We start from the raw sequence: 211472 nt of genomic DNA, 5'->3' as shown, positions 1-211472 counted from the left end.
TCCGCGGAGAGCCTGACGACGGCGTGCACGGTGCGGTAGCCCTCGGGACGATCGAGCTCGAGCCAGTGGCGCTCGGTGGCGATGCGCAGCTCATCGTCGGTCACCGGGCCGGCGCTCTCGGCCTCCTCCTTCAGCCGATGGAGCAGGCGACGGGCCAGGACCGCGCGGATCTCGCGCTGCACCTCGGGATCCTGCTCCAGGCCGCGGCCTCGTGCCTCCGCGGCGAAGAGCGCGTCGCGGATCGCTGCATCCGCGGCCTGTGCGGGCGAGACGCGCTGCGCTGCCGCGATGCGAGCCACGGCGTCGACAGGGATGTCGGTCGCGCCCACGCGGGCCGCCAGGTCGGGCGGCAGCGGCAGCGCCCCCCTCGCGGCCGTCGAGAGGGCAGCCCACGCGGCGCACGCGCACAGGCACGCAGCAGCCGCGATCGCTCGGCGCCTAGGGCTCACGCGCTCCCCCCGCGGGGGCGAAGGATCTCCGTGGAGGCCCTCAGCGAGAGGCCGCCGATCACCAGCAGATAGATCGCCTTGAAGTCCTGGCGATCGCCGAGCGCGTGGACCCCGAAGGCGAACGAGAACGCGGCGGCGGCGAGGAGCAGAATCGCGAATGCATCGACGGCGCGGGACACGCGCGTGAGTGTAACGCGATTTGACGTGGAACCGGCGGGGATGCGGGGATGGTGAGGAACGAGCAGCGGCCCGAGGGTCATGGCCGAGCCGCCGCTCAGCGCAGCATCATCACGACCGCCCCGAGGACGGCGAAGACGATCAAGACCAGCAGATGCCGGACGGCGCGGTGGGTGAGCCGCCGTGCGCCAGCTGTGTGCCGGCGGCCACGGGCGACCGCGACGCCAGACGCCCCGGTGATCAGCGCGACGGCGCAGGCCACGGCGACGGCCTGCGCCAGGAGGGCCCGATCCAGGTCCCGGACCCGCCACGCGAGCACCAGGATCGCGAGGCTCACGAGCGCGCCAAACGCGACGACCGCCGTCGCGAGCGGAGGCAGGTGGCCTCGGGCCTGAAGGAGGGGGGCGTCCGGGTCCGGCTCTGGCTGGCGCCGCGCCTCCCACCGGTCGCGCCAGGAGAGCGCGAAGATTCCCCAGGCGATCGCCCCGATCGCGGCGCGGACGGGGTCGAGGCGGGACGGCTGGAGCGAAGGAGAAGCGAGCAGCCAGGTCAGCGTGACGAGCGCCAGGAAGACCGAGATGCCGAGGTGCCGCGCGAGCCGGCGGTGGGTGGCCGAGAGCAGCGGCGCGGCGATGCCGCACAGGAAGGCGAGCGTGGCGGCGACGCTGGCAAATACCGGCGCGCCGCGGCCGAAGGCGGCCGGCGCGACCGTGATCATCCAGGCCACGATCGCAGCGAGCAGCGCCTGAGGGGCGCGCCCGTCGCCGAGGCCGAGGTCGAAGCGCGCTGCCCCGGGCTGCGCGGCGTCGGGGCCCTCGGCGTCGGACGGCCCGTCGGCCTCGCGCGCAGGCGCCCCGCCGCGACCGCCAGCGCTGGCCGCAGCCGACTCCGCGTCACGCGGGTCGCCGATCGAGATCGCGCCGGGCGCATCCGTGCTCATGGGCGGGCCGCTAGGCCAGGTTCCGCAGCAGGTTGCCCACGGGCAGGACGTCCGGCGCTGGCGCGTCCGCCCCCCCGGCGCCGCTCGCGCTGCCCTCTTCCCGGGCGACCTCGAGCCCGAGCCGCTTCCATAGACCCGTGTCCAGGAGGTGGCTCGGACGCACGTTGCCGAGGGCGGCGAGCATGTTCTGCCTCGCGCCGGGGTGGCGCGCGTCGAGCTCCGCCAGCAGCCGGCTCACCGCCTTGCGCTGGAGGTTGTCCTGAGACCCGCACAGATCGCAGGGGATGAGGGGGAAGCGCTCCTCCGCCGCGAACGCCGCGAGCTCGTCCTCGGCGCAGTAGATGAGCGGGCGGATCACGACGTTATCGCCATCGTCGGAGATGAGCTTCGGAGGCATCGACTTCAGCTGGCCGGCGAAGATCAGGTTCAAGAGCAGCGTCGTCACGGCGTCGTCGCGGTGGTGGCCGAGGGCAATCTTCGAGCAGCCGAGCTCGCGCGCGACGCGGTAGAGGATGCCCCGTCGCAGGCGGGAGCAGAGCGAGCAGTACGTCTTGTTCTCGGGAATCTTCTCGGTGACGATCGAGTACGTGTCCTCGGAGATCATCCGGAACTCGTGGCCGCCCGCAGCCATGTAGTCGGCCAGGAGGTGTCCGGGATAGCCAGGGTGTCCCTGGTCGATGTTGACCGCGATCACGCTGAACCGGACCGGCGCGCGCCGCGCGAGGTCGACGAGGAGCGCGTGCATCGCGTAGCTGTCCTTGCCCCCCGAGACGGCGCAGAGGATCCGATCGCCGTCGGCGATCATGTCGAAGTCGGTGACGGCGCGGCCCATGGCGCGCGCGAGCTTGCGGCGGAGTTGCACGGTTTAGCCGGTGAAGCCTTCGATGAGGCGGAGGAAGGTAAGCACGCCGTGGCCCGTCCCGCCCTTGGAGACGATGCCGTAGGGCTTGCTCGCCATGGACGGGCCGGCGATGTCCACGTGGACCCACGGGACATCGCCCACGAACTCGCGCAGGAACAGGGCGGCGGTGATGGCCCCTCCCCAGCGGTCGGCCGTGTGCTTGATGTCGGCCCAGTCGCTCTTCAGGCCCTCGCGGAGCTCCTCGGCCAGCGGCAGCTGCCACATCGACTCGCCCGCGGCCTTCGCGGCGCTCCGCACGCGATCCGCGAGCTCCTCCCGGTTCGAGAAGAAGCCGGACACCGTCGGCCCGAGGGCGACGACGCAGGCGCCGGTGAGGGTCGCGTTGTCGACGATGAAGTCCGGCTTCAGCGCGCGCGCGTAGGCGAGGCAGTCGGCGAGGACGAGGCGCCCCTCCGCGTCGGTGTTGATGATCTCCACCGTCCTGCCGTCCAGAGAGCCGAAGATGTCTCCGGGGCGGTACGCCGCGCCGTCGGGCATGTTCTCCGCGGAGCCGATGATGCCGTGCACCTCGACGTTCGGCTTGGCGGCCGCGACGGCGGCCATCAGCGCGACCACGTTCGCGGCCCCGCCCATGTCGCCCTTCATCTCCTCCATGCCCGGAGCCGGCTTGATGCAGAGACCGCCGCTGTCGAAGGTGAGCCCCTTGCCCACGAAGGCGAGCTTCCCCTTCGGCTTCCCGGCGGGGGCGTAGACCATGTGGATCAGCCGGGGTTCACGCGCGCTCCCCTGCCCCACCGCCATGATGAGCTTCATGCCCCGCTTGATCAGCGCGGCCTTGTCGAACACGGTCACCTTGAGCCCGTGCTGCTTGCCCACGTCCGCCGCGACGCGCGCGAGGGCCTCGGGGTAGAGCTCGTTCGGCGGCTCGTTGACGAGATCGCGCGCGACGCAGATGGCGTCGCCGACCTGCTGGCCAAGGGCGACCGCGTCGCGCGCCGCCTTGCCCGCCTTGCCCTCGACGACAACCGTGCCGCGCGAGAGCCCGAACTTGGGCACGCGATCGCCCGTGAAGTAGCGGGTGAACCGGTAGGCCCCGAGCACGAGCCCCTCCGCGGCGGCGCGCTCGCCGCGCTCGACCCCGGGCGGCACCACGACCGCGACGCTCTCGGCGCGCACGCCGTTCGCGAAGCGCGCGCCCTTCGCGGCGAGCACCCGGCACTCGACGTCGGCGACCTTGCCCGACCCGAGGCCGAGGAGCAGCACGCGGCCGGGCTTCAGCGCGCCGTTCGTCACGAAATCGATGCTCTGATCCTTCTTCCCCGTGAAGTCGTCGCGCTTGACCTGGTGGACCACGGACTCGCCCAGCGCCTCCGCGAGCCTCGCGAGCACGCCCTCACCCGTCGAGGCGCCTTCGGGCACGCCGATGACGACGACGTCGACGGCGATGCTCAGCGGGTCTGACGAGGCGAGGTTCACTTTGATCGGCATGCGGTCTCCTGAGCGCGGACGTGGAGGGTTTCCAGCGCGGCATCTAATCACGAAGGGCTAATCCCGTCGATGTGGACGATGCCCGCGGGCGGTCGGCCCGAGGGGCGGGCGGGAGCGCGCTCCCGGAGGGCGGACGGCCGGCGCGCTCGCCAGCGCGGCGCGCGCCCGGTGCCCGGTGTTCGGCAGACGCTGCGATGGGCTGCGCCGTGGCGCCAGCCGGCGGTGCGCCTGGCCGGACCGCGGCCGAGCGCCCCCGCCCCGAGCGCCGGATCGAGGGGCGTCAGCGCGCCGACTTGTAGATCTGGATCACGTCGGAGAGGAGCCTCAGCGCCTCGGCGCGGGGCCGCTGGAACGCGTTGCGCCCCATGATCGAGCCGAAGGAGCCGCCCGCGGCCATCTCGCGCACGTCGGCGAGGACGGCGTCGGTCGACCTGGACTCGCCGCCGGAGAAGATCACGACGCGCTTTCCGTTGAAGGTCGCCTGCACGACGTGACGGGTCCGGTCGGCGAGCGTCTGGAGGGGGATACTGTACTTCTCGTACATCTTCTTCGCCTCTTCTTGCTCGATATGGGCCGTCGGCGGCTTGACCTTGATGATGTGCGCGCCGAGCTGCGCCGCGATCGTCGCGGCGTAGGCGCAGACGTCGATGGCCGTCTCGCCCTGCCTGGACAGCCCGGCGCCGCGCGGGTAGCTCCAGACGATGACGACCAGGCCCTTGCGCCTGGCCTCGAGGGTGATCTCACGAAGGTCCTCGTACATCCGGTTTCGCGCGCCGGACCCGGGGTAGATCGTGTAACCGACCCCGACGCAGCCGAGGCGGAGCGCGTCCTCGACCGAGCCGGTCACCGCCGAGATGGGCTGCTCCACGCGGGCCAGCGTGTCGCTGTTGTTCAGCTTCAGGATCACCGGCACCTGCCCCGCAAACCTGGCCGCGCCCGCCTGCAGCGACCCGAGCGGCGCCGCATACGCGCTGCACCCGGAGTCGATGGCGAGCTGAAAGTGGTAGTCGGGGTCGTAAGCCTCCGGGTTGGGAGCGAACGATCGCGCCGGACCGTGCTCGAAGCCCTGGTCCACCGGCAGGATCACCAGCTTGCCGGTGCCCGCGAGCGCGCCGTGGTTGAACAGCCGGACGAGGTTCGTCAGCGTGCCGGGGTTCTCGGCGGCGTACCAAGAGAGGATCCGCTCTACACGGGTAGTCAGCGCCATGAATCACTCCGTCAATGGTGTTGCGGTGCGGGGAACGCGTGGCCTACCCGGGCGTGAACCCGAACCTCGATGCCGACGCCCGCGCGGGCGGGCGAGCTCGCGGGAAGTCGTCAGGAGGAGCACGGATGCAGCCGGCCGAACTCCCCAGGAGGCCCGGCGATGGAGCATGTTGTGCGCAGGCATGGGATACGCAATTCTCGACGCTGCGCCGGTCGGCTCTCGAGGGAGCGACGGCCAGCGCAGGCGCGAGCGGAGGGCGGGGCGGCGACGTCCCTGGCCAAGAACGCGGAGGGATCATGTCGCTCTCATCGGACCAACGGAACCTGAGCTGGAATCCGCCGGAGGCGCAGTCGCGCGTCGGGATCACGCTGGAGACGTACATCCTCGAGGGAATGCTCGGGTTTCCCGCGGCGACGGGGGCGTTCACCTCCCTGCTGAATCAGCTGAGCCTGGCGGCGAAGCTCGTGACGTCCAAGGTCCGGCGGGCCGGCCTCGCCAATGTCCTCGGGTACACGGGGCAGACCAACGTGCAAGGGGAGGTCGTGCAGAAGCTCGACGAGGTCGCCAACGAGACGCTGCTCAGCGTGCTCGGGAGGCGCGGGCACTGCGCGGCCGTCGTGAGCGAGGAGCTCGGCGAGCTGAGGCTCCTCTCCACGGACCCGCGAGCCAAGTACCTCGTCGTCATGGACCCGCTCGACGGCTCGTCCAACATCGACGTGAACATCTCGATCGGCACGATCTTCGGCGTGCTCCGCAAGAGCGACGCCAAGATGGGCGCCGACCCCTCGGATTTCCTGCGCCCCGGCCGCGATCTGCTCGCGGCGGGTTACGTGCTCTACGGGTCGTCGACGCTGCTCGTCCTCACGACCGGCCTCGGCGGCGTGCACGGGTTCACCTACGACCCGACCGTGGGCGAGTTCTTTCTCTCCCACGAGAACATCCGCATCCCGGAGCGCGGCGCGACGTACTCGATCAACGAGGGCCACAGCGCGCGCTGGCCCGAGGCGGTGCGCCGCTGGAACGCCTGGATCAAGGAAGAAAACAAGCAGGAGGGGCGGCCCTACGGCGCGAGGTACGTGGGGTCGCTGGTCGCGGACGCGCACCGGACGCTGCTGAAGGGGGGCGTCTTCGCCTACCCCGCCGACCGGAGCGGCCAGGGCAAGCTGCGGCTGCTCTACGAGGCGAACCCGTTCGCGTTCATCTTCGAGGCGGCCGGCGGCAAGGCGAGCACGGGGACCGATCGCATCCTCGATCTCGTCCCGAGGTCGCTCCACGAGCGCGTGCCCCTCGTCATCGGCTCGCCGTGCGACGTCGACGACTACGAGCAGTTCCTGCGCGGGGAGCGCTGAGACTGCGAGGAGCCGGCGCCGCCGCTCTCCATCGCTCCGCCGAGGCGCGCCGCGGAGAGGGCGGCCCGCAGGTCAGACCCCCTGCGCGTCCGCGCCCCAGATGACCTTGTGGAGCTGGACCTGCACCCGGACGCGGAGGCCGTCGTCGAGCACCCACTGGACGAGGTTCCGCGACGCCAGCTTGCCCCAGACGCACGAGGCGAGCAGCGTCAGGCCGCGCGCGTCGAGGCGCCGCTCGCGGATGGTGCCGCGCATCCACTCGTAGTCCGCGCGGTCGGCGAGCACGAACTTGATCTCGTCGCGCGGCGTGAGGTGCTCCAGGTTCGACCAGCGGTTCCGGTGGGACTCCCCCGAGCCGGGCGCCTTGAGGTCCATGATCTTGTGCACGCGCGGGTCGACGCGCGACACGTCGGCCTCGCCGCTGGTCTCGACGAGGACCGTGCGGCCCGCGTCGCAGAGCTCCGCCATGAGCGGGAACGACCCGGGCTGGAGGAGGGGCTCCCCTCCCGTGAGCTCGACGAGCGGCGTGCCGCAGGCCAGCGCGCGCTCGAGGACATCGCCGCGGCGGAGGCGCTTGCCGCCGTAGAAAGCCTGCGTCGTGTCGCACCAGGCGCAGCGCAGGTTGCACCCGGTGAGCCGGACAAACGTGCACGGCAGCCCCGCAAACGTCGATTCGCCCTGCACGCTGGCGTAGATTTCGTGGACGACGAGGGTGTCTTCTTTCAAGGAAGCGGCGCCTCCTGAGGAGCCTGGTCGGCCCGGGCGGCTCCGCGCCGCCGGTGACCCGCGGTGGGGCGCAAGCTTTGGCCGCGCGGCGAGCGCAACGCAAGCGGCGCGAGGCGCTCAGCCGGCGATCACGCTGACCTCGCCCGCCGCGACCGCCCGGAGGACGCCGTCCGCGCCGTGGATGAGGAGGTGGCCCTCCGGATCGATCCCCGCCGCGACGCCGGTCACGCCGGCCACGTCGACGCGGCGGCCGCGCAGCCAGTCCAGCCGGGCGAGATCCTCCGCGAAGGGGGCGAGCCTCCCCGCCTCGAACCGCGCCGCCGCGTCGCCGAGCGCCTGGAGCAGCTCCGCGGCGAGGAGCTCGCGCGGGACGTCGTCGATCCCGAGCATCGCGAGCGACGTGGCCCGCGCCGAGAGCTCCGGCGGGAAGCTCGACGCGTGGACGTTGAGCCCGACGCCGACGATCACGCTGCTCACGGCGTCGCCGCGCAGCTGGGCCTCGACGAGGATCCCCGCCAGCTTGCGGCCCCCGACCAGCACGTCGTTCGGCCACTTGAGCCGCACCTCGGCAGCGGGGCCGTCGTCGAGCGACGGCTCGCGTCGGCGGCGCGCCGCGGACGCGAGCCGTCGCTCGACGACGGACGCGACGGCCAGGCCCATGACGAGGGCGATGGGGGCAACGCTGCTCGCCGGCAGGCCGGGGCGCAGCACCACCGACAGGTACAGGTTCTCCCCGGGCGGGGAGTGCCAGGAGCGGCCGCCGCGCCCTCGCCCCTGCGTCTGCGCGTCGGCGAGGAACGCAGCCCCGTGCGGCGCGCCGGCGGCGGCCGCGCTCCGCGCGTCGTCGTTCGTCGACGCCGTCTCCGCCGCGACCGCGAGCGGCGTGCCGAGCGACGCGCCGAGGCGCGAGAGCTCGCGCTCGACGGCGGCCGCGTCGAGCCGCCTCACAGCGCGAGATCCAGCGCGATGTCGGCCGCGCGCGCCGAGTGCGTCAGCGCCCCGACGCTGATGACGTCGATGCCCGCCGCCGCGAGCTCGGGGATGCGCTCCAGCGTGATGCCACCGGAGACCTCCAGGAGGGGCCGACCGTGCTGCGCCGACCGCGCGCGCGCGGACGCGGTCTTGACGTCGGACAGCGTGAAGTTGTCGAGCATGATGATGTCCGCGCCCGCGGCCAGCGCCTCGTCGAGCTCCTGGAGCGAGGCGACCTCGACCTCGATCTTCGTCGTGTGCGGGGCGCGCGCCCGCGCGCGGGCGACGGCGGTCGTGATGCCGCCCGCCGCGATGATGTGGTTGTCCTTGATCATGACGGCGCTCCCCAGGTTGTCGCGGTGGTTGTGCGCGCCGCCGACCCGCACCGCGTAGCGCTCCAGGGCGCGGAGGCCGGGCGTCGTCTTGCGGGTGTCGGTGATGCGCACGCCGGACCCGGCCGGGATCGCCGCGGCGTAGCGGCGCGCCTCCGAGGCCACGCCGCTCATCCGCTGCGCCAAGTTGAGCGCGGTGCGCTCCGCGCTGAGGAGCGTGCGCGCGGACCCGCGCACCGTCCAGAGCGCCGCGCCGGTGTCGACGGCGGTGCCGTCCGGGACCAGCACCTCCCCCTCCACCTGCGGATCCAGGCGCTGAAAGACGCGAAGGAACACCGCCCCCCCGCACGCGACGAGCGGCTTGCGGGCGACCGCCTTCGCGGTCGCGCGCGCGGAGGCCTCGACACAGGCTTCGGTGGTGAGATCGCCTCCAGCGAGGTCTTCTTCCAGAGCACGATCGATCAAGGCATCGAGCAACGGCGCAGCCAGCACAGGCATCTCCTCGAGCGCCGCACCCCGGCGGCGCCCCAGGTATACTCGCTCCCCGCGCGCGCATCAGCGCCGTCGCCCCCTCTCGCCCATCACGACGCAATGCGTCATCAGACCCTGAGGCTGGAGCTCGCGAGCTCGGCGGCGCGGCTGCCCGGGACGGGACCCGGACGGAACAGTAAGGCGCGCGGCGCCGAAAAAACGGTGCGGATCGCGACCATCGCGACGCTGTGTCGCACAAATGGGGCTGACGTTCGTCTACCAGCCTGTGAGACTCTCCGAGCAACTCCAGCGCCCTCAACGGAGATCGATGCGTCCGCAGGCAGGCCAGGTCATCAATAACAAGTACCGACTCGTGCGCGTCATCGGGGACGGCGGCATGGGGAGCGTCTACGAAGCCCGCCACGAGGTGCTGGGGACGACGGTCGCCCTCAAGTTTCTCCACCCCGAGCTGTCCCGACGCTCCGGCCTGGTGCAGCGCTTCCTGCAGGAGGCGCGCGTCTCCGCGCAGATCCAGAGCGCGCACGTGGTGCGCGTCGTCGACGTGGACCAGACGGCCTCCGGCCTCGCGTTCATCGTGATGGAGTACCTGGAGGGGAAGACGCTCCAGGGTCTCTACGAAGAGCTTTACCGGGCAGGCGTCCGGCTCGCGTACGCCGACGCGCTCGAGTACGCGATGCAGATCCTCGAGGGCGTCGAGGCCGCCCATCGCGCGGGCGTCGTCCACCGGGACCTCAAGCCGGACAACGTCATCATCACGAAGACGTCGAAGGGTGACCCGCTCATCAAGCTGCTCGACTTCGGCATCGCCAAGCTGAAGGTCACGGGAGAGCTCGATCGCGGGCTCACGCGCCCGGGCGTGATCATGGGCACGCCCGAGTACATGGCCCCCGAGCAGGCGTACTCGGCGGACTCCGTGGACGCGCGCGCCGACATCTTCTCGCTGGGCGTCATCATCTTCGAGATGCTGGCCGGCCGGCGGCCGGTGGGCGGCGACGAGCCTCAGCAGATCGCGGGCGCCTACCTGTCGGGCCAGATCTCGCGGCTCTCGGACCTCGCGCCGGAGCTCGCGCCCGCCCTCTGCGCCGCCGTCCACCGCGCGATGGCGGCCTCGCCGCCCGATCGGTTCGCGACCACCGCGGAGTTCCGCAGCGCCCTCGAGCCGTTCGCCCGCGCCGCCCGCGCGCCCTCGGCGCTCACCCCCTCGCCTTCCGAGGTCAGCCTGGCGCGGTCGTCCGCGGCCGCCCTGCCGGCAGCCTTCGCGGCGCCCGCGATGTCCCCCGCCGCCAGCGCGATGGGCGACGGTCGCATCAGCTCCGTCCCCAAGACGATACCGCCGGAGGACAACGGCGCGCAGCACGCCTCGAGCGGGCCGCCGGGAGTGCCCTCGACGCCCATGGGAGGCTTCTCCTCGGATGCCCGAGCCCCCTCCCCGTCGGCTTCAGGGTTCACGCCCAGGCCAGAGCCCTCCTCGGGTCCGTACTTCGCCCCCGGGGGCTATCCTCCGGTCGGGCAGCCGGCGACCGTGAGCGCCGCGCCCTACATGCCACCGCACGGGATGCCTGGCGTGCCGGCGACGAGCCACGAGCCGGGGCCGTTCGATGTGTCGCCGCGCCCGGGCGGGACGGCGGTCGGCAACGCGCCGCCCTTCATGGGCCGGAGCTCGGGTCCTCCCGGCGCGTTCAACGGCGGTCCGGCGCCCGGATACGGCGGGCCTTACGGTGGCGGTGCGCAGGGATATATCCCGGGGACGGCGCCGATGGAGCCGCTGCCGAGGATCTCGCACGGCAGCTCCGGAGCACAGCCGCCTGCTCGACGCGGGACGTCGCTGTTCACGATCCTGCTGCTCGCCACGGGGATCACGGGCGCGGTCGTGGGCGGCATCTACGTCGCCAGCGAGCTTGGCCACAGAGATCAAGCAGAGCTGGCGCCGGCGATGCCGACGCTCCAGCCGGCCACCTCGGTGCCTGCGGATACCAGCCCTCCGGCCACGACGCCCCCCGCGGTGACGCCGCCCCCGGCCGATCCGCCGGTCGTCGCCAAGCCTCAGCCCCAGCCCCAACCCCGGCCGACCACGACCTCGAAGCCGCCGGCGACCACGCCGAGCGCGACGGGGACGACGCCGACCACGCCGACGCCGTCGACGCGCCCCAGCGGGACGACGATCATCCCTCAGCTGCCGCCCCTGGTCATCCCCTCGACGTTCCCGTTCCCGTTCCCGGCGCCGACCAGCGCGCAGCCTCCGGCCGGCCCCCAGCCCAGCACCACGACGACCCCACCCACGACGACCCCGACCACGACGACCCCGACCACCACGCCGTCGGGCAGGCCGCGACGCGTGATCATCGTACCCAACAACTGACTCGCCCGGCGCTCACGGTAGGATGCGATCTCGATGAGCAACCAGAATAGCGGTCCCCCGCCCGGATGGCCTGCGAACCCGAGCGGCATGTACGGCCCTGGCAAGACCGTGCCCGGCGAGCCTCCGCTCGCAGGGCTCAACTCGCCACAGGGCGCCTTCCCCGTGCCTCCGGGCGCCGCGCCGCAGGACGCCGGTGGCGCCAGCGTCCCGCGGACCATCGTCGAGGACGCGAGCAACACCGCGCCCCCGCCCGGAGCGCCCGGGCTCTACGGCCCTCCCGGGGGCGCCTACGGTGCGCCGCCGGCGGGCGCCTATGGCGCGCCTCCGGCAGGCGGGCCTGGCCCCTATGGCCCTGGCGCGACAGCGACATACGGCGGTCCCCCGGGACCCGGGGGCGCCTACGGGCAACCGGCGCAGCCTCCCGCCAGCCCGTACGGCGGCTCGCCGTTCGGCGCCCCAGGCGGGCCCGGGGCGGCCGGCGCGCCGGGGTACGGCGCTCCCCAGGCGCCGGGCAGCGCGCCGATGTACGCGGCGCCGATGGCCGCGCGGCCTCGCCCGAAGAGCTCCGGCCCGACGCTCGCGCTGATCGGGGTCGGCGCTTTCGTGGTCATCGGGGGCATCACGACCGCCTTCTTCGTGATGCGCAGCGGAGGCTCGTCCGACGACGCCGCGACGCTGCCGGCGGTCGATACGCCCCCGGCGCCCGCGTCCGTCGCCGGCGACCCGCCGCCGCCCCCGCCCGCGGCCACCACGCCCGAGCCGCCCCCGCCGGACCCGGCGCCCGTGGCGGCCCCGAAGCCGCCGCCGCGGACACAACCCAAGCCGGCATCGACGCCGAGCGCCGGCGCGACTGGCACTCAGACGTCGCCGACCACCACGCCTCCGGCGACCACGCCTTCGACGCCCGCCGCGACGAGCTCCACGCCCACCCCCGCCACGTCTTCGACGGGACGCAAGAGGATCGTCCTGCCGGGCAGGAACTGAGCTGATCTGCGCTGCCCGCGTCGCCACGACGGCGGCGCGGTGGGCGCGCCCCGAGGGCTCTTCCTGAGCCCGCTTGCCCGAGACCTCCTCCTGAGCCCGCTTGACATGGCGGTCGGGGTGATCACGTTCCGACCTCATGAGCAAATCCGGGATCGCCGCAGTCCTCTCGTTCCTTGTTCCGGGCGTTGGGCAGCTCTATAACGGCGCGTTTCTGCGCTGCATCTTCTGGCTGATCGTCACGCCCGGCCTGTGGATCGGCTCGGGCGGCTGGCTCGGCTGGATCTGCCACCTGATCTCCGCGTACACCGCGTACCAGTACGCGAAGCGCTCCGGCGACTGAGCCGCGCTCCCCGAGGGGCGCGCCGCCTCCCGGTGGCGCGCCCCTCGCGCGACGGCGCGCAACTCGCGCGACGGCGCGCAACTCGCGCGACGGCGCGCAACTCGCGCGACGGCGCCCCCTGACGACGGCGCGCCCGCTCAGGTGGCCTTCGCGAAGATCCTCTTCAGCACCTCGCCCGTCGCCGTCGGCTGACGCGCCACCTCGCGCGGGGTGCCCTCCGCCACGATGCGCCCGCCGCCCGCGCCGCCCTCCGGTCCCAGCTCGACCACGTGATCCGCGCACGCGATGACCGCCGGGTGGTGCTCGATGATCACCAGCGTGTCGCCGCGCTCGACCAGGCGATCGAGCACGCGAACCAGGCGGGTCACGTCCGCCAGGTGCAAGCCGGTCGTGGGCTCGTCGAGCACGTAAAGCGTCGGCTTGGGCCGCGCGCCGGCGGTCAGCTCCGCGGCGAGCTTGAGCCGCTGGGCCTCGCCGCCCGAGAGCGTGTGCGAACCCTGGCCGATGTGGAGGTAGCCCACGCCGAGGTCACACATGGTCGCGAGCGGCGCGCGGATCCGGGGGTGAGCCGCGAAGACCTCGACCGCCTCCTCGGCCGTGAGGTCGAGGATCTCGCCGACGGACAGGCCGAGGTAACGCACGTCGAGCGTCGCCGGCTCGAAGCGCGCACCGCCGCACGCCTCGCAGGGCGTGGTCACGTCGGGCAAGAACGACATCTCGTGCGCGATGACGCCCTGACCCTCGCACGCGGGGCACCGCCCGCCGGACGCCGTGTTGAAGGAGAACCGCGCCGGGCCGTAGCCGCGCACCTGCGCGTCGGGGCAGGCGGCGTAGAGCTTGCGGACCTCGTCCCAGACGCCGAGGAACGTCGCCGGGACCGAGCGCGGCGTCCGCCCGATGGGCGACTGGTCGACGGCCACCGCCCGCAGGATGCTCTTCGGCAGCTTCAGCGCCTTGTGCGGGCCCGGCTCGGGCGCCTCCAGCTTCAGCGCACGGCGGGCGGCGGGGTAGAGCACCTTCTGGATGAGCGTGCTCTTCCCCGAGCCGGACACCCCGGCGACGACCGTCATCCGGCCGGCAGGGATCCGGAGCGCGTCCCCCTGGAGGTTGTGCGCGCGGGCGCCGAGCAGCTCGATGTGCTCGCGCGCGGGCGGGCGCGCCGGGCGCGCGCTGAGCAGGGCGTCCTCGCCGGCGAGCGCGCGGGCGGTCGGCGAGTCGGGGTTCGCGAGCACCTCGCGCGACGCGCCAGCCGCGACGATCCTGCCGCCCTTGCGTCCGCCCGACGGGCCGAGGTCGATCAGGTGATCCGCGGCGCGGATCGTGTCGGCGTCGTGCTCCACCATGAGCACGGTGCTCCCCATGCCGGCGAGCCTCCGCAGGTTGTCGAGCAGCCGATCCGTGTCGCGCGGGTGCAGGCCGATGGTCGGCTCGTCGAGCACGTACAGCGCGCCGGTGAGGCCGCTGCCGAGCTGCGCCGCGAGCCGCAGGCGCTGCATCTCGCCGCCCGAGAGGGTGGACGCGCGCCGGTCGAGCGTGAGGTAGCCGAGGCCGACCTCGCAGACGAAGTCGAGCCGGCGGCAGAGCTCCTTGTGCGGCGCCTCGGCGATCAGCGCGCGATCGCCGGTGAAGCGCAGCCCCCTCGCCCACGCGGCGGCCGCCGCGACCGACCGGCCGGACGCCTGGTGGTAGCGCTCGCCGGCGAGCCGGACAGCCCGGGGGATCGGCGCGAGGCGCGAGCCCCCGCAGGCCTCGCACGGGTCGGGCGTCGCGAGCGCGTCGTCGTCGAAGTCCGAGGCCCCGGTCCCCTCGCACGACTCGCATCGGCCCTGCTTCGTGTTGAACGAGAACCAGCGGGGATCGAGCTCCGGGACGCCGACGCCGCAGCGCGGGCAGGTGCGCGTCGTGGAGAGCAGCTGCTCGCCGCCGCGGCCGCCGGCGAGCTTCACCGCCCCCCGACCGAACGAGAGGGCGCGATCGAAGAGCGCGCGATCGAGGCCGTCCATGCGGCCCTCGTACATCACGAGGTCGATCGAGTGCTCGCGGCGCTTGTCGAGGCGAGGAGGGCTGTCGGTCGCGCACGGCTCGCCGTCGGCGAACGCGCGGGTGACGCCGGCGCGGGCGGCGGCGGTGAAGACGTCGAGGTACGTGCCCTTGCGCGCCACGACGGCGGGGGCGAGGAGCGTCCGCGCGCCGCGCGTCGCGAGCAGGGAACGGTAGACCTCGTCCGGCGAGCGCGCCTCGATGGGGACGTCGCAGTCCGGGCAGCGCGCCTCGCCGACCTTCGCGTAGAGCAGCCGCAGGTAGTGCGCGATCTCGGTCACGGTCGCGACGGTCGAGTTCGCGCCCGAGCGCGTGGTGCGCTGCTCGAGCGCGATCGACGGGGGGACGCCGGTGACGCGGTCGACGTCCGGCCGCGGCAGCGTGGGGAGGAACTGGCGCGCGTAGGGGGTCAGCGTCTCGAGGAACCGCCGCTGGCCCTCGGCGAAGACGACGTCGAAGGCAAGCGTGCTCTTGCCAGAGCCGCTCGGGCCGGTGACGACGACGATCTGACCATGGGGGATCACGGTCGAGACCTCGGCGAGGTTGTGCTCGCGGGCGCCCTCCACCTCGATCCGCCCCCGGTCGAGCGAGGCGCGCGCGGCGCCGTTGCCGCCGCGCTTGCCGGATCTCGGGGCGGCGGGCGCGGCAGCCGCAGCGCCGCGCCGGGGCCGCCGCGACGAGCCGCCGCCTCGCGCCGCGAACCACTCGGCCAGCGAGCTGCCGGTCCGCGACGTCGTCACGGCGACCTGCTCGGGCGTGCCTTCCGCGACGACGCGCCCGCCCTCGCTGCCCGCGCCCGGCCCGAGGTCGATGACCCAGTCGGCCGCCGCGATGACGTCGAGGTCGTGGTCGACGACGAGCACGGAGGCACCCTCGGTCACGAGCACGGAGAGCGCGGCGTTGAGGTGCTTCACCTCCTCCGGGTGCAGGCCGGCGCTCGGCTCGTCCAGGAGGAAGAGCGCGCCCGCGCACGGCTCGCCGAGCGCGCGCGCGATCTTGAGCCGCTGCGCCTCGCCGCCGGAGAGCGTCGAGAGCGGCTGGCCGAGCGTCAGGTAGCCGAGGCCGAGCTGCTTGAGCGGCGCGAGCGCCCGCCGGACCGCGGGCTCCCGCTCGAACGCCTCGAACGCCTCGTCGATCGAGAGGTCGAGCACGTCGGCGACAGACCGGCCGTCGAGCTTCACCTCGAGCACCTCGTCGCGGAACCGCTTGCCCTTGCAGGTCGGGCAGGTCAGCGACACGTCCGCCAGGAACTGCATCTCGATGGTCTCGCTCCCCTCGCCCGAGCACGCCTCGCAGCGCCCGAGCGCGACGTTGAACGAGAAGTGGCCTGGCCCGAGGTCCCGGGCCGCCGCCTCCGGCCGCTCCGCGAAGAGCGCGCGGATGCGGTTCCACGCGCCGGTGTACGTCGCGGGGTTGCCCCGCGACGTGCGCCCGAGCGGCGCCTGGTCGACGAGCGTGACGGTGCGGATGTCCGCCGTGCCCTCGATGCGCCGGTACAGGCCCGGCGCCTCGATGTCCTTGTAGCCGCGCGCCCGCGCGACGTGCCGGTAGAGCACGTCGTTCACCAGCGTGCTCTTGCCCGAGCCGCTCGGCCCCGTGATCGCCACGACGACGCCGAGCGGGACGTCGACCGTGACGTCGCGGAGGTTGTTCTCGCGGGCGCCGTGGATGGTGAGCTTTCCGCTCGGCGTCCGGCGCTCCGCGCGCGCCGGGGGCAACGGCGCGCGCGCGGCGAGCCCCTCGGGAGGGCCGTCGAAGGTGACGCGCCCGCCCTGCTTGCCCGCGCCGGGGCCCAGCTCGACGACGCGGTCGCTCGCGCCGATGACGAGCGGCTCGTGCTCGATCACGAGCACGGCGTTGCCGCGATCGGCGAGCTCGCGCATGGCTGCGATGAGCGGCGGGATGTCCGTCGGGTGCAGGCCGACGGTCGGCTCGTCGAGCACGAAGAGCGCGCCGGTCAGCGAGGTGCCGAGCGCCGCCGTGAGCGCGACGCGCTGCGCTTCGCCCCCCGAGAGCGTGCGCGCCTGGCGCGCGAGCGAGAGGTAGCCGAGCCCGACCCGCTCGAGGTAGCCGAGGCGCGCGATGAGCTCACGGCGCGCCATCTCCCCCTGGCCTGTCTGGGGGCGCTCGGCCTCGAGCCGCGCGCGGGCGTCGCGGAGCTCGAGCTCGTGCCACGCGGCGAGATCGAGGCCGCCGACGCGGTAGAGGAGCGACTCGGGGGAGAGTCGCTTGCCCTCGCACGCGCCGCACACGTCGTAGGTGCGGTAGCGCGCGAGCAGCACGCGGACGTGCATCTTGTAGGTGCGCGTCTCGAGCCAGCGGAACCAGGCCTTCACGCCGGGGTACTTCCCCTGGTTCCACGTGCCCTCGCCCTCGAGCACGAGCGCGCGCTGCGCCTCGGAGAGGTCGCGCCACGGCCGATCGGTGCGGATCCCGTTCCGCTCGCAGTACGCGCGGAGCACCTTCCGTTCCCACGTGGTCGACTTGCCGTTCCAGGGGCGGATCGCGCCGCCCGCGATCGACTTCGCCGGGTCCGGGATCACCTTGTCGTAGTCGATCCCGAGGGTGCGGCCGAAGCCGCGGCACGAGGTGCACGCGCCGGTCGGGGACTGGTACGAGAACAGCCCCGGGCGGGGCGGATCGAAGGCGCGCGCGCACGAGGGGCACGCGAGCCCGCGCACGAGCCGGAGCCGCGTCGCCCCGGTCCCGTTGCCGCCCGGCTCCTCGGCCTTGCGGTGCAGGTGGAGCGACGCGTCGCCCCCGCCGCCCTTCCATGCCTCCTCGATGGCGGCGCCGAGGCGCCGGCGCTCGCGGGGAGCGACCCTGACGCGATCGACGATGACCTCGACCTTGTCCGTGCCGCTCAGCGCCTCGGAGGGCGCCACGCTGTCGAGGTCGCGCGCCTCCCCGCGGACGAGCAGGCGCCGGTAGCCGGCGGCCAGCAGCGACTCGCGCACATCCAGGAAGCGCTCGGTGCCCGCGACCGGGATCGGGTACGTGACGAGCGCGGTCGCCCCCTCGTGCGCGCTCGCGGCGAGATCGGCGGCGCGCGCGGGATCGGTCCGCGCGGCCGGCACCCCGCAGGACGGGCAGACGGGCACCGCCTCGCGCGCGAAGAGCGCGCAGAAGTACGGCTCGAGATCGGCCATCGTGGCGACCGTCGACCGCGAGCTCTTGACCGGCGCACGGCGGTCGACGGCGACGCCGGCGGCCACGGGCTCGAGCGCGTCGATCGGCGGCCGCTCGAGCCGCTCGAGGAACTGGCGAGCGTAGGGGCTGAAGCTCTCGACGAACCGCCGCTGCCCTTCGGAGTAGAGCGTGTCGAGCGCGAGCGATGATTTGCCGGCGCCGGACACGCCGGCGATGGCCACGAGCTCGCCGGGCCGGAAATCGAGGTCAATGCCCTGAAGGTTGTGCGTGCGGGCGCCGCGGAGACAGATCGATTGCATAGGAGGCGCGAAGGGTGTGCCCCGCGGGGATGGCGTCCGGAGCGGACAGGCCCGCGTGAAACCGCGAGTGTTTAGCCCCCTTTCCGCCAAGCGTCCAAGCGTCGCGGACGATCATGCGTGAGCGCGCATGCTGACTCATGCGCACCGCGGCTTTGCGTTTTTCCGCGCAAAATTATCGTGTGTCATCGAGGACAGGCGCGCTCTGGCGGCGCACGGCGAGGCGCGCACAGGCAAACTGCCGTGTCTGCCCGGCATGGCCAGCGCGCCTGTGCGACGCGGGCGGCTAGCCGTTGACGAGGAGCAGCGAGAGGTAGCCGTAGTCGTTGCTGGTCCAGCGCTCGCTGAAGGTCTGGCCGCACATCCCGATGTTGTAGGTGCCCGCGGGGAGGCCCGTGATCACGGCGCTGAGCCCGAAGGACACGCGCGTGCGTGCGGGGACCCGACCTCCTGTCATGCCGAGGCCGACCACCCGCACGTCCTCGAGCACGGGTCCGGTCGGTCCGGAGCGAGACCGCTGGTAGCACATGTAAAGGTTGAGGCTGTCTGCCGGGAATGCATCCGCCCCCAGGTACCGGTGCGCTGTCGCGTAGATCGACTGGCTCGCCGACGAGACCTCGACCGAGGCCGTGGGCCCGAAGAAGTCGACGGGCATCCCGGCCGGCAGGGTGTCGTGCGGGCCGACGCCGTGGACCATCAGCGACAGCACGACCCCCTGTGGCCCCGTCGGGCCAGCAGGGCCCGTCAAGCCGCGCGGCCCCTGAGGCCCGGTGGGACCCGCGGGACCGACCGGACCGTCGAGCCCCCGAGGTCCGGCAGGCCCCGTCGGGCCTTCTGGCCCTATGGGGCCGATGGGGCCCTCGGGTCCCATGAGGCCGATCGGCCCCTCCGGCCCCACCGGGCCCATCGGGCCTTCCGGTCCCATCGGCCCCTCCGGCCCCACCGCGCCCTCCGGGCCCCTGGGACCCATCGCGCCCTCCGGCCCCGTGGGCCCAGCTGGACCGACAGCACCCGTGGGCCCTGCGGGACCCATTGCACCTTGTGGCCCCTCAGGACCTGCCGGGCCCGCTGGACCGGTCGGCCCAGCAGCGCCCGCAGGCCCGGTAGGCCCAGCAGCGCCCGCTGGCCCCGCAGGCCCGGTCGCTCCAGCAGCACCCGCAGGACCGGTGGCGCCGGCCGGGCCTGTCGCGCCAGCCGGGCCCGCTGGACCGGCGGGCCCGGCCGGACCAGCCGGCCCCTGAAGACCCGCCGGCGAGCCGACCCAGTTCCCGTTCTCGTCGATGACCTGGGTGTCGTTCACCGTGATCCCGCGCGCGTCGATCAGCACCGTGCTGCCGTTCGTGGTGTTCACCGTGACCGAGCTCGGCGTGATGTCGCCGCTCACGTTGCCGGCGAGGAGCGCGTACGGCACGCTCGCGACGGCCGCGCGCGGTTTCAGCTCGTCGTCGTCGCCGACCGTGATGCCGAGGTACCGCTCGGCGCCGTCGAAGACCTCGCCCTGGAACGGGACGATCGAGCCGAGGCGCACCGAGAAGAAGCCGTCCTCGAACGTGATCGTGTGGACCTCGCTCCAGAGCGGCGTCGACGCGTCGCGATCGTCGTAGAGGGCGAAGGTGACCTCGAGGGTCTCGCTGATGGGCGCCTCGTTCGCGCCATAGAGCCGGCCTTGATGGGTGATCGTCGCCGGCACCGCCGCTTCCGCGGCCCCGGCGCCCGCGATCGCCGCCAGGATGGAAGCCGTCACGCACCGCGCGATCATCGATGTCCTCATCGGCACGTCCTGTTCATGGCGAGCTCGCGTTGGCTCCGACGAGCCCGCCCTGCATCCGATACCCCGGGGAGGTCGTCTTCTCCTGGTTCTGCGTCGGCTGGCCGAGCGTGAACACCATCCGGTAGCGCGAGCTCTTCGCGACCTCGCCGGCGCTCACCGTCTCGCTCGCCCCGGCGCGCGCGCCAGCCTGCGCGCCCCCGCCGCCACCATCCCCGCCGCCGCCCGAGCTCACGGCCGCGCCGTGGCCCCCAGCGCCCCAGACGCCGCTCGCCGTCGGGGGCTCGTCGACCATCGAGTCGGCGGCGCAGCTGCACGCAGGGGTCAGCGCAGCGATCACCATCACCGCTCCGAGCCAGGCGGGAAAGCGCAGTCCGCGATTCACTGAGTCCTCCGGCCCGACGGTTGGTCGTGCTCAAGGTGCATTGGACGAGCGGCGGCGATCGGCGTCAAGCGACGACCCCGCCGCCGCGCCGCCGCCCTGCGGGAGCCGCGCGCTCCGCCGGCCCCGCGCCGGTCGCGCGGCGATCGATACGGCGACGCGGTGGACAGGCGGCGGCGCGCGCGCTATGCGGCCGCGTGAGCCGCGCTGACAAAGAGAAGGAACGAGAGGGAGAGAAGCTCATCGTGCGCAACAAGCGCGCGACCTTCGACTACACCCTGGAAGATCGGTTCGAGGCGGGGCTGGTGCTGCTCGGCAGCGAGGTGAAGATGCTCCGCGACGGCGCGGCCGAGCTGACGGACAGCTGGTGCGCCATCGAGAACGGCGAGGTGTTCCTGAAGGGCGTCAACATCCCCGTGATGCCCCAGGCGGCCTTCGGGCACGAGCCGAAGCGCTCGCGCAAGCTGCTGCTCCACGAGAGCGAGATCGAGGCGATCCGCAAGGGCGTGGAGCGGGAGGGCATGACCGTGATCGCGACCCGCCTCTACTTCAAGAACGGCCGCGTGAAGGTGGAGATCGCCCTCGCCAAGGGGAAGAAGACCGTCGACAAGCGCGAGAGCCTGAAGGAGAAGGACGCCGCCAGGGAAGCGCGCGCCGCGATCGAGCGGGCCCGCGGCGGAGGCGACCGCGGGCGCGGCGCCCCGCCGCGCGCGGAGCGCGCCCGGCCGCGGAGGCCGGAATGACCGCACATCTCACCTGGTCCAAGGGCGGCGAGGCCGAGCTCGTCGAGATCGACGGCGACCGCGTGCGGCTCCGTTCGACCGCTTCGTCCGCACCGGGAGCGCGCGTGGAGGGCTCGCTCCTGTCGACCGGGACGGCCATCCGGCTGAAGGTCGCCCGCTGTCGCCTGCGCGGCCCGCAGGGGCCAGACGACCCGACACCGGCCGAGCGCATCTACGAGCTCGAAGGCCGGCTCATCGACGCGACGCGTGAGGTCCGCGCCGAGCTCGCGCGCCTCATCGACGTGGAGCGTCCGAGCTGATCGGCGGGCAGAGCGGCTGCGGAGCGGCTGACAGCCAGCCGATGTTGCGGTGATCCACGGCGACATCTACGCTGGTTTTCATGAAAATTACGTCGCGCCCTCGTGTAATTCTGCGGCGCTGCTCGACGTATGATGTGGCGAAGATCCGCGACATCGTGCGCAGCGGTCTCGAGGAGCTCTCGCTCCGCCCGCACGGCCGGACGCTCATCAAGCCGAACGTCGTCGCCTCCGGCGCGCACTTCCCTCACGCCTATACGCGGCCCGAGTTCATCGAGGGGGTGATCGGCGCGCTCAAGGATCGCGACGACGGGCGCGTGACCGAGCTCGCCGTCGGCGAGCGGTGCGGCATCACGCTGCCGACCCGGATGACGTACGAGGGCGCCGGCTACTACCCCATGTTCCGGCGGACGGGGGTCAAGCACTACCACTTCGAGGAAGAGCAGCAGGTCGAGATCCCGCTCACGCACGAGGGCCGGCTGCGCGACTACGTGTTCACGCCGGAGCCGGTCGCCAAGGCCGACTTCTTCGTGAACTGCCCCAAGTTCAAGTCGCACCCCTGGACCACCGTGACCTTCTCGATGAAGAACTACATCGGGATCCAGGACGACCGTCATCGCCTCATCGATCACGATCACCGGCTGAACGAGAAGGTCGCCGACCTCCAGTACATCGTGCAGCCGCAGTTCATCGCGATCGACGCGATCACCGCCGGCGAGGGCCGGATGCTGACGCCGTCGCCGTTCGACCTGGGCCTCATCATCATGGGGAACAACCAGGTCGCCTTCGACGCGGTCTGCTGTCAGATCATCGGCGTCGATCCGCGGAGCGTCGAGCACATCCGCCTGGCCGCGGAGCGCGGGTTCGGCCCGATGGACCTCGGCGACATCGAGATCACGGGGGACGTGACGCTCGAGGAGGCGCAGCAGAAGGCCAGGGGGTTCAAGGTGGGCCTCGTCCGCGTCGAGAAGTACTTCGAGGGCACGAACATCACCGCCTACGCCGGCTCGCCGCCCGAGCCCGAGCACACCGACTACTGCTGGGGCGGCTGTCCGGGGGCGATCGAGGAGGCGATCGAGATCCTGCGCGAGTACGACAAGGAGTGCGACGCGAAGATGCCGCGGATGCACGTGGTGTTCGGCGCCTACGAGGGCCCGATCGACGCGAAGCCGGGCGAGAAGGTCGTCTTCATCGGCGACTGCGCGACGTACAAGGGCAAGATCGGCGATCAGCTGATCAGCATCGACAGCCTGTACCGCGAGCGGAGCGCGCGGGACCCGTACACCGCGAAGCACGACGACGTCATCGCGAAGATGGTGAAGGTGACGACCAAGCTCGCGATGGCCAGGAACGAGAGCGTCATCCGGCTCGAGGGCTGCCCCGTGAGCGTGGCAGAGCAGGTGCTCACGCTGGTCACGCTGGGCAAGACGAAGAACCCCTACTTCGCCGCCGACCAGGTGCTCGAGTTCAACAAGGCGTACGTCGCGTGGCGCGGGGCCTCGCTCGCGAAGCGCCTCTCCGGCAAGCCCTACCAGGTCCACGGGGCGTGCTCGCGCGGCGCGGCGGCCCCCGAGCTCCCGTCGGAGCCGCCTAGCCCGCCGGCCGCAGAGTGAGATCGAAGAGGACCTCGATCTCGTCCCGCACCTTGAACGCCCCGAGCGGCCCCTTGACCTCGCGCACGCCGAGCGCAGCCAGCGAGAGCTGACAGCTCCCCGTCACCCCGATGGCCCCCTCGCCGCGATCGCGCGAGGACAGGCGCGCCGCGAGCGCGGCGCTGCCCGAGGCGATCTTGACGCGCACGTCGGCGCGATCCCGCGCGGTCCCCGAGGCGCGGACGTCCACGAGCTCGGTGCCCCCGAGCACCTCGTCCCGGAGGCGCCGCTCGATGTCGCGGCGATCCCCGGCCGAGAGCGCCTCCGGGTCGAGGCGGTCGCCGCGCAGCACCCCCGCGACGCGGAGCGCGGCCGCGCGAACCGCGAGCTCGGCTGTCCACGCGTCGCCGTCGAGCCGCGCTCGACCGCTCAGGTCGGACGCGGTGATCTCCAGGTCGTGCGCCAGGCGCGCGAGCATCCCGACGGCGCGGGTGCGGATCGTCAGGCGGGACGCAGAAGGGTCGAGGTTCAGCTCGTTCAATGGATGACGCTCCTTGCCGGCATCATGCCGAAAAACAGGGACGGAGCGCGCTCCCTCAGCGGCGCTTCGAGCGTCGCGGTCCGTCAGGGACGAGCACGTACCGGCTCGACGCGGGCTCGGGCTGCCGGAGGAGCTCGGCGCGGAGCAGCGCTTCCGCGAGCCGCGCCTCGATGATCTCGTCCGTGACGCCCGGCTCGAGGGTCACCACCGCGGCCTGGATGTCGCGCGCCAGGGCGTCGAACTCCGCGCTGTCGAAGGCATAGATGTCGTCGGGGAACAGGAGCGCGAGCGGCTTGCGCTCCACCGCCGTGTTCGTCAGCGCCGCGAGGTCGCTCTCGACGATGAGCATGACGCGGGCCCGCAGGCACATCCCCCTGCACCGCGCCGCCAGTTCCTCCGCCGAGCCGACGAGCAGGACCGAACGAGGCGTGTTGACCGCCTTGGTGGCCTCGTCGTCGTTGTCAGTCATTCCTCGAAGAGTACGTGAACGAGCGAATGAAGCCATCCCCCTTGCGCTGGCGACGGCATCGACAAGGACGCGAAGCGGCCGGTCGGGACAGACCAGGACCGAGCACCCCCGCCGACCTGATCCGCAGCGCTACTCCTTGCACCGAGCCGCCGCGGCGAGCGTGAGGAGGAGGGCGCCGAGCGCGAGCAGGCCGGCGCTCGCCGGCTGCCCGAGGCCGAGCGGCGGAGGCCCGCCGAGGAGGTTGACGGCGTTGCCCCGCGGCATGAGCGCGCCGACGACCCCGGCCGAGCCCCCGAGCAGGAAGTCGGCGGCGAGCGGCACGAAGCGACCGTGGCCGCGCCGGAGGAACGTCGCGCCGAGCGAGAACCAGCCAGCGTAGGCCGCTCCGGTGAGCGCGCCGATCCACCCACTGATGAACACGTCTCGGACGAACGGCGCAGCGCCGGGGCTGTGGGCGATCACCACGACGACGACGGCGAGCAACGCGCCGACGAGGGCGGCCGAAAGGGCTGCGGCGAGGGCGATGCCCAGCGCGACATGATGGGACGAGGCGCCGAAGCGAGCCGCCGGCCAGGCCGCTTCGCGCAGCGCGGTCCGGTCGGCTGCGTCGGCGGCGAGGGCGAAGACCGTGAGCGGCGTGACGAGGCGGAACGTGGCGAGCAACGCCCGGTCCACGGCCCCGGAGGAGCCAAACGCTACCTCGATGACCGCGGCCGCGACCGCGAGCGCGACGCCGAGGCCGAGCGCCAGCAGCGGGCGTCGCGCCCGGAGGCGGCCGAGGGCCATCTCCACCCCGAGCCGGACGGCGATCAGCGCGGGCGTCTTCCGCTCGAAGGCCGCCTCCGGGGGCGGCCGCGGCGGCACGGCGGCGATCGGAGCGCGTTCACCGAGCATCGTGGCGTCCTGTCTCCGGGGGGCGCGGCGCGCCGTCGGCCAGCGGCGGATCCGCCCCCGTCTGTCCGCCGGCAGCGGCGTCGCCGGGAGCCACCGGCAGCATGCCGGCGGGCGCCGGGCCAGGCGGCGGATCGGACGGCGCCGGGCCAGGCGGCGGATCGGACGGCGCCGGGCCGGGCGGCGCCGGGGCGCCGAACGCCGCCACGGCGACCGGCCCATGGGGCGGCGCGGCGGGCAGCGGCGCGGCGCCGGCCCCGGGGGCGCCAAACGGGCGGCGCGGGCGAACGGCCGCCAGGTGCAGCGCGGTCGCCGCCCTCACGTCGTGCATCGACGGCGCGGGAGAAGCGATCGCGGCGAGCGTGACGTCCTCCCGGGCGGCCGCATCCAGGATCGCGAGCGCCGCCGCCTCCCGGTCCGCAGCCCGGATCCGCAGCGTCGAGGAGGCGTCCGGCGGCCCCTGCTCCCACGCGCACGCGCACACGGCGGGAGCGCTCGCGAGCGCCGCGGCGAGCGCGCGGGCCCCGGGAGCGTCGGGCCCCCGCTCGTGGAGGAGCACGTGGAGCTCGACCTCGGTCCTGGCCGCCCCGGGCGCGGCCACGCTCGGGGCGCCAGCGAGGCGGTCGCCGTCACCGGGCTCGGTCCGGGCGATGACGCCGCGGTCGAGCACGTGGATGCGATCGGCGAGGGCCCTCGCGTCGGCGGTCGAGGACGTGATCAGCACGACACAGGCGCCGCCGGCCGCGAGCGCGCGGAGGCGCTCCCGGACCGGCTCCGGCGACGGCACGGCCACGTCGGCGAACGGCTCGACGAGGCAGATCAGGAGCGGCTGCGGCACGCCAAGGGCGAGCGATAGCTCGACGGCCCGGGCCTCCGCGAAGCTCAGCGACGCCTTGCGACGGCCCAGGAGCGGCGCGACGCCGAGCGGCTCGAGCAGCGCCGCCGCGCCGCTCGAGGGCGCGCCGCGGGCCCGGAGCGCCACGGACATCGAGGACGCCACCGACGCGCCGTCGGGCAGCTCCGGGGCGGCGGCGAGCACGCCGATCCGCGCCCGCGCCGCGGCGCTCCGGAACGGCTCGCGCCCGGCCACGAGGACGCGGCCGGCGAGCGGCGCGGCACGCCCCGCGAGCAGCTCGGCGAGGGCCAGCGTCCCGTCCTCCGGCGCGCCGAGGACAGCGTGCACGCCAGCGCCGAGCGCCGCCGTCGCGCCGACGAGGCTGCCGCGGGGGCGCCCCGCCTCGCCGGCGCCGTCGCGCGCGCGCACCCCCTCGAGCACCACGATGGGCGCGCCCGGGATCATCCGGCCGGGCCCCCCGCCGCGCGGGCCGCGAAGGAGAGGAACGCGCCGAGCGCGCCCGGGATCGACCACCTCGCGTCGCCGGCCAGGTCGGCGAGGGCCCAGGGGATGAAGGTCAGCGCCAGGAACAGGGCGCGCCCTCGCGCGCCGGCGACGCGGCCGCTCGCCGCGGCGAGACCGCCGAGCGTCACGCCGGAGACGGCGCCGAAGAGGGCGAGCGCGGCGCCGAAGGCGAGGTGCTGCAGCGCCAGGAGCGCCGAGCCGGAGAGGAGCGCCGCGAGCACGGAGAGCGCGGCCAGCGGGAGCGCGATGACCCGCGCGATCTCGAGCATCGCGGCGAGGCTGCGCGCGCCGTGGAGCGACGCCCGCGAGATCCCCCGCGCCGCGGCGAGCGCCTCGATGCCGTCGCGGCGGTCGGCCGCGGGCCGATCGTGCGCCGCGGCGAGGGCGATGGGGCCAGCCGCCGCCCACGCGAGCCCGCGCGCCGCGGACCCGAGCAGCCCCTCCAGCGAGGTCGTCCCGTCGTCCAGCCGGAGCACGAGCGCCATGGCGCCGTATCCGAGCGAGATCAGCGCGGCCACGGCGAGCCCGAGCCGCCCGCCGCCCGCGCCGCGGAGCCGCGCGCAGGCCAGCGCGACGGCGCCGCGCAGCGCCCTCCGGACCACCGCGCGCCGCCGCGCAAGGTCGTCCGGACGCTTGCTCGGCGCGTCGCGCGGTTCGGGGTCGTGCGGGCTGATCATCGGGGAGCGTGCGGGCAGAGCGGTGGCGACGCGCGCTGCTAGCGCTGCCCTTCCAGGCGCGCGGGCGCAAGGCCAATGTGCCATGGCCCGAGCGCGCCGCTGGAATGTGGTCGCCGCCGCGCGACGGCGCCACCCCCTCCGCGACCGTGGCACCTCGGCAGCGCTCGCCGGAGAGCGGGGTGCGCGCGCTCCTCGCGACGCGCCGCCGCACGCCCGCGCCCGCGCCCGCGGCTAGTCGTACGAGAGCCCGCGGCGGCCCTTGTGCTTGCGCTTGCGCTCCTTGTCGGCGACGCCGATCTTCCCCCACTCGTACGTGACGCGGCGACGGAAGGCGCCGAGCGCATCGCCGCCGTAGAGAAAGAGCTCGCGCGGGGAGTCCGTCTCCCCGAGCGTCGGCTCCCAGAGGTCCGACGGGACGAACGCGAGCAGCACGGGCGCGCTGAAGCGCATCCGGGCGACGAGGAGCCCGCACATCGACTTGTCGCCGGGGCGCGCGCGCTTCGCGCGCTTGCCGCGCCCGCGCGGGTCCGCCTTCGCGCCGCCCGGACGCGCGCAGCCGCCGCCGAGCACGAGCTCCTCGTTGCCGCGGGGGTGCCAGGTCCAGGTGCGCTCCACCTTGAACGCGTCCTCGGCCGCCCCGGGACCGGCCGCGGCGCGCACCTCCTCCGGCGCGAGCAGCGAGAGCTGCGCCGCCGCGCGCGCGTCGAAGAGCGGCTCCAGCCGGAGCGGACGATCGCGCGTCACCTCGAGCACCACCTCGAAGCTATTCACCTCCCCGGCGCAGCAGCGCACGCCGACCTCGGGGCGGCGCGTGTCGGGCTTGACGCCGCGCCCGTGGGCGCAGCGCCCCACGAGATCGCCCGTCGGCCCGTTGCCCCCGCGCAGCGTGACGAGCCCCGGCTTGCTGCTGTCCCGCAGCCACTGGCTCGAGGTCCAGGTCCACACGCCGCCGTGCAGATCGTGCACCCCGAACCCGCTCACGCACCCGGCGTTCACCCCGTTGGGCGTCAGCACCCGGCTCTGCCCGGTCGCGCACGCCGAGGCCTTGTACGCGTCGCCGTACTCGTAGGTGGTGTTCGCCGGCCCCTTGCAGGCCCGCTCGATCTCGAGCTCCGTGCAGAGGCGCTTGCCCTGCGCCTCGCAGAGCGCGCGCGCCTCGTCCTGCGTGACGTTCGTGGTCGGGATGGCGCCGACCTCGTTGGGGTACGAGAAGACGTCGATGTAGAAGCCGTGCATCACGACCTGCGCGCCCTCCATCTCCTCGTCGGCGATGCGCGGCAGGCGGTCCGGCGGCGTGCCCGCGATGAGCACGCCCTTCGGGACCCACGCCATGCCGGGGCGCGGCTCCGGCTCGGTGTGGTCCACGTCCCAGGGCGGCGCGGCGTCGAGATCGGCGTCCGTGCCCGGCGAGCCGCCGCCGCGATCGCAGCCGAGGGAGGCCGCGATCAGCCCGGCGAGCGACACGGCGGCCGCGAGGGCCTTCCCCCTCGGCGTGCGGACGGAGCGCGGCTCGCCAGGGACCACGGGCTCACTCGGGGTCGCGCTCGCGGAGGTTCAGCTCCTTCATCTTGAGCTGGAGCCCCTTGCGCGAGATCTTGAGCAGCCGCGCCGCGTGCGTGACGTTGCCGTGCGTCTGCTTGAGGGCGCGCTCGATGAGGTCGCGCTCGAGCTTGCTCATGGCCGCCTTGACCTGCTCCTTGAGGCCGTCGAGGGTCGACGGGGCGAGGGAGGTGTCCGCGGCCGTCGCCGCGAGCGGCAGCGACGCGCCGGGCGTCGACGGGGCGCCGCTGCGGATCTCCTCCGGCAGGTCGTCGAGGCGGATGCGCGAGCCGTCGGCGAAGAGCAGCGCGCGCTCGACGACGTTCTCGAGCTCGCGGATGTTCCCCGGCCAGGCGTGCGACGACAGGCGCTCGAGCGCCTCGGGCTCGATGCCCTCGATGCTCTTCTTGAGGCGCGCGTTGAACTTGGCGACGAAGTGCGCGCAGAGGTGGGGGATGTCGCTCCGCCGGTCGCGCAGCGCCGGGAGCGCGATCGGGACGACGTTGAGCCGGTAGAAGAGGTCTTCGCGGAACGTGCCCGCCGCGATCTCGCGCTTGAGGTCGCGGTTCGTGGCGGCGACGAGGCGGACGTCGACGTGGATGGTCTTGATGCCCCCGACCCGCTCGAACTCGCTCTCCTGGAGCACGCGCAGGAGCTTCACCTGCATCTCGTTCGGGATCTCGCCGATCTCGTCGAGGAAGAGCGTGCCGCCCGAGGCGAGCTCGAAGCGCCCCGGCTTGGAGGCGACCGCGCCGGTGAAGGCCCCGCGCTCGTAGCCGAAGAGCTCGGACTCCATGAGATCCTTCGGGATCGCCGCGCAGTTGACCTTGATGAACGGCCGGTCGCGCCGGCTGGAGTTCTCGTGAAGCGCGCGCGCGACGAGCTCCTTCCCGGTGCCGCTCTCGCCGCTGATGAGCACCGTCGTCGGCGTGTCGGCGACCCGCTCCAGGATCGCGTAGAGCTCCTGGATGGGCGGGCTCTCGCCGATGATGCCGAACCGGTCGGAGCCCCCCCGGGGCAGCGCGGCGGAGACGTCCCGCGTCGCGTCCGCGCTCGCGAGGTCCCGGGTGCGGAGCGCCTTCTTCACGACGACGCGCACCTCGTTCTGATCGAACGGCTTCGTGATGTAGTCGAACGCGCCCGTCTTCAGCGCCTCGACGGCGTTGTCGACGGTCCCGTGCGCCGTGAGGAGCACGACAGGCCGCGAGGGGTCGTCGCGGAGCGCCGCCCGGAGCAGGTCCATGCCGTCGACCTTGGGCATCCGGAGATCGGTGATGACCAGATCGATGTGGTGCTCCTTCAGGAAGGCGAGACCTTCCTCGCCGTCTTCCGCGGTGTGGACCTCGTAGCCATCCCGGCCGAGCTGGGCGCTGAGGACGCGCCGGAGGTTCGCCTCGTCATCCACGACGAGGATCTGCTTCTTTTCGGGGAGCATCACCGGGCGAGACTAGCAGAACCGGCAACCGGGCAAGCGTCGGGACCGCCCCCCGGCGGCTCCATGCGCCCGCGCCGCCCGCCCGGGGCCCGCGGCGCGCGTCAGGGCGCGGGGCGAGCGCCGTCCGCCGGCGCGCGGACGGGCTGCCCCTTGGCGGCTCGCCTGGCCCGGCGGCTCGGCTTGCCGGTCCGGCAGGCCGAACGCATTGCCTCGGCGTCCGCCGTGATGCCTTTTTCTCGCTGCCGGCGAAACGGATCAGTATGCTGCGCCCACTTCTCGTGGAGGGCGGCTCGGATGCGTGTGCTTCGGACTTGGCTGGTCGGTCTCGGCGCGGGGATGTTCCTCGCCGCGGGGTTGGCCGTAGCAGGAGATCCGGCCATCGAGTACCCCGAGTGCAACCGCACGCCGACGGCGGCTGACCTGGAAGGCGCCAAGGGCGCGCACAAGGCCGCCACCCAGTTCTACGAGCGGGCTGACTACGACCGCGCCATCCAGTACTGGAAGGACGTCTACAAGCTCGACTGCACGGCGCACGGCGCGCTCATCAACATCGCCAACGCGTACGAGAAGAAGGGCGACCGCGCCGAGGCGGTGGTCGCGCTGGAGACGTACCTGGCCCGCACGCCGGACGCGAGCGACGCGCAGACGATCCAGGACAAGATCCAGAACCTCAAGAACTCCATCCGGCCGGCGCCGACGCCGACCGCGAGCGAGTCCGCGTCGGCGCCGGTGCCGCCTCCGCCCCTCCCCACCGCCTCGGCGGCCCCGAGCCACACCGTGGAGGTGCCTCCGCCGCAGCCTCCTCACGGCTACACGCCGTGGATCGTCACGGGCGCCGGCGTCGTCACCCTGCTGGTCGGCGGGATCCTGACCTCGAGCGGCTTCGCCGACATCAGCGCCGCCGAGGAGAGCTGTCCGTTCCGCGTCAACTGCGAGCCGGACGTCGCCGACCAGGGCAACCAGGGCCGCACGTACGTGACGGTCGGCGGGGTGCTCCTCGGGCTGGGCGCCGCCGGGGTCGCGGGTGGTCTGATCTGGGAGCTCGGGTTCAACCAGCCCCGGACCCCCTCCGGCCTGCTCGCGCCCGCCGCCAAGCTGCGGCTGACCCCGGTCGCCGGCCCGGGCGCGGCCGGGCTCGGCGTGTCCGGCCGCTTCTGAGCGCCGACACCCCGGCGAAACGCTGATCCTGGCGGGCGCCGGGGCTCTGTGAGCTGGCGTCCTGGCCGGCCGAGGCGCGCCGTTGCGAGCACGCTGGCGAGCGGGCGAGCGCCCGCCACCGCATCGTTTACTCTACTTCCGTGCGTCTCAGCTCCTCCGCCCGCTCCCTCCTGACACGGCGTTGTCTGAACGTCATTGCGCTTCCCGGCGCCCTCGCGATCGCCGCAGCGGCGGTGCTCGTCAGCGCCGGCGAGAGCCCTGCGCCCGCGCTCTCGCGGGTCGGCCGCCTGCTCGTGCCGGCGGCCCTCGCGGCTCCGGGTGCGCGCTCCTCCCCGGCCAAGGTGGCGATCCTCGCTTCCACGCCGGGGGCAGCCAGGAGCACGCTCCACATCGCCGCTGTGGGCGGCAAAAAGGCTGGCCCCGCGCTCGCCACGCTCCAGCACCTGAGCGATGCGGTCGTCCGCGCCCGCGTCGTGCCGCGGACGTCGATCGTCGTCGCGACCGCCGACACGAGCCCGTCCCGCGATCGCTCGTTCAACGCGAGCCTCTTCCGGATCGAGCCGCACGCGGAGCCGGTCGCGCTCTGCGACGGCGTGGTGCACGCGAGCCGACCGCTGGTCACCGCCGCGGGGCGCGTCTTCGTCTCGCGCGGCGTCGCCGGTCCGGAGCCGCCGCTCGACGGCGACCTCGCGCGGCTCCGGGTCGACACGCTGACCATCGACGAGATCGACCTCGCCAACGGCGCGAGCCGCACCGTGCACAGCGTCGCGGGCCACCTCGCCTTCCTCGCCGGCGAGTGGAGAGGCGACCTCGTGATCTACCGCGTGGCGCCGGGGTCCGCTGACATCGTCCTCGTGAACCCCGACACCGGCGCGACGCGCGTGGTTGTCCCGTCGCTCCCGCCGTTCGCGCGCGATTTCTCGATCGACGCGGCGACGGCCGCGCTCGTGTTCCAGAACCGGCACGAGGTCGACCCCGGCACGTGGGTGATCGACCAGCTCGACCTCAGGAGCGGCAAGCGCGCCCGGCTCGAGACGAGCGCGAGCAACGGCCTCGCCCCGCACGCCTGGCCGGGCGGCGGGCTCGCGTACACGCCGGATCGCGCCGCCGGGCTCCTCGTGGTCGGCGCCCGCGCCGCGATCCGCGGCCCGCTCGGCGCCGGCGTCGACGCCATCCAGGCGGTCTCGCCGGACGCGTCGTGGGTGGCCGCGCTGCACACGAACCCGTCCGCGTTCGCGGTGCCCTTCGCGATCCACGCGGCGAGCGGCGAGGTCGCCGCGATCCCCGCGCCGCCCGGAGCGCGCATCGCCGTCGCCGGCTTCACGACGGCGAAGGAGGAGCAGCGATGAGCCGCCGCCTCGTCATCCCGGCCGCGCTCGCCGCGGCCGCGCTGGTCGCGCCCGCCGCCCGCGCCGCGTACTGCCCCTGCTTCACCGCGTCGAGCGCCTACAACGAGCGCGGCTGCGCCGTCGACGCCGTGCCCGGGACCAACCCCTCCGTCGCGGAGTGGAACGCCATCTTCGATCGCGTCTCGCGGGGTCCCGAGGCCTGGGGAGACGACGGCCCCGCCGCGTTCGTCTTCGGCCAGGGCTGCGGCCTGCCCGAGGCGCGGCGCGACGTCCTCGCCACCTTCCCCTGCGAGCTGCTGAAGGCGATCGCCATGCAGGAGTCGGGCTGGCAGCAGTTCTGCGCGCCGGACCGGCCCATGGACCAGGCAGGGGGGAGCTCGCGGACGATCATCTCGTTCGACTGCGGCTACGGCGCCGCCCAGGTCACGAGCGGCATGCGGAGCGGCGACAGCCCGGATTTCGATGCGCGCCGCGTGGCCGCCGACCCGACCTACAACGCGGCGACCGGCGCGCGCATCCTGGCCATGAAGTGGAGGGCCACGCGCTGCGTCGGCGACCAGCAGCCGGCGATCATCGAGCACTGGTACAGCGCCCTGTGGGCCTACAACGGCCTCTCGTACGTCAACAACCCGAACAACCCCAACTACGACGCGGGCCGCGGCGTCTACGATCCGGCGATCGGCGGCGCCGCGCCGTACCAGGAGCGGGTGCTTGGCCGGGTGGAGCACACCGGGGGGCGCTGGGAGGGGACCGAGGTCGCGTACCCGGACCCGGGCGAGATCGGCGGCAACAGCGCGCCGGCCGCGCTCTCCGATCCGCGCTGCGCGTCGCCGACGGACTGCACGCGAACGCGCCCTCTCCACGTCACCCGCTGCGTGGACAGCGGCGGCGAGACGGGCGGCGGAGGCGACGGCGCGGGCGGCGATGGCGGCGTGGCCAGCAGCGGCGGCGCGGGCGGCGTGGCCGGCAGCGGCGGCGCGGGCGGCGGTGGCGCCGGGGGAACGGACGGGAGCGCGGGCGGCGCGCCCGTCACGGCGGGCCAGGGGGGCGCGGGCGCCTCGCCGAACGACGAGGGGAACGGCGAGGAGGACGAGACCACCTCGACGGTTGGCATCTACGGCCGGTGCGCCTGCGACGTCCCCGGGAGCGGCGCCGCCGCCGGCGCGGCGTCCTGGCTGGCGCTCGCAGCCGGAGCGCTCGCCGCGGCGTGGCGGCGGAGGCTTCCTGGGCGCCGCCGCGCGGACTAACCTCGACGATCATGCCGCCTTCGCTCGGCTCCGAGCTCATCGCCGCGTGGGCTGCCCGGCGAGGCCTCGCCTTCACCCCGCGCCCCGACGAGGCCTGGTTCCGCCGCTGGGAGCCGTACGACACGATCGCGCCCCCCTCCGCTTACCTCGCCGCGTGCACGTGGACGGCGAACCCCGGGCACGCGGTGATCGCCGAGCCCTGGTACGCGGACGGCGACGCCGAGCCGATCGAGCGATCGCTGCTCGGCTTCGCGACGCACCCGGGGCTCCGGCGCCGCGCCGCGATGCGCGTCGGCGAGCACTTCCTGACGCGCGTCGCCTTCATCGAGAGCCCTCCCCCGCCCCGGGTCGTCCTCGGCGACGCGGTCTGGGACGCCCACGTGACGACCTTCGCCGCCTCCGAGCGCGACGCCGCCGCCGCGTTCCACCCGCGCCTGCGCAAGCTCCTCGCCCGCCGCGGCTTCCAGGGGCACCTCGAGCTGCGCTCCGGCGGGCTCGTGGTTCACTGCGCCGGCCTGCGCCCCGTCCCGGAGCACTACGATCGGCTGCTCGGGGTGGTGCGCGAGATCGTCAACGCGGCGGTCAACGCGGCGCCGACGTAGCTGCTGGCGGCGCCGGCCGCCCCCCCGGCGGCCTGCCCTGTCGACGCGTCCGCCGCGCCGTTCTAAGCTCCCTGATCATGGCCAAGGTCCTGGTCGTCGAGGATGAGCCGGCGATCGCCGAATCCATCGCTTACTTCCTGCGGCGCGACGGGTTCGCGGCCACCGTCGCCACCACGCTCGCGACCGCGGAGCGGGAGTTCGACAAGGCGGACCTCATCATCCTCGACCTGATGCTCCCCGACGGCAGCGGCTTCGACCTCATCGGCCAGGTGCGGCGGAGCGAGGCGCACGCCGCGATCATCGTCCTGTCGAGCCGCGACAGCGAGGCCGACCGCGTCGCCGCGCTCGAGACAGGCGCCGACGACTACGTGACCAAGCCGTTCTCGCCCCGGGAGATCGTGGCGCGGGTGCGCGCCGTCCTGCGCCGCGCCGCGCGGCCCTCGCTGCCCAGCGCCGCCCCCGCGCCGCTGCCGCTCATGGTCGACGAGGCCACGCGGCGGGCGCACGTCAACGGCCAGAAGGTCGACCTCACCCGCGTCGAGTTCGATCTGCTCGCCTGCATGCTCGCCGCGCCGGGCAGGGTCTTCACGCGCGCGCAGCTCATCGACCGCGTCTGGGGCGACGGGTTCGCGATCACCGACCGGACCATCGACTCGCACGTGAAGGGGCTCCGGAAGAAGGTCGTCGAGGCCGGGGGCGACGCGGACCTCATCGAGACGGTGCGCGGCGTGGGCTACCGCGTCACGGACAAGCCGAGCCCCACGGAAGGCGGCGACTGAAGCATGCTGCGCCTCGTCGTCACCGCGGCGGCGGCGGTCTCGATCATCCTGCTCGTCGCGCTGTTCGCCTCGCGCCTCGTCCGCGCCCGGACGGCCGGGATGAGCATCCGGATGCAGATCTTCATCGCGCTCGGCGGCATCGTCGGCGCGTTCGCGTTCGGGCTCGGGCTGCTCGTCATCGATCGCATCGAGGCGCGCGCGACGCTGCTCGCGGAGGGCAGCGCGCGCGACGAGGCGGCCGCGTTCGCCGCCGTCGCAGCGATGGAGATGGAGGTCCGCGGCGTCGAGCTGGCGGCGGTGCGCGCGCTCGACGGCGAGGCCAACGGACCCGCCGCCCAGAACATCGCGCTGCTCGACCCGGAGGGCCGCGTGCTCCGGGCGCGCGGCGCCTCGCCGGGCGAGCCCGGGACCGTCTTCGTGACCGCGCCCATCGAGGTCCGCGGCCGGCGCGTCGGGAGCGTGCAGGTCGTCAAGCCGACCATCGTGGTGCAGCGCATGGTCGCCGACTTCGCCCCGCCGATCCTCGTGCTCAGCACGGTGCTCGGCGCCGCGGCGGCGCTCTCGTCGTTCCTGATCGGCCGCACCATCGCGACGCCGATCGAGGCGCTCACCGAGTTCGCGGTGCGCGTGAGCGAGGGGGAGGTGCGCGCCGCGCCGCCGCCTGCGCAGGGCCGCGAGGTGCAGCGGCTCACGCGCGCCATCGACTCGATGCGGCGCCAGCTCGAGGGCCGCCCGTTCGTCGAGACCTTCGCCGCGGATCTCTCGCATGAGCTGAAGAACCCGGTCGCGGCGATCCGCGCGAGCGCGGAGGTGCTCTCCGAGGGGGCGCTCGACGATCCCGAGGAGGCGGCCCGCTTCGTCGCCCGCATCCGCGAGGCGATCACGCGCATCGAGGCGCTCCTCGGGGAGCTCCTGTCGCTCGCGCGCCTCGAGGCGCGCGGCGTGGAGCAGGCCGCGGTCGTCGACCTCGTCGCGATCGCGCAGAGCGCCGCGGCGCGGGCGCGAGAGCGCGGCTCCCGCGTCGAGCTCGACGCGCCGAGCTCGGCGGCCGTGCGCGGCGACGAGCAGTGGCTGTCGCGCGCGCTCGACAACCTGCTCGACAACGCGCGCACGCACGGCGACGCCGCGGCCCCCGTGCGGATCGCGCTTTCCCGCCTGGGTGGACAGGTCACGATCTCGATCCGCAACCGCGGCGAGATCGGGCGGCACGTCGCTGGCCGGCTGTTCCGCAGGTTCGTGACGACCCGCGCCGACCGGGGCGGCACCGGGCTCGGCCTCGCGATCGTCAAGGCGATCGCCGAGGCCCACAGCGGCTCGGCCGAGTGCACCCACCGCGGGCCGCCCGAGGTCGAGTTCAGGCTCTCGCTGCCGGGCGCCTGATCCCGCGCCGCCGTGAGCTCCCCCGCCCCTCCCCGGCCCCGGCGCTCATCCTGGTTTCCGGAAGGTTTCCTCGACTTGACGGCGCGCAAGATCGGTGGTCCGCAGGCGCCGGCGACGGTCGGGCGAGGCGGTCCGAGGCGCTCGCGCCGACCTCTCGAGCCGAGCCCCTTGAGCTCTCCGGCGTCATCCTCCACAGAACCTCCACAATCGCATCACCGTCGTCCCCCCTACCGCGCCCATGCTCGTCGCAAAGTGCGTCGTCCCCACCCAGGAAACCCCATGACGTCCAGCAATCTCCCCAAGCACGTCGCGATCATCCTCGATGGCAATGGCCGCTGGGCAGCGGCGCGGGGCCTCGCCCGCATGCAGGGGCACCAGCACGGCGCGCAGGCCGTGCGGCTCTCGGTGCGCGCGTGCCGCGATCGCGGCATCCCGTACCTCACGCTCTACGCCTTCAGCGTGGCGAACTGGTCGCGGCCCAAGGACGAGATCGACGCCCTCATGCGCATCTGCCAGGAGTTCGCCGAGGGGGAGCACGACGAGCTGATCCGGCGCGGCATCGCGGTGCAGGTGGTCGGCGACCTCGAGGAGATCCCGACCCCGACGCGGCGCGCGATGGAGAAGCTCGTGGAGGACACCGCGGGCGGCACCGAGATGACCCTGGCCCTCGCGCTGAGCTACGGCGGCCGCCGCGACATGGCGAACGCGATGCGCGCGCTCGCGGTCCGCGCGCGGGCCGGCCTGGTCATCCCGGAGGAGATCAACGAGCACTCGCTCCGGAATTTCCTGACGACCAGCTCGATGCCGGATCCGGACCTCATCATCCGCACCGGCGGCGAGAAGCGCCTCAGCGACTTCCTGCTCTTCGAGGCCGCCTACGCCGAGCTGTTCTTCACGGACACGCTCTGGCCCGATTTCACCGAGGCCACCTTCGACGAGGCGGTCGCGACGTACAGCCGGCGACAGCGGCGTTACGGCCGGACCGGCGAGCAGGTCCGGCGGCTGGCGGCGTCGACCTGAACGGCCCTCGCGGCCGTGGCGCCCGCGTCGCGGCGCTCGTGGGGCGCAATCGAGCGCCGGCGAGCGCCGGAACCCGGATCGAGCAGCGCTCTCAGCACTCGATTCCGGGGCCGCGATGCAGTACGAGAGATGCGCTTGTCGTGTGAGCGCCCGTAGCTCAGCTGGATAGAGCAGCGGCCTTCTAAGCCGCGGGTCGCAGGTTCGAATCCTGCCGGGCGTGCCGAACGTGCTCGGTGCGTCGCTTGACGGTCCGGCCTGCCGCGGCCCACGATGTCGCTGACGCATGGACAGGAAGGTCGCGCTCGTGCTGGGCGGTCTGGTGCTGGGCGCGGCCTTCGCGCTCGCGACGGGACGGGTGCGCGCCCAGGGGACCGCCCAGAGCGCCCCGACGCCGCGGTGGGAGCAGGACTGCGAACAGACGCACGGCGTGGACGAAGCGCGCGCCGTCGCGAAGGCGCGCGGCGAGAGCGGCTGGGAGCTCGTGGCGCTCGACGCCGGCGTGATGTGCTTCAAGCGGCTGGTCCCGGCGCCGCCGAAGCCTGCCGAGCCCTGGCCGGGCTACTGACGGATTGACTGACCCATACCGCCTGGGCGCGCGCGGGTGTAAGCGGATGGTCATGAGCGGAGAGCCCCTGTCGGAGCGAGAGTTCGACGCCGTGGCCGATCGGTCGCTGCGCGCCCTGGATCGAGGGATCAACGAGATCCCCGACGGCGTGGAGGCCGATCTACAGAGCGGCATTCTCACCCTGGAGTTCGAGGACGGCGTCAAGTACGTCGTCAACAGCCACCGCGCGGCGCGGCAGATCTGGATGGCCGCCGAGCGGGCCGCGTGGCACTTCGACTACCAGCCTTCCGAGGGCCGCTGGGTGGCGCAGCGGACCGGCGAGGAGCTCTGGAGCACGGTCGAGGCGGTGCTGTCCCGGAAGCTCGGCCGCGCGGTGAAGCTCGAGCGCTGAGCCCCCGGGTCACAGGGCGATGCGCATGCCGAACCCCCCGAGCACGCCGGTGGCCGAGGCGCCGGCCCTGAGATCCACGGCGAAGCGATCCCACGGGCGGAACGAGAGGCCGATCTCGGGCAGGACGAGCCACGGGTAAACGAGCGGCCGCAGGCCCTGGGGCCTGCCCTTGGGGCGGGTGAACCAGCTCGGCTCGACGTAACCGGGGTAGTGATCCGCGTCGTAGTCGAGCTGGTTACAGTACCGGAAGCTCCCTGCCGGGTTGTTCGGGCCGCGGCATTTCACGTAGCGGTACGGGTCCCCCGGCACGAAGGTGCTCTGGTCGCCGGGGACGGCGTCCGCCGGGTACGCCTGGGTCCGGTAGAGATCCCCCATGAACGTCCAGCCCACGCCGAGGCCCGCCCCGATGCGGAACGCGAACAGCTCGTTCCGATCGAGCGGGATGTTCCAGACCAGGCGGGCGTCCGCCTGGAGCGCCTGGAGATCGCTCGCGACGATCTCGTAGTCGGTGTCGGGGTGCCCGTTCGGCTTGAAGGGCGTGTCTTGCATCCAGAAGCGCGCGTAGGCGACCGAGAACACGAGGTCGAACGTCCCGAGCCTCGTGGAGAGCGCGAGCTCTCCGCCGGGAACGAGGACATCCCGCCCCCCTTCCCCGAGGAGCTGGAACATGAACTGCGGGACGAAGAAGCCCCGGAAGCCGGCGCCGAGCCACACCTTGCGCTGCTTGCGCGGGCCGGGGGGCGCGGGCTCGGGCATCTCCACCGGAGGCTTCGCCGTCTGGCCAGGGCCCGGCGTGGTCTCGGCGCGGCGCGGCGGCTCGGCCGGCGGCTTGGTCGCCACCGGCTTCTCCGGCGGCTTCTTCACCGGCGGCTTGGTCGCCACCGGCTTCTCCGGCGGCTTCTTCACCGGCGGCTTGGTCGCCACCGGCTTCTCCGGCGGCTTCTTCACCGGTGGCTTCTTCACCGGCGGCTTGGTCGCCACCGGCTTCTCCGGCGGCTTCTTCACCGGCGGCTTGGTCGCCACCGGCTTCTCCGGCGGCTTCTTCACCGGCGGCTTCTTCGCGCCGGGCTTCGGCTTCAGGCGCAGCTTGATCTCGCGCCGTTGCTTCTCCTTCAGCGCGATCTTCTGCGAGCTCTGCTCGTACCCGTCAGCCCTGGCGACGACGACCAGCTGCACGCCCGGGTCGAACGGGTGCGGCGACGACGGGTCGCTGATCTCCTCCCCGTTGACCTCGACCACGAGCCCCTCGTACGGCTCCACCGGCGTGACGACGAGGGTCGGGATGCGCGCCTCGATCTGCGCCGCCTTCTTCTTCGCAGATGTGATCGCCGCGACATCTCGCGCGTTGTAACCGGGCTCCTTCTTCTCGCTGGCGACCGTGTGATAGATCTCACTGGCCTTCAGCAGGTCGCCACCCTTGGCGTAGCAGTCGGCGAGCGGGACCGCTGAGCTCGGGCGATGGCGCTGGCTCTCGGCGGATTCGAGGAGCGGGATCGCCCGCTTGCAGAACCCGCCTTTGGCCGCGTTGATGCCCTGGTTCGCTTCCTTGTCGCCCGGCGCGGCGAGCGCCGGATGGACGAGCAGCACGGCCAGGACGCCGACGAGAGAAGCGATCGGAAGACGCAAGAGGCGGTCAGTTTACCACCTCGTCCGCTGAGCGGGCGCGCGCGCCGTCGCGGCCGGATGTCGCGAACGGCACCGCTCGAGGAGCGACGCGGGGCGCTGCCCACATTGGCTCCTGGTTTCGCCCGATGGCCGGCTCGACGGAGCGTCGGGTCCTGGACGGCCACCCGCCCGGGCCGTTCGCGAACGGCCGCCTCGGAAACGCGGGAATTGCCAGGGCCGCCCGCGCCTCCGCCGCAACGCGCCCGGAACGCAGAAGCACGGCAGACGAAAAGCTCGACACGCTCCGCTTTACACCTTCGACGCTGGACGAGAGCCCCTGTAAGCTCCCCCGGAATGGCTTCCGGCGCAGGTATCGAAGAACCGCACGGGCTGGGCGAGAGCACCAGCGCAGAGGGATCGGGCGGCGGCGTTTTGTCCGGGCCCGTGCGGCGCACATTGAAGGCAGGCGAGATCCCGAACACGCTGATCGAGTGCACGCACTCGGTCGAGTGCGCGGGCTGTCCGCTCATCGCGGGCGATTACGCTGAGCAGCTCGGCACGAAACGCGCGCGGGTCGTCTCCGCGGCCGCGCACTACCCGTCGCTCGAGCTGCTCCAGACGAGCCCGGTCATCCCGGCCGATCCGATCACCGGCTACCGCGGGCGAGCGAAGCTCATCGTCGCTGCCTCCGGCGCGATCGGGCTGTACGGCCGCACAGGGCACCACGAGGTCGTCGACATCCCGGGCTGCCGGGTCCTCGCCCCGGCGCTCGCCGCGGTGACCTCGCGGCTCCGCGAGCTGATCGCGTCGCCGCCCCCCGAGGTCCGGCCGCTGCTGCTGCCGTACGATCCGGCGAGGGGCGGCGTGCTCCGCGCCCTCGATCTGCGCGAGGTCCACCTCGCGCCCGGCACCCAGCTCTTCGCGGAGATGGGCGCGACCGAGGACAACCCGGCGTTCGTGCTGATCACGTTCGTCCTCCAGCGCGAGCGCGCGTGCACGCGCGACGAGCTGCGGGAGGCCGGCCGCGCCATCCGCCCGATGCTCCCGCGCGTCATCGGCATCGCCGCGAACTTCCACGACGCGGAGGCGCCGCAGATCCTCGGCCCCGAGACGATCGTGCTCGACGGCGTCTCGCACGCGGAGGACCGGATCGGGCAGACCTACCACATCGCCGCGTTCGGCTCGTTCGTGCAGGCGCACAGGTCGCAGGCCGCGCGCGTGCACGCCCTCCTGCTGCGCGAGATCGCCTCGCTCGAGAACGACGGGCCCGTGATCGAGGGCGAGGCCGCGATGGGCCCCGCCTCCCGCCGCAAGGAGCCGCCGCGCATCCTCGACCTGTACGGCGGCTCGGGCGCGATCTCGCTCGCGCTGGCGCAGGGAGGCAACCGCGTCCTGATGGTCGAGTCCTTCGCGCCCGCGGCGGTGAACGCGCGCGGGGCGGCGGAGGCCCAGGGGCTGAGCCAGCGCGTGGAGGTGCGCACCGGCGACGTCTCGGAGATCGTCGGCTCGCTGGTCAACAGCTCGGAGAAGTTCGACGGCATCGTGGTGAACCCGCCGCGGCGCGGCGTCTCCCCGACGGCGCGCGAGGCGATCGCGCGCCTCGGCGCGCCGCTGCTCGTCTACGTCTCGTGCGATCCCGACACGCTCGCGCGCGACCTCGATCACTTCTGCCGGCTCGGGTACTCGTCGACGGAGCTCACGCCGCTCGACATGATCCCGCTGACCGAGGAGATCGAGACGATCGCCGCCCTGCGCCGCACGCCTCCCCCGGCGCCGAAGGTCATCTACGACGACGACGGCGTGCTGGTCGTCGAGAAGGGCCCGCACGAGCCGGTCGCCACGCAGGCGGAGTACCTCGGCTCGCTGCTCGCCCGCTGCGCGCGCATCCCTGGCGTCACCTCGACGCCGGTCATCGTGCACGCGCTCGATCCGGGCACGAGCGGCCTGGTCATGCTCGCGCGCAACGAGGAGGCTGCCGCGCGCTGGAGCGAGGCGCTCACGAAGACCGGTCGCCTCATCTACCTGGCGGCGGCCAAGGGCGTCACCCCGGGCAAGGGCGCCATCACCCGCGACCTCCGCGAAGGCACGCGCACGTACACCGCGCGCACGCGGTACCGCCGCCTCGCGGTCGCCTCGGGTCACTCGATCCTCCGGGTCATCCCGGACGGCGGGCGCACGCACCAGATCCGGCGGCACCTCGCCGCGATCGGGCACCCGATCCTCGGCGACGAGCGCTACGGCCACGTGCCCACGAACCGGTACTTCGAGGAGAAGCACGGGCTCGACCGCTCGTTCGTGCACCTCGTCCGCATCGAGATCGAGCACCCCCGCACCGGGGTGAAGATGATCATCGAGTCGACGCTGCCCGGCGACCTGCGATCCGCGCTCGAGCGCTCGACCGGCCCCTCGGTCCTCCGCTTCCTCGAGCAGAAGCACGCGCTCGGCGAGCAGCGGGCGGTGGCCGTGCTGAGCACCGCCTCGGACGAGCCCGCGCCGAGCAGCAGGATGATCCCGCTGCGCACGGACGACTCCGAGTCCGCGCCGCCGCCCTCCATCCGCAGCCCCGGGCCGATCTCGATCCGCGTCCCGGACCTCGACGAGTCCCCCCGGACCATCCGGCACCCCATCATCTCGACAGGCGACGAGGACTGACCGCCCGCGCCGCCGCAGCGCGCGGCGGCGGGCTGGCCGCGGGCGGCGCTCGTGTCGGCGCCACGGCCGCGTCCGCTTCACCTGGCCCGCACCGCCGCCTTGCCACGGGGGTGTGGGCGCCTCGCGGCGCGGCGCAAACGGGCGCGGGTCCGCTCGCATGCCCGACCTGACCCCACCTTGAACCGATGGGCCGCGAGCGGATCTGGTAGGCTTGCCGGCGGCATGTCCACGTTTTCAGAAGACCGCCCTCGCATCCTCGTCGTGGACGACGAGAAGGTGATCCGCGACATGCTGGCCGACTTCCTCGGCATGGAGGGCTACTACGTCCGCACTGCCGAGGACGGCACCAGCGCGCTGAACGAGCTCACGAAGGGCCATTACGACCTCGTGATCAGCGACCTCAAGATGCCGCGCATGGGCGGCATCGCGCTGCTGGACGAGATCGGCAAGACGGCGCCGAACGCGCTCACGGTCATCATGACGGGCTTCGGCACCGTGGAGACCGCGATCGACGCGATGAAGCGCGGCGCCTACGACTACGTGCTCAAGCCGTTCAAGCTGGACGAGGTCGTGCACGTGGTCCAGCGCGGCATCGAGAAGCAGCGGATGGCGGCGGAGAACATCCGGCTGCGCGAGGCCGTGTCGCTCTACAAGGTGAGCGAGGCCATCGCGGCGAGCCTCTCGCTCGACCAGGTGCTCGAGACCGTCGCGGACAGCTGCCTGCACGAGGTCCGCGGCGACCTCATCTCCACGTGGCTCGACGACGGCGAGGGGAGCTTCTTCGAGCGGCAACACCTCCGCGGCGCGTCGGTCCCCGCGGACGCCGACCTCGGCCGGCTCGATCCGACGGTCGTCCTCGAGCACTTCCGCCCCGAGGCGCTGCTCCTCGAGCAGGGCTTGAAGGGGCTCAGGTTCTTCGCGCAGGAGCCGGGGCTGCCGCTCCAGTCGCTCGTCGCCGTGCCGCTCCGCATCCAGAAGCGGCTCATGGGCTTCATCGCCGTCGCGTCGTTCACGCGGACGAAGCGCTTCGACGAGGGGCAGCGCAAGCTGCTCAGCATCATCGGGTCGCGCGCGGCGGCGGCGATCGAGAACGCGCGGCTGTACCAGGACCTCCAGGCGACGTTCCAGCAGACGATCGAGGGGCTCGCCAAGGCGATCGACAAGATGGATCGCTACACCGCGGGCCACTCGGATCGGGTCGCCGTGTACGCGGTCATGCTCGCCGAGCGGCTCGGCCTCGGCCCGCACGAGATCGAGATCGTGCGGCAGAGCGCGCTCATGCACGACATCGGCAAGATCGGGTGCGTGCTGAACCTGAACAAGCCGGGCAAGCTCACGAGCGACGAGTACGAGGTGTTCAAGCGGCACCCCGTCTACGGGCGTGACATCCTCGATCCGATCAAGTTCCTGCACCCGCTCATCCCCGGCGTGCACCTGCACCACGAGCGCTGGGACGGGCGCGGCTACCCGCTCCGGATGCGGGGCAACGAGATCCCGATCATCGCGCGCATCATCTCGGTCGCCGACACCTACGACGCGATGACGAGCGACCGCTCGTACCGCAGGGCGCTCCCCCACGAGGTCGCCGTCGCCGAGATCGAGCGGTGCTCGGGCTCGCAGTTCGACCCCGAGGTCGCGGCGAGCTTCACGACGCACATCGAGGCCTACCGCGACGAGCGGCGGGCGCAGGGCGAGAAGATCCCCGAGTAGCCATGCCGACCACCTCGCTCCGCGATCTCCTCCAGCCCGCGAAGGACCCGGCCGTCACGCTCGGCGTGCCCCAGCCGCGGCGGGCGCGCGCCGTGTGGATCGGCCGCCGCCGCTACGCCCCGATCCACGATCTGCAGAAGCAGCTCATCGAGGCGCGCGCCCAGGGCCGGATCGGCGACACCATCCTGCTCCTGGAGCACGATCCCGTCATCACGCTCGGCCCGCGCGCGAACCCGGAGCACGTGCTGCTCGACTCGCGCACGCTGAACGAGCGCGACATCGATCTGGTCGCGACCGGCCGCGGCGGCGACGTCACCTACCACGGCCCCGGCCAGCTCGTGTGTTACCCGCTGCTCGATCTCCGGCCCGACCGGTGCGACGTGCGCAGGTACGTGCGATCGCTCGCGGAGGTGATGATCCTGCTCGCGCGCGAGCACCACGTCGAGGGCGGCGTGGTGGACGGGATGATCGGCGTCTGGGTCGACCGCGCGGCCCCGGCGGAGTGGGGCGGCCCGGAGTGGGCGCGCGAGATCGCGAAGCTCGGCGCGATCGGCGTGCGCCTGTCGCGCTGGCTCACGATGCACGGCTTCGCCTTCAACATCGCGGTCGACCTCAAGGCGTTCGAGCTGATCGTGCCCTGCGGCATCCGCGAGCACGGGGTCACGTCGCTCCACGAGCTGACCGGACGCAGTCTCACCGTCGCCGAGGTCGCCCTCGCCAGCGCCCCGCAGCTCGCCCGCGGGCTCGACCTCGAGGTGCCCCGCGTCGAGGACCTGTCGGGGGTCGACGATCTCGCGAGCGCGCTGCTCGCCCCGGAGGCCAGCGCCGGCGAGGGCCGGAGCGCGCCCTAGCTGCGCGGCGCGGCGCTCCACGGCGGGCGCGCGGGCGCTCGGGCGCTCGGCGCGCGGCGCCGCTCGGCAAACGGTGTCGCTCCGCCGTGCCGTGGGCTAAAAGCCGTCGCGTGCGCGCGCAGCCCACGTCTCGTGAAAGCGACGGGAGCTCCCCTCGCCCCGGCGGCGCCCCGGCGGCGCGGCCGCCGTGGCTGCGGCCCCTCGTCGCCTCGCTCGCCGTGGCGGCCGCGGCGCTGCTCGCCGTCGCGCTCCTCGGCCCCGTCGCGGTGGTCCGCGCCGGCGGGCGCCGCGCCGCCGCGTGCCTCGCGTCGGTCGAGGCGCCGCGCGGCCCCGCGCTGCCCGACTGCCGGTCCGAGGTCCGCTGGTTCGCGATGCCGTCCCGGCTGCCGTGGACCTACCGGGCGGCGAGCGCGCTCGCCGAGGAGCTCGGCGTGCGCGCAGCCATCGCCGAGTACGTCGACGCCGCCGTCGGCAGGCCGGATCGCGCGGCGCTCGCCGGCGCGACCGAGGCGATAGAGACAGCCCAGGCCACGGTCGCCGCCGGCTCCGGGCGCATCACGTTCGATGATCTGGGGCCCGCCCGCGGCGCGCCGAGCCTCGCACGCGAAGCGGCGAGGCTCGGCGATCGCCGCACGCTCCTGGAGCGGCCGGATCGCTGGCCCGACTGGCACGTGCGCGTGCAGACCCTGCGCGCGGCGCTCGCCGAGGGCGACCTGCCGCGCGCGCTCGCGATCGCGAGCAGCTACGCGGGGATGGACCCGCGCGACGAGGACCTGCGCACGACGGTCGGCGCGATCCTCTGCCTGGGCACCGGCGCCGAGGCGAAGCGCGGCGTCGAGCTCCTGACCTTGAACCAGAACGACCGGGCGTCGAAGCGCCACGCGGGCATGTCGCGCAACTGGGGCGAGCTCCGCGCCGTCCTCGTCGCGTGCGCTGCCAGGGCCGGCGTGGAGCCCCCGGCGATGCCCGAGGCCCCCGAGGCCGGCGTGGCCGACGCCGTCGAGGCGCGGCTCGCGCAGCGCGTCCGCCTCGCTGCCGCCGCCGGACAGGGCGCCGCCGAGGCGAAGCAGCGCGCGCTGCGGGCGATCCGCGACCTGCTCGGCTCCGCCGCCGCGCTCGATCCGCAGGCCCGCGGGGATCTGCTCGCCGTCGTGCTGGCGGAGGACGAAGCGATCGACGCGGCCGGGGCCGCCGCGCTCGCGCGGCCGGACGACGCGCTGGACGGGGAGGACGAGCCTGCGACCGGAGCGGAGGGCGCCCACGCGCGCGGCGCGCCCGGCGCCGCGCCGGCGCTGCGGGCGGGCTCGCCGCTCGCGATCGACTGGCTCCCGGAGCGCGGGCTCGCGCGGCCGGTGCTCTCCGGGTCGCTCCGCGCGCGCGCCGCCGAGCGCGCCGCCGAGCTGGCCGCCGCCCCTCAGCTCTCGCCGCCCGAGCGCGACACCCTGCGCGAGGTCGCCTGGGCCCTCGCGCTGCACGCCGCCCGCGAGCTCGCCCTGGAGGGCGACGCGACCCGGGCGATCGACGCGCTGGATCGCTCCGCGGCGCTCACCCCGGGGCCCGCGCCGGAGGCGGCCCGCGCGCTCGCGCGATCGAGCGCGTGGCTCCTCGCAGGCGACCGCGATCGCGCGCTCGATCTCCTCGAGCGCGTCGACGTCGCCGCAGCGCCGCCGGCCCTCCGCGCGGCCGTGCTCCTGCAGCGCGCCGAGCTCCTCGCCGCGCGCGGGCGCCAGCTCGACGCCGCGCGCGCGGCCGTCCTCGCCGACGAGGAGGCCGCCGCGCGCGCGGCGCGCCCCGGCGGCGGCGCCGACACGCGCGCGGGCCTCGACCTGCTCGACGTCCGGACGCGATGGACGCGGCTCGCCCTCGCCCGACCTCCGGGCGCCTCGCCGCTCCGGCAGGGCGGCCCGCCCGCGCTGCTGCCGGCGGACCTCTCCGCCGCCTGGCCGTGGGTCGGCTTCGCGAGCCTCGACGCGCCCTGGGCGCGCGAAGGCCAGCCGGCGTTCTCGCGCGCGCTCGCCACATGGAGCGCCGCGCGCGACGCCCCGCCGTCCACGCGCCGCGCGCTCCGCTACGCCGCCCTCCGCCGGCGCGGCGACGCGCCGCCCGCGCTCGTCCCGTACGCCGCGCTCGCGGCCCAGCTGCTCGGTGACGGTGAGGGCGACCCCGAGGTGTGGCTCGACGCCTTCCTCGCCCTCGACGCGGCGCGCTTCTCGCTCCGCCACACCACCTTCGCCAGGGCCGAGGCGGCGCGGTGGCGCGGCGATCACGGCAACGCGGCCGCATGGCAACGCCGTCACGAGGCCCTGCGCGCGGTGGCCTCCGACCCGAGTCGCGCCGAGATCGCGCGCTACCTCGGCCTCTGAGCCGCGCGATGGGCGGCGCACCCCGGACGGACCCCACGGCGTGGCGTTTCGTCCCGCGCCCCCGAAAACCTGGAAATTGGCCCCTCGTACGGCTGGCGGTGGAGGTGCTCGGTTCCTACGCTACAGCCTGGCTCGCGAGGGATCGCTCGCGGGGAGAGTCCTCATGTGTCCTCATTGCGGAAAGAACGCGCCCGTCATTCACCGCGGGCTCGCGGCGTATTGCACCGCTTGCGGTCGGGAGCGCCTGCCCTTCGCGGGCAAGTCGGTCAGCCTGGCGGGGAAGCCGTCCCGGTTCGGCGGGGCTGTCGCCGGCGCGCTCGGCTGGCTGATCCTCATCGGCGGCACCGCGCTGGCGCTGCTCCTCGGGCTGGGCGCGGCCGCGCTGTTCCCTGGCTCGATCGCCGGCCTCGCGATCGGCCTGCCGATCGGGTTCGTCGCCCTCACGCTCGGCGTGCTCCTGCTCGTCAGCGGGCGGAAGCTCTCCCGCTCCGGGGTGAAGGCGTCGCGCGACGCGCAGATCCAGGCGATCTTCTCGCTCGCGTCGCACCGTCGCCGCCCGCTCACGGCGCAGGAGGTCGGCGTCGTGCTCGACCTGCCGGCCTCGGAGGCGGACGCGCTGCTCACCGAGCTCGCCAAGGAGCGCCCCGACGAGGTGGGCGTCGAGATCGGCGAGCGCGGCGACATCCTCTACACCTTCCCCGGGATCTCGGGGCAGGCCGGCGTCCGCTTCCCCCAGCCCTCGCTGCGCATCGACCCGAGCGACGGCGCGGCCGACCCTGCGGCGCGGATCTTCTCGGAGGAGTTCGAGGAAGAGGACGCCGGCGCATCCCGCGCCGCCCGGCGCCGCGAGCAGCTCCGCTGAGGATTCCCGCGGCGCGCATGCTAGCCTCGCGCCGCGCGCGCACATCGAGAGCCCGGCGCGCGCTGTCGTCGCCCTCGAGCCGTGGTTCGGCGCGAGGGCGCCCCGGGCTGCTCGCCGCCACCCGACCCATGAGATGCTCCCCCGCCGCCCCGCTGACCGCCGCCGCGCTCGCGCTCGCCGCCCTCCTCGCCCCCTCGCAGGCAGACGCCTTTGAACGGCAATGGCACGCCGGCGCCAGCGTCGGGTACGCGCTCCTCGCGGACGGCGGGACGTACCCGGGGATCGGCGGCAGCCTGCACGCCTCCTACGGGCTCACCGACACCTTCAACGCGCTCGTCGAGCTCAACACCGCGTCGCACCCGGGCGGGGATCTCATGTTCCTCGGCGCGTCGGCCGGCGCCGCGTACGTCATCGACATCCTGCAGTGGGTCCCTTACGTCGGCCTCATGACCGGCGCGTACGACAGCGTGCGCCTCGCGCCCTGCGGCTCGTATGGCCGGCCAGACTGCCACCGCGGCCAGTTCGGGGTCTCGATCCCGTTCGGCATCGACTACGCCTTCAACCGCCAGTTCGCCGCCGGCTTCGCCGGCAAGTACACGCTGCTCCTCCCCGGCGCGGGCGACGGCCCGGGCAGCTATTTCACGGCGTTCGCACGCGCGGAGTTCCTCTGGGGCTACTAGCTGCGCGCGGGCCGCGGGCAGCGAAGAGCGGCGTAGTCTTGCGAGGCCTCCGCGCAAACCCAACGGAAGGAGCGGACCGTGGAACAGCTTTGGCAGCGCGTTTCTGAGGGCCGGCACACGGCCCTGCTGGACATCGTCCCCGGGGAGCCTCCGTCCCACCTCGGGCTGCGCGTCCTGCGCGTGCGCTGCGATGTGCCCGAGGCGGCGCTGGGGCCGCTGCACGACGTGCGGGCCAGGGTCGAGCGGCTCGTCGGCGGGCCGCCGCCGCTGCTCGATCAGGCGCGGAGCCGTGTGGTCTCGGGGCTCCGGCGCCGGCTCCTCGGCGACGTGCACGAGCGGATGGCCGACGCCGAGTTCATCGAGACCGTCAACCGCCTGGCGCAGCAGACCGATCGCAGGTGGGCCGTCGTCTTCGACGCGGTGGAGCTCGCCGACCACGCCACGCTCGAGGTGCTGCGGCGGGTGGTGTCCCGCCACGAGGCGCTCCGGGTCGCGCTCGTCCTGTCCTTCCGCCTGCACGCGCCGACGGGCCCCGCGGGCGACCTGCTCGGCGCGGTGCGCGCGTCGTTCGGCGCCGACGCGGTCCTCCGGCCGCCGGACGGCACGACCACGCTGACGAGCGTGACCGCGCCCCCGCCGCCGCAGGTCGCGCTGCGCGAGCTCCCCGGCGAGGTGCTCCGGGTGCTCCGGGCCGGCGCGATCGTCGGCTCGGGGTTCGAGAGCGAGCTCGTCGCGGCGCTCCTCCGCGTCGACGCGGTCGACGTGCTCGAGGCGCTGCAGCGCGCCGCGGACGTGGGCGTCCCGGTCGAGGACCGCGGCGAGGGGCGTTTCCATCTGCCGCAGGACACCGTCGAGGCGCTTCGCAGGTCGGTCCTCCCGTCGCTCGCGCGCGTATGGCACCGGCGGCTCGCGACGCTCCTCAGCGAGGAGCTGCTCGAGTCGGACGCACCGGCGCGCGGCTCGCGCGCCGCGGCGGAGCCCGCCGCGGCCGATCAGAAGAAGAGCCCTGGCGCCGCGCCGCCGACCCAGAGCATCGCGCCGCCGGCGCCCGGGCAGAGCGTCGCGCCGCCGGCGCCCGGCCAGAGCGCCGCGCCGCCCGGGCAGAGCGTCGCGCCGCCGGCCCTCGCCGCCGCGCCGCCCGGGCAGAGCGTCGCGCCGCCGGCCCCTGGCGCCGCGCCGCCGACCCAGAGCGCGGCCGTCCTGGCCTCGCCCGTCGAGCGGCACCTGCTCGGCGGCGCGAGCCTGAGCGCCTCGCGCAGCGACGACGCGACCGCGCGGGCCGCCGCCGCGCTGGCGAGGGCCGGCACGACGCCGAGCCCGACCGCGCCCCCGTCCACCTCGGCGCCCGCGATCGCGACGCCGCGCACGACCGGCCTCGCGCCCCCACCTACCGCCGCTTCGCCCGTCGCCGCTTCGCCCACCGCCGCATGGCCCGGCGCGCTCGCCACCGCCGCGCCGAGCCCGGAGGGCAGCGGCGCGGCGGCCGCCGATCAGCGCGAGAAGGGCGCCGAGCCCGGCCTCGCGGGCCCGCGCGGCGGGGTGCCGCGAGCGGCCGACACCCTGCGGCCGCCGCCGGCCATGGCCTACGCCGGCGGCGGCGCGCACCTGAGCAGCCCGCGCCGCACGTCGCCGCGCGTCGCCCAGGAGCGGCCCACGCCGATCGCGCCCGCCGGGCCTGGCAACCCGCCGTGGCCCTACGCCGAGCTGTTCCACCGGAGCCCGGAGAGCCGCCGCCTCTCGGAGCCGCCCGAGTCGGTCCTGTTCGACGCCCCGCCCGATTCGCTGGACGCGCCCATCCCGGGGCCAGTCCGCGTGCCCCGCGATCTCGCGCCCGCCGGCGCCGGCTCCTCGGCCGACGAGCCGAGCCGCTCGGTGCGGGGCAGCTCGCTGCGCGCCCCCACGGCGCTGTCCGAGCGGTCGTCTCCTGGCGCGTCCCGCCCGTCCCTGTCATGGCCCGCGCCGGCCGACCCCGCGGGCTCGGCGCGCCCCGTCGATCCGGGTCGCGCCGCTACCGAGTCCGTGCGTGCCGCCGCGCCGCTCGGCGTGTCGCTGCACCCGGCCTCTCCGGCACCGGACCGCGCGCCCGACCGAGCCGACGCGGCGAACGCCGCCGGCGCGCCGCTGCACAGCGCCGGCCGCCGCGCCCACGACGCGCGCGCGGCGGCCCACCTCACCGAGGCGGGCGAGCTCGAAGAGGCGGCGCGGCGCTACCGCGCGGCCGCGGCGGAGGCGGCGGCCATGGGCGCGTACGCCCAGGCGCTGAGCTACGGGCAGAAGGCGCTCTCGCTGCTCGACGGCATGCCGCCCACCCCCGCGCGCCGGCGGCTCCGCATCGCCGCGCTCGCGGGGATCGCCCGGGTGCAGTGGCAGGCGGCCGGGCCGGATCCGGCCTTCACGCTGGCCGGCGCGCTCCAGGTGCTCGACGCCGCGCGCGCGCTCCTCGCGCCGGGCGACCCGCCCGAGCTGCACGCCGAGCTCGCCGCGCTCACCGCGAGCGTCTGTTACGACATCGGCGACATGCGCTCGCTGGAGCGCGCGCTGGAGGAGCTGACGACGGCGAGCCGCCTGCTGCTCGACGCCGGCGACGCGCTCGGCTCGGCCCGGCTGCTCAACGATCAAGCGGCGGTCTACGTGCGCATGGGCGATCCCGTCCGGGCGGCGCACCTCTTGACCGAGTCGCGCCGGGTCTTCGAGGAGCGGGCCCGGGTCGATCCGGTGGCGCGTGTCGAGCTCGCGGAGACGGACCACCTCTTCGCGCGCATCCCGCTCCACGTCGTCGCCCGCCCCGGGCGCGAGTCCGACGCGCTGTCGATGGGGATCGATCACGCGCTCGCCGCGGAGCGCACCTACAAGCAGCTCGGGGACACCCGGGAGCTCGCCCGGGTCTGGGAGACGATCGGCCGGCTGGAGCTCCGCAAGGGCCGCCTCGATCGCGCGACGCAGCGCCTGACGGCGGCGATCGAGGCCGAGGAGGCGCTCGGCGACCTCATCGGCCTGGCGCGCTCGACGGCCGCGCTCGCGGAGGTGCTCTCGGCGAAGGGGCTACACCGGGAGGCGCTGGCGGTGCTGGCCGAGTCCATGGCGATGAACCTGGAGAAGGGCTCGCCGCTCGGGCTCGCGTACAACCGCCGGGCGCTGAACGCGCTCGTCCCGAACATCTCGCTCCAGGGCGACGAAGCCGAGCTGCTGCGAAAGATCGCGGCGCAGCTCGCGGGGGCGGAGGCGGTCCTGGGCCGCCTGAAGCTCCCGGGCGAGCACGACTGAGCCTGGCGCCCGCGCCGCGCGGCCTTTGGTCTTGCCGGGGCCCGGCCGCTCCGGCGAAATGTCCCACATGTCGTCTTCCTCGAAGCGGCGGCCGCGCCTCGGCGGCGCGCTGCTCCCCCTCCTCGCCCTCTCCGCGGCGTGCGCGCCGGCCCGATCGGCGCCCGCGCCGGCCGCGCCCGGCCCTGTCGCGTCCGCGCGGCCGGCGCCGGCGGCCCCTGCCGAGGCGCCGCGGCCGGCGCCCGCGCCGGAGCGGCCGGGGTACGAGGGGCACGGCGCGGCGAGCGTGTCCCCCGAGATCCTGACGCGGTACGCGGCGCCCCCGCTCCCGGACGACGTGTCGCGCCGGATCCAGGGGCTCCTCGACGTGCGCGCCCCCGGGGGCGGCGTCCTGGGGCCGGACGGCAAGGCGCTCTACTTCACCTGGACGATCACGGGGACCAGGCAGGTCTTCCGGCTCGACGGGCCGCAGCGCTTCCCGCTGCAGCTGACGGGCGGCGAGGATCCGACGGTGGTGGAGGACGTCACGCCGGACGGCGCGCGACTGGTCCTCTCGCGTGATCGCAAGGGCGAGGAGAACCCCGGGCTCTACCTGCAGGACGTCAAGGGCGGTCCGCTCCTCGCCATCCAGCACAAGCCAGGAGTGCAAACCCAGCTGCAGCGCGTCTCCGACGACGGGCGGTACGTCTACTACCGGGCCAACGACGTCAAGAAGGACGCGTATGCCATCTACCGGTATGACATCGCGTCGAAGCAGAGCGAGCGCGTGTTCGATCGCGAGGGCATCTGGCGCGCCGTCGACGCCGCGGGCGACGGTCGCCTGCTGCTCGCGAGGGACGTGGGCTCCAACATGAGCGAGCTCTTCGAGTGGGCCCCAGCCGCGAAGGGCGCCGCGAAGGCCGATCCGGCGGCGGGGACGCTGACTCCGCTGTTCGGGCAGGGGGAGCGCGAGGACTACACGGCCATGTACGGCGCGGCGCCCGGCGAGGTCCTCGTGCTCACGCCGCGGCTCGGGGAGTATCGCCGGCTCTACAGCTGGAAGGCGGGAAAGCTGACGCCGATCACGCCGGAGATCCCGTTCGACGTCAGCGCCTTCGCCGTCGATCGGGCGCGGAAGCGGATCCTCTACACGGTGAACGAGCGGGGCTACACGCGGCTCCGCGCGCTCGACGCGAGGACGCACCGCGAGGTGAAGCTGCCGGCGCTCCCGGCGGCCGATCACGTGGTGCCGGTCTCGACGACGCGGGACGGCCGGTACACGACGCTGCTCCTGGAGACCGCGAGGGCGCCGGCGACGAGCCATGTGCTCGACTGGACGACTGGCAAGCTCACGCAGTGGCACACTCCCAGCATGCCCGAGGTCGCGCCGGACGCGTTCGCGGCGGCCACGCTGGAGTCCTATCCGGCGCGCGACGGGACGCAGATACCGATGTTCGTGCGCCGCCCGGCGCAGTGCGAGCGGCCGTGTCCGGTGATCGTGCATTTCCACGGCGGCCCGGAGAGCCAGGTCAGGGCTGGTTTCGGCGCGCGGGCGCAGATCTTCGTCGACGCTGGGTTCGTGTTCGTCGAGCCGAACGTCCGCGGGAGCGACGGTTACGGCAAGACGTGGCTGCACGCCGATGACGGCGCGAAGCGGCTCGGCGTGATCACGGACATCGAGGACGCGGCGAAGTTCGTCCGTGCGCGCTTCGGCCACGAGGGCCGGCCGCCCAGGGTCGGCATCTTCGGCGGCAGCTATGGCGGGTATTCCGCGCTGATCGGCATGACGATGTTCGCTGGCGCCTACGACGCGGGGGCCGCGGTGGTGGGCATGAGCAACCTGGTCACGTTCCTCGAGAACACGGCGCCTTATCGGCGCATCCTCCGCACCTCGGAGTACGGTGATCCCGAGAAGGACCGGGAGGCGTTGATGAAGCTCTCGCCGATCACGTACCTGGATCAGGTGAAGGCGCCGCTGCTGATCATCCAGGGGGTGACGGATCCGCGCGTGCCAGCCGGGGAGTCGGTGCAGATCCAGCGGGCGCTGGAGGCGAAGAAGATCCCGTCCGAGCTCATCTTGTTCCCCGACGAGGGGCATGGGGCGCAGAAGCGGGACAACCAGGTGCTCCAGTACGGGCACCTGGTGCGGTTCTTCCGGGCGCACCTCGGGGGGCGGTAGGCGCCGCGTCCCTGGTCGTGCGCGGGGCCGTCGGGCGGGTCGGGCCGGGGTGCTCCGATCGGCCCGGCCCGAGGCGAGGGTCGGAGTCCGTCAGGCTCCGCAACTCGGGATGGGTGAGGCGGCGATCATGAGAGGGTGGGCGCGGGCGCGTCGCTGCTCGAGCGCGGAGCAGGGTTGATCGGCGCGACGGCGGCGTGGGTGGTCTTCGGGAGGTCGTCGAAGATCTCCGGCATCAGGGACACCTTGCCGTGGAGCCGGAGCACGCACTCCACGAGGAGCTTCGCGGCGCCGTAGACGTTGAGCCACTCGTCGCGCGCGGCCTTCACCTCGGGGGTCATGGTGCGCCGGGCGAGGCGGCTCTTGCGCACGCTCCTCGTGAGCGGCGCGAGGGCGTCGCGCGCGCGCTCGATCTCGGCCGCCCACGCCTCGTGATCGGGCAGCTGGCGCCGGTGCTGCTCGATCACCTCCAGCGCGTGCGCCATCGCCGCGGCGAGCTTCGCGGGGCGGCGGCGGAGCACCGTGATGAGGGTCTGGCCCTGGAGGAGATCGCGGGCCAGCGCGACCCCGCCGGGCCGCGACGCGGCGTGCTCCACGAGACGGCGCATCAGCTCGCGGCCCGCCGCCACCGGATCGACCTGTCCCTTCCTCGCGACGCCGGACGCGGCGGTGGCCACAGCCGCGGCGGTCGCCTTCGTCATCGCCTTGCGCAGGGCATCGGTCGCGGCGTCGAGCCGCGCCGCGACGGCGCGCAGGGCCTGCTTGAAGCCCGGGTCGATCGGCACGACGAGCTTCTGGATCTGCGACGCGGTGAAGCGGCCGTACACCTCGATGTCGCGCTGGTAGATGTAGGGATCGGACATGGGGGCAACTCCACCGCGCGCGGGCGCGTTCAGGGCATATCGCAGCCGGCCATGACCGCCCGGCCCGCCGCGCCGCCGAGAGCGAGGCGGGCGCGCGGAACAAGCGGCCACAGCCGGAGCTCTCTACATGACGCGCGAGAGCGAAGGGAGGGAATTTTGAGGGCATGGCGGGGCGAAGGTCACCCGGTCGAGGCGCGCATGCCGGCCTGCGCAGCTCGTGAACGAGCAGCGCATGCCGGCCTGCGCAGCTCGTGAACGAGCACCCTCGTGGTGTCCAGCACGAGCAGAACACGGGGCAGCGCCGGCAATGCACGTCCCTGCAGGCGGCAGCCGGGCGCGCCGGGCCGACGCCCACGTTTTCGCAGCGCCACCCCGGTCACGCAGCTCGGCCCCGTCGGTGCTGTGCGCTCTTGCGTCGATATGCCGGTACCGTGATAACTGTCGCTGGCATCGATGAATGTAGTCGCCTGGAGAGAGCGGGCGCTGCGATGCAGCCGACGACAGGGATGATCACGAAACAGCTCAAGAGCCTGCTGATGCTCCCGTCGCCCAACGCGCTGCGACGCCGGTCTCACGCGATCCCCTCGGTGGCTGCGGGCGCGCGCGCGCCCGCAGAGGAAGCTGGCGCTGCTCGCCCGGAGGCACCTGCGCTGCCCGGGCCGCGCGAGGCGCTCGCGTCGCGGCCGACCGGCGAGCCTGCCCCGCGCCGCGCGCCGGAGGTGCCGAGCTTCCTGCGCGCTGCGCCGGTCGCCTCCGCGCTCGTCCCGCCAGAGACGCCCGCGCCCGCCGTGTCGTCGATGTCCCTCGTGCCCGAGGGGATGAAGCACTTCAAGCTCCACGGAACAGAGCAGTCCTCTCACGCGACCGGCGGTCCGGCGCTCCCCTTCAAGGCGACAGACGCCTCGACGTCCACGGGCCGACCCGAGGCGCCCCGCCCGCCGGCGAGGCCGGCGGATCCCGCGTCGCTGGTTCCGCCGGGCATGCGGGGGTTCGCCGAGCTCCGCGGCACCCAGCCCGCCTCCGGCGCCGCCTCCACCGCCCCCGTGCTGCCGTTCGGGCTCCCTGCGCCGCCCGAGCCCACGACCCCCGCTGGCGCCGCGGACGTGGTGCCCAGGGGCATGCGCGGCTTCACCAGCCTGACCGGGACGCACCCCACGTCCGCGGCGCTCGCCGAGGCACCGTTGCCGTTCTCGTCCAGCGCTCGGGCCGCGCCTGTCCCTCCCCCGGCTTCGCCGCCGGTCCCGGCGCTCTCCCTGGAGCAGTACGCTACCCTCTGCGCCGAGCTCGCCGCCGCTCCCGGCAGCGCGGAGGCTCTCTTCGCGCGGTACGGCCTCATCCAGCCCGAGGCGCGCGTCGCGGTGGACAGGTTCTGGCGCGACCGTCTGGCGCGCGACCCGGCGGCGCACCAGCGCTGGCAGGAGCTGTACTGGCAGCACCGATCCCGCTCTTCCCCACCCGGGAAGGGCTCGCACGACCCCAGATGAGCGCTGCCCCCGGCGGCGCACGCCCCGAGGAGACCCGACCATGGCCATCGACGTGAGCCTGACGTTCCCCGGATCCAGAGTCACCGGCTTCGAGGTCCACCAGATCGAGTACAGGGACGCGCTCAACGAGCTCTTCGAGCTGACGCTCGACGTGATGAGCACCGATCCGGAGGTCGATCTCTCCAGCGTGGTGGGCGAGGAGATCGTCGTCGAGCTCAACACGGAGCCTTTCCTCAAGAAGGTGCACGGCATCGTGCGGCGCGTGCGGCAGCTCTCGGCGGAGCCCACCGGCGTGTCGCGGTACGAGCTCGTCGTGGTGCCCCCGCTCTGGCTCACCACGCGGGGCGCGGATCACCGTATCTTCCAGCACCTCACGGCGGACGAGGTCTGCAAGGTCGTGGTGGGGGCGTATGGCGGCCGGATCCCGGCGCCGAGTTCGCTCGTCACCTCCCCTGATCGGCCGGCGCGCGAGTACCGCGTCCAGTACGGGGAGACCGACTTCGATTTCATCTTTCGAGCGCTCTCGGAAGAGGGCCTCATCTCCTACTTCGACCATGGGTCAGGGAGCACCGACTGGGTGCTCACCGAGGACACGGCCTTCACCGACGACGGCGCGCCGCGGGTGCCGTTCGTGCCGCCGGCGGACACCGGGATGAGCGCGCCGGAGCCGACGGTCTCGTTCATCGCGATCACCTCGTCGATCGAGGCGTCGATGGTCACGGTGCGGGATTACGACTTCAGAAAGCCGGAGTACGTCCTGGAGCAACGGGCCGAGACCTCGCAGAAGGCGTTCGTCCGCGAGGCGACGCTGGAGCGGTACGAGTTCTCGACGAACAGGTTCACGGCGGCCTCCGAGAAGCAGGGCGAGGCGCTCGCCAGGCAGTACCTGGACGAGGCGCGCTCGGAGCGGCGCACGTTCGAGTGCCACACGAGCTTCGCGCTCGGCGCCGGCGGCCGCTTCACGGTCGAGAAGCACCCGCGCGCCGACGTGAACGGCCAGCTGCTGGTGATCCGGTCGCGCTGCACGGTGACGGAAGGGGCCGACGGGCGCCCGGTGCGGCGGAACGTGCTCGTCTGCGTGCCTGCGCGCGATCCATGGCGCCCGTCGCGCCGGCCGAAGCCGCGCATCTTCGGCACGCAGACCGCGTTCGTCGTCGGCAACAAGGCGGGCGTGGACGAGATCGACGTCGACGAGCACGGCCGCGTCAAGGTGGAGTTCCGGTGGGATCGCCGCGATCTCCACGAGGGCAATCCGACCCGCTTCGTCCGCGTCTCGCAGGGCTGGGCGGGGCTCGACTACGGCATGGTGATGCTGCCGCGCGTGAACGAGGAGGTCATCATCGCCTACCTCGACGGCGATCCGGACGAGCCCGTGGTCGTCGGGCGCCTGCACAACGCGTGGAGCGTCGCGCCGCTCAAGCTGCCGGCGGAGAAGACGAGATCGATCTGGAAGAGCAAAACGTCGCCCGGGGGCGAGGGGTTCAACCAGATCATGATGGAGGACAAGAAGGGCGAGGAGCTGCTCGAGCTCCACGCCCACCGCGACAACCTCGTCACGGTCGGCGCGAAGCAGACCGTGGACGTGGGCGGCGACCAGAAGATCCACGTCGGCGGCAAGCGGGACGACCACGTCGAGGGCGCGGTCAAGGAGGACTACGACACCTCGTTGACGACGACCATCGGCGGGAAGCAGGAGACGACCGCCGAGGACGTGGTCGAGCGCTACGCCAGCCAGAACACCGAGATGGCGGGCAAGAAGCACACGAAGGCCGGCGCCGTGGACGAGGATTTCGAGAAGCTCGAGACGACGGTCAAGGGGCTGCACGAGGACAAGTTCGGGACGATGAAGCTGGAGGGCGGGGACGTCGGCTGGAAGGTGGGCGCGCTCGACTGGGAGACGAAGGGGCTCAAGTGGACGCTCAGCAGTAGCGGCACCATCAAGGCGCCGAGCTTCGTCATCGACGCGCCGGAGTTCAAGGTCACCAACGCGGGGAGCCACAAGGAAACGAAAGGCATCGTGGAGACGTTGCAAGCCGCCTGGGATGAGAGGACGACGCGCAAGGCATCGTTCATCAGCGCCGAAAAGAAGTTCGTCATACTCGAAAGCAAATTCTACGGCTTCAGCACCAACGTCGGCACGGTCAAAAACGACATGTGCGTCCTGAAGATCGACAGAGCCGCCTACAGGATGCAGAATACGCCGACCGAGCTCGGAAAGAGCGTGAGCAGCATCAGGCAGTCTGGCTTGAGCACCTTGATCGCCGGCATCGTCACGTTCGTGTGATCGAATCGGGCAAACCGTGCCACTCGCCAGAACGTTCTGGTTGAGACAGAAGCGACACGAGAGCCCGTCACATGGCAAACCTCGGCAGCATTCCCTGCAATGCCAACCACTTCCAGTCATCGGCGGGTCGGCACGACGTGTCCGGCGGCATCACTCCAGCACTGAGGGCACGAGCTCGATGTGCAACTTCTTCGGCTCTTTCGGAATCACCCAAGCACGTATCTTGCCATTTTCCCCTCCGAGCTCGGCCAACCGCTTCCTGAGCTCATTTGAGGATTTGAGACCCTGGCGCGCCAATATCACCGCAGGCTGGCCCGGCGGCGTAAGAAGCACCTCGACGGCGGACGGGTCGCCAGCTATCCGACCGACCACCTCGTGCTCTGGACGACAAATACGGCTGTGGAGCCATCGACCGTGAAGCCACATGGCCAATGGAACACTGAAGATGCAGAGCAAGCTACCAACAACCGCCCGTGCGGGATCCAAATGCCTCTCGTACGCAAAGATGATACCTGCTATGGGGACGAGGAGAGCGAGGATCATAGCTACCTGCAAGGCCCGCTCGGCTAGCCTGGTAAAGCTCTTCGTATCAGCCGGCTCGCGCCGGGGATCGGCGGCGACGTACACGACGAGCCACCACCGCTTTTTCACACGCGGCGGGTGCAGCGCCGCCCAGACCGCGTCAGGCAGCGCCACCCGCGCCGCGCAGTAGCCGCACGGCACGATGCGGCTCGATCCGTCCGCCACCAGCGGGCCGCCGCACTGCGTGCAGGCGACGTTCACGGGCGCGCGCGGGCGCTCTTCGGGCGCGGCCGGCTCGTCGCTCACGAAACCGAGGACGGGGCTGCTCGCCGCAAGCCACGGCGGCTTCGGCAGGATCGCACGCTCCGCTCCGCACGCGGCGCAGACGGAGCCTCCCTGCGGCGCGAGGCGCATCGGCCGCTCGCAGCGCGGGCACGGCGGCGCGTCGTGGCCGCGCAGCCACTCCACGTGAGGCCCCGGCGGAGGGCCGCCCTCGCCCCACTCGGGGCCGTGCCGCAGGTACCCGGTCGCGAACTGCACCACGTCCTTCTCGACGCCGCGCAGCGCCTCGTCCCAGACCGAGGCCGGCAGAGGCGATTCCGTGAGACAGCTCGAGCAGCGGCACCGGTCGGTCAGCGTGTTGACCGCCATCGGCGCGCTGCAGTGGAGGCACGGGCTGAGGAGCTCGATGCCAGCAAACTCGACGGTCTCGGTGCTCATCGTGTCCTGGGCTCGACGGCGCCATGGGGCGCGCTGCGCACACTGTACACGAAGCTCCCGCCCTCACGCGATCCCGGGCGACCGCCGTGTTCGGTGGCGGCAGCGAGGAGGCAGCAGGCCAGACACGCCCGGCGCTCGCGCCCCAGCCGCGCGCCTCGGCCGCAGCCGCGCGAGGGCCCGCGATCGCGCTCCCCTTCGCCCCAGCCGCATGGAACCCCCAGTTCTATCCTGATGTATACGAATTTATCCAGCAGGATACATCCCGACGCAGCACGAGCCCAGCTCCCGGCGCTTTCCGTGGACCTCCCCCGCCGAGGCCGGTTGGCATCCTCCCTGCAATTACCCGTCAGCGTCCACGCCAGAGTAGCTCAGCGGTAGAGCGCGCAAACAACTCCGGACGGTGTTCTCCGGCGCGATGAGCGCCGGCAGTGAGCTCCGGGGTTACTTCCCTCTAAGGACGAGGTCGCGGGTTCGAGTCCCGTCTCTGGCACAAGGGCGCAGCGCGGTAGTGAGCGTCACGGTTCCTTCGTCTCGACACGACCAACACCGTGACCACCATCCTCCGCGCTGCGCCCCCTTTCTCGGTCCCTCGCCGCGCGTGCGTCGAGGAAGGAGGTGTCATCATGGCTTTCTTTCAGCATCTCAAGCGTCAGGCCCAGCGTGACGGCGCGTCGCACCTGAACTGGATGGGCGGCCGCTCCTACGACATCGCCGATCCGCTGAAGCGCCTCCGCCTCGCGGCCTCGTCGTGCTTCTTCGGCGAGCCCATGTACTATCACCGCGAGCCCTCGGACCCTCGTCCGGTGAAGGAGACGAAGGCGATGAGGAAGGCCGCCTGCCGCGCGGGGCTCTCCGACGCCGACGTGAAGCGCCTGCGCGAGACGCTCGGCGCCGTGGATCCAGCCGCGTGGCGCGCGCTCTCGCCGGCGGCGCTGATCGAGAAGGCCATCGACGAGGCGCTCGCGGCCGATCCGGAGGCGACGCTCGCCGAGGCGGCGCGCCTGCGCGAGGAGGAGCACCTGCGCACGACGCCCCAGGTCATCCTGGTGCGCGCGGCGAACACCGCGTCGGTGCGCGGAACGGGCCTCGTGCGCCGCTTCGCCCCGCGCATCATCCAGCGCGCGGACGAGCCGGCGGTCGGCCTCGCGTACCAGCTCTACCGGTTCGGCAAGCCGGTGCCGAACGCGCTGAAGCGCGCGTTCCGCGACGCGCTCGAGCGGTTCGACGATCACGCCCTCGCGAAGTACCGCCTCGAGGGCAAGGGGAGCAAGACCGTGGACGTCGTGAACCTCGTGCACCCGAAGAGCCCGAGCGTCGACCGCCTCGCGAGGGGCGCGCTCCGCGCGACGGGCCGCACCTGGGAGGCGATCCTCTCGGCCCGCGGGTCGAACCGGTGCGCGTGGCGCAAGGCGCTGCCGGCGATGGGCCACATGGCCCTGCTGCGCAACCTGCGCAACCTCATCGAGGCGGGCGTGCCGGCCGACGTGTTCGTGCCGAAGCTCCTCGCGACGGCCGCGGAGGGCAAGCAGCTGCCCTTCCGGTACTACAGCGCCTATCAGGCGGTGAAGGGCTGCGCGCCGGGCCCGGTGCTGGACGCGGTGGAGCAGTGCCTGCACCGGTCGCTCGGCCAGGCGCCGCGCTTCCCGGGCCGGGTGATGGTGCTCTGCGACAACAGCGGGTCTGCGCAGGGCACGACGACGAGCAGCCTCGGGACGATGCGCGTCTCCACGATCGCGAACCTCACGGGGGTCGTGGCCGGGATGCGCGCGGACGACGGGCACCTCGGCGTGTTCGGTGACCGGCTGGAGACCTTCGCGGTGCGCAGGCATGAGAGCGTGTTCTCGCAGCTCGACCGGGCGGAGCAGATCGCCCGCACGATCGGCATGGAGACCGAGAACGGCGTGTGGCTGTTCTGGGATCGCGCGATCCGCGAGCGGCAGCGCTGGGACGCGGTGTTCGTGCTGAGCGACATGCAGGCCGGCCACGGCGGCCTCTACGGTAAGCGCCCGAAGGACTACGCGGACTTCGCGTGGAACGGACACTACATCGACGTGGCGAAGCTCGTCGCGGCGTACCGCGCGCGCGTGCACCGCGACGTGCGCGTGTTCCTGGTGCAGGTCGCGGGGTACCAGGACACGCTCGTGCCCGAGTTCTACGATCGCACGTACATCCTCGGCGGCTGGGGCGAGGGGCTCCTGCGCTTCGCGGCGGCGATGGCGCGGGAGTAGCGGCGCGCCAGAAATCCCGCCGGATTCCTGGCCGCCGCATTGACGGATGCGAACGGCTCGATGACAGTGGCGCCGCGCCGTGGCCAGCCGCAGCCATGGCCCACGGTCGGCTCCACGGCCTCGCCTCACACCGGCACCGAGGCCCCAGGCCTGCTCGCTCGCGGCGCGCCTCTCCTCCCCCATGAAGACGATCAAACCCCAGAAGCTCGGCCTCCTCCACCGGGTCTTCGAGGACGGCAGCGACTGCTATCTGTCGGTCACGGTCCTCGCCTTCTTCTCGTTCGGCCCGCCTGCTGCCCTGCTCTCGGAGGTCGACCTCTGGAAGTTCACCGCGGCCGAGCTCGGCAAGGACGCCGTGCTCGACATGGGGATGCCCAAGCCGAGGGGAGAGCTCTTGATCTCCGGCCGAGCTTACCCGCGCGGCGGGCGCGCGCCGGCCTGCGCGGTGCGGGCGCGGCTCGGCGCGGTGGACAAGACCCTCTATGCCATCGGCGACCGGACCTGGCGGCGCGGGGCGTCCACCGAGCCTGAGCCGTTCACGGAGATGCCGATCACCTGGGAGCGCGCCTTCGGCGGGCCGGGGTTCGCGCTGAACCCGGTCGGCAAGGGCGCTCAGCCGATCGAAGCCGACACCGGAGAGATCCACCCGCTTCCGAACATCGAGATGCCTGAGCCGCTGATCACGTCGCCGGGCGACCAGCGTGCGCCCGCGGGCTTCGGTCCGATCGACCTCATGTGGCCCCAGCGGTTCGCCAAGATAGGCACCTACGACCAGAAATGGCTGAAGGAGCGGTTCCCGGGCTTCGCCGAGGACACCGATCTCGGCGTGTTCAACGCGGCGCCGGACGATCAGCAGATCCAGGGGTTCTTCCGGGGCGACGAGCCGATGGTGCTCGAGAACATGCACCCGGAGAAGCCGGTGATCGAGGCGGCGCTGCCGGGGCTCGCGGCGCGCGCGTTCATCAACCGCAAGGGCGGAGACGGGGAGAGCTTCAGCGAGGTGGCGATGCACCTCGACACCGTGCACCTGTTCCCTCACGCCGAGCGCGGGGTCCTCCTGTTCCGGGGCATCGCGCTCGTCGACGAGGACGACGCGGCCGACGTGCTGCAGATCGTGATCGGCGCCGAGACGCTCGGCGATCCCAGGCCGGCGGATCACTACCGCGAGGTGCTGAGGCAGCGGCTCGACCCGGACACAGGGCACCTGGCCTCGCTGCGTGACAGCGATCTCCTGCCCCTGCTCCCGTCGGGAGCGCGGCCGCCGCGCGACAAGTCCGACGTCGAGAGGCTGCTGGAGAGCGACGATCTCCTCCGGAGGAACCTCCAGGGCGGGGCCAGGCGCAGGGCGGAGGAGAACCGCCGGCAGGCGCGCGCGACCGTCGTGGAGCTCGGGCTCGACCCGGCGCAGTTCGGCCTCGAGGGAAACGAGGAGCCCGCGGAGGAGGCCCTCCCCGACATCGAGGACCTGGGACCCTTCGTGGAGGCGCTGGAGGCGCGCGCGGAGCGAGAGCGGGTCGAGGCGGAGAGCCGCCGGGCGAAGGCCGAGGCCGAGGCGCGCGCGGCCTACGCGGCGGCCGGGATGGACTACGACGCGCTCCAGGAAGAGGCGATGAAGCAGGCGGCCGGTCCGCCGAAGTTCTCGGCGAAGGCCGAGCGCGAGCGGCTGGAGGATCTCGCGACGCTGCTCGCGAACGCCGGTTACCCGAACACCGAGCTCGAGGCGACGCTCGCGGATCCCGCCTTGGACCGGAAGCTCTCGGAGATGGAGGCGCAGGTGCTGGAGGGGTACCGGCAAACCGCGCACTTCGGCCCTGCGGCTGGTCGGCTCGCCGGCGAGGCCGCGCGACGCCTCCGCGAAGAGGTCGTCGAGGCGCACCGCGCGGGTCGCTCGCTTGCCGGGCGCGACCTGACCGGCGCGGATCTCTCCGGCCTCGATCTCCACGGCGCGATCTTCACCGGCGCGCTGCTCGAGGGCGCGAGCCTCGCGGACGCCGACCTCCAGGGAGCCAGCTTCGAGCGGGCCGTCCTCGCCCACGCCGACCTTTGCCAGGCCAAGCTCCGGGGCGCGAAGCTCGAAGAGGCGAACCTGGGGATGGCGAAGCTCAGGGGGGCCGACTTCTCCGGCGCGGACCTGTCGGGCGCGGTGCTCTACCAGGCGGATCTCACGGGAGCATCGTTCCGGGGCGCCGAGCTCACCCTGGCGGACCTCTCCGAGGCCACGCTGCGCGACAACGATCTCACCGACGCGCTGGCGCAGCTCCTCACGTTGCTGCGGGTCGATCTCGCCGGATCGAAGCTCACAGGCGCGGATCTCTCGAGGTCCACGTTCATCGAGTGCAAGCTCGGCGGCGTCGATCTCTCGGGCGCCCGGCTGGTCTCGACGGCCTTCTTCTCGTCGGAAGGCCGAGGCGCCGTGTTCCGGGGCGCCCATGCGGAGAACCTGCGCATGGTCAAGGAGTGCGCGTTCGACGGCGCCGACTTCCACGGCGCCACGCTCACCGGCGCGAACCTCCGGGGGGCGAGCCTCGTCGGCGCTGATTTCACGGAGGCGCGGCTGAACGGCAGCGATCTCAGCGAGTGCGACCTGCGCGGCGCCAGGATGGCCTGGATCGCGGCCCGAGAGGCGCGGTTCATCCGCGCCGACCTGTCGGACGCCGATCTGACGTGCGCCGACCTGATGCTCGGCGTGCTTCAGAAGGCGAAGCTCATGGGGGCCGCATTCGGCCGGGCCAACCTCTTCCGCGCCGATCTCGCGAAGGTGTTCGGCGACGAGCGGACGAGCTTCGACGAGGCGAACCTCCGCGAGGTGCGGTTCGTGCCGCGGAGGCCGCGTGGACAGGGCTGAGCTCATCGCGGCGATCCGGGGCGGCGACACGATCGCGGGCGCCTGCCTCGACGGGGAGGACCTGGGCGGAGCCGACCTCTCCGGCGGGCTCTTCGAGCAGGTGAGCTTCAAGGGGGCGCGCCTCGCGGGCGCCTCGTTCAAGGAGTCGATCCTCACCGCGTGCGATTTCACGGGGGCGGACATGACCGGCGCCAACCTGCACCACGTGGCGATGCACCGGTGCGTGCTCGCACGGGCGAAGCTGGCCCGGAGCTACTGGGCGGCGGCGCAGGTCGCCGAGTCCGACCTGTCGTTCGCCGATCTCTCCGAGGCGGATCTGATCATCGCAGCCTTCGCGAATCCGGTCCTTGCAGGCGCGAGGCTCGCGCGCGCCAACCTGGATCGCACGGTGCTCGTCGACGCGAACGTGACGCGCCTGGACCTCTCGGGCGCTCGGCTGGAGTTCACGCACCTGATCAAGGCGGACATGACGACGGTCGCGCTGGCCGGGGCGCGCTGCCGGAGCGTCGTCTTCATCGGCGGCCGGTTCGCGGGGATGGACCTGTCGGGCCTCGATTTCACGCTGAGCCAGTTCACCGAGGCGGATCTCACCGGGGTGAACCTGACCGGCGCGGACATCACCCAGTGCGGCTTCAAGGGCGCGAACCTCACTGGCGCCCGGCTCGACGACGCCAGGGCGGCGAACGCGATCTTCGTCGAGGCCAACCTGACCGACGCGAGCCTCCGGGGCGCGCTGCTCAGGCAGGCGATCTTCGTCGACGCCGAGCTCGGGGGCGCCGATCTGTCGACGGCCACGCTCGACCAGAGCATCTGGCACCGCGCGCGCTGCGAGCGCGCCCGTTTTCCGGGCGCGGAGCTCACGTACGCCGACTTCTCCCATGCAGACGTCCGGGGCGCGGATTTCACCGGGGCCACGCTCCTTCGGGCGCGCTTTCACCGCACGCGGGAGGAGCGCGCCATCTTCACGAGCCGCGCGGTCGCGCTGGGCGATGATGAGCCGCTCGCCGAGGCGGAGACCTGGCAGGACAAGCTTCGAGGCAGGGCCGGCTGAGCCGGCGCGGGAGGCGTGATGCGAAACAACGTTGCGAGGAAGGTTGCGGGGAAGATCGAGCCCGAGGCTGCCTATCAGGAGGCGGGGCGCGTGGTGCGCGCCGCGGGCGGCGCGTTCGTGGTGGCCTCCGGTGCGACCGAGATAGAGGCACGTCGCGCCGTGAGCTGCATGGTAGAGCCCATCGCGAGCGACGTGGTGCTCGTCTCGGTGCTGCCTGACCGCGGCGCTTACATCCTGGCCGTTCTCGAGCGCCAGGGGAGCGACGTGAGCGTGGTGCTCGAAGGGGACCTGCACGTGAAGCTGCCCAGCGGGCGGTTCGTGGTCGGCGCCGCCGAGGGCGTGACCTTCGCGTCCGGCAAGGAGGTCGCGGTGGTGGCCGGCGAGGTGAAGGTCAACGCTCGTCTTGGCAGCGTCCTCGTGGAGAGCCTGTCGTACCTCGGGACGGCGGTGCAGGCCGAGATCGAGAAGGCCAAGGTGAAGGCTGCGGCGTTCGACGCCTCGGTCGAGCGGGTGGTCCAGCGAGCGAAGCGGGTGTATCGCTTCGTCGAGGAGATCGAGCAGCTCCGCGCGGAGCGCGTCGACTATGTGGCGAAGAAGAACATGAGCCTGCGCGGCGAGAACACGCTCGTGACGGCCGAGGAGCTGGTCAAGCTCGACGGCGCGCAGATCCACCTCGGGTGAGCTGAAGGGAAGGACCGAAGCGATGTTTGCCAACTCGCAGATGATGGGCATCGATCTGGGGCTGCCGGACGTGTGCTTGACGCCCTCGCCCACGCCGGTGCCCGTGCCTTATCCGAACATCGCCGCCGGGCCGATGGGGGTGCCGGCGGTCTACAACGTGCTCTTCATGGCCGCGCCGGCGCACAACCTGGCGACGACGATCCCGCTGACCAACGGGGACAACGCCGGGGTGGCGATGGGGGTCGCGTCGGGGACGGTGATGGGGCCGAGCCGGCACCTGACCGGGGCGTTCTCGGTGCTGATCCGCGGGATGCCGGCGAGCAGGCTGACGAGCATGTCGCTCCAGAACAGCACGAACTGCCCGGGGATGCGCGTGGCGCCGAGCCAGGTGAAGGTGCTGATGCTAGCGCCGTGAGCAGCCGGCTGTACGGCGCGCCAAAGAACCGCGACGCAATGGCATACGTCCACGTTGCATTGTAAGGGTCTTGGTTATGAGGATTCAACTGCTGCGACACTGCTCCCAAATTCTCACAACTGCATTTGTGGGGACCGGAGCCGGATGCGGTCTGCTGCTGGGACTGGACGACTTCAAGGATGCTCCTTCACCGGAGTCCCCCGGGACTGGAGGCGGAGGCGGAACCTGCGAGCCAGGCGAGGCTGTGGATTGCTATGACGGACCGAGCGAAACCAGAGGAGTAGGCATCTGTAAGGATGGAGAGGCGGCATGCAATCGGGAAGGCAATACCGATGGCGAGTGCCACGGACAGATTACGCCGGCTCCGGAGACGTGTGCGGACACGCGGGACGAGGACTGCGACGGGAGTGACTGCGTCCTGTGGGCGAGCACCTTCGGAGATGTGAGCAATCAGACCGCACCAGCACTCGCGGTCGATCAGGATGGAAACGTTGTCATTGCTGGATATTTCCGAGGAACGCTTGCATTTGATCCGGAAAGCCCAATCTCAGCCAATGGGTCCGACATCTATCTCGCAAGATTCGATCCTGCCGGCAAGCCGCTCTGGAGTAAGCGATTTGGCGAAGGCGGATCCCCGGACATCCGTGACATTGGGCTCGACGGATCCGGAAGCATCATCCTCACCGGTGAGTTCGACTCGAATATCAACTTCGGCGGCACCGTATTGATGCCAGGTGGATACCGGAGCATATTTCTCGTCAAAGTCACTCCGGAAGGTGATCTTGCCTGGGCCACGAGCATCGACCGCGGCGACTCGACGGAAGCGCCCAAGTTAGCCGTGAGCGATTCAGGAGAAATCGCAGTTCTAGGCAAGAAGATATGCACCCCCTGCGAATCCGGATTCATCAGTCAGCTTTGGCTGTCCAAATACCGTCATGACGGGTCGCTCTCCTGGACCAAGATGTTCATGGAGAGCGAAGTAGGTGGCGAAGAGGTGATCGGACACCGCTCGACAGGTGGCGTAGTGTTCGATCCCTTTGGCAACATTGTAATCACGGGCAGCTTTGTAGGTACCGAGCGATTCAGCGTGGTCACACACACCAGCGCAGGAGACAGCGACGTTTTCTTGGCAAAATTCGACACCAACGGCAGTGTCGTATGGGACGCTCGTTACGGTGGCAGGCTGAGTGAACGCGGAGCCGACCTCGAAACCGATTCACTGGGCAATGTGATCGTTGTAGGGAGCTATACAGGAGAGATAGATTTTGGTTCTCCTGCCGATACGCTCACGTCTGCCGGAGGCGAGGACATCTTCATCGCCAAGTTCAGCAGCGCTGGAACCCACGTCTGGAGCAGGTCGTTCGGTGCCACGGGAGATCAACGAGGCACGTCCCTTGCTGTCGACAAGACCAACAACATCGTATTCACGGGCAGCACGACAGGAACCGTGAACTTCGGCGGACGCAATCTTTCTGCAGGTGGAGGAACCGACTTCCCGCTTGTCAAGCTCGACGAAGACGGAAACCACGTCTGGAGCAAGAGCTTCGGTGATGCTCAAGACCAGTCCGGGCTCGCGGTCGCGACATCACCATTCGCGGAGGTGCTCTGTACGGCGGCGGTCAAGGGTACCGTCGATGCCGGGAGAGGGGAGCTTCCCAACGGCGGCGGCACCGACATCTTCCTCGGGAAGTTCGCGCCATAGGACTTCGTCAGTTGTCGAGTGATAGTATTGCCTTCCGGACTCTACTAGAGGCAGCTTACCTCGGCGCCGCACAACTCACTGGCCGGAACGAATCCGGCGCACGGGTCTACGACCTGCAGAGTCCAGATGCATTCATCCAGCGCACTGAATCCGTCGATTTGATTCCACGTTGACATCGAGTCCGAGAAAGTCGGCCCCTTGTGACATGAGTCATCACTGGGAGCATACCCGCGGTAATAAATATTATTACCGACTTGCAACGTCGACGAGCCGGTCTCCTTGTCGAGATCTACGACGATGTTGCCAAAATTGACGACATTCCCTTCCGACCAAGGAACCGCCGTGACATTGCCGATTCGCACTTTCACACCGCCCCATTGGTCATGAAACCGCTCATCCGTGGGCGAGCTCAACAAGGCGGCATCTTGGCTATCCAGCAAATGTGGCGCGGGCACCGGCGCGTTTCCAACCTTATCCATCTTGTCGATATAGGCGAGCTGTCGCTGATGAACCTTGCTATCCGCGTACGGTAGAGGATCCTCGCTACAGTCCTCCCAACATTGGTGCTCGCCTTCGTTGCACGCCGTCCGATCGGAGTAGCATGCACGCTCTTGTTCTTCACAGAGCAGATCGCCGCATACATCCACACCACAGTAATCAAGCAGGAAATACGACGCCTGTCCGATCACGTCCAGAACGTCACCAGGCACCACGTCATCGGGGATCTCACTCCCTGCAGGCTGCTCACCGAGCTTGGCGCAATAACGCTTTCCATCATCTCCGGTGGTGGCCTCGTTGCCACGGTCCACGGCAAGGATTCCCGTATAGGGAGCGGTCTCGGTCAGCCCTGGCGCCGAAAGATAAACGCCATAGGTGCAGCGGCCCGCGCTGCTTTGGGATACCAGGAACTTCGGGCTCATCGCGACGACGCCCTTCAGCTCCACGATCCCCGACGTGACCGTGCCCATGGTGATCTCCTGAATCGTCGCCACCCGCGCCGGCGGCGGCGGCGGCTCTCCCGTCCCTCCCCCGCCCTCACCCCCGCCAGCGCTCCCCGTCGTCGCCGTCGCCGGCTCGCCCCCGCCGCTGCTATCTCCGGAGCTCGCCCCCGCCCCGCTGCTGCCCTCGCCGGTGGTCGCCCCCGGCCCACCAGGTCCCCCGGGCCCCCCCGGCACGCCGGTGTTCCCCTCCGGCTGACATCCACCAGCGCCGATGGAAAGCGCCATCGCGCAGAGCGCGCCTAGCCCCAGCAGCCCAACATCCCTGCTACGCATGCGAACCTCCACGACGAAACGCAACGCCGTGCGCTCCTCACGGAGCGATCGCGACGCCATAACGCAACGCGCCGCGAGCAGCCTTCCCGACAGTGTCGGCGGCCGCTCACAGCGAGCGCATTACGACCGTAGCACAGTTTTCGTTACGCTTTGGCGCCGAGCCCGAAGCCATCGTGCAGCGCACGGACGGCGAGCTCAGCATACTTCGTCGAGACCAGGCACGAGATCTTGATCTCGCTCGTGGAGATCGCCTGGATGTTGATCCCCTCCGCCGCGAGCAGCTGGAACATCCGCGCCGCGACGCCAGCGTGCGTGCGCATCCCGAGGCCGACGATCGACACCTTCACGATGTCCTCCTCGTAACGGATACCCACCGCGCCCACGCCGCCGGCGACCTTCTCCATCACGAGCTTCGCCCGCGGCAGATCCGCCTTGCCGACCGTGAACGTCACGTCCGCCTTCACCAGGCCGGACGCGCCGCGCACCTCCTGGCCGTAGCTCGGCGCGTTCTGGATGATCATGTCGACGCTGATGTTCTCCTCGGCCAGCGCGCCGAAGATCTGCGCCACGACGCCCGGCTTGTCGTCGACGCCGACGAGCATCACCCGCGCCTCGTTCCGGTCCAGGGCGACGCCCGTCACCGTCACGCTCTCAAGCGACTGCTCCTCGCCGACAACCCACGTGCCCGGCACGTCCGAGAACGACGACCGCACGTGCACCGGGACACCATACTTCATCGCAACCTCCACGCTCCGTATCTGAAGGACCTTCGCGCCCAGCGACGCGAGCTCCAGCATCTCTTCGTAGCTGATCCGCTCGATCTTCCGCGCCGTCTTGCAGATGTTCGGATCCGTCGTGTAAACGCCGTCGACGTCCGTGTAGATCTCGCACTCGGCGCCCACCGCCGCCGCGATCGCCACGGCGCTCGTGTCGCTGCCGCCCCGGCCCAGCGTGGTGATGTTGCCCGCGTCGTCGACCCCCTGGAAGCCAGCGACCACCGCGATCTTCCCGCCCGCCAGCGCCTCGTGCAGCCGCTGGGCGTCGATCGCCTTGATCCGCGCCTTCGTGTAGGCGCTGTCCGTCAGGATCTTCAGCTGGTGGCCAAGGAAGCTCCGCGCGTTGCCGCCCTGCGCCTGGATCGCGATCGCCATCAGCGCCGCCGAGACCTGCTCGCCGGTCGCCGCCAGCGCGTCCATCTCCCGCGCGTCAGCCACGGGCGCGATGTCCGACGCCAGCTTGAGCAGCCGGTTCGTCTCGCCGGCCATCGCGCTCACGATGACCACGACGTCATGACCGGCCTGCTGTGTGGCGAGCGCGCGCGCGGCCGCCCGCTGGATGCGCTCGATGGACCCGACGGACGTGCCGCCGAACTTCTGGACGATAAGGCTCACGCGAGGTGTGGCCAACTAGTCCAACGTGGACGCCCGGGTCAAGAGGAAATCCCACTGCTCCGTCGAGCACGCATCCGAGCCGACGGAAGCACGCATCCGAGCCGACAGGAGCACGCCTTCGAGCAGGCGAGCGCAGCACGCCCGGGATGAACTGCCACCCCACCCCACCTCGGGAATCGGGGATAGCCCGAACAACCCGGCCCGGAGCAGGCCCGATCGCCGGGAATAAACACCAGACCCGGCCGCTTCGGGTCGGCGCTGTTGACAGAGATCCCCCCGCCGCTACGATGGCGCCGCCTTTCGCCTGGGTAACGGGCGATCCAGGGCGCCCCGACGGCGCGCCCGTCGGCTAGGCGGGGGATCGCGAAGGGCGAGCCGCGGAGCAGGGCGCTCCGCGTTCAAGGAACCATCGAAGGAGGTCATTTTGGCTAGCGATGTGATGATCGAGGCGAGCTCGCTGACCAAGCGCTATGGGTCGCTGCGCGCGCTCGACAAGGTGAGCTTCGAGGTCCATCGCGGCGAGGTCGTCGGCTTCCTCGGACCCAACGGGGCCGGCAAGTCGACGACCATGCGCATCCTCACCTGCTTCATCTCGGCTTCGGCCGGGACGGCGCGGGTCCACGGCTACGACGTCTTCGACGACCCGCTCGATGTGCGGCGCAAGCTCGGGTACCTGCCCCAGCGCGCCCCGCTCTACGGCGAGATGAACGTCTGGGAATACCTGTCGTTCGTCGCCGACATGCGCGGCCTCGATCAGTCGGTGTTCAGGAAGCGCATGAAGGGGATCGTCGAGGTGTGCGGCCTGGCCCAGGTGCTCGGCAAGGACATCGGCACCCTCTCCCACGGTTACCGCCAGCGCGTCGGCCTCGGGCAGGCGCTGGTCCACGATCCCCCGATCCTCATCCTCGACGAGCCGACGAGCGATCTCGACCCGAACGAGAAGGCGGAGGTCATCCGTTACATCAAGGAGATCGGCAAGGAGCGGACCATCCTGCTCTCCACCCACAACCTCTCCGAGGTCGAGGCCGCCTGCGCGCGCGCCATCATCGTCTCCAAGGGGCGCGTCGTCGCCGACGGCCCGCTCGACGAGATCCGCGCCAAGAGCGGCAAGGTCCGGTACGTCGTCACCGTCCACGAGAAGAAGGTCTTCGAGGGCGGCGAAGGCTACCGGTCGGGCTCGCGCAAGCCGCCGACCGCCCAGGAGGTCCAGACGGCCCTCGCAGGGCTGCCCGGCGTCACCAGCGTCACCGAGCTGCCGACCGACGACAGCGCCCACAGCTTCCAGATCCTCGGCGCGCTCGGCGGCGACATCCGGCCCGAGCTCTTCCAGCTCATCGTACAGAAGGGCTGGCTCCTCCTCGAGATGCGGCGCGACTCGCAGAGCCTCGAGGACGTGTTCAAGGCGCTCACGCGCGGCGACGAGCGGAAGGACCGCGGCCGCAAGCTGATCACCGACGATCTCGACGACGAGGACGAGGCGAGCGCCGCGGCCGACGACGAGGACGACGAGGACGACGAGGACGAGGACGGCGCCGACGACGAGGCGGCCAAGGACGACGGCGACGACGACGACGACGACGAAGGCGCGGAGGACGAAGCGCCGGCCAAGAAGAAGGGCTGAACGGTATGAGCACCACCCTGACCATCGCGAAGCGGGAGTTCCGCTCCAACTTCGATTCTCCCCTGGCCTATGTCGTGATCTGCTTCGGGCTGATCGCGCTCGGCGTCATCTTCTTCTTCATGAACGGCGGCTTCTGGCAGGCGGACCGCGCCTCGCTCGCGCAGCTGTTCATGTGGGCGCCCATCGGGCTCTCCTTCCTCATCATCCCCGTCATCACGATGAGGCTCCTCGCCGAGGAGAAGCGCAGCGGCACGCTCGAGATGCTGATCACCCTCCCCGTCCAGGACCACGAGGTCGTCCTCGGGAAGTTCCTTGGCGCCTGGGGCCTCGTGCTCGTGCTCGTCTTCTCGACGATCCTCTACCCGATCCTGATGTTCTCGTGGCCCTGGCACCTCGGCGCGCTCGACACCGGGCCGGTGGTCTCGGGCTACATCGGCCTCGTGCTCTACAGCGCGGCGGCGGTCTCGATCGGCCTCCTCATCTCGTCGCTGACCGACAGCCAGGTGATCGCGTTCTTCATCACCTTCCTGCTGCTGGGCTTCCTGCACGGCGTGGACAACTTCGCCGACTACGCCCCCGCCTTCATCCGCGACGTCCTCTCCTTCATCAGCTTCGACACCCGCCTCGCGCCGTTCGCGCGCGGCATGGTGTCCACCCGAGACATCGTCTTCTTCCTCTCGATCACCGCGGGCTGCCTCATGGCCGCGTTCAGGGCGCTCGAGCGCAGGAAGTGGGCGTAAGGACAAGCCATGGAACGGAAAGCCAAAGCCGCGACGCAAACAGGCGTCTATCTGGCCATCGTGGCCGCCATCCTCGTGGTGGCCAACGTCATCTCGCTCAGCGCCTACAAGCGCATCGACATGACGAAGAACGAGAGGTTCACCCTCTCGAAGGGCTCGGCGCACCTCGTCCGCGAGGGGCTCAAGCAGGATCTCCAGATCGACGTCTACGTCACCCGCGGGCTCCCGAAGCACGAGGCGTTCATCCAGGACCTCACCGACCTGATGAACGAGTACGAGCAGGCCTCGAACGGCAAGCTCCACTACTCGATCATCGAGCCGAAGACGGACGAGCAGCGCGCCGCCGCGAAGGAGGCGGGCCTCCAGGAGGCCGCGTTCGGCGAGGGGAGCGAGACCGGCCAGGACCAGGCCACGATCACCCGCGGGTTCATGGGCGTCGCCTTCAAGTACGGCAGCGAGAAGGAGGCGATCCCGATGCTCTCGCCCGACCAGGCGCAGGGCCTCGAGTTCTGGATCACGAACACGATCCGGGAGATCCGCGACAAAGCGGACGGCATCGATACGAAGATCGGGATCGTGACCGGCAAGGACGAGATCAAGCTCTCCGACCCGAACCTCGTCCCGTCGCAGGGCGGCCGTGGCGGCCCGTCGATGCGCCAGCTGCTCGAGCACCACTTCCCGTTCTACAAGTTCGAGGACGTCGACCTGAAGGGCGGGGACACCGAGATCAACAAGGAGCTCGCCGGCCTCGTCATCACGCAGCCGGGCAAGGAGTTCACCGAGAAGGAGCTGCGCCGCATCGACCAGTTCATGATGCTCGGCAACAAGGCGCTCGCCGTGTTCGCCGGCGCGGTGAACCTCAAGGCGTCCGACCCCTCGATGAAGGCGACGCTCAACACGTGGGGCCTCGAGAAGCTGCTCGACGGCTACGGCGTCGAGATGAAGAAGGAGGCGATCCTCGACTGGAGCCGCTCGATGGCCATCCCGGTGCAGACGCAGTCGGGCCAGATGATGTGGTTCCGCGCGCCGGGCATCCTCCAGCTCCAGGAGGACAGCCGCTTCGACGAGAACGAGCAGATCCTCGACTCATCGTTCCCCGGCTTCTTCCGCCTCCCCGAGCTCTCGTTCCCGTTCCCGTCGACGCTCGTGCCGCACCCGGAGAAGCAGCCGGAGGCGACGATGAAGGTCGTCGCCCGCTCGACCCCGAAGACCACGGTCGACACGTCCGAGAACATCGACATGAAGTTCTCGGCCGAGTGGAAGCCGAAGGGCGAGTACGCGCAGCGCGCCATCGCGGTGACGGTCGAGGGCAAGCTCAAGAGCGCCTTCGGCGGCCAGGAGGGGCTCGGCATCGCGGCGCCCGCGGAGAGCGCGGACCGGGGCCGGATCCTCGTCCTCTCGGCGTCGCAGTTCCTCGCGAACCCGTTCGCCCGCTCCGGCAACCCGCCCCCGATGCCGCCGCAGATGCAGATGATGGGCGGGATGGGCGGCGACGAGGATCTCCTGATGCTCTCGCAGCCCTACGCGCAGAAGTACCTGACCGCGACCATCCTCACGTTCAAGAACACCCTCGACTGGATGGCCGGGGACAGCACGCTGCTCGCGGCGACCGCGAAGATGTTCAGCGAGACCAACCTGACCTACGCGGGCATCGAGAAGCCGAAGCAGGAGGCCACGGACGACGAGGCCACGCTGGCCAAGAAGGCCGAGGAGTACAGGGCGGAGCGCAAGACCGTGCAGCAGCGCGTGCAGTGGACGCTCACGCTCCTGCCGGCGGCCCTCTTCGCCGTGTTCGGCCTCGTGCGGTGGCGGCGGCGGGAGAGCGCCCGCGGGAACATCACGCTCGACTGAGCCAGGGCCCCATGGGGTGAAAGAGCCATGAAGACCGAGCACAAAATCTACATCGCCCTCGTCGTCCTCGCGCTCCTCGGCGTCGGCGTTTACCTCGCGCAGAGCAAGCAGAAGGCGCAGCTCGAGGCGCACTCGGTGACCGCCGCGACGGCGGACCTGCCGAAGGTCGGCGTCTCGAAGGACGACGTCGAGAAGGTCACGAAGATCTCGATCAAGAACGCCGACAAGTCCGACGTGACGCTCGAGAAGAAGGGCGACACGTGGGAGGTCACGAAGCCCGTGAACGCGAAGGCGCACACGGCGAACGTGCGGAGCCTCCTCGACAACCTGAAGGAGCTCAAGCTGAAGGAGGCGATCGACAGGACGAGCGCCACCTACGGGCAGTACGAGCTCACGGACGAGAAGGCGGTCCACGTGGTCGCGTACAAGGGCGACGAGAAGGCGCTCGACGTGTACTTCGGCAAGAGCGGCTCGCGCGGGCAGATGGCGCGCGTCGCGGGCACGGACGGCGTGTACGTCGCGGGGGGCTACTCGAGCTACCTGTACACGCGCGAGGCGAAGAACTGGCGCGAGAACTCGATCCTCAAGTTCGAGGACGACAACGTGATCCAGGCCTCGATCGAGAACAAGAACGGCCTGTTCAGCTTCTCGAAGAACGGCGACAAGTGGGCCGGCACGTTCGCGCCGCGCGACAAGGGCGGCAAGATCGGCGCGGCCCAGGCCAAGTGGGAGAAGTTCGACGAGGCCAAGGTGAAGGACCTGCTCCGCGCCTACCAGGGCCTCGGCGCGGAGGACTTCGGCGACGGCAAGTCCGCCTCCGACACGGGGCTCGACGCGCCGGCCACGAGCGGCGGCATCGTCAAGATCAAGCTGAAGGACAACGCCGGCGACTTCACCATCAACGTCGGCAACACCGCGAAGGGGCAGAGCCGCTACGCCACGAAGGAGGGCGGGAACGGCACGATCTACGTGATCTCGTCCTGGTCGGCCGACTGGGCGCTCGCGGACCAGAAGCGGTTCGAGAAGAGCGAGAAGAAGGACGACAAGAAGGGCGAGGACGCCCATGACGACGAGGCGGGCCACATGGGCATGCCCATGGGCGGCATGCCGATGGGCGGCGACGAGGTCGAGTAGTCGGCGACAGCGCGCATGAGGTCGAGGAGGCGCCGGGCGACCGGCGCCTCTTCGCGTTTTGTGCGCCCGGGGGCCGCAGGCGCCTGCACGCAGCAGCGCGGCGCGCGCCGCGGGGAACGAGGCGGCGCGCCGTCAGCCGTGAACATCGGGCGAGCGCTCGCGTGAGCGCCACCGCCAGGCGCCAGGCCGCCGTCGACGCGGCAGCGCCGGATGGCTCGTCACCCGCACCACGCGAAGCCGACTTCGCATCCGCCGGGGACATGTGACGAATATTCGACGCACTCTGCGCACGATTTTTCGTCACCCGGGGCGCCCCCGGACAGCGGAATCAGGCTCAAACCCTGCATTTCCGTGTTTTCTGTTTGCCCTGGCCCGGATTTCGCTTATGGCTGCGCTCACTCGGGCCCGGGGCGTCCCTGTCGGACGGATCCCTACGCCCGATCGGCCTGAGCCGCCAGAGAGTCCATGCGAACGTTCGTCGAAGTTCTCCAGCACAACGCGGCGCACGCCGATCGAGCGGTCAAGTTCGTTCGCAGCTCGGGCGAGGAGCGCTCGATCAGCTACGCCGAGCTCTGGATCGAGGCGCAGCGCCGGGCACACGCGCTCCGCCAGCTCGGGCTCCGCAAGGGCGACCGGGTCGCGCTGATCCTGACCGAGGCCGACGAGTTCGTCCTGACCTTCGTGGGGGCGCTCACGGCCGGCATCGTCGCTGTCCCGATGTATCCGCCGCAGTCGCTGGCGAAGCTCGAGGCGTACAGCGAGACGGTGCAGCACATCCTCGAGGCGTCCGGCGCGAGCGTGCTCGTCACGAACGAGCAGCTCAAGGAGATGATCGACGCGTACCTCGCCGCGAACGGCCACGGGGGCGAGCCCAGCCTGCCAGGGCTGCGCATCGTCCTCGAGCGCGACCTGCGCGCGCCCGAGGGGTTCGACGCGTCGGCGGCGGGGCCGTGGCAGGTGTCCCTCGACGACCTCGCGTTCCTGCAGTTCACGTCCGGGAGCACCTCGCGGCCGAAGGGCGTGATGGTGACCCACCGCAACCTCTCGGTGAACAGCCACGCGATCATGTTCGACGGGCTGCGCTCGACCCCGGAGGACCGCGGCGTCAGCTGGCTGCCGCTCTACCACGACATGGGGCTCATCGGCTTCGTCATCGCGCCGCTCTACGCGCTCGTGCCGGTGATGTTCCTGCCGACGACGGCGTTCATCCGCCGTCCGTCGCTCTGGCTCGACGCGATCCACAGGTTCCGCGGTACGATCACCTTCGCCCCGAACTTCGCCTTCGCCCTCGCGACGCGCGCCGTCACCGACGCGCAGGCGGGCAGCTGGGACCTCTCGTGCCTGCGCGCGCTCGGGTGCGGCGCCGAGCCGATCCAGGCCGACGTGCTCCGCGCGTTCCTGGACCGCTTCCGCAAGCGAGGGCTCCGCCCGGAGAGCATCCTGCCCTCGTACGGCATGGCCGAAGCGACGCTGGCGATCACCTTCAGCGACCTCGAGGCCCCGCTCACCACCGACCGCGTGGACGCGAAGGCGATGCAGGCCGGCCGGGCTCGGCCCGCGAACGGCGGCGCGTCCCTGGAGCTCGTTTCCTGCGGACGCCCCCTCCCCTGCCACGAGCTCATCATCGCGGGGCCAGACGGCGCGCCGCTCCGCGAGCGCGAGGTCGGCGAGATCTGGGTGCGCGGCCCGAGCGTCGCGGCCGGGTACTACAACGAGCCGGAGGCGACCGAGGCCGCCTTCCGAGGGGGCTGGCTGCGGACGGGCGATCTCGGCTATACCGCCGGCGGCGAGGTGTACCTCTGCGGCCGCTCCAAGGACCTGATCATCCTCGGCGGCAAGAACTACTTCCCCCAGGACATCGAGCGCGTCGCTGCCTCCGTCGAGGGGGTGCGCGATGGCCACTGCGTCGCGTTCTCGTGCCTCAGCGCCTCGGGGGCCGAGCAGGCCGTCGTCGTCGCCGAGGTCAAGCGGAGCGTGGCCGGCGTCGCGCAGGCGATCACCCAGGCCGTGCGCGCCGAGCTCGGCGTGCAGCTCTCCGAGGTCGCGCTCATCAAGCGGGGGACGCTGGCGAAGACGTCGAGCGGCAAGGTGCGCCGCCGCGAGATGAAGCGGCGCTTCGAGGACGGCGAGCTCGAGGTCGCCGCGGAGTTCGACGAGGGCGCCCTGCCCTCCCCCCATGCCGACGCGGACCGCGCGAGCGGAGCGGCGGCGCGAATCGAAGGGGGCCGCCCGGGCGGCGCCCCGGCACGTGTTGTTGTCGAAGGAGTCATCGATGGGATCCAGTAAGGCCGAGGTCGAGGTCAGCTACGACGTCTCGAACGAGTTCTTCAGGCTGTGGCTCGACGAGCGCATGAACTACACGAGCGCCGTCTACGAGTCTCCCGAGCAGTCGCTCGAGGCCGCGCAGCTGAACAAGCTCCGGATCCTGTCGGACTTCGCGAAGGTGGCGCCCGAGAAGAAGGTGCTCGACATCGGCTGCGGCTGGGGCGCGGCGCTCGAGTACGTGGCCACGTCGCGCGGCGTGAAGCGCGCGGTCGGCGTCACCCTCTCCACGGCGCAGGCCGCGGAGGTGAACGCCCGCAAGATCCCCGGCGTCGAGGTGATCGGCGGCGACTTCCGGACCTTCTCGACGCCGGAGCGCTTCGACAGCCTGATCTCGATCTGCATGATCGACCACCTGTGCTCGCCGGAGGAGGCGCGCCAGGGCAAGGCGATCGACATCTACCGGGCTTACTTCAAGAAGGCCTGGGAGCTCACGAACAAGGGCGCCTGGTTCGGCCTCCAGACCATCCTCCGCAACCGGACGCCGCGGATGACGCCCTGGGGCGGGCTCCCCGCGGGCACGCGGAAGGATCTGGAGGACATCTACTTCGTCACGAAGGAGATCTTCCCCGGCGGCCTGAACCCGCGGCTCGAGGACATCATCCAGGCGGCGAACCCGTACTGGGAGGTGATGCAGGTGAACACGCGGCGCGAGCACTACCAGCGCACCACCGCCGAGTGGCTCCGCCGGCTCAGGCTGAACGAGAAGACCATCCGGTCGACGTGGGGGGACAAGGTCTTCGACGACTACGATCGCTACCTGTCGACGTGCGTGAACGCGTTCGACAAGCACTACAGCTCCCTCGCTCAATACGAGCTTCGCAGGATCGACTGAACCATGACGGACATGACCAATCTGCTCGAGGTATTCAAGACGGTTGCCGCTCGCGTGGACAAGCGCGAGTTCCCCAACGTCACCGCGGCGTCGGTGATCACGGAGCTCGGCATCGACTCGCTGTCGATGATGCAGATCGTCGGAGAGATGGAGACCGAGCTCGGGATCATGATTCCGGACGAGGATCTGGTCGAGCTCATCACCGTGGGCGACCTCTGCAAGAAGGTCGGAGAGCGGCTGGAGGCGAGCGCATGAGCGGGCTCGAGGAGAAGATCTTCCAGGAGTACATGACGTTCTTCGAGAAGGCGGAGCGCGAGCGCCGCTGGAACGTCTTCCAGGACATCCCCTGGGATCGCGTGAACAAGGACGCGAGCGAGGAGCTCGCGCTCTGCGCGGAGACCTTCTGCTCGGTCGAGATGTACCTGCCCGACTACGTGGCGAACGGCATCAACATCGTGCGGAGCTACTTCGGCCAGGCGTGGTTCCAGGCGAACTGGGCCTACGAGGAGTCGAAGCACTCGCTCACGCTGATGCAGTACCTCCTGCGCTCCGGCAAGCGCACCGAGGAGCAGCTCACCGACCTGCAGCACAAGATCTTCGCGAAGCAGTGGAGCCTCCCGTTCCACACGCCGCGGCAGATGACGTTCTACGGCTGCGTGCAGGAGATGGCGACGTTCGTCATCTACGTGAAGCACAGGGAGCGCGCCGCGGCGGAGAACGACGAGTGCCTGCGGGCGATCTACGACTACATCGCGCGCGACGAGATCGCCCACTGCCGCTTCTACCAGAGCGTCATCAAGGTGCTGCTCGAGGAGGATCGCGAGGGGACGCTCGCGGACATGGCGCACGTGTTCGCGAACTTCGAGATGCCCGGCGTCGGGATCGTCCCCGACTACGACTCCCGCATCCTGAAGATGCGCGAGGCGGGCGTCGATCGGAACGTGTTCATCCAGAAGGTCTACATGCCGATCCTCAAGTACCTCGGCGTGGGGCGGCACGAGATGCTCGCCGCCCAGCGCGCCGCGCTCGACCTGCGCCACGGCGGCGAGCGCCGCCGCGCCACGTCGATCGAGGCCCTCGCGCCCGCTCCCACCCAGAACGACGCGCCCCAGGCGCTGTCCGCCTGAACCCTCCCCCTGACAAGAAGAACGAGCCCCCGATGCGAAGGCGCGTCGTCGTGACCGGGATCGGCGCCGTCTGCCCGCTGGGCAACGACGCCGTGACCACCTGGCAGAACCTCCTCGCCGGCCGGTCCGGCGTGGACTTCATCCGCGGTTTTCCGGTCGACAAGCTCCGCAGCGACATCGCCGCCAGCGTGAAGGGGTTCGACGTCGGAAAGTACCTGTCGCCCAAGGAGGCGGACATCTACGGCCGGGTGACCCACCTGAGCCTCGCGGCGGCGGTGGAGGCGCTGCGCGAGGCAGGCATCGCGCCGATCCAGCGCGCCCCCGCGGCGGACGACGAGGCGGCGGAGGGCGCTGGCGCAGCGGCCGGCTCCACGGCGCCGGCCGGCGGCCTCGACCGGACCCGCGTCGGGTGCCTCATGTCGACCGGGATGGGCTCCGTCGACATCTTTGAAGAGCAGGTCGGCCGGAGCGCGGCGCGGGGCCCGCGGGCCGTGTCGCCGTACTTCATCCCGGGCGTGATGCCGAACGGCGCGGCGGCGCTCATCTCCATGCGCTACGGGCTGATGGGGCCGTCGTACAACCTCGCGAGCGCGTGCGCGACGGGCACGCACTCGATCGCGACCTCGGTCCTCATGATCGAGGCGGGCGAGGCCGACGTGATGGTCGCGGGCGGCGCCGAGGCCGCGACGCGGCTCAACACCGTCGCGGGGTTCGGCAACGCGAAGGCGCTCGCCAAGGCCGTCGACGGCGATCCGACGCGCGCGAGCCGCCCGTTCGACCGGCGCCGCCAGGGCTTCGTGATGGGCGAGGGCGCGGGCGCGCTCGTGCTCGAGGAGGAGCAGCACGCGCGCGCGCGCGGCGCGACGCCGCTCGCCTACGTGGCCGGCTTCGGGATGACCACGGACGCGGAGCACCTCACGCGGCCGCACTCGGGCGGGCTCGGGCTCGCGCTCGCGCTGGAGCGCGCCCTCGCCAGGGCGGGCGCCGCGCCGGACGTGATCGGGTACATCAACCCGCACGCGACCTCGACGCCGCAGGGCGACGCCGCGGAGGTGCTCGCGCTGCGGCGCGTCTTCGGCGAGCGCCTCGCGCGCATCCCGATCTCGGCGACCAAGTCGATGATGGGGCACCTGCTCGGCGGCGCCGGCGCCGTGGAGACGATCGCGGTCGTGTGCTCCCTCCGCGATCAGCTGCTGCACCCGTCGATCAACGTGGAAGAGCTCGATCCGGAGTGCTCCCTGGACGTCGTGCGAGAGCGGCGGCAGGTCGATCTGCGCTACGCGGTGAAGTGCTCGGCGGGCTTCGGCGGGCACAACTGCGCGCTGGTGCTCGAGCGGGCGTAAGCGCCCGGGCGCGCGCCCCCGACGGCTGGCGGTCCCCCTCGCCCGGCGCTAGGTGGGCTCCATGGCAGCGCACACGAACCGGCTCGCGAGCGAGCCCTCGCCGTACCTCCTGCAGCACGCGCACAACCCGGTCGAGTGGTACCCGTGGGGGGCCGAGGCGCTCGACCTCGCCCGGAGGGAGGACAGGCCCATCCTCCTGTCGATCGGCTACGCCGCCTGCCACTGGTGCCACGTGATGGAGCGCGAGTCGTTCGAGGACGAGGCGATCGCCAGGCGCATGAACGAGCTCTTCGTGAACATCAAGGTCGACCGGGAGGAGCGGCCGGACCTCGATCACATCTACCAGCTCGTCGTGCAGCTCATGGGCCGGAGCGGCGGCTGGCCGCTCACCGTGTTCCTCACCCCCGATCAGCGCCCCTTCTTTGCGGGCACGTACTTCCCGCCGAAGGACAAGCTCGGCATGCCCGGCTTCCCGAAGGTGCTCGACGCCGTCGCGGACGCGTACAGGAACCGCCGCGCCGAGGTCGAGCTCCAGGCGCAGGAGATCACCCAGGCGATCGAACGCACGCAGCGCCCGCAGCGCGCGCCGGAGCGCAACGCGGGCGCCGCGTGCGCCGTCGAGCCCGCCTCGTCGGACCTGCTCCGGCGCGCGTCGCGGCAGCTCCTGGCGCGCTTCGACAACCGCCATGGCGGCATCGGCTCGCGGCCGAAGTTCCCGAACACGATGTCGCTCGACGTGCTGCTCCGCCGCGGCGTGCTGGAGGGCGATCGCGTCGCGGCGGACAGCGTGGAGCTCGCGCTCGACAGGATGCGCGACGGCGGCATCTGGGACCACCTGCGCGGCGGCTTCCACCGCTACTCCACGGACGAGCGCTGGCTCGTGCCCCACTTCGAGAAGATGCTCTATGACAACGCGCTCCTCCTGCGGCTGTACGCCGACGGCTTCCGCGCGTTCAAGAAGCCGATCTACGCCGAGACGGCGCGCGAGCTCGTCGGCTATCTGTTCGCCGAGATGCGCGACCCCGAGGGCGGGTTCTACGCGTCGCAGGACGCCGACTCCGAGGGGAGCGAGGGCAAGTTCTTCGTGTGGACGCTCGACCAGCTGCGCGCGGCCGTCGGCGAGGATCAGCTCGCGTACGACATGTCCCGGCTCGTCTTCGGTGTCACCGAGGAGGGCAACTTCGAGCACACCGGCGCGACGGTGCTCTCGCAGCACCGCACGATCGAGCAGGCCGCGGCCGTCCTCGACTGCGGCGCCGGCGGAGGCTCCGCGGCGCACCTCGGGCGGTGCCGCGAGGCGCTCGCGCGCGCCCGGGCCAGGATGCTCGCCGCGCGCGAGGAGAGGCCCCGGCCGGCGCGCGACGACAAGGTGCTCGCGAGCTGGAACGGGCTGCTCATCGGCGCGCTCGCCGACGCGGGTCGCGCGCTGGATGAGCCCGCCTGGGTCGACGCCGCGGCGCGCGCGTTCGCCGTGCTCGAGCGGAAGCTCATGCGCGGCGGCCGCGTCGGCCGCTACCTCAAGGACGGCGCGCCCGTCGGCGCCAAGGCCGAGCGCCCCGGCGGGGGCGACGTGCGGCCGGGGTTCCTCGACGACCAGGCGTACCTCGGGAACGCGGCGCTCGATCTGTACGAGGCGACCTCCGAGCCGCGCTACGTCGGCGTCGCCCGCGCGATCGCGGACGCGATGATCGCGCACCACTGGGACGAGGCAGCGCGCGGGTTCTTCTTCACCCCGGACGACGGCGACGCGCTGATCGCGCGCACGCAGGACATCTACGATCAGGCCGTGCCGTCGGCGGTCTCGATGGCGGCGCTGCTCTGCCTTCGCCTCTCCGAGATCGCCGACGAGCGCTACCTCGCGCCGGCGGAGAAGCAGCTCGAGGCCCTCGCGCCGACGGCGCTCGAGAACCCCTTCGGGCTCGGCCAGACCGTGTGCGTGCTCGATCGCCTGGCGCGCGGCAGCGTGACCGTCGTCGTGGTCGGCGAGGCGAGCGCGGCAGCTACGGGCGACCTCGCGCGCGAGGCGTTCAAGGCCTACCTGCCGGACCGCGCGGTCGTCGTCGTGGATCCGGCGCGCCCGGAGAGCGCCGCGGCGGCGAAGGTCGTCGCCGACGGCAAGCCGGCGCGCCCCGGCGCGGCCGTGGCCTATGTCTGCCGCGGGCGCGCGTGCTCGGCCCCCGTCACGGAGCCCGCCGAGCTCAGGGCGCTGCTGGGGTAGTGCGGCACGCGCGGAGCTCGCACGGGCCGCGGCCCGGGGAGCTCCTGCACGCGCAGCCGGACACCGGGCCGGGCGCGTGGGTCTGCGCGCACCCGCGCCCCACGCCCTCGGCGCGGTCCTCGCTGGGCGCGCAGATCTCCACCTCCAGCTTCGCGTCGTCGTCGAAGTCCGTGACGAAGGTGCAGCTGCACGCGTAGGGCGTGCCCTGCTCCGCGCGGCACGCGCAGGAGAGGAGCGCGCAAAGCAGCGCTCCCGCGCGGGCCGTCCGGCTCTGGCGCCTACGGCGTGACCGTACCGCCACTGTTGCCGCCGGCGTTGCTGTCGCCAGCCTTGTTGCCGCCCGTGTTGCTCTCCCGGATGTGGAACTCGACGCGGCGGTTCTTCTGGCGACCTGCCTCCGTGTCGTTGGTCTCGATCGGCCGCCTCGGCCCGAAGCCGGCCGCCGTGAGCCGGGCCGGATCGATGCCGCCCCGATCGATCAGGTAGGTCCTCACCGAGTGGGCGCGGTCGTTCGAGAGCTTCTCGTTCAGCTGATCCGAGCCGCGGTTGTCCGTGTGGCCCTCGATCGCGACGAGCGTGATCTCCGGGTTCACCTTCAGGAGCCGGACGACCTCGTCGAGGATGCCGTAGCTGTTCTGCAGGATCCTCGCGCTGCCGGTCGCGAACTGCACCTGCTTCAGGATCTGGATCTCGCTCGACCCCGTGATGCGGCGGATGAACTGCGGGCAGCCGTTCTTCGCCGGCTCGGGGCTCGGCTCGCCCGGCTCCTTCGGGCAGGCGTCCTTCGCGTCCGGGATCTTGTCCTCGTCGGCGTCGTCCTCCGGGCAGCCGTCCGCGTCGTTGATCTTGTCGAAGTCCTCGGGCTGATCCGGGCACTTGTCGCTCGTGTCGGGGATGCCGTCGCCGTCGCGATCGGGCAGCGCCGGGCAGCCGTCGTCGGCGTTCGGCGGCTTGCCGTCCTCGGGATCCGTCGGGCAGAGGTCGATGTCGTCGGGGAGGCCGTCCTTGTCCGTGTCCGCCGCGCGCGGCGGGACCGCCTGGAAGCGCCTGCCGGGAGACTTGGGCTCGACATCCGCGATGCCGAACGAGTAGCCGAGCACCCCGACCAGGCGGAAATCCGGCGCGTAGCCGCCGGTGAGCCGCGTCCCGCCGCCGACGCCGAGCCACCCCTTCTTCTTCTCGTCGAGCGCGAGCCGCCCCTCGGCCATCCACTCGAGCGGGGTGTTGTCGCCGGTGAACGTCGTGCTCCGGCCGAGGCCGGTCGAGCCGAAGATCTGCGCGCCGAGCCGCAATGTCCCGTTCCGCAGCGGCACGAAGCCGCCGAGCCCCCAGCGCCACTCGTTCGACACGTTGAAGTCGTTGAGCGAGGCGAACGGGCGGAACTGCACCCCGGTGTTGAGGACGAAGAACATCTTCTTGAGGTCGATCTCGCCCGAGAGCCCGAGCATCGCGCTCGTCGCCTTGTCGCCGGAGAACGAGATCTTGCTGCCCGTCGGCACCCAGGCGGCCGCGTTGACGCCCAGCTTGAAGAAGCCGTCGTCCGAGCGCACCAGGATCGCCCGCGCGTCGAGCCGCAGGTCCATGACCGCGAAGGCCGACGGGCTCGCCGCGTCCTGCGCGCCGGAGACGCTCGAGTCGTTCGTCTGGTTGCTCGTCTGGAAGGCGACGAACGGCAGCCCCACCTGCACGCTGAAGCGGTCGAGGAACTCGACGCCTCCGTTGAGGTACCCGATGAACTGCGAGGAAACCGGCGCGCCGTGCTCCCGGCTGAACCGCTCCGCGGAGCGCTCGTCGTTCAGCATGTTCTCGACCCGGAAGGGGTTCAGGCCGAATCCGAGCCCGAACTGCCCGAAGAAGCGCGTCTGCGGCGCCACCTGCGGCCGCCAGAGCGCGATCGAGTCCTCGGGCGCGCCGGCCATGTAGAGCCGGTCCAGGTAGAACGTTCTGACCTGCGCGCTCGCAGGGAGCGCGCCAAGGAACAACGCCCCCGCCGCAGCAGCGCTCAGCGCGCGTCGCTTGACGCTCCGCGCAGTCACTTGCTGCTTCTCCCCCTTTTGTGCTCCGGTGCGCGCCAAATTCCCTCCTGTGACCCGTCTAGAACGGCCGTCGCGGTCGATCGGAGGCTACACGCTAACCCATGCACCTAGAAAGGTGACAGAGAACGGCAAACCGGGACCGCCTCGCGTCGTCTGGTGTTGACCTGGACCGAGTGCCGTGCTTTCTTGCGCGCCCGCTTGACGTGCGGCCAGGTCGCCGCCGTTCGCGGTCCAGAACGCCAAGGGACCACCAGCCATGAAGCGCACCTACCAGCCCCACAACACCCGCCGCGCCCGGACCCACGGCTTCCGTGCGCGTATGGCGACCGCCGGCGGTCGCAAGGTCATCAACAATCGCCGCCGCAAGGGCCGCGCCCGGCTCGCGCCCACCATCTACAAGAAGTAGCGCGGCGTGACGACGCCAGCGCGCCCGCGCTCGTCGGCGTCCTCCTCTTCCTCCTTCCCGCGCGCGAGCCGCATCCGCAAGCGGGCCGATTTCGTCCGCATCCAGAACGGCGGGCACCGCGTCTCCACCCGCCATCTGCTCGTCCTCGTCGCCGCCCCCGCCGCCGCGCAGCATCGCGGCGGGGCCGCGCGCCGCGGCGAGACAGGCGCGGCGCTCGCCCCGCCGAGGGCGCCTCGGCTGGGCCTCGTCGCCTCGCGCAAGGTCGGCGGCGCGGTGGAGCGCAACCGCGCGAAGCGCCTGCTCAGGGAGGCTTTCCGGAGGTTCCCGGAGCTCTTCCCGGAGCGCGTCGACGTCGTGGTGATCCTGCGCACAGGCGCTGGCTCGCTCGGCCTCGAGGACGTCCTCGCGGAGCTGCGCAGCGTGGTCCCGGTGCTCCGCCGCCGGGCGCGGGACGCGCTCGCCGTCGCGCGCGCCCCCGCGGAAGACCCCGCCGCCACGCCCGGCGCGCAAGACGCGGAAGAACCGCCGGCGCGATGATGATGCGGCGTGGCCTTGCGCCGTGGAGCGCCGAGCCCCAAGCTCCCTGCTCTTCCACGGGTCACCGCATGCTGGCGAAGCTCCTCCTCGCGCTGATCCGCGTCTATCAGGTGACGCTCTCCAGGCTCATCGTGGCGTTGATGGGGCCGGTCTGTCGGTTCGAGCCTTCCTGCTCGCGCTACGCCGCAGCCTGCATCCAGGGACATGGAGCGCTCCGGGGGAGCTTGCTTTCGCTGAAGCGACTGTGTAGGTGTCACCCGTTTCATCCGGGCGGGTTCGACCCTCCTCCTCCACCGCGTCTTCACCGCGCTGCGGCGGCTCAGATGCCGCCGCAACCGGACGCTGATCGGCGGGACGCGGCACGCTGTTCGTCTGCTGGCACGGAGCTCGCCTCGCACGCCTCGCCTCCCCGGCGAGCGGGCTTCAGCGGCCAGGTCAAGCTCATGGACTGATCCCGCTCGACCGTCGACACGGCCCCGGCGGCGCGGCTCCCCACACGCCACGGAGCGAAGCCCATCCGGAGCGACCCTGGGCAGCCTCATGAGGTGTCACGAGGCTCCAGCAGCGAAGGGCGCGGGTCGAGATCCTGGGACCGACGAAGGACTTCATGGAACGCAGCAATATCGCCAAATGGCTGTTCCTCGGCCTCGCCATCATCCTGTTCATCCAGTACGGCAAGCCGCTCCTCTTCGGCAACGCCGCGGAGCAGCTCCAGCCGCTCGACGTCAACGACAGCACGGCCCCCGCCGAGCGCGCCCCCGCCGAGGCCTGCGTGATCGACGGACCCCGCTTCAAGGCGGAGCTGTCCACGCGGGGCGGGTCGCTGCGGCACCTCTGGATGACCGACCCGAAGTACACGACCGGCGACGGCGAGCGCAGGCCGATGGATCTGGTCACGACCTCGCTCGAGTCGCGGATGCCCCTCCGGACGGACCTGCACCTGCCCGGCGGCAACGCGCCGCAGGTGCCGTTCGATGACCTCGACTGGAAGCTCTCGGCGCAGGACGGCAAGAGCTGCACCTTCACGTACACCGACGAGGCGACGAGGCTCACCAAGGTCGTCGCCGCGACCGGGCGCCCCTTCGAGCTCTCGCTGCAGGTGACGGTCGAGAACCTCGCCCAGGATCCGCGCAAGCACCGGTTCGCCGTCGAGCAGACCGCGTGGCGAACGCAGAAGGAAACCGAGGGCCACCTGGGCCTGATCTCGGAGTGGATCACCGAGACGGTCGCCGCGACCGACCAGAAGACCGAGCGCCAGCACCCCGACGCCTTCGAGCCGGGCGACTTCAAGGACAAGGAGTTCACCCCCGAGCGCTGGCGGCGCACGCCGGGCAACGGGCGGTTCGCCGCGGTCTCCAGCAGCTACTTCAGCAAGATCGCGATCCCGCTGGAGGGGCCCGGGCAGCCGGTGGCCGAGACGCAGATCGAGGAGATCTGGGACACGTCGCGGTTCCCGCAGAAGTCGAAGGACCCGAGCCACGGGCACGTCTACCGCGCGCGGCTCGCCTATCCGGAGCACGAGCTCGCGCCAGGCGGAGCGGTGACCTACAAGGTCCTCTCCTTCACCGGGCCGAAGGAGCGCGACCTGCTCGCCGCCGTGGACCACGGGGCGAGCGAGGTGATCAACCTCGGCTGGTTCTCGCCGATCGCGAAGCTCCTCGTCTCGTACCTCTATGTCCTCCACCGCGCCGTGGGCAGCTGGGGCTGGTCGATCGTCCTGCTCACCATCACCGTCCGGCTCCTGCTGTTCCCGCTGAGCATCCAGCAGATCAAGAGCGCCGCGGCGATGCGCAAGCTCAAGCCGGAGATGGATGAGCTCAACGCGAGGTACAAGGACGACGCCACCCAGCGCGGCCTCGCGATGCAGGAGCTCTGGCGCAAGAACAAGGTCGCGAACCCGGTCATCGGCTGCTTCCCGATGCTGCTCCAGATGCCGGTGTGGTTCGCCCTCTACACCGCGCTCCAGACCGCGGTGGAGCTCTACCACACCCCGTTCGGCCCCGTGATCCCGGACCTGTCGGCCCCGGGGAAGTACTTCATCATCCCCGCGGTGCTCGGCGCGTCGAGCTTCATCCAGCAGAAGATCATGCCCCCTCAGGGCGACCCGGCGCAGCAAAAGATGATGCTCTACCTGATGCCCGGCATCTTCACCGCGATGATGCTCTTCCTCCCGGCCGGCCTCGGCGTTTACATGCTGACGAACACCTGGCTCGGCATCGGGCAGCAGGTGCTCGTCGAGCGGTACCTGAAGGCGAAGAACGACCGGGCCGCCGGCATCCAGGTGCGAGAGGTCGCGAGCGCGGAGCCCCAATCCGCGATGAAGAAGACTCCCGGCGACGACGACAAGTCGGCGCCTGCTCTCGGAAAGGGAAAAGCACGTGTCCGTGGATAGTGAAGCTGCCGAAAGGGGAATCGACGCGGCGGACGTCGATGTCGATGCGGAGGCGCAGGGCGCTGGCGATGCGGCCGAGTTCGAGGAGGACGGGCGCGCCGACATCGCGCTCGACTTCGTCATCGACGTGCTCGCGGCGATGGGCATGGACTGCACCGTCGATCTCCTCGAGAACGAAGAGGAGGATCCGCCCGAGGAGATCCGCCTCGAGATCGAGGGGAAGGACGCGGGGCGCGTGATCGGCAAGAAGGGGCAGACGCTCTCGGCGCTGCAGTTCCTCGCCAACCGCGTGATCAACCGCCCGGGCAAGAAGCGGCGCCACGTGATCATCGACGCCGAGGGTTACCGGCAGCGCCGCGAGGACACGCTCTCTTCCATGGCGCGCAGGCTGGGCAAGCAGGCGGTCGAGGAGGGCAAGATCATCACCTTCGAGCCGATGAACCCGCAGGACCGCCGCGTCGTCCACCTGGCCCTGGCCAAGTTCCCCGGCGTCGTCACGAAGAGCGACGGCGAGGGAGAGGCCCGCCGCGTCCAGATCATCCCCGTCCGCCGCTGAGCCAGAGCGCGCGTCCGCGCCGTTGCCAGCGTTGACACCCGATCGCCCGCATGCATAATGCCGCACCTCTCCGGTACCCCCCGGGGAGGTGCGTGAGCCTGCGCTCGCGCCCGTGCTCCCGGAACCGCAACCGGGCAGCATCTGCGTTCACTGCGTGAAGCACCGGGCCGCGCGCGGCCTCCGCTCCGCCGGACGCAGTTCATGAACGGCGGCGGCCCTGCCCCCTTGAGCAGGGGACCGCGAAGACGGATCCCCGACCCTTTGAAGGATTGACCGACCATGCAGACCTCGAACATCCTCGCGAAGATCGAAGCTCCCCTGTTCCGCGAGGGGATCCCGGATTTCCGGGTCGGCGACACGGTGCGCGTCCACTACAAGATCGTCGAGGGCGAGAAGGAGCGCATCCAGGTGTTCCAGGGCGTCGTGCTGAAGCGGCACCGCGCCGGGGCCCGGAGCACCTTCACCGTGCGCAAGGTGAGCTTCACGGTCGGTGTCGAGCGCATCTTCCTCCTCCACAGCCCCCGCATCGACAAGGTCGAGATCGTCTCGCGCGGCGTGGTCCGCCGCTCGCGGCTGTTCTACCTGCGCAACCTCGCAGGCAAGGCCGCCCGCGTTCGCGACGCAAAGGACTGATCCGCGCCGGCCGGGCATGCCCGGCCCGCATCCAGAGCGCACGCAGATCAGGCCGCCAGCTGGGCAGCGGTGCTGCTTGTGTCGAGCGCGCGTCGAGCGCGCGCTCAGCGTCCCTGGCGCAGCGCAGGAGCCTCTGCGCGCCGGACGGCGACGCGCGCACGCGCGCGAGCGGCCTTGTCAATCGGCAGCAAGGATTCCCGCATACTTCTTCTTGATCCTCGGCCGAGCGCCCACGGTATGCTCGCGGCGGCGGCGCCCCAGCGCCGCGAAACCCGAGAAGGATCACCATGCTCTGTCCGCGTTGCGGTGCGCCCGCGACCCCCGCCGATAAATTCTGCGCTGTGTGCGCCTCGCCGCTCGCCCCGTCCGGGCCTGGAGCGTTCGGAGCGCCGCCTCCGCCGCCGCCTCCGCCGCCTCCGTTTCCTACCCCGGGCTTCGGCTCGCCCCCTGAGCCCCCTCCGAACTATGGCTCGCCGAGCGGCGGTTTTGGTCCGCCCCCGCCGGCGCCCTTCGGGGCTCCTCCGCCTGCGCCTCCCGGCTTCGGGCCGCCGCCCGAGGGCGTCGGTTCCAGCTTCGGTCCGCCGCCGCCCTTCGGGTCGCAGCCCGGCGGCTACGGGGCGCCCCAGCCGCCCCCTCCGATGCCGCTGAAGCCGCCGCCTTTCCCGCCAGAGCCGCCGGTGTTCGGCGCGCCCGGAGGCGGCTATGGCCCGGCCCCGAGCTTCCCGGAGCAGCAGCAGGGCGGCTACCCCGGGCCCCCCCGGCCGGGCTTCGGTCCGCCCCCGCAGCAGCAGGGCGCGCGCTGCGTGCAGGGGCACGCGATCCCGGCGGGCGGCTCCTTCTGCATGGAGGGGGGTCACCCGATCGCCCTCGACGGCATCCAGATGAGCGGGGACCCGTTCAACCAGACGGCGTACCCGCCCAACCAGCCGGGCCCTTCGGCGCCGCCGCCCGTGGGCCAGATGGGTGGCCAGATGGGTGGACAGATGGGGGGGATGGGCGGAATCGGCACGTACGGCGAGCCCCCGCCGCCGCCGCCCCACCAGGGCATGCCCCTGCCGGCGCCGCCGCCGCCGCCGCCGCAGTACATCTCCGGGCCCCCGGTCCAGCACCAGCCGACCCCGGCGCCGCGGGGGCAGGAGAGCCGCCGCACCCTGGCGGGCTTCCTCGTGAGCTTCCAGGACGACGCGCTCGGGAGGTTCTGGCCGCTCTGGCAGGGCAAGAACGTCATCGGCCGCGCCGAGACAGGGCAGAAGGTCGACATCGAGATCGCTCACGGGACGACCTCGACGCACCACGCGACGATCGAGATCGACGCCGGGCGGCTCGTCCTCGCCGACCTCGGCTCCACCAACGGCACGTTCCACAACGAAGAGGCGATCGGCTTCCAGGGCCGGCGCGAGCTGCGCGATGGCGACAAGATCCGCTTCGGCGGCTTCAGCGTCATCCTGTTCAGCGTGGCCGCGCGGGCCTGACGTGCACAGCGCACGAGGAGAGCCGTTGCCAAGCCCGGCCCCCTTCCCCCGCGACGTTCGACCGGCACCTGGCGCCCCGGCCAGGCTGCGTGAAAACCAACCGGATAGCCGCCGCCAGCGCGCGGCGGCCGCCCCGCTCGCGCGGGGAGCGCTCCTCTGCTCCCTCGCGCTCGCTGGAGATCCCCACGCATGACTCCCTCTCATGACGCGACCCGCCCGATCCACTCAATGAGCGCCTCCGCATGTCTCGGGAGGCGCGGGGGCAGAGCCCGGCTCTGCGCCCCGCTCCTCGCGCTCGCGGCCGCCGTCCTCGCGCTCGTCGCCGGACAGCCCCGCGCCGAGGCCGCCCCCGAAGCGCACCTGCTCCGCGTCGACCCGCGCGCGAGCACCGTGGACGGCTCGCCCGTGCTCACGACCGTGCTCGAGGTGGTGCAGAACAAACGCCTGAGCGACATCACCCGCACGTGCGCCGCGCTCACGGGCGACGCGAACCTCGACTGCATCGCCGACGCCATCGAGCAGCCGTCGGCGCTCTACTCGTCCTTCGATTTCCCGGACAAGAACGCGATCTTCTCCGTCACGGTCGACGGGACGGACCTGCCGGCGAAGTTCGAGTCGAAGGCGCGGTGGGGCGACAGCGCCGGCCAGCCGGGCGTCGGGACGGCGTGGCTCATCCTGATCGACGCCGCGTCGAGCATGGGCACACGCTTCGACGAGGCGAAGGCGGTCGCGAGCGCGTTCGTGAACGCGATGCAGCCGAACGACATCGTCGACGTGATGTTCTTCAACGACCGCGGCGTCGTCGAGGACTCGAAGTGGGTGAGCAACAAGCAGACGGCGGCGCAGACCATCGCCGGCGCCGCGCGCACCTACCCGACCCAGGGCCGCACCCGCCCGCTCTTCACGATCATCAAGAACGCCGCGACCGACGCGTTCAAGGAGCTCGGCAACGCCGGCCAGGGGGTGCCGGTGCCGATGCACCAGGCGATGGTGGTCCTCTCGAACGGCTCCGCGGGCGCGGACCCGAGCTCGACCGCCGCGGCGTCGAACCTCCTCCGGGACTACCTGACCAAGGGGCGGTTCCCCGAGAACAACGACGTCCTGCCGAAGACGCCGGTGCCCGTCGTCTCGATCTGGTTCCCGAGCAAGCTCGTCGAGGAGTTCTCGGCGAACGCGCGCGAGTTCATGGAGGGGATGGCGAACACCGAGATCGGCGGCTTCTTCAGCGTGGTGCGCGACGGCCAGCAGCGGCGCGCGGCCAACATCGTCAACGCGATCCGCACCCGCTTCAACAAGATGCACATCGTGAAGTGGCGGGTGTCTTGCGTCGCGCCGAGCATCACGCAGACCTTCAAGCTCGCCTTCATCAACACCGATCCGCCGATCGCCGGCGACGCCACGTTCCAGAACGTCCCCGTCGGCATCGATCCCACCGCGTGGCCGCTCGACATCGACCGGGACGCGACCGATCGCGCCGCGAAGAAGTCGCCGATCTACCCCGGCAGCACGGTCAAGATCTTCGGCAACTTCTGCTGGGGCGGCAACGCGCAGCGGGCCGAGATCTACATGGTCCCGAAGAACCAGGCGGCGCCGCAGTCGCTGCAGGGCGGGAACATCGAGGACGCGAAGAAGGCCCAGCGGACGCTGATCGAGGGCGGGATGCGCGGCAAGGCGATCTCGGCCGGCGACAGCGTCGTCGAGTTCGAGCTGCCGGACACGGACAAGTTCCTCGTGGGCAAGGGCGACCAGATGACGGCGCGCCTCATCGTCTATGACAACCAGGCGCGGCGGACGAGCGCGGTCACGGCCGACAAGATCCTCACGCTGAAGGCGAAGGAGGCGCCGCTGCCGTACCTGCTCATCGGCGGCGTGACCTTCGGCGGCGTCGTCATCGTGCTGCTGCTCGTGTCGATCTTCCGCGGCGGCGGCGGCAAGCGCCGCGGCGCCGTCGCGGCGGCGCCCCCGAGGCCGATCGTGGCGGGCGGCGGGCCGCCGGCGCCGCCGTACGCGCCGGCGCCGCCTCCCCCGGGCGACTTCGGGTACGGGGGCGGGCCGATGATGGGGGCTCCCCCGGGCGGGGCCAGCCGGGCGACGCTCTCGGGGCCGTCGGGTATCTACACCGTGCACCCGGGCGCCGAGGTGCGCGCCGGCCGCGACGGCGCCACGTGCCTGATCGCGCTCTCGGAGCCGCGCGTGTCCGGCACCCACGCGAGCCTTAAGCTCGAGGCCGGCCAGCTGTTCGTGCGGGACGAGGGGTCCAACAACGGGACCTACGTGAACGGCCAGCGCATCGCGGCGTCCATGTGGACGCCGGTGCCGCCCGGGGCGTCCTTGCGGTTCGGCCCCGTCGAGTTCAGCGTCCGTTTGGAGTAGCGTGTCCGAGGCCTGGCCTCACGCCCCGAGCGACGCTCCCCCATGATGCCCCCGACCGAGTCCTCCCTGCACCTCAAGATCGAGTTCGCCCAGGCCAGCGATGCGGGTCGGGATCCGAACAAGCAGGTCAACGAGGATGCGTGCGGTTACGCCGAGACCAAGTTCGGTCACCTCTGCGTCCTGTGCGACGGCATGGGCGGACACTACGGGGGCAGCGAGGCGAGCCGCACCGCCATCAAGACCATCTTCGAGGCGATCGAGCAGACGCCGGCCACCGTGGACCCGAGGGCGGCGCTCAAGGCCGCGATCGAGGAAGCGGGGCGCCGCGTCTACCAGCTGGGCGGGCCGGCGGACAACCGCGTCCGACCCGGCTCGACCGTCGTCGCGATGATCCTCCACGACGCCGGCGTCGACATCGCGCACGTCGGCGACAGCCGCGCGTACGTGATCAGGAGCCACCAGATCTATCCCCTCACGCGCGACCACTCGATGGTGCAGGGGATGGTCGACGCGGGCATGATCACGGAGGCCCAGGCGATCGGCCACCCCGACGCGAACAAGATCACGCGCGCCCTCGGGATGAAGCCGGAGGTGGAGGTCGAGGTCCGCCCCGAGCCGATGGAGCTGTACCCGGGGGACGTGCTGATCCAGTCGAGCGACGGCCTCACCGACCTCGTGCTCAGCGGGGACATCCTCGGGTGCACGCGGCAGGCGCTCGCGTCAGGCCCGGTCGAGCACGCGTGCAGGATGCTCGTGCAGCTCGCGAACCACCGCGGCGGTCACGACAACATCACCGTCCAGATGGTCCGGGTCCTCGAGACGGGCAGCCGCTCGCTGACGATCGCGCAGGGGCCGCCCGGAGCCGGCAGCGCGGGCGCGGACGAGCCGCGCGCGTCGAATCCTCAAGAGACCGTGGCGATGACCCGGCCCGAGGAGGCGTCGAGCGGCCAGCAGAGCCCCGCGGATTCGCCGCCCACCAGCAGCGCGCCGGCGCTGCGCCCGACGCCCGCCAGCAGCGCGACCACCCTGGTCCCGACCGGAGCCGACAGCGCGCCGGCGCCGCGCCCGGCGCCCGCCAGCAACGCGACAACCGTGGTCCCGACCGGCGTCGACAGCACGCTCGCGCCGGCGGCGGCGCGCGCCGCGGCACCGGCGGCGGCGGCCAGCAGCGCGCCGCTCCAGCGCCCGACGGTCACCGACGGCGCGCCCGCCGCGGGACCGGCGGCGGCCAGCAGCGCGCCGCTCCTGCGTCCGACGGTCACCAGCGGCGCGCCCAGCGTGGTCCAGACAGTGACGGACAGCCTGGCTGGCGTGGTCCAGACAGTCACCGACAACCTGCCCCCCGTCGCCCCGGCGACCGCGGGCAGCACGCCGCTGCCGCGTCCGATGACGATCGACAGCGAATCCGCCATGGTGCCGACGGTCACGGACAACCTGCCCCCCGTCGCCCCGCCAGCTGCCATCGGCGCGCCGCCCCTGCGCCCGACCGCCGTCGACAGCGCGCCTGCCGTGAGCCCGACAGCCATGGACACCGCATCGGCGCTGCCCCCGACCGTGCCGCCGGTGCCTCGCCTGAGCGCGCCTGACGCGCCCGCGGTGCTGTCCCCCCTTCCCCTGAGCGCCCCCGCCCCCGCGCCGTCGATGGCGCAGGGCGCACCGCCGGGCGCGCCGCCTCACCCCGGTTCCTTCGGCGCGCCGCCTCCTCCTGGCGCCGCCTACGGCGTGCCGCCTCACCCCGGTTCCTTCGGCGCGCCGCCTCCTCCTGGCGCCGCCTACGGCGTGCCGCCTCACCCTGGAGCTGCCCACGGCGCGCCGAATCACCCGGGCGCCTTCGGCGCGCCGCCTCAACCGGGAGCTGCCCACGGCGCGCCGCCCGCTCCGGGCGCCGCCTTCGGGGCGTCGCCTCACGCCGGCGCCCCCTACGGCGCGCCGCCTCACCCGGGCGCCTTCGGCGCGCCGCCGCCGCCTCACCCGGGTTCCTTCGGCGCGCCGCCTCACGCCGGCGCCCCCTACGGCGCGCCGCCTCACCCGGGCGCCTTCGGCGCGCCGCCTCCCCCTGGCGCCGCCTTCGGCCCGCCGCCTCACCCGATCGCCCAGGACGCTCCCCCGGCCTCCGTCGCGTTCGCGGAGCACCGCGCCGCAGCCCCGGGCAGCGCCCTCGCCGGCGCCCCGCACCACCACCTCGCGCCCGCGCCGCACGCTCACGGCTACGCCGCGGCCGCGCCGGGCTTCTCCGGCCCCATGTCGTCGCCCGCAGCGTCGAGCGTCCCGACCACCGTGCGCACCCCGCGCGGCGTCTACATCGCCGCGATCGCCGCGGCCTCGGCCTTGATCGTCGCGCTGCTCGCCGTCCTGCTCTGGAAGCTCACCGGCGACTGAGCGCGAAGGCGGAGAGACGCCCCCACGCACATCCATGCGACCGACGACTCAAGAGGAGCGCTGGGCGACGATCTCGGCCGTGAAATGCAATTGAAGAAGGACCAGATTCCGGATTAGCCTAGCTCTCCGGAGGTTCCTCCATGCCTGGAGACCAAGAGCTCGAGTACGGAAACGACATGGACGGCACACCCGCCGACATGGAAGACGAGCCCGAGTCGCTCCGCCGGCCCTCCCTCGAGGAGACCCGCGCCGGCTTCATGCTCCTCGATCTCTGATGCGCTGAGCCAACCGGCTCCCGCCCGTCACGAAGCTCCGGTCTGACGCTCTGTTCGCCCAGCAGGCGAAAGCCTCCCGTCGTCGCCGCGCCGCGCGCAACGCGGCCGCCGCTCGCCTCCCTCCCGCGCGCGCGAACAGCGCGGCTCCATCGCCTACCCGCGCGCAACGCGCCTCTTTCCTTGCTCTCCCCCACCGCCTGTGGTGAAACGCGGCCCGAATGATCCCGGGGCTAGGCAAACAAAGCATCACGATCGGCAGCGCCCCCACCTGCGACGTGGTGCTCGTCGCTCCCGGCGTCCTGCCCGAGCACGCGCGCATCATCAACCAGGGTGGCGGCAAGCTGCTCTTCGCCTGCGGACAGGGGCCCGCGTCGGCGAACGGACGGGCGCTCGCGCCGGGAGAGCAGCTCCCGTTCGACTTCCGCACCCAGTTCGTCGTCGCGCAGACGCCGGTCCCGCTCAACCATCCGGCCATCACGCTGATGCTCGCGTCGCCCGGCACGCTCGCGCCCGCGCCCGGCCAGGTCGTGATCGGGCGAGACCCCGCGCGCGCCTCCCTGGTGCTCCAGCACCCGAGCGTCTCGAGCCAGCACGCGACCGTCACGCTCGATCGCATGATGGTCATCGACCACAACTCGACGAGCGGCACGTACGTGAGCGCGCAGCGCATCGCGCCCGGCACGCCGACGCCCATCGATCCGCAAGGCGCGGTCGCCTTCGGGCCCGTCCCGGTCCAGGTCAGCCTGCTCATCCAGCTCGCCCAGGCGGCCCGCATGTCGGCGCTGCCCGGCGCCATGCCCGCCGGGAGCGCCCTGCCGCCGCAGCCCGGCGGCAGCTACGCGCCGCCGCCGCAGCCCGCGCACGCCGCCGGCTACGCGCAGCCGCAGCAGCCCGCCGCCGGCGGCTACGCGCCGCCGCAGCCCGCGCACGCCGCGTCGGCGCTGCCCGCCGCGGGCGCGCCCGGCAAGAAGAACAAGACGGTCCTCGGCCAGCTCGACTTCTCCGGCGGTGGGTCGAACGTCAAGAAGATCGGGCGCACGCCCGACAACGACATCGTGCTCGCGCACCCCCAGGTGTCGAGCCACCACGCCCTCCTGCACTCGATCAACGGGCAGCTCTACGTCGAGGACCGCGGCAGCGCCAACGGGACCTACGTCCGCGGCAACCGCATCGCGCCCGGCCAGAAGATCGCCGTGCAGAGCGGCGAGAAGATCTACATCGGGCCCATGCCCCTCCAGATCGAGATGGGGGGCGCGGGCGCCGTCGAGGTCGTCCAGGAGGAGTACTCCGCCGATCGGTGGGCAGGGCGCCCGCTCTACGAGATCGAGGCGTGGAGCCTCTCCCTCCAGGTCCCCGACCGGGACAACCCCCAGGAGCAGAAGACGCTCCTCGACAACGTGTCGTTCAAGGCGCTGCCGGGCGACATGATCGCGCTCATGGGGCCGTCGGGCGCCGGCAAGACGACGCTCCTGCTCACCCTGAACGGCTACCTGCCGCCCACGAGCGGCGTCGTCCGCATCAACGGCGAGGACCTCTACAACATCTACGACACGCTCCGCGGGTCCATCGGCTACGTGCCGCAGGACGATCTCGTCCACCCGGAGCTCACCGTCTTCGAGGCCGTCCGCTACAGCGCGAAGTTCCGCCTGCCGCCCGACTACACCGAGGCCGAGATCGACGCGCGCGTCGAGCAGACCATCAAGGACCTCGGCCTCGAGGGCGTCAAGAACCTCCAGATCGGCAAGCCCGAGAACAAGATCCTCTCGGGCGGGCAGCGCAAGCGCGTCAACATCGCGCTCGAGCTCGTCACCGACCCCGTCATCCTCTTCCTCGACGAGCCGACCTCGGGCCTCGCCGCCGACGACACGACCGCGCTGATCACCTTGCTGCACGACCTCACGAAGGCGACCGGCAAGACGATCATCATGACGATCCACCAGCCGGCGAAGGACGAGTTCGAGAAGTTCAGCCACGCGCTCATCCTCGGCTACGGCGGCATCCCGACGTTCTTCGGGCCGACCAGGCCCGACGCCTACCGCTTCTTCGGCAGCTGGAAGGAGCGGCACGGCCAGCCCAACGACGTCGACAACCCGCGCGACATGTTCGAGATGCTCGCGCTCCGGGAGCGGCCGATCTTCGAGCAGCTCCGCGCGCGGGACCCGAACGTGTCCCGCAGCGAGGCCCGGAAGCTCGCGGCCATCGAGTGGCGCAAGGAGTTCTTCTCCGACGCCAACCCGACGTACAGGCGCATGTACTCCGGCCGGCGGGAGATCGGCACCGGGCAGGGGCAGCGCGGCATCCCGGCCGGGCGCGCCACGACCAGTGGGCAGCTCCGCCTGCTCCTGTCGCGCTACTTCAAGGTGAAGAAGCGCGACATCGCCGGCACCCTGATCATGCTCCTCCAGGCCCCGATCATCGGCATCCTGCTCGCGATCGTCTTCGGCGGGCAGGAGAAGGCGATCCCGGCCTGGTGCCTCGGCGCCCTCCAGGAGCTCGGGCGCCGCGCCGGGGGCGCGGACCAGAGCACCGACATCCTCAAGGGCATGGAGGTCACCACCGATCACACGGCGGCGATCTTCTTCCTCGTCGTCGCCGCGGTCTGGTTCGGCACCTCGAACGCGGCGCGCGAGATCGTCAGCGAGCGGGCCATCTACCTCCGCGAGCGCATGGTCAACCTGGGGCTCGTCAACTACGTGCTCTCCAAGTACCTGCTGCTCGCCGGGTTCTGCCTCGTCCAGTGCACCATCCTGCTCGCGATCGTGTTCTTCGCCCTCGGCTTCCACGGCGGCGCGCAGGCGTTCGCCATGCAGCTCGCCGCGCTGACCGCGACCTCGCTCAGCGCCGTCGCGCTGGGGCTCCTCCTCTCCACGGTGGTCGCCTCGTCCGAGGCGGCGATGGCGCTCACGCCGATCGCGCTCATCCCCCAAGTCGTCCTCGGCGGGCTCATGGTGCCGATGACGACGGTGCCGCACCTCCGGCCGCTCATGTACATCATCCCCGCGCGCTGGGGCTTCGAGGGGGCGATCGCGCCGGAGCGGCTCGCGACCGCGGAGGACCCGGCCTGGGTCATCGATCTGCACCGCACCGACACGAGCGCCGCGGACTTCATCGAGGCCGGCAAGTTCAAGTGCGCCATCGCGCAGATGGCGGCCGACAACTACGCGGGCGCGTGGGGCTTCACCACGTACGACCAGACCTGGATGCCGTACGCGGTGCTCTCCGGGATGACGCTCCTCATCCTCGTCACGCTCTGCGCGGTCCTGAAGCGGCGCGACCCGGTGTGACCTCGAGATGACGCAGGAGCCCGCGCCCATCAGCGCCGGAGGCCGCGCCGGAGGCCCGCTCCCGCGCCGCTCCCGGACACCGCGCGCCGCCGCGCTGGCGGCCCTGCTGCTCGCCGCGCTCCCGCCCTCCCCGGCGGGGGCGCAGCAGCAGCAGCAGCAAGGCCAGGGGTCGCCGCAGGCGCCCGCGGAGCCGCCGAGCGTGCCGCGGGGCGAGGGCGGCGCGATCGTCACGCCCGCCGCGCCCCCGGTCGCGCCCGCAGGGCAGGCGACGCCGCCGCGGGCGCTCAACTACACGCCGCCGGAGTACCCGCCCGAGGCCGAGAAGAAGGGGCTCCAGGGGACGGTGACCCTGGAGCTCGACATCGACCGCAACGGGCGCGTGAAGCAGGCCGTCGTCATCGAGAGCGCCGGCGACGGGTTCGACGAGTCCGCCGTCGCCGCGGCCCGGAAGCTCGAGTTCGAGCCCGCGCGCCGCGCCGACGGCACCCCGGCCGCGGCGCGCATCCGGTACCGCTACACGTTCACGCTGAAGACCGCCGCGCCGCCGCCCGCGGCCCCGGGCGAGCTCGCGCCGATCGCCGACAACCTCCGCGGCACCGTGCTCGCGAGCGGCGGCGACGTCCCGCTCGCGGGCGCCACGGTCTCCGTCGCGCCCCTCGCCGGCGGCGCGGCGGCCGCCGCGCCGCCGGAGGTCACCACCGACGAGAGCGGCGGCTTCGTCTTCCTCAACCTGGCGCCAGGGCGCTACCAGGTCACCGTCGCGGCGCCCGGGTTCGAGCCGCTCTCCGTCGAGGAGGAGGTCGCCGCCGGCGAGCAGATCGAGGTGAAGTACCGGCTCCTGCCGAGCGGCGAGGGCCTCGAGGTCACGGTCCGCGGCGACCGCCCGCCGCGCGAGGTCACGAAGCGCACGCTCGAGCAGCGCGAGATCAACCGCATCCCCGGCACGAACGGCGACGCGCTGCGCTCGCTCCAGAACCTGCCGGGCGTGGCGCGCCCGCCCGCCATCGCCGGCCTGCTGATCGTCCGCGGCGCCGGCCCGCAGGACACGCAGACCTTCGTCGACGGCACGCAGGTGCCGCTCATCTACCACTTCGGCGGCCTCTCCTCGGTCGTGCCGACCGAGATGCTGGAGAAGATCGACTTCTACCCCGGCAACTTCAGCGCCAAGTACGGCCGCGTGCAGGGCGGCATCGTCGACGTGGCCCTGCGCTCGCCCAAGGAGGACGGCAAGCTCCACGGCCTCGCGCAGATGGACCTCATCGACGCGCGCGTCCTGCTCGAGGGGCCGGTGCCGTTCCTCGAGAACACCCGCTTCATGGTCGCGGGCCGCCGGAGCTACATCGGCGAGTCGTTCGGCCCGGTGCTCGAGGCCGCGGGCGCGGGGGTCACCCAGGCGCCCGTCTATTACGACTACCAGGTCCTCCTCGAGACGGAGCCGACGCCCTCGTCGCGCGTCCGCCTCACGTTCTTCGGCTCGGACGACGCGCTCGAGCTGCTCCTCAGCGATCCGCAGCCGAACGAGCCAGCGCTCTCCGGCAACGTCGGGCTGCACACCGCCTTTCAGCGCCTGCAGCTCCGCTACGACCACGAGCTCACCGACAGGGACCGGCTCGACGGCGTGCTCGCGATCGCGCGCGACGACGCCGACTTCGGGATCGGGCCGATCTACTTCCAGCTCGATCTGAAGACGCTCTCCGGCCGCCTCGAGTACGCGCGGCGGGTGGCGAAGGGCGTGGTCTTCAACGCCGGGCTCGACGTCTTCGCCGGCCTCTACGAGGTGAACCTCCGCGCCCCCGGGCCGAACCGCCCCGGCGAGCCGCCGAACCAGCCGTTCTCGACGCGCACCCTCCAGGAGGTCTCGCGCGACGGCGACTTCTTCTACCCCGCGGCGTACGCCGAGCTCGAGCTCGCCCCGAGCGCCCGCGCGAAGATCGTCCCCGGACTGCGCCTCGACTACCAGGACCTGAACCAGCAGGCGACCGTGAGCCCGCGCGTCAACGGGCGCGTCGACGTGGTCCAGGGGTTCCCGCGGACGACGGTGAAGGGCGGCGTCGGCGTGTTCCACCAGCCGCCGCAGTTCCAGGAGGTGATCCCGCCGCTCGGCAACCCGGGCCTGAAGTCGACCCGCGCGCTGCACTACGCGCTCGGCGTCGAGCAGGAGGTGACCCGGAACATCGAGGCGTCGGCCGAGGGGTTCTACAAGCAGCTCGACGAGCTCGTCGTCGGCGTGAACCGGCCCGGCTCGATCCAGCTCGACTACCAGAACGTCGGCTCCGGCAGGGTCGTCGGGGGAGAGTTCCTGCTCAAGTACAAGCCCGACGACCGCTTCTTCGGCTGGGCTGCGTACACGCTGTCCCGCAGCACGCGGGTGCCTGGGCCCGGCGAGGCGGAGCGGCTCGTCCCGTTCGATCAGACCCACATCCTGACGGTGCTCGGCAGCTACCGCCTCGGCGACGGCTGGGAGTTCGGCGCCCGGTTCCGCCTCGTCTCCGGCAACCTGGTCACCCCCAACGTGTGCAACGTGAACGAGCTGAGCTGCGATCCGTACCGCACCAACGCGCTCTTCTACGCGCCCACCGGGACCTATACGCCCATCCCCTTCTCCACGCCGAACAGCGAGCGGCTCCCGCCGTTCCATCAGCTGGATCTGCGCCTGGACAAGACGTGGAAGTTCCCGCGCTGGCGGCTCTCGGCCTACCTCGACGTGCAGAACGTCTACAACAACGCGAACAGCGAGGCAGTTCAGTACAATTACAACTATACATCCCGGCAGTACGTCACGGGGCTGCCGATCTTGCCGAGCTTCGGGCTGCGAGGAGAGTTCTGAGATGCGATCGACGCGGGCGATGAGCGGCGCGGGCGGCGCGGTGGAGCGCGCCGGCGCAGATCGCGGGCGCAGGTGGCGGCGCGCGCTGCTCGCGACGCTCGCGCTGGGAGCGGTCGCCGCGCCGGCGATCTCCTCGGGGTGCGTCGCCGGCTTCGACCCGCCGAGCCTCGTCAACGGGCTCCGCGTCTTCGCGGTGGTCGCCGACAGGCCCTACGCCAACCCCGGCGAGCAGGTCACCTTCCAGATCCACTACCAGGACGGGCTCGGCGGCGCAGAGGGCGGGACCCGGCCGGTGAACGTCTACTGGTTCGGCGGGTGCGAGAACCCGGTCGGGGACGACTACTACGGCTGTTACCCGCAGTTCGAGAAGCTCGCCGCGGCGCTCAGGACCTGGAAGCCAGGGGACCCGCTGCCCGAGGTCGACGGCATGTCCGCCAACTTCGGCGACACGTACACGGTCACGATCGGGGACGACATTCTCGACGGCCGCGTGCCTCCGGTCTCGGGACCGGCCTACGGGAGCGCCTACGTCTTCTTCGTCGCCTGCACCGGGACGCTCGGCGAGGTGAAGGACCAGGGCACCGGGCGCGCCGGGACCTTCCCCGTCGGCTGCTTCGACGCCGACAAACGCCGGCTCGGCCCCGACAGCTTCGTCGCGGGCTACACGCAGGTCTACGTCTTCGGCGACGGACGCGTGAACGCGAACCCCGCGATGCAGGGGCTCACCCTCGACGGCGCGCCGCTGCCGGAGGACTTCGCCGACATCCCGACCGTCCCCCCTTGCACCGTGGGCAAGGAGGAGCGGCGCGAGGTCGGGTGCAGCGCGGAGGACCCGTTCGTCGAGTGCACCGCGTATGACCTCGACGCGCTCATCGACGCGAGCGTGGCGGAGCCCGATCCGGACGCGCAGCAGCAGGCGCTGAAGGAGATCGTCTGGATCGACTACTTCGCCGACCTCGGGGATCTCGACCGGGGCATCAAGCTCGTGAGCGACGCGGCCAAGGGCTACCTCGGCGACCACGCGGTGAACTGGATCCCGCCGGCGGAGCCGGGCATCGCCACGCTCACCGCGGTCCTGCGCGACACGCGCGGCGGCTCGTCGGTCGTGCAGCGCCGCGTCCGCGTGAAGTGACGGCGGCGCGTCGGCGGCGCGCGGCGGCGCGTCGGCGGCGCGCGGCGGCGTGCGCCGCCGACGCGGAGGCCGCCGCCCGCCGCAGCGTCAGCCGCAGCCGGCTTCCATCTGCGCGAGCTGGTCGATGAGCTGCTCCGGGTCGCGCGCGGCGCAGAGGGCGTCGGCGGCGTTGTGGCTGGCGAGCCTGGCCACCTGCGCGAGCAGCTCGAGGTGCGCGCGGCCGCCCTCGCCGCAGATGAGGACCACGAGCAGCCGGAGCGGGGCGCCGCCCGGCGTCGGCACCGCGAGCGGATCGGCCAGCGTCGCGAGCACGGCCGCCTGGCAGGAGCCGGGGACGATCGCGTGCGGGACCGCGACGCCGTTGCCGAGCGCGGTGGGCGACTCGCGCTCGCGCCGCAGGAGCTCCTGGGCGAGCGCGCTCGCCGACAGCGCGCCGCACTTGGGGACGAGCCGGGAGGCGGCGACGTCGATGACGTCCTCGATGTGCGCGCACGAGAGCTGCAGGACGATGCGCTCGGGCGTGAGCAGCTCGCTGAGCCGCCGCGCGGGCGCCACGCCGAAGGGCGCGCTCACCGGGAACTCCGCGTCGATGAACGCCTTGACGCGCGCGAGCTGAGGGCCGCTCAGGTTGCGGCGCGCGAGCTCGAGGAAGAGCGCGTTCGCCGCCGGGACGCGCTCGAGGTAGCGGGAGACGAGCGGCTCGACCTGGTGGCCGAGCTCCAGGAGCACCGCCGGAGGGAGCTCGAGCGCGCCCGCGATCGCCGTGAGCCGGTCGGGCGTGGGGATGGCGTCGTGCCCGTGCTCGACGCGGCTCAGGTAGGCGCTGGAGACGCCGATGCGGTGCGCGAGGGCGCGCAGGCTCAGGCCCGCCTCGACGCGGAGGAGCCGCAGCGCGGCGCCGAACTCGGCGAGCGCGCGCGCCCGCGCGGCGCTGTCGGCGTCGGAGAGCGCTGGCATGGGTCAGGTGCGATCGGGCCCGGCCGTGAGCGCGGTCGAGAGCATCGGCTGGGAAGGCGCCGGCGCCTGGGCGGGCACCGCCGCGGGCTCGTAGCGGCGCACGACGAGCAGCGACGTCGGGCACCCCTGGATGATGTGCTCGGCGCGGATGCCGAACCGGCGCTGCGCGAGGCCCCACTCGGACCCGACGCCGACGAGGACGAGATCGTAGCCGTGCTTCGCCTCCTCCAGCGCCGCGTCGGCGGGCGAGTCGTGCTCGACCACCTTGAGCGTCACCTTGGACTTGCGCAGCGCGCCGTCCTCCTGGCCCTCGAACACCTCGTCGACCATCTCCTGCGCGCCGAGCGCGTCGTCGGACCGGCGCTTCGGGTTGACCACGTGGAGGATGGTGACGTCGGCGCCGACCTGCTGCGCCAGCCGGCGCGCCAGCGCGAGCGCCGCCTTGTCGTGGGCCGTGCCGTGGAACGGCACGAGCAGCTTGCGAATCGCCGCGAGCCCGCGATCGATGAGCACGCCGACGTCGGTGCGGGCGCCGCGCATGACCTCGTAGACCGTGCCGCCGAGCACGGTCTGGCTGAGCAGCGGCTTGTGCCAGCCGACCAGCACGAGGTCGGCCTGCTTCACGTCCGCGACGTTGCAGATGTCGTGGCTCGGCTTGGGCGAGACGAAGGACAGCGAGCGGACCTCGACGTCGAGCTCCTTGGCCCGCGACAGGAGCGGCGAGAGCGCGGCCGCCCCCTGCCGCTCGGGCCCCTGGTCCATGTGGAACGAGCCGCGGTCGGTCGGCGGGATGAGGCGCAGCGCGTAGAGGCGCCTCGCCTCGGAGCTGCGGCCGGCGAGCGCGCTCGCGAGCGTCACCATGCCGGGGCCGGTGCGCTCGTAGGAGACGCACATGAGCACCGTGAACACGCCCGCCGCGGCCGGCAGGGGCGTCCGGTCGGGGACGTCGGCGAGCTCCTTGGCCAGCTCCTCCGGCGGGTAGATCCAGCGCAGGAGCGGCGAGGTCATGAAGGTGGTGACCAGCGCCATGAGCACCATCATCGTGAACAGCTTGGGCGAGATGATGCCCAGATCGAGCCCGAGGTTGAGGACGATGAGCTCCATCAGCCCGCGGGTGTTCATGAGGATGCCGATCGCGCTGGCCTCGCGCCACTTGAGGCCCGTGATGCGGGCGGCCACGGCGCTGCCGCCGAACTTGCCCGCGCAGGCGACCACGATGATGAGCCCGCACATCACCCAGCCGTCGGCCGAGTTGAGCAGCCCGATGTGGGTGCGCAGGCCGCTGAAGGCGAAGAAGAGCGGGAGCAGGAAGACGACCGCGAAGTCCTCGAGCTTCTCGGCCAGGCTCTGCGCGAAGCCGGTGCCCTTCGGCATGATCGCGCCCAGCATGAAGGCCCCGAACAGCGGGTGGATGCCGATCATCTCGGTCGTCCAGCTCGACACGATGAGCAGGAGCAGCGTGATGGCGACGAGGTCCTGCGAGAGCCCTTCCTTGCTGGCGCCGCGCTCGCCGAGCCGGGCCAGGAACGGCCGGACCAGGAACATCATGCCGGCGATGTAGGCGAGGGCGAAGAACGTGGTCCACACGGCGCCCACGAGCCCGGTGGAGCGCGCGATCGAGACGACGAAGGCGAGGATGCACCAGGCGGTCACGTCGTCGACGGCGGCGCACGTGATCGTGAGGGCGCCGACCTTCGTGCCCAGCAGGCGCTTGTCGGTGAGGATGCGCGCGAGCACGGGGAAGGCCGTGATGCTCATCGCCACGCCCATGAAGAGCGTGAACGACGAGAACGGCACCGAGCTGTCGGAGAGCCGCGGGTACAGGTACAGCGAGAGGAGGCCGCCCAGCGCGAACGGCACGACGATGCTCGTGTGGCTGATGAGGACGGAGGCGTGGCCGCGCCCGCGCAGGAGCTTCGGATCGAGCTCCAGCCCGATGAGGAACATGAAGACGATGAGCCCTACCTCGCTCACCAGCTTCAGGAGCGGCAGCGACTCCTGCGCGAACAGGGCCGCCGACGTGTCGGGAAAGAGCCAGCCGAACAGCGACGGGCCGAGCAGGATGCCCGCCGTGACCTCGGCGATGACCATCGGCTGCTCCAGCTTGCGGGCGACCAGGCCCACGAGCCGCGCGCAGGCGATGATCAGGAACGCCTGGATGAGGAAGCGAGTCAGCGGATTGTGGATCAGGTTCTCCATGGAGCGCGCTCCCTCCTGGTAAGTGTTAAGTTATCGCTTATCAGCGGCCCGTCTGGGCTGTCAACAAAGGATGCGGGGCGTCAATGCGAGCGGGCGCACCGAAGGATGAGACCGGTGCGAGCGCGCGAGAGTGTGTCGTGGAGGCGCGCGCCGCGGACGCATGTGGGCCGGTGAAGGCACGTCAGCCGCACCCCCGCGGCCGTGCAGCCGTGGCACAGAGAAGACAACCGGACGGACTCTGCTGTCAACGATGGCGCGCGAGCGTCCCTGAAGCGGCGCGGCGCCCTGGCGCGGGCGGCGGCGCCTACCAGTCGGCCGGCATGTAGTCCTTGAGGAACTGGCCGTGCACGTGCTGGCCGCTCAGCAGCCCGGAGAAGATCGGGTCGCAGATGCGGGCGGCGCCGTCGACGATGTCGAGCGGCGGGTGAAAGCCGTGCTCCTCGAGCTTGCGGGCGGCGAGCGCCGCGGGGTCCTCGTCCGTGACCCACCCGGTGTCGACGCTGTTCATGAAGATGCCGTCCTTCGCGTAGTCGGGCGCGGAGGTGCGCGTCATCATGTTGAGGGCGGCCTTCGCCATGTTGGTGTGAGGGTGCCTGTCCGTCTTGTACCGGCGGTAGAACTGCCCCTCCATCGCCGACACGTTGACGATGTGCCTGTCGAAGGTGGGCTGTCGCAGCATGAGCGGCTTCAGCCGGGAATTGAGCACGAAGGGGGCGACCGCGTTGACGAGCTGGACCTCGAGCATCTCGGCGGTCGGGACCTCGGCGAGGGTCAATCGCCAGCTGTTGATCGCCCGGAGATCGACCTGCTGGAGGTCGGGGTCGTAACGGCCCTTGGGGAAGAGCACGTCGTCGAGGGGCTCGTCCCCGGGGCCGGGGATCTGGGAGAGCAGCGCGGGCTCGCGGAGGCCGGCGGAGGGGTCGCCGCCGGCGACGAGGGGGAGCGCGCCGCGCGCGCGGAGCGCGTCGTACTCCTGGAGCGGCGGCCGCGCGGCCTCCGGGAGGGCGTGGACGGGCGCGGTCTCGCCCTCGATCAGGTGACCGTAGAAGCCCGGCGGGCGCCGCACGGTCTGGCAGGCGTTGTTGATGATGAAGTCGAGGCGGTCGAGCGTGCGGAGGAGGTGGCGCGTGAAGCGCTCGACGCTCGGCGTGTGGCGGAGGTCGAGCCCATAGATGGAGAGGCGCGAGCCCCAGCCGTCGAAGTCGCGCTCGGCCGAGAAGCGGCGGGAGGCGTCGTGCGGAAAACGGGTCGTGACGATCACCCGCGCGCCGGCGCGGAGCAGCATGATCGCGGCCTGATAGCCGATCTTGACCCGGGCGCCGGTGACCAGCGCGACGCGGCCGCCCAGCGGCGCCGTCTGGCTGCGCTTCGCGAAGTTGAAGTCGCCGCAGGGGCCGCACATCGCATCGTAGAAGAAGTGCACCCTGCGGAACTCGGCCTTGCAGACATAGCACTTGCGCGGCTTCGCGAGCTCCGGCGCGCCGCGGTCGCTCGGCGGCGCGGGCTCGGTGGCGGCGGGCTCGGTGGCGGCGGGCTCGGTGGCGGCGGGCTCGGTGGCGGCAGGCGAGGAGGGGGAACCCAGCGCGCGCGGGGGAGCCAGCGCGAGGGCGTCCGGCGTCCGGAACACGGGCTCACGGCGGGCGACGCGGATGCCGACCGCGTCGAGGAGCGCGGTGTCAGCGGACCTCTGCGCGCGCCGGTCGCTCTTGCGGAACGCCCTGGCGAGCTCCCGCTGCTCGGCGCGCTCGGGGCGCGAGACGCGGCCGGCGGCGAGGAGGAGACGGCGGCGATCCTCGGCGCTGATCGAGGCGAGCTGCGCGCGGTCGTCGACCAGGGACTCGAGCACCCTCAGGCACGCGTCGAGATCGGCGGGGGTGAACGGCCGGCCTGCACCGGCAGCTTCGCTCTCGGAGCTCATCGAAGCGGCGGTGCATAGCACGCGGGCGCGCAGGAGCGAACCGGGGGCCACGGCGGCCAGCGAAGGTGCGGACGGCCCGCGAGCCCGTGGAAGGGTGAGGCGCGCGGAGGATCAGCGCTGATACGGGCAGGGCTTGCCGTCCGCGCCCGTCTCGGCGGGCGCGCCCGAGGCATCGAGGGTCAGCGTGGTCGGGAACGGCTGGCCGCCCGGCCCCTGCGACGCCTCGGCCACCGACAGCGAGACGGCGTCGCCGGAGCGCTTGAACCCCCCCTTGCGGTGGATGATGCCCGACCAGATGCACGCCACCCGCGGCGGACAGGGAGAGACGCGATCTTCCGCGGCGAAGCTGCCGCCCTTCGCGAAGGAGAGCACGCGCTCGTATTTGCGCGGGGCGCACGCGGCGGATCTCCAGGTGCCGAGCAGCGCCTCCTCGCCGGGCCCCGGGGTCGTCGTCGGCGCCGGCGTCGTCGACGCGGAGCCGGTCGGCGCCTGCGTCGGCGCAGAGCCGGTCGGCGCCTGCGTCGGCGCAGAGCCGGTCGGCGCCTGCGTCTCCGGCGGCCCGGAGGGCTCCACGGTCGAGGCCGGACGAGTCGGCTCGGGCGCTGGCTCTCGCGGCCCGTTTCCGGTGCATGCAGCGAGCCACGTGAGCAGCGCGACGAGGGGGAGCGTGGAGGTTCGCATCACGCGCGCTCATCCCATGTCGGCTCAACGCCCGCAACCGCGAGCGGCATCGGGGCGAGGACGCGGACGGCGTCCCTCGACGAGGCCGGCCCGCGCTACTGCAGCAGCGCGAGCAGGTCCTCCCGCGTCAGCGAGACCGCCCTGTCCGCCTCGCCCAGCGCGGCGCCCGCGATCGCGCGCTTCCGCTCCTGCAGCGCGAGGATCCCCTCCTCGACCGTGTCCTTCGCCACGAGGCGGTGGACCATCACCGGGCGGTGCTGCCCGATGCGATGGGCCCGATCGGCCGCTTGATCCTCGACCGCCGGGTTCCACCAGGGGTCGAGCAGGAACACGTGATCCGCCGCGGTCAGGTTGAGCCCGGTGCCGCCCGCCTTCAGCGAGATGAGCATCACCGGCGGGCCGCCCGCCGACTGGAACGCCGCCACCACGCCGCCGCGGTCGCGCGTCGCGCCGTCCAGGCGGTTGAACGGGATCCCCGCCTCGGTGAGGTGCGGCTCGACGAGGTCGAGCAGCGAGGTCCACTGCGAGAAGACGAGCGCCTTGTGGCCGTCCGCCACGCACTCCTCGAGTGCCTCGAGCAGCCGCATCACCTTGGAAGACGGCGTGACCCGCGACGCCGGCGGCAAGTCCGCGGCGCCGGCGCTCGATCCGGGGATGAGCGCCGGGTGGCAGGCCGCCTGGCGCAGGCGGAGCAGCGCCTCCAGCGCCGCCATGACGCTCGCCCCCTCCGCGAGCTTCGCCACGACGTCCTTGCGCGTGGCCGCGCGCACCGCCTCGTAGAGCTCGCGCTCGGCCTCCTCGAGCTCGCAGTAGAGCACCATCTCCGAGCGAGGCGGCAGCTCGGGCGCCACCTCGCGCTTCATGCGCCGCAGCACGAAGGGGCGGATCTTCTGCCGCAGCTCGGCCGCCGCGCCCTGCACGCCGTCGGCGATCGGCCGGCCGTAGCGGTCCTGAAAGGCGCTGCGCCCGCCAAGCAGGCCGCGGTTCGTGAAGTGGAGCAGGCTCCAGAGCTCGTCGAGGCGGTTCTCGACCGGCGTGCCGCTCAGCGCCACCCGCAGCTCGGCGCGGAGGGCGAACGCGGCCCGCGCCGCCTGGCTGTCGGGGTTCTTGATCGCCTGCGCCTCGTCCAGCACCACCACGTCCCACGCCTGCGCCGCGAGCAGCTCGACGTCGTTGCGGAGCACGGCGTAGGTCGTCAGCGTGATGTCGGCCGCGGGGTCGAGCGCGCGCCGCGCGCCGTGGTAGATCGCGAACCGGAGGCCGGGGCGGAACCGCCGGATCTCGTCGGCCCAGTTGTGGACGACGCTGCGCGGGCACACGACGAGCGTCCGCCCGCGCACCGCGCAGAGCGTCTGCAGCGTCTTGCCGAGCCCCATGTCGTCGGCGAGGACCGCCCCGAGGCCGGCGTCGCGCAAGAACGACAGCCAGTCGACGCCGCGGCGCTGGTACGGGCGCAACGTCGCCGTGAGGTCGGCCGGCAACGGCGCCTCGGGGAGCGACGCGAAGCCGTCGAGCAGCGGCATCAGCTTGTCGAAGCCGGACGGGCGCGGGTGCTCGATCTCGTCGCAGAGCGCCGCCAGCCCCGGGAGCGCCGCCGGCGGCACCTCCTTGTCGTCGCGCCGCGCCGCGAGCAGGTCGGCGACGCGCGCGCCGTACTTCTCGAGCCACGCCGCGGGCAGCGGCGCCCACCCGCCGCCGAGCAGCGGCACGAGCGGCAGGCCGTCCTGCCACGCGCGGATCACGGCCGCGGCGTCCGCGCGCTTCTGCGGTGCGCCGGCGCCGTCGCCCCCGTCGCCGTCGCCCTCCTCCTGCTGACCGCTCGAGAGCGCGAACTCGACGTCGAAGGTGCGGTCGTTGATGACGAAGCGCGGCGAGAGCTCGGCCCGGCCGAAGATCTCGCCCCGCGCGTCGGAGAAGGCGCGGGTGTCCCACGCCTCGAGGCGCGAGGCGAAGCGGATCGCCTCGGCGCCGTCGAAGTCGACCCGGCGACCAGGGATGAGGTGCAGCTCGTCGCGGAGACGGACGAGCAGCACGCGCTCAGCGGCCTCGTCGCGGACCGGCACGGGGCCCGACAGGTGCACGAGCCGGCCGTTCTCGATGCGCGCCTCGGGCGGGTCGCCGTAGACGAGGCTGGGCACGACCGAGAGCGTGTGGTCCTTCTGGCTGAGCTCGAGGAGGATCCGCGGCCGGGACGCGCCGCCCGCGCGGGGCAGGCGGTGGCTCTGGACCGTGACCGGGACGCGCTTCTTCAGCTCCGGCAGGACCTGGGTCACGAGCTTGCCGAGGTCTCCCCGCGAGAACACCCGCCGGAGCGGCAGGCGCTCGAGCTTCGGGCCCGTGAGGTCCGTCTCGCGGAGCAGGTGCAGCGTGCCGCCGCACCGGACGACGCCCGACGCGATGACCTCGTCGATGCGCGGGTCCCGCTCCACGATGAGCGCCACGCCGTCGTCGTGATCGCGCACCATCGCGCGGGGGCCGATCGCCTCGCTGGAGATGCGGACGGGCGCGCCGTCGAGCTCCACGTCGGCGACGCCGGCCAGCGCGGCGAACAGCTCGGGCTGGCGATCCGAGGGGAAATAGCCGTGCTGCTTGGTGCCCACGAGCCGGTCCACCGCGAGGTCCTCGTGCGTCGGGTAGAGCTCGGGTAGCTTCGGCCCGGGCCGCTCGGCGCCCGCCGGGCCCCGCGCGGCGCGGCCGGTGAGGCTGGCGAGCGAGATCCGGAGCGGCTCCTCCGCGCCGCTCGGGTGCACGATCATCCGCTCGAGCGAGAGCACGAGGCCCTTGCGCCGGAGCCGGTACCGCAGCCGGGCTGGCTGGGCCGACGCAGCGGGCTGCCCGGCGGCTGGCTGACCCGACGCGGGCGGCTGACCCGACGCGGGCGGCTGGCCCGATGCGGGCGGCTGACCCGACGCGGGCGGCTGACCCGACGCGGGCGGCTGGCCCGACGCGGGCGGCTGGCCCGACGCGGCTGGCGAGGCCGACACGGCCGGCTGCGAGAGCGAGATGGCCGCCGCGACGGCGTGGGCGCAGGGGTCGACCTTGCCGCCGCAGTCGCACGTCCACTCGGCGTCCGCGGGGTAGAGGGTGACGGTGGGCGCGACGGGCTGGCCCGCCGCCTTGACGCGGATCACGACGGTTTCGCCGCGGTCCTCCCGGCCGAAGGCGGCGCCCTCGCGGGCGAGCTTCACCCCCTGGGACCAGAGGCCCGGAAGACAGGCTTTTCTGATGGCTTCGAGAAGACCCTGCACAGCGACTCCAGACACCGACGCCGACCCCGCTCGGCGCGCTCGCGCGCTCTCCCGGGGACCGGCGCCATCCTTGATCATGTTCACAGGAAGGTGGAGAGAACGCGAAGACTATCAGGCGTCCTGTTCCACCGCCTCGTGTTCCAGAGCCCCGGAGCTCGCCAGGCGAGCGCGGGGCGCTGCTCTAGCAGGAATCCGCGCGCCGCGCGTTGACGAGGCGCACGAGGCGCGCGCTACCTGCGGGTGATGTGCTCCCGGTAGCGGGCGGTGAGCTCCATCCAGCGCAGGGTGAGGATCGGCTCACGCTCGAGCCGGTCCTGCCAGCTCGTGTCGACCGCCTTCCACAGGTCCCGGTCCGCGATGCCGTGGCGCAGGAGCACCTGGTCGAACGACGAGGCCGCCCCGACCGCGGACTCGGCGCAGAGGGCCGCGTACTGCTGCAGGCTGAGCGAGGGCAGCTCGCGCCGCTCGCGCCGCTCGCGCCGCTCGTCGAGAGCGTCTCGCTGCGACGCTGGCTCAGGGGCCGTGGAGCCCGACCGCGCCAGCGCGGCCGGAGCGACGCCGACCTCGCCGAGCTCGCCGCACGGCCGCCGGAGGGTGACCCCCGACCGCGCGCTGCCGCCGTCGAGCTCCAGCAGCTCGGCGTCGGGCGGCAGCTTGATCGTGGGCAGCGGCATGGCCCGCGGCACCTGGATCGTCTCGTCGGTGTCGCCCTCCGACGGGTGGCCCTTGGCGCTCGCCAGCGGGAGTATCCCGGACTGTGGCGCCCAGGTCGCGCGCCGCGGGGGCACCGAGGACTCGGCCCCCCAGGCGCCCCACCGCGAGCCGGCGCGCTCGCCGTTCGGCGCCGAGAACGACAGCACCGGACCGGCGTCGGTGATCTCCATCTGCAGGACGAGCTCGCCGTCCCTGCCGCGGACGACGAGCCGGTCGCCCGAAGGGGTCGCCTCGATCATGTAGCGACGCCCGGACGAGAGCGAGACGGTCGCGGACGGGACGAGCGCGTCGCCCGCCGCCCCCCGCGAGTCGATGGCTTCCTCAGGACTGGGCGCCGGCTGCTGCAGCGCGCGCTCGGAGACGGATGGATCTCCACTCATCGAGACGCCGAGCGTAACGCGGCGAGCGCGCGCATCGCGAGCGCTTTCCGCGGTGATCCAGCGGTCTTCCTTCCTTCCCGCGCGCGGAGGTGGGAGTTGCGCGGCTCGCCTGCGCGCCGCTCGCCTGCACGCCGCGCAGCTGCGCGCGCCTCCGCGGCGCGGCGCGGATGCAGGAACAGTAGGCCGGCCCGGCCCGCGCCTCGACGGTGACCGAAGCGGTGACGCGCAGTTGCGCTCGGGCGCGTCCCGCCACAGAAGGCATACTGGACGCAGCGAGTTTCCATTTCGGAAAATGAACAACTGCGCCCACGCCCGCGCCACGACGAAAAAGTCGGCGCACCGCGCGATTCCTTAGAATTCGCCAGCTCGAACCGCAATGCGCCAGGCGGCGTGATTCCTGGGGTTCAGCGGCGCGATTTCGCCTTGAACGCCTGGATCTGTAGTAAGTCGAGGACCGTGAGCTCTGCCCCAAAGGAGGTCTCGTGAAGAGGACTTGCCTCGCGATTGCGCTGCTGTTCGCCGCGTGCCTCGAAGGTTGTGATCTGACAAGCACCGTGGTTTACGAGACGTGCGCGGAACAGTGCAGCAGAGAGCTCGACCCCGACGCGTGCATCGCTCGGTGCGGCACGTGCCCCGGGCAGTGTGTCAATCCGACGCCGGAGGGCTTCGACGGCCCTGCCCTGCTCTGGGTCGGCAGGACGGTGGATGAGCCCCAGTGCCCTGAGAGCGCCCCCACCACGGTGTACAAGGGGTACGAGACCCCCGACTATCCCATCGAGTGCAGCCGATGCCTGTGCGGCGAGCCAGCGTGTACGCTACCTGACGAGCTCAGGGCGGCCACCTCGATGAGGTGCGATGGATCGCTGCCCGTGCCGCTCGACGCCCGGGACATCCTGAACGGCGCCTGCGTGCCGGCCAACGAGGCCCTGGTGAGCGATCGCAAGTCGCTGCTGCTCGGCTCACCCACGGTGACGCCGTGCGAGCCCATGATCGAGCTCGCCCCCGTGCCGCGCATCCTCCTCTACTCGCGGTGGTACCGCTCCGGGAAGGCGTGCGCTGGCGTGGCCCGGGAGGGGGTCTGTGCCTCTCCGTCGAAGACGTGCGTGCCCGCCGAGCAAATGCGGGACTTCTCCCAGTGCATCATGCACGTCGGAGAGGGCGAGGTGACGTGTCCGCAGGACTACCCGGAGCAGGTCGTGCTCTACGACGGCATGAAGGACGAGCGCCGCTGCACGCCGTGCGAGTGCGGCCCCCCCACAGGGAGCGAGTGCTCTCTGATGCTCCTCTCCTATCGAGACGGGGCGTGCAGCGATCTGCTCACCGCCGGCGTGTCCAGCAAAGACCCGGGCTGCATCGCCCCGACACCCGGAGCCCAGCCCAAGAGCATGAAGGCGATCTGGCACGTCAACGAGCCCGGCAGCTGCGAACCGAGCGGCGGTGAGCTGAAAGGAGAGATCGTCCTCACCGGGCCCAGCACCTTCTGCTGCCAGACACGTCCGGGCAGGAACAGCTACTGACGGCCGCAGCGCGGGCCAGATGCGCCGCGTGCGGGGCTCCCTGAACCACGTCAGGCGTGACCAGACCAGCACGGGCGGGGGAAAGGTCTTCGCCGCAGGGGGGCGCTCGAACGACAAAAATCTCTCACTGGAGAGAAATTAAAAGACCAAGATACAATGCACTCCTTCTGCGCTCGGCCGGGCGCACAAAAGGCTTTACGTGCGCTCCAAAGTCAGTATCTACAGGATCACGACGTGGGGGCGATGACGCCGAGCCCACCTCCGCCGCGCGGCGGAGGTGCAGTGTCCAACCGGCGCCAGCGGTGTTGACGAGGGGGGCCACATGATGGGGTATACCGGCTGGAGGGGAGGCAGCGGGGTGCTTCGGGTCGAGGCGTTCACTCCGCTCGATGCGGCAGAGATCCCGCCCTAGTCGGGACGCCGATGCTACGCGCCGGCTGCGCCGCCATGCTCGTTGTCACCGTGGCAACGGCCCCGGCGCACGCGGATACGCCTAGGTCTGAATCGCAACGGAAGCCGCAGGAAGCGCGACCGGAGACGCAGGAGGAAGACGACATGTTGCGCGGCGAGATCTCCGTGTCCCCGCTGCTCGCGGTGGGCCTCCTCCCCGCGCTCGCCGGAGGGGCCGCGTTCGCCACGACGTTCCGCTGGCAGAACCTGTCGATCGGCGTCGAGGCGCGCATGTTCACCTCCCTGGCGGACACCTTCGCCGACGGCGTCCTGGTCCATGCGAGCCTCGCGATGCCGGCGCTCGGCATCTGCGGTCATCGCGGGGCCCTGTCGCTGTGCGCCGTGTTCGACGCCGGCGAGCTGCGGATCACGAGCGAGCCCGAGGTCAGCATCCACGCGCGCAAGCCCTGGGTCAGCTCGGTGGGCCTCCGGGCGGCCGGGGAATGGCCCTTCTCCGAGCGCCTGTCGCTGCGCGGGTTCGCCGAGCTGCACACGAACCATAGCCGCCCGTCCATCTGGGTGAACGACCGGGAGATATGGCAGGTCCCGCCGCTCTCCGCGGTGGTCGGCGTGGGGCTCGTGCTCCCCGTGGACGCCTTTTGACGGAGTCCCCCAGAGGCCGCTCCTCGGAGGGGGCGCGGCCGAGTCTTTCTCCACTGCCTGGCCTGAACGAGCGGGTCTTGACGCCCCGGTGAGCACCATGTCAGCAACGTCAGCAAGGAACACCGGAGCCGGCGCGGCAACGCTGGAGCGGCCGAGGGGCAGGGCGCCGGCGTGCCTCGTCGCGGCTGCCGCGGCGCTGCTCTTGCCCTGGCGCGTCAGCGCGGCGCCGCAGCGGACCGCGGTGCAGCTCGACTACCGGCGCGCGCCAGGGGCCGAGCGCTGCCCCGGCGGGGCGCTCCTGCGCGAGGAGATGACCAGACAGCTCGGCTACGACCCGGTGGATCCCGCGGCGGACCTGCAGGCCAGCGCCCTCGTGTTCCGCGGGCCGGGCAGGGAGATGCACGCCACCATGGAGCTCCACGACGCCGAGGGCGCGGTCACCTGGTCGCGGCACCTGGTCGCCTACAACGACGACTGCCGGGAGCTCGTCATGAACATGGCGCTCTCGCTCCGCGTCGCCCTCGATCCGAGCCTCCGCGTGCAACCCGCGCCCGCCCCGGTCGCCACTTGGGCGCCCGAGCCCGCGTCTCCCTTCGAGGCTGAGGCCGCGGCGCCGGTGCCCCCCCCGGCGGGGCCCGAGCTCAGGCTCGGGGTCGCGGCGGCCGCGGTGTTCGGCGTCCTGCAGGACACGACCCCTGGCACGGCGCTCCACGTCGCGCTCCGCTATCCTTCCTTCTCGATCGGCCTCGAGGGCCACGTCCAGTGGCCCGCCGCGATGACCGTCGACAGGCAGCCCGTCTTGACGTGGCTCGCGGCGGCCAACGCGGTTCCGTGCTCGCAGGTTCGCCATCTCTTCGCCTGCGCGTTCGTCTCGCTCGGGGTCGCGACGACCTCGAGCGCCGGTGTCGAGCTCGTCGATACATCATCGTTCTGGCTCGCCACGGGGCCTCGCGCTGGCATCGAGATGCCGTTCTCCGACCGGGTCGCCATCCAGGTTTACGGGGATATCGTGCTCCGCCTCTCGGAGCTACGTATCGAGACCCCGGAGGCCGTGCTCTGGGTTCCGCCCTCCGTCGGCGGGCTCGTCGGCGTCCGGGTGGACTTCCGCGTCGCGGGACGGCGCGAGGCGCCCGCGCCCCGCGCCGCGCTCGCGCGGGGCACGGGGGCGCCGCATTGACCAGCTTCGCGGCGGCGACGTCGCCGCGCTCGAGGGGGGAAAGAGATGGGGTCACCTTCACGCAAAAGCACGTCCGTGGAACCTTCCCATGCCTTCATGGCGGCCATCACCGACGAGCATTTCTCGTTCATCGCCCGCTACCTCGCCCGCCTCGGGGTCCGCGCGCAGGACATCGAGGATGTCGCCCAGGAGGTGCTCGCGGGCGCTTACCGCGCGCTGCCGCGGTTCGATCCGAGCCGGGGCAGCGTGCGGTCGTGGCTCATGGGCATCGCCACGCACCAGGCGTCGAATCACTTCCGGCGGGCCCACCGCCGGCGCGAGCGCCTCCGGCCGCTCGACGATCTCGCGGCGCTGCCCGACGGCACCCCCGACTCAGAGCAGCGCGTCATCGCGAGGGATCGGCGCAGCGTGCTCGACAAGCTGCTCGAGGAGATGCCGATGGAGCGCCGCTGCGTGTTCATCGCCCACGAGATCGAGGAGATCGACATGGCCGAGATCGCCGAGCAGCTCTCGATCCCCCTGAGCACCGCGTGGAGCCGGCACCGGCTCGCCTGGGTCGACATCGAGGCGGCGATGCGGCGGTGGCAGGCGCGGCAGCGCGGCCGCGGGCTCGCGCTGATCCCGTTCGGCGCCGGCGCGCTGGTCGAGGAGGCGCGCGCGGATCGCGAGCTCGGGCGCACGCTGCTCGCGCGGCTCTACCGCGGCGCCCGCGGCGCCCTGTCGCGGCGGCGGCTGGCCTTGACGGGCGGCGCGACCTCGAGGGCCGGCGTCGCCGGCGCGCTCCATGCCGTCGCGGTCGTGGCCGTCCCGTTCGCGGGCGCTGCGGTGGCCTTCGCGATCGCGCTGGGCGCGCTGGCCGCCGCCTTGCCCCGGACCCCTGCTGGACAGCGCGCCGCGCCCCCGCTCGCCCTGGTCGCCGTCGAGCCCCCGCCGCAGTCCACGGCGCCCGCGCCCGTGACCATGGCGCCCCCGCCCGAGTCGCTCGCGGCGCCGCCGTCCACGGACGCAGCGTCACCGCCGAGCGCAGCTTCCGCGGCGGCTGTCCCGCGGGACGTCGGCGCCGCGAGCGCGGGTGCCGGGATCGCGCGGAGCGCGGCGCTCCCCGGGCGCTCCACGCCGCGTCCTGCCGCCGCCGCGCCCCCGCGCGCCGCAGTGCGCGCGGTCGCGTCGCGAGATCAGGAGATCGCCGCGGAGCGCGCGCTCATCGACAGCGCGATCTCGGCGTTATCGAGCGGCCGTCGTGCGGAGGCGAGCAGTCTCCTCATCGAGCACCGCAGGCGTTTCCCCACGGGCCGCCTCACGGCCGAGCGAAACGCCGCCCTGAGCGCGCTCCGCGCCAGACCCTTCACCATTCCGCCCCCCTCGCCTCTCTAGCGATCACCCCGTCGACCGTCCATCCGCCAGAATCCCCCCTCTCCTCGTCACCGCGTTGCCGAGTCACCGCGTTGCCGAGCGGGGCTCACCCGCACAGGAGACGGGCCCAGATCGGCGTTTTCGGCGCGCAGGCGTGCTCCAGCACGCCGAGCACCGAAAACGTCGAGGTGGGCCCGTCTCCTGTGCGGGTGAGCCCCGCTCCTCACGTCCGTGGCGATTGGGGGGGGTCTCGCGGCAATGGAGTGCGCACAGAAGAACGTTTTTCGGGGGGCGATTGCTTTTTTTGAGATGGGGGGTCGGCTCCTCCTAATTAAACGAGCATGGGACAACCGCACCGCACCTCCCCTCCGCTGATGCCGATGGATAGACAGCGCGCCTTCGTCCGGCTCTTTCGGGGGAAGACCTACGACTCCGTGTGGAACTGGCTCAAGCGGCTCGGGGTCCCACGCCGCGACCGGCGAGACATCCTTCAGGACGTCTTTCTCGCTGGATACCAGAGCTTCCCCACGTACGACCCGCTCCGCGCGCGGCCGGAGCGGTGGCTCAACCGGATCACCGTCCACGTGGCCGCCCACTACCGCGACCGGGCGCACCACCGGCGCGAGGAGCTGTCGTCCGGCGACGCTCCGCGCGTGGCCGACGAGCGCCCGAACGCCGAGGAGCAGATGGACGCGGAGCAGACGCGATCGCTCATCCTGACGCGGCTCAGCTCGCTGGAGGCGGAGGAGCAACGGATCCTCATCGAGCACGACATCGACGGCGTACCGATGGCGACGGTCGCCGAGCAGCACGGGATCCCGCTGTCGACGGCGTACAAGTGGCGCACGCGCGCGATCGCCTCGCTGCGCGCGCTGCTGGAGGAGCCCCGCGCAGCCCCCGGGCGCCGGCCGACTCCGCGCGCCGCAGCGAGCGGCGCCGGGGAGCTGACCGCGCGGGCGGCGCGACCGACCGCGCCCGCGGAGCGACCTGCCGGGGCGGCCGCCGTGGGTGCGAGGCTGCACGCGAAGCGACCCGCCGCCGACGTGGCCGCCGCGAGCGCCAAGCCGCCCGCAGCGCCTCGCAGGCTGCCCCGGGGCGCCGCCCCGCTTCGCCGGAAGATCGGCGCAGCGCCGGCGCATGCGCCGGCGGGCACGTAGCGGTGGCGCGTGCGGCGCGTGGCGGTGACGCGTGCGGCACGTGGCGGTGACGCGTGCGGCACGTGGCGGTGGCGCGCGCCGCGCGTGGCGGTGGCGCGCGCGGCACGGTGACGTGCGCTTGCGCGCTCGACCGCTCCGGCCAGAAACCGCGCGCCCCGGACGCCCTCGGCAGCCCGCGCGCGAGCGCCTGCGAGAAAATCTTCAGGCCGATCGCAAGAGAAAGCGCCTCCGTCCCACGCGCGGGTAGTCGGGGCATATCGCGACGCGCTATGCTGGAACCTCAACGATGTACTACTCGACCGACGACCTTCGTATTGCAGGGCTCAGGCCCTTGATCCCCCCCGCGATCCTTATCGAAGAGATCCCCGTCAGCCCCGCGGCCTCCGAGACGGTGGCGCTGGCGCGCAAGGCCGCCGAGCGCGTGATCTCGGGCGAAGACGACCGGATCATCGTGGTGGTGGGCCCCTGCTCCATCCATGACCCCAAGGCCGCCCTGGAGTACGCCGCGCGGCTCCGGGAGGCGCGCGACCGGCTCAGCGACGACCTGCTCGTGATCATGCGCGTGTACTTCGAGAAGCCGCGCACCACGGTCGGCTGGAAGGGTCTCATCAACGACCCCGACCTCGACGGGAGCTTCTCGATCAACAAGGGGCTCCGCGTCGCCCGCGGGCTGCTCCGCGACATCGCCGAGCTCGGCCTCGCGAGCGCGACCGAGTTCCTGGACACGATCTCGCCGCAGTTCATCGCCGACTTCATCTCCTGGGGCGCCATCGGCGCGCGCACGACGGAGAGCCAGATCCACCGCGAGCTCGCCTCGGGGCTGTCGTGCCCCGTGGGATTCAAGAACAGCACCGAGGGCGACGTCCAGATCGCGGTCGACGCCGTGCGCGCCGCGCGCGAGGCGCACCATTTCCTGTCCGTCACCAAGCAGGGGATCTCGGCGATCGTGGCGACGCGCGGCAACTCGGCGTGCCACGTCATCCTGCGCGGCTCGCAGCGCGGGCCCAACTACGCGCCCGAGCACGTCCGCGAGGCCGCCGACCGCCTGACCAAGGCGGGCCTGCCGCGCCGGTTGATGGTCGACTGCAGCCACGGCAACAGCCAGAAGGACCCGTCGCGCCAGCGGGCCGTGGCCGAGAGCCTGGGCGACCAGCTGCGCTCCGGCTCGCGGGACATCCTCGGCGTGATGATCGAGAGCCACCTCACGGGCGGCCGGCAGGATTTCGCGCCGGGCAAGCCCGCCACCTACGGCCAGAGCATCACCGACGCCTGCCTCGGCTGGAACGACACGGTGCCGGTGCTCGAGCTCCTCGCGCAGGCGGTGCGGGACCGGCGGGCCAGCAAGGCGGCCTGACCCCACCGGGGCGCGCCCTCGCCCCGCCGGGCGCGCCCTCGCCCCGCCGGGGCGCGCCTGATAGCCGCCTCTGGCGGGGGCTGACGGCGATCGGCCCCATCGACGCGGCCATCCGGCCTGCCGCTCCCTGGGGAGCGCCGGCTCCCCTGCCCCGGCGCCTCCCCGCTCCCCGCGCCACCCGTTCGCCCGCTGCGCCTCGCGCCGGCGCGCGACGCCTCTGCCGCGCGGGCGCGCGACGCGCTATGCACCCGGAGCGCCGCGGAAGGAGCCATCATTCTCTCGGAGATCCTCGTCATCCTCGCCCTCGTGCTCGTGAACGGCATCTTCTCGGGCGCCGAGATCGCGGTCGTCACGATCCGCAAGACGCGGCTCGACCAGCTCGTGCAGTCGGGGAGCCGCCGGGCGCGCGCGGTCAAGCGCCTCCGGGACAACCCGGAGCGCTTCCTCGCCACCGTGCAGATCGGCATCACCGTCGTCGGCGCCACGGCGAGCGCCTTCGGCGGGTCGACCCTGGCGCAGAAGCTCACGCCGGTGCTCCACGCCGTGCCGTGGATCGGGGACGCGGCCGAGGAGCTCGCGCTCGCCGCGGTGGTCGCGCTCGTGTCCTTCCTCTCGCTCGTCCTCGGCGAGCTCGTCCCGAAGTCGCTCGCCCTCCGCAGCGCCGAGCGGTACGCGATGGTCGTCGGCCCGCCGCTCCGCGGGCTCTCGTCCCTGGCCCGGCCGCTCGTCTGGCTGCTCACGGCGAGCTCGAACGTGGTGCTGCGGCTCTTCGGCGACCGCACGAACTTCGTCGAGGCGCGCATCTCGCCCGAGGAGATCCAGCAGATCGTCGACGACGCCGCCCAGGCGGGCTCGGTCGACAAGCGCGCCGGCGAGATCGCCTCCCGCGCCCTCGATTTCGCCGGGCTCACCGCGCTCCAGGTGATGCTCCCCCGCCTCCGCGTCGTGGCGCTCCCGCGCGCGGCCACCGCCCAGGAGGTCCAGCGCATCGTGCTGGAGCACGGCCACACGCGGATGCCCGTCCACGAGGGCTCCAACGACAACGTGATCGGCTACGTCACGATGCCGGAGGTGCTCGCGCTGCTCTGGGGCGACGGGCAGTTCTCGCTGGAGAGCATCCTCCGCCCGGCGTACTTCGTGGTCGGGTCGATGCCGGCCGTCGACCTGCTCGCCGAGATGAAGCGGCGCCGGATCCAGCTCGCCGTCGTGGTCGACGAGCAGGGCGGCATGATCGGCATCGTCACGATGGAGGACCTGGTCGAGGAGCTCGTCGGCGAGATCTTCGCCGAGAACGACGCGCACACGCGCTCCGCCGAGACGATCCAGCGCGAGCCGGACGGGTCGGCGCTCGTGCCCGGCGACATGCCGGTCCACGAGCTGAGCCGGCAGCTCGCGATCGCGCTGCCGGACGACGTCCGCTGGTCCACGGTCGCCGGGCTCTGCATGGGGCTCGCCCGGCGCATCCCCGCGCCCGGCGACGTCGTGACGACCCCGGACGGGGCGGAGCTCCACATCGTCGACGCGAGCCCCCGGCAGATCCGCACGGTGCGGGTCCGCGTGCCGCCGCCCCCGCCGGCCGACCTCGACGACGAGGAGCAGCGCGGCGAGGGCTGAGCGCGCCTCAGGACGCGGGGGCGGGCGCGGCCCCGGCGGACCTCCGCTGGAAGTAGTCGACCACCACGTAGCGCCGCGCGAGGAGCCCGAAGACGAGGGCGGCGATGAAGATGAGCGCCGCGAAGAACAGGTACTGCATCGCGCCCGTGAACACGTTGAGCGCGGCGACGCCGGCGGTGATCAGGTTGCCGACCGTGACGGTGAGGTTCCAGAAGCTCATGATGGTGCTCTTCATCTCGCGCGGCGCCTGGGAATAGGCGAACTCGAGGCCCGTGGTGGACACGAGCACCTCGGCGAAGGTGATGAGCAGGTAGGGCGCGGCCTGCCAGAGCACGCTGGGCCGGCTGTCCGACGTCATCGCGAGCTCGATGGCGGCGACCGCGACGAACGAGAGCCCGGCGATCGCCATGCCGGCGGTCATGCGGCCGAGCGCCGAGAGGCGGAAGCCGCGCCGCTCGAGGGCGGGGTAGAGGATCATCGTGTTGAACGGGATGATCAGCATCACCATGAGCGGGTTCAGCGCCATGAGCTGCGAAGGGGCGAGCCTGTAGCCGAGGACGTCGAGATCCATGCGGGTCGCCTGGACCACCCACGTCGACCCCTTCTGGTCGAAGAGCGCCCAGAACACCGGGATGGGGGCGAAGATCGTCATCACCCGCAGGACGGCCCTGACGCCGTCGATCGCGCCCTCGGGGTGCCGCCCGCGCGCCGCATCGAGGAAGCGCCCGCGCGCGGCGACGCCACGCGCGTCGCGCCCGCCCCGGACTCCGTCCCAGAGGACGCGAAGGAACGAGTGGGGGTTCTCGCCGGTCGGGGGCACGTGCACGTACCTGTCGCGCCCCATCCAGAACACGAGCGTCGCGATCAGCATCAGGACCCCGGGGATCCCGAACGCGACCCGGGGCCCGAACCACTCGAGCGTCTTCGGGATCAGCGCCGACGCGAAGAACGATCCGAAGTTGATGATCCAGTAGAAGAGGGCGAACACGTGCTTGACGAGGTGCTTGTTCTCCTCGGAGAACTGGTCGCCGACGTGCGCGGAGACACAGGGCTTGATCCCGCCCGAGCCGAGGGCGATGAGCGCGAGCCCCGCGTAGAAGCCGGTCGGGCTGCTCTCGAAGAGCGCGAGGCAGGCGTGCCCCGCGCAGTAGACGAGCGAGAGCCAGAGGATCGTCCGGTACTTCCCGAAGAAGCGATCGGACAGGAAGCCGCCGAGGAGCGGGAAGAAGTAGCAGGCGCTCACGAACAGGTGGTAATTCGCCTTCGCCACGTGCTCGTTGATCAACATGGTGTTGATCATGAAGAACGTCAGGATGTTCTTCATGCCGTAGAAGCTGAAGCGCTCGCACCCCTCGTTGCCGATGATGTACTTGATCTGCGGGGGGAACGTGTCCGTGCTCGAAGCGGTTTGCGTCATGGCAGGCCCTCGATCGCGCGCCGCGCGCCCAGGCCCTCGTAGACCGCCTCCACCGCCCCGGCAATCGGCTGCGCCCGGCGCATCCGGCGCGCCCAGCCGTCCCGAAAAGACGCGCTGAAGCCGCCGAGCGGCCGGCGCGGGGCGTCACGGCGCTCGCCGCGCACCCCGCTGCTCCCGGCTCGGGCGCGCTGCCGTCGTTCCCGCGTCGTCCCCGCGTTGTTCCCGCGCGAACAACGCGCCTCCCGGCCCGGTGCGAAATGCCCCGCTGCGGCGCGACGCCGCGGCAGCGCGCCCCTCGACCGGCCCGCGGCCGCCGTGAAACACGGTACGCGCATTGCTTTGACTGCCAAAGGATCGTCGAGCAGGCATCGAGAGATTTCATGACCGTGCGACCCGGCCGCACCGCCCGGCGCGCGGTCGTCGGGGTCTCCCGCTCCATGACGCGCCGCTCGCGCGCATCCAGCAGGAGCCAGACAGCATGAAGTGGTCATTCAAGGTCGCCCGGATCGCCGGCATCGACGTCAATGTGCACGCGACGTTCGGCCTCATCGTCGCCGTGGGAGCGCTCGAGTGGAGCGGCCGCCACGGCGCCCAGGGGGCGCTGTTCGGCGCCGCGCTGATGCTGGCGCTCTTCGCCTGCGTGGCCCTGCACGAGCTCGGTCACAGCCTCGTGGCCAGGCGCTTCGGGCTCACGGTGCGCGAGATCCTGCTCCTGCCGATCGGCGGCGTCGCGATGCTCGTGGGCCGCCCGGAGAGGCCGCTCCACGAGCTGCTCATCGCGCTCGCCGGCCCCGCCGTGAACGTGGCGCTCGCCGCCGCGCTCCTCCTCGTGAACGGCGTGCTCGGCTTCCTCCCGGGGCTCACCGAGCTCGGGGCGGCGTCTAGCCCCTCGCTGCAGACGGCGCTCCTCTGGCTGCTCGGCGCCAACATGGCGCTCGCGGTGTTCAACATGATCCCCGCCCTGCCCCTCGACGGCGGGCGCGTGCTCCGGGCGGGCCTGTCGATGGCCGTGGGCCCGGCGCGCGCGACGTCCGCGGCCGCCGCGATCGGCCAGGTCATCGCCGTCGCGCTGTTCGCCTTCGCCCTGCTCTCGGGCCACCTCGTGCTCGCGTTCATCTCGGTGCTCGTGTTCCTCGGCGCCTCGCAGGAGCGGGCGACGGAGCGCGCGCGCACGATCCTCGGCGACGTCCCCGTCGGGCGCGCCTACAACCGCCGCGCGATCGCCCTGTCGCCCTGCGACCGCGTGAACGACGCCGCCGAGCACATCCTCACGACCTACCAGACCGACTTCGCGGTCATGCTCGAGGGGGAGCCGATCGGCGTGTTGACGCGGGCCGACGTGATCCGCGCGCTCGCCGAGGGCGCGGGCAGCGCCTACGTCGCCGGGCTCATGCGGCGCGAGGTCGTCCGCGTGGGCGCGGATCGCTCGCTCGACGAGGTGGCGCGCCTCATGTCCGAGAAGAGCACCCCTGTGGTCGCGGTGTACGACGGTGAAAGATACCTGGGCCTCATCAGCCACGAAGACATGGCCGAGGCGCTCACGCTGCTCCAGTTCCTGCCGGCGCCGCGGCAGGGCGGCGCCGCGTCACAGGCGGCGCCGCGCGCGCAGTGGACGTGACCAGCGCACCCGCGCGCGGAGCGGCGGCGGCGGCGGCGGTGGTGAAGAACGACGTGACGCGCGCCGGCGAGACCCGCGCGCGAGCCCTCGTCAGGCCGCGGCGCAAGCATTGACAGCCTGGAAGGCCATCAGCGTATCCTCCCCCCTCGGCTCCTCGTCACGACCCCCGTCGCCGGCATCTCTGCCGAGGGAAGGCTCATGCAAAAGCTCAGATCGCGCTTCAGGCTCGCGCCGACGTATACCCTGCTCTGGCTCGCCGCGGCGGTGCTCGCCGCCATGGCGTCGTGCTCGGACGGCGGCACCACCACGCCGTCGTGCGTCGCTCCGGACACGGACTGCGGTGGCGTCTGCGTCAACACGAACATGGACGCGAGCAACTGCGGCGCGTGCGGCGTCACCTGCGAGGGGGGCCAGATCTGCGCGGCGGGGGTCTGCGTGGACGGCCCGACCTGCGACGAAGGCGAGACGGCGTGCGGCGACAGCTGCGTCGATCTCCAGGACGACGAGGCGCACTGCGGCAGCTGTAACAGCGCCTGCGAGGACGGCCAGACCTGCGAGAACGGCGCCTGCCAGGAAGGCTGCCCCGCGGGGCGCGCCGACTGCGGCGGCTCGTGCGTCGACACGGCGTCCAACCCGGACCACTGCGGCGACTGCGACACGGCGTGCGACGAGGGCCAGACCTGCGAGGCCGGCGCGTGCCAGGACGCGGGCTGCTCCGAGGGGCTCACCGACTGCGACGGCGCCTGCGTCAGCACCGAGACGGACGAGGAGCACTGCGGCGACTGCGAGACAGCGTGCGGCGAGGATCAGACCTGCATCGACGGCGCGTGCGCGGACGGCTGCGGCTCGGGGCTCACGGCCTGCGGCGAGGCGTGCGTCGACGTCGAGACCGACTCCGCGAACTGCGGTAGCTGCGGCGCCGCGTGCAACGACTCGCAGGTATGCCAGTCCGGGATGTGCGCGTGCACGGTCGGCCCGGGGCGGGACCTCGGCAGCGCCGTGCCGCAGATCGTGAACGGCACGACCGCCGGCGGGTCGAACACGTACGCACCCTCGTGCGTGGCCACGAGCTCGAGCGAGCGCATCTTCTCGTTCACCGCCGCCACCGCGGGCGTCTACTCCTTCGACAGCAGCAACTCCCAGTACAACGTCGTGCTCGCCGTGCTCGACGCGGCGGGCTGCGCCGAGCTCGAGTGCAGCGCCGACCCGGGCGCCGCGGTCGTCACGGTCGACATGGCCACGGGCCAGACCGTCTATATCGTGGTCGACGGCGCCGATGACGAGACGGGCACCTTCGAGCTGAACATCACGCGCCGGAGCGCCTCGACCTGCCCGGCGGGCACGCTCGATCCCTCGGTCCCGCAGACGATCACCGGCAGCACGGTCGGCCGGCCCAACAGCGTGAGCCCCAGCGTGACGACGGAGTGCGGCGACTCGGACAGCCCTGACGCGGGGTACGCGTTCACGGCGCCGGTCGCCGGCGACTACACCTTCGACACGTTCGGATCGGCGTTCGACACGATGCTCCACGTGCGCAACGCGACCTGCCGGGGGGCGCAGCTCGCGTGCAACGACGACACGGAGGTCGAGCAGTCCGAGGTCACGGTGACGCTCGAGGCGGGCCAGACCGTCGTGATCGTTGTCGACGGGTCCCGCGACGAATCGGTGGGCGCGTTCACGCTCAACGTCCGGCGGGCCGTCCCGCCGGAGGTGTGCGACGGCAAGGGCGTGTGCGGCGATTCCGTCGAGGGGTGCGTCGCGTGCGCGTTCGAGGGGAACTGCGCGGACGAGCTCTCCGCCTGCACCGACAGCGAGGCCTGCCTCGAGTACGTGAGTTGCATCCGCACGTGCGCCACGGATACCTGCCGGGAAGCCTGCAGGGCGGGAGCCCCGGAGAGCGCCGCGCTCTTCGACGCGGCCCTCGTCTGCGCCTTGTGCAACGAGTGCCCGCTCGACTGCGCCGGGACCGACGAGGTCACGTGCCGGTGAGCCGCGGGGCGCGTTAGAAGCGGGGCGCCGGCCGTGGTAGGTGCGCGCGAATGCAGCGCGTCTTCAACGGCCATTTCTGGCACGGCCATTTCTGGACGATCGCTCCCTGGCTCAAGCACCAGATTCGCGCCACACCGCTCCCGCCTTCCTCCCCCTTCTCGGTGGATGTCGACGACCCCGCTGCCGGGCCTGTCCGGCTGCTCGGCAAGATCCGCCACCGGGAGGGGGCGAGGGCCATCCTCGTCATCGTCCACGGCCTCGGCGGCACGGCCGAGAGCTACTATGTGGTGACGGCCGCCGCGCAGGCCGAGCGCGCCGGGCTCGCGTCCCTGCGCCTCAACCTGCGCGGCGCCGCGGGCGACGGGGCCGGCATCTACCACGCCGGCCTGTTCTCCGATCTGCACGCCGCCATCGCCTCCCCCGAGCTCGACCGGTACGAGCGCGTGCTCCTCGTCGGCTACTCGATCGGCGGGCACATCGCGCTCCGCTACGCCGCCTCCGGCGCGCACGACCCGCGCGTCCGCGCCGTGGCCGCCATCTGCCCGCCGCTCGATCTCGAGCGGTCGGTCACCGCCATCGACCAGCCGGAGCGCTGGCTGTACCGCCGGCACGTGCTGTCGGGGTTGAAGGAGATGTACGCCGCCGTCGCGTCCCGCCGCGCCGTGCCCCTGCCCGTCCGGGAGGCGCTCGCGATCCGCACGATCCGCGAGTGGGATCGCCGCATCGTGACACGCTGGTTCGGCTTCCAGAGCCCCGATGCGTATTACGCGAGCGAGAGCGCGGCCCCGCGCCTCCGCGACCTGGCCGTCCCGTCGCTGATCGTCGCGACCGAGGCCGACCCGATGGTGCCGCTCGACACGGTGCGACCGGCGCTCGAGGCGCACCCCCTCTCGCCGCTGCTCGACGTCCAGTGGCTCCAGCTCGGCGGGCACGTGGGCTTCCCGCAGGCGCTGAGCCTCGGGTTCGGGGCCGTGCCAGGCCTGGAGTCCCAGGTCCTCCACTGGCTGGAGCGGCGCTGAGGCGCGCGCGGCGCCCGGGTGGCCGCGCGCGGCGACAGCGTCACGCCGGCGCGAGCGCGTAGACGTCGACGTCCACGCCCGGGCTGTAGAGCACGTGCGGCGCCCCCTCGGGCGCGGGCAAGCCGGCCGCGGCGACGACGCTCTCCTCGACCTGGCTCACCTCGGCGCGGTGGAGCGGATAGGGCACGTGGTGCACCTGTCCCATCTCGAGCTCGCCTTCGCGCCCGGCGAACAGCAGGTAGCGCTCGGCCAGGAAGTGCTCGAACGTCCCCGGCGCCGCGGCGCCCCCGTCGATCGCCGCGCCGACGCGATAGCGCGCCTCGAAGCGCGCGGGCACGGGGCCGGGCCAGCGCCGCTCGCTGCGATAGTGGACCTCGCCGTCCCGCGACTCGAGCGCCATCGAGGCGAAGTGATAGGGCAGGTGCCAGCCGGCCCGGGCCACCAGGACCGCGAGGGCCTTGGCCGCGTCCAGGCTGAAGAACCATACGCCCGGGTCCCGCCCCTCCCGGTGCACGTAGGTGCGGACGTTGAGCTCGTGGAAGTTCGAGATCCCCGGCACGCTCGGCGACCACCAGGGGCTGACGTCGCGCATGGTGAAGGCGACGACGCCGACGTAGGCCCTGCCCTCGAAGGTGTCGAGTTCGAGGCCGGACGGCACGACGGCGCGGAGCGCGGAGGCTGGCGTCTCCCAGTGGAGGAAGAGCAGCTCTCTCCACCGTTGGAAGCCCGCCGGGCGGCCGGAAGGACGGAGCGTGGGAGCGAGTCGATCCACGGTGACCGCAGGATAGGGCAGCGCGGCGCGAAGATCCCCCCTCGCGGTGGACGACGGCATGGGGATATCCTGCCCGCGGCAGCGGACGGAGACGGACGGCGACCAACGGCAACGGACGGCAACGACGGAGACGGAGCGGAGGGCAGGATGAAGAAGCTCATCAACGCGCCGGAAGACCTGGTCGGCGAGGCCCTCGAGGGCATGGCCCTGGCCCACGCCGATCTCCTCCGGGTGAACGCCGCGCCGCTCTTCGTCACGCGCGCGGAGGCGAAGGGCAAGGGCAAGGTCGCCCTCGTCTCGGGCGGCGGCAGCGGGCACGAGCCGCTGCACGCCGGGTACGTCGGGCGGGGCATGCTCGACGCCGCCTGCCCGGGGGCCGTGTTCACGAGCCCCACGCCGGACCAGATCGCCGAGGCGACGCGGGCGGTCGACGGCGGCGCCGGCGTGCTCCACATCATCAAGAACTACACCGGCGACGTCATGAACTTCGAGATGGCCGCCGAGCTCGCGCGGGAGGCGGGCACCTCGGTCGAGGGCGTGCTCGTGAACGACGACGTGGCGGTCGAGGACAGCCTCTACACGGCCGGGCGGCGCGGCGTGGGGACCACCGTCCTCGCCGAGAAGATCTGCGGCGGGGCCGCCGAGGCGGGGCGCCCGCTCGACGAGGTGGCGGCGCTGTGCCGGCGGGTCAACGCCCACGGCCGCAGCATGGGGATCGCGCTCTCCGCGTGCACCGTGCCGCACGCCGGCAAGCCCTCGTTCGAGCTCGGCCCGGGCGAGATGGAGGTCGGCATCGGCATCCACGGCGAGCCCGGCCGGCGCCGCGCCCAGCTGGAGCCCGCGGACCGGGTGGCCGAGATCCTGATGCAGCCGATCCTCGACGACCTGCCGTTCAAGCCCGGCGACGACGTGCTCCTGTTCGTGAACGGCATGGGCGGGACGCCGCTCATCGAGCTCTACGTCATCTACCGCAAGGCCCAGGCGATCGCGCGCGAGCGCGGCCTCAGGGTCACGCGCAGCCTCGTCGGGCCGTACATCACGTCGCTCGAGATGGCCGGCGTGTCGGCGACCCTGCTCAGGCTCGATGACGAGATGATCCGCTGGTGGGACGCGCCGGTGCACACGCCCGCGCTTCGCTGGGGAGCCTGATCGATGCAGACGCCCACGCAGACGCTGAGCGGCGACCACATCGCGGCGTGGCTCGAGCGCGCGGCCGACGTGCTGGAGCGCGAGAAGATGTTCCTGACCGAGCTCGACGCGCCGATCGGCGACAGCGACCACGGGGTGAACATGGCGCGCGGCTTCACGGCGGTGCGCGGCCGGCTCGACACCCTCGATCGCGGCGACATCGGCGCGCTCCTCCGGAACGTCGGAACGATCTTGCTGTCGACCGTCGGCGGGGCGAGCGGGCCGCTCTACGGCACGCTGTTCCGCGACGCGGGCCAGAAGGCGGCCGGCGCCGCGGCGCTCGACCTCGCGGCGCTGACGGCCTGCCTCGAGGCGGGCCTCGAGGGGGTGAGGCGCCGCGGCAAGGCGGCGCCCGGCGAGAAGACGATGGTCGACGCGCTCGTCCCGGCGGTCGACGCGCTCAAGGCCGCCCAGAGCGCGCCGCAGCCCGCGGGCGCGCGCTCCGACGGCGCGCCGACGGAGCGCGCCTCGATGGCGGACGCGCTCGCCCGCGCCGCCGAGGCCGCGCGGGCCGGGGCGGAAGCGACGGTGCCGCTCATCGCCCGCAAGGGCCGGGCGAGCTACCTCGGCGAGCGCAGCGCTGGGCACCAGGACCCCGGCGCCACGTCGTGCTGGCTCTTGCTGCGGAGCCTGGCCGCAACGGCAGGGGCATGAGCGGGGCGGCGGGCCGCGTCGGGCTCGTCCTGGTCTCGCACAGCCGCGCGCTCGCCGAGGCCACCGAGACGCTGGCCCGGCAGATGACCGGCGAGTCGGTCGCGATCGCGTGCGCGGCGGGCGCGGGCGCGGGCGGCGCCGAGCTCGGCACCGACGCCACCGCCATCGCCGCCGCGATCGAGCGCGTCTGCGGGCCGGCCGGCGCCGTCGTGCTGATGGACCTCGGCAGCGCGATCCTGAGCGCCGAGACGGCGCTCGAGCTGGTCGATCCGGAGCTCGGCGCGCGCACGCGCCTCACCGGCGGGCCGATCGTGGAAGGCGCGGTCGCCGCCGCGGTGCGGGCGGCGGCGGGCGGCACGCTGGATCAGGTCGCCGCGGACGCGCGGCAGGCGCTCGCGCCGAAGGCCGCGCAGCTCGGCGAGGCCGAGCGCCCCGCCGAGGCGATCGCCCCGGGGGAGACGGCCGCCGTCGCCGCCGCGACGACCGCCACCGTCGCGGCGATGACGACCGCCGCGACGACCGCCGTCGCCGCCGCGGTGACGACCGCCGCCGTCGCCGCCGCGACCGCCGCCGTCACCGCGGTGACGACCGCCGTCACCACGACGACGGCCGCGACCGCGGACGTCGTGATCGCCGATCCGAGCGGCCTGCACGCCCGCCCGGCAGCGCACCTCATCGCGCGCGCGGCGGCCTTCGACGCGGCGATCACCCTGGAGAACGTGACCAACGGCCGCGGCCCGGTGCGCACCTCGAGCCTGATCGCGCTCGCCTCGCTCGGCGCCCGCCGCGGCGACGTGCTGCGCCTGTTCGCGACCGGGCGGCAGGCGGCCGAGGCGGTCGAGGCGCTCGCGGCGCTCGTGCAGCGCGAGACGCCGGCGGCCGCGCCGGCGCAGGCCGCCGTCTCGGGCCTCGCGATCCCCGTCGCGCCGGGCGTCGCGCTCGGCCCGCTGGTCCGGCTCGTGCGGTCGACCCCGAAGGTCCCCGACACGGCGATCGACGATCCCGCGGCGGAGGCCGAGCGGCTCCGGCGGGCGCTCGACCTCGCGGCGCAGGACCTCGCCAGCGCGCTCCGCGGCAGCGACATCCTCGACGCCCACCAGGCGCTGCTCTGCGATCCGGCCCTCGTCGACGAGGCCCTCGCGCGCATCGCGCGGGAGCGCTGCAACGCGGCCTGGGCCTTCCTCCAGGCGATCGAGGCCGCGGCCGCGATCTACCGGCAGCTCGAGGATCCGTACCTGCGGGCGCGCGAGGCGGACGTCCACGACGTGGGCAACGCGGTGGTGCGCGCCCTGCTCGGCGGCGCCCCGGGCACGCTGCCCGACGGGCCGCCGGCGGTCGTCGTGGCCGACGACCTCACGCCGTCGGAGGCGGCGCGGCTCGACGCGGCGCGGGTGCTCGGCGTCATCGACCGCCGCGGCGGCCCCACCTCGCACGCGGCCATCCTGCTGCGCGGCGCCGGCATCCCGGCGGTCGCGGGGGCCGCGGCGCTGGTGCCGGAGGCGGGCGGCGCGATCGCCGGCCTCGACGGCGCGACAGGCGAGGTATGGCTCGACCCCGACCCCGAGACGACGCTCGAGATCGAGCGGCGGCAGGCGGCCCTGCGCGCCTCGCGGCGGCCGGCGTGCGCGCGCGACGGGCGCCTGCGCCTCGCGTGCGGCCGCGAGATCGAGCTCTGGGCGAACGTGGCCGGGCCGTCGGACGCGCGCGCCGCGCGCGAGGCAGGCGCCGTGGGGATCGGGCTCCTGCGCACCGAGATGCCGTTCCTCGGCCGCCTCGACGAGCCCGGCGAGGAGGAGCAGACCGCGCTGCTCGCCGAGATCTTCGCGGTGTTCGCCGGCGCGCCCATCGTGGTCCGCACGCTCGACGCCGGCGGCGACAAGGCGCTGCCCTACCTCGCGCTGGCGGCCGAGGCGAACCCCAGCCTGGGCGTCCGCGGCGTGCGCCTCTCCCTCGAGCGGCCGGCGCTGCTCGAGGCGCAGCTCCGCGCCATCCTCGTCGCGGGGCGCGGCCACGACGTGCGCATCCTGATCCCGATGGTCTCGACCGCCGCCGAGGTGAGCGCCGTGCGCGCCGCGCTCGATCGCGCGCACGAGGCGCTCGCGGCCGCCGGCAGGCCGCACCTCTGGCCCGCGGCCACGGGCATCATGATCGAGGTGCCGTCGGCGGCGCTGATGGCCGATCGCCTCGCGCGGCAGGCCGCCTTCTTCAGCATCGGGACGAACGACCTGACGCAGCACACGCTCGCGGCGGAGCGCGGGCACCCGCGGCTGCACGCGCTCGCCGACCCGGCGCACCCGGCGGTGCTGCGGCTCGTGCGCGCGGTGGTGGAGGCGGGCCACGCCGCGGGGCGGCCGGTCTCGGTGTGCGGCGAGGCCGCGGGCGATCCCGACGTCGCGCCGCTCCTCGTCGGCCTCGGCGTCACGCAGCTCAGCATGGGCGTCTCCGCTGTCGAGGCGGTGGAGGACGCGCTCGCCGGGGCCACGTTCGCGGAGCTCGCGGCCGCCGCCGAGGAGGCGCTCGCGGTCGACGAGGCGTCGGCGGCCCGCGCGGTCCGCGCGGCGGCGCGGCGGCCGGGCTGACCGCCGGCGGCGGTCGCTACAGCGCTCCGGCCGGGGGCGCGCCCTCGTGCGCCGAGCGCGCGGTGGCGTCCTGCGCTGGCTGCGGCGCGCGGACCGGGTGTCCGAGCACGCACGCGCCGTCGCCCGGCAGCTCCGTCGCCGCGTCGCACTCGGCGAGCTCCCAGCCGCGCGCCTGGTCGGCGTCCGCCCCCGAGAGGTCGGCGCCCCGCAGGTTCGCGCCGGTCAGATCGGCCCCCTCGAAGGTCGACTCCATCAGCGCGGCGCCCGACAGGTCTGCCCCGGCGAGGCGCGCGTTCCGGAAGCTCGTCTGGGTCAGATCGGCGCTGGCGAGCTCGAGCCCCGAGAGGTCCAGCCCGTCGAAATGGCGGTGACCGCTCCGCGCGAGCAGGCGCACGGCGGCGGCTCGGCTCGCGGCGTCGCCCGACGCGAGCGTGGCGCGCAGCCGGAAGATGGCGAGGCGGGACGGGTCGGCGCCGTGGACCAGCGTCGCGACGAGCGCGGCGAGCACGAGGCGGGCAGCGAGGGCGCGCGCGGCGCCGCGCTCCGTGCCGAGGAGCGGCAGCGCGAAGCTCAGGAGCGCCGCGCCCAGCGCGCCGCCGGCGTGCGCGGCCCAGAGGAGCCCGGGCGGCGGGATCTTCGCGAGGGCGACGGCGGTCGCGAGGACGAGGAGCAGCGCGCCGCCGGCGAGCGCGAGGCGCAGCTCGACCTGCCGCGCCACCAGGGGCACCTCCGCCCGCTGGTGCGAGGCGCCGGCGGCGCGGCGGGGCGCCCCCGCGGCCGCGCCGTGGCGGCGCGCCTCGGGCGGCGCGGGCATCCGCAGCGACTCCGGCCCAGCCCCGAGCCGCTGCGAGGAGGGTGCCTCGGGGATCCGCTGCGAGGACGGCGCGGTCATCCGCCGCGAGTCGGGCCCGGCCCCGAGCCGCTGCGAGCCAGGCGGCGCGCTCACCCGCTGCGACTCGGGCGGCGCGCTCACCCGCTGCGAGTCAGGCGCTGCCCCGAGCCGCTGCGAGCCCGGCGGCGCGCTCGCCCGCTGCGACTCCGGCGGCGCGCTCGCCCGCTGCGACTCCGGCGGCGCGCTCGCCCGCTGCGACTCCGGCGGCGCGAGGCGGCGGCTCCGCTCCGCGCTCTCGGCGACCGCGCCGGCGCTCGCGAGCGCGTCGCGCAGCAGCGAGGAGAACGACGCGATGTCGTCGAACGACGCGCCCGCGCCCGCCAGCGCCAGGACGGCCTCCTCGTCGAGGCCGGAGCGCTCGCACGCCGACGCGTCGACGCGGGCGCCCGACAGCGAGCTCGCCGAGGAGAACGAGCGCGGGAGCCTGGCCCCGCGCAGGTCGGCGGCCGTGAAGAGCGCCCCGCCGAGCAGCGCCCCGGACAGGTCGGCCCAGCGCAGGTCGGCGCCGGTCAGGTCCGCGTTGACGAGCGACGCGGCGTCGAGCCGCGCCCCCGCGAGGTTCGCGCCGCCGAGCTTCGCCCCGTCGAGGCGCGCGCCGGCGAGGTTCGCGCCCTGGAGGTCGGCGCAGAGCAGGTGCGCGGCCGCGAGGTCCGCGCCCGGGAGCTCGATGGCGGTGCTTTCACCGCCGCGGCGCGACGAGAGCGCGCCGAACAGCCTGTGGAGCGCGGCGGGATCCACGGCGGCGCCGCCTACTCGTCCGGGTCGATGGTGCCGATCGCGCTCGCGAACAGCACCTGCCCGTCCTTCATGTAGCCGTCCAGCGCGAACCACGCGTGCGTCCCGTCCCCGTCGAGGTCGCCCCGCGCGTACGCGGCCCACCTGCGGTCCAGCGGCACGTCGTCGGGAAAGTGATTGATCGAGACGGGCATCGGGGAGCCGCCGAGCCGATACCGATACTGGTACGACTGAGCTTGGGTGATCTCGAACCCAAGGCACTTCCAGCCCACGGTCGGGCTCCCTGTATTGTAATCCACGCCTGGTCTGGGGTCGGGCTGGTACTTGTGGCCCTGGACTCGATAGAACGCGTTGGGCACCGTGACCGCGTCGCTGCACAGCGGCTGCGCTGCCGGGCCGTCCGCTCTCGCCTGGAGCCGGTCGGCCGACACGACCACGGCCCTCGCGATGGCGCCGATCGTGTGCTTGGCCTCGGCCGACTTGGCGAGCACGAAGTACCTGGTCACGCCCTGGGTGGCCAGGGCGGCCAGGACCGCCACGATCCCCGCGGCGAGCATCACCTCGACGAGCGTGAAGCCTCGTCGCTCCCGCCCCCGAGATGCCCTATCGAACCCAGGCCGGAATTCCCTTACCACGATACATGTATAACCGGACTGTCCATCGATGAACAGGCGGAAACCCGGTATCCCGGCCGCGGGGCGCTGTTTGGTCGGGTGTTGTGGGGAGTGTGGCCGAGCTGGCGGCGCGTCACCCACGTTGGAGGCACGTCGCAGGCACGTCGCAGGCACGTCAGAGGCACGTGGGAGACATGTCAGAACACGCGGCCACGCGAGAGATGATGAGAGCGGCGGTGAGCCCGCGTTGTGTGCTGGCGCTCAGGCGCGCGGGCCGGCCGTCTTGGGCGGCGGGTCGCCGGCGAGGAAGGCCTCCAGCGCGTCGGCGATGCGCTCGCCGGTCTTGCCGTCCCACCCTTCGGGCACGGAGCCTCGCTTGCCGCGGCCGTCCAGGATGGCGTCGACCTCGCGCGCGATGAGGGCGGCGTCGAGAGCAACGACGGTGTTGGTCCCCTGCGTCACGGTGATGGGGCGCTCGGTGCCCTGGCGCATCGTGAGGCACGGGATCCCGAGCGCGGTCGTCTCTTCCTGGATGCCGCCGGAGTCGGTGGCGACGAGCAGCGCATTGCCCATCACGGTGACGAAATCGTCGTACCCGAGCGGCTCCATGATCCGGAGCCCCTTCGTCTCGCGGAGGCGCGCCGACAGGCCGAACGACTCGGCGCGCGCGACCGTGCGCGGGTGGACGGGGAACACCGTCGGCAGGCGCTCTGCGATCGCGGTGAGCGCGTCGAGCGTCGCGGCGAGCCGCTCGGCGCTGTCGACGTTGGCAGGGCGGTGGAGCGTCGCGATCGCGTACTTCTTCGGCTCGAGGCCGAAGCGCGAGAGCGCGTCGGTCTGCCGCTTGAGGGCGTAGTGCACGGAGTCGATCATGACGTTGCCCACGAACCGGACGCGCTCGGGGGGGACGCCCTCGGCGAGCAGGTTGGGGTGGGCGTCGTGAGAGGGCGTGAGCAGGAGATCGGAGAGCTGGTCGGTGAGGACGCGGTTGATCTCCTCTGGCATCGTCCAGTCGCGCGAGCGCAGGCCGGCCTCGACGTGCACGACGGGGATGCCGAGCTTCGACGCCGCGAGCGCGCCGGCGAGGGTGCTCGTCACGTCGCCGACGACGACAACCACCTTGGGCCGGTTCTCGATCAGGTCGGCCTCGACGCCGACGAGGACGGCGGCCGTCTGCTGGGCGTGCGAGCCGCCGCCTGCCTTGAGCGTGTGATCGGGCGTGGGCAGGCCGAGGTCCCGGAAGAACACGTCGCTCATCGTCGGGTCGAAGTGCTGGCCCGTGTGGATGAGCCGCATCGGTAGGCCGCGCGCCTTGAGGGCGCGGCAGATGGGGGCGAGCTTCATGAAGTTCGGGCGCGTCGCGGCGACGAGGTAGATCATGTCGACCGAGGAGCATGCCGTGGTCCGCGGCGGGGCACCAGAGGTTTGACGGAGCCGCGGGCGGGCGCGAGATTCGTCGATTGCGCCGGATCGGCGAGAGCGTCGATGTCGCCCGGATTCGAGCGCTGGACCGCGTTCCCCTACGACGGATGACCGCCGCGCGGCGCCGCCGTCACGGGTGGCTCGGCGAGGCGCCGCCGCGGTTCACGATCGCGCCCACGTCGGCCGGCGCGCTCCGGCGCTCGATCTCGGTCGCGCGGCGCGCCCGGCGCAGGCGCCACCACCGCTCGACGCTCATCACCGGCAGGATCGTCAGCGCCACGAGGGTCGAGTTGATCCACGCCCCCAGCGACAGCGGCGCCGAGCCGAACAGCGTGTGCATGAACGGCGCATAGACGAAGCAGAGCTGCAGGGCGAGGAGCGCGCCGATCCCGACGTAGATCCAGCGGTTCGAGAAGATCCCGATCTTGACGATCGAGTCGCGCAGCGACCGGCAGTTGAGCACGTAGAAGATCTGGAACAGCACGACCGTCGTGACCGCCGCGGTCTGGGCCTCGCGGTAGGCGACCTCCGAGACGATGCCGTCGCGCACCTCCGTGAAGTACTCGTACAGGAAGAGCCCGATCGCGCCCGCCGTCATCAGCACCGCGACGATCGCCGTGCGCACGAGGACGAAGCGGCTCAGGATCGGCTCGCTCGGGTCCCGCGGCGGGCGGCTCATCACGTCCTTCTCCATCGCCTCGAACGCGAGCGGCAGGGAGAGCGCCACCGTGGCCACCAGGTTGACCCAGAGGATCTGGACGGCCGTGATCGGCATGAGCGGCGCGCCCCCGATGATCGGGAAGGTCATCACCGCCACGAGCAGGATCAGCGCCTCGCCGAGGTTCGTCGGCAGCACGAACGCGAGCGCCTTGACCAGGTTGTCGTAGACCCGGCGCCCCTCCTCGACCGCCGCCCGGATGCTCGCGAAGTTGTCGTCCGTCAGCACGACGTCGGACGACTCCTTCGACACCGCCGTCCCCGTGATCCCCATGGCCACGCCGATGTCCGCCTGCTTCAGCGCCGGCGCGTCGTTCACGCCGTCGCCCGTCATGGCGACGACCTTCCCCTCGGCCTGCAGCGCCCTGACCAGGCGGAGCTTGTGCTCCGGCGCCACGCGCGCGAACACGTTCGTGGACCTCGCCGCCGCGCGCAGCTCGTCGTCCGAGAGCCGCGCGAGCTCCGTGCCGTTCATCGCCCTCGCGCCGTCGCGCACGAGCCCGAGCTGCTCGCCGATCGCCCGCGCGGTCGCCAGGTGATCGCCCGTGATCATCTTCACCGTGATCCCGGCCTCGTGGCACGCCTTGATCGCGTCGATCGCCTCCGGCCGCGGCGGGTCGATCATCCCCTCGAGGCCGAGCAGCTCGAACCCCTCCTCGAGGTGCGCCTCGTCGAGCGACGCCGCGTCGCGCGCCTCGTGCCCCTCGCGCCGCGCCGCCGCGGCGAGCACCCGCATCCCCTGCGCCGCCATCTGCTCCACCTGCGCCATCGCCCGGGCCCGCTCCGCCTCGCCGAGCGCGACGCGGCCGAGCACCGCCTCGGGCGCCCCCTTCATGAAGATCACCCGCTCCCCGCCGGGCGCCTCGTGGAGCGTCGCCATGAGCTGCCGCTCGGACGAGAACGGGACCGCGTCGAGCCGGGGGTACTCCCGGCGCGTCGCCTCGGCGTCCACGCCGAGCTTCTGCGCCGCGACGACGAGCGCGCCCTCGGTCGGGTCGCCCTCGACGCCGCACGCGTCGCCCTCGCGCTTCATGCGCGCGTCGTTGCAGAGCAGCCCCGCGCGGAGCAGCGCGCGCACCGCCTCGGGCGCCTCGCCCACCGGCGCGCCGCCGCGGCGGAGCTCGCCGACCGGCGCGTAGCCGACGCCGGTCACCTCGAGCGGCTGCCCGTCCTCCTCCCCGCCGGAGGGCGTCCACAGGGCGCGGACCGTCATCTCGTTGCGCGTCAGCGTGCCGGTCTTGTCCGAGCAGATGACGCCCGTGCTGCCCAGCGTCTCGACCGCGGGCAGCTTCCGGATCACCGCGCGGCGCCGCGCCATGCGCTGCACGCCGATGGCGAGCGAGATGGTGATGATCGCCGGCAGCCCCTCGGGGATGGCGGCGACGGCGAGCGAGATCCCCGCGAGCATCGCGTCGACGGGCGGGTAGCCGCGCAGCAGCGCGACCCCGACGATGAGCAGCGCGACCGCCACGATCGCGATGGTCAGCACGCGGCCCACCTTGGCCATCGAGCGCGTGAGCGGCGTCTCGATCTCGGTCGCCTCGTGGAGCATCGACGAGATGCGGCCGAGCTCGGTCGCGCCGCCCGTGGCGATGACCACGGCGGTGGCCGTGCCGCTCGTCACGAGCGTCCCGCCGAATGCGAGGTTCTTGCGGTCGCCGACCCCCGCTTCCTCCGGGACCGCGTCGATGTGCTTGTCCGACGGCACCGACTCGCCGGTGAGCGCCGACTCGTCCACGTGGAGGTTCTTCACCGAGAGCAGCCGCGCGTCCGCGGGGACCTTGTCGCCGGCCTCGAGCACCACCACGTCGCCGGGGACCACGTCCGCCGCCGGGATCACGCTCCGCTCGCCGCCGCGCACGACCGTGGCCGACTGGGGCACCATGCCGGCGAGCGCCTCGATCGCCTTGCCCGCGCGGAGCTCCTGCACGAAGCCGATCGCCGTGTTGAGCACCACGACCGCCAGCACGACCGAGCCGTCGATCGCCTCGCCCATGATCATCGCGAGGGCCGCCGACGCGAGCAGCACGTAGATGAGCGGGTCGTTGATCTGACGGAAGAGCAGCTTGAGCGCGCTGTCGCCCTTCGCGCGCTGGATCACGTTGGGCCCGACGTCCTTGAGCCGCCGGGCGGCCTCGTCGATCGCGAGGCCGGACGAGGCGCTCTCTGTCCTGGAGAGAGCCTCGCTGGCCTGCAGGCTGTGCCAGGCGATCTCGGCCGATGGGGGGAGGACGCGTTGGGACATTGAGTGTTCTCCTGCGGCGGCCAGCGGCGCTGTGCGCGCTGCGCTCACCGGCGGTGGCAGCTAGTCGCCACGTGCTTCGCACGTGCTCGCGCGTGGTTCGCCGTTGTTGGCACGCACATGGCACGTATCGTGCCAGCGCAGGACCGGGCTGTTCAGCGCCCCGCGCGATACCCGCTCTCGGGGCGCGTAGGACCTTTTCTCCCCGGTGGGGTGTTTCGCCCCACGTTCCCAGGTCCCGCGGCTAACCGCGCGCGTAGGCGAAGGTGCCGTCGATGTTGAACAACCGCGTCGCCTGGACGATCTCGGCTGCGGTCACGCCGAACCGCTGCACCAGCCGGTCGGCGACGTCGCGGCGGAGGATGTCCCGGCGGAAGGTGCGCAGCGGGCGTGGGGCGAAGTAGCCATCGAGCTCCGCGAAGGTGAGGCGCTGGTAGTCGGCGGTTCCGGGGACGGGCCGCCGCGAGACGAGGTCGTAGAAGAAGAAGATGCCCCCCGGGCGGAGCAGGCCGAGCGCCCTGTCCATGAGGCCCCGCTTGAGCTCCGCGTTCGTCACCGACGAAAGGACGGCGAACATCATCACCATGTCGAACGGGCCGCCGACATCGGCCTTCAGGAAGTCGCCCGCGATGAAGCGGATCCCGGCGAAGCGCGAGCGCGCGAGCTCGGCGCGCTGGGCGACGAGATCGACGCCGGTGAGGCGCGCGGGGTCCGCGCCGAGCTCGACCAGCCACGCCAGGTTGGAGCCCGACCCGCAGCCCACGTCGAGCACCGACATCTCGCGCAGCGCCTCGGGCGTGCGCACGCCGCACTCGACGAGCGCCTCGCGCAGGCGGCGCTGCCGCTGCCGCGCGACGAGGTACGGGTGGGCGTTGAGCAGGCTCGCCCAGGGGTTCGACGGCAGGAAGCGCTCGGTGTAGTGCCGGTTGATCGCCTCGAGATCCCGCTCGAAGCCGCTGCCCTCGCCCATCAGCCCACCTCCCTTTTCCGCCGCGCGCCCCGCGCGGCGTCCCGCGCGCCCCGCGCGGCGTCCCGCGCGACCTGAGCCGTCAAGGCCGACCCACCGCCCAGTCCGGCAGGCGCTGGACCCCCCAGCGCACCGCCTTGAGCAGCCCGAGCGCCACGGTCTGCTCCACGGTCCGCCGGCGGTGCGGCTTCCGCCGCGCCAGGTACGCGTCGAGGTAGCGCAGGAACTCGGGATCCGGCTCCATGCCGCCCACCTCGCGCCGGATGCGCCGGTACTTGCGCGTCTTCCAGATGAAGTTCTCCCAGCTGTCGAAGTAGTCGTGCCGCATCAGGAGGTCGGGCACGTAGACGACGCGCAGATCGGGGAACATCTTGGCGATCCGGTACACGAGGTAGACCCCCTCGGCGCCGTAGAACTGGTCCGGAAAGCCCCCGGTCTCCAGGTAGATACCGCGCCGGATCGCCATGTGCCCCTCGGTCGCGAGGACGTCGTCGACCACGTCGTCGCCGCGGTCGTAGTGCCCCGCGAGGGTGCAGAAATAGGGGTGCTCCTTGGGGATGATCCGGCCGCGCACCGCGGCGATGCGCGCGTCCTCGAAGACGCGGCAGACGACCTCCACGAAGGTCGGCGCGATCAGGCCGTCGTCGTCGATGAACGCGACGTACTCGCCCCGCGCCCAGGCGATCGCCGCGTTGCGCGCGGCGTTCAGCGGGATGCCGTCGGTCAGCCGGAGCTCGACGTCGACGAGCGGGGCGGAGCGCGGGCGGAGGTGCTCGATGCCGCCGCTGTCCGCGAGCAGGATCTCGAACGGCACGTCGAGCGCCGCCGTCTGCCCGCGCGCGTGCTGGAGGCACTCGATCAGGTAGTCCTTCGCCTTGTAGGAGATGATGATCAGCGTGAGCTTCGGCGACGGGACCTCGCGCCGCACGATGAGCTCCTTCACCTCGGGCGCGTACTTCGCGCGCCACGCCTCTTGGAGGGCGCGCTCGCCCTCGGGGAGCCCCGCTCGGTCCTGAAGATGATGGTCAGGCATCGCGGCTCGCATGCCACGGGGGCCGCCGCGCAGGCAAGCATGTCGCTCGGGCGCCGCGCGAAGCAGGAACCCGCCGGGCGACGCGCGGCATGCCCGACGCGCGCGGCATCCCCGAGGTCAGCGCGCGGCGTGCCCGACGCGCGCCGCGACGTCCTCGAAGAGGCGCGCGAGCGCGCCCGCCGTGGCGCGGGCGCTGAGCCCGGAGAGCGCCGCCAGGTCGGGCTCGACCAGCGGCCGCCTGGCCGCGCGCGCGTCGACGGCGTCCTCGATGCGGCGCTCTATCCCCGCGGCGTCGCCGCCCGCGTGGGTCCAGCCGAGGCGCGTCGCGTCGAGGATGCGCGCCACCTCGGGGGACGGCGAGACAGCGAGGATGGGCGCGCGCGCGAGCAGGTAGTCGTAGACCTTGCCGGGCAAGAGGTACGGCTCGTCGCCGAAGCCGGTGAGCAGCGCGAGGTCGGCGCCCGCGACGAGGCCGAGCCCCTCGGTGTACGGCAGGACCGCGCGGTGCTCGAAGAGCCGCGACACCCCGAGCTCCTCGGCCAGGCGGAGGTCGCTCCCCGCGACGCGCCCCAGGTTGAGCAGCCGGATCGCGCCCGGGCCGAGCGACCTGCGGCGCGCGACGGCCGCGAGCGCGCGGACGAACGGCGCGAGCGTGCGCTCGCTGTAGCAGTTGCCGAAGTGGACGAGCGTCACCGCCTCGTCGCGCCGCGGCGCGACCGCCGCGTCGGGATCGAAGCCGGTCCGGATGCACGCCACGCGGCGCGCGATGCCCCGCTCGACGTAGGCGTCGCGCGTCATCTCGGACGTCACCGTGAACGCGGCGGCGGCGCCGACCGCCGCCCGCTCGACGAGCGCCGCCGCGGCGCGGACCCACGCGGGCCGCGTCGCCATCACCGGGCCGAACGACCACGGATCGCGGAAGTCGACCACGACCGGCCTGCCGGTGGCCCTGCCGGCCAGCGCGCCCGCGAGCACCGCCTCCCAGGGCGCTCCGCTCGCGAAGATCACCTCGGCGCCTACCTCGCGGGCGATGCGCGCGATGCGCGCCGCGAGGGCCGGGACGCGGCCCGCGTCGGGGCCGATCACCGGGACGTAGCGGACCTCGGCGGCGAGGCGCGCGAGGCCTCGCCGGCGCGCGACCGGCACCGGGGCCTCGGTCGGCGCCTCGACGGTGCCGTCGGAGCCGAGCACGCGGCGCGGCATGCGCGCGAGCTCGGCGTCCGAGAGGTAGTCGCGGCGCACGTCGCACCCCGCCAGGTCGGCCTCCCCGAACGACGGATCCAGCCGCTCGCCGGGAGGCGGCCTCGCCGTCAGCACCGTCGCCGCCCAGCCGTGCTCCGGCAGGAATTTCGCGAAGCGGTACGCGCGCTTACCGCCGACGCTGAACCGCGGGGGGAAGTAGTAGCTCACGAGGAGCGCGCGCCTCATCGCCGCGCCTATATCACGGCCGGACCGGGCCCCGCGCCCCCGGCGTCGGCGACCGCGCGCGGCCCCGGCCCGCGCATGTGCTACCGAGGCGCCATGCGGGACGAGCAGCCAGCCCCGGTCGATCCGAGCGCGCCCTCGCGCGCGCCCGAGGCCGCGAGGGCGGCGCCGGCCCCCGGCGAGCCGCAGGGCACGTCGCTCGCCGATCGGATCGGGATGGTCGTCGGAGGGCAGTTCGTCAACACCCTGATCATCCTCGTGCAGGGCATCGTGGTGGTGCGGCTGCTCGGCAAATCCGAGTACGGCGTGCTCGCGTTCGTGACGATGCTGTTCATGACGGGGCGCGATCTCGCGCAGCTCTACCTGCCGGAGTCGTTCCTCTACTTCGCGCCGAAGGTGGCGCGCCCCGAGCTCAAGGGGCTGGTGCGGCAGAGCATGCTCCTCCTGCTCGGCCTCGGGGCCCTCTCGGCGCTCGCCTTCTCGATCTTCGCCTTCGTCCCCGGGCTCTTCCTCGAGGACCGCGCGGACGTCACGCGGCTGCTCCTGCTCACGGGCCTCATGAGCGTGATCGCCTACCCGGCGAGCGTCTTCGGCCCGCTCTTCATCGCCACGAACAACCACCGCAAGTCGGCCGGCGTCGCGCTGATCGTCACCGTCTCGAGCGCCGCGGGGGCGATCGTCCCGGCCGCGCTCGGGTGCTCGATCGCCTGGATCGTGGCCGCCCAGTGCGCGGCGCAGGCGCTCCGCCTCTGGCTGTCGTACCGGCTCTACGCGCGGCTGTTCCAGGACGTCGCCGTCGCCCCGTTCCCGGGCGGCGTCAGGGCGCAGCTCGCCTACGCGCTCCCGCTCTCGGTCACCCGCTTCGCGGGCCTCTTCAACCAGAAGCTCGACAAGTTCGTCATCGGCCTCTTCTTCAGCGCGGGGCTGTACGCCGAGTTCGCCGTCGGCTCGCAGGAGCTCCCGCTCGTCGGCGTCCTCGCCTACTCCGTCGCCTCGACGATGCTCCCCGACCTCGTCGCCCGCGTCGAGAACGGGCGCACCCCGGCGGAGGGCGCGAGGGCGGCGATCGAGCTGTGGCACTCGGGCATCCGCAAGACGACGCTGATGATGCTCCCGATCGCGGTGTTCCTCCTGCTCTTCGCCGAGCCGCTCATGCGCACCGTCTACGGCGACGCCTACGCCGGCGCCGCCGTCCCGTTCCGCATCTACTCCGCGCTCCTGCCGCTGCGCGTGACGGCGTACGCCATCCCGCTGATGGCATTCGGCAAGACGTCGATGATCCTGCGGATCCAGGCGCTGGGCATGGTGTTCAACGCCGCGGCGAACCTGATCCTCCTGCCCACGCTCGGCATGGTCGGCGCGCCGCTCTCGGCCGTGCTGACGCAGGTCATCGGGATCGTCTTGACGGTGGCCTTCATCGCGCGCTTCTCCGGCGTCGGCCTGCGCGGCGTGTTCCCATGGGCCCACTACGGGCGCGTCGCGGCCACCGCCCTCGTCGCCGCGGCGCCGCTCACCGCGTTCCTGGCCACGGGCGCGGTCGACAGGCGCCCCGCGCTCTGCCTCACGGTCGGCGCGCCGCTCTACGTGGGGCTCTACCTCGTCGCCGCGTGGGCCACCGGCGTGCTCGCCCCCGAGGACCGGGCGTTCGTCGCGCGCTGGCTCCGCCTCGAGCCGCTGCGCGGCCGCCGTGGCGGACATCCCCGTTCACACCGCGCCTCCACCGACGCGCGCGGCTCCCGCCCGCCGCGCCCTTGAGTCCGGACGCCCTGGCCACCATCCATCCACGGCGCCACCGCCAAGCCCGAACGCGCTCGGCGCCACCGCCGCCAGCCTCATCCACGACCTCGCCACAGCGCCGTCGCCCGCGCGCGCGGCGACAGCGACGCCCGCAGTCAGCAGGTCGGATACTGCCCGATCGCCCTGGCCGCTCGGACCACAGCCGCCCACCGTCGCTGTCTCGGGCGGCAAGAGCGGGCGGAGAGAACGGACGGCGAGAACGGCGAGCGGACGCGCGCCGACGTGGATTCTGCGCAAGCTGCTTGAAAGGTCGGGTAAGCTGGAAAGATTGGTAGTCTTCCGATCGCCTCTCTCATGGTTCCCGCCTTCGTGTGGATTTCACGCCGATCGGTGTTCTAGGCTTGCTCGCCGGCCTCATCGGCGCCTTGTGCGATGGAGACGACCATGAGCGAAGACCAGGAAGCAGGATTCCTCCTCCGGGTCATCTCGGGCCCCCTGACCGGGCAGACCGCGCGCATCCCGGGCGACCGCCCGCTGCTCGTCGGCCGCGCGCCTGAGTCGGATCTCTCGATCGCGAGCGACGGTGAGCTCTCTGCCCTGCACTTCTCGGTCGAGGAGCTCGACGGCAGCTACCTGCTGCGCGATCTGGGCAGCCGCAACGGCACGCAGGTGAACCGCGAGCGCGCGCGCGAGGTGTCGCTCCGGGACGGCGATGAGATCCGCGCGGGGGCGACCCTGTTCGCGGTGGTGCGCCGCGAGGCGAGCGGCGTGAACGGCGTAAACGGTAGGTGCGCGCCGACCAGGCCCGCCCCGCCCTCGCGGCGGTCGCGGCGGACCGCGGTCGTCGCGACGGGCGCGCCGTTCACCGCGTCGGCGCGGGCGCGGCTCCGGCAGGAGCGCTCGCCGCTCTTCGCGGTGCTCGACGCGGCGCGCGATCCCCGCATCCGGCTGCTCCTCGTGGAGGCGGGCGAGCAGTCAGCCTCGCTTTACACCGGCTTCCAGGGCGAGATCCTCGCGGACGTCGGCCCCACGCTCGTGCACCTCCCGCAGGGGTCCAGCCTGCTCGACGCGCTGATCGACAGCGGCTGGGGCGACAGCTGGGGCGTCTTCCTGACGAGCAACCGCCCGTTCGGCGATGTGCGCAAGCACCTCCGCCGGTTTCTCCTGGTCGAGAGCGGGACAGGCAAGCAGCAGTATTTCCGGTTCTACGACCCGCGCGTACTCCGCGGCTTCCTGCCCACATGCGGCCCGCGGAAGCTCGAGGCGCTGTTCGAGGAGATCGAGTCCTTCGCGATGGAGGCCGAGGATCCCGGCAAGCTCCTGCGCTTCACCGCGCAGGGCGGCAAGGCGATCCGCGAGGAGTCGGCGCTCGAGCGCGAAGGCTGAGGCGCCGGCGGCGCGGCGCGGCGCGGCGCCCCCGCGGCTCAGCGCGGCGGCGCGCCCGCGGCCCCGCTCGGGTCCTGCGGGGGCAGATCCCAGGCGATCAAGCGCAGGAGCTCCGCCACGCTGAAGGCCTGCGCGAAGCAGCCGCCGGGGTGGTGCGGCGGCTCCCCGGACGCGACCTCGGGCACGTGGCCGAGCGCGATCTCGTTCGCGGCCGCGGAGGCCACGAGCCGGTGCAGCAGCGGGATCACGTGCTCGCCGAGCGTAGAGAAGTGCCGGGCGGCGCGCGCGTAGAACCCGAGCAGGAACGGCCAGACCGTGCCCTGGTGGTAGGCGCTGTCGCGCGCATCGGGCCCCCCCTGGTACCGGGGCACGTAGGCCGGATCGGCCGGCGAGAGCGAGCGAACACCGGCGGGGGTCACGAGCTCGAGGCGGGCCCGCTCGAGCAGCGACGCGGCCTGCTCCGGCGTGAAGCAGGCGGGATCCACGGCGACGGCGATCACCGCGTTCGCGCGGATCGAGGCGTCGCGGAACGCGTTCGCCCCCTCCGTCTCCTCCGAGATCACGTCGTACGGATAGCCCGTCTCCGCGCACCAGAAGCGGGCCGCGAAGGCCCGGCGCGCCGCGCTGGCGGCCGCCTCCGCGCGCTTCGCCAGGCGCTCGTCGCCAGCGGCCCGCGCGAGGCGCGCGAGCGTCTCCGACCCCTTCGCCCACAGCGCCGTGAGCTCGACCGGGCAGCCGGCGCGCGGGGTGACCGCGCGGCCCCCGACGCGGGCGTCCATCCAGGTGAGCCCGTCGATCGCGCCCTCGCCGGGGCGGCCCGCGGCGAAGAGGCCGTCGGCCGTGATGTGGATCCCGTTCCTGGTCCCGCGCAGGGCGGCCTCGAAGGCGTCGCGGAGCGCGCCGAGGAGCTCGCCCGTGACGAACGGGTGCGTGTCGCCGATCGCGTCGGCGAGCAGGCGCGCCGCCTCGAACAGCCAGAGGGTGGCGTCCGCCGTGTGGAACTCGGCGGGCTCGCCCGCGTCGGGCAGCCGGTTCGGAACGAGGCCGTCCTGCATGGCGTCGATCAGCGCGCGGAGGACGCGGATCGCCCCCTCGGTCTTGCGCGGCACGAGGTAGAGGCCCGGGAGGGAGATGAGCGCGTCGCGGCCCCACACCTCGAACCAGGGGTAGCCCGCGATGACGCCCGGCCGGGCGGCCGCGTCGGCGCGGAACGTCTCGGCGGCGATGCAGAGCCGCCGTTCCATCAGTGGACGCCGGGGCCCCGGGTCCTCGGCGCGGATCGCCGCGCTCGCCGCCGCGAGCAGGTTCTCCGGCTCGTCCTCGGGCAGCGCGCCGACGGCCACGAGCAGGTGGACCGGCTCCGCGCCGATCACGGTCTCGAAGTGGCCCGGGGTCCAGAGATCCTCGAGGAAGTCGAGGCCGCGATCCTGCTCGCCGAGGTACTCGAAGCGCCGCCACCAGTCCTGCGACCCGACGAACGTGCCCTGGTAACGGAAGCAGATCCGCGGCAGCGCGCGGTTCGGCTGCACGCGGACCTCGCCGCTCGTCGGGCGCTCCTTCCCCGAGCCGGGCTCCCCGCGCGCGGCGCCGGCGCGCAGCTCGACCTTCTGGGAGATGCCGCCGTTCTCGCGGAGCAGCTGGTGCATGTGGCGCGCGGCGAGGAGCGGGCGCAACGTCAGCATCACCGGGTCCGCCCCGCTCCAGGCGTAGCGAAGGACGGCCGCGTTCTCGCCGCGCACGAGGCCGAGCGTCACCTCGAGCTCGCCGCCCGGGAGCGCGTACGCCCACCGCGGGAGCGGGTCCTGATCGAAGCGCTCCAGATAGAAGGAGCCGACCTCGGGGTCGATGCCCGGGAACTGGTGCTTGGAGAGATCCCACCGCGGCCACGACGCCCGGCGCTCGGGCGGCCCGCCCTGCTGCGCGCCCTGCGGCCGGATGGGGCGGACGCTGGCGTCTACGTGCGAGAGCATGACGTGCCGGCGCCGCGGCGGATCCAGGGCCGCGACGAGCAGGCCGTGGTAGCGGCGCGTGTGCATGCAGGCGATCGTCGAGCTCGCGTAGGCGCCCGCCCCGTTCGTGTGCAGCCACTCCTTGCGCGCGATCGCGAGCTGGCCGCGCACCTCGACGTGCGGCCAGGGCGACGCGTGCTCCAGCGCGGCGCCCTGGGCGCGCGAGGCCGCCGGCGCGGTCGAGAAGGCGTCGTGCGCTGGAGCGCTCCTCCGGGATCCGTCTGAGCTCATCGACCGCCGGTGGCCTTCCTGAGAGAGTCCTCGGCCGCGGCGCGCATCACCTCGACCGGGGCCGGGAGGCCGGTCCAGAGCGTGAAGGACTGCGCCGCCTGGCCGACCAGCATCCCGAGCCCATCCGAGGCGCGGAACCCCCGCTCGCGCGCGATCCGGAGGAAGGGCGTCACCGGCGGGTTGTAGACCACGTCGTAGAGGCACGCGCTCGGCGAGAGCGAGTCCCACGGGATGATGCTCGTGACCTCCTCGCCCGGCGGACCGCCGAGCATGCCGGCGCTCGTGGCCTGGATGATCAGGTCGGCCGCGACGGCGAACTCGCTCCAGTTGAGCCGCAGCGCCACCGAGGACTTGCTGCTGATCGACCGCTCGGTCGGGATCGGCCACGGCGCGGTGAGCGCGCCGAGCTCCGACGCGCGCTGCCCCGCGGGCGACTCCAGCATGGCCTCGGTGCTGGTCCACGACCGGGTGGTCACGCTGATGAGATGGTAGCCGAGCATCTTGCACGCCGCGATCGCCGCGAACGCCGCGCCGCCGGCCCCGATGATCACCGCGCGCTGCCGCGGGCTCGAGAGCGCGCCGTGCCGCCCGGCCGGGTCGTCCCCGCCGGGCAGGGCGGCCCCGAGGAGCTGCGCGAGCTCGTCGCGGAGCGCGACCACGTCGGTGTTGTGCGCGGTCACGCGCCGCGACTCCGTCGCGCAGAGGACGTTGGCGACGCCGACGTCGGCCGCGCTCGAGTCCACGTCGTCGACCATCGACATGATCGCGCGCTTGTGCGGGATGGTGACGTTCGCGCCCGCGATGAGGCCGTTCCGGATGTCGCTCACGAAGCGCGCGAGCTCCGCGCCGGTGGGCACGTCGAACGCGCTGTAGATGTGGGGCAGGTGGTGGGCCCGAAACGCGGCCGAGTGCATCGCCGGCGAGACCGAGTGGCCCACCGGGTGCCCGACCAGACCGAACATTCGCCGCTCAGGGTTCGACATGATGCCTTTCTTCCGGGCCGGCCTCTGCTCCGCCTTGCCCCGCCGAGACCTGACCGGAGGCGCCCGCGCGACCGAACGTCGGGGCGCGCTCGTCGGCCGCGAAGCCGAGCCCCAGCTGCTCGCACGCGGGCGCGCCCGGCTGCGCGCGGCTGCGCCTCGGCGCGCGGCCGGCCCCGGGGGCGCGCTGCCCGCCGCCCGGGCGCGCGGGCGCGGCGGCCGGCGCAGCCGCGGCACCTGCCCCGATGGCGGCGCTCGGCCCGGCCGCGGCCGCCGCCGGCGGCGCGGCCGGCGCGGGCGCGCTGGCCTCGGCGAGCGGCTCGCCCGGCCCCGCGGTGACCACGACCCGCGCGAGCAGCGCGCCGTGGTGAACGCGGACCGCGATCGGATCGCCCGGCGCGACCTCGCGGTGATCGCGGACCGCGCGGCCCGACGCGTCCGTCGCGATGGCGTAGCCGCGCGCGAGCACGCGCAGCGGCGACATCGCCTCGAGCCGGGCGACGTCGTTCGCGAAGCCCTCCCGCAGGAGGGCGACGTGGCGGTGAGCGGCCGCGGCGAGGCGCACCGACAGCGGCCTGAGCGCGCCGCGCGCGCCCGCGATCACCGCGCGCGGGTGGCGCGCGGCGAGCCGCCGGTCGAGGCGCTGGACCCCGGCGCGGTCCTCGACGAGGATCCTCTCCATCCGGCGCCGGAGCCTCGCCAGGGCGTCGTCGATCCGCTGCTGCGGCTCGGCCAGGATCTGCGCGGGCGAGCCGAGGCGGGCGCGCTGCCGGTCGAGATCGGCCCGCGCGGCCCTGAGCCGGTGGGCGATCGCGCGGCGCATGCGCGCCTCGAGGTGCTCCAGCGCCGCGTGGCGCGCGGCCGCGTCCGCGACGAGCATCTCCGCGGCCTGCGAGGGCGTGGCGGCGCGCGCGTCGGCGGCGAGGTCGGTGAGCGCGACGTCGATCTCGTGCCCGACCGCGCTCACGATCGGCACGCGCGCGGCCGCGACCTTCCGGACGACGATCTCCTCGTTGAACGCGCTGAGGTCGTCGGCCGAGCCGCCCCCGCGCCCCACGATGATCACCTCGATGCCCGGGAACTCCTCGAGCAGCGCGATCGCGCGCACGATGCGCTGCCCCGCGCCGGCGCCCTGCACCGGCGTGCGCGCGAGGATCAGCCGGGCGCCGCCGCGGCGGAACGCGACGGTCACGATGTCGTGGATCGCCGCGCCGTCGCCGCTCGTGACCACGCCGATGATCTGCGGATCGACCGGCAGCTTGCGCTTGCGCTCCGGCGCGAAGAGCCCCTCGGCGGCGAGCTTCTCCTTGAGGCGGAAGAGCGCCTCGAGGAGCGCGCCGCGGCCGGCGAGGCGCGCGTCGTCCGCGCAGAACTGGAGCCGCCCCCGCGGCACGTAGACCGTGGCGCGGCCCGTGAGCACGACGCGCGCGCCGTCGGCGAGCAGCTTGCGCGCGCGCGGCGCCGCGGTCCGGTACATCACGCAGTCGATCGCCGCCTCCTCGCTCTCGTCCTTCAGCGTGAAGTAGGCGTGCCCGCTGCCCACGACGCGCAGGCCCGAGATCTCGCCCTCGACGCGCACGTCCGCGGTCGAGCCCTCGAGGATGCGCTTCAGCCGGCGATCCAGCTCCGCGACCGAGACCACCTCCGGCTCGGCGCCCCTCGGGCGGCGCGACGGTGGCGGGCTCGTGAGCTCGCGCGGCTCGGCGACGGCCGGGATGGCCGCGAACGAGAGCTCGGACGGGATATCGCGGCGCTGCACAGGGCAGACCTACCCTTTTGCTCGGCCTGTGGAAAGACTCTCGCGGGCCTGATCCCGCGTCAGGTAAGTCCACGACCAGCTCGTGACGGGGCTCGGATCGGGGCGGCTCCGCGACGGGGCCATTCGCGCAGGCGCTTTCGTGTGATAGGGCCGGCTCGTGATCCGCAAGGTCCTCATCGCCAACCGCGGCGAGATCGCCGTCCGAATCCTCCGATCGCTGCATGAGGCCGGCATCCAGGGCGTCGCCGTCTACAGCGACGTGGACCGCGGCAGCCTCCATGTCCGTCTCGCGGACGAGTCGTACCCCATCGGCCCCGCTCCTGCGGCGGAGAGCTACCTCCGCATCGATCGCATCCTCGACGTCGCCCGGCGCTCGGGGGCGGACGCCATCCATCCCGGATACGGCTTCCTCTCGGAAAACCGCGAGTTCGCGGAAGCATGCGAGCGGGCCGGCATCACCTTCATCGGCCCGCCCTCGAGCGCGATGGCGGCGATGGGGTCGAAGCCGGCGGCGCGCGCCAGGATGGCGGCGGCCGGGGTGCCCATCGTCCCCGGCGGCGAGCCCGCGACCGCCGCGGAGGCGCAGGCGCTCGCCGAGCGGCTCGGCTACCCGGTGATGCTCAAGGCCGCGTTCGGCGGCGGCGGCAAGGGGATGCGGCTCGTGCACCGCCCGGAGGACCTGCCCGCGGCCTACGAGCGGGCGCAGAGCGAGGCGCTGCGCGCGTTCGGCAACGCCACGGTCTACCTCGAAAAGGCGATCCTCCGTCCGCGCCACGTCGAGATCCAGGTGCTCGGCGATCGCGAGGGCAACCTCGTGCACCTCTTCGAGCGCGACTGCTCGATCCAGCGGCGCCACCAGAAGGTCGTCGAGGAGTCGCCCTGCCCCGTGGCCAGCCCGGAGCTCGTGCAGCGCATGGGCGAGGTCGCCGTGCGCGGCGCGCTCGCGGTCGGCTACCACTCGGCGGGCACGTTCGAGTTCCTGCTCGCCGAGGACGGCTCCTTCTACTTCCTCGAGATGAACACGAGGCTCCAGGTGGAGCACCCCATCACCGAGTGGACGACGGGCGTCGACCTCGTCGCCGAGATGGTGAAGATCGCCGACGGCGAGCGGCTCTCCCTCCACCAGCAGGCGATCGCGCGGCGCGGCGCGTCGATCGAGTGCCGCATCTACGCGGAGGATCCGAGCTCCGGCTTCCTCCCCAGCCCCGGCACCATCACGACGCTCCGCCCGCCGGCGGGCCCCTGGGTGCGCGACGACAGCGGCTTCTACGAGGGCTCCGTGGTCCCGAGCCACTACGACCCGCTGATCTCGAAGCTCTCGGTGTGGGCCCCGGATCGGCGCGCCGCCATCGCGCGCATGCGGCGCGCCCTCGCCGAGTACGCCGTCGCGGGCATCCGGACGAACCTCGCCTTTCACGAGAACCTGCTCGCGCACCCCGAGTTCCAGGCCGGCCGCTACGACACGGGCTTCATCGCCGAGCACACGGCGGAGCTCTGCGGCCCGACCGCCGTTCCCCCTGAGGAAGAGGCCTCGCTCGCCGCCGCCCTGGCCATCGCGGCCGCGCGGGCGGATCGGCGGCCGGCCGTCTCCAGCGCCCCCGAGACGGGCTCCTCGCGCCTCTCGCCCTGGGTCCTCCACCATCGCGCGTTCCGGTAAGCCCCCCTCGCACGGACCTGCGTCGCTCCCCGGCGCCGGCTCCGGGTGCCCCTTGCGGCCGCCCGCCCCAGGCAGCGTCGCTCGCGATCCGTGGGTCGCGCGGCCCAGCACATCGCGCGCCCATGCGGCTCGCGATGTGCTGGGCCGCGCGCGACGTGCGGGGCGCGAGACGAGCGACGAGCGACACGATGCAGCACGGCGGCACGTCACGACGCGCGGCGTACACCCACCGCCGTGTCCAGCGAGGCGCGCGCAACAGCACAACGCGCCGCCTACGCATCGCGTCGCACCAAAGTCTCCTCGCGCTCGAGGCTCCCTCGATGCTATCCTACGCGGAACTTTCGGCTGGGGTGGAGGTGCGATGGGACGCGAGGCGAAGGGCCAGAAGGACCCTCTTGAGGCCGTCGCCACGCTCCCACCGCTCGAGGCACGCGCGCACGAGCCTCCGCCTGCGACGGGCTGGCCGTCCGCGCCGCTCGCGGACGAGCCGGCGAGCGATGCGGCCGCCACGCCTACCCCGGCGCCCCGGTGGTTCGACGCGACCGCCCCCGAGGTGATGCCGGTGCGGGGCGGCGGCTCGCGGCGGATCTGGTCGGTCCCGCTGTTCGTGGCCGCGCTCGTGCTGGTCGCGACAGCGCGCAGCCTGATGGTCCGCGCGCTGCTGCCGATCGCCCTCGTCGCGGCGGCGGTGGCGCTCCTCGCGCGGGGGCGGCGGCGCCCCCTCCTGCCGCCCGCGCAGGTGAGCCGGCGCGGGCTGAGCATCGACGGCGATCAGCTGCTCCTCCAGGCCAGGGGCGGCGCCGCGCAGCACCTGCTGCTCCCGCTCCGCGAGCGGTTCGGGGTGACGCTCCTCGCGACCCCGCGCCGCGAGCGCCTCGTCGCCCTGCTCAGCTCCGGCGCCGGGATGTCCTCGATCGGCGCCAGCTTCGACGGCCCGTCGCGCCGCACCTTCGCCGCGCTGCTCGACCGCGCGTCCGTCATCGGCTCCGACGAGGTCGGGCTCGCGGCGATCGGCCCGGACGGCGAGCCGATCTCGCTCGGCCCCGCGGCGCTCGCGGCGCTGCTCGACGAGCTCGCGCTGCGCTCGCCCGGGTGCCTGGAGCGGTTCTTCGTCACCGACGCCCGCGGCGCGGCGCTCAGCCTCGACGGCCGCGAGCTCCGCGCGGGCGGCCGCGTCTTCGATCTGAGCGCGCCGCTGGAGTGGCGCGCGTTCGTGTTCCAGGAGGCGCTCGGGCAGGCGATCGCGGAGTACCAGGGGACGTGGGTGCGCCAGGGCACGAGCGAGATCGTCCTCGTGTGCCTGCTCCCCGCGATGTCTCCGGCGCTCGACGGGCCGAGCGCGTCCCTCGGCCCGCTCGATCGCGGCGCGCTCCGCGATCTCCGGCTGATGCAGGGCCTCCCGGAGAGCCCGCCGTCCGCCGAGCAGCGCGTCGCCATCGATCGACTGCTGATGGTCCCGATCCGTTCCGCGCTGGACAAGGCGCCTCGGCCCGCCGCGCAGGCGCCGCGCGCGCGTGCATGACGTAAGGGTACGGCGCGCGCACGCGCGCGCTTGCCAGGGATGTCCTGACACGGCGACCCGAGCGTGCTCCGGCGGCGGGCTTCGCTTGACGCCCGCGTTCGGGCGCGGGTAAACCGCGCCGGGTACTCGGGCGATAGAAGTCAGCACGTCCCACACGACATCCGGAGGCGATCCATGGCCGTCGATATCCAGAAGCTATTCAACGAGGAGCTCCCTGCTGCCCTGGCGAAGAACACCGACGCGGCCAAGCAGCTCGGTGGGAAGTACCAGATCAACGTGACGGGCGAGGGCGGCGGCGAGTGGCTGATCGACCTGACCAGCGCCAGTCCCAGCGTCGCCGCCGGCAACCCGGGCAGCGCGGACGTCACGATCGCGCTCACCAGCGAGGACTTCCAGAAGCTGCACGAGAACCCGCAGGCCAACTCGATGGCGCTCTACTTCGCGGGCAAGCTCAAGGTCACGGGCAACCAGATGCTCGCGATGAAGCTCCCGAAGCTGTTCCAGCTCGGCACGGGCTGATCCAGGCGCCGGCGGCGCCATGCGCCCGCTCAGCGACACGCGCGTCCTCGATCTCTCGCGGCTCCTGCCGGGGCCCTTCGCGACCCTCGTGCTCGCCGATCTCGGCGCCACGGTGGACAAGATCGAGGACCTCGCCGGCGGCGACCTCCTGCGCCACATAGCGCCGCAGATCGCCGGCGAATCGGCGGCCTTCCAGCTCCTGAACCGCGGCAAGCGCAGCGCCCTGCTCGACCTGAAGAAGCCCGAGGGGCGCGACGCCTTCCGCCGGCTCGTCGCGACCTACGACGTGCTGTTCGATCAGTTCCGTCCGGGGGTGCTCGAGCGGCTCGGGCTGGGTCACGAGGCGCTGCGCGCGGACAACCCGCGGCTCATCGTCTGCGCGCTGACCGGCTACGGCCAGACGGGCGGCATGGCGGGGCGCGCGGGGCACGATCTGAACTACGTCGCGCGCGCGGGGGTCCTCGGCGCGCAGGGGCCGGCGGAGGGCCCGCCGCAGGTGCCGGGCTTCCAGGTCGCCGACGTGAGCGGCGGCATGTGGTGCGCGATCGCCGTCCTCGCCGCGCTGAAGGAGCGCGAGCGGACCGGGCTGGGCGCGGTGCTCGACATCGCCATGACCGACGGCGTGCTCGGCTTCGCCCTCCCCACGCTCGCCGCTGCGCTCGCGGGCGGCGCGCGCGCCGGGGAGGGACAAGGACGAGGAGAGGACGCGGAGCGCGCGCGCGCAGCGGGCGACGAGCCGCTCACCGGCGGGCTCGCGCCGTACAACACCTACCTCTCGAAGGACGGGCACGCGATCGCCCTCGCCGCGCTCGAGCCGAAGTTCTGGGTCTCGTTCTGCGAAGGGGTCGGCCTCGATCCCGACCTGAGCGCGCTCGTCCCCGGGCCGCACCAGGTCGAGCTCAAGCGCAGGCTCGCCGCCCTCTTCCGGGAGCGGACGCGCGCCGAGTGGGAGGCGCTCGCGGCCGAGCGCGACTGCTGCCTCGAGCCGGTCCTCGATCCCCGGAGCGCCGCGGCCGATCCTCACCTCGCCTCGCGCGATCTCCTGTTCGAGATCGCCTCGCCGCGCGGCCCGATCCCCCAGCTCCGGACGCCCGTCACGCCGCGGGGGGTCGCGTTCGCGCCGGCGCCCCGCGCCGGAGAGCACACGCGCGCCGTGCTCCGCGACGCGGGCTTCTCGGAAGGCGAGATCGACGCGCTGATCCGCGCCGGCGCCGCGCGCGAGGCGCGCTGAGCGCCGGCGCGCGCGTCAGATCTTCTTCAGCTCATCGACGAACTCCCAGTCGGCGATGAGGTGCTTCTTCAACAGCAGCGACAGGAGCGCGGCGAACATCGCCTCCCAGCGCACGTTGTTGCCGAGGATCTCGCTCGCGTCGGCGCCGTGGGAGACGGCGCGGAGCGCGGAGACGAGATCGCGCGCGGTGAGGCCCGGATCGTCCGCGGCGATCGGCGGGGGCGGCTCGGACTGAGCGGCGGCCCGGGGGGCCGGGGCCGCCTGCCGCTGCGGCTGCGACTGCGACTGCGGCTGCTGCTGCGACTTGGACCCGCGCGCCGGGAGCGTGATCGTCGTGCCGTCGAGCAGCGTGAGCGAGACCATGCGGCGGCGGCCGCGGCCTTGCGGGGCGGGGATGTTGCGCACCTCGCGCTCGCTCGGGGGCTCGTCGCCGTGGTCGGGGACGCTCTCCGGGACGCTGCGCGCCGCGGTGCTCGTGCGCCCGAGCACGGCGCCGAGGAGCGCCGAGGCCGGCGTGCTCGGCGCGGGGGTCGCGTCCACGCTCGGCGCGGGGGTCGCGTCCACGCTGGCGGGCGGGCTCACGGGCCCTGGCGCGGCGCTGGGACGCAGCGTCTTCCGTCGCTCCGACGGGGCGGCCGGCGCGGATTGCGCCGCCTGCGCGGATTGCGCCGCCTGCGCGGATTGCGCCGCCTGCGCCGCCGCGAGCAGCTCGGGCGACGGCGCGACCTTCAACGTCGGCCGCGAGCGCTGCTCGTCAGGACGACCGCGGATCTCGCGCTCCTCGGGGCGGCCGCGGACCTCCCGCTCCTCGGGGCGGCCGCGGATCTCGCGCTCCTCGGGGCGACCGCGGACCTCCCGCTCCTCGGGGCGGCCGCGGACCTCGCGCTCCTCGGGGCGGCCGCGGATCTGCCGCTCCTCCGGACGGCTCCGGGCTTCCCGCTCCACGGGCCGCTGAGCGGCGCGCGGCGCCTCCCATCCCATCTCGTCGTCCAGGACGCCCACCTCGGCGGGGTCGACCTCGGAGGTCTCGATCGCCGGCAGCGCGTCCTCGACCAGCCGGGCCCCGGAGCGGAGGGCGGGCCTCGTCAGCAGCAAGGGCTCCGGCGTCGATGCGGCCGGCGGCTCCTCCGAGAGCCGCGCGGTCTCCGGCGCCCTGGGGAGCTCGGACGAAGGCGGCGGGTCGACCGGGCGCGCCCGCGACTGCGGCTCGCTCGCCTGCGCGCGCTGCGCGGGCGCGGGCGGCGGGGCCGAGCGCGCGCGCGCTCCGTAGTAGACCCGGATCGCGTTCCGGATGTCGCTCGGAGGAGCGATCATCGCGCGCACGGGCAGACCCGAGAACGCCATGCACTCCTTCATGCCGTCCTCGTTCGTCGGATCGTCCATCGCGACGTAGAGCGTCTCGCCCTGGTTGCGGACGTGGCGAACGTAGATCGGGACGAGGCAGTACCGCTCGGCCACGTCGTGCGGCACGAGGTTGAGCAGCTGCCGCGAGAACTCGATGTGCAGCAGCGACACCCAGGGAACGGCGAGCTGGTGCGAGAGGATCTGCGTCAGCTGGGTTTCGTTGATGAGACCCTGCTCGACGAGGAGCGTCCCGAGCCGCCGGCCGTCCGTGCGCTGCAGCTCCAGGGTCCTCTCGAGGGCCTCCTGCGTGATCATCCGCGCGTCGACCAGGAGCTGACCGAGACGTAGGCGAGGCGTAACCATCGCGCCCGAGGTTACCCCAAGTGGGATCCAGGACCTAACAGACGGCTGGACGAGCCCCCCCGCCCCCCTCCCGGCGGCGCCCCGGCGGCGCCCCCCCGGCCGAGGCAGACCTCGACTCCAATCGCTATCCCGAACGTGGTAAGGTCCCGCGCGTGTCCACAGTGGTCTGCCCGCAATGCGCGAATCCGTGCGAGCAGGCGCACAAATTCTGCCCGGTCTGCGGCTTCCCGATCTCGGAGTTCAACCGGACGTCCGACGACGCGCTGATCGGGACGACGCTCCCGGGCAACTACGTGATCCTGGAGCTCGTCGGGGTGGGCGGCATGGGCCGCGTGTACAGGGCCGAGCAGAAGGCCCTGGGGCGCACGGTGGCTGTCAAGATCATCCACCCCCACCTGCTCGGCGACGAGAGCGCGTCGGTCCGGTTCATCACCGAGGCGCGCGCCGCGAGCCGCCTGAACCACCCGAACTCGGTCGGGGTCATCGACTTCGGCAAGAACGGCGGGCAGCTCTACCTCGTCATGGAGTTCCTGCGCGGGCGCGACCTCGCCCGCGTCGTCTACGAGGACGGCCCGCTCCCGTTCCGCCGCATCGCCGACATCCTCTGCCAGGTGCTCGCGGCGCTCGCCGAGGCGCACCACCTCGGCATCATCCACCGCGATCTCAAGCCCGAGAACATCGTGCTCGAGCCGATGCGCTCGGGCGGCGACTTCGTGAAGGTCGTCGACTTCGGCCTCGCGAAGATGAAGGCGGAGGTCGCGACGACGAACATCACGAGCCCGGGCATCGTCTGCGGGACCCCGGACTACATGGCCCCGGAGCAGGGCCGCGGCGATCCGATCGACGCGCGGAGCGACCTCTACGCGTGCGGCGTCATCCTGTTCCAGCTGCTCACCGGCCGGCTCCCCTTCGAGGCGGAGTCGCCGACGCAGGTCGTGCTGATGCACCTCTCGCTGCCGCCGCCCGATCCCGCCCTGATCGCGCCGGAGCGCGAGATCCCCGAGCCGCTCGTCGAGGTCACGCTGCGGGCGCTCGAGAAGGACGCCGCGCGGCGCTACCAGTCCGCGGACGAGTTCGCGGCCGCGCTGCGCGCGTCGGTCGGCACGTTCGACACGCCCTCGGGCCGCTTCTCGTTCGCCGAGGCGACGGTCATCTGCGCCTCGTGCCGCGCCATCGTGCCGCGAGGACAGAAGTTCTGCGGCGAGTGCGGCGCCAGGATCGCGCAGCCGCACGCCCCCGCCCCGGCGCCGCGCGCCGCGCCGGGGGCGGCGCCCCCCACCGCGCGGCGCGATCGCGCGTCCGCCGCGCCCCCGCTCCCGCTCCCGTTCGCGGCGCGCGAGGAGGACCTCGCGTGGCTCGACGCATGCCTCGCCGACGTCGAGGGCTCGGTCGTCGCCGCGCGCATCGTCGGCGAGCAGGGCGTCGGCAAGACCCGGCTGCTCCGCGAGTTCCTCGACGTCGCCGCGAGCCGCGGCGACAACGTGATCCAGACCGGGCCGGACCCGTGGGGCGCCGAGGTCGGCTACTACGCGCTCCGCTGGGCGATCGCCGGGCTCGCGGAGCTCCCGCCCGACGGCGGCAACGCCTCGAACTGGAGCGGCGCGACGCCGGAGGCCCGCCGCGGGCTGCTCGAGATCTTCGGCAAGGGCGACCGCGGGAGCGACATGCGCCGGCACGCCTGGAACAAGCCGGCGGCGGGGGGCCTGTCGCCCGACGACCGCCGCTTCATCGCCGCGGAGGCGCTGCGCTGGGCGCTCTCGCGCGCGCAGCAGGCCGCCTTCCCGCACCGGGTCCTGCTCGCGATCGACGATCTGCACGCCGTCGACGGCGCGAGCAGGAACGCGTTCGCCGACGTGATCGCGGAGCCGCCGCTCGCGGCGCTGCTCATCGTCGCGAGCCACACGCCGGGCTTCGAGCCGCAGTGGGGCGGCGCCGTGCGCGCGCTCGGCGGCCTGCCGAAGGACACCGCGCTCTCGCTCCTCCGGAGCAGCGTGAGCCTGGATCACCGCGGCGCCCGCAAGACGCCGCCGAGCGCGGGCGGCGCGCGGCTGTCGCCGCGGCGCGACGGCGCGGACGGCGCCGCCGACCCGGCAGCGCTGGGCCTGCCGCCGAGCGCGGCGACCACGTCCGGGCCCGGCGGCGATGGCGCGACGGTGCCGCCGCTCTACATCGACCAGCTGGTCCGCTACACGCTCGAGGGCGGCAGCGATCCGCCCGCGCGGATGGCCGACCTCGTCGCCGCGCGGATCGAGCGGCTGCCGCAGGACGCGCGCCGCACGCTGCAGGCGCTCGCGGTCATCGGCGACGCGGCGGATCGGCCCACGCTGCAGCGCCTGCTCCCGGACATCCGCGCCTTCGACGATCTGCTCGGCAAGCTCGTCGCGTCGGGCATGATCGAGGAGCACGCGAGCGGCATCCGCACGACGCACCCGCTGCTGCGCGACGTGACGCTCGCGACGATCCCGGCCGGCGTCCGGCGCGACCTGCACGCCAAGGCGACGTTCGACAGCGCGGGCGACCCGCTCGCGCTGCCGCTCGAGGTGCAGGCGATCCACGCCTACCACGCGCAGAACGCGTTCGTCGCGCTGATGCTGCTCGAGCAGGCGGCGGATCGCTCCGCCGCGCGCGGGGACAACGCCGGCAGCGTGCTCGCGCTGCGCCGCGGCCTCGATCTGGCGCGGCGCGAGATCTTCCGCGGCGAGCTCGACGACCCGGTGCGCGCCGTCCTGATCTTCAGCCGCAAGCTCGGCGACGCGCTCGCGCGCGCCGGCGATCTGACCGACGCCGACGGCGTGCTGCGCGAGGCGCTCGACCTCGCCGGCCCTGGCGGCCCCGATCGCGCGCTCGTCCTCGGCTCGCTCGCGTACGTGGCGCACGAGCGCGAGCGCACGAGCGAGGCGTCGATGTACCTCCGGGAGGCGATCGACCTCGCCCGGCAGAGCGCCGACAGCGACGTGGTGCAGTCGCTCGACAAGATGAGGCGCGAGTGGATGTCGCGCTGAGCGGGACCCCGTGAACGGCGAGGAACGAGCGCAAGAACCCCGATCTCCGGCGAGCGCAGCGGCGGCGCCGGCGCGCGCGCCGTTCATCGCGCGGTGGGATCTCGACAAGACCTATCTCCGGACGGACTTCGACACGCTGCGCGACCTCGTGCGGACCGCGATCGAGCGGCCGGATCAGAAGCGCACGGTGCCGGGCGCGGGGTCGCTCCTGCGCGAGCTCGGCCGCGCTGGCGTCGAGACCCACATTCTCTCGGGCAGCCCGGAGCAGCTCCGCTCCCGCATCGAGCAGAAGCTGCGGCTCGACGGCGCGCGCTGGGCGTCGCTCACGCTGAAGCCCAACCTGCAGAACATCCTCCGGCTGCGCTTCCGCGCGCTGCGCGGGCAGCTCGGCTACAAGCTGCCCGCGCTGCTCCAGCGGCGCTGCGAGCTCCCGAGCCAGCGCGACCCGAGCGGCGCGCTGATCCGCGAGGTGCTCCTCGGGGACGACGCCGAGGCCGACGCCTTCGTCTACTCGGTGTACGCCGACATCTGCGAGGGGCGGGTCAGCCCGCTGGAGCTCGGCGAGGTGATGCGGCTCGGGCACGCCTACGACGACACCATCGCCGACGCGATCCGGTTCGCGAGCTACGTCGAGAAGGGCCCCGTCGTCGAGCGGATCCTGATCCACCTCGACCGGCAGTCCTCCCCCTCAGATTTCAGGATCTTCGGCGACCGCGTCGTCCCCTTCTACAACTACCTGCAGGCGGCCTTCGTGCTCCACGAGGACGGCCGGATCGGCGCGCACGCCGTGCTCCGCGTCGCCCAGGATCTCGTCGTCGCCCACAACTTCGACAGCGCCGCGCTCGCGCGGAGCTACGTCGATCTGTCCCGCCGCGGGCACGTCTCCGGCAAGGGCATCGCGTCGCTCGAGGTCGCCTACGGCGAGCTCGCGCAGCGCCGGGCCGCGGGCGCGAGCGACCTCGGCGCGATGATCGCGGAGCTCACGCGGCTCTGCGCCGACCTGCGCCCCGCCATGAGCCGGCCGCACGCGGCCATCGACTACCGCGCGCTCGCCGTCGGCCACAACCGCCGCTCGAAGCGCGGCCGCTGACCTGGCCCCGGCTGCGCTTCGAGCGCGGCCGTGCGGCCGTGCGGCCGTGCGGCCATGCGGCCGTGCGGCCGTCGATCGAGCCCCCGCCGCGCGCCTACAGCCAGGCGTTGTTCAAGATCTCGCCGACGCCGCCGGCGCCCGGGACGATGTACTGGATGTTGTTCAGGCCGCGCTCCTCGTCCCAGTGCGTGCCTGGCTCGGTCTTGAGCACGCGCGCCGGCGAGAGGCCACGATCGAGCCGTAGCGCGTAGATGATGGCGTCCGGGTGGGCGTCCGTGACGCGGCGGATGTACTCGGGCGTGACGATGAGGTGCATGGTGATGCACTTGGCCGGCCGCCCCTCCAGCGCGGTCTTGTAATACGAGAGCGCGCTGACCATGGATGAGCCCGTGGCGCCCATCGGATCGGGGAAGAGCACGTGACGCCCCTCGACGTCGCGGCCGATCTTGGCGTCGTGCCACGTCGCGCCGATGACCTCGCCTTGCTCGTTGGTTTGCCGGCTCATGAACAGATGATCTTGCCGGACCAGCGCGGGATCGAGCACCTCGTTCAGGAGCTCGTAGACGACCTGGGACGGCATCGTCCCGGCGCGCGCGATGCCCACGGTGACCACCTTGGTCGCGCGCGACAGCGCGGTGCCGCGGTAGATCGCCTCCGGATGGGAGGAGATCATCCGGGTCGGCACGTCCACGCGCGCGCGCCCCAGCTCCGCGGCGAAGACCACGCGCGCCAGGATCTGGTAGAGAACGCCGACGAGGCGCCCGACGTCCGGCTGAACCGTCTCCGGGGAGCAGGCTCGAGCCAGCAGCGTCCATGCGAGTGGATCATCGAGCAGGTGCACGCCCGGCCCGTACCGGTGGGCGATTTCGGGGGGCCGGAATCGGCTCTCAGCGTACGCAACGTCGACCATCGTTTTTCTGTTACACTACCTCGCCCGTCGCGGGGTATTCCTCCGGGTGCGCGCCGGTGCTCTCCCCGGGAGCGAAGCGGTTTGGAAGCGATGAGGGCGCCCGCCTCAGCGGGTCGCCCGGTGGACTTGCAAAGGAAGGGATGTTCGGTGGATAGCGACCTTGCCGAGTCGGTTACGGCGCTCAAGGATGCCTTTGCCCGAAGAGGTATCCCTGCGAGGTTCGGAAAGGCGGCTCCAGCGGCGGTGGAAGAGCTGCGCAAGACGCTGCGGGTGCCCGCCAGGTACCGCGCCTTCCTGCAGGAGGCAGACCCGCTCGACGTCGAGACGGTGACTCCGGTCGAGCGCGTGCGCCTCATCCCTTCCGAGAAGCTCGCTGCCGAGCAGCAGGCGAACGGCGGCGACAGCTCCCTCGCGGGCTGGCGCAAGAGCTGGATCCTCATCGCCCGCAGCGCCCTGCTCGGAGATCCCTACTTTCTCGACATCTCGAAGCTGGACGCCGAGGGAGACTGTCCCGTGTTCACCTGCATGACGGGGATCGACGCGCTGAAGCCAGAGCTCTGCGCCTCGAGCTTCCAGCAGTTCCTTCGCATCCTCGCGACCTCGATGGAGGTCGCGTCCGGCTTCGGTGAGAGCGGCCTCGACGACGAGGACGAGGCGATCTTCCGCGAGGCGCTCGCGCCGAAGATCAAGACGATCGACTCCGCGGCCCTCCGCGCGGGCCACTGGACGTGACCTGGCGTCCGCGGCGCGCCGCCCATTAAGGCGCTCCGTGGATCGAGCTGACCGTGCCATGGCCAGGTGCCCGGCTTGCAACGCAGAGAACCCGGGCGCCGCCCGGTTCTGTGTGACGTGCGGCGCGTCGATGGTCGCGAGGGACGCCGGCGTCGCCGCGACCCCCTCGGCGCCCCCTGCGCCCGGCCCGCAGCCGACCGTCCCTGGGCAGCCGCTGCCCGCGGCGCTGCTGCCCGAGGACCCGGCGCGCCGGGTCAGCCAGCCGGCCTACGGGGCTGGCGGCGCGAACGGGCCCGCGGCCGGGCCGCACGTCGTCCCGGCGCCGCTGGCGGGCTCGCTCCCGCGGCGCGTCCCTGGGGGCCACCTGCCGGCGGGGACGCTCGTCGACCAGAAGTACGTGGTCGAGCGGGTGCTCGGCGAGGGCGGCATGGGGGTCGTCTATCTCGCGCGGGACGTCCACACCGGGCTGCACGTGGTCCTGAAGGCGGTGCGGCAGGAGCTCGGGCACCGGCCCGACGTCCGCGCGCGGACGCTCGCCGAGGGCCGCGCGCTGGCGCAGATCGATCACCCGAACGTCGTCCACCTGAAGGCGGTGGTCGCGGAGCGGGACGATCTGTGGCTGGTGATGCAGTACATCGACGGCGAGAGCCTGGAGCAGACGCTCGCCAGGTACGCCGAGGAGCGCCGGCCGATGCCGCTGCCCGAGGCGCTCTCGATCTTCCGCCAGATCGCCTCCGGCATCGCGGCCGCGCACCGCGAGGGGGTGATCCACCGCGACCTCAAGCCGGCGAACGTCCTGATCCGCGGCAAGGACGGCGTCGCGAAGGTCACCGACTTCGGCATCGCCAAGGCCGAGGCGGACGCGCTCGCCGGGCGCGGGCTGACCAAGGGGATCATCGGCTCGCTCTATTACATGTCGCCGGAGCAGGTCCTCGGTCGCCGCGACCTCGACAAGCGGGTGGACATCTACGCCCTCGGCATCGTGCTCTACGAGATGCTGATCGGTCAGGTGCCTTTCGACGCCGAGAGCGACGTCGAGATCATGCGCCTGCACGCGGAGGTGCCGCTCCCGAGCGTCAGCGCCGTGCGGCGCGACGTCCCTCCGGAGCTCGACGTGTTCCTCCACAAGGCGTGCGCGAAGGACAGGGCAGAACGCTTCGCCAGCTGCGAGGAGATGCTCGCGGCGCTCGACACGATCGCTCGCCCCGCGCCGGCCGCGACCTCGGCGCCGCTCGGCGTCTCGAGCCGACCGCCGCCGCCCGCGGCCACGACCGTCGATGAGCTCCGCGGCGCGGCGCCGTCGCCGCCGGGGGGGGCGCCGGCGAGGCCGCAGCGCGGGCGGGGCTCGTGGCTCGCGATCGGCGCCGGGGCGCTCGTGATGTTCGGCGGGGCCGCCGCGCTGCTCGGGCTGGGCGTGCTCGACAAGCCGCGCGACGGTCGCCGGCGGGGCGCCTCGGTGCCGTCGAGCCCGGCCTCCAGCGCGAGCGCCGCCGCCGTCGAGGCGAGCGCGACGCAGCCGGAGCCGTCGCCGCTCTCCGGGCTGACCGGCGTGTGGGTGGGCAACGGGCGCGAGCTCGAGGCCGTGCTCGCCGGCGAGGCGCTCGAGTTCCGGGTCCGCCACCCGGAGCAGTTCGCGCCGCAGGACTATGCGGAGGGCGAGGCGCGCTTCTCGCTGCGCGAGCTCCCCGGGGAGGCCGGGGTGTTCGCCGTGGAGGACCGGCTCCGTTTCATCGCGCCCGGCTCGCGCCAGTTCGATCCGGCGCGCTCGCGCGGCACCTGCCAGGACGTCCGCAGCGACGTGGAGGGCCGCCCGCTCCGCGCGAGCTTCGACGGCACCCGCCTGAGCGTCGAGTTCGCGAAGATCGAGCCCTCCTCGAGCAACTTCGTGATCGAGCGCAACAAGGTCGTCAGCTGCGTCGGCCTCAGCGCCCTCCCCGCCACCCGCGTCGTGAGCACCCTCTCGAGGCCCTGACCCCCGGCGCGCGGCCACGGCCGCCGCCGCCCCTCGGCAGCCCCGCTCAGAGGCCGCCGACCGCGGGCACCGGCTGGGGCTTTCCGGCGTGGATGATCGCGCACCGGACGGTGGTCGACGACGTCGGCGCGCTCGCGCGCCCGCCGCCGAGGACGAGCGTGCCGAAGATGTTGCGCGCCGCCGTGTCGACCTCCGCGGCGCCGCGCGGGGGGACCGGGTTCCCGCTCGCGTCGAACACCGTCACGGCCTGCACGACGCCGCGGGCGATCTCGCTCTCCGGGAAGGACATCATCACCGAGATGCGGACGTAGGCCGACGCCCCCTCGACGATCCCGAAGCTGTAGGGCTTCTTGGCGAAGGCGCCGCAGAAGCCGCTCGTGCCCATGCCGCCGGCGGGCCCGTAGTTCGCCGCCGCCCACTGCGCGACGTTGACCGTGAGCCCGCTCTCGCCCGAGCCCTGCGCGTACTGGACGCACTGGCCGAGCGCTGGATCCCACATCGCGCCCGTCGGGCATCGCCCCACCTTGGCGCAAGCCTGACCGGTCCACACCTCGTCGCGCGCGCAGGTCTGCGAGAGTGGCACGCACGCGGCGGTCGGCCCGTCGACGACGAGCTCCTGCCCGGGCGGGCACCCGAGCTTCTGCCCGGCGCCGACCGCGACCCCGATGTTGGTCGCCACCTGCTCGCGCGACACGCAGTAGCCCGTGCTCTGATCGATCTCGTCGCCTGGCTTGCAGCGGTCGGGGGCGCACCCGCCGGCCTCATAATGGCGACCCACGCCGCAGTAGGCGTTCGCCGCCTGCGGCGTGAGGCACTGGCCCGCGACCGAGAGGTAGCCCTTCAGGCAGCGGCAGCGGTTCTGCGTCGTGTCGAAGCCGGCGCCGTCGCTGCACGACGAGATCGAGCAGCGGCAGCTGCTGCCCTGGCAGATCTTGAGGAAGCAGGAGTTCTCCGGGCACCCCACGAGGACCGCGGGCGCGAGCGCGAGGAGCGCCAGCGAGATCGCGGTGGACGCAAGGCCGAACGAGCCGGGCCGCATGAGGGCGACCCTACTCCATCCGCTCGGGCCGGGGAACTCGCGGAGCGACGCGCGGCGGTGGACGCCGAGCGCGCCGCGCGCCGCCGGACATACCGGCGGCCGGGGTGCTGTGGTACGGGGTGTCGCCGTCCGCGCGCGGATTCCGCTGCGCTGGCCCGAACGTCAAGCCATGCTGCCCATCTACATCGAAGGTTCGCCCGAGTTCGAGTCCACCCTGTCTGCCCTCCGCGCCCGCGGCACGGGCGATCTCGCGAACGTCACCCCCGCGGTGACCGAGATCATCGACAACGTGCGGCGCGGCGGCACGTCCGCCGTGCTCGGCTACATCGAGAAATTCGAGCGGAGGACGCCGAAGGCGCTCGTCCGCCACGCTGGTCCCGAAGCCGAGGGCGGCTTCGGCGGGGCCGAGGCCCTCGCCCGGCTCCCGCAGGACATCCGCGCCGCGCTCGAGACAGCGGCCGCCAGGATCGCGCGGTACCACGAGCGGCAGCGCGACGCGGGCGACCTCGGCCCGGCGGACGCAGCGCCGAGCGGGCCCGCGCTGCAGGCCGGCTTCAGCTACGAGGAGGAGGGCGTCCTCCTCGGCATGCGCGTGCGCCCCCTGCGCCGCGTCGGCGTCTACGCGCCGGGCGGCAAGGCCCGTTATCCCTCGAGCGTGCTCATGTCGGCGATCCCCGCGCGCATCGCCGGCGTGCGGGAGATCGTGCTCGCGAGCCCGTCGGCGGATGACGTCACGCTCGCCGCGGCGCACCTCTCCGGCGTGACGACCCTGCTCGACGCGGGCGGCGCGCAGGCGATCGCGGCCATGGCCTACGGGCTCGCGGAGCTCGCGCCGGTCGACAAGATCGTCGGCCCCGGCAACGCCTACGTCGCCTGCGCGAAGCGGCTCGTCTTCGGCGACGTGTCGATCGACGGCATCACCGGGCCGAGCGAGATCCTGGTGCTCGCCGACGACGCCGCGGACCCGCGGCTCGTCGCGGCCGACCTGCTCTCGCAGGCCGAGCACGACGAGGCGTCGTACGCGCTGCTCGCGACGACGTCGGCCAAGCTGGCGGAGGCGGTCGCGCGCGAGCTCGACGCCGCGCTCCCCGAGCTCACGCGGCGCGCGATCGTCCAGGAGTCCCTCTCCCATCACGCGGCGGCGCTGGTCGTCGGCTCGCGCGCTCGCCTCGCCGAGGTCGCCGATCAGCTCGGGGTCGAGCACGTGGCGTTTCACGTCGCCGACGCCGAGGGGATGTTCTCGGAGATCGGCACGCTCGGCGCCGCGCTGCTCGGCAGCCTCACCCCGGTGGCCGCGGGCGACTACCTCGCGGGGCCGTCCCACGTGCTCCCGACCGGCAACTCGGCGCGCTTCGGAGCGCCGCTCGGCGTCTACGACTTCGTGACCCGCGCGAGCCTCATCCGTTACTCCGGCGCGGCGCTGCGGGCGCAGGGCCCGATCATCGAGAAGCTCGCGCTGGCGGAGGGCCTCCAGGCGCACGCCCGCGCCGTGACGCTCCGGCTTGCGAGCACGGCGCTCGACCCGGCGGCGAAGCGCGATCCCGCGAAGTCCTGACGGCCTCGCGCCGCCCCGCCGAGCGCGCCGCGCCCTCAGCGAGCGCCGCGCTGGAGGGGCGGCGCCCGATGCTCCGAGCGCGCGGGCTCCGGTCCTGGGCCCGCGTGCCCTCCGGTGCCCTCGGCAACGAGCGCGCGCCCTTCCGCTATAAGCGCCCGCTCGCTCCGCTCCCTCGACGGCAAGCACGCCGGCCCCATGCACGACGGGGTAGCGCACGGCCGCGTGAACGCGGCGCCTCGCGACGCCTCACGACGCTTCGCGCGGGGCCACGGCGGCCCGCGCGGAGCGCGGCCTCACTCGACGCGCAGGTAGTCTGCTTTGATCAGCTTCAGCACGGACTGCGCGGTCTCCAGATCCGTCGCGGGGCTCTTGTTGAGGACCATCGCGAGGTGCCCGTGGTTGTAGACAATCTGGAGGACGTCCAGATCGACGGGCGAGAGATCGCGGAGCAGCGGCTTGAGCGGCTGGGGCATGACCAGGCGCGCCGACAGGTCCGGGAGCTGGTGGCGAATGTTGTTCAGCTCGTCGATCTGCCGGAGCCCCTCCATGAGGAGCTCCTGCACCGTCGCGCTGATCTCGCCGGTCATGACCCGCTCCTCGGCCGGCTCCAGGTCGAACGTTCCGCCGACCCACGTGAGGATCCGGTAGACGCTCTTGAGCGGCGGGACGTCGGTCAGATCGTTGATCGTCGCAAAGGTCACGATGCCCTTGCGCAGGTAGATCTTGCCGACATCGTCGTCGGAACGGACGACGAGGACTCCGCTCTTCTTCGATGTGCCGAAGAGCTGAAGCAGATCGGGGAGCGGGATCTCGTCGATCGACCCGGACATCGACCGGGTCTGACCGCTCCGCAGCGAGGGCTCATCCATCCGACGGCGCGCCGGAGGCGCGCCAGGGTCGGTGGAGACGACCTTGAGGATGCTGGTGCCGATGAGCACCCGGTCACCCTCCTTCAGGGTCGTCTTCTTGATCTTCTCGCCGTTGACGAACGTGCCGTTCGTCGAGCCGAGATCCTCGATCACGATCTGCTGATCGGTACAGGCAATCCGGGCATGGCGCCGGGAGACCATGTCCTCGACGAGGACCATGTCGAGGTCGCTGGAGCGACCCACGACGATCTCCTGCTGCTCCCCGAGGGGAAATTCGCCGCCTTGGTACTTCCCGGAGATGAAGCGCAACGCCAGTTGGCGCGTTGCCGACACCTTGGGAGCGTGGTTATCCATCGCAGGGAGTAAAAACCTTCGAGCGCTACGCGAGCGCCAGCAGGGGGCAAAGTCTAGTTTCACCGAGCAAAGCTGGTCAAGAGATCCGGTCTGTTCTTTCGAATGAGTTCCCCTGCCCGCCGTGACGCAGCGCGCTGGCCACCCTCCTGCGACCTCCCCTCGAGGCCCGCCCGGAGCGCGCCGCTGGACCCCGCTCGACCCGCGCAACTGCGCCTAATCCGCGGGAAACAGACCGACGCGGGCCGGTAGGGGCAGCCCGGGCGGCCCCCCGACCGGGCCCTCTCTGCCGAGGAGATCGCGGTCGCTCGGTTCATTGCCCTTGCTTTCAGGCCCGGCATGTTGAACGGCCTCGGCGTGAGCTCCGAAGCGACGCAACGCACCCTCGCCGCAGGCGATCCGCTGGGCACGCACCGCGTGCTCGAACCCCCGGGGGCCCTCCCCCAGCCGGCAGAGCGGCTGGACGCCGACGCCTCGCGCCACTTCGAGACGGAGATCGTCGTCGACGTGGAGACGCTGAACATCGACGCCGCGAGCTTCCGTCAGATGGAGGAGGCCTCTGGCGGCGATCCGGACGGCGTCGCGCGGCTCGTCCTCGAGACGGTGGCGCGCCGGGGAAAGCAGCACAACCCGGTCACCGGCTCGGGCGGCATGCTGCTCGGCGTCGTGCGCCGGGTCGGCTCGCTCGCGGAGCACCGCGGCGTCGCGGTCGGCGATCGCATCGCGACGCTCGCGTCGCTCTCGCTCACCCCGCTCTCGCTCCGCCGGGTCGTCGCCGTGCGCCCCGCGTCCGCGCAGATCGACGTCGAGGGCACCGCGATCCTCTTCGCGTCGGCGCCGCTGGCCCGCATGCCGAGCGACATGCCCGAGCGGCTCGCCCTGGCGCTGCTCGACGTCGCCGGCGCCGCGCCTCAGGTGGCTCGCCTCGCCGGCCCGCGCGACAGCGTGGTGGTGCTCGGCGCGGGCGGGAAGTCGGGCCTGCTTTGCGCGGCCGAGGCGCGACGCTGCGTCGGCCGCTCGGGGCGCGTGATCGGGATCGAGGCGTCGGCCGAGTTCGCCGCCGACCTGCGCGCGCTCGCGATCTGCGACCACGTCGTGGTCGTCGACGCGCGCGACCCCGTCGCGGTGCGCGACGCCGTGCTGCCGCTCACGGGCGACGCGGGCGCCGATCTCACGCTGTCGTGCGTGAACGTCCCCGGGGTGGAGCTCAGCGCGATCGTCGTCACGCGCGACCGCGGCAAGACGTACTTCTTCGCGATGAGCACGAGCTTCACCGCCGCCGCGCTCGGCGCCGAGGGCATCGGCAAGGACGTGGACCTCTACATCGGCAACGGCTACGCGCACGGCCACGCCGAGCACACGCTCGCGCTCGTGCGCGAGCACGCCGCGCTCGAGCGCCTCATGACCTCACGCTACGGCTGAGCGCGCGGGGCAGCGCGAGCGGGCCGCGCGGCGCAGCGCGAGCGGGCCACGCGGGGCAGCGCGAGCGGATCGCGCGCCCCGGCGCTCGGGAACGGCGCGGGCGCGCTCGCCGGCGTCAGCCGGGCCGCTCCTGAGGCGCCGGCTCCGCCTGCGGCAGCGCGGCGGGCGCGGGCGCCGGCGTCCCCAGCTTGTCGACGGCGGCGGGGAGGATCACGGCGAAGGTGCTCCCCTTCCCTTCGTACGAGCGGACCTCGATGCGGCCGCCCGCGCTCTGCGCGATGCGCTGGCTGATCGAGAGCCCGAGCCCCGTCCCCTTGTCCTTCGTGGTGAAGAACGGCAGGAAGATGTTCGCGAGCACCTTCTGCGAGATCCCGGGACCGTTGTCGGTGACGTTGAGCTCGACGAACGGCTCGTCCGAGCCGGAGCCGGGCCGCGTGCCGCGGCCGAAGCGGACGCGCGTGGAGATCACCACCTTGCCCTTGCCCTTCATCGCCTGAACGGCGTTGCGGAACAGGTTCATCAGCACCTGCCGGAGCTGCTCGGGATCGATGGCGACCCGGGGGAGGTCGGGATCCAGCGCTACCTCGACCTCGAGCAGGTCGTTCCGGCGCTCGATCGAGAGCACCTGCAGCGTGCGGCGGACGATCGCGTTCACGTCGGTCGGGACGACCGAGCCCTGCGCCGGCCGCGCGAGGTCGAGCACCGAGCCCACGACCCGGTCGAGCCGGTCGACCTCCTCGAGGATGATCCCGAGGAACTCGCGCGAGGCCGGATCGATCTGCGCCTCCGGCACCGGATCGGCGAGCAGCTGGGCCGCGCCCTTGATCGCGCCGAGCGGGTTCCTGATCTCGTGCGCGAGCCCGGCCGCCATCTGGCCGAGGAGCGCGAGCCGGTCCCGCTCCTTCATCTGCGCGTACAGGCGCGAGTTCTCGAGGACGACGCCGATCTGCGCGGCGAGCGTCTCCAGCAGCGTCAGCTCCTCGGGCGAGAACGCGTCGCGCACGCGCGTGTCCGCCACGACGAGCAGGCCGATGGGCTCGCCCTGCTCGTCGCGCGCGCAGAGCACCACGCCCGAGCAGAGGCTGCCGAGGACCTCGGCCGCCGCGAGCACCGCGTCCTCGGGGACCTGCGGCCGGACCTCCGTCCGCCGCGCGAAATTGCCGTCGTCCTCCGCGTCGCTGTGGCTGCGGCGCGCGCGCCGCTCGCGGGCCTCGCGCTCGAGCTCCTCCATCGCGAGCGGCCCCCGCTCGAGGCGCTCGAGCATCGCCCTCGCGGTCGCCACCTCGATCCGCTCGGGCACCCGCGGCCCGAGCGAGGCGAGCCGATCGAAGCCGGTGCCGTCCTGATCGCGCAGGTAGAGCGCCGCCGCCGTGACCCGGCGCGACTGCTCGAGCGCGCTCATCACGATCGAGCCCATCTCCTCGACCTCGAGCGTGTGCACGAGGCGCCGCCGGGCCTCCGCGAGCGAGCGGTCGAGATCGAACCGCTCCCGCAGGAAGAGGCGCTGAATCTGCTCCTCCACGCGCTCCCGCAGCGGATCGAAGACCACCAGGATCACGATCGCGGCGAGCACCGCGTTCAGGTACATCGTGTTGAAGCCGCCGATGAACGTGAGCAGGAGATAGAAGATCAGCGCGATCAGGAACGCGACCGCCGTGGCGACGAGCAGGCGCGCGAGCATCTCGTACGCGTCGAGGAGCCGCTCGTGCCGGAGCGCCTGGGCGAGGACGAACAGGAAGACGATCGAGAGCGCCGCGCCGACCGGCGGCGGCTCCGCGCCGAGGAACCAGGCGAAGTCGGCGACGCTGGCGAGCCCGGCGAGCGCGCCGATCACCACGAGGAACCGCACGCGCCGCTGCGTCGCGCGCGAGGAGCTCTGCTTGCCGCGCTGGCCGAGCGTGTACAGCCCCGCGGTGAGCAGCGCGAACACGTACGTGAAGATGCAGCCGCGCGTCAGCCAGTCGAGCCACGAGCCCGGCTCCCGGCTCACCAGCACGAGGACGAACAGCGGGATGACGAGCACCCCCGCGAACCGGAGCAGCCGCGATCGCCTGTCCCCGTCGTGGGGGATCATCGCCTCGAAGAGCTGCAGCGCGAACTGCGGGAGCAGCACGGCGAGGATGGCGGTGAAGCGCTCCCAGATCGAGGCCTGGAAGAAGCCGAAGAGCGACTGGGACAGGTACCAGAGGCCGACGTCGGCGGCGAACGCGGCGAAGAAGAGGTGAACGCGGCGGACGCGACCTCGCAGCAAGGTCGAGGCCGCGATGGCGAGGGCCAGCGCCCCGCAGACCAGGGTGGTCCGTGTGCGGAGATCGAACCCGAGCGGCGCCACGGCGGAAGGCTATCGCGGAGCGCGGCGGCGCAACGCGGAAAGGCGTCAGGAGCGACCGCGCCGCCCCCGGGCTGGACGGCCTCGGCTCAGCGCGTCCCGTCGCTCTCGGACGACGCCTTGTCGTGGCCGTCCGTGCTCCCCTGAGGCTGCCAGGGCAGCGGGTCCGGCGACTGCTTCTGCGAGCGCGCGTAGGTGCGCTTCGTCGAGAGCACGTCGTCGAGCGACGGGTGCGCGAGGTCTCGAAGGCGGAGCTGCGGCGGGGAGGCGAGCCCGCGGCCAGGGGCGTCGAGCCCGTCGTCGACGCCGTCCGCCTCCTCGTCCCCTCCAGGGACCTCTTCGGAGGTCATCGGATCGAGCTCGCTCCACGCGTCGCCGATCTGCTGGTCGCTCTCGCCAGGCGCGATCGCACACCCGGCGAGCAACGCGGGGGCGGACAGCGCAAGCGCGAGGCCCCCGAACCGCCAACCCCTCCTGCAAGCTCGCATCACTTCAATCCTCCGACGTACCGCCAAAGCCATACTGTTTCACAAGCTGAGAAAGACGCGGTCTCTTCATACCCAAGAGCGTCGCGGCGCGGGTGATGTTCCCGCGACTTTCGTCGAGCGCCCTGGCGATGCACTCGCGCTCGATCTCGCGCTTCATGTCGCTCAAGCTGACCCCCCCTCGGACATGCGCGTACGCGAGCTCCAGCGGTGTGCGATCCACGGGCGTCGACAGGGAATGAGGCTCCAGCTCCGCCCGCTCCGGCGCCGACGAGCGTGGCCCACCGGAGGGCTCGAGCGCAGGGATTGCAGACGACGTGCCAGCTCTCGATGTCATCGGAGAGCTCGCCGGCTCCAGGGCGTCCAGGTCCCGCAGCCCCTCGACGTTCATCGTGAAATCCTCGAGCTCGATCACCTCGCCGTCCGCGAAGATCGCGGCGGCGCGCAGGGCGTTCTCGAGCTCGCGCACGTTGCCCGGCCAGGAGTGCCGCGACAGGGCCGAGATGGCCCTGCTGGAGAGGCGCTTCGGCGCCGTGCCGCGCTCGGCGGCGATCCTCTCCAGGATCGACGCCGCGATCACCGGCAGGTCGCGCGGGCGCTGCCGGAGCGCGGGGACCTCCAGGACGAGCTGCCGGAGGCGGTAGTAGAGATCCTCCCGGAATTCGCCGCGGGCGACCATCGCGCGCAGATCGCGGTGGGTGGCGCAGACGATCCGGACGTTGGCGCGCAGCGGGGTGACACCCCCGACCCGCTCGAAGGTCTTGTCCTGGAGGACGCGGAGCAGCGCCACCTGCGTGCGCGGCGAGATGTCCCCGATCTCGTCGAGGAAGAGCGTCCCGCCCTCGGCGAGCTCGAACCGCCCGCGGCGGCGCGCCGCCGCCCCGGTGAACGACCCCTTCTCGTGGCCGAACAGCTCCGACAGCAGCAGCGTCTCGACCAGGGCGGCGCAGTTCACCTTGACCAGCGGGCCCCCCCGCCGCGCGCTCACCTCGTGGATCGCCTCGGCGACGAGCTCCTTGCCGGTGCCGCTCTCGCCGTGGATCAGCACGGTCGCGTCGCTCGCGCCGACCTTCTCGATCTGGTGGATGAGGCTGAGCATCGCGGGCGTCGTGCCCACCATCCGCTTGAGCGCGGGGACGGCGGGCGACGGCCGCAGGGCGCGCGCAGGCGCCCGCGCGCACCCCGCGCACGCGCTCGATCCGCAGAGCTCGCAGCCCCTCGGCTCCGCCTCGGCGGCGCTGCGCGCGCACGCCTCCAGCCGGGCGAGCTCGGCGAAGCTCCGGCGCGCGAGGAACCGGCGCGCGATCTCGGGCGGCAGCGACGCGGCGACGCGATCGCGGATCGCGATCGCCGCCTCGAGGTGCGACCTCGCGGCCGCGGGGTCGTCGTCCGGGGCGTGCGACGGCCGGCTCACGGACGACGACGCATGGTGGAGCAGCACGTGCGCCTCCAGGGCGCACTCGCGGCTGTGGGCCTGGCGCGAGTGCGCCAGCGCCTCCGCGGCGAGCTGCCCGAACGGCTCGCCGGCGGCGCGGGCGCGCATCGCCTCGAGGAGCGTGACCTCGGCGCGGAGCCAGTCGGAGGAGGTCGCCTCGGCGCCCGCCTTGCTGATCATGTGCGCGGCCTGCAGGAGGTCGCCGTCGTCGAGCGCGATGCGCGCGGCGAGCGCATAGCACTCACCGAGCTTCGAGCCGGCGCCGTACGCGAAGGCGCCGCTGAGCTCCGACCAGGCGTCCAGGGGGCGGCCGCACGCGAGGTGGATCTGCGCGGCGACGTAGGCGACGTGCGTGAGCCGCACGCCGGGGATGACGTTGCCGCAGACCTTCCGCGCGAACGCGAGCGCCTGCTCGGCCTCGTCGTTCAGCCCGAGCTGCAGCCGGATCTCGGCGAGGTTCGCGATGAGGTTAACGAGCGCGACCTTGTCGCCGATCTTGCGGAAAATGTCGATCGCGCGCTCGAAGAGGCGCAAGGCTTCCGGGTACTCGTGCTTCAGGTTGGCGATGACCGCGAGGTTCGTGAGCGCGTAGCCGGTCGCCATGCGCTCGCCGCGCTGCTCGCCGTCGTCGAGCACGGCCGCGAGCATCGAGCGCGCCTCGTCGAACCGACCGCTGGAGAGCAGCGCGATCGCGCGGTTCAGCCGCGCGCGCAGCTCGCTCACGTGCTCGCCGGCGCACGCCGCCTCCCACGCGTCGGCCGCGAAGTGCCGGTCCGCCTCCGACCAGGCCTGCTGCGCGAGGAGCAGCTTGCCGAAGACGTTGCGCGCCTGGAGGCGCGTCGCGAGCTCGCCCGCGCCGGCGAGCCCCTCCTCGGCGTGCCCCCTGGCCGCCGCGAGATCGCCTGTCTTGCAGCAGAGCTCCGCCATCTCCACGGCGCCGCGCGACCGCTCCGCGGGCGTCGTCGCGCGATCGAGCGCGCGCGACAGCACCATCGCCGCCGTCGTCAGGTCGCCGCGCGCGCTCGTCGCGCGGCCGTGCACGAGCAGCGCGGCGAACGACTCCCGCTCGCGCAGGGCCGCCGAGGAGAAGTCGATCGCGAACTCGATGTCGCCGAGCCGCAGCGCGAGCTCCGCGGCGCGCAGCAGCCGATCGCCCGAGGCGGCGCGATCCCCCGGGAGCGCCCGCATCGACCGGGACCAGCGCTGCCAGAAATCGACGCGGGCCGACGGCTCGCCGACCGAGGAGATCGCGAGCACCGCCGCCGCCTCGGCGCGCTCTTCCTGGCCCAGCGAGGCGAAGAGCTCGCTCGCGCGCGAGAGGCTCCACGGATCGGACGGCTGCTCCTCGAGCGCCTCCGCGACAGCGAGCGCGTCCTCGGGATCGACGCTGGCCGGATCGACGGCCGCGCGCCGCGCCGACACCCACCCGCGCTCGTCGACCTCGATCAGCCCGAGCCCCGCGAGCTCGTCGCCGGCGAGGGGGCGCGCGGCGACGACGCCGTCCGGCGCCGCGCGCCGGGCCGCGAGCAGGCCGAGCTGCGCCGACGGCCAGGGCCGCTGGCTCAGCGCGAGCCGATCGAGCAGGCGCCTGGCCTCGCGGCTCGGCGGCGGCGGCGCGGGGCGCTGCTCGGGCGGCGTCGCCAGCACGGCGGAGCACCAGCCGTCGAGCGCGTCGAGCCGCTCGACCTTCGCGACCACCCGGCGCTCCGCGTCCGCCGCGAACGCCTCCCAGAAGAGGTGCAGCTCCTCCGGCGACGCGATGCCGTCGATCGTGAGCGCGCTCGTCCAGGGCCGCATCGCGGCGTCGCTGCACACGACGACCAGCGCGGAGCTCGACCCCTCCGCGATGAGGCGCGAGAGCTCGTCGAGAACGAGGCTCCCCCAGCTCGTCGGCTCCCGCTCCGCGACGAGCAGGATCGCGCCCTGCGCGGCCGCGCTGATCCCCTGCGCGGCCGCCGCCGGTTCCGCGGCGGTGACCCCGCAGCGCAGCGCGAGGTCGCGCCAGGGGTCCCGGTCCGCCGCGTGCGCGGCCGCGATCAGCGAGCGCCCCACACCTCGAGCGCGACGCGCGAGGTGGGAGCAAACAGCGTCCAGGACCGGCCGCTGTCCATGGACGTGGAGCACCCCACGCGACGCGGCTTCACGGACGCGCTCATCGAGCGCCCGGAATCCCCCGGCTTCGCTCGTGATGGCAGAAGAAACGTAGGCTGCAGCGACGGATCCCAAGGCAACAAAAGCGTACCTCCGCGCTGGAGCGCGCATCAACGGATCCCGCCGTCAGGCATCAATAAGTTCTTGCCGCTTCAGAAGAATTTTTCAGTGCGATTGCTCGATTCCGTCCAGCGCCTGCTGGATTGCGTCGAACGCATCAGGAGGGGCTTCGCCGAGGACGCGGGCCAGCGGGAGCTGCGTCGCGGCGGCGGCGACATAGAAGGGCACGAGGTGCGGGGCGAGCCGGCGGAGCGTCTCGAGGTGCCGCGCGACGCCGGCCGCGTCGCCGCGCCGCACCGGCCCCGTCAGCGCGTCGGGCACGCCGAGCACCTCGACGTTGTCCGCGACCGTGCGGAGCAGCGGGCCGAGCATCTCGGCGGCGGTCTTCCGCTCGATGCCCGCGCGCTCGAGCAGGTCGACCCCGGCGGCGGCGAGGGCGGCGGCGCCGTTGGCGACGAGGCCCGCCGCGGCGTGGTAGGCGACGCGGTCGAGGCCAGGGAACGTGCGCGGCGTCATGCCGAGGCGCACGCCGAGCGAGCGCGCGGCGCGCACGGCGCCAGGGTCGCCGTCGACGTGGAGCTGGCCGCGCTCGAGGAACGGCGCGAACGAGGGCGAGGCGAACGAGATCATCGGGTGCATCTGCGCGACCGAGACGCGGCCGCCGCGCACCGCGGCGAGCGCCTCCGGGCCGAGCGCGCCCGCGCAGTGCACCACCGCGACGTCGCGGTGGCCGACGAGCCGGCGGTCGCGCAGCGCCTCGGCGCAGGGCGCGATGTCCCGATCGCGCACGGCGAGGATCACGAGGTCCGCCTCGATGCGCTCCGCCGGCAGCCCGTCCCGGGCAGGCCTGAGGGTGACCGGCAGCCCCGCGTCGCGGATCGCGCGCGAGAGCCCGCGGCCCACCTTACCGCCGCCGTAGATGAACACCTCCGGCAGGGGGCTGTCGTCGCGGTGTATCGGTGACGGGCGCGTGCTCTCCATCTCTCTCATGGGTCGCTCCGATAAAGACCGTGGGCGAGCGCATAGTCCAGCACGGCGCTCGGCACGCGCTGGCGGACGGCCTCCAGGTCGCCCGCGGCGAACGCCCTGCGGACGTCGCTGCTCGAGATCTGCGGGAGCAGCACGTCCGCGGCGCGCAGGGGGGGCCTGGCGACGGCGGCGGCCTCGGCGGGGTGCGCCGCGACGGACGCGACGAAGCCGGTGCGGCCGAGGACGATCGGCGGCGCGAGCTGCTCGATGCGATCGAAGCGGTGCCACCTCGGGAGGTCGGGGAGCACGTCGGCGCCGACGAGCAGGCGCATCGACCAGCCCGGGTGCGCCGCGGCGAGGTGCTCCAGCGTGCGGAGCGTGAGGCTCTCGCCGCCCAGCTCGCGCTCGACCGCCGACACCGACACGCGCGGGAGCCAGCCGAGGGCGAGGTGGCACATGGCCAGGCGGTGCTCGAACGGCGCGAGCTCCTTCGAGAACGGGTGCCGGTAGACGGGGACGACGAGCACCTCGTCGACCGGCGCGACGGAGATCGCGTAGGTGGCCGCGAGCACGTGCGCCACGTGGGGCGGGTTGAAGCTGCCCCCGAAGATGGCGACGCGGCGCGCGTCGAGCGCACGCGAGGCCGGCGCGCCCGCGGGCACCTCAGCCGTGCGAGCCACCTTGAACCCTCAGCCTGGGGCTGGCCGCGGACGACCCCACGATCTCGCGCGCGGTCACCGCGCCGCTCGCGTTCATCACCTCGATCCGCACCCCGCCCTGCCCGTCGTCGAGGAGCGCCGTGCCGCCCTCGGAGCCGATCGGACCGGGCGAGAAGAACGTCCGCGGGCCGACCTTCTTGATGAGCGGCTCCGAGCTCTTGCCGAAGACGAGGAGCGACGCGGCCACGATGTCCTCCTCGTCGAGCGCCGCCTTGTCGAACACGAAGAGCGCGACGCGCCCGTCGAGGATCTCGATCGTGCGCTGGCCCGACGGGAGGCTCATCAGCACCTTGAGGCGCAGCCGGGCTCGCTCGGACGCCACGAACGCGTCGATCTCCTCCGGCGTCGCGGCCGCACACCGCGCGGCCCGATCGAAGAGGGCGCCCTCGGTGGGGTTCGCGCCGACCAGGCTCTGCGCCCAGCCCTGGACGACCCGGTCGAGGGCGTCGTCCTCGGCGATGTAGATGACCCGCTCGGCGTGGCCTTCATCGAGCAGATGCTGCGCGCCGCGAGCGAGCGCGGGCAGATCACCCTGTGCAGGGCCGAGGACGCCGAGGCGCATCGGCGACAGCATAGATCAGCGCGCCAAGCGGGGGACATCTTCTACGTATCGCACGTATCGCACGTATCGCACGTATCGCACGTATCGCACGTATCGCACGTATCGCACGTATCGCACGTATCGCACGTATCGCACGTATCGCACGTATCGCACGCGCCGCACGCCTCGCACACGTCGCCCGCCTCGCGCGATCGCGCAAGCGCCTCCCTCCTCCATGGCGCGCGCGCGTCTGCTAGCGTCCGCCCATGTTTCGGCGAGGTCGCGCGCTCCAGGACCCGGTCACCATCACCCTCGACGGAGCGGCCGTCCCGGCGGAGCGGGGGGAGCCGCTCGCCGTGGCGCTGGTCGCCTCCGGGCGCGTGACGCTCGCGCGGAGCCCGAAGCTGCACCGCCCCCGGGCGCCGACCTGCCTGCGCGGCGGGTGCGACGGCTGCCTCGCGCGGGTCGACGGGGTGCCCAACGTGATGACCTGCCTGCGCCCGGCCGCCGGCGGCGAGCGCATCGAGGTGCAGAACGTCGTGGGGTCGCGGCAGGCGGACCTGCTCCAGGTGACCGACTGGTTCTTCCCGCAGGGGATCGACCACCACCACCTGATGGCCGGCGTCCCCGGCCTTTCCACGGTCATGCAGTCGATCGCGCGCAAGCTCGCGGGGCTCGGGCGGCTGCCGAGCGCGGCGCTCCCGCCCGAGCCCGCGGCGCGGCTCGACGTGGACGCGGCGGTGGTCGGCGCGGGCCCCGCCGGCGTGGCGGCGGCCTCAGCGCTGTCGGCGCGGGGGCTACGCGTCGCGCTGATCGATGATGGGCTCGCCCCGCGCGGGTCGCTCGCCGGCGCGCCGCGCCGCGCGGCGGAGCTCCTCGCGCGGCACCCGCTCGACGGGGTGCGCGTGCTCTCCAGGCACGTGGCCGCCGGCGTCTACCTCGGCGAGCTCCTCGTCGCCGGCGACGCGGGCGCGATCGTGATCCGGGCGCCCGCCACGGTCTTCGCCACGGGGGCGCACGACGGCGTCGCGGCGTTCCCGAACAACGACCTGCCAGGGGTCTTCTCGGCGCGCGCGCTCTGCCGGCTCCTCGCCCACGGCGTCGAGCCGACCGGCCCGATCGCGCTCGCGGGCGAGGGCTTCTGGGCGGACGAGCTCGCCGCCGCCCTCGGCGGCGGCATCGCGGCTCGGGTGCCGCTCGCCGCGCTCGCCGCGGTGAACGGGATCTCGCAGGTGAAGAGCGTGACCGTGCGCGAGGCGCCCTTCGGCCCCGACAGCCCTACCACCGAGCTGAAGGTCGTGGCCGTCGCCGTGGACGCGCCGGCCGCGCCGTCGTTCGAGGTCGCCGCGCAGGCGGGCGCGCGCGTCGAGGTCAGCGCGCGCGCGGGGTACGCCGTGCGGGTCGACGCGCGCGGTCGGGCCGGCGAGGGCGTGTGGGCCATCGGCGAGTGCACCGGCGCCGCGCTCGACCTCGCCGGCGTCGAGCACGCGGCGGCGATCCTCGCCGACGACGTGCTGGCGGCGCGCAACGTGGCCACGTGAGCCCGCGGCCAGGCCGGCCATCACCGCTCGTCCACCGCTCGTCCGCCGCACGCTCCCGCAGGAGCGCCGCAAGTCATCCCTCGATCATCAGATCGAAGAGGCCGACCCCGCCCGCGATGAACACGACGTCGAACACGCCCATGAGCGCCATGTAGTCGGTGAGCTCGCCGATCTCCGCGCCGCCGAAGAGCTCCCGCGTCCCCGCGACAGCGGCGAGCAGGGTGGGCGCGAGGAGCGGGAAGAGCACGCTCGCGAGCACGAGATCGCGGGCGCGCGTGCGCACGGTCATGGCCCCGAACAGGGTGCCGCTCGCGGCGATGCCCGGCGTCGCCGCGAGGCAGAAGAGCGCGAGCCCCGGGCCCGTCTTCACGAGATCCACCGCGAAGAGGAGCGCCGCCGCCGGGATGATGATGGCCTCGACCGCGGCCACGAACAGGCAGAGCCCGAGCGCCTTGCCGGCGAATAGGGCGCTCCTCGCGATCGGCAGCACGAGCAGGCCCGCGAGCGCGCCGTCCTCGCGCTCCCGCTGCCAGGTGCGGCTCAGCGCGAGCACCGACGCGAACGCCACGCTGACCCAGATGACGCCCGGCGCGACGCGCTCGGCCGCGTCCTGCCCCGCGTAGAACGCGAGCGACGCGATCACGGCGACGAGCACCGCGAAGAACCCGCTCGTCGTGACGATCTCGCCGGTGGCGAGCTCGATCGAGAGGTCCTTCCCCGCGACGAGCAGCGCCTGGCGCGCCCAGCCGGGCGGGCGGCGCCGGGGCAGCGACGCGCGGACCGCGGGCGCCGTGGTGTCGGAGAGCACGGCGCGGCTCAGAGGCTGAGGTACGTCTGGTCCTTGAGCCCGCGCTCGTAGTCGGCGAGCAGCCGCATCCCTTCGGTCGGCTTGAGGAGGTCCTGCTTGATCGCGCCGTCGACCTGGGCCTTCACCTTCCCCACGAGATCCCGGTTGTCGTACTGGGTCAGCGCCAGCACCTCCTGGATCTTGTTCCCGGCGAGCGTCTCCTCGATGTAGTACCCGCTGTCCTCGTCCTCATCGAGGAAGACGTGCACCTCGTTGACGCGGCCGAAGAGGTTGTGGATGTCGCCCATGATGTCCTGGTACGCGCCGGTCAGGAAGATGCCGACGTAGTACGGCTTGTCGCCCGAGATCGGGTGCAGCGGCAGCGTGTCCTTCACGTCGTTGAGATCGATGAACTTGCTGACCTTGCCGTCGGAGTCGCAGGTGATGTCGACGAGCGTGCTGTCGGCCGCGGGGCGCTCGTTCAGCCGGTGGATCGGCACGATCGGGAAGAGCGCGCCGAGCGCCCAGTGATCGAGCAGCGACTGGAACACCGAGAAGTTGCAGATGTACTGGTCGGCGAGCTGCTTGCGGAGCTCGCCGAGGTCGTCCGGCACCTCCTCCGGATCGAGCTCCGACGCGATCTTCTGCATGTTCTCGGCGATCTCCCAGAAGAGGATCTCGACCCGGGCCTTCACGTCGAGGTTGAGCAGGCCGAGCTCGAACATCTTCTGCGCCTCCTCCTTGATCTGGAGCAGGTCGTGCCACGACTCGCCGAGGTTCGGCCCGGAGATGTTGTCCTTGATGTAGAGGAGGTTCTGGATGAGCTTGTGCTCCTCGGTCTGGATGTCGATCGGCGACATCGGCGTCTTCTCGATCGAGCCGAACGCCTGGACGACCAGCACCGAGTGGTGCGCGACGATCGCGCGCCCGGACTCCGAGACGATGTTCGGGTGGGGCACCCGCTCCTCGTCGCAGATGTCGGCGATGTTGTGCACGATGTCGCGCGCGTACTCCTCGACCGAGTAGTTCATCGACGAGTGGAAGGTCGACCGCGAGCCGTCGTAGTCGATGGCGAGGCCGCCGCCGACGTCGATGTACTCGATGCGCTGCCCCATCTTGCGGAGCTTCGCGTAGTAGCGCGTCGCCTCGCGCACCGCGCGCTTGATGATCAGGATGTCCGGCACCTGCGAGCCGATATGGAAGTGGAGCAGCTTGAACGAGGCGCTCATCCCGGCCTCGTCCATGATCCTGATCGCCGCAAGGATCTCGGCGGTGGAGAGCCCGAACTTCGCGTTCTCGCCGCCGGAGGTCTTCCACTTGCCCGCCCCCTCCGTGAGCAGCCGCACCCGCAGCCCGATCATGGGCTCGACGTTCATCTCCTTCGCGACGCGGGTGATCATCCGCACCTCGGAGAGCTTCTCCGCGATGAGGATCACCTTCTTGCCGAGCTTGCGCCCGATCAGCGCCGTCCGGATGAAGTTCTCGTCCTTGTAGCCGTTGCAGACGATCAGCGACTCGGGGTCGGTGTGGACCGACAGGCCGGCGAAGACCTCGGGCTTCGAGCCGACCTCGATGCCGTAGTGGTAGGTCTTGCCCGCGTCGAGGATCTCCTCCACGACCTCGCGGAGCTGGTTCACCTTGATCGGGAACACGCCGCGGTACGTCCCGCGGAACTTGCTCTCGCCGATCGCCTTGTTGAAGGCCTCGTTGAGCGCCCGCACCCGGTGATGGAGCAGGTCCTGGAAGCGGATCAGGAGCGGCGTGCGGAGCCCCTGCTCGAGCGCCGCGTCCACGACGTCGCGGATCGCGATCTTGCTGCCGCGCTCCTGGAGCGGCGCGACCGTGAGGTTGCCGTCGGGGCTCACGTCGAAGTAGCCGCGACCCCAGCGGTCGATCATGTAGAGCGACTTGGCGTCTTCCGTGGTCCAGACGCCGGTCTCGGTCTCGTGCGCGCTGCTCACAGTCGTTCTCCTTGGCGGGGCTCGCGGCGGGCGACACCCACCTTTCTGGGAGGGCCCAAGAGGGGCATCAGGCTCAACAGGGGGACGTCAGATCGTCGGTCCGACGCTGGACGGCTGGACACCGCGCGCTGGCGACGCGGCTCAATTACGATAGGAACGCCGGACCTTCAAGGGCAGGCAGCCCGGTCTGGTCCGGCATGGACGGGCGCGCTCGTCGAGCAGGCGCTCAGGCCTGGGTCTTCGGGGTGGCCGAGGCGGCCTTCGCCCGCTTGGACGCCGACTGGTAGAGGTCATAGAGGCGCGGGACGGGGTACGCCTCGAGGCGCTTCTTGTACCCCTGGTCCTTCGACCGGTTCAGGACGGTCAGCGTCTCCTCGATGAGCCGCGCCCGCGTCCCGAACTTCTCCTTCACCGCGCTGAACGTCGCGTGGAGGCGGAGGAGCTTGGCGTTGGAGACGTGGTCCAGGCCCTTCGTGCCGCCCCGATCCGAGCTGACGCGCCCGAGCCAGAGGTCCTCGTTCGCGAACCCCTTCACGGCCTCGACGAGCTTCGCCTTGTCGCCGAAGCGCTCCTTCACGATCGCAAGCGGATTTTTGCTGGCCATTGCTGAAACTCCCACGGGCAGGCGAGGCCTGCGCCGGACATGCGCGAGATGACTCGCGCGGCGTTAAAAGAGGGAGCGCGATCTAGCAGAGCGGCCCGGGTCACCGCAAGGCCGCGCTGCGGGGAGCTCGCGGCGGAAGCGGCGGGGCGCCGCGTCGGCGCTGTGCGGGGCCGCGGATCATGGTACACGGCGCGCCGATGCTCAACCTGGGGAGCTGGCTCGTGGCGCACGTCGACTGGCTAAGGCCGCTCCGGCCGCTATCGGACGCGAGCCCCCGCCTCGCCGAGCCGTCCTCCGCCGTGGCGAGCACGCTCCTCAAGGCCCTCTTCCCGGTCGCCGCGTTCGTCGCCCTCGCGCCCGTCCTCTGGCTCTTCTTCCGGCGCACCTGGCGGGAGCTCGACGTCGAGGCCCACGAGCACCAGCGGCGCACCCTCGCGGCCGGAGGCTACGACCGCCGCCCCGCCGTCCTGTTCACGATCACCGCGCTCGTGCTGATGCTGCAGCAGTACTACGGCGGCCGGGCCGTCTACGACGAGCACATCCGGCCGTGGCTGCGCGAGGTCGAGCTCGCGCAGGCGCTCGCGCCAGCCGGGGCATGGCTGCCCGTCTCGCTCCGCCGGTACGACGAGCTCTACAGCTATGTCTGGTGGTCGTTCACCCGCGTCTTCGGCTACGTGGCGATCCCGATGGTCGCGTGGAAGCTCTGCTTCCCCAGGGACAGCCTGCTCGACATGGGGCTGCGCGTCCGGGGGCTCGCGCAGCACGCGTGGATCTACCTGCTCTGCCTCGCGGTCGTGGTGCCGGCGGTGTTCATCGTCGCGAGCGCGCCCGACTTCGGGAACTACTACCCGTTCTACAAGCAGTCCTCGCGCTCCTGGTTCGACCTCCTCACCTGGGAGGCGATGTACTTCGCGCAGTTCTTCGCGCTGGAGATCTTCTTCCGCGGCTTCTGGCTCGCCGGCCTGCGGCACACCCTGGGCTCCGGCGCGATCTTCGCGATGGTCGTCCCCTACTGCATGATCCACTTCGGCAAGCCGTACCTGGAGGCGGCCGGCGCCGTCGTCGCGGGGATCGCGCTCGGCTCGCTCGCGATGCGCACGAAGAGCATCTACTCGGGCTTCCTGGTCCACGTGACGATCGCGCTGCTCATGGACCTCGTCTCGCTGTCGAACCGCGGCGCGCTGCCGCGGACGTTCTGGGGGACGTGACGCCCGCGGCGGCGCTCGCGCCCCGGCTCAGCCGAACGTCTGGGCCAGCTTGCGCATGATCTCGGCGCGGCTCCGGTCCCGGATCTCGCGCCGGTAGAGCCCCTGCAGCCCGACGGCGGCCGCGCGCGCCGCGTCGCGGTGCTCGCCGTCCCACGGGAGCACCGCGAGCCGTCGCCAGAGGATCTTCTCCAGGAGCCGGGGCCTGCGCCTGGCCAGCGCGCCGCTCGCGAGCTCGATGACCCGGGCGGAGGTGGGGTCGGCGCGCATGGCGCGCACGAAGAAGCCCACGGCTGCCGTGACGCGGCGGCCGCCGCGCAGCGCCTGCACCCCCGCGTCGCACAGGGCCTCGGCCCGCTCGCGCGGGGTCGCGGCGCGACGCGCGCGCTCGCGCGCGGCCTGCACCTCGGCGCTCAGCGCGTCCCGGCGCCGCCGCGCGGGGCGCATCTTGACGATCAGGAACAGGAGGAAGAGGGCCGCAACCCCCACGAGCACGTGTCGCCAGCCGATCTCCATGGCGACCGCCTTAGTACAGCGCCCGGAACGTGCTCACCAGACAGACATTTCGCGGGGACGCCGCGACCCGCCGGACGCCCCGGGAAGCGCCGCCGGAATGCCGCCGCGGCGCGCGGCGTTCGTTGCCGCGGACCGCGGTGTTCCTTGCCGTCGTCTCGATTCCGTTGTCTCCGTTCCGCTGTCTCGTCCGCCGTCACGGTGCGGTTTGCACGAGCGGACGATCACGACCTATGCTGCGGTCAGAGATGCTCGCCACACCGATCTCCAGCTCCTGGCGTCGCGCGCCGCTGCGGGCCCTCGCCGCCGCGCTCGGGCTCGCCGCCCTCGCGCTGCACCCGGGCAGCGCGCTCGCCGACATCTTCACCTACACCGACGCCGACGGGACGGTGCACTTCTCGAACCGCTCCGCCGGCGACGCGCGCTTCAAGCTGTACATCAAGGGCGACGGGCGCCGCTCCTCGACGCGCGCCGGCGTGGCCCCGGTCGCCCCGAGCGACAAGTCCCTCGAGCGCTTCAGCCGCTACGACGCGTGGATCCGGCAGGCCGCGACGCTCTACCAGATCCCCGAGGAGCTCGTCCGCGCCGTCATCAAGTGCGAGAGCGACTACGACCCGCGGGCCGTCTCGCCCGTCGGCGCGCAGGGCCTGATGCAGCTGATGCCAGAGACCGCCCTCCGCATGCAGGTGCGCGACGCGTTCGACGCGCGCGAGAACATCTTCGGGGGGACGCGGTACCTGCGCGTCCTGGCCAACCTCTTCAACGGAGATCTCGATCTCACCATCGCCGGGTACAACGCTGGCGAAGGCGCCGTCATGCGGTACGGCGGCATCCCGCCCTACGAGGAGACCCAGGCTTACGTGACGCGCGTGCGGACCTACTATGCGCGCTACCGCACCACCCGGGACACCACGGTGGCCTCGATCGAGCCCTGATCGGCTCGCCCGCCACCGAGCACCTCCGCTCGCCAGCCGAAGACGCAGCGCACACCACCCCCGACGGGTGTACCGCGATGCTACGATCCGCTAGACCGCTGCCTCTGCCTCTCTCGGGCGGGCCCTGAGAAGCGCAGGCGCAGGCAGGCGGCCATCCGCTGACGCCCTCTTCATCTCCGGCGGACAAGGGTCCACGACATGACGACCACCTCGAGCCTCATCGACCTCACCAAGCGAAGCCACGACATCGCGCCCCTCAAGCCGTCGGTGGATCCGGCGTCGCTCCAGCACGCGCAGCTGCTCGAGATGCCCGACTTCCGGAGGATCCCGGCGTACGCCGACGTCACCGACGAGCAGTTCATGGACCACCGGTGGCAGGCGAAGAAGTCGATCACCCGCCCGGACAAGCTGCTCGACACCCTCCGCGGCATGGTGTCGGACGACTTCATTCGCGACGCGACCGAGGGCTTCGCGCACGCGCCGATGAGCGTCCGGGTCTCGCCGTACATGCTCTCGCTGATCGACTGGAACGATCCGGTCCGCGACCCGCTCCGGACGCAGTTCATCCCGCTCGCCTCGCGCATCCTGCCGGATCATCCGAAGCTCGGGCTCGACTCGCTGCACGAGCGCGCGGACGCTCCCGTCCCCGGGCTGACGCACCGGTACGCCGACAAGGCGCTCTTCCTCCCGCTCGACACCTGCCCCGTGTACTGCCGCTTCTGCACGCGCAGCTACGCGGTGGGCATCGACACGGACGAGGTCGAGAAGACCCACTTCAAGGTCGACGAGGAGCGGTGGCAGCGCGCGTACGCGTACATCGCCTCGCGCCCGGAGCTGGAGGACATCGTCGTCTCCGGGGGCGACGCGTACAACCTGCGGCCGGAGCAGCTCGGCGCGATCGGCGAGACGCTCCTCAGGATGCCGAACATCCAGCGCATCCGCCTCGCCACCAAGGGCCCCGCCGTGATGCCGCAGAAGATCCTCACCGACGACGAGTGGATCGACGCGGTCACGCGGACCGTGGAGCTCGGCCGGAAGCTGCACAAGGAGGTCGTGATCCACACGCACTTCAACCACCCGAACGAGATCACGGGCATCACGCGCGACGCGATGAACAAGCTGTTCGAGCGCGGGATCACGGTCAGGAACCAGTCGGTGCTGCAGCGCGGGGTGAACGACACGCCCGAGACGATGAAGCTGCTCGTGAAGCGCCTCGGGCACCTGCACGTGCACCCCTATTACGTCTACATCCACGACCTCGTCCGGGGCGTGGAGGACCTCCGGACCACGCTCGCGACCGGGCTCATGATCGAGAAGCACGTGCGCGGCTCGACCGCTGGGTTCAACACGCCGACGTTCGTCGTCGACGCGCCCGGGGGCGGCGGCAAGCGCGACGCGCACTCGTTCGAGCACTACGACCGCACCACCGGGATCTCGGTGTTCGAGGCGCCGAGCGTCAAGCCGGGGCAGCGGTACACGTACTTCGATCCGATCGATCAGCTCCCGCCCGAGGGGCGCGCCCGCTGGGCGGATCCGGCGGAGCACCAGAAGATGATCGACGAGGCGCTGCGCGCGACGCGCTGACGCGGACCGGGAGGCGGCGCGGAGGAGAGGGCGGAAGGGCGCGACGCCGCCCTCAGCGCCCCCCCCCGCGCCGGCGGCCAGGACGCCGGCGCGGCCGCGCTCGATTCATTGCCCGTCGGCCGGCGGCGCCTCTGCGTAGCGCGCGAGCGCGCCTGTCAGCTCGCGCTTCACGCGATCGACGAGATCGGGCGGCTCGACCACGCGTGCGGTCTCGCCGAAGCCGAGCACCCACGTCGCGAGCTCCGTCATGTCGCCGATGTGCATCGTGAGCCGCACGCCGCCGCTCGGCAGCGGCGTGATCTCCTGGGAAGGGTGCACCTTGCGCGTCCTCACGAACTCGGTCACGCGCTCGTCGAAGTCGATCACGACGCGCCGGGGCTCGCCGCCGCGCCAGATGCCGAAGTGGCCCTGGAAGTAGTCGTCGATCGAGAAATCAGGCGGCAGCTCGAACCGCTCGGTGACGGCGCACTCGGTGTCGCGCATGCGATCGAGCAGGAACGTGCGCACCTCGCCGCGGCCGACGTGGAGGCCCACACAGTAGATCGCGTCCTTGTAGAGCACGAGCGCGTACGGGTGGATGAGCACCCGCTCCTCGCGCCCGTCCCGCGCGCGGCGGTAGCGGCACCGGAGCGGGCGCAGGTCGGCGACGGACTGGAACAGGTCGTCGAGCTCCTCGGTGCGCGCGGCGTAGTCCTTCGGCGCGAACGGGAGGTAGAGGAACCGCTCCTCCAGCCGCGCGTCGGCGACGCCGGCGTTCGGGCCGCGCCCCGGCCGGCGCGCGACGCCGAGCAGGCGCTGCGCGGCGAGGTCGATCTCCTCGAAGAGCGTCGAGCCGCGCATCGGCTCGAAGAGGCGGCGCGCGGCGAGCAGGGCGTACGCCTGCGTCCGCCGCACCTCGACGCGCCGGGGCGCCTCGCTCGGGGACAGCCGCCAGAGGCGAGGGCCGCCAGGGCGCGTGGCGACCGAAACGAGATCGAGCTCGCGCTTGACCTCGACGAGGTAGCGGCGGAGCGAGCGCGGCGTGACGTTGAGCTCGCGCGCGAGGTCGTAGATCGTGAGGCCGGCAGGGTGCTTCTGCAGCAGGCTGCGCAGCGAGTCGAGCCGCCGGTGCTGCGTGAAGGGGCCGCGCGGCCGGCCGCGCTGCGAGCCGCCCCTGGCGTCCTCCGCGTCGTCGTCATCGTCGTCCTCCGGCGGAGGAGGGCGCTTCGACGCGGCCGCGGGCTCCAGCGGAGGAGGACGCTTCGACGCGGCCGCGGGCGAGCTCGCCTCCGCGCGCGCGGCGGCCGCAGGAGGGCGCACGCTCGGCGGCGGCGCCACCGTGCCCGGCCTGACATCGGGCCCCGCGTCCGCCGTGAGCCGTGGCGGCGACCCCGTGCGCGGCTTCGAGGGCGGCAGCGCGCTGCTCGAGAAAGGGTCGGCCGCCTGGCCGACGCGCGCGCGGGACGCGCCCGCGGCCCCGCTCGATCCGCCGGCACCCCGCGCGCGAGCCGGCGAGGTGGCCGGCACGTGGGCACCCCCAGGGCCTGTGCGAACAGCGCGCGCCATCAGCTCAGCGCTCTATCCCATCACCCCCTCCCATCCAAGATGTTTGTCCCGCGCTCCCGTCGACCGAGCGGCGCTCGCCGCTCGGTCGACGGGAGCGCGCGAGACGAGCGCGCGCCGCTCGCCGGGCTCCGGGGAGGCCGCGGAGCGCTCGCGACGGCGCCTCGCTTCGGCGAATTGTCGTTGAATTACGGGAACTTCACTGGGCATAGCCGCGGCGGACGCAGCGGCGAACAGGGCGGGAGGGCGCGCGTCCGCCGCGCGCGGGGTGCGGATCGCGGATCACGGATCACCAGGCGCGATCGCGCATCGTCTTCTTGTACTGCTCCTTGTAAAGGTCATGGCACTGCTTGCAGCTCGCCTTGGCGCCGTCGATATCGCCGGCCTTCGCCTTGGCGGCGCCGGCCTTCGAGATCGCCCCCCAGCTGCCCATGCCGGGCGGCGGCTTGCCGGCCACGTACTGCAGCGCCGCCGCGATCTTCGCGCCGTCGCCGCTCGAGGTCGCCGAGGCCATCGTGCTCTTCATCCAGGCCTGCATCGGGCACATCTTCTGGCCCTTGGCGCCGCACTCGAACTTCTTCTCGCCCGCCTGCGCGGCGCCGGTCGCCGCCGGTGCGGCGGCCGCGGCGGCCGACGCGGTCGCCTTCGGCGCCGCCGCTGCGGCCGTCTCCGCGGGCTCGGCGGCCGCGGCGGCCGACTCGGCGGGCGCGGCCGACGGCGCGGCGGTGGTGGCAGCCGGCACGGCCGCCGCCTCCACGGGCGCGGCCGTCGTCGCGGCGGGCGCGGCGCTGTCGGCCGGCTTGCCCTCGGCCACCGCCCCCGGGGTCGTCGCGTCGTTCCCCTTGCTGTCGCAGCCGAGCGTGGCGAAAGACAGGCTCGCGAGCATCAGCGCGAGCGGGGTGATCGTTCTCCTCATGCAGTCTCCTTGGGTGATGAACAGAAGCGCTCCTGCGAGCGCGAGGCCGGGGGTGCGTGCCGCGGACCCCGGGTCCGTCGCGCAGTGTAATCGGGTCGCCGTCCGTCCGCTGCGTTCGCGCGCCCCTCAGGCTCGCTGACCGAGGTGCGCCCAGAAGCGCCCTCCCGCGCGCCCTTATCCGCAGAGGGTGGTCCGATGTGACCACGAAGGCCGGAGCACGGGAAGAAAAGATCAATGCGCTTTCACCCTGGTGGGAGCTCTTCGCGCGCCGGGAAAATCCGACGACGACCGCCCAATGCGCCACGCGCTCGCGGCGCCGCCTCCGGGAGACCGCAGCCGGAGGCCGCAGCCCGGAGGCGCGCCGACTCGCCTCCGGCAGCGAGCCCGCGCTCGGCGCCTCAGCGCCTCAGTTGCGCGTGCCCGGTGTCGAGGCGAAGCTCGACCACTGGAAGTTGTCGAGGAGGGCGACAGAGTCGTTCCAGGGATCGCCGGTATCCCAGAGCACGAACCGCAGCTCCATGATCTCCCCCGGGCTGACGTTGCCGTGCATGACCAGCCACCCCGTCCCGCCGCCGGCGAGCTCGCTCGCGCCGCACCAGCCGGGCTCACCGTCGAACTGGGCAGGCGGCCTCGCGGCGTCGAACCCCGTCCCGCGGAGCTGGTCCGTGCCCGCGCACGTGCTCGTCGTGCCGGGGGTGGCGCCGCCCCCGCACCCGGTCGGCCCGCTAACGCACTGGGTGAACAGCCCGGTGCCGCCGAAAGCGAGGTTGACGCCCAGCGGGTAGACCGGCGCTCCGGCGGGCGGAGGGTCGTAGAAAGCGAGGTTCTTGTCCGCGGGGTTCGGCGTCTCGCCCGGGAAGGGCTCGAACCTCGAGTCGAGCAGCGCGAGGAAGAAGTCGTTGAACCGGCTGCACACCCACTCCGGGTATTCGGACGAGAGGAAGAAGGTCGAGACGCTGAACGAGCTCGCGTTCGTCGGCACGCGCACGCGCAGCCGCAACATCACGGGATCGTGGGCCGTCGTGCCGCCCTGCGGCTCCGGACAGCCGGGCGCGTTCGGCAGGTTCTCGCCGTTCGCGTCGAGCCAGTCCGCGGGCATGCCGCTCGACGTCCCCATGTCCCGGCCGCCCTGGAACGCGGCGAAGCTCGGCCTCGTGTTGTTCGGCGCCGCCTGGGCCGCGGCCACGCCGGTCGAGAGCACCGCCAGCCGCGCGCCCCGGAGCGGCGAGATGCCGGAGCCGAAGCCCTGGCGGATCGACCGCTGGGCCACCGCCGGCGCGCCGGTGCCGTCGGCGCGCTGGAAGGTCGCGGAGACGACCCCCCACGTGCGGTCCGAGGGCGACGGCGGGGTCGCCGTCGTCGTGACGCAGAGATCCATCGCCTTCGCGTAATTGAGCGCGGAAGTCGAGTCGCTCGCGAGGCCCGCGTCGCAAGGCGAGGTGTTGTCGACCGCGCCGTCGCAGTCGTCGTCGACGCCGTTGTCCGGCACCTCGAAGGCGCCGCGGTTCACGAAGGCCGGGGCGCTGCACCCGTCCGACGCGGAGTCGCAGCAATCGCCCTCGCAGATCGTCCACCCGTCGCCGTCCTGGTCGGGGGTGTTGTCGACCACGCCGTCGCAGTCGTTGTCGATTCCGTCGCCGCACGCGTCGAGCTCCGGCAGCACCTGGTCGAGGCACGGCCCCCACGCGAGGCCGCTCGCCCTGCAGGTGGAGACCCCGGGGGCGCAGGGAGAGACCCCCTCGGTGCCCGGCGGCCCCTGGTAACACGCCCTCGTCTCGCCCGGCGTGCACGAGCAGGGCCCGCGCGCCGCGACGTCGTGCTCGCACCCGTCCGCCGGGTCCCTGTTGCAGTCGATGAACCCGCTGTCGCAGGCGCTGAGCCCGCAGGCGCCCGAGAGGCAGGCGCTCTCGGCGTGGGCCAGGTCCGGACACGCGCGATCGCACACGCCGCAGCTCCGCGCGTCCGTCTCGAGATCCCGGCAGACGCCGCCGCAGCACGCCGCCCCGCCCGGGCACGGGCGGGCCGCCGAGCAGCCCTGAACGCACTCGCCCTCTTCCGAGCACAGCTGGCCAGGCGGGCACTCGTCGCTCGCGGCACAGCCGACACAGGCGTGCTCCTCGAGATCGCACGTGAGCGGAGCAGGGCAGTCCGACCGGGACTCACACCCGGGGACGCACCGCTTCGTGTCGGGCGCGCAGCGATGGCCGGTCGGGCACGCGGCGGCGCCGGGGAGACAGGCAACGCAGCTGCCCGTCTCCGGGTCGCACAGCGGCGCGCTCGGGTCCGCGGAGCAATCGGCCGGGCAGCTGGCGGCGTCCTCCCCTCCGCCGCCCAGGGGCCCGTCGGGGGCCGCCGCGCCGGCGCAGGACGGCACCACCCCGGACGCGAGCGCGAGCGCCGCCAGGGCGGCCAGCCCTCCGGTCCAGGCCAGCGGACGGCGACGGACAGCGCGGGTTCTGGTCGACATCGGCGAGCTGCTCCCCTCCGCGGGGCGGCGCCCCCGGGGGGCGCTCGACCGCGAGGATCGTAGGATACCCCGCCGGCGGCACGGGCGAAGGACGATCGGCGGAGAGGAGGCGCCTCGCCGGAGACGCGACAACCGGCGCGCGCGGCGGAAGTGCGACCGAGACGGCCATCAGCGCGTGCGCTCGTACAGCGTGAAGGCGCCCTCTCGATCGACGCGGCGAAAGCGGGTGTGCGCCGCGGTGAACACCGGCCTTTCCGGCCGCTCGTTCCGGAGGATCACATAGTCGTAGGCGACGCCGTGCACATCCGGGTTGAACCGCTCACCGCGGTTCGACGGCGGCGCGGGGAGACGGCGCTTCAGCGTGAAAGGGAAGCCCACGTTGTGCCACCCGTCCGCGCTGAAGCCTCCGCGCATGATCTGCACCCACGAGTTGAAGTGATTCGTGCCCTCGATGATCAGGGCCTCGTCGGTGCGCGGCGGGAGCGACACGAAGAGCACCTCGGCGCGGGGCGGGATCCGCCCCACGAGGCGGGCGAACGGCTGGAGACGCTCGTCGAAGCTCTCGTACTTCTGCGAGAGGTGCAGCGGCAGCACGAGCGCGGCCACCACGGCAGGGGCCATCAGGAGGCGAGAGAGGCCACGGAGCGGCGCGGTGATGGCCAGGAAGCCGAAGAAGCAGATGAGCGGCGAGAAGCGCCCGCTCACGAACCACCAGTCGAATGGGCGGGCCAGGTGCAGCGGCACCAGAAAATAACACGCCACCATCGCCGCGCAGAGGGCGAGGGAGCGATGGCGGTGCAGGCGGTCGAGCAGCGAGCCGGGCGGCGGGCCGGCCTCCTTCCCCGGCGCGCGCGCTCCCCGGAAGAGCCCGGCGACGCTCCAGGCGGCCAGCACCGACGCCACCGCGAGAAACACCCAGAAGAGGCGGGTGTCGAGATCGCCCGATACCGAGTCGAGCGTGTACTCGGGGAACGACCGGAGCACCTCGTGCCAGGGCACCCAGGCGCCCTGGAACCGCGGGCCGCTCCGCAGATCGACCATGGGGCTCTTGAAGGCGACGAGCTGCCAGGCGAGGAGCGCGGCGGCGGGCGCGAAGAGCGGCAGCGCGCCGGCGATCCGCCGCCACCGGGGCAGGTAACAGAGTATCAGCACGGCGACGCAGACGTAATAGCCGAAGAGGATGAGCGGATGGCTGAGGCCGCAGCCGACGCTGAGCAGCGCCACGGCGGCGGCGCGCCCCCGGCTCGGCCGCTCGAGGTGGGCGTCGAGCGCGACGGTGCCGGCGAGCAGCAGGGATATGCCGACGAGGAACGGCAGGAAGCCGCACGCCCACGAGAGGCTGAACGCCAGCGGGAACGTGAGGACCGAGAGCCACGGGCTGCGCCGCGTCCGGCGCGCCCAGCCGAGCGCCGCCGCCGGGATGGAGAGCACATAGCCGGAGAGCACGAGCCGGTTCGCGTCCTCGAGGCGGACGACGTACGCGAGGGCGTGCGTCAGGATGTGATACGCGCCGTAGGGGGCCGGACGGAGGCTGAGCTCGTAGAAGTCACGGAAGCGAGTCCAGGGCTCGTCGAAGTTGTGCCAGATATGGACCGCCGCGAGGTGGTTCGGCAGGTCGAGCAGGGGCAGGAACCGCACGCGCCATATCGGCACGATCGCCGCGACGGCGAGCAGCGCGAAGGTCGCGAGAAACACCCTGTCGCTCGCCCAGCGCGGGCCTGTCCCCGGCGCGGGGGGAGCCGCGCCGCCGCCGGGACGGGCGGGCGCGGCGGGGGCGTCCAGCGCGCCGGCGGCGGGAGCGCTGGCCCCGGGCGCGTCCTCGCTGTCGGCGCTGTCTGGCGGGCTCGATCCGGGCGTTTGCATGACAAGGGTGGCCCTCCCTGCCCTCCGCCCGCGGGGCGAGCCGCGGGCAGGCCGCTCGAGGCGCAGCGAGCCTTAGCACAGGACGCGGCGCCGATTGCAGCGCCGCGCGTCTTCCTCTAGTTTCACCGGCACCTCGTCAGGCGCGGACACGGCACGAGATGACACCCACTGGCCATCCGGAGCGGCACGGGGCGCTCCACGCAGCCCTCCAGGAGACCTGAATCGATGAGGCATCTTGCTTGCGTCGCAGGCGGCGCCGCCGTCCTGCTCGCCCTCTCCTCGCCCCGCGCGCAGGAGCCCGAGCCCGCGGCCGAGGAGCCCGCCGCCGCGGGCGCGAGGCCGGCCGATCCGCAGGGAGAAGGCGGCGAGCTGGAGGGCGCGGGGGCGCCGGACGCGCGCCCGGACGCGCCGGAGAGACCGCGACCGCCGCAGGAAAAACAGGCGCCGGTCACGCCGCCGCCGGTCGCGCCGCCGCCGGTCGCGCCGGCGGCCGCCGCGGGCCGCGAGCCGATCGCGCCGGGCTTCCGGGAGCGGGTGCGGTTCTCGCTCGGGCCGCTGGAGCTCAGGCCGATCGCGCTGCTCGCGCTGCAGGCAGCGCCCTACGTCGGCGACGACGCGCTGAGCCAGGCCGGGGACAGCGCCGAGCAGCCCGGCTTCCGGCTGCGCCGCGTCCGCGCCGGGCTGTACGGCGACGTCGCGGGGCTCGTCCGGTTCGCCATCTCCACGGAGCTCGCCGGGGGCGACGAGGGGACAGCGCGCATCCACGAGGCGTGGGGCGGCGTCACGGCGGAGCCCGCGCTGGAGGTCTATGCGGGCGCGCGGACCGTCCCCTTCTCGCGCTCGGCGATGCTCGGCGCCGGCGATGGGGCCCTGACGGAGCGGCCGCTCGCCGTCCGCGCGATCGCCCCGTTCACGCAGGTCGGGATCCAGGCCGAGGGGCACTTCCAGGACCGCGCCTTCAGCTACCACGCGGGCGTCTACAACGCCTTCCAGCGCGCCGATCAGTTCTACGCAGGCCAGTCCGAGAGCCTCGCTCCCCTCGGCAACCGATTCGAGGGGATCGCCGTCGCCGGCAGGCTCGCCACCGAGCCGCTGGGCCCGCTCGGCCGCACCCTCCAGGACGTCGCGCGCTCGCCCTTCCGCGTCGGGGCCGGCGCAGACGGCTTCTTCAGCAACGGCGGCGCGCGCACGCTGTACGGCGCGAGCGCCGATGTCCTCGTGCACGCCTCGGGGCTGCACGCGCTCGGCGAGGTGCTGTGGACCGGCGCGAGCCCCAAGTCGGTGCCCACCCAGCCGATCGCGCAGGTCACGTCGGTCTCGTCGCTCGCGCTCGTCTTCGAGGCAGGCTACATGATCGTCGCCCGGAAGCTCGGCGTCTCCGGTCGGGTGGAGTGGATCGACCCCAACATGGATGTCGACGACGAAGGAGACAACCTCGTGCTCACGGGCGGCGTGAGCTACCACGCGTACGACGATCTGGTGAAGGCCCAGCTCGACTACACGCATCGTGAAGAGCTCGGCGGGCTCTCGCTCGCGAACGACGCCCTCGTCCTGCAACTTCAGCTCTCGCTCTAGGGGACATCTCTGTGCGGCGAACACACCGCTGGTTGACGAGGATCGCGCTCCTCCCGCTCGCCGCCGCCGCGCTCGCCGCGCCCGCGCTCCCGAGCTGCGGCGGCGACCGGCTGCTCCGCGCCAAGCAGATCGAGCAGCGCGCCGAGCTCGTCGGCGGCCCGGTGGCGATGGCCGACGTCGGCGACTTCCTGCTCGAGAACGACCAGATCCGCGTGGCGATCCTGGGCGGGCGGGACTCGCCCGGCCCCGGGATCTTCGGCGGCGCGATCGTCGACGTCGACCGGCGGCGCGGCCGGATCGGCGAGGAGGGCGGCCAGGGGCGAGACCGGTTCGCCGAGATGTTCTCGCTCGCCAACCTCATCGTGCCCGACCCGACGGCGACCGACGTCTCCGTGCTCGCGGACGGCTCGGACGGGGCAGAGGCCGGGATCCGCGTCGAGGGAGACGGCGAGTTCCTGTTCGAGGCGATAGGCCTGCTCCGGGCGCAGGAGGACCTGCTCGGCCTCTTCTTCCCCGACGTGCGCTCCAGGATCCGCTTTCGGACAGACTACCTCCTTCACCCGGGCGATCGGTTCGTGACGGTGCGCACGACGCTCCTGCTCGACGACAAGCCGCCGCCCAGCTGCGCGCCGCAGCGGAGCTGCGAGGAGTGCCCGGACGGGTACAAGCAGGACCCGGGCGGCTGCCCGACGTGCGAGTGCAGCGACGTGCTCCCGCTGGACATCGCCACCGCCCCCGTCTCGGTGTTCGGCACCATCCTCGGGGATCCGCCCGACGACGCGCAGCAAGCGGCGTCGCGCCGCGCCGGCATCGTCGCCGGCGATTTCGTCTTCTTCGGCAACCAGAACGACGTCTTCGCGCCCGGGGCGGGCTTCGACGAGGACACGGCGGTCCAGGACGCCTGGAACGCCGGGCGGAACTCGTTCCAGGAGCCGCTCACCTTCGACTTCGTGGCCGCGGCCGGCGGGGACGTCAGCTATGGTTACTTCACGAAGGCCGAGGAGGGCGCGGCGCCGTCGGTGGTCAACGTGCCCCTCTTCGCGAGCGCGGCGACAGCGTTCCTGTCCGCCAGCCGCTCGTGCCTGTTCAGCGAGGAGGACGACGCGGCGTGCGACGTCCATCGCGCGTTCAGCTACGAGCGCTACCTGGCCGTGGGCGACGGCGACATCGCGAGCGTGACGGACGTGATGCACCGGCTCCGCGGGACCGCGACAGGCACGGTCAGCGGCCACGTGCTGTGGCAGGACACCCTGGAGGGCGCGCCGAACGCGCGGGTGTTCGTCTTCTCCGATCCGGATCCGTCGCGGCCCTTCGGCTCGCTGGACGAGCTCGTGGCGGCCAACCGGGAGGCGCGCGGCGACGTCGGCCTCGTCAATCAGATCGACGCGGACGTCGGCCTGGACCCGTCCGAGGACGGCGACTTCCGCGGCGCCCTGCCGCCCGGCAGCTACGTGCTCGTGGCGCGGAACGCGGCGGGGACGTCGATGTCGGCGCCCGTCCGGGTGAGCCTGCGGGCCGGGGAGCAGGTCGCGATCTCGCCGCGCCTGCCCGCGCCGGCCAGGGTGCGCTACCGCGTCGCCGACGGGACCGGCCAGCGGGTGCCGGCCAAGATCGCCTTCGCCTCGCTCGACGCGGCCGGGAGGCGGCTCGCGGGCGACGGGCGGCGCAGGGTCTACCTCGGCGACGGGCGGCTCGGGAACGGCAACCGCGCCATCGAGGTCACGGCCACCGGCGAGGGAGAGGTGGAGATCGAGCCGGGGCGATACCAGATCACCGTCTCGCGAGGCATCGAGTACGGGATCCACGTGGAGCGCGACGTGACGCTCGCGCCGGGCCGCGCGTTCCAGCTCGACGCCACGCTCGTGCGCGAGGTCGACACGACCGGGTGGATGTCGGCCGACATGCACCTCCACTCCAGGCCGAGCTTCGATAGCGGGATGCCGCTGCCGCGGCGGGTCTCCACCGTGGCGGCGGAGGGCGTCGAGCTCGCTGTGTCGACCGATCACGACGTGGAGACCGATTACCAGCCGACCGTGCGCGCGCTCGGGCTCGAGCCCCACCTCGTCACGGCGATCGGGGCGGAGATCACGACGCTGGAGCAGGGGCATTTCATCGGCTTCCCGCTCAGGTACGACGAGCTCGACGTGCCGAGCCACGGCGCCCACGACTGGACCTGCGAGCCCGGCGGGACGATCCTCGACGCGATCCGCGCCTCGGGCGACGGCACGGTGGCGCCCTTGACGATCGTCGCCCACCCGCGCGACGGCTTCTTCGGCTACATCGATCAGCTCGGCGTCGACACCTACACGATGGGCCGGACACCGACGTTCCTCGAGGAGAACAACCCTGTCTTCCGGACCGCGAGCTGCGACTTCGACGCCATGGAGATCATCAATGGCAAGCGGTTCGATCTGGTGCGCACGCCGAGCCTGGCCGAGGTCGTCGACTGGAACCGCTGCCTCGCGCGGCTGAACGCTGCCGGGAGCGCCGCGGAGGTCGAGGCGGCGTGCCCCGAGGTGGCGGGCTGGCTGCGCGCGCCGTGCGCGTTGCCCGGCGGGGCGACGTCTGGGCCGGGCGGCGACCCCGGCTCCGCTGCGGTCCTCGTCGCGACAGCGGATTGCAAGCGCCGCGCTCGCACGGAGCTCGCGTGGGCGCTCATGAAGCGCGTGCTCGCCCGGACGCCCGACGAGCAGGACAGGAACTGGAGCTTCTCGGGAACGAGCGCTGATAGCCAGGAGCTCTGCGGTCCCGCCGCGCTCGGCGACGGGCCGGTCACCGAGGGGGCGCGCGACGAGCCGTGCACCTACAGGGCGGGCCAGGTCGACGACTATTTCCGCTACCTCGAGCGCGGGTTCCTGCCGGCGCAGGTCGCCAGCAGCGACGGCCACGACGGCTCGAAGGAGCCGGGCTTCCCGCGGACCTATTTCCGGAGCGCGACCGACTCCCCTGCTGCCCTGGAGACGCCGGCCGCGGTCGAGAGCCTGCGGGGCGCGCACGCCTTCACGACGTACGGCCCGTTCATCCGGGCGACCATCGGCGGCAAGACGTACGGCGAGGTGGCGGCGGCGAGCGCTGGAAAGCCGCATGAGCTCCTCTTCGACGTCCAGACGGCGAGCTGGTTCGGCGTCGATCGGGTGGAGATCTACCTCAACGGCAGGATGATTCGCCTGCTGGAGCCGACGATGCCGCCGACAGCGCTCGTGGACGTGCGCGGCAAGGTCACGTTCACGGTGCCGGACCGCGACTCCTGGGTGGTGATCATCGCGATGGGGCTCGAGGACAGGAACCTCATGAGCCCTGTGTCCCTGGACGTCCCGTTCGGGGAGATCCAGCTGTCCCGGCTGGCGAGCGACGCGTTCGGCAGGATCCCGGCGATCAACACCATCTTCGCGCCCACCCCGACGGTGCCGGACTGGTCGCCGGTCCCGCCCTATGCGGTCACGAATCCGATCTACCTCGATGTCGACGGCAACGGCCGTTACGACGCTCCGCTGCCGAGGCCTGACTTCTGCTCTCGTCCGTGCGATCCGGACGTCCTCGATCCCGAGCAGTGTCCCGCGAAGCAGGACTGCCTGACGGAAGAGAAGGTCTGCGGCTTCCCGATCCCGGGCAAGTGCGACCATCGCCGTCCGGCGCTCGGCCATCACGACGACTGACGGACGGCGGCGCCGCGGAAGAGCGCGAGCGCGCCTTGATGGCGAGCGCCCGCGCGGAGAACGCTCCCGTGGAGAACGCTCGCGCACCGCGCCGCGCAGGGCGCGCCGGCGCGGTGAGGGCGAAGCCCCGCCGGCTCTGGGAGACGAGGTTGCGCGCGCGTCACGGGGCACGCGCACGCAAGCCTCGCCGGCTCAGGGAGACGAGGTTGCGCGCGCGTCACGGGGCACGTGCACGCAAGCCTCGCTTGATGTCGGGGGATGAGCCGGAGGGCCGCTCCGGGCGGAGCTTACCGGCCCTCGATGGTCTGCGACTTGATGTGGAACTCGACGCGCCGGTTGCGCTGCCGGCCTTCCGGCGTGTCGTTGGACACGAGCGGCCGGCGGGAGCCGTAGCCCGCGGAGGTGAGCCGCTCCGACTGGACTCCCTTGTTGATGATGTAGATCCTGACCGCGGTGGCGCGGTTCTGAGCGAGCCTGTCGTTGTAGTCGATGGTGCCCTGGTTGTCGGTGTGCCCCTCGATGCTGAGCAGCTTGATCTCGGGGTTCGCCTTGAGCAGCCGCACGACCTCGTCGAGGATCGGATAGCTCTGCGGGAGGATCCTGGAGCTGTCGAACTCGAACTCGACCTGCTTCATGATCTCGATCTCGGCGGAGCCCTGGATCCTGCGGATGTAGTACGGGCAGCCGTTCTTCTCCGGGTCGTCGACCACGACCTGTCCCGGCTCCTTCGGGCACTTGTCGACGGCGTCGGGGATGCCGTCCTGGTCCGCGTCCTCCTCCGGGCAGCCGTCGCGATCGTCGATGCCGTCCTTGTCCTCGGGGTCGTCCGGGCACTTGTCGACGACGTCGGGGATGCCGTCGCCGTCGCGATCGGGCATGTCCGGGCAGCCGTCGCTCGGCTTCGGCTGCTTGCCGTCCTCGGGGTCCTCCGGACAGAGGTCGATGACGTCGGGGTAGCCGTCGCCGTCGGCGTCCTTCTCCTGCTCGATCACGAAGTTGAAGCCAGGCGAGCGGGCCTCGGACTCCTCGATGCTGAACGAGCCGCCGAAGACGGCGACCCCGCGGAAATCGGGGGCGTAGCCGCCGCTCAGCCGGGTGCCGACGCCGGCGCCGGCGTAGAGCGCCCTGTCCTGGGTGAGGAACATCTTGCTGTTGAGCTGCCACTCGATCGGCGAGGCATCGAGCTCGCCGCGCGTCTCCTTGATGAGGCCGAACGAGCCGAAGACCTCGGCACCGAGGCGGATCGTGCCGTCGCGCAGCGGGACGTAGCCGCCGACGCCGTACGTGAGCTCGCTGCCGACGTGGAGCTCGTGGAGCTGCACGTGCGGCCGGATCGCGACGCCGGTGTTGAGCGTGACGAGGAAGTCCTTGAAGTCGTACTCGGCGCCGATGCCGAACGCGCTGCTCACGGTCCTGTCGCCGGCGAACGAGTACGTGTTGCCGATGGGCACGAAGACCGCGCCGGTGAGCCCGAGCCGGAAGCGGCGCTCGTCGAGCTCCAGCGGGACGACGCGCGCGTCGATCCGGAGGTCCATGGGCGCGGCGGTCTTGAGGTCGACGCTCTGGTCGAGGCCGAGCTCGCGGTTGTACGTCTGGTTGCCGTCCTGGAAGAGGGTGATGGGGAACGAGACCTGGAGGGCGCCGCGGCCGAGGATCTCCACGCCCGCGTTCAGGTACGTGATGAGCTGCGAGGTGACGGGGCCGTCGCCCTGGAGCCGCTCCTCGATGGCGAGGTCGTCGACGTAGTTGTCGTTGCGGAGCGGGTGGACCGACACGCCGAGCCCGAGCTGCCCGAAGAGGCGGGTCCGCTCGCCCATGTGGGGGCGCCAGACGCCGATCCCGTCGTCGGGGGCGCCGGCCATCCTGAGGCGATCGAGGTAGAAGGTCCGGTCCTGCGCGCGCGCGGTGGAGGGCGCAAGCGCGGCGAGGGCCGGGGCGGCCAGGGCCGCTGCGGTCAGCGCGCAGCGCAGGCGCGACCGGTGTCGCGGCTTCCGGCCCGGCAGGTGTCGTCGATCCATCACGGTGAGCTGTCCTCCAAGCAACGCTCGAAAAACGAGGTTGACGCGAGCGTTCCGCCGCATGCGGGCCGGCGTCCGGGCGGGAGACTACTCGGGCCGGGGGAGGATGTCTCCTGGGTCGAGCCAGGAGGTGCGAGGAGCGCCGCGAGCCGGGGCGAGCAGCGCTGCGAAGCCGGGCAAGGAGCGCCGCGAGCCGGGGCGAGCAGCGCTGCGGAACCCGGGAGGCAGCGTCCGGGGCGCACGACGGGCAGGACTTCCGTATGGGTGGCGGCATGGGGCAGGACTTCCGTGCGGGTGGCGGCATGCGCAGCGCGGCGGTGGCGACGACCTCTTGCGATCCGACGGCCGGTACGGCAGCGCCGCTCGAGCACAGGCGTGGATGACTTTTTAGCCGCTGCGGCGCTGAACAGGATCACCTGAAGGCTGCTCAGGCATGACGAGTCCTGCGGAAGCGGCTCGGGCGGAGCGGAGACCAGCCGGCGATGGATCGGTCAGTCAGAGGGCGTTCGAGCGCAGGACGGCAGCGCGAGATGTCGTGGGCACAATACCCTGCGGGGTTATTTCCGCGCCTTCAGGATCGTACCCGCGTTGCGGTCTAACCAATAGACGTGCGTACCGTCGACAGCGATGCTCGTGGAGCATTCTTGCCCTTCGGCGAGGGGACGGGGGCACCGCCGTCAACCGGGACCTTCATGACCGCCGCTACGTCGCCTAGTTGGCCGTGGGAGGAATCTCGACCTCGTTGATCGGCAGGAACCCAGCGCCCGCAGGGTAGGCGTAGGATACACGGTAATTCTGCTGGATCGCCCCCCATCCCCAGACCGTGACCCCGAATGGAAGATCGCTCCGCATCTCGTGCCGACCGTTGACACAACTCCCCACCGGCTCGAAGTTCCCCGTCGTCAGATCGACGATGGTGTACTCGTAATCGCCGACAGGCTTCCACCCGCTGAGCTTACCTGCGCAGTCCAGCTCGACATCGGCAAACTCGCCATTCACCTTCGACCGGGTGCGCACGACGACGAGGCTCGTCTCCGGGTAAGTCGGGTCGGTGAAGAACACGTAATAGTCCAGGAACTGGGACGGAGGAACCACGTTGATCCAGTCCGGATCTCCAATGGTCATGAAAGCATTGCCGCCGGTCATGTACTGACCGACATAAAAGGGTGAGTTCACCCCCTGGCTCCTGACGACGAAGGGCTCGCCAGACTCGAACTCATATACCTCACCGAGGTTGATGGAATCCGGAGCGCCATCCGGCTTGGACGGCTCCCAGGTGAGCTCTGTGCCATCGACCATGCCCACGATCCGCCAGGGCGGCGTCTCGTCGCGATCCGCGATACGGTTCCGGTAGCGAACCGACACGTATTCGTTGCCAGTAGCTCTGACAGGCGCTATCTGCTGCTGTCCCGAATCGCAGTCGCCAGTGGTATTCGGCACGACCATGCAAGCATGGGCGCCGAAGACACCGACGGGCTTGGTTGACTCGATGGGGCTGCCGGTCAACTCCTCCGACTGTGTGATCTGGAGGAATTCACCAGCGTTTAGCGTGTAAGTCTTCGCCTCCCCCTGGTTGGCAGCCTCGACGTTCGTACCCGCCAGGACGTCGACCTTCGGCAGGATGGTCACGTCGGTATCATCCTGGTGCGCGACGATCGCCAGCGAGGGATACGCACCTTGGTAATCATCCGGCGACACCGACTCTGACTCCGAATAGCCATTGATGGCAACGTAATTGGTGTCCCAGGCACTCGTGGGCAGGAGCAGGGTCGCGGAGGTGAACGCAGCTTTTCCGCCACCGTAGGGGAGCATCTGATAGGCCACGACGGGATAGTCGGTCGTGATGTGGAATGCGGTTCCGCGACCGGTCCCCATCACGCCGGTCTCCAGATCGAGCGCGCCGACTGCGGGGCAGTCTTCAACGCTCGCCGCTGCAGATTTCCTTGAAAGAAACAGGACGGCGACCTGTCCGACAGCGAGCCCGTCGTTCGAACTATATTTATCGTAATCGACGCGGCTCGTCACCTCATTCCACTTGGGAATATAGGCGAAGTTCTCGGCCGGGAGCTGCTCGCCGCCGCGCTCGACGTTGATATGCACCGGCAAGTCCCACGTGTTCGCGATCATCGCGGCGAAGCACGCGCCCTTGGTGGTCGGCATCAGCGCCGTCTTCAGCGCCCAGTAATCGCAGCCGTACGAGCTCTTCGACTTCTCCGCCGCCTCGCACGGGTTCGGCTCGCACTTCGCGTTGACGCACCCCTCTTCGGGCTCGCACTCCTCGACGGTCACGCCATTGCAGCTGATCACCTTCTTGAGGTCGTTGGAGCACGTGTACTCGCACATGCCCCCCTGCCCGAAGGTCCCCGTGCTGTCGGAGCCGCCGGAGCCGCCCTCGGCGCCGCTGCCGCCCGTGCCACCGGGGCCCGTGCCGCTGCCGGTGAGCTCGCCACGGTACGAATCAGAGCAGGCGGCGAACGAGCCCGTCACACCGGCTGTCGCTGCAAAGAAACCCACTATCGCGTGTCGACGGTATCTAGCCATGTTCGCCATCTCTACAGGGCTCCTTCCCCCACAAGCATCCTGAAACTTCTTGACTGCGAGCCTAACACGGTTCCCGCGCCCTGGGGAGGCCCGCGAAAGCGCTCGCGTTTTTTCACCGGCCTCATGAGAGAGGGTTGCGGCTTTCAGGAATGCAATGCGCGCCCCACCTGACGCCGCCACCCTCTGGCGTCCGGACGGACAGAGGCCCTGTTGAGCGAGCCTACCTCACGCCTCTCCAGCGGGTAGGTCGAGGTGGTCAGCGATTGCGGCCCGACTGCGACCGATCGGCAACGATTGCGGCCGATCGCGGCAGCTCGCGGCCGATTGCGACTTCCACGCACCTCGGCCCTATGGCCGCTCGCGACTTCCACGCACCTGGGCCCTACTCCCGCTCATGACCGTCATCACCGTCCGACGCCGCACCGGCCCGGCCGCTCCCGAAAATACGGAAAAGGACGTACAGCGAAGGGAAGAGCAGCACGAATCCGACGGCGAGAACCCAGACAAGCAATCGCAGCGTCTTCGGGTTCGCCGCGGCCCCCGCGAGCGTCACGTCAGGCACGACGAGGAACGGGTACTGCGAGGCCGCCCAGCCCAGCAAGATCAGCGTGACCTGCGCCGCCGCCGCGAGGCGCGCCAGACGGAAGCGGCGGGTCCACAGCGCGAAGAACGCCGTCGTGGCCGCGACGCCCGTCGTGACGTGAAGCGGCCAGGTGATCGGATGATCCGTCAGACCCTCTCGGATGAGCGGGGCGCCATCGAACGAGGTTGCGAACGACGCGAGCGCGAGCGCCGCCACAACGCAGCCCGAGACGAGCGCGCGCCGCCGGAAATCGTCCACGAGCGCCGGCTCCGTCGCCTCGTTCGTCAGGTAGACCGCCGCGAGGAACGCGAACAGCGCCAGCGCGAACAGGCCGACCACGAGCGGAAAGAGGGAGAGCCACGGGGCGAAGAAGCCGCTCGTCACCACCCCCGACGCCACCCGGATCCGGCCCGACGCGATCGCGCCGACGATCATGCCGAGCAGCACCGGCGCGATCACGCTCGCCAGCGAGAAGACGAAGCCCCAGCGCTTCTGCTGCCGATCACCCCGCGAGTCGTAGCTGCGGAAGCTGAACGCCGAGCCGCGGAACACGACGCCCACGAGGAACAGCGTGATGGGGACGTGCAGCGCGATCGAGATCGCCGCGAAGGCCGATGGGAACGCGCTGAAGAGCACGACCACGACCAGGATCAGCCACACGTGGTTGGCCTCCCAGATCGGGCCGATGACCTTCTCGATGAGCGCGCGCTGCTCGCGCTTCCGCGGGCCGGACGCGAGCAGATCCCAGACGCCGCCGCCGAAATCGGCCCCGCCGAGGAGCGCGTACAGCACGAGCGCCGCCACCATCACCCCGCCGAGGACCCACTCAACGAGCATCGGCCGCGCCTCCCCCGAGCAAGCGCGGCTCGCCGCCGCCCCCCGCGCGCTCGCCGCCGCCCCCCGCGCCGGGTGCGCGCGGCCCGCTGCCCGTCACCCCGAGCGGCGCCGCGCGGAGCTGGCGCACGAGCAGGTAGGTCACCACGACGCCGAGGAAGACATAGAGCGCCGTGAACATCCAGAAAGGCGCCGCGAGGTGCGGGAACGGGGTCACCGCGTCGCGCGTGCGCATCGCGCCCCGCACGATCCAGGGCTGGCGCCCGAACTCCGTCACCAGCCAGCCCGCCTCCATCGCCACGATGCCGAGCGGGCTCACCAGGACCGACGCCCAGAGGAACGGGCGCTGATCCGGGATCCCCCTGCGGCGCCACGCGAGCACCGCCGCGACCACCGCGAGCAGCGCCATCGCGGAGCCCGCGGCCACCATCACCTGGAACGAGAGGTGCGTCGCCGTGACCGGCGGCCACTCGTCGCGCGGGACGGCGTCGAGCCCCGGCACCACCGCGTCGGGATCGGCGTGCAGGAGGATCGACAGCCCGCCCGGGATCTCGATCGCGTGGTCGACCTCGCGGCGCTCCACGTCGGGCAGGCCGCCGATCAGGAGCGGCGCGCGGGCCGAGGTCTCGAAGTGCGCCTCCATCGCGGCGAGCTTGGCGGGCTGCCCAGCCCCGACCTCCACCGCCGCGAAGTGGCCGACGAACGGCTGCGCCAGCGCCGTCACCCCGGCGATCGCGAGCGTCACCGCGAACGCCTTCCGGAACAGCGGGCTGCCCGGGTGCCGGAGCAGCACCAGCGCGTGGATCCCCGTCATCACGAACGCGGTCGCCTGATAGCAGGCGAGGATGCCGTGCAGCGTCTCGTGCTTCCACGGCGGGCTGAACATCGCCGCGATCGGGTCGATGTCCACCGGGCGCCCGGACGCCATCGCGAAGCCGGCCGGATCGTTCATGCACGCGTTCACGAGGATCACGAAGAACGCCGAGAGCGCGCCGCTCAGCGCCACGAGCGCCCCGGTGAGCAGGTGCAGCTTCGGCGGGAGCTTGCCGCGGCCGTAAAGGTAGATGCCGAGGAAGATCGCCTCGGTGAAGAACGCGAACCCCTCGAGCGAGAACGGCAGCCCGACCACCTCGCCGAACGTCCCCATGAAGCTCGGCCACAGGAGGCCGAGCTCGAACGAGAGCACCGTCCCCGACACGGCGCCCACCGCGAACAGGATCGCCGTCCCCTTCGCCATGCGCTTCGAGAACTCGAGGTAATCGCGATCGCCCGTCCGGTGCCAGAGCGCGTCCGCGATGACCATGATCAGCGGCAACGCCACCCCGGCGGCGGCGAAGATCATGTGAAATGCCAGCGACAGGCCCATCTGGGCCCTGGCGTAGAGGAGGCTGTTCATGAGGCGCCGTGCGGCTCCCTTCCACCGTGCGAACGCGACCGGCACCGTATCCGCTGTCCTGCGGGGGCGGCCCGCGCGCTCCCACGGACAATAGGGAGGACCGCGCCAGGTACAAATAGGGTCGAACCCGGGTAAGCTCGACCCCGATGCAGACCCTTGTCGAGCTCGTCGCCAGGAAGCGCGACGGCGGGCGGCTGTCCGATGACGAGATCGCGCGGCTCGTCCGCGCGCACGGCGACGGCGAGCTCGCCGACTACCAGATGAGCGCGCTGCTCATGGCGGTCTTCTTCCGCGGCATGGACGACGCCGAGACCGTCGCGCTCACGCGGGCGATGCTCCACTCGGGCGACGTGCTCGACCTGTCGAGCGTGCCCGGGCGCAAGGTGGACAAGCACTCGACCGGCGGCGTCGGGGACAAGGTCTCGATCTGCCTCGCCCCCCTCGTCGCCGCCTGCGGCGTCCCGGTGCCGATGGTGTCCGGCCGCGGCCTCGGCCACACCGGCGGCACGCTCGACAAGCTCGAGGCCATCCCGGGGTT

The 211472-nt window shown here is 72.5% G+C and carries 153 protein-coding genes, 2 tRNA genes and 1 pseudogene (2 of these 156 only partly in view); 90 read left to right on the top strand and 66 right to left on the bottom strand.

Annotation, left to right across the window (positions count from 1 at the left end; all coding sequences use genetic code 11):
• The 6 genes from WME85_RS15560 to WME85_RS15535 form a co-directional block, all read right to left on the bottom strand.
• On the bottom strand, nt 1–449 hold the beginning of the coding sequence (locus tag WME85_RS15560; protein ID WP_437839041.1) for a peptidylprolyl isomerase. 535 nt of this gene lie to the left of the window's left edge; the window shows 449 of its 984 coding nt (coding positions 1–449); the start codon lies at nt 447–449; its stop codon lies beyond the left edge, outside the window.
• Complete coding sequence (locus WME85_RS15555; RefSeq protein ID WP_436617212.1) at nt 446–628, bottom strand: hypothetical protein; 183 nt, start codon at nt 626–628, stop codon at nt 446–448. The genes WME85_RS15560 and WME85_RS15555 overlap by 4 nt, the downstream gene beginning before the upstream one ends.
• A gap of 95 nt (nt 629–723) precedes the next feature.
• Nucleotides 724–1566: a hypothetical protein gene (locus WME85_RS15550; protein ID WP_437839040.1), complete on the bottom strand. Its 843-nt coding sequence runs from the start codon at nt 1564–1566 to the stop codon at nt 724–726.
• A gap of 10 nt (nt 1567–1576) precedes the next feature.
• The gene (ttcA, locus tag WME85_RS15545; protein WP_436617210.1) at nt 1577–2428 is read right to left on the bottom strand and encodes a tRNA 2-thiocytidine(32) synthetase TtcA; all 852 of its coding nucleotides are present in this window, start codon (nt 2426–2428) and stop codon (nt 1577–1579) included.
• Between the two features lie 3 nt (nt 2429–2431).
• Nucleotides 2432–3916, bottom strand: coding sequence for a leucyl aminopeptidase (locus tag WME85_RS15540; protein WP_437839038.1), 1485 nt, complete (start codon nt 3914–3916; stop codon nt 2432–2434).
• Between the two features lie 280 nt (nt 3917–4196).
• Nucleotides 4197–5123 carry a class I fructose-bisphosphate aldolase gene (locus WME85_RS15535; protein WP_437839037.1) on the bottom strand — a complete coding sequence of 309 codons (927 nt, stop codon included), beginning with the start codon at nt 5121–5123 and terminating at the stop codon, nt 4197–4199.
• Nucleotides 5124–5419: 296 nt separating this feature from the next.
• Between WME85_RS15535 and fbp the strand changes: the two genes are divergently transcribed.
• Complete coding sequence (gene fbp, locus WME85_RS15530; RefSeq protein ID WP_437839035.1) at nt 5420–6472, top strand: class 1 fructose-bisphosphatase; 1053 nt, start codon at nt 5420–5422, stop codon at nt 6470–6472.
• Nucleotides 6473–6544: 72 nt separating this feature from the next.
• On the opposite strand, the gene WME85_RS15525 is transcribed toward fbp, so the two are convergent.
• The 3 genes from WME85_RS15525 to nadC all read right to left on the bottom strand — a co-directional run bounded on the left by WME85_RS15525 (nt 6545) and on the right by nadC (nt 8994).
• Nucleotides 6545–7198: a radical SAM protein gene (locus WME85_RS15525; RefSeq protein WP_437839033.1), complete on the bottom strand. Its 654-nt coding sequence runs from the start codon at nt 7196–7198 to the stop codon at nt 6545–6547.
• 117 nt (nt 7199–7315) lie between these two features.
• Nucleotides 7316–8146, bottom strand: coding sequence for a biotin--[acetyl-CoA-carboxylase] ligase (locus tag WME85_RS15520; protein ID WP_437839031.1), 831 nt, complete (start codon nt 8144–8146; stop codon nt 7316–7318).
• Nucleotides 8143–8994, bottom strand: coding sequence for a carboxylating nicotinate-nucleotide diphosphorylase (gene nadC, locus WME85_RS15515; RefSeq protein ID WP_437839029.1), 852 nt, complete (start codon nt 8992–8994; stop codon nt 8143–8145). Before nadC ends, WME85_RS15520 begins: the two co-directional genes overlap by 4 nt.
• A 307-nt stretch (nt 8995–9301) precedes the next feature.
• Between nadC and WME85_RS15510 the strand changes: the two genes are divergently transcribed.
• The 3 genes from WME85_RS15510 (at nt 9302) to WME85_RS15500 (ending at nt 12677) form a co-directional block, all read left to right on the top strand.
• On the top strand, nt 9302–11353 hold the full coding sequence (locus tag WME85_RS15510) for a protein kinase domain-containing protein (protein ID WP_437839027.1): 2052 nt from the start codon (nt 9302–9304) through the stop codon (nt 11351–11353).
• Nucleotides 11354–11386: 33 nt separating this feature from the next.
• Nucleotides 11387–12337, top strand: coding sequence for a hypothetical protein (locus WME85_RS15505; RefSeq protein ID WP_437839025.1), 951 nt, complete (start codon nt 11387–11389; stop codon nt 12335–12337).
• A 136-nt stretch (nt 12338–12473) separates the two neighbouring features.
• On the top strand, nt 12474–12677 hold the full coding sequence (locus tag WME85_RS15500; RefSeq protein ID WP_436617202.1) for a hypothetical protein: 204 nt from the start codon (nt 12474–12476) through the stop codon (nt 12675–12677).
• Nucleotides 12678–12814: 137 nt separating this feature from the next.
• Here the strand turns inward: WME85_RS15500 and uvrA are convergent, their stop codons facing one another.
• From uvrA to WME85_RS15485, 3 genes are all read right to left on the bottom strand, one after another.
• The gene (gene uvrA, locus WME85_RS15495; protein WP_437839023.1) at nt 12815–18166 is read right to left on the bottom strand and encodes an excinuclease ABC subunit UvrA; all 5352 of its coding nucleotides are present in this window, start codon (nt 18164–18166) and stop codon (nt 12815–12817) included.
• A gap of 283 nt (nt 18167–18449) precedes the next feature.
• A complete protein-coding gene (locus WME85_RS15490; RefSeq protein WP_437839021.1) occupies nt 18450–19907 on the bottom strand; it encodes a collagen-like protein in 1458 nt (485 codons plus the stop codon).
• A 40-nt stretch (nt 19908–19947) separates the two neighbouring features.
• A complete protein-coding gene (locus tag WME85_RS15485; RefSeq protein WP_437839019.1) occupies nt 19948–20274 on the bottom strand; it encodes a hypothetical protein in 327 nt (108 codons plus the stop codon).
• Nucleotides 20275–20510: 236 nt separating this feature from the next.
• On the opposite strand from WME85_RS15485, the gene smpB reads away from it, so the two are divergent.
• The 3 genes from smpB to WME85_RS15470 all read left to right on the top strand — a co-directional run bounded on the left by smpB (nt 20511) and on the right by WME85_RS15470 (nt 22965).
• Entirely contained in the window at nt 20511–21056 is a 546-nt protein-coding gene (smpB, locus tag WME85_RS15480) for an SsrA-binding protein SmpB (protein ID WP_437309870.1), read from the top strand.
• Nucleotides 21053–21355 (top strand): hypothetical protein, encoded by a 303-nt coding sequence (locus tag WME85_RS15475; RefSeq protein WP_437839017.1) that lies wholly within the window; start codon nt 21053–21055, stop codon nt 21353–21355. The genes smpB and WME85_RS15475 overlap by 4 nt, the downstream gene beginning before the upstream one ends.
• A 134-nt stretch (nt 21356–21489) precedes the next feature.
• Complete coding sequence (locus WME85_RS15470; RefSeq protein ID WP_437839015.1) at nt 21490–22965, top strand: DUF362 domain-containing protein; 1476 nt, start codon at nt 21490–21492, stop codon at nt 22963–22965.
• Here WME85_RS15470 and WME85_RS15465 read toward each other — a convergent pair.
• From WME85_RS15465 to WME85_RS15435, 7 genes are all read right to left on the bottom strand, one after another.
• A complete protein-coding gene (locus WME85_RS15465) occupies nt 22943–23485 on the bottom strand; it encodes a hypothetical protein (RefSeq protein ID WP_437839013.1) in 543 nt (180 codons plus the stop codon). The two genes, WME85_RS15470 and WME85_RS15465, sit on opposite strands and share 23 nt — an antisense overlap.
• A 55-nt stretch (nt 23486–23540) precedes the next feature.
• Entirely contained in the window at nt 23541–23954 is a 414-nt protein-coding gene (locus tag WME85_RS15460) for a hypothetical protein (RefSeq protein ID WP_437309866.1), read from the bottom strand.
• 129 nt (nt 23955–24083) lie between these two features.
• Nucleotides 24084–24848, bottom strand: coding sequence for a hypothetical protein (locus WME85_RS15455; protein ID WP_437839012.1), 765 nt, complete (start codon nt 24846–24848; stop codon nt 24084–24086).
• A complete protein-coding gene (locus tag WME85_RS15450; protein WP_437839010.1) occupies nt 24838–26145 on the bottom strand; it encodes an ABC transporter ATP-binding protein in 1308 nt (435 codons plus the stop codon). Before WME85_RS15450 ends, WME85_RS15455 begins: the two co-directional genes overlap by 11 nt.
• Nucleotides 26142–26882, bottom strand: a complete 741-nt coding sequence (locus WME85_RS15445) for a hypothetical protein (RefSeq protein ID WP_437839008.1) — start codon at nt 26880–26882, stop codon at nt 26142–26144. Before WME85_RS15445 ends, WME85_RS15450 begins: the two co-directional genes overlap by 4 nt.
• Nucleotides 26883–27113: 231 nt before the next feature.
• On the bottom strand, nt 27114–28406 hold the full coding sequence (locus WME85_RS15440) for a formylglycine-generating enzyme family protein (RefSeq protein ID WP_437839006.1): 1293 nt from the start codon (nt 28404–28406) through the stop codon (nt 27114–27116).
• Between the two features lie 4 nt (nt 28407–28410).
• A complete protein-coding gene (locus tag WME85_RS15435) occupies nt 28411–29856 on the bottom strand; it encodes a sigma-54-dependent transcriptional regulator (RefSeq protein WP_437842305.1) in 1446 nt (481 codons plus the stop codon).
• A 300-nt stretch (nt 29857–30156) separates the two neighbouring features.
• On the opposite strand from WME85_RS15435, the gene WME85_RS15430 reads away from it, so the two are divergent.
• The 10 genes from WME85_RS15430 (at nt 30157) to cyaY (ending at nt 38347) form a co-directional block, all read left to right on the top strand.
• The gene (locus WME85_RS15430) at nt 30157–31014 is read left to right on the top strand and encodes a tetratricopeptide repeat protein (RefSeq protein ID WP_437839004.1); all 858 of its coding nucleotides are present in this window, start codon (nt 30157–30159) and stop codon (nt 31012–31014) included.
• 233 nt (nt 31015–31247) lie between these two features.
• Complete coding sequence (locus WME85_RS15425; protein ID WP_437839002.1) at nt 31248–32363, top strand: hypothetical protein; 1116 nt, start codon at nt 31248–31250, stop codon at nt 32361–32363.
• Entirely contained in the window at nt 32360–33610 is a 1251-nt protein-coding gene (locus WME85_RS15420) for a hypothetical protein (RefSeq protein ID WP_437839000.1), read from the top strand. Before WME85_RS15425 ends, WME85_RS15420 begins: the two co-directional genes overlap by 4 nt.
• A gap of 11 nt (nt 33611–33621) precedes the next feature.
• Nucleotides 33622–34212: a hypothetical protein gene (locus WME85_RS15415; protein WP_437838998.1), complete on the top strand. Its 591-nt coding sequence runs from the start codon at nt 33622–33624 to the stop codon at nt 34210–34212.
• Nucleotides 34213–34289: 77 nt separating this feature from the next.
• Nucleotides 34290–34991 carry a winged helix-turn-helix domain-containing protein gene (locus WME85_RS15410; RefSeq protein ID WP_437838997.1) on the top strand — a complete coding sequence of 234 codons (702 nt, stop codon included), beginning with the start codon at nt 34290–34292 and terminating at the stop codon, nt 34989–34991.
• A 3-nt stretch (nt 34992–34994) separates the two neighbouring features.
• Nucleotides 34995–36371 carry a histidine kinase dimerization/phospho-acceptor domain-containing protein gene (locus WME85_RS15405; RefSeq protein ID WP_437309856.1) on the top strand — a complete coding sequence of 459 codons (1377 nt, stop codon included), beginning with the start codon at nt 34995–34997 and terminating at the stop codon, nt 36369–36371.
• A gap of 279 nt (nt 36372–36650) precedes the next feature.
• Nucleotides 36651–37391: a polyprenyl diphosphate synthase gene (uppS, locus tag WME85_RS15400; RefSeq protein ID WP_437838994.1), complete on the top strand. Its 741-nt coding sequence runs from the start codon at nt 36651–36653 to the stop codon at nt 37389–37391.
• Nucleotides 37392–37537: 146 nt separating this feature from the next.
• A tRNA-Arg gene (locus WME85_RS15395) sits at nt 37538–37611 on the top strand.
• Between the two features lie 63 nt (nt 37612–37674).
• Entirely contained in the window at nt 37675–37956 is a 282-nt protein-coding gene (locus WME85_RS15390) for a hypothetical protein (protein ID WP_437309854.1), read from the top strand.
• Between the two features lie 52 nt (nt 37957–38008).
• The gene (gene cyaY, locus WME85_RS15385; protein ID WP_436617181.1) at nt 38009–38347 is read left to right on the top strand and encodes an iron donor protein CyaY; all 339 of its coding nucleotides are present in this window, start codon (nt 38009–38011) and stop codon (nt 38345–38347) included.
• A gap of 9 nt (nt 38348–38356) precedes the next feature.
• On the opposite strand, the gene WME85_RS15380 is transcribed toward cyaY, so the two are convergent.
• Nucleotides 38357–39973, bottom strand: coding sequence for a hypothetical protein (locus WME85_RS15380; protein ID WP_437838992.1), 1617 nt, complete (start codon nt 39971–39973; stop codon nt 38357–38359).
• A gap of 423 nt (nt 39974–40396) precedes the next feature.
• Between WME85_RS15380 and WME85_RS15375 the strand changes: the two genes are divergently transcribed.
• The 8 genes from WME85_RS15375 (at nt 40397) to WME85_RS15340 (ending at nt 54489) form a co-directional block, all read left to right on the top strand.
• On the top strand, nt 40397–42604 hold the full coding sequence (locus WME85_RS15375) for a pseudouridine synthase (RefSeq protein WP_437309851.1): 2208 nt from the start codon (nt 40397–40399) through the stop codon (nt 42602–42604).
• Between the two features lie 222 nt (nt 42605–42826).
• Entirely contained in the window at nt 42827–44314 is a 1488-nt protein-coding gene (locus tag WME85_RS15370) for an HD domain-containing phosphohydrolase (protein ID WP_437309850.1), read from the top strand.
• A gap of 2 nt (nt 44315–44316) precedes the next feature.
• A complete protein-coding gene (gene lipB / locus WME85_RS15365) occupies nt 44317–45165 on the top strand; it encodes a lipoyl(octanoyl) transferase LipB (protein WP_437838990.1) in 849 nt (282 codons plus the stop codon).
• Nucleotides 45166–45275: 110 nt separating this feature from the next.
• On the top strand, nt 45276–47528 hold the full coding sequence (locus WME85_RS15360) for a hypothetical protein (RefSeq protein ID WP_437838989.1): 2253 nt from the start codon (nt 45276–45278) through the stop codon (nt 47526–47528).
• A 163-nt stretch (nt 47529–47691) separates the two neighbouring features.
• On the top strand, nt 47692–48390 hold the full coding sequence (locus WME85_RS15355; protein ID WP_437838987.1) for a hypothetical protein: 699 nt from the start codon (nt 47692–47694) through the stop codon (nt 48388–48390).
• A 128-nt stretch (nt 48391–48518) separates the two neighbouring features.
• Nucleotides 48519–49070: a hypothetical protein gene (locus WME85_RS15350; protein ID WP_437309846.1), complete on the top strand. Its 552-nt coding sequence runs from the start codon at nt 48519–48521 to the stop codon at nt 49068–49070.
• Between the two features lie 78 nt (nt 49071–49148).
• Nucleotides 49149–52334, top strand: a complete 3186-nt coding sequence (locus WME85_RS15345) for a hypothetical protein (protein WP_437838985.1) — start codon at nt 49149–49151, stop codon at nt 52332–52334.
• A 67-nt stretch (nt 52335–52401) separates the two neighbouring features.
• Entirely contained in the window at nt 52402–54489 is a 2088-nt protein-coding gene (locus WME85_RS15340) for a S9 family peptidase (protein ID WP_437838983.1), read from the top strand.
• 125 nt (nt 54490–54614) lie between these two features.
• Here WME85_RS15340 and WME85_RS15335 read toward each other — a convergent pair whose 3' ends face one another.
• Entirely contained in the window at nt 54615–55349 is a 735-nt protein-coding gene (locus WME85_RS15335) for a hypothetical protein (RefSeq protein ID WP_437838981.1), read from the bottom strand.
• A 506-nt stretch (nt 55350–55855) separates the two neighbouring features.
• Here WME85_RS15335 and WME85_RS15330 point away from each other — a divergent pair.
• Nucleotides 55856–56833, top strand: coding sequence for a hypothetical protein (locus WME85_RS15330; RefSeq protein WP_437838979.1), 978 nt, complete (start codon nt 55856–55858; stop codon nt 56831–56833).
• Nucleotides 56834–56873: 40 nt separating this feature from the next.
• A complete protein-coding gene (locus WME85_RS15325; protein WP_437838977.1) occupies nt 56874–59117 on the top strand; it encodes a type VI secretion system Vgr family protein in 2244 nt (747 codons plus the stop codon).
• Between the two features lie 150 nt (nt 59118–59267).
• Here the strand turns inward: WME85_RS15325 and WME85_RS15320 are convergent, their stop codons facing one another.
• A complete protein-coding gene (locus WME85_RS15320; protein WP_437838975.1) occupies nt 59268–60359 on the bottom strand; it encodes a hypothetical protein in 1092 nt (363 codons plus the stop codon).
• Between the two features lie 357 nt (nt 60360–60716).
• Here WME85_RS15320 and WME85_RS15315 point away from each other — a divergent pair.
• The 7 genes from WME85_RS15315 to WME85_RS15285 all read left to right on the top strand — a co-directional run bounded on the left by WME85_RS15315 (nt 60717) and on the right by WME85_RS15285 (nt 69281).
• Nucleotides 60717–60849: transfer RNA gene (locus WME85_RS15315), tRNA-OTHER, on the top strand.
• 133 nt (nt 60850–60982) lie between these two features.
• Nucleotides 60983–62587 carry a TROVE domain-containing protein gene (locus WME85_RS15310; protein WP_437838973.1) on the top strand — a complete coding sequence of 535 codons (1605 nt, stop codon included), beginning with the start codon at nt 60983–60985 and terminating at the stop codon, nt 62585–62587.
• 181 nt (nt 62588–62768) lie between these two features.
• Nucleotides 62769–65432: a DUF2169 family type VI secretion system accessory protein gene (locus WME85_RS15305; RefSeq protein WP_437838971.1), complete on the top strand. Its 2664-nt coding sequence runs from the start codon at nt 62769–62771 to the stop codon at nt 65430–65432.
• Complete coding sequence (locus WME85_RS15300; protein WP_437838969.1) at nt 65419–66483, top strand: pentapeptide repeat-containing protein; 1065 nt, start codon at nt 65419–65421, stop codon at nt 66481–66483. Before WME85_RS15305 ends, WME85_RS15300 begins: the two co-directional genes overlap by 14 nt.
• A gap of 18 nt (nt 66484–66501) precedes the next feature.
• Entirely contained in the window at nt 66502–67164 is a 663-nt protein-coding gene (locus tag WME85_RS15295) for a DUF3540 domain-containing protein (protein WP_437838967.1), read from the top strand.
• Nucleotides 67165–67186: 22 nt separating this feature from the next.
• Entirely contained in the window at nt 67187–67579 is a 393-nt protein-coding gene (locus WME85_RS15290) for a DUF4150 domain-containing protein (RefSeq protein ID WP_437838965.1), read from the top strand.
• Between the two features lie 76 nt (nt 67580–67655).
• The gene (locus WME85_RS15285) at nt 67656–69281 is read left to right on the top strand and encodes a hypothetical protein (protein ID WP_437838963.1); all 1626 of its coding nucleotides are present in this window, start codon (nt 67656–67658) and stop codon (nt 69279–69281) included.
• 44 nt (nt 69282–69325) lie between these two features.
• Here the strand turns inward: WME85_RS15285 and WME85_RS15280 are convergent, their stop codons facing one another.
• Together WME85_RS15280 and WME85_RS15275 are read right to left on the bottom strand one after the other, a co-directional pair.
• Entirely contained in the window at nt 69326–70249 is a 924-nt protein-coding gene (locus tag WME85_RS15280; protein WP_437838961.1) for a hypothetical protein, read from the bottom strand.
• A 449-nt stretch (nt 70250–70698) separates the two neighbouring features.
• The gene (locus WME85_RS15275; RefSeq protein WP_437842303.1) at nt 70699–71946 is read right to left on the bottom strand and encodes an aspartate kinase; all 1248 of its coding nucleotides are present in this window, start codon (nt 71944–71946) and stop codon (nt 70699–70701) included.
• Nucleotides 71947–72370: 424 nt separating this feature from the next.
• On the opposite strand from WME85_RS15275, the gene WME85_RS15270 reads away from it, so the two are divergent.
• From WME85_RS15270 to WME85_RS15220, 11 genes are all read left to right on the top strand, one after another.
• A complete protein-coding gene (locus WME85_RS15270) occupies nt 72371–73567 on the top strand; it encodes an ATP-binding cassette domain-containing protein (protein WP_437838959.1) in 1197 nt (398 codons plus the stop codon).
• Between the two features lie 5 nt (nt 73568–73572).
• Nucleotides 73573–74307 (top strand): ABC transporter permease, encoded by a 735-nt coding sequence (locus tag WME85_RS15265; RefSeq protein WP_437838957.1) that lies wholly within the window; start codon nt 73573–73575, stop codon nt 74305–74307.
• A 9-nt stretch (nt 74308–74316) separates the two neighbouring features.
• Complete coding sequence (locus WME85_RS15260; protein WP_437309829.1) at nt 74317–76158, top strand: GldG family protein; 1842 nt, start codon at nt 74317–74319, stop codon at nt 76156–76158.
• A 27-nt stretch (nt 76159–76185) separates the two neighbouring features.
• Nucleotides 76186–77292 carry a DUF4340 domain-containing protein gene (locus WME85_RS15255; RefSeq protein ID WP_437838955.1) on the top strand — a complete coding sequence of 369 codons (1107 nt, stop codon included), beginning with the start codon at nt 76186–76188 and terminating at the stop codon, nt 77290–77292.
• Nucleotides 77293–77757: 465 nt separating this feature from the next.
• Nucleotides 77758–79578: a fatty acyl-AMP ligase gene (locus WME85_RS15250; protein WP_437838953.1), complete on the top strand. Its 1821-nt coding sequence runs from the start codon at nt 77758–77760 to the stop codon at nt 79576–79578.
• On the top strand, nt 79565–80449 hold the full coding sequence (locus WME85_RS15245) for a class I SAM-dependent methyltransferase (RefSeq protein WP_436617152.1): 885 nt from the start codon (nt 79565–79567) through the stop codon (nt 80447–80449). The genes WME85_RS15250 and WME85_RS15245 overlap by 14 nt, the downstream gene beginning before the upstream one ends.
• A gap of 3 nt (nt 80450–80452) precedes the next feature.
• On the top strand, nt 80453–80704 hold the full coding sequence (locus WME85_RS15240) for an acyl carrier protein (protein WP_437838950.1): 252 nt from the start codon (nt 80453–80455) through the stop codon (nt 80702–80704).
• The gene (locus WME85_RS15235) at nt 80701–81576 is read left to right on the top strand and encodes an acyl-ACP desaturase (protein ID WP_437838948.1); all 876 of its coding nucleotides are present in this window, start codon (nt 80701–80703) and stop codon (nt 81574–81576) included. The genes WME85_RS15240 and WME85_RS15235 overlap by 4 nt, the downstream gene beginning before the upstream one ends.
• A gap of 32 nt (nt 81577–81608) precedes the next feature.
• Entirely contained in the window at nt 81609–82919 is a 1311-nt protein-coding gene (locus WME85_RS15230) for a beta-ketoacyl-[acyl-carrier-protein] synthase family protein (RefSeq protein WP_437838946.1), read from the top strand.
• Nucleotides 82920–82980: 61 nt separating this feature from the next.
• Nucleotides 82981–85137, top strand: coding sequence for a thioredoxin domain-containing protein (locus tag WME85_RS15225; protein WP_437838944.1), 2157 nt, complete (start codon nt 82981–82983; stop codon nt 85135–85137).
• Entirely contained in the window at nt 85137–85334 is a 198-nt protein-coding gene (locus WME85_RS15220; protein ID WP_437838942.1) for a hypothetical protein, read from the top strand. The genes WME85_RS15225 and WME85_RS15220 overlap by 1 nt, the downstream gene beginning before the upstream one ends.
• 81 nt (nt 85335–85415) lie before the next feature.
• Here the strand turns inward: WME85_RS15220 and WME85_RS15215 are convergent, their stop codons facing one another.
• On the bottom strand, nt 85416–87173 hold the full coding sequence (locus WME85_RS15215) for an OmpA family protein (protein ID WP_437838940.1): 1758 nt from the start codon (nt 87171–87173) through the stop codon (nt 85416–85418).
• Between the two features lie 256 nt (nt 87174–87429).
• Between WME85_RS15215 and rpmH the strand changes: the two genes are divergently transcribed.
• The 13 genes and pseudogenes from rpmH (at nt 87430) to WME85_RS15150 (ending at nt 105439) form a co-directional block, all read left to right on the top strand.
• A complete protein-coding gene (gene rpmH, locus WME85_RS15210; RefSeq protein WP_012235155.1) occupies nt 87430–87579 on the top strand; it encodes a 50S ribosomal protein L34 in 150 nt (49 codons plus the stop codon).
• 6 nt (nt 87580–87585) lie between these two features.
• On the top strand, nt 87586–88116 hold the full coding sequence (rnpA, locus tag WME85_RS15205) for a ribonuclease P protein component (RefSeq protein ID WP_437838938.1): 531 nt from the start codon (nt 87586–87588) through the stop codon (nt 88114–88116).
• Nucleotides 88117–88184: 68 nt separating this feature from the next.
• Nucleotides 88185–88406 (top strand): annotated as a pseudogene (gene yidD, locus WME85_RS15200) (membrane protein insertion efficiency factor YidD); the annotation flags it as partial.
• Between the two features lie 317 nt (nt 88407–88723).
• Nucleotides 88724–90508 carry a membrane protein insertase YidC gene (gene yidC, locus WME85_RS15195; RefSeq protein ID WP_437838936.1) on the top strand — a complete coding sequence of 595 codons (1785 nt, stop codon included), beginning with the start codon at nt 88724–88726 and terminating at the stop codon, nt 90506–90508.
• Nucleotides 90501–91064, top strand: coding sequence for a protein jag (locus WME85_RS15190; protein WP_436617144.1), 564 nt, complete (start codon nt 90501–90503; stop codon nt 91062–91064). Before yidC ends, WME85_RS15190 begins: the two co-directional genes overlap by 8 nt.
• 279 nt (nt 91065–91343) lie before the next feature.
• Nucleotides 91344–91697: a 50S ribosomal protein L19 gene (gene rplS / locus WME85_RS15185; protein ID WP_436617143.1), complete on the top strand. Its 354-nt coding sequence runs from the start codon at nt 91344–91346 to the stop codon at nt 91695–91697.
• A gap of 287 nt (nt 91698–91984) precedes the next feature.
• A complete protein-coding gene (locus WME85_RS15180; RefSeq protein WP_437838934.1) occupies nt 91985–93169 on the top strand; it encodes an FHA domain-containing protein in 1185 nt (394 codons plus the stop codon).
• A 228-nt stretch (nt 93170–93397) separates the two neighbouring features.
• Nucleotides 93398–95542 (top strand): FHA domain-containing protein, encoded by a 2145-nt coding sequence (locus WME85_RS15175; RefSeq protein WP_437838932.1) that lies wholly within the window; start codon nt 93398–93400, stop codon nt 95540–95542.
• Between the two features lie 42 nt (nt 95543–95584).
• Nucleotides 95585–97921: a protein phosphatase 2C domain-containing protein gene (locus WME85_RS15170; RefSeq protein ID WP_437838930.1), complete on the top strand. Its 2337-nt coding sequence runs from the start codon at nt 95585–95587 to the stop codon at nt 97919–97921.
• A gap of 140 nt (nt 97922–98061) precedes the next feature.
• Entirely contained in the window at nt 98062–98196 is a 135-nt protein-coding gene (locus WME85_RS15165) for a hypothetical protein (protein WP_437309815.1), read from the top strand.
• A gap of 218 nt (nt 98197–98414) precedes the next feature.
• A complete protein-coding gene (locus WME85_RS15160; RefSeq protein WP_437838928.1) occupies nt 98415–101480 on the top strand; it encodes an FHA domain-containing protein in 3066 nt (1021 codons plus the stop codon).
• 7 nt (nt 101481–101487) lie between these two features.
• Nucleotides 101488–104307, top strand: a complete 2820-nt coding sequence (locus WME85_RS15155; protein WP_437838926.1) for a TonB-dependent receptor domain-containing protein — start codon at nt 101488–101490, stop codon at nt 104305–104307.
• 1 nt (nt 104308) lies between these two features.
• Complete coding sequence (locus WME85_RS15150) at nt 104309–105439, top strand: hypothetical protein (protein ID WP_437838925.1); 1131 nt, start codon at nt 104309–104311, stop codon at nt 105437–105439.
• A gap of 87 nt (nt 105440–105526) precedes the next feature.
• On the opposite strand, the gene WME85_RS15145 is transcribed toward WME85_RS15150, so the two are convergent.
• From WME85_RS15145 to WME85_RS15120, 6 genes are all read right to left on the bottom strand, one after another.
• The gene (locus tag WME85_RS15145) at nt 105527–106396 is read right to left on the bottom strand and encodes a PTS sugar transporter subunit IIA (protein WP_437838923.1); all 870 of its coding nucleotides are present in this window, start codon (nt 106394–106396) and stop codon (nt 105527–105529) included.
• A 3-nt stretch (nt 106397–106399) separates the two neighbouring features.
• A complete protein-coding gene (locus WME85_RS15140) occupies nt 106400–108595 on the bottom strand; it encodes a cation:proton antiporter domain-containing protein (protein WP_437838921.1) in 2196 nt (731 codons plus the stop codon).
• 304 nt (nt 108596–108899) lie between these two features.
• Complete coding sequence (locus tag WME85_RS15135; RefSeq protein WP_437838919.1) at nt 108900–110513, bottom strand: SDR family NAD(P)-dependent oxidoreductase; 1614 nt, start codon at nt 110511–110513, stop codon at nt 108900–108902.
• 111 nt (nt 110514–110624) lie between these two features.
• Nucleotides 110625–111194 (bottom strand): hypothetical protein, encoded by a 570-nt coding sequence (locus WME85_RS15130; protein ID WP_437838917.1) that lies wholly within the window; start codon nt 111192–111194, stop codon nt 110625–110627.
• A 95-nt stretch (nt 111195–111289) separates the two neighbouring features.
• Nucleotides 111290–114442 carry an SNF2-related protein gene (locus WME85_RS15125; protein WP_437838915.1) on the bottom strand — a complete coding sequence of 1051 codons (3153 nt, stop codon included), beginning with the start codon at nt 114440–114442 and terminating at the stop codon, nt 111290–111292.
• A gap of 230 nt (nt 114443–114672) precedes the next feature.
• Nucleotides 114673–115536 (bottom strand): hypothetical protein, encoded by an 864-nt coding sequence (locus WME85_RS15120; RefSeq protein WP_437838913.1) that lies wholly within the window; start codon nt 115534–115536, stop codon nt 114673–114675.
• 482 nt (nt 115537–116018) lie between these two features.
• On the opposite strand from WME85_RS15120, the gene WME85_RS15115 reads away from it, so the two are divergent.
• The 7 genes from WME85_RS15115 to WME85_RS15085 all read left to right on the top strand — a co-directional run bounded on the left by WME85_RS15115 (nt 116019) and on the right by WME85_RS15085 (nt 124761).
• Nucleotides 116019–117053, top strand: coding sequence for a hypothetical protein (locus WME85_RS15115; protein ID WP_437838911.1), 1035 nt, complete (start codon nt 116019–116021; stop codon nt 117051–117053).
• Between the two features lie 555 nt (nt 117054–117608).
• A complete protein-coding gene (locus WME85_RS15110) occupies nt 117609–118106 on the top strand; it encodes a hypothetical protein (RefSeq protein WP_437838909.1) in 498 nt (165 codons plus the stop codon).
• Between the two features lie 97 nt (nt 118107–118203).
• A complete protein-coding gene (locus WME85_RS15105) occupies nt 118204–119283 on the top strand; it encodes a hypothetical protein (RefSeq protein WP_437838907.1) in 1080 nt (359 codons plus the stop codon).
• 75 nt (nt 119284–119358) lie between these two features.
• Entirely contained in the window at nt 119359–120657 is a 1299-nt protein-coding gene (locus WME85_RS15100; protein ID WP_437838905.1) for an RNA polymerase sigma factor, read from the top strand.
• A gap of 359 nt (nt 120658–121016) precedes the next feature.
• A complete protein-coding gene (locus tag WME85_RS15095; RefSeq protein ID WP_437838903.1) occupies nt 121017–121793 on the top strand; it encodes an RNA polymerase sigma factor in 777 nt (258 codons plus the stop codon).
• Nucleotides 121794–122079: 286 nt separating this feature from the next.
• A complete protein-coding gene (locus WME85_RS15090; protein ID WP_437838901.1) occupies nt 122080–123147 on the top strand; it encodes a 3-deoxy-7-phosphoheptulonate synthase in 1068 nt (355 codons plus the stop codon).
• Between the two features lie 270 nt (nt 123148–123417).
• The gene (locus tag WME85_RS15085; RefSeq protein ID WP_437842301.1) at nt 123418–124761 is read left to right on the top strand and encodes a hemolysin family protein; all 1344 of its coding nucleotides are present in this window, start codon (nt 123418–123420) and stop codon (nt 124759–124761) included.
• 7 nt (nt 124762–124768) lie between these two features.
• Here WME85_RS15085 and WME85_RS15080 read toward each other — a convergent pair whose 3' ends face one another.
• Together WME85_RS15080 and WME85_RS15075 are read right to left on the bottom strand one after the other, a co-directional pair.
• Nucleotides 124769–126178 (bottom strand): POT family MFS transporter, encoded by a 1410-nt coding sequence (locus WME85_RS15080; RefSeq protein WP_437838899.1) that lies wholly within the window; start codon nt 126176–126178, stop codon nt 124769–124771.
• The gene (locus WME85_RS15075) at nt 126175–126342 is read right to left on the bottom strand and encodes a hypothetical protein (RefSeq protein WP_437838897.1); all 168 of its coding nucleotides are present in this window, start codon (nt 126340–126342) and stop codon (nt 126175–126177) included. Before WME85_RS15075 ends, WME85_RS15080 begins: the two co-directional genes overlap by 4 nt.
• Nucleotides 126343–126656: 314 nt before the next feature.
• Here WME85_RS15075 and WME85_RS15070 point away from each other — a divergent pair, with 314 nt between their 5' ends.
• The 3 genes from WME85_RS15070 to WME85_RS15060 all read left to right on the top strand — a co-directional run bounded on the left by WME85_RS15070 (nt 126657) and on the right by WME85_RS15060 (nt 130804).
• On the top strand, nt 126657–127796 hold the full coding sequence (locus WME85_RS15070; RefSeq protein ID WP_437838896.1) for a site-2 protease family protein: 1140 nt from the start codon (nt 126657–126659) through the stop codon (nt 127794–127796).
• A gap of 198 nt (nt 127797–127994) precedes the next feature.
• A complete protein-coding gene (locus WME85_RS15065; RefSeq protein WP_437838894.1) occupies nt 127995–129785 on the top strand; it encodes an MXAN_6577-like cysteine-rich protein in 1791 nt (596 codons plus the stop codon).
• 50 nt (nt 129786–129835) lie between these two features.
• On the top strand, nt 129836–130804 hold the full coding sequence (locus tag WME85_RS15060) for a YheT family hydrolase (protein WP_437838892.1): 969 nt from the start codon (nt 129836–129838) through the stop codon (nt 130802–130804).
• Nucleotides 130805–130844: 40 nt separating this feature from the next.
• On the opposite strand, the gene WME85_RS15055 is transcribed toward WME85_RS15060, so the two are convergent.
• Nucleotides 130845–131636, bottom strand: a complete 792-nt coding sequence (locus WME85_RS15055; protein WP_437838890.1) for a YqjF family protein — start codon at nt 131634–131636, stop codon at nt 130845–130847.
• Nucleotides 131637–131723: 87 nt separating this feature from the next.
• Between WME85_RS15055 and dhaK the strand changes: the two genes are divergently transcribed.
• The 3 genes from dhaK to ptsP are packed head-to-tail and all read left to right on the top strand — an operon-like array spanning nt 131724 to nt 135997.
• Entirely contained in the window at nt 131724–132725 is a 1002-nt protein-coding gene (gene dhaK / locus WME85_RS15050; protein ID WP_437838888.1) for a dihydroxyacetone kinase subunit DhaK, read from the top strand.
• 3 nt (nt 132726–132728) lie between these two features.
• Nucleotides 132729–133418 carry a dihydroxyacetone kinase subunit DhaL gene (gene dhaL, locus WME85_RS15045; protein WP_437838886.1) on the top strand — a complete coding sequence of 230 codons (690 nt, stop codon included), beginning with the start codon at nt 132729–132731 and terminating at the stop codon, nt 133416–133418.
• Nucleotides 133415–135997 carry a phosphoenolpyruvate--protein phosphotransferase gene (gene ptsP / locus WME85_RS15040; RefSeq protein ID WP_437838884.1) on the top strand — a complete coding sequence of 861 codons (2583 nt, stop codon included), beginning with the start codon at nt 133415–133417 and terminating at the stop codon, nt 135995–135997. The genes dhaL and ptsP overlap by 4 nt, the downstream gene beginning before the upstream one ends.
• A 16-nt stretch (nt 135998–136013) precedes the next feature.
• On the opposite strand, the gene WME85_RS15035 is transcribed toward ptsP, so the two are convergent.
• From WME85_RS15035 to WME85_RS15005, 7 genes are all read right to left on the bottom strand, one after another.
• The gene (locus tag WME85_RS15035) at nt 136014–137627 is read right to left on the bottom strand and encodes a pentapeptide repeat-containing protein (RefSeq protein ID WP_437838882.1); all 1614 of its coding nucleotides are present in this window, start codon (nt 137625–137627) and stop codon (nt 136014–136016) included.
• Between the two features lie 11 nt (nt 137628–137638).
• A complete protein-coding gene (locus tag WME85_RS15030) occupies nt 137639–138259 on the bottom strand; it encodes a type II secretion system protein (RefSeq protein ID WP_437838880.1) in 621 nt (206 codons plus the stop codon).
• Between the two features lie 240 nt (nt 138260–138499).
• Nucleotides 138500–139618, bottom strand: a complete 1119-nt coding sequence (wecB, locus tag WME85_RS15025) for a UDP-N-acetyl glucosamine 2-epimerase (protein ID WP_437309790.1) — start codon at nt 139616–139618, stop codon at nt 138500–138502.
• 172 nt (nt 139619–139790) lie between these two features.
• Nucleotides 139791–142622, bottom strand: coding sequence for a cation-translocating P-type ATPase (locus tag WME85_RS15020; RefSeq protein ID WP_437838878.1), 2832 nt, complete (start codon nt 142620–142622; stop codon nt 139791–139793).
• Nucleotides 142623–142863: 241 nt separating this feature from the next.
• A complete protein-coding gene (locus WME85_RS15015) occupies nt 142864–143589 on the bottom strand; it encodes a class I SAM-dependent methyltransferase (protein ID WP_437838877.1) in 726 nt (241 codons plus the stop codon).
• Nucleotides 143590–143668: 79 nt separating this feature from the next.
• Nucleotides 143669–144619, bottom strand: coding sequence for a glycosyltransferase family 2 protein (locus WME85_RS15010; RefSeq protein ID WP_437309784.1), 951 nt, complete (start codon nt 144617–144619; stop codon nt 143669–143671).
• 117 nt (nt 144620–144736) lie between these two features.
• On the bottom strand, nt 144737–146047 hold the full coding sequence (locus tag WME85_RS15005) for a glycosyltransferase (RefSeq protein ID WP_437838875.1): 1311 nt from the start codon (nt 146045–146047) through the stop codon (nt 144737–144739).
• Nucleotides 146048–146140: 93 nt separating this feature from the next.
• On the opposite strand from WME85_RS15005, the gene WME85_RS15000 reads away from it, so the two are divergent.
• Nucleotides 146141–147799 carry an oligosaccharide flippase family protein gene (locus WME85_RS15000; RefSeq protein WP_437838873.1) on the top strand — a complete coding sequence of 553 codons (1659 nt, stop codon included), beginning with the start codon at nt 146141–146143 and terminating at the stop codon, nt 147797–147799.
• A gap of 426 nt (nt 147800–148225) precedes the next feature.
• Nucleotides 148226–149167, top strand: a complete 942-nt coding sequence (locus WME85_RS14995; RefSeq protein ID WP_437838871.1) for a DUF4123 domain-containing protein — start codon at nt 148226–148228, stop codon at nt 149165–149167.
• 38 nt (nt 149168–149205) lie between these two features.
• Here WME85_RS14995 and WME85_RS14990 read toward each other — a convergent pair whose 3' ends face one another.
• From WME85_RS14990 to xseA, 3 genes are read right to left on the bottom strand one after another with little or no spacing between them, the layout of a single operon-like run.
• Nucleotides 149206–151407: an amylo-alpha-1,6-glucosidase gene (locus tag WME85_RS14990; protein ID WP_437838869.1), complete on the bottom strand. Its 2202-nt coding sequence runs from the start codon at nt 151405–151407 to the stop codon at nt 149206–149208.
• Nucleotides 151404–152390 carry a shikimate dehydrogenase family protein gene (locus tag WME85_RS14985; RefSeq protein WP_437838867.1) on the bottom strand — a complete coding sequence of 329 codons (987 nt, stop codon included), beginning with the start codon at nt 152388–152390 and terminating at the stop codon, nt 151404–151406. The genes WME85_RS14990 and WME85_RS14985 overlap by 4 nt, the downstream gene beginning before the upstream one ends.
• Nucleotides 152377–154146: an exodeoxyribonuclease VII large subunit gene (gene xseA / locus WME85_RS14980; RefSeq protein ID WP_437838865.1), complete on the bottom strand. Its 1770-nt coding sequence runs from the start codon at nt 154144–154146 to the stop codon at nt 152377–152379. Before xseA ends, WME85_RS14985 begins: the two co-directional genes overlap by 14 nt.
• Before the next feature lie 157 nt (nt 154147–154303).
• Between xseA and WME85_RS14975 the strand changes: the two genes are divergently transcribed.
• The 4 genes from WME85_RS14975 to WME85_RS14960 all read left to right on the top strand — a co-directional run bounded on the left by WME85_RS14975 (nt 154304) and on the right by WME85_RS14960 (nt 159075).
• Complete coding sequence (locus tag WME85_RS14975; RefSeq protein ID WP_437838863.1) at nt 154304–155803, top strand: acetyl-CoA carboxylase biotin carboxylase subunit; 1500 nt, start codon at nt 154304–154306, stop codon at nt 155801–155803.
• Nucleotides 155804–156164: 361 nt separating this feature from the next.
• Nucleotides 156165–157325: an IMP dehydrogenase gene (locus tag WME85_RS14970; RefSeq protein ID WP_437838861.1), complete on the top strand. Its 1161-nt coding sequence runs from the start codon at nt 156165–156167 to the stop codon at nt 157323–157325.
• 174 nt (nt 157326–157499) lie between these two features.
• Entirely contained in the window at nt 157500–157844 is a 345-nt protein-coding gene (locus tag WME85_RS14965) for an SCP2 sterol-binding domain-containing protein (protein WP_437309775.1), read from the top strand.
• A 19-nt stretch (nt 157845–157863) separates the two neighbouring features.
• Complete coding sequence (locus WME85_RS14960) at nt 157864–159075, top strand: CaiB/BaiF CoA transferase family protein (RefSeq protein ID WP_437838859.1); 1212 nt, start codon at nt 157864–157866, stop codon at nt 159073–159075.
• Nucleotides 159076–159090: 15 nt separating this feature from the next.
• Here WME85_RS14960 and WME85_RS14955 read toward each other — a convergent pair whose 3' ends face one another.
• Entirely contained in the window at nt 159091–160782 is a 1692-nt protein-coding gene (locus tag WME85_RS14955) for a hypothetical protein (protein WP_437838857.1), read from the bottom strand.
• Between the two features lie 152 nt (nt 160783–160934).
• On the opposite strand from WME85_RS14955, the gene WME85_RS14950 reads away from it, so the two are divergent.
• Both WME85_RS14950 and WME85_RS14945 read left to right on the top strand, forming a co-directional pair.
• Nucleotides 160935–163784 (top strand): protein kinase domain-containing protein, encoded by a 2850-nt coding sequence (locus WME85_RS14950; RefSeq protein ID WP_437838855.1) that lies wholly within the window; start codon nt 160935–160937, stop codon nt 163782–163784.
• Nucleotides 163785–163794: 10 nt separating this feature from the next.
• Nucleotides 163795–164874, top strand: a complete 1080-nt coding sequence (locus WME85_RS14945; protein WP_437838853.1) for a hypothetical protein — start codon at nt 163795–163797, stop codon at nt 164872–164874.
• 94 nt (nt 164875–164968) lie between these two features.
• Here the strand turns inward: WME85_RS14945 and WME85_RS14940 are convergent, their stop codons facing one another.
• The gene (locus WME85_RS14940) at nt 164969–165784 is read right to left on the bottom strand and encodes a uracil phosphoribosyltransferase (RefSeq protein WP_437838851.1); all 816 of its coding nucleotides are present in this window, start codon (nt 165782–165784) and stop codon (nt 164969–164971) included.
• Between the two features lie 243 nt (nt 165785–166027).
• Between WME85_RS14940 and WME85_RS14935 the strand changes: the two genes are divergently transcribed.
• Together WME85_RS14935 and WME85_RS14930 are read left to right on the top strand one after the other, a co-directional pair.
• Nucleotides 166028–166516: an SMI1/KNR4 family protein gene (locus tag WME85_RS14935; RefSeq protein WP_437309769.1), complete on the top strand. Its 489-nt coding sequence runs from the start codon at nt 166028–166030 to the stop codon at nt 166514–166516.
• A gap of 58 nt (nt 166517–166574) precedes the next feature.
• Complete coding sequence (locus WME85_RS14930; protein WP_437838849.1) at nt 166575–168488, top strand: protein kinase domain-containing protein; 1914 nt, start codon at nt 166575–166577, stop codon at nt 168486–168488.
• A gap of 46 nt (nt 168489–168534) precedes the next feature.
• On the opposite strand, the gene WME85_RS14925 is transcribed toward WME85_RS14930, so the two are convergent.
• Nucleotides 168535–169527 (bottom strand): hypothetical protein, encoded by a 993-nt coding sequence (locus WME85_RS14925; protein ID WP_437309767.1) that lies wholly within the window; start codon nt 169525–169527, stop codon nt 168535–168537.
• Nucleotides 169528–169696: 169 nt separating this feature from the next.
• On the opposite strand from WME85_RS14925, the gene hisD reads away from it, so the two are divergent.
• A complete protein-coding gene (hisD, locus tag WME85_RS14920; RefSeq protein WP_437838847.1) occupies nt 169697–171082 on the top strand; it encodes a histidinol dehydrogenase in 1386 nt (461 codons plus the stop codon).
• A gap of 293 nt (nt 171083–171375) precedes the next feature.
• Here hisD and WME85_RS14915 read toward each other — a convergent pair whose 3' ends face one another.
• The gene (locus WME85_RS14915; RefSeq protein WP_437667584.1) at nt 171376–172368 is read right to left on the bottom strand and encodes a DUF4388 domain-containing protein; all 993 of its coding nucleotides are present in this window, start codon (nt 172366–172368) and stop codon (nt 171376–171378) included.
• A 273-nt stretch (nt 172369–172641) separates the two neighbouring features.
• On the opposite strand from WME85_RS14915, the gene WME85_RS14910 reads away from it, so the two are divergent.
• Complete coding sequence (locus WME85_RS14910) at nt 172642–173724, top strand: L-erythro-3,5-diaminohexanoate dehydrogenase (protein WP_437838846.1); 1083 nt, start codon at nt 172642–172644, stop codon at nt 173722–173724.
• A 115-nt stretch (nt 173725–173839) separates the two neighbouring features.
• Here the strand turns inward: WME85_RS14910 and WME85_RS14905 are convergent, their stop codons facing one another.
• The 6 genes from WME85_RS14905 to WME85_RS14880 all read right to left on the bottom strand — a co-directional run bounded on the left by WME85_RS14905 (nt 173840) and on the right by WME85_RS14880 (nt 182434).
• Entirely contained in the window at nt 173840–176056 is a 2217-nt protein-coding gene (locus WME85_RS14905) for an ATP-binding protein (protein ID WP_437838844.1), read from the bottom strand.
• Nucleotides 176057–176142: 86 nt separating this feature from the next.
• Nucleotides 176143–176541: a hypothetical protein gene (locus WME85_RS14900; RefSeq protein WP_437309763.1), complete on the bottom strand. Its 399-nt coding sequence runs from the start codon at nt 176539–176541 to the stop codon at nt 176143–176145.
• Between the two features lie 4 nt (nt 176542–176545).
• On the bottom strand, nt 176546–180025 hold the full coding sequence (locus WME85_RS14895) for a sigma 54-interacting transcriptional regulator (RefSeq protein WP_437838842.1): 3480 nt from the start codon (nt 180023–180025) through the stop codon (nt 176546–176548).
• A 264-nt stretch (nt 180026–180289) separates the two neighbouring features.
• On the bottom strand, nt 180290–181174 hold the full coding sequence (locus WME85_RS14890; protein ID WP_437838840.1) for a DUF2520 domain-containing protein: 885 nt from the start codon (nt 181172–181174) through the stop codon (nt 180290–180292).
• A complete protein-coding gene (nadD, locus tag WME85_RS14885) occupies nt 181171–181833 on the bottom strand; it encodes a nicotinate (nicotinamide) nucleotide adenylyltransferase (protein WP_437838838.1) in 663 nt (220 codons plus the stop codon). Before nadD ends, WME85_RS14890 begins: the two co-directional genes overlap by 4 nt.
• Nucleotides 181817–182434, bottom strand: a complete 618-nt coding sequence (locus tag WME85_RS14880; protein ID WP_437838836.1) for a hypothetical protein — start codon at nt 182432–182434, stop codon at nt 181817–181819. The genes nadD and WME85_RS14880 overlap by 17 nt, the downstream gene beginning before the upstream one ends.
• A 245-nt stretch (nt 182435–182679) precedes the next feature.
• Here WME85_RS14880 and WME85_RS14875 point away from each other — a divergent pair, with 245 nt between their 5' ends.
• A complete protein-coding gene (locus WME85_RS14875) occupies nt 182680–183954 on the top strand; it encodes a (2Fe-2S)-binding protein (RefSeq protein ID WP_437838834.1) in 1275 nt (424 codons plus the stop codon).
• 73 nt (nt 183955–184027) lie between these two features.
• Here WME85_RS14875 and WME85_RS14870 read toward each other — a convergent pair whose 3' ends face one another.
• The 3 genes from WME85_RS14870 to WME85_RS14860 form a co-directional block, all read right to left on the bottom strand.
• Nucleotides 184028–184762 carry a heme exporter protein CcmB gene (locus WME85_RS14870; RefSeq protein ID WP_437838832.1) on the bottom strand — a complete coding sequence of 245 codons (735 nt, stop codon included), beginning with the start codon at nt 184760–184762 and terminating at the stop codon, nt 184028–184030.
• Nucleotides 184763–184770: 8 nt separating this feature from the next.
• Complete coding sequence (speA, locus tag WME85_RS14865; protein WP_437838830.1) at nt 184771–186702, bottom strand: biosynthetic arginine decarboxylase; 1932 nt, start codon at nt 186700–186702, stop codon at nt 184771–184773.
• Nucleotides 186703–186928: 226 nt separating this feature from the next.
• Nucleotides 186929–187306, bottom strand: coding sequence for a hypothetical protein (locus tag WME85_RS14860; RefSeq protein ID WP_437309756.1), 378 nt, complete (start codon nt 187304–187306; stop codon nt 186929–186931).
• Between the two features lie 179 nt (nt 187307–187485).
• On the opposite strand from WME85_RS14860, the gene WME85_RS14855 reads away from it, so the two are divergent.
• Nucleotides 187486–188514: a CPBP family glutamic-type intramembrane protease gene (locus WME85_RS14855; protein WP_437838828.1), complete on the top strand. Its 1029-nt coding sequence runs from the start codon at nt 187486–187488 to the stop codon at nt 188512–188514.
• 27 nt (nt 188515–188541) lie between these two features.
• Here the strand turns inward: WME85_RS14855 and WME85_RS14850 are convergent, their stop codons facing one another.
• The gene (locus WME85_RS14850; RefSeq protein WP_436617078.1) at nt 188542–189027 is read right to left on the bottom strand and encodes a hypothetical protein; all 486 of its coding nucleotides are present in this window, start codon (nt 189025–189027) and stop codon (nt 188542–188544) included.
• Nucleotides 189028–189272: 245 nt separating this feature from the next.
• On the opposite strand from WME85_RS14850, the gene WME85_RS14845 reads away from it, so the two are divergent.
• Together WME85_RS14845 and WME85_RS14840 are read left to right on the top strand one after the other, a co-directional pair.
• Nucleotides 189273–189959 carry a transglycosylase SLT domain-containing protein gene (locus tag WME85_RS14845; protein WP_437838826.1) on the top strand — a complete coding sequence of 229 codons (687 nt, stop codon included), beginning with the start codon at nt 189273–189275 and terminating at the stop codon, nt 189957–189959.
• A gap of 198 nt (nt 189960–190157) precedes the next feature.
• Nucleotides 190158–191543 (top strand): KamA family radical SAM protein, encoded by a 1386-nt coding sequence (locus WME85_RS14840; RefSeq protein WP_437309753.1) that lies wholly within the window; start codon nt 190158–190160, stop codon nt 191541–191543.
• A 105-nt stretch (nt 191544–191648) separates the two neighbouring features.
• Here the strand turns inward: WME85_RS14840 and WME85_RS14835 are convergent, their stop codons facing one another.
• The 4 genes from WME85_RS14835 to WME85_RS14820 all read right to left on the bottom strand — a co-directional run bounded on the left by WME85_RS14835 (nt 191649) and on the right by WME85_RS14820 (nt 198331).
• Complete coding sequence (locus tag WME85_RS14835) at nt 191649–193049, bottom strand: helix-turn-helix transcriptional regulator (RefSeq protein WP_437838824.1); 1401 nt, start codon at nt 193047–193049, stop codon at nt 191649–191651.
• A 325-nt stretch (nt 193050–193374) separates the two neighbouring features.
• Nucleotides 193375–194001, bottom strand: a complete 627-nt coding sequence (locus tag WME85_RS14830; protein WP_437838822.1) for a hypothetical protein — start codon at nt 193999–194001, stop codon at nt 193375–193377.
• 406 nt (nt 194002–194407) lie between these two features.
• A complete protein-coding gene (locus tag WME85_RS14825; protein ID WP_437838820.1) occupies nt 194408–196468 on the bottom strand; it encodes a MopE-related protein in 2061 nt (686 codons plus the stop codon).
• 168 nt (nt 196469–196636) lie between these two features.
• Nucleotides 196637–198331, bottom strand: a complete 1695-nt coding sequence (locus tag WME85_RS14820; RefSeq protein WP_437838818.1) for a hypothetical protein — start codon at nt 198329–198331, stop codon at nt 196637–196639.
• A gap of 225 nt (nt 198332–198556) precedes the next feature.
• On the opposite strand from WME85_RS14820, the gene WME85_RS14815 reads away from it, so the two are divergent.
• The gene (locus WME85_RS14815; protein ID WP_437838817.1) at nt 198557–199906 is read left to right on the top strand and encodes a porin; all 1350 of its coding nucleotides are present in this window, start codon (nt 198557–198559) and stop codon (nt 199904–199906) included.
• A 32-nt stretch (nt 199907–199938) separates the two neighbouring features.
• Nucleotides 199939–203562 carry a PHP domain-containing protein gene (locus WME85_RS14810; RefSeq protein WP_437838815.1) on the top strand — a complete coding sequence of 1208 codons (3624 nt, stop codon included), beginning with the start codon at nt 199939–199941 and terminating at the stop codon, nt 203560–203562.
• Nucleotides 203563–203849: 287 nt separating this feature from the next.
• Here WME85_RS14810 and WME85_RS14805 read toward each other — a convergent pair whose 3' ends face one another.
• The 4 genes from WME85_RS14805 to WME85_RS14790 form a co-directional block, all read right to left on the bottom strand.
• Nucleotides 203850–205580: an OmpA family protein gene (locus WME85_RS14805; RefSeq protein WP_437842299.1), complete on the bottom strand. Its 1731-nt coding sequence runs from the start codon at nt 205578–205580 to the stop codon at nt 203850–203852.
• A gap of 711 nt (nt 205581–206291) precedes the next feature.
• Entirely contained in the window at nt 206292–208130 is a 1839-nt protein-coding gene (locus WME85_RS14800) for an IgGFc-binding protein (RefSeq protein WP_437838813.1), read from the bottom strand.
• A 373-nt stretch (nt 208131–208503) separates the two neighbouring features.
• Nucleotides 208504–209541: a cytochrome d ubiquinol oxidase subunit II gene (locus tag WME85_RS14795; RefSeq protein ID WP_437838811.1), complete on the bottom strand. Its 1038-nt coding sequence runs from the start codon at nt 209539–209541 to the stop codon at nt 208504–208506.
• Nucleotides 209531–210934 (bottom strand): cytochrome ubiquinol oxidase subunit I, encoded by a 1404-nt coding sequence (locus tag WME85_RS14790; RefSeq protein WP_437838809.1) that lies wholly within the window; start codon nt 210932–210934, stop codon nt 209531–209533. The genes WME85_RS14795 and WME85_RS14790 overlap by 11 nt, the downstream gene beginning before the upstream one ends.
• Before the next feature lie 146 nt (nt 210935–211080).
• On the opposite strand from WME85_RS14790, the gene WME85_RS14785 reads away from it, so the two are divergent.
• Nucleotides 211081–211472 carry the 5' end (the start) of a thymidine phosphorylase gene (locus WME85_RS14785; RefSeq protein WP_437838807.1) on the top strand. It continues 919 nt past the right edge of the window, so only the first 392 of its 1311 coding nucleotides appear in the window; it begins with the start codon at nt 211081–211083; the stop codon falls past the right edge of the window.

Origin of the sequence: Sorangium sp. So ce1153 (assembly GCF_051521595.1) — a bacterium.
Taxonomy (GTDB): Bacteria; Myxococcota_A; Polyangia; order Polyangiales; family Polyangiaceae; genus Sorangium.
Note: the sequence above shows the minus strand (reverse complement) of the source record. Positions and strands in the feature narration are given on the sequence as shown.

Coding starts and splice junctions, on each gene's coding strand:
- WME85_RS15260 (WP_437309829.1), top strand. CDS start 74,317: ATGGAACGGAAAGCCAAAGCCGCGACGCAAACAGGCGTCTATCTGGCC.
- fbp (WP_437839035.1), top strand. CDS start 5,420: ATGTCGCTCTCATCGGACCAACGGAACCTGAGCTGGAATCCGCCGGAG.
- rpmH (WP_012235155.1), top strand. CDS start 87,430: ATGAAGCGCACCTACCAGCCCCACAACACCCGCCGCGCCCGGACCCAC.
- WME85_RS14965 (WP_437309775.1), top strand. CDS start 157,500: ATGGCCGTCGATATCCAGAAGCTATTCAACGAGGAGCTCCCTGCTGCC.
- WME85_RS15340 (WP_437838983.1), top strand. CDS start 52,402: ATGTCGTCTTCCTCGAAGCGGCGGCCGCGCCTCGGCGGCGCGCTGCTC.
- WME85_RS15415 (WP_437838998.1), top strand. CDS start 33,622: ATGCCGCCTTCGCTCGGCTCCGAGCTCATCGCCGCGTGGGCTGCCCGG.
- WME85_RS15540 (WP_437839038.1), bottom strand. CDS start 3,916: ATGCCGATCAAAGTGAACCTCGCCTCGTCAGACCCGCTGAGCATCGCC.
- WME85_RS15460 (WP_437309866.1), bottom strand. CDS start 23,954: ATGACTGACAACGACGACGAGGCCACCAAGGCGGTCAACACGCCTCGT.
- WME85_RS15225 (WP_437838944.1), top strand. CDS start 82,981: ATGGCAGCGCACACGAACCGGCTCGCGAGCGAGCCCTCGCCGTACCTC.
- WME85_RS15175 (WP_437838932.1), top strand. CDS start 93,398: ATGAGCGCCTCCGCATGTCTCGGGAGGCGCGGGGGCAGAGCCCGGCTC.
- WME85_RS15135 (WP_437838919.1), bottom strand. CDS start 110,513: ATGAGCTCCGAGAGCGAAGCTGCCGGTGCAGGCCGGCCGTTCACCCCC.
- WME85_RS14875 (WP_437838834.1), top strand. CDS start 182,680: ATGTTTCGGCGAGGTCGCGCGCTCCAGGACCCGGTCACCATCACCCTC.
- WME85_RS14840 (WP_437309753.1), top strand. CDS start 190,158: ATGACGACCACCTCGAGCCTCATCGACCTCACCAAGCGAAGCCACGAC.
- WME85_RS15095 (WP_437838903.1), top strand. CDS start 121,017: ATGGATAGACAGCGCGCCTTCGTCCGGCTCTTTCGGGGGAAGACCTAC.
- WME85_RS15450 (WP_437839010.1), bottom strand. CDS start 26,145: ATGATCCCGGGCGCGCCCATCGTGGTGCTCGAGGGGGTGCGCGCGCGC.
- WME85_RS14825 (WP_437838820.1), bottom strand. CDS start 196,468: ATGTCGACCAGAACCCGCGCTGTCCGTCGCCGTCCGCTGGCCTGGACC.
- WME85_RS14940 (WP_437838851.1), bottom strand. CDS start 165,784: ATGGTCGACGTTGCGTACGCTGAGAGCCGATTCCGGCCCCCCGAAATC.
- WME85_RS15080 (WP_437838899.1), bottom strand. CDS start 126,178: ATGACGCAAACCGCTTCGAGCACGGACACGTTCCCCCCGCAGATCAAG.
- WME85_RS15065 (WP_437838894.1), top strand. CDS start 127,995: ATGCAAAAGCTCAGATCGCGCTTCAGGCTCGCGCCGACGTATACCCTG.
- WME85_RS15165 (WP_437309815.1), top strand. CDS start 98,062: ATGCCTGGAGACCAAGAGCTCGAGTACGGAAACGACATGGACGGCACA.
- WME85_RS14805 (WP_437842299.1), bottom strand. CDS start 205,580: ATGGATCGACGACACCTGCCGGGCCGGAAGCCGCGACACCGGTCGCGC.
- WME85_RS15005 (WP_437838875.1), bottom strand. CDS start 146,047: ATGAGGCGCGCGCTCCTCGTGAGCTACTACTTCCCCCCGCGGTTCAGC.
- WME85_RS15310 (WP_437838973.1), top strand. CDS start 60,983: ATGGCTTTCTTTCAGCATCTCAAGCGTCAGGCCCAGCGTGACGGCGCG.
- WME85_RS15355 (WP_437838987.1), top strand. CDS start 47,692: ATGTGTCCTCATTGCGGAAAGAACGCGCCCGTCATTCACCGCGGGCTC.
- WME85_RS14970 (WP_437838861.1), top strand. CDS start 156,165: ATGGGACGCGAGGCGAAGGGCCAGAAGGACCCTCTTGAGGCCGTCGCC.
- WME85_RS14900 (WP_437309763.1), bottom strand. CDS start 176,541: ATGCGAGCTTGCAGGAGGGGTTGGCGGTTCGGGGGCCTCGCGCTTGCG.
- WME85_RS15150 (WP_437838925.1), top strand. CDS start 104,309: ATGCGATCGACGCGGGCGATGAGCGGCGCGGGCGGCGCGGTGGAGCGC.
- uppS (WP_437838994.1), top strand. CDS start 36,651: ATGACGTCCAGCAATCTCCCCAAGCACGTCGCGATCATCCTCGATGGC.
- WME85_RS15290 (WP_437838965.1), top strand. CDS start 67,187: ATGTTTGCCAACTCGCAGATGATGGGCATCGATCTGGGGCTGCCGGAC.
- WME85_RS15475 (WP_437839017.1), top strand. CDS start 21,053: ATGACCGCACATCTCACCTGGTCCAAGGGCGGCGAGGCCGAGCTCGTC.
- WME85_RS15230 (WP_437838946.1), top strand. CDS start 81,609: ATGCGAAGGCGCGTCGTCGTGACCGGGATCGGCGCCGTCTGCCCGCTG.
- WME85_RS14830 (WP_437838822.1), bottom strand. CDS start 194,001: ATGAGGAGAACGATCACCCCGCTCGCGCTGATGCTCGCGAGCCTGTCT.
- WME85_RS14795 (WP_437838811.1), bottom strand. CDS start 209,541: ATGCTCGTTGAGTGGGTCCTCGGCGGGGTGATGGTGGCGGCGCTCGTG.
- WME85_RS15145 (WP_437838923.1), bottom strand. CDS start 106,396: ATGCCAGCGCTCTCCGACGCCGACAGCGCCGCGCGGGCGCGCGCGCTC.
- WME85_RS15280 (WP_437838961.1), bottom strand. CDS start 70,249: ATGGGCACGGTCACGTCGGGGATCGTGGAGCTGAAGGGCGTCGTCGCG.
- WME85_RS15500 (WP_436617202.1), top strand. CDS start 12,474: ATGAGCAAATCCGGGATCGCCGCAGTCCTCTCGTTCCTTGTTCCGGGC.
- ptsP (WP_437838884.1), top strand. CDS start 133,415: ATGAGCGGGGCGGCGGGCCGCGTCGGGCTCGTCCTGGTCTCGCACAGC.
- rplS (WP_436617143.1), top strand. CDS start 91,344: ATGCAGACCTCGAACATCCTCGCGAAGATCGAAGCTCCCCTGTTCCGC.
- WME85_RS14850 (WP_436617078.1), bottom strand. CDS start 189,027: ATGGAGATCGGCTGGCGACACGTGCTCGTGGGGGTTGCGGCCCTCTTC.
- WME85_RS15255 (WP_437838955.1), top strand. CDS start 76,186: ATGAAGACCGAGCACAAAATCTACATCGCCCTCGTCGTCCTCGCGCTC.
- WME85_RS14815 (WP_437838817.1), top strand. CDS start 198,557: ATGAGGCATCTTGCTTGCGTCGCAGGCGGCGCCGCCGTCCTGCTCGCC.
- WME85_RS15060 (WP_437838892.1), top strand. CDS start 129,836: ATGCAGCGCGTCTTCAACGGCCATTTCTGGCACGGCCATTTCTGGACG.
- WME85_RS15295 (WP_437838967.1), top strand. CDS start 66,502: ATGCGAAACAACGTTGCGAGGAAGGTTGCGGGGAAGATCGAGCCCGAG.
- WME85_RS14845 (WP_437838826.1), top strand. CDS start 189,273: ATGCTCGCCACACCGATCTCCAGCTCCTGGCGTCGCGCGCCGCTGCGG.
- WME85_RS14995 (WP_437838871.1), top strand. CDS start 148,226: ATGAGCGAAGACCAGGAAGCAGGATTCCTCCTCCGGGTCATCTCGGGC.
- WME85_RS14960 (WP_437838859.1), top strand. CDS start 157,864: ATGCGCCCGCTCAGCGACACGCGCGTCCTCGATCTCTCGCGGCTCCTG.
- WME85_RS15485 (WP_437839019.1), bottom strand. CDS start 20,274: ATGGTGATCGCTGCGCTGACCCCTGCGTGCAGCTGCGCCGCCGACTCG.
- WME85_RS15445 (WP_437839008.1), bottom strand. CDS start 26,882: ATGATCAGCCCGCACGACCCCGAACCGCGCGACGCGCCGAGCAAGCGT.
- WME85_RS14890 (WP_437838840.1), bottom strand. CDS start 181,174: ATGAGAGAGATGGAGAGCACGCGCCCGTCACCGATACACCGCGACGAC.
- WME85_RS15180 (WP_437838934.1), top strand. CDS start 91,985: ATGCTCTGTCCGCGTTGCGGTGCGCCCGCGACCCCCGCCGATAAATTC.
- WME85_RS15110 (WP_437838909.1), top strand. CDS start 117,609: ATGTTGCGCGGCGAGATCTCCGTGTCCCCGCTGCTCGCGGTGGGCCTC.
- WME85_RS15020 (WP_437838878.1), bottom strand. CDS start 142,622: ATGTCCCAACGCGTCCTCCCCCCATCGGCCGAGATCGCCTGGCACAGC.
- WME85_RS15455 (WP_437839012.1), bottom strand. CDS start 24,848: ATGCTCGGTGAACGCGCTCCGATCGCCGCCGTGCCGCCGCGGCCGCCC.
- WME85_RS15170 (WP_437838930.1), top strand. CDS start 95,585: ATGATGCCCCCGACCGAGTCCTCCCTGCACCTCAAGATCGAGTTCGCC.
- WME85_RS15335 (WP_437838981.1), bottom strand. CDS start 55,349: ATGTCCGATCCCTACATCTACCAGCGCGACATCGAGGTGTACGGCCGC.
- WME85_RS15235 (WP_437838948.1), top strand. CDS start 80,701: ATGAGCGGGCTCGAGGAGAAGATCTTCCAGGAGTACATGACGTTCTTC.
- WME85_RS15120 (WP_437838913.1), bottom strand. CDS start 115,536: ATGAGTGGAGATCCATCCGTCTCCGAGCGCGCGCTGCAGCAGCCGGCG.
- dhaL (WP_437838886.1), top strand. CDS start 132,729: ATGCAGACGCCCACGCAGACGCTGAGCGGCGACCACATCGCGGCGTGG.
- WME85_RS15420 (WP_437839000.1), top strand. CDS start 32,360: ATGAGCCGCCGCCTCGTCATCCCGGCCGCGCTCGCCGCGGCCGCGCTG.
- WME85_RS15000 (WP_437838873.1), top strand. CDS start 146,141: ATGCGGGACGAGCAGCCAGCCCCGGTCGATCCGAGCGCGCCCTCGCGC.
- WME85_RS14990 (WP_437838869.1), bottom strand. CDS start 151,407: ATGAGCTCAGACGGATCCCGGAGGAGCGCTCCAGCGCACGACGCCTTC.
- WME85_RS15090 (WP_437838901.1), top strand. CDS start 122,080: ATGTACTACTCGACCGACGACCTTCGTATTGCAGGGCTCAGGCCCTTG.
- WME85_RS15535 (WP_437839037.1), bottom strand. CDS start 5,123: ATGGCGCTGACTACCCGTGTAGAGCGGATCCTCTCTTGGTACGCCGCC.
- WME85_RS14860 (WP_437309756.1), bottom strand. CDS start 187,306: ATGGCCAGCAAAAATCCGCTTGCGATCGTGAAGGAGCGCTTCGGCGAC.
- wecB (WP_437309790.1), bottom strand. CDS start 139,618: ATGATCTACCTCGTCGCCGCGACGCGCCCGAACTTCATGAAGCTCGCC.
- WME85_RS14955 (WP_437838857.1), bottom strand. CDS start 160,782: ATGGTTACGCCTCGCCTACGTCTCGGTCAGCTCCTGGTCGACGCGCGG.
- WME85_RS15015 (WP_437838877.1), bottom strand. CDS start 143,589: ATGGGCGAGGGCAGCGGCTTCGAGCGGGATCTCGAGGCGATCAACCGG.
- WME85_RS14930 (WP_437838849.1), top strand. CDS start 166,575: ATGGCCAGGTGCCCGGCTTGCAACGCAGAGAACCCGGGCGCCGCCCGG.
- WME85_RS15325 (WP_437838977.1), top strand. CDS start 56,874: ATGGCCATCGACGTGAGCCTGACGTTCCCCGGATCCAGAGTCACCGGC.
- WME85_RS15350 (WP_437309846.1), top strand. CDS start 48,519: ATGAGATGCTCCCCCGCCGCCCCGCTGACCGCCGCCGCGCTCGCGCTC.
- WME85_RS15510 (WP_437839027.1), top strand. CDS start 9,302: ATGCGTCCGCAGGCAGGCCAGGTCATCAATAACAAGTACCGACTCGTG.
- WME85_RS14790 (WP_437838809.1), bottom strand. CDS start 210,934: ATGAACAGCCTCCTCTACGCCAGGGCCCAGATGGGCCTGTCGCTGGCA.
- WME85_RS15265 (WP_437838957.1), top strand. CDS start 73,573: ATGAGCACCACCCTGACCATCGCGAAGCGGGAGTTCCGCTCCAACTTC.
- WME85_RS15405 (WP_437309856.1), top strand. CDS start 34,995: ATGCTGCGCCTCGTCGTCACCGCGGCGGCGGCGGTCTCGATCATCCTG.
- WME85_RS15505 (WP_437839025.1), top strand. CDS start 11,387: ATGAGCAACCAGAATAGCGGTCCCCCGCCCGGATGGCCTGCGAACCCG.
- WME85_RS15390 (WP_437309854.1), top strand. CDS start 37,675: ATGGACAGGAAGGTCGCGCTCGTGCTGGGCGGTCTGGTGCTGGGCGCG.
- WME85_RS15105 (WP_437838907.1), top strand. CDS start 118,204: ATGTCAGCAACGTCAGCAAGGAACACCGGAGCCGGCGCGGCAACGCTG.
- WME85_RS15130 (WP_437838917.1), bottom strand. CDS start 111,194: ATGCGAACCTCCACGCTCCCCCTCGTCGCGCTGCTCACGTGGCTCGCT.
- WME85_RS15055 (WP_437838890.1), bottom strand. CDS start 131,636: ATGCCGTCGTCCACCGCGAGGGGGGATCTTCGCGCCGCGCTGCCCTAT.
- cyaY (WP_436617181.1), top strand. CDS start 38,009: ATGAGCGGAGAGCCCCTGTCGGAGCGAGAGTTCGACGCCGTGGCCGAT.
- WME85_RS14820 (WP_437838818.1), bottom strand. CDS start 198,331: ATGCAAACGCCCGGATCGAGCCCGCCAGACAGCGCCGACAGCGAGGAC.
- WME85_RS14800 (WP_437838813.1), bottom strand. CDS start 208,130: ATGGCGAACATGGCTAGATACCGTCGACACGCGATAGTGGGTTTCTTT.
- WME85_RS15140 (WP_437838921.1), bottom strand. CDS start 108,595: ATGGAGAACCTGATCCACAATCCGCTGACTCGCTTCCTCATCCAGGCG.
- WME85_RS15320 (WP_437838975.1), bottom strand. CDS start 60,359: ATGAGCACCGAGACCGTCGAGTTTGCTGGCATCGAGCTCCTCAGCCCG.
- WME85_RS15550 (WP_437839040.1), bottom strand. CDS start 1,566: ATGAGCACGGATGCGCCCGGCGCGATCTCGATCGGCGACCCGCGTGAC.
- WME85_RS15305 (WP_437838971.1), top strand. CDS start 62,769: ATGAAGACGATCAAACCCCAGAAGCTCGGCCTCCTCCACCGGGTCTTC.
- WME85_RS15410 (WP_437838997.1), top strand. CDS start 34,290: ATGGCCAAGGTCCTGGTCGTCGAGGATGAGCCGGCGATCGCCGAATCC.
- uvrA (WP_437839023.1), bottom strand. CDS start 18,166: ATGCAATCGATCTGTCTCCGCGGCGCCCGCACGCACAACCTTCAGGGC.
- WME85_RS14925 (WP_437309767.1), bottom strand. CDS start 169,527: ATGCGGCCCGGCTCGTTCGGCCTTGCGTCCACCGCGATCTCGCTGGCG.
- WME85_RS15330 (WP_437838979.1), top strand. CDS start 55,856: ATGATCACGAAACAGCTCAAGAGCCTGCTGATGCTCCCGTCGCCCAAC.
- WME85_RS14880 (WP_437838836.1), bottom strand. CDS start 182,434: ATGCGCCTCGGCGTCCTCGGCCCTGCACAGGGTGATCTGCCCGCGCTC.
- WME85_RS15240 (WP_437838950.1), top strand. CDS start 80,453: ATGACGGACATGACCAATCTGCTCGAGGTATTCAAGACGGTTGCCGCT.
- WME85_RS15070 (WP_437838896.1), top strand. CDS start 126,657: ATGAAGTGGTCATTCAAGGTCGCCCGGATCGCCGGCATCGACGTCAAT.
- WME85_RS14910 (WP_437838846.1), top strand. CDS start 172,642: ATGTTGAACGGCCTCGGCGTGAGCTCCGAAGCGACGCAACGCACCCTC.
- WME85_RS15010 (WP_437309784.1), bottom strand. CDS start 144,619: ATGCCTGACCATCATCTTCAGGACCGAGCGGGGCTCCCCGAGGGCGAG.
- WME85_RS15285 (WP_437838963.1), top strand. CDS start 67,656: ATGAGGATTCAACTGCTGCGACACTGCTCCCAAATTCTCACAACTGCA.
- yidC (WP_437838936.1), top strand. CDS start 88,724: ATGGAACGCAGCAATATCGCCAAATGGCTGTTCCTCGGCCTCGCCATC.
- WME85_RS15370 (WP_437309850.1), top strand. CDS start 42,827: ATGTCCACGTTTTCAGAAGACCGCCCTCGCATCCTCGTCGTGGACGAC.
- WME85_RS14985 (WP_437838867.1), bottom strand. CDS start 152,390: ATGTCGAACCCTGAGCGGCGAATGTTCGGTCTGGTCGGGCACCCGGTG.
- dhaK (WP_437838888.1), top strand. CDS start 131,724: ATGAAGAAGCTCATCAACGCGCCGGAAGACCTGGTCGGCGAGGCCCTC.
- WME85_RS15155 (WP_437838926.1), top strand. CDS start 101,488: ATGACGCAGGAGCCCGCGCCCATCAGCGCCGGAGGCCGCGCCGGAGGC.
- WME85_RS15160 (WP_437838928.1), top strand. CDS start 98,415: ATGATCCCGGGGCTAGGCAAACAAAGCATCACGATCGGCAGCGCCCCC.
- hisD (WP_437838847.1), top strand. CDS start 169,697: ATGCTGCCCATCTACATCGAAGGTTCGCCCGAGTTCGAGTCCACCCTG.
- WME85_RS15250 (WP_437838953.1), top strand. CDS start 77,758: ATGCGAACGTTCGTCGAAGTTCTCCAGCACAACGCGGCGCACGCCGAT.
- WME85_RS14855 (WP_437838828.1), top strand. CDS start 187,486: ATGGTACACGGCGCGCCGATGCTCAACCTGGGGAGCTGGCTCGTGGCG.
- WME85_RS15435 (WP_437842305.1), bottom strand. CDS start 29,856: ATGCTCCCCGAAAAGAAGCAGATCCTCGTCGTGGATGACGAGGCGAAC.
- WME85_RS15245 (WP_436617152.1), top strand. CDS start 79,565: ATGGGATCCAGTAAGGCCGAGGTCGAGGTCAGCTACGACGTCTCGAAC.
- lipB (WP_437838990.1), top strand. CDS start 44,317: ATGCCGACCACCTCGCTCCGCGATCTCCTCCAGCCCGCGAAGGACCCG.